The following is a 230,686-nucleotide window of genomic DNA, read 5'->3' on the forward strand; positions in this document are numbered from 1 at the left end:
CCTCGTACATATCCTTCGGAATGCTTTGCAGGCCGGCTATGAAGACGAGCGCATTGAACCCGATTCCTTTCCACACGGCAACGACCACCAGCGAAAGGAGCGAGCTCTTCGGGCTGCTCAGCCATTCCAGCTTCGGCAGTCCAAGCAGCTCAAGGATCCAATTCAGCAATCCGAATTGAGGATCCATCAGCCACATCCATACGAGCGATACCGAAACCAGCGAAATAATGTGCGGGCTAAAGATCGCTCCCTGGACAAATCCGTAGAAGAGTCCCTTCCGGTTCAGCCATAGGGCAAGAAACAGCGAGATGACAATCGTCAGAGAAACCGTCAGCAGCGTGTAGTTAAGCGAATTGCCGAGCACCTGCAGAAATTCTCTGTTGTCGAAAAGCTCCGCAAAGTTGCCGAGGCCGACGAAATCCTTAACCGGGCTAATAAAATCCCATTCGTGCAAGCTCAAATAGATCATGTAGAAGATCGGATAGATGAAAAAGATCGAAAAGATGACGATCGCAGGCGCTACCATGACATAAGGGCGAAGCCTGTACCACAAAGGCATCAAAGCATACCTCCCGCAACCAATCCGAGAGCCCTGTCCTCTCCCGCTTCCCGAATGCGCCGTCCGCTGCCGTCGAAATAATACAGATCGGAGCAGTGCACCGACACGTGGACGTCGGACGCTTGTTCGAGCGGCTTGAGAAAGCTTTTGACATAAAGCGTGCCGGCTTTAGTCGCCAATTGATAAATAATTTCCGCGCCGAGCGTTTCCCGGGTAATAATGGTGGCCGGAATATGCAGGCAGTCCGGCTTGATTTCAGGGGAAATCGCCGCTTTCTCCGGTCTGAAGCCGACGTGAACGCGCTCGTCGCCCATTCTATTGCTCAATCCTACCAAGTCGGAGCGTTTGAAGACGTTCATCGCAGGCGTACCGATAAATTGGGCGGTAAACAGATTGGCCGGATCGTTATAGATGTTCATCGGACTGTCCGCCTGCTGGATGCGGCCCTTATCCATAATGATGATCTGATCGCCCATCGACATCGCTTCCACCTGATCGTGCGTGACGAAAACGAACGTCGCTCCCAGACGTTTGTGCAGCTGAATCAGCTCGGTCCTCATCTGGTTTCTCAGCTTCGCGTCCAGATTCGATAACGGTTCGTCCATCAGGAATACCGCAGGACTTTTGACCATCGCTCTTGCGAGCGCCACCCGCTGCCGCTGTCCGCCGGATAGCGCCTGCGGCTTTTTGTTCAAGTATGCCGAGAGGCCGACGATTTCCGTAATTTCGTTAATCAGCCTCTCCCTTTCCGGCTTCGGAACCTTGCGGTTTTTCAGTCCGAATTCGATGTTTTCTTTGACCGTCATCATCGGATACAGCGCATAATTCTGAAACACCATCGCCACGCCGCGTTTGCCGGGCTCCACGTTGTTGACGCAGCGGTCGCCGATCCAAATTTCCCCTCCGGTTTGCCGCTCTAGACCGGCTATCATCCGCAGAGTCGTCGATTTTCCGCAGCCCGAAGGACCGACCAGAACCGTAAACGACCCGTCTTGGATCGTCAAGTTCAAATCGTTTACGACAGTCTCATGCCCAAAGCGTTTCTCGATATGGTTCAACTTGATTTGCGCCAAACGATCTCACCTCCGCTTTCGCGTACTGTTCTTTCTACTTGACGGATTCGACGATTTCAACCGATAACCGCAGGTCCGCATCTTCGCCGTATGCCTCCCGGGTAGGAGCGAAGCCCGGCATTTCCTTATGAAAACGTGCGATATGATCCGTAAGATTCGCCTCTTCTATGGTTGCGAGGCCGATTGCAACCTTGCCGTCCTTGAGCTCAATCGTGCGGTAAGCGGGAATATCCAGACAGGCGGCCGTTTGAATGTAATGCCATCCGTCCTGACGGACGATCGAATTCACATGATTATGGCCGCAGAAAAAGAATCCGGGGCCTTTCTTTGTATGCAGCACGGCCTTCACATCGAGTTGCGGATCGATCGACAATTTCTCCATGGTCGAACGCGCCGTCGTGCCGTAAACGGGATGATGGGCGAAAACAAATACCGGTTTGTCTCCCGATCGGTCGAGCTCGGTTTGCAGCCACTCCAGCTGCACGGCGTCCATTTCCCCTCCCCAGTCGGCCCGGTTCATTTCCTTGGTCGTATCGAGGAAGAGTAGACTAGCCTCCTCCGTATGAATAGCCCGAAAGCGCTGCTGCCCGGTAATCGCCAAAATATCGGCTTTGGGAATCGAATACGCGTCATGGTTGCCCAGCACATGGATAAATTCACGCCCGCTGCCGCGGATCCGATCAAACACATACCCGAACTCTTCCGGGTATCCCTCATGCGTAAGATCCCCCAGGGAAATATGGAGATCCGCATCCAGCTCCAAAAAGGCGTCGAGCATGACGGCATAAGCTTGTTCTCTCGCCTCCAGCATCTCTTCGGTGCCGTTCTCCATCCGCGAATAATGAAAATCTCCCATTAGAACCAATCGCATGACGTTTTCACCCTTCCCTTTTTTCGATGATTTCACCTAATGTGGCAATGACATAATCGGGTGCGATATTCGCTTTGTCTATGTCGCCGCTTGAGGCAATGCCGGTCAGCACGAGAGCCGTTCTCATCCCGCTATTCAACCCGAGGAGGATATCCGTTTCCAGCCGGTCCCCGACCATCAGGCATCTGTCGCTCGGGATCCCGAGTCTTTGGAGCGCTTTGTCGGCATAGTAAACGGACGGTTTCCCGACTACCATATGCGCTTCGGATTGGCTGGCCGCCTCAAGCGCTCTGACCAATGACCAGGTATCCGGTATGACGCCGTCCGGGGCGGGGCAAACCGGATCCGGGTTCGCTGCGACCAGCTTCGCTCCGCGGCGAATCGCCCTCATGCCGAGATTCAGCTTGTCATAGGAAAACGTCCGGTCCATTCCGACCAGCACATGCGTAGCCAGCAGCGGATCTTCGGTGATCCGAACGTCAAAATGCCGCAGCTCTTCTTCCATAGCCGGTTCGCCGAGCATAAGAACTGCGGCACCCGGGGCATGCTCCCGAAAATACATTCCGCAAACGTACAGAGCCGTAATGATTTCCTCCACGTCGCACGGGAGCTCCAGCCCCTCGAGCCGCCTCTGGCAGTCAAGGCGCGTTTGGACCGACGTATTCGTCAGGAACATGATTTTTTTACGCCTTCTGCGCAGCTCCGAAACCGTATGTTTGACGTCCGGCAAAAGTGCATTGCCCACAAAAATCGTTCCATCCAAATCAAAGCAGTAAGCGTCAAAGGATGTTAAATCTTCCATGTGCGTTCTCCTTGTTGATTGATAGCCGCATTTCAGTTACTACTTGGGTACCTTAATCGTACAAATCCCGTCAAATCAGCATCCTACACATGGGTTGAACCACCATTTGCTGCAAAACCATGCTCTCCACCGATCAAGTAACTGGAAAAATTACATCTAAGTTAACTTGTTTGATCTGCGGTTTTGAATGAACTGGATTTTCTCCATCTAATTCCGCTCGAATCCTGCGCAGATGGGGGTTTTCTCAAAATGTACAACATGTTTTCCAGTTAAATGAACCTACGAAGCGGCTATGAACAAAATGAACAGCATGTTTTCCTGTTAGATGCTTATGAGTCCTGCTGGAGAATCAAGTTTTCGATCCTAAGTAATAACCATTTTTCAGCACAAAAAAACCAGTAGCAGAAATCACTCCTTTGCATAAAAGAATGTTGATTTACGTACCACTGGGTTTTCTCATCGTCTCCACCCAAGGAATCTATTCGATTGTAGTTTCATCACCAAAATTTCGCGTCGCCTGTCGAAACATAATCCGCGCCGTTCTCGAGAGCCTGCCTGATCTCCTCGTCATGCCTTATTAATCCGCCCACAATGAGGGGCTGTTTGATTTTCTGCTTCATCTCTTGAATGACTCTCGGCATCAGTCCCGGCATGAGTTCCACTTCGTCGGGATCGCATGTCTTGATCATGCGAATGGCTGTCTCCATGGCTGCCGAATCGATCGCGAAAATGCGCTGGATGCTCGCTATTCCGGCCTGCTTGGCGGCTGCTACAACGTTGCTCTTGGTCGTAATGATGCCGTCCGCCTTAAATTCCTCAGCCAAATATTGAATGGCCGAAGCATCTCTCCCGAAACCGCCCACCATTTCGACATGGACGAAAGCCTGTTTCCCGGAAGCATGCAGCTGCTCGATGATTTGCTTCAAGTTCGTGATTGTTCCAGTCATCAGATTGACCCTGCGGACTCTGCTCGTTAGCGCCTTAGCAACTTGATGCCCTTCCGTGATGGACGCAATAACGGGATAACTGTTCACAAGCACCCTCTTCTCTACTCTTTGGCTTACATAATTAGAATAGAGCCGATTTATTATCGCAGTATCAATGGCATGTGAAGTTATTTTTAATATCGCCGTATCGCAGAGCCGAGCCGTACCAGCCATGCTTACGCATAGCGGACGACGCATAGCGCATACGTCTCCAGCTTCGGCACCTCGAACCGGACGAAGTCTCCGTCGATGGCGAAAGCCAGCGGCAGCTCCGGCGAAGCAAGCCGCACCTCAAGCGGCGTCTTGCCGTTCATGCGCACCCTAACCGGGATACGATGGACGGGAATGTTAGGCAGCTCCTTCTGGAAGTTCAGCAGATGAAGCAAGTATCGTCCCTCGTCCGCATCATGAAACAGCGTCAGCTCCACCGCTTTGGGCGCCTCCGCTTCGAAGCCGAACGGCTGCGCCGCGAGCGACCGGATGAGCCGGGCAAAAATGCCGCGATGCTCGTCGGAATCCATGCCCTCCACGCTGCCGGCGGCATATAAACATCTGCCCGCGCCGTAGCGGTGCTCGACGATCGCAGCGCAGCCGGTTTCCGTCCCGGGCGGGTTGCTGATGGCCGACGCGCATTTGGACGCATCGTCCGGATGCGTATACGGCAAGCTTAACCGCGCTATGACCTTGCTGTCCGGCAGCGCCTCCACCTTCATTTGCGTTCCGAGCAGCGTAAGCGGCGTTTGCGCGGAATAACGCAAAAATCGGCCGTCCCGCTCCGCGGCATGCACGGGAGCGGCATAAGTGACCGTCTCTTCCGTCTCGCCCAGCGCATTCACGCCATAGACGTCCGCGAGCATAAAATCACCCCGGCGCGTTCCTTCTTTATCGATCAAGGAGCTGCGCTTGCTCGCGTACAGGCTTCCTCCTGCATGGACGAACTGCCGGACCGCCTCCGCCTCCTCGTCGTCCATCATGGCCAGATCGGGCAGCACGAGCACCTGATACCGCGACAGCTCGGCTATATTTTTGCGCGTAATCACGCCGTAAGGGATATGGTGTTCGATGAGCGCCCGGGCGGCGTTCATCGCGCTCTTGATAAATTTCTTCTCAATGGAAGTCTCCATGACGGGCTTGCCGTTATCGGCAAGATCGATCTCGGATTCGAAGTTCATGTAGATGGCGACATCCTGGCACGATGCGGCGTCCGGCCGGAAATATGCCGCATATGGCGCAAGCTCCCGGTATAATTCGCCGATCGTCTCGTACACGCTTGCGTCCATCGTGCCGGCGGGATCGATCGCGTCGATCACAAGGAAGGCGCTGTGATTGGAGAGCGCGGCGTATGCATGAGCCCGGAGCAGCTCCGGCGATTTCATCGTCGTGTGATGGGTCAAGTCCGGACTGCGCGACGTCATGAATTCGAACGGCTTGTTTTCCGTCAAGTGATAGAGCGCCTTGCAGGTAAACGACTGAAACAGCGCATCGCCGTAGAAATCGCCGCTCGTATAATCCGTCTGGCGAAAAAAAGCGTTCGTCAGCCCGTTCTGCCAGCCGACCGTCCAGGAGGCGCATTGATGGCCGACCGACATATCCGGCCGGATCCGTTTGACGGCGGCCGTAATCGCTTCGGCAAATTCGGCGATCCAACGCTCCCGGGCTCGCTGCAGCCGAATCCATGCCGGATCGTGCCAATCGACCCGTTTCGGCAGCTCCTCTCCGGCTTCTGCGAGATACCGCTTGCGGCAATGCCCGCAGTAGCAAACCGAGTACGGCCAATGGATCATATCGATCCATACGCCTTGCGCATCATACCGGGAAGCTAAATCCTCCACCTGCCGGATAAGGAAATCCCGGTATGGCGAATTCAGGCAGCATACCCCGTATCGTCCCGGCTGCCACAGATAGTCGGCCGTTCCTTCTCCTTTGGCGGAGACGAACCGCCACTCCGGATGCGTGTCATACGCCCATTTCGACCAAAAATTATAGTAGAGGATGACGTGGATGCCCTTCTCCCGACAGCCCTCGACCATCTCGCCGATGAAATCCCGCCCCTGCAGACCGGCGTGCATGTGACCGTAAGGCGTCGGCCAGTAGCAAATGCCGAGACAAGAGCCGGTGTATACCATCGCCGTGTCGACATGCGCCTGCTCCAACAGCGCCAGGTAGCGCCCGGAATCGAGCTTGGCGAGAAAATCCGGATGCCAGTCCGGGATATGCATGTCGAGCAAGTGCCTGCGAAAACTGGTTTTATACCAAGGTTTAACGTCCGTCATGTTCGCAGCTTCTCCTTCCTCTTAACTCCAATTTCCAGCGCTTCCCCATCTCTTTTTTGCGCACTGCTCGTTCTACGCCCGCCCCATCAAACGCGCTCACTCCGCCGCCTCCCCGCCAAGTGCTTGCGCAGCAGGCGGCAGCGCGGCAAGCAGCCGGGCGAGATCGGCGCTGTCGTTGAACAAGTGAATCGATGCCCGGAACCGGCCGTCGCCGCCCCACACATAAATGTTTTGCTCGCGCAGCTCGGCGGCAAGCTCTTCTCCCCGATCCGATACGATGCAAATGTTCCCTGCGCGTCTTTCCGGATCCACCGGGGTCATGATGTCGTAGCCGAGCCGCTGCAGCCCTTCGATCAATTCCCCGCCGAGTCCGAGAATATGCTCCGCGATCCGGTCCGCTCCGGTATCCAGAATCAGCTTCGTCGAAGCCTCCAAGGCGTACAGCGTCATGTAGCTCGGATACCCCGTCTCGAAGCGCCGGGCGTCCGGCAGGAATTCGAACGATTCGAAACGGTTCGCGTCGAACATGTCCGCCGTCGCCCGCCACCCGACGGACTTCGGCGTCAACGCCGAGGTCCGCTGCGGATTGACGGCGAGAATGCCGGCGCCGTGCATCCCCATCAGCCATTTGTACGAGCTGCAGACGACGAAATCGGCCTCGTTCATATCGACGGGAACGACGCCGAGCGATTGCGTCGCGTCCAGGAGCAGCAGCGCGCCGGTCTGCTTCAGCCGGGCGTACAGGCTCTTGTAATCGAGCCGGGCGCCGGAGAAATAACTGACATGGCTGGTCATGACGATGCGCGTCCGGCCGTCCACTTCCGCCATAATGTCATCCGGCGCGATCTCCCACCGGTTGTGGCGGACAACGCGCACCGAAACGCCCTTTTCCTTCAGCAGCAGCCAAGGAAGCACGCCGGACGGAAACTCCAGCGTATGAATGACCACATTGTCGCCGGGCCGGAAATCGACCGATCCCGCGATGGCCGAAATGATTTCCGAGCTGTTGGACAAAAACGCGATGCGGTCGGGACTCCCGCCGAGCAGCCGGGCGACATTCGCTTTGCATGACGCTTCGATCAGCGCGTTATTGTCCCTGCCGCCGGGCCCGAGCGTCCGATACTGTAAGTACCGCTGAACGGCATCCGCGCTTTCCTTCAGAACCGGCGTTTCGGCTCCGCTGTAAAACCAGGCGCAGCTGTCCAAGCCGATGAATTTACTCTTCTCGATGAGCGATCGCATCGCTATCCACTCCTTTGGTCATAATCGTCCTTTGCTGCAAAAGGGCTCCGGCTCGAGCTGCTTGAAGGCTAGCCGACCGCTTCGATTCTGATTCCTATCCTTCTTTACAACCATACAGCCCTTACTCCTTCACGCTCCCCAGTACGATGCCCTTCATAAAATATTTTTGCAGGAACGGATAGACGACCAGCACCGGCAGCGCGCCCAATATAATTTCCGCCGCCTTGATCGTCCTGTCCGAAATGAGCTTCATGTTCTTCAGCTCCTCCTCGCCGAGCGCCGTAAAATCCTTCTGAATGACGACCGTCTGCAAATAGCTTTGCAGCGGATAATGGGCCGGCGAGTTCATCAAGATGAGGCCGTCGAACCACGCGTTCCAGTGGCCTACGACGGTGAAGAGCATGATCGTGGCCAGCGCGGGCACGGATAGCGGAACGATGATCCGCAGCAAGGTCGACATATGCCCGGCGCCGTCGATAAAAGCCGCTTCCTCCAGCTCCTTCGGAATGCCGCGGAAGAAATTCAGCAGCAGAATGACGCTGAATACCGGCACCGCCCCGGGAAGGACGAGCGCCCATATCGTATCGAGCAGACCTGTCGCGCGGATGATCATATACCACGGAATCAAGCCGCCGCCGAACAGAATCGTCAGCACGAAAAACCAGGCGTACCACGTCCGCGGCCGAAACCGGCTCGACTCCTTGGCGAGCGGATACGCCGTCAAAATCGTGAACGCCATGTTGACGACCGTTCCGAGCGCGACCCGTTTGACGGAAATGAAGAACGCATCCATAAACTTGCCGGTGCTCAGCACGAACTCGTACGACTTCGTGTTGAACTGGACGGGCCACAGCTTCACGTCGCCAGCCGTCGCCGCCGCGTTGGAGCTGAACGATATGGCGAGGACATGAATGAGCGGCAGCACGCAGGCGACCGCCAGCACAATCAATAACGTATAATTGCATACGCTAAACAATTTTCGCGATAAGGAAGCGGTATGGCTCACCGTTCTCCCCCTCTCTCCTTAATCGTTAGAAGATCCGGTAATTGGCCAAGCGGTACGCCAAGAAGTACGCCGTCGAGATGAAGAAGAGCGACACGACCGATTTCAGCAGCCCGATCGCCGTCGCCGGACCGTATTGGGCGGCTATCAGCCCCATCCGGTACACGTACGTGTCGATAATATCGCCGCTTTCGTACACCTGCGGACTGTATAAATTAAACACCTGCTCGAAGCCGGCGTTGAGAATGCTCCCCAGACTTAGCGTAGCCATCAGCACGATGATCGGGCGCATACCCGGCAGCGTAATGTGCCATGTTTGGCGCAGCCTCCCGGCCCCGTCCACGACGGCCGCCTCGTACAGCGTAGGATTGATGCTCGTCAGCGCGGCCAAATAGACGATCGTGCTGAAGCCGAATTCCTTCCATTCGTTCGAGCCCACCAGCACGTAAGGAAACCAGTTGTTGTCCCCGAGAAAATAAATCGGCTTGATGCCGAACCATCCGAGAAACGCGTTGAAGATGCCCTGCGACGGGGATAAAATATCGATCAGCACGCCGCCGAGAATGACCCAGGACAAAAAGTGCGGCAAATAAATAAGCGTCTGAACGCCCCGCTTGATGAACGTTTTGCTCACTTCGTTCAGCATCAGCGCGACCAGAACCGGCACCGTGAGGCCCGCGACGATTTTCATCCAGGCGATAAACACCGTATTCCACAGCACCTCGAGCGTATCCGGCAGGCCGAAGACGTACTTGAAGTTTTTCAGGCCGATCCACTGCGAATCGAAAAAGCCTTTGACGGGCACGTACTTCTGAAACGCGATTACGATCCCGAACATCGGGCCGTAGCTGTAAATCAATACGATGATGACCGCCGGCAGCAGCATCAGATGCAGCGGGAGATTGGCCACCGCTCTCCTTCTCACGAGGAACACCCCTTCCGATCGGCGGCAAGAGATTGGAGGGGAAAAGCGGCGCTTCTCCCCTTCCGCCCTCGGCTCGTTATTTGTTTTTGGCGTACCAATCGTTCACTTCTTTGGTGATTTCATCGCCGCCGTTCTTCTTCCAGTCTTCGACGAATTTATCGAACTGGTCGATCGACGCCGTGCCGAGAATGATTTTGGTAAAGAGCTCGTTCTTCATCTTGTCGAGCGCCGGCCCCTTCTCGACCTGCGCCGGAAGCGGCGAGGTGATGAATTCGTTGGCGATGTACTGGTTGTTTTGACGGTACGTATCGGTGACGCCCATCGAGCCGTCCTTGCCGAAGATCGAGTTCCAGCCCCACGAGCTGTTGTCGCCGGCCAGGAATTTCGTAATGTTGTTGTATACGCCCTTGTCGTCGCCGGTCAGCTGGGACGTATCCTTCGTCTCGAGCGCTTTGGTCACCTTGATCTTCTGGTCGGCGTTCTTGAACGCTTTGTAGACAGCGATGGCGTTCATCTGCCAAATTTCCACATTGCCGTCGTTGACGTATTTTTTGTAGATGTCGTCGTCTTTGTTGTCATAGAACGTTTTGATCCAGAAATCGATCATTTTGAACAGCGCCTCGGGCTGCTTGACGCCCTTCTTTACGACCCAGTAGCCGACGACGCCGAGATCCGTCTGATTTTTGGCTTGCTGGCCGTTCGCCGACACGATCGGGAACGCCTTCCATTCCATCGTCGGATCCTTGTCTTTGCCGGATTGCAGCGGGTACAAGCCGCTGTACGGCGAGTTGTACATCATGCCGATTTTACCCGCGACGATCGATTCCGCCACTTTGGCGAACGCCTTCGTTCCGAATTCGGGGTCGATCTGCCCCTGCTTCGCCATCTCCTGGAGCTTCTGCAGCGCCGTCTTCATCGCCGGCTGGATCGTGCTGTACACGAGCTTCCCGGAGGCGTCCTTCAGCCAGATGTCCCGGTACGCGCCAAATCCGTTCACGAAGCCCGTCAATATGGTAAAATCTTTGTCCAGCGCAAGTCCGAACGTATCGTTCTTGCTGTTGCCGTCCGGATCCTGCGCGGTGAAAGCCGCGCTGATTTTCAGCACGTCGTCCATCGTTTTGGGCTCGGGCAGGTTCAGCTTCTTCAGCCAATCCGTCCGCACCCAGATCATCTGTGAGCCTTCCTTCGGCACCCCGGTCCACGGTATCGCCATCAGCTTGCCGTTCACGGTTGCGGATTTCAACGGCTGGTCGCCGCCTTCGGTCAGCACCTTCTTCACGCTGTCCGGCGCTTTCGCGTAAGCGTCCGTCATGTCCGCGAGCAGGCCCGCTTCAACCAGCTGCTTGAACTGAACCCCGCTTGCCATGAAGAAATCCGGAATGTCGCCGGAAGCGATCATCAGGTTCGTTTTTTGCTCCCATTGGGTCGGATCGACGGTCCAATTGTATTTCACTTTAATGCCGTATTCGCTCTCGTAGGCGCGTGTCCACGGATTGTTGTCCACCGAGTCGCCTGCCGCGTATTTGACCGTAGGCAGCACCTTGCCGACTGTGGTGAGCGTAATCGGCGGGTTATACTTATTCGCGTTTGCCGGAGCAGCCGAAGCGGAAGCCGCAGGGCTTGCGCTCGCTTTCGGATCCGCCGAGGCGGAAGCGGAAGGGCTCGCGCTCGTTTTCGGCTCCTCCGCCGTTTTCGAACAAGCCGACAGCACCGGCAGCAGCACCAGCACGAAGGCGATCATGATCATCCATCCACGTTTCATTTATACAACTCCTCCTCTTTCCTGGCTTACGATCAAGCGTTTATACGGGTGAACCGGATAAGGAAATGGGGGTTGACTTCGCGTTCGTTTTATTTCAAAATATTACCAAGAGCATAGCGGTCGTTCGTTACGTGCTCGCCGGATTCCCGTCATACCGGTTTCGAAATGCGATCCCCCTGAGAAGTTGCCGCTTCGCAGGATACGGGTGCCGCGTCGGAATCGGGCGGGAATCTTTTTTCTAGAAGCAGTTCAAAAAGTCACCTTCAGCAGATCATCCCTTCCTTCGCCCCTTTATTCCCCCTTTGCCTCATGATGGTTATAGAAGTTGTTCAAAAAGCCGCCTTATGATCACGAATATGATCGAGAAGCGAAATTTTCTCGGCGCTGATAAGCCGGCTTTTGAACACGATCTTATAGTTAAATCCCCCGCGCTTGGTGGAGCGAGGCTCCCGCCGTCCCCCTAACGGCTAAGGCGCGTCTCCCATGACGCCGTTGCTCCGCGCACTTCCCAAGGCTGCCGGGATTCCCCTATCGCTGGCGCTCCCTTTCTTCCTCCATAATCGCGATTTTCGCATCGATCATGCGCAGGCTTGACGGGTATTTGCCGTCCACCCGCAAGGAGAGGTCAAGCCACGGCGATTGCTCGAACAGCCGCCGCGCCGCTCTGGCGTTGCCGATCTCGGATTCGGCGACCTGCAGCATGCCTGCCGTATCTCCGGTCTCTTTATGGGATAGAAAGGTAAAGGCGTTTACGGTCGACAGAAAAGTGCGGTAAATAAGCTCGCACAGCTGCTGCTCCTCCGCTAGCGCGGCGCGAACGTTCGGATCGGCGGGCTCCGGGATGCCGGCTAAAATGTAAACGGCTTCCTTCGAAGCGGACAGCGCCTGCCGGAACTCGTTCATGAACACCGTGAAATACGCTTCTTCATCGTCGGCCTTCAGGACGCCGCGAATGCGGCTATACGGAATCTCCTCCATGACAAGCGAATGCCGGACTTCGACGACCGTCTTGGAGAACGTCTCCTCATTCTCCTGCAAATAGTAGAGCAGCGCTTGAAATTCCTCTCGCTTCTCCGCTTCGCCGCCAAAGAAGAGCGGATGTGCCGGCCCGATAAACTCCGGCCCCGTAAAATACGTCGGAATGTAAGGAAACCGCGAAGCCGCTTCGCTGAATCGCTCCCATACCCGAACCATTTGCGGGCCGATATCGCCGAAGTCGCGCGTTGCAATAGCGGCGATCACCTCCTCGGTCGGCTTATCCGGCCGCCAGGCGGACCACCAGCCGAGCTCCTCCGCCCGCGAGCCCCACATGCCGTAAAACATCCACGACTGCAGCACCCCGGACGGCTTCATCGAGGCGACGTTCCGCCATTTGTCCGCCAGCCTGCCGAGGCTCGGAAAGTAAGGATATTGAATGCACTCGAGGCCGAGCGCGGTTTCCGTCTTGACGAACAGCTCCATCCCCCGCCGGTTCAGAATCTCCGCCTGCTTCAAGAGATTGTCGGCAGGTCCGGTGTAATCGATGCTGTAATCCCAAATGAGCTTGCGGTAGCCTTCCTTCTGCGCCCATTGATCCTTGTCGATCGTATTCAGCAGCGCGACCCGCTCATCCATCTCCTCCAGCAGTCCAAGCTGCGCCGGATCGCCCGACCAGATGAAGGCGCTGTACGGCCACGCCATGACCGGCGCATGCGGATGATGCCGTTTGACCGCTTCCGCAGTCGCCTTCAGCAGCCCGTTGACCGCTTGCTCCGCCGTGTAGGCTGCGCACCGCGGGCAGTTCGTCCTCTGTCCGTCGGGCAGTCCCCTTCTGTCCGGGCGCATGAAACAGTGGTAATACGACTCGCCTCCGATGATCAGACCGAGACCGCCCAGCTGCGGCACTTCCTTGAACAAGTTCGCCATCACCTCGCCATGGAACGCAAGGGTCTCGTCATGCGACGAGCACAGATTATGAATCGGCTTGGCGTCCTTCTTGAGCCCCGGATGAATCCTCGCGCCTCTTGCTTCCGGCACGCGGAGGAACAGCGGATGATCGTGAGCCAGCTTCGGACTGACGGGCACGTAGTACAGCTGGACGCCGTATTTCATCGCCCGCTCCGCGGCATCCCGCAGAACGGCGATATTTTGCTCGTATTCCGGACAGTTCAGCTCCGGGTACGTCTCGCTTTTCACGTAGAGCAGCCAGTCGCCGTAAATCGTCATGCCGTTCACCCCGTAATGGGCGAGCAAACGGAACGCATCGTCCCCCAAATAGTCCGGCGTCAGGTCCGGCACCAAATAATTCGAGCCGAACGGCGCTTGGCTGATTTGCATTCTCCAGGCAGGCTGCCTGAGCAGCTCTCCCTCGAGCAGCACCGGCTCGCCGCGTACGGCCAGCTCCCGCTCGGTGTAGACGACGCCTGCCCAGATGCCGCGCATATCGGACGCATCGATTCGGACGCTTGTCGCTTCTACCGTCCGGCGGAAGCCGCCTGCCGGGATGCTTCCGTCGATGCGGAGAATCACCTGCCCGTCAGCCGGTTCGTCCGCAGCGATTCCGCCTTGCGCCAAATAGTCGCGCAGGTCGTCGGCCGCCTCTTCCAGCCCCGGGTAACCGCTTTCAAATGTGACGCTCCAGCTGCCGGCCAGCTCCAGCTCGCCCGGGGCCAACCCCGCCGCCCGGTTCAACTTGCGGATGAAGCGGTGCGGATTTCTTCTGCTTCGATGAAGCTCGCTGTTGTTCGTTTGTATCAGGCGCTCCCGAATCAAGAGCGAATTATGCATCATTCGGCTCACTCTCCCATTTCCCGCAGCATTTCCTTACAGCCACGTCGCTTCCTTAAACGCAATGCTGTCTACCGCCTTCAGCTCGGCAAACTCCCGGTACGAGCGGTGAATATGTCGGCGCATCACCAGCTCGGCTTCGTCCGGATCGCGTTTGACGAGCGCTTCGATCAGCTCCCCATGCTGCTCGACCTCCTTGGCTTTCGTCGATTTTTTGCCCAAAATCCGGTTGACCAGCACGATCTGAAACGAAATCGATTTGTACATGGCATTCAGCCGTTCATGCTCCGACAAGCGGATGATCGTTTGATGAATATAGAGCGACTCCTGAAGGAGCGACGGAATCGAATCGTCATGCAGCTTGGCTTTCATCTCTTCATGAAACGTCTGAAGATGCTCGATGTCTTCTTCCGTAGCGTTCGACGTCGCCAGTCTGATCGCAAACCCTTCCAGCACGGCGCGAAGCGAATAAATTTCGAACACGTCCTTCATATGAAAGTCGCGTACCATCGGCCCCTTGTTCGTGACGATCGTAATGATGCCCTCGCCAGACAGCTGGCGAATCGCTTCGCGGACCGGCGTCTGGCTGATGCCGAGCTCCTTGGCGAGCTTCGTCTCCACGATGCGGTTGCCGGGGTTCAGCTCGCCGCTCAAAATTTGCTGCTTGATCAAATCCACGATGTCTTCGCTAATGTTTTTGTTCCCGATGATCGTCTGCTTCGTTACCGTCTCCTTCGTCATGCAGGTTCCCCATTCCATCGATTGGTGATTGGCGTGCCCATGCTTCATCCTATGCACTATATATAATCCATATTCCACAATGGATAATCTTTGGTTTGCCGGTCCATACGCCAAAACATATGACATTTGTCATACCCGCGACTTGACGTTTATGACTTATCCCAAGCCCCTCTCTTCTTTACAATGAAGACACACAGTGATGCGTTTGCCGAGCGTCAACTCGAGGAGGAGTACATGACATGACGGATTCCAATCTGGCCAAACTAAAAAAAGCCGTCGCACCCTATGAAAAAACCGAAACAAAGGCGAGCATCAGACAGATCATCAATACGATAGGTCCTTTGTTGCTTCTATGGTATGCGGCATATTTGAGCCTTTCCGTGTCATACTGGCTTACTCTTCCGATTGCGATCGCCGCTTCGGGCTTTATGATCCGAACGTTTATCCTGTTCCATGACTGCTGCCATCAATCGTTCTTCAAGAGCCGGATGGCCAATCATATTCTAGGCACGATTACTGGCGTTCTTACGCTTGTTCCCTATATGCAGTGGAAACACAGCCATTCCATCCATCATGCGACGAGCAGTAATCTCGACAAAAGGGGCACCGGAGACATGTGGCTCCTTACCATTGAGGAGTATGCCGCTTCTCCCCTGTGGCGCCGAATCGCTTACCGGATTTACCGCAATCCGCTTGTCATGTTCGGAATCGGCCCGATCGCCGTCTTTCTGATCGAATACCGGTTTAACCGCAAAGGCGCACGGCGGAATGAACGGATCAACACGTATATAACCAACTTGGCGATCGTCGCCCTGTATACGCTGTTATGCTGGGCGATCGGATGGCAAGCTTTCCTCCTGATCCAAGCGCCGATCTTCCTTATTTCCGGCTCGGCGGGAATCTGGCTGTTCTATGTGCAGCATCAATTCGAAGACTCCTACTTCGAGAACGAAGAGGATTGGACTTACGTGCAGGCTGCCGTAGAAGGCAGCTCGTATTACCAGCTTCCGAAGCCGATCCAATGGATCACGGGCAATATCGGGTTCCATCACGTTCACCATTTGAGCCCGAAGGTTCCCAATTATCATTTGGCTAAGGCGCATGATTCGACGCCGCCTCTGCAAAAAGCAACGACCATTACACTCGGCACCAGCCTGAAGGCCCTTCGTTACCGGTTGTGGGACGAACATGGCAAGCGGTTCGTAAGCTTTAGAGACGTGAAGCTCCTCAAGAAGAACGCCAAAGCGGAAACCGTAAAGACTCCCGCCGTTAGCGGCAGGCCCGGCTTCCAAGGCGAGTAACACTCGCCCCGCCGTTTATGCTACTATAACGGTATCCGTCAAGTTTTATCGGAATTCGATCAGCAGGTGGAGGAAAGGGGGCGGACGGACCTTGCAGAACTGGAATCAGCTGTCCCGCAAAAATACCGGACTTAGCCCTTTTGTATGGATCGTCTTTTACATCCTCCCTTTCTACTTCATCTTTCATAATTCTTCCCCTTACCAAGTGGCCTCCGGCGTCGCGATGGTTATCGGGTTCTTTGCTTGCTACGTGCTGTCCTTTGTATCCAAAGGATGGCTTGTCTATTTCTGGACGAGCGTTCAGATCGCGATATCGATCGCCATGAACTTTCTGTTCGGCTACGTTTATTTTTCTCTATTCTTGGCTTTTTTTATCGGCAATCTCAAAAATCGGATCGCTTTCTTTACGCTATACTCCATCCATCTCATCAGTATCTTCGTCGCCATCAATTACGGCTTAGTCACGCTGAACAAAACGATTATTTCCCAACTGCCGTTCGTCTTTCTCAGCCTGGTCGCGGTCATTCTTCTGCCGGTCCGGACGTATAACAAGAATAAAGAAGATAAGCTGCAGGAGCAGCTGGAGGATGCGAACAAACGGATTTCGGAGCTCGTCAAGCTGGAAGAACGGCAGCGCATCGCCCGCGATTTGCACGATACGCTCGGTCAGAAGCTCTCCTTAATCGGCCTGAAAAGCGATCTGGTGGGTAAATTAATGAACAAGAATCCGAAGCAAGCCCAAGCCGAAATCGACGATATCCGCCAAACGGCCAGAACCGCATTGAAGGAAGTCCGGGAAATGGTTACGCAGATGCGCGGTACGAAGCTCGAAGACGAAATCTTTCGCGTCCAGCAAATTTTGAAGGTTGCCGAGATCGACTTTCATCTGGAGGGCGACCCGAAGCTGACGAACACTTCCCTGATCGCCGAAAATGTAGTGGGCATGTGCGTGAAAGAAGCGGTAACCAATATCGTCAAGCACAGCTGCGCCAGCTCCTGCTCGATCGCCATCGAACCGTCGCCGACCGAGCTCGCCGTGAAAGTGTGGGATAACGGGATCGGCATGGAGAACGCCTCGGGGCGCTACAGAGGAAACGGGCTAAGAGGCATGACCGAGCGGCTCGAATTCGTGAACGGCAGTCTCGGCATCCTTTCGGAGAAGGGAACGACGATTGTAATTAAGGTGCCGAATGTCTTTAGGCAGCGGGAAAAGGAGGAGACGGACGTATGATTCGCATTGTCATTGCCGAGGATCAGAAAATGCTTCTTGGCGCTCTTGCCGCTCTGCTCGACCTCGAAGAGGATATTTCGGTCGTAGGAAAAGCGGATAACGGCGAGGATGTCATCAAGCTGGTCCACCTGCATAAACCGGATATTTGCGTGATGGACATCGAAATGCCGGGCAAAAGCGGCCTCGAAGCCGCCGAGGAATTGAAGGGCAGCGGATGCAAGGTCATCATCCTTACCACCTTCGCCCGCTCCGGCTATTTCGGACGCGCGGTCAAGGCCGGCGTCTACGGGTATATGCTGAAGGACAGCCCGAGCGAGGAGCTCGCGAACACCATTCGAAGCGTGATGGCGGGCAGACGCATCTATGCGTCGGAGCTGGTGGACGAGGCTTACGGCCAAGAGAACCCGTTAACGGATCGCGAGAACGAAGTGCTGACGCTGATGGCCGACGGCAAAAATACGAAGGATATCGCCAGCCAGCTTTTTTTGACGACAGGGACGGTCCGCAATTACATCTCCGTCATTCTCGACAAGCTTGACGTCAGCAACCGGATCGAGGCTGTCAAGCATTTTAAAGAGAAGGGCTGGTTCAAATAGGGCAGCTGGTGCGGTTAGAGGACTTTTGCCTGCGCCCCTCGCGTTCTACACCGCGCAGCTCCCAGCGCGCGGTGAGGCGATACGGGCGTCAACCATTCGCCGTCCGCCGGCAGAAGCTTGGTCATCGAAGTGAGTATACTAGAACAAATAAGCCTCTGAACCGCTGTGCGAAGCGGATCGGAGGCTTATTTGTGCGAATGCGGAGAACGCGGGCTAATTGCCCCGCATTTTTTGATCGGCAGGCTAGAAGGAATAGCGGATTCTCGAGGCGTTAAATACTCGATCTAGGAAGCTTCTGAGCGCTTAGCGGACTATGAGGGCCTTATTCCGGACAATTCGTTCCGCCGTAGTTCCAAACCATCGGAATAGCGCCTTGCAAATCCGTTAAGCTCCATTCGTTCGGGAACCGCTTCATCATAACGCCTCGGAAATCCGCTATTTCTCCGTAAATAACGATTTCCGTTATCACGCTCGCCGCTCTGCCGCGAAACGGTTACGAACGATTGAGTGGCTGAACGTTGGATAACGGCTGTATGCAAGACAACTATTACTGCTGAGGGAATGCACTTTCATCCATATAGCTAAATTCCCAAAGATGTCCGTCTATATCCTGAAAGCCCCATTCGTACATAAAGCCGTGGTCTTTCGGATCGTTGGAAGGCTTTCCGCCGGCATCAAGAGCCTTATTGACTAGCTCGTCGACACTTTCTCTGCTATCGGCAGAGAGCGACACGATAACCTCCGTACTTTGGGTCGCATCCGAGATTTCCTTTTTCGTAAACTTTTTAAAGAATTCCTCGACCAGCAGCATGACGAAAATATTTTCCCCGACTATCATGCATGTCGCATTCTCGTCGGTAAATTGGGCGTTAAATTCAAACCCTATTTTCGTGAAAAACTCGACCGATTTATTCAGATCTTTAACCGGCAAATTAACAAAAATTTTAGCTGCTTGCACTCCCATAACGGCTCACCTCAACGTTGGATTTTGGGGACGCTCCGCATCTGCCTGCTACGCTTGGAAAGCGGTCATTCGGCGGCGGGCTCCTGATAACTCTATTCTACCACTTCGTCCTGATCGGGATTTCTTATCTTTTGCTATTCTGGTTCCCATTCGATTGCGTATGCAGCCTCCGGAGTCGATCGGAATCCGAATGCTGTTACTTTTTTAGACTGTTGAGCAGCTCGTCAATTGCGATCCCATTAATCGTCAACCCGGTTATATCGCAATCCGAAATGGCTATATTGGATAAATCGCAGTTCGATAGCCGGCTGTTTCTCAATTTGCAGTTTTCGAACGTGACCGGCTTGTAGTTTTGTTCCGGATCGTAATTGGCGTCTTCGCCTTCCATCGGCCAACCGATGTTGCGGAACCGCGCGCCGGTGAATTGGATGTTTTCCAGGAGGATATCGCTCAAGTTTCCATTCGTTATTTGGGCGCCGGTCATATTGACGTCATTAAGCGCCAGCTCCCGCAGATTTGCGTTGTTGATCCGCGTTCCGGCTAGATTCACATCGTCGAAATGGAGCCGCTCCGCATTCACTTCCTGAAATTGCGAACCTGAAATATCGGTTCTCCGCAAATTCACTACCCCAGTCGTCCACTCAGACATGCTCATTTTCCTCCTAATCGTATATAGACGCCAAAAGAAAACATATGTTCCCTTTATCTATTCCACAAAAAGGAAGCGATTCCTGCTTGCCTTCGATCAAAATTTTCCTTTCGACCTTCCCTCCGATCGCCTGTTTGAGAATCGGGCAGGCCGCTTCGCTTGATTTAGACGGCATCCTGCCACGGACTCCCGTCCCGACTGGAGGCAAGCTCCTACACCGCGCCATGCGGTATGTACTTCAGCCGTAATCGGCCTTTTCACGGACGACGCGCTGCCCCACTGACTCTTATTGTTCAACGGATTTCGTCCCCTGACGCCAGCTGTCCGGAAGACTGCACTTCGCCTCCATTAAGCGTCACAAGCGGAACGATGACCGCCTTAAGCGAAGCCGCGACCGGGCAATACTGCTCCTGCTCCAGCTGAATGGCATGCCAGAGTCGGGAAAGCGATACTTCGCCCTTAACATGAAACGTCAGGCGAATTTCCGTTACGGCGTGCGGCAGGTCATCCGAACGGATCGCTTCCGCCTTCACGTCGAGCCCATCCAGCGGCTGTCGCATTTTCTCCAGAAGCTTGACGACCCCTATGCCCATACAGCCGACCAGCCCCATTACGACCAATTCTAACGGGCTGTTGCCGGAGCCCTCGCCTCCATTCTGCACATCCGAGTCCATTCGAACGGGATATCCGCTCGGTCCCTTGGCTTCAAACCGCTTGCCGCCGAGCCATTCTGCGGTCACCTGCAAGGTTTTCTTCTGCGTAGTCATGTTTAGCGAGCTCCCTTCGTTACGATCCGGACTATCCTCCAAGCGTACCGAGTGCTGCTGCGGCAGTCAACTACCCGTTGCTTGAAAGAGAGTGCCGGATCGAACAGCCATGGTTCTAATTCACGGCTCTTTCTCTTATCTCTTCTGCCAGCCAGCATTTCCCTGCGTATTGTTGTCACTACGGATGAATGCTGTACGAAATACAACAAAAATCGCATAAACGGCTTATGCGCTCTCTGAATGAGCCAATATGCTGCATAATGTGCAACATCAGCCTCACAGGAAGACCTTTGGGCGCACATATGCTGTAAAACATACAACATTCTACACCCGAAGGGTGACTCGCGGCCGATACATGCAAGCCTTATCAAGTGGCGGCTTTTGATTCGTCGTTTAGAGGATCTGAATTTCAAGCAAAAAAGGGATGCTCCGAAAGCTTTTATGCTCCGGGCACATCCCTTATCGGTTACCCTTTTCCTCGTCCCTTCCCGCCTAGTGAACCATCACTCTCCGCATCTGCGGCACGAACTGCTCCAGGTTCACCGGCTTCATGAGCGATTGGACGTAATCTTTATCGGTAAGCGTCGGATCGAGCCATTTTTCCACGTCGCTCTCCCGCAGCACGACCGGCATCCGCTGGCCCGACGAGTCCCTCCGGTCCGGGTACGTCAGCAGCGTACATGCGCGAAACTCCTCGCCCGACGGGCTTTTCCAAATCTCGTACAACCCGGCGAGGCCGAACGCCTTGCCTTCCTCTTTCGTAAAGCAAGGCTCTTCCTTGACCTTGGCTTTACCGCCTTCTTCTTGATTTTTGCCGTAAAAGCCGCTGCATGGGATGACGCAGCGCTGCTTGCGGATCATCTTGTCGTAGATCGGTTTCTCGCCGATCGAGTCTCCGTCCGCACGTATGGCATCCGACGCCCAGAAGGGCATCAGTCCCCAGCGGAATTCGTCCAGCAAACGCTCGCGGTCCTTGTTGATGATGGCGAACACCGAGTTTACCGGCCTCATATCTTCGTTCTTCCGATAAGACAGCACCTTGTCAATCTGAAACTGCTCCACCAGCTCGTTCACTTCGGTTTCTAGCGTAAAACGTTCGCACATGATGATTACCGCCCTTTGCATGCTGTATTTTGCTTACAGTATTTGCAAAGGAAACAATTTCATGCATGGACAATAAGACCGATGGCATGATATATTTGATTACACAAAATTAAATTGTTTGCAATTCAAATGTTTTCGGTAGTGCAGTTATGATTATCTATTAATGACATATGTATATGGTTTGCATACTGTCTTCCTATCTACAGGATCCCGAAATAACTACGGAAAAGGGGCGTTCACGATGATGCTCGCAAGTATGGTACTGGTAGCGCTTGTCGCAATTGAACATGTTTATATTTTAGTCCTGGAAATGTTTCTGTGGACCACGCCGAGAGCCAGGAAATCTTTCGGGCTAACCGAACGGTTTGCCGAGGAGTCCAAATCACTAGCCGCCAACCAAGGGCTCTATAACGGCTTTTTGGCTGCCGGTTTGGCTTGGGGCCTGCTCCACCCCGACGCTATGTTCGGGCGCCAGATTCAATTGTTTTTCCTGGCCTGCGTAATCATTGCCGCAATCTATGGCGGCGCAACGGCCAAGAAGTCCATTCTCATCGTGCAGGGGCTCCCCGCACTTGCGGCGCTGATCGCTGTATTACTTTCATAACGGATTGTCCTTTTAAAGGAACGGCTGTCTTTCTTCAATCAGACGACCCGTTCCTTTTTCGCACGCTCGAGAGAATCCCACACTCCCCACAAGTACATGAAATAAAGAAGGAGAAGGCATCCGCATGCCTCCCCCTCCTTTTCTAACTATGGCTCATTGTAGATTGTTTTATGAACAAGCGTTACAGCGGCAGGCACGTTTCGTTTCATCGGAAATAAACCTCCTAATTTGAGCGGTCTGTTCCTATTTGATGATTAGGTATATCGCTAGTACTACGATTCCCACCGTAGCGCAAGCAGATATGCCTAGAAAAAAAGTTTTGTACTTGTCCGTATCCGTTTTCATATTATTTTCACCACACAGCGGGCGGCCTTCCCTTTACAGGCGACGGCTTCGCCTCATACTTTTTCAGTCCAAAGCTTGGAGTTCGTTATTTATCCGTTGGTTTACCGGTTCGATAGACGATCAGAATCGTGCTTCTTTGATGCTCCGTGCGCATCGGGGTCGCCTTCACGACGGAGCCGTAGCAAATATTAATAACTTGCTCCTCGCTCAGGCCGGCCAAAAACTCGTTCGCCTTATTCTCCGCATAGGAATTATCGGTATCGACAAACTCTTTCACTTGAATCACATGCATCGTCTCCTTCGTATAGTAGTCTTTCCATCGAGCTTAGCCGATTCCTCCTCATTCCATACGCAGCACTCCCCTGTTCGGTAACATTAAATGTCAAAACCGCTTAAAAATAGAGCAAGGCACCCCGCATAAACTGCGGAATGCCTATTTACATGTAACAATAGCATTGAAAGGGGAAAGTGTCAAATACGCGAAAGGTATTTCAACAATCCCCTCAAACCTTCATCTTATAAATCGCCTTGTTCTCCAGCCCCCGGATCATCGGGGTCCATTCGTCCGTCTCCGGCGTCGTGTCGAGCGCATCCTCCACCATTTGCAGCTTGGCGTCGATCGCATCGATGTGATGCAGCGCGACCGCTTCGGCCGTTTGCGGCTGGACGGGACTTCCCCATTCGCCTAGGTTGTGATGGGACAGCACCAGATGCTGCAAGCCGAGCACCTTCGGGGATTCAAGATCGATCCCGCTGCGTATCGCCGCTTCCGTGATCCAGTTCGAAGCCATGGCGATATGCCCGATCAGCTTGCCCTGCACGCTGTAATCGGCGACGATGCCGAGCTGCGAGATCATCTCTTCCGGCTTCGCGATGTCATGAAGAATAATGCCTGCCTTAACCATATCCGCATTCAGGAAAGGCCGCTGCTTGCATACGAATTCCCCTAGCTCCAGCATCCGGACGATATGATAGGCAAGCCCGGCAAAATACGCATGATGATGCGTCTTCGCCGCGGGAACGTGCATTAGCTTCTCATCCACTTTAGCCACGCAGAACGCGACGATCTGCTTGATTTCCTGATCAGCAATGCTCTCCATCGCTTGTTTAATGGTATAAACGAGATCGATCGGCTGAACCGGAGCGGACCGGACAAAATCCGTGACGCTTACTCCGTCGGCATCCGTCGCTTTGCGAATCCGCGTGATTTTGACCTGCAGCTTCTCCCTGTATAACTGGACGATCCCCTGCACCTTCACCAGATCGAGCGGGAAAAACGTTTCCTTATCCGTGGCCGAGGCGTCCCAGTATTTAGCCGAGATTTGCCCGCTGGTATCCCCTAATACAATATCGAAATAATCCTTGGGCGGCGTGTTGTTCGTTTGCTTGACCGCCAGCTCCTTCAGGATATAAAACCCTACGAATTCATCGTCCTGCTGCAGCTGTTTAATTAAAGTCATACCAAATCCTCCAAAAGTAGATAGGAGCATTATACTACGAAAAAGGCGATAAAGGGGCGGAATCCGAAATTCGGTTCTGCCTTTTCCCTTTATCGCCTCAATTTACACCGAGATCGATCCGATCAGCCCTTTCAGCTTGTCGGCCGAGCGGTGCAGCAGCTCCTTCTCGTTCTCGGAAAGCTCGAGCTTCAGCACTTCTCTCACGCCCTGGCGGTCGACAATGCAAGGTACGCCGAGGTATACGTCCGAGATGCCGTGATAGTTGTCGAGCAGCGTCGAAACGTTGAGAACGGCGCCCTCGTCGCGCAAAATCGCCGTGCAAATCCGGTCGAGCGCCAGCGCGATCGCGTAGTAGGTAGCGCCTTTAGCGCTAATAATTTCATAAGCGGCATCCCGCGTGTTTGTGAAAATGTCCGTTTTCGTCTCCTCGTCAAGCTCCAGCTCCATGCCCGCCACATTGGCGTGGCTCCATACCGGCAGTTCGGAATCGCCGTGTTCCCCAACGATATGGGCATGCACGCTGCGCGGGTCGATGTTCAACTGCTTGCCGATCAAATAGCGGAATCTCGCGCTGTCCAGCAGTGTACCGGAGCCAATGACGCGATGAACCGGCCAATCCGACTTTTTCCATGTAAAGTAGCTCATAATGTCTACCGGGTTGGAGGCGATCAGCAAAATGCCGTGATCGTTCACCTTCAACACTTCGCTGACGATGCTGTCAAAGATCGATACGTTCCGCTTCAGCAGATCGATCCGCGACTCCCCTTCCCTCTGCGCGGCACCTGCGGCGATCACGATAATATCCGCTTCGCGGCAATCCTCGTAAGTGCCCGCCCACAACTTGCAGCCGCCGACGAACGGCATGCCGTGGTTCATGTCCAGCGCGTCGCCGACCGCCTTCTTATGGTTCGCGTCGATCAGCACCAGCTCGTCGGCGCGATTTCTCAGCAACAGCGTATAGGCGGTAGTCGAACCGACCGCTCCGGTTCCGATGACGGCAATTCTCGTTTTTTTCATATCTCTTGTCCTCCTGTTGGTTATATCTCTTTCATGAAAGGTTTATTCACATAATAATACATAAAGCCCATCAATACACTGCCCCCGATCAAATTCCCCAGCGTGACCGGTATCAGATTATGGATAACGCCGTCGAAGGAGATCGTGCCCGGATGATTCAGCACAAGCGCGATCGCGAAGGTACACATGTTGGCGATGCTATGCTCGTAGCCGGAAATGAAGAAGCAGAAGACGAAAAGCATCATCGCGAACATTTTGGCGCCGTCCTCCTTGAAGGACATCGGCACGAAAAACGCCAGGCAGACGAGCCAGTTACACAAAATCGCCCGAAAAAACAACTCCGAAGCCGGCGTATGCATTTTCTTCTCCACGACGCTGAGCAGAAATCCGTTGACAGACGAATCGTCGAATAATCCCGTCGTATAGATCAGGAACGCGAACACCGCAGCGCCGAGAATGTTGCCGATGTAACTCGTTCCCCACATCTTCAGCGTGTCGAGCCAGCTCATTTTCTTGCGCAGCGCGGCAAAGCTGTAATAGAAGGTGTTCCCCGTAAAAAGGTCGCCGCCGCCATACGAGATCAGAATGATCGCCGCACCAAACGTGAGCGCCGCCATCGGATACGTCAAGGGCGAATGCTCCAGGTAGAAAAAATTGCCCGTTTTGAACGCGACGATGACGCCAAAACCGATAAACATACTCGCGAGCATCGACCGGGATATGTACCGCAAGCGGCTTTGCCGAAAAATAGTCTGCTTCTTCAGCGCAAGCTGCTCAACCTTTAGCAAAGGCTGATCTTCCAAAACCGCTCCCCCCCGTTGTCATGATCCTGCTGCTTTATGTCCCTACACTAGCATAAGACCTCGCAGGCGGTTGTGAGATTTGTCACAGGGACCCGCGGAAGCGGCAGTCAGCCCTTCACGTCCACGTCCCATCCAAGCAGAGGGTTGAACGGTTGAAAAAATTCCCCAGAAGGAGCCGCTGCGACGAAATAAGCTCGATTTCTAGGCTTATTTCGTCGCCGTAATCCGCTCCAGGTGTAGGCCGTCACCAAACGAATGTTTTGATTTCACAGTTTACTGGAAGAGAATTTGTTCATTTATAGCTACAAGAAAAACCCGCCGGAATCGTCCGGCAGGCTCGTTTATCAACTTTCATTGAAAAAACAATCGCTTTACCATCACAGCCGCTTCCGCTCGGGTCGCCGGATCGTGGGGTGCGAACGTGTCTGCGGTTCTGCCATTTATAATTCCAACACGAACGGCAGTTGCAATGTCCTTAACCGCCCATTCGCTAATCGAGCCGGCATCTGCGAATGGCAGAGAATACGCTGAATCCGCTTCCTTCAGCGCTCCCTCCGAAGCATACTTTCCCGCCCGAATAATCATAGTTGCTGCTTGTTCCCGCGTAATCTCTTTCTCTGGCGCGAAGCTGCTTTCCGTCATCCCCTTAATCAGTCCCGCAGCGTAAGCGCTGCTTACAATACCCCGATACCACGAATCCGGCGTCACATCGGCAAACGGAATTGGTGCGGCAGCTTCATGCAGCTTCAATGCCCTTGCTACCATTGCAGTGAATTGCGCTCTCGTAACCGTTGCATCCGGCAGGAAATGATCATCATCCATGCCCTCGATCACTTTCTCGAATGCAAGCTTCTCGATATCATCTCTAGCCCAATGTTCAATCAAATCCACAAAAGTTTTACCCGCCGAAATACTTTCCCCCACTGTAGTTGTCATACTCTGCAGCTTATCGGTAACAACCTTCATAGAGTCCCACTTCACACGTGCTTCCCCGTGTTTCTTTAGTTTGAACGTCAAGGCACCGATCGTAATATCGCCGCTTTCTCCAGATACATCGCCTATTTGGGTATGAGCGATGATGATTCCATCCTTTTTAACAATCGGCGATACGGAGAATCCGTCCCTATTCGATTCATAACCAAGAAATTCAAGCCTGTCGGGATCAAAGGACAACCGTGCCTCGAATCCATATAAATTATGAATAGCCAGTACCTTCAAGGTTACGACAAATTGTCCGTTAACCGTTTGACTTGCTTCCAATCGGAAAGCCGAAGTTTTGCCAATGTCAGCCGCCACAGAAAATGGCCGCGAAAAGCATAACATGATGACTAGAAGAAGAATGACCGATATACGCATGATCTTCCCGCCCCCCACTCAGCCTTAAAGGAGGAGAACTCCTCCTTTAAGACCTTTCTCTCTGTTATCGCTTAATCTTCATAGCTATGATCGTCAAATCTTCGATATCAATTTTGCCATCGCCATTGAGGTCTGCCCGCTTCACTTGTTCCCAATCCGGACTGCTCGTATTTTTACCGTAATTTGCGGCTATAATCGCCAGATCGCCTACGGTTACTTTATTATCCTGGTTGATGTCCCCGGGAAGACCGGCTATAACTTGAATATTCACCGAAGATAACGCAGCCGCATATTCAATGCCTTGATCGTCTGCCAATGCAGCGTCTATAATCTTGATCTCGCTTGCTGTCGTCTGCGAGACATGCTTCGCCCTAAACGTAAGCTCTACAATGTCTCCTCGTCCTGTAATCTCATTACCCGGACCCGCGCTGGCCAAAATCAATTGAACGGTTCCATTCGGATTTACCGAGGTCGTAAGCAAGCTTACTCCTGGCTTGACCGATACCGCCGAAATAAATTCTACTGATCCGGGATCGTAAGTTAAGATCACCTCCTGGGCATACACCCGCTCGGCGACACTGTTTAATCCGTATCTAACCTTAAACGTTTCTCCAGACGGGATCGAGCTTGATGCGGAAGTTAAGGAAGTTTCATTTGTACGGGGCTGGTTGTCAGAGACATAAGTCCCCTGCCTGTAAATCCCCTGATCCCAAACCGTTCCTCTGGAGAGACCGTCATAGTCGGCCGAAATATCAATCGTTTCCCCGGTCTTCAGGACAAATCCCGGGATTGCCTTACCAGCGCCAATGGCAGGGCTGCCTTCTTTCAGATGCCAATCGCCGTCGTTCAAGTTCGCTATACGCGGATTCGCATACACGCCATGAAGCTCTCCGCTGCCATTCAAACCGGCGTTCCCATCATACAGATTGTAATCACGCGTCAAATTGATCGGCATCTTTGCTCCAGCCAGCTTTACGGCTTCTTTGGACGAATTCACGATTATATTGTTCATGAAAACCGGGTTCACATTATCCGGTCTCCAGGCCCAATTCACATTCGGAATCATGTTATCCGGTACCTCCAGATAAACGCCATAATTGACTCCTGAAATGATGTTGTTATAGGCTGCACTATCTTTAGTGCCCATAAAAATGATGCCTTTATCTATTGTAGAAGCGCCGTTGACGTCCTCGGCAATAATAGTATTATTGTAAGCCACCAAGTTCCACGCTTCATATCCATTGACACTGGAATCAAACGTCGATACGGAATCGGTCTGTCCGCCCAAATAAATAGCTCCGAGAAACATATTCGCCATACGATTGCGGATCGTGTTGTTATAGATTTGAATATCGCTGGACCCGCCTTTAGCGAGCAAGCCTACACGTCCGATCTCGGAAATGTCATTGTTTCGAACGATGCTGGAATGAACATTGACAAAATCGACCGCTTCATGCGTCATATCAGAGATGATATTGCCTTCTACTAGAAGATCATGAATAAGGTAACCTTTAACGCCTTCTTCAAATGCCTTGCTAAATTTATTGCCAATAATTTGAACGTGGTCTGCGCCTTCTCTCACGCTTACCAGAATGTCGCCTGTATTGATTCCGCGTATATTTTGAGTGATGTCAAAGTCTTGCAGCGTGATGTAAGGCGTTCCTCTGATCATAAGCTTCGTTGTCGGCAAATTGTAAAACTGAATGATCGCCTGATGTTTATTGCGCGCTTTAAACACAATTCGTTCATTCTCGGTTCCGCCTCTGGCAAATTGAACCACTCGTGTTTCTTGATATACGCCGTCTTCAAAAATAACGGTGTCTCCCCGTTGAACCGTCTCTGCTGCCTTAGCCATCGTCTTCCAGGGCTTGGACTCGGAACCCGGGTTCAGGTCGGAGCCTGTCGGAGAAACATAATAGGTGCTTCCCGGTTCGTTCCCTTGACCGGGGTTATTCGGTCCTCCCCCCGCAGGCTTCGTTCGTTTCGTTACCTTGACGTCATCGATATAGACATTCGTCTGATAGATTGCTGCGGCAATCGCACCATGTGTCAGCTCATAATCCGTTCCGCTAAGCACCTTCTCGCCATCGACATAAAATGTAATTTCAGTTCCGTCGACTAGCAATTGCATATCAATCCATTGTCCGATAGAAGGAAACCACCCGGTCTTCTCCTGAAGAGGGATTACGAGTCCGTTTACCTTCTTCTTAAGTCCGATATAGCCCCCCTGGACGGGATCGCCCTGGATTTCTACCAGATAATAATTGTTAGCATCCACGTATCTGGCATATAGAGTCAACCAACTCGTATTACGATAGAACTGATCGAATCTTATTTTTGCATCGAACTGATAACTCACCCAGTCCATCGAACCGGCCCATGATCTTGCTACTCCGCTGACCGAAGAGGCATCGGTTTGCGTGAGCGCATGATTTCCGGAACCTTCCGCAACTACCGTTAAGTTCCCCATGACGGTATTCCAAGCATTTGCCCCCTGTTCAAAATCGTCAACAAATAGAACCTCGGGCTTGGTATCGGCGTAAATGCCCATAGGAATCGGAGTAGACCTCACTTTCCCGCTGTAATCCAGTGATACGTCTATTGTCTCGCCATAAAAACCGGTGACGTTCAGTGCGGTTCCCCGGTCCAGAGCAGGACTGTCCGCCTGCAAGTGCCAATTATGCAAGCGATCAGTAAATTTCGGATCGCCGTTGATTCCATTAGGCTCAACCGGTGCATTCGCGCAGTCGTGATACAGATTGTAGTCGCTTACACTATTCCCGATAGGCGCGTTGGTCACAGACTCCGCTTTCATCGTGCACCCGCTGAAAATATTATTGAACAGCTTTGCAGTCGTAGTCTTCGGTACCCATGCGCCGCTGCCGCCGTTCAAGTATCGCACGCCATTCTTCGCACCGACGACTACATTATGATAAAAGCCGCTGTTCGTGCTTCCGGAGAATACAAGCGCATAATCGATCAAGCCGGGCGATTCGGCAACCACAATATTATTCCAGGCCGCAGCATGATAAGCCTCGAATCCAGTCGCAGTCGGATCGTATACTACCGAAGAGGGATAGTTGCCTCCGAGTACGATCCCATGAGTCATCGGGGCAGCAACAGCGTGGATATAGTTATTGTAAATTTGAGCGCTTCGAGTCCCCCCGGCCACCAATATCGCATTATTGGTTTCACTGATTTCATTGTTGGCGATTACCGGCCGATCCATGTTTGCCAGAACAACGGCAGTAGCGGTCGTGTCAGAAATCGTATTATTGATAATCTTGATATTATCGCCTTTCAAGCCTTGTATTGCTTTTCCGCTCGCATTGTGTATAAAATTTCCGCCGATGGTGCAATTGCCGCAATCATTGATGTTGATGAAAATATCCGCACTCGATGTCCCTTTGGAAGGCTGGCTGATTTCAAAGTCTCGTATCGTGATGTACTGTTTATTGGTCAACGTAATCTTACTCAGTGCATTCATGCCGGTAAACGACAGTTTAGCCATATGCTTGTTCTTTGCCTTGATCGTAATGGGCTCTCCTGCTGTTCCGTTGTTGGCAAATGTAATCGCAGTGTTGCTGATATATTCGCCGTCGTTGAATATCGCTGTATCTCCGGCCTGCAGCGTGGCAGCCGCTTTTTTGAGTGTTTTCCACGGTGCGCTTTCTGTCCCGGCATTTGTGTCGTTCCCGTTCGGCGAAACGTAATACGTGTTTCCATTCGCATTGACTTTTTGAACATTACCAACACCAATATTCGCAACGATGCCCATAATCAAGGCAAATAACGTTACCATTCCGATTCTCTTCCCCAAAAGCTTGCTCAACCTAACAACCTCCCGCCACATAATATGATCATTCGTGTGTTGTCATCGTAGCGCTCTATTCCTTTATAGCCCCGATCATGACGCCTTTTACAAAAAATCGCTGCAGGAACGGGTAAATAAAAATAATCGGCAAAATGGCTACAATAATTGCGGCATACTTGATTTGCGCGCCTACCAGCGCTCTCTCAAAGTGATCGGTCATCCCCTCCATCAACGACGCCTCCTGCTTGACCAAAATTTTGTACAGGTATAGCTGAAGCGGCTGCAATTTGGCATTGGTAAGATAAATTAACGCCATAAAATAGCTGTTCCAGTAGCCTACCGCATAAAACAGCACAAGAACGGCAAGAATCGGCTTGGACAGCGGCAGCATGATCGAGACCAAAATTCGCATTTCGTTTGCGCCGTCGATTTTCGCCGATTCCTGCAAGCTTTCCGGAATCGCCTCGAAAAAGGTGCGCGCCATAATGATATAGAAAGCACCCACAGCTCCCGGCAAAATAATGGCCCAGCGCGTATCGTACAACCCCAGTCCGTTCACGATCAGGAAGGTCGGAATGAGCCCCCCACTGAAAAACATCGTGAAGGCGATAAAAAACATGATCGGGGTTCTTGCAAAAAAGCCTTTCCGCGACAGGACATAACCAGCCATCGCGGTTAACGTGACGCTGATCGTCGTCCCTACAACTGTGTACCAGACTGTATTATAGTAGGACTTCCAAATATCCGGATTTTCAAATACGATTTTGTACGCTTCCGTGGAGAAGCCTTTGGGAAACAGGAAAACCTCCTGCCGCATCGCATATACCGGATCGCTGATCGACATGCTGACAACGTAAAGGAACGGGTACAAAGTAACCACGATTACCAGTAGATTGAATAAAACGATCGCCGCATCCGATACCTTCTCGCCGAATGACCGCTGTAGCTTCATAAACCTTCTCTCCTTACCATAAAGCGATACCCGATGTTTTTCTGCTAATGCGGTTCACCACAATGAGCAATGCGAAATTAACTGCCGAGTTGAACAATCCTACCGCAGAGGCGAAGCCGTATTCCGCCCCCTCAAGCCCCCTCCGGTAGACGAAGGTGGAAATCACATCCGACACGACATAGGTGGAAGGATTATAGAGCAGAATAATTTTTTCGAAGCCGACGTTCATGATATGTCCCATATTCATAATGAGCAGAATCATGATCGTTGTACGGATGCCCGGCAATGTAATGTACCAGATTTGCTGCCAGCGCTTGGCACCGTCCATTTTGGCCGCTTCATAGAGCGACGGGTCGATTGATGTGATCGCAGCCAGATAGATGATCGAATTCCAGCCGAAGCTCTGCCACACGTCGGAGCCGATATAGATCGTGCGGAACCAGTCCGGCATGCTCAGAAAATTGATTGGAGCGAAGCCGAGCTTCATCAGCACGATATTGACGACGCCTTCGATCGGCGACAGGAAGCTGATGATCATCCCGCCGATGACGACTACAGAGATGAAATGCGGAAGATAACTCGTCGTTTGCACGATTCTTTTGAACAGGCCGTTCCTCAGCTCGTTCAGCAGCAAGGCGAACAGAATCGGGACGGGAAAACCCCACAGCAGACCGTAGAGACTGAGCAGCACCGTATTTTTGATTACGCGGGCGGCATAGATGGAGTTGAAAAACTGCTCGAACCACTTCAGTCCGACCCACGGGCTGCCCAATATTCCTTTGACCGGCGAATAGTCCTTGAATGCAATAATGAACCCGTACATAGGCAAGTAATGGAAAACGATATAGTAAATCAGAATCGGCGAGATCAGCAACAGCAAAAACATATCCCGCCTGATATGCATACCCAGCCGGCGAAGCCGTCTCTTTTTACCGTCCGCCTCAATCAGCGCCGCATATTGTGCTTTGGCTGTCACAACGCTCACTCCTGTTGGAAAGGGGAGCCTGCTTCTGACGCTGCGTTCAGGCTCCCCGTCTCGTTAGTTTTTGTTTTTGTATCTGTCGTATTGCGCCTGTCTGATCTTCACGATCTCGTCGATGCCCAGGTCTTTCAGTTCCTTTGTGAATTTGTCCCAGTTCTTCTCGATATCGTCGCTGCCGATAATAAACTTGGCGATTCCCTCGTCCAATTTTGACTGGAAATCGGCATTAAGCGGCTTGAATTTGCTAGCTTCCTCCGGCGTCATCGAAATATAATCAAACGGGATCGGATCGATGATCGTCGGCAAAATTTGTTCGGCTGCCTTTTGCAGCTTCGGCTCCTGAGCGATCGTTTGCGGCGGCTGCTTGGACAACGGCCCCTTGTCGTGGCGGATCCACGGCAGCCGCGGCGCGGCTCCCAGCGTGCGCAAAGCGTTTATCGCGCTTAAGCCGTCCGGGTTTTTGAGAATATAGTCGGTAAACTTCGGCTCTCCGTTCTCCATGACGTAGCTCTTGCCCTCGATGCCAAACGTTGTAAAGCGGTTGCCTTCCTCGCTCGCATACATGTAATCCAGCCATTTGATTGCCGTTTCCTTATTTTGCGATTTCGCGCTCATGCCGAAGTACCCGTCGATCGGTCCGTATTTTTCCGTATGGCCTTTGTAGCCGTTAGGACCTTGCGGCGGCTTGACCGCAATCCAGTTGACGCCGCTCACGCCTGACGCCTGGACGTTCTTGTCGTATTGCACGATTCGGTTGACGAATGCGCGGGTAGCTCCGGCGACATCTTTCGTAACCTTCGTTGTCAGTTGATCATCCGACGAAGTCAGGAAATCGGGGTCGAGCAACCCTTCCTTGTACAGCTTGCCCAGCCACGCCACCATTTCCTTTGCTCTTGGGTCCAGCCATTCGCTCTGGATTTTCCCTTTGTCGTCCGGCCAAAATCCGTTGCTGAACACAAGGTGCAGTCCCCATGCGTCGCCAAAAAATTGGGCTATGGTCTTAATCGCAAGCACCAGCGGAATTTCGTCCTTCTTGCCGTTTCCGTTCGGGTCGCCGTCCTTGATCGCCTTCAGCACGTTGTACCAGTCATCGATCGTCTTCGGCTCTTGCAGGTTCAGCTTATCCAGCCAGTCCTTGCGAATCAGAAAACCGCCGGGGTCGGACAGGTTTGTTCCGGTTACGACGCTGGATACATAATAGATGTGACCGTCCGGCGCTTTCAGCAAATTGTAGATGTCCGGATTCTCTGCGAAAAACTTCCTCATATTCGGCGCATGTTCTTCAATCAGCTTCTCCAGCGGTTCAAGCACGCCGTCCGTTCCGAACTTGACAGGGTCGCCCGGCACGACAAACAGATCGGGAACGTTGGTCATCGACGCAAGCCGCACATTCATTGTTTGAGTATACTGCGCTGCGGGAACGACGTCCCACTTGATTTTGACGCCTGTCTTCTCCTCAATCGCTTTCCAGATCGGCAGGTTCTGCGTATAGCTCGCCGGTGTGTAGCCGTTATCCTGCGAGCCGATCGTCAGCGTGACCGAGCCGTCCTTTACGAGCGGAAGCGTATAATCTTTCTTTTGGTTGTCCGCTGACGGAGCCGCCGAAGGACCGCTCGACGATGGAGCCGCGCTCGATTGCTGCCCCTGATTCCCCTGACTTTGGCAGCCCGCGATCAAAAACGCCATCGCCGCCGCTGCGCACAACCCCCTGCTGAAACGTTTGTTCATAGATATCCCCCTAACTATGCTGTAATCGTTTCCAATCGATCGACCGGGCTGCTTCACCAGACATTGCCGCCGCTGCGGCCCGGCGTTGGAACGACGTACCTCCACTATGCCGCCTCCCCCGTCCCGGGAGCAACGATCAAGATCGGGATAAGGCATCGCATTTTTTACATCTGCGATTAGTCGTTTTTTGCAGACAGATTCAACCGTTGCGCCGCTCCTTCTATTGATACACAGACGAGCCCATGTCCGCGAGATACAATTTTTGCGGGACAGATCACCTTTTTACATACCGCCCGCTGCGCCGCAAAGCCACTTTCGCAGGCAAATGTTTTATGTTATGATCACGAATGCCTGCGGACTGAAAGGAGAGATCGAATTTATGTTCAAGCTGCCCGCGCTTCCCCGGAACCGCAGCTCCGTTTTTACGAAGTTTTTCGTATCGTACATTATCGTGTTTACGGTTCCGTTCATGATCCTGGGCGTCATCATCTACGCCTTGACCTTCGACATCGTCAAGACGCAGACGGAGAAAACGTATTTGAACGCCGTACACGACGCAGCCAAGAACGTCGACGCCAAAATAGCGGCGCTGCACGTCCTGACCGCGCATATTTCCGAATTGCAGTGGGTCCAAAAAATTATGTACATGCGGGGAACTACGGCCGACTACATGGCGGCTAACCCTTTAGCGTTTCAATATCATATGAACGACTTGACGACGCTCAAAGGCATCAACGGCTTCATCAGCGATTTGGCGATCTTCTTTCGCGAGCAGGACCTGATTCTCTCCAGTCAGGGAAAGCATAATTTGGCCTCCTTCTTTGAAGACGCTTTCTATTATGACGGCCTGACCGCCGACTACTGGAGCGATCTGCTGGCCGAGCGAAGCTTCGCCGAAATCCGCAATCCAGCTAAAGTTCTGACCTACAAGCAATCGAGAAGCTTGCTCACTTACGTTCAATCTCTACCGATGGTGGCCAAAGATTTCAAGGCAACGTTTCTCGCTTTTATCGACGAGCATACGCTGCAGGACAGCCTGAATATAAGTACGATCACGAACAACGGCAGCTTATCTATCATAGACAAGGACGGCCGCTTCATTACGGGCGTCAACGTCGACGAGGCGATGAAAACCTTCCTGACCTCGCAGCACCCGTCTCTATCTGCAGGGCGCATTGCGAATTTGGCCGCGCCGGGCGGAGACGATCTGATTGTCATCCGCTCGGACTCGACGGTTAACGGCTGGTCGTATATCGCCGCAGTCCCGTTAAACACGGCGATGGCCAAAGTGAACCAAATCAAAACGATCACGTTATGGATTACCGTATTGTCGGTGCTCGCCGGACTCGTGCTTTCCTACATTCTCGCGCTTCGGAACTACACGCCGCTTGCCAATATCCTGAAGGAAATCAGTCCGCGGCTGCTGAACTTGCCAAACGCCAGCAAACGGCCGAACGAGTTCAACTTTTTGCAAAAAGCGTTCCATGCTATGCTCGACTATGAAAACAAAACAAAAGAAGACATCGAAATTTACAAGCCGCTTGTGCGGAATTCGTTGTTCATTCAACTGCTGGAAGGAAAACCTGTCCCGGCTGGTTCCAAGCTGCTGGAGACGATGGAAATGATGGAGATTACGTACAACAACAGCTTTTTTACCTGCGCATCCCTTATTCTCGACGCCGGCCATACGATCCCCGAAGCGGTGCAGCAGGATATCATCGTTCGCTTGTCCGGGCAGAAAAACGCCGTCTACTTTGTCGATATAGGCGGGAAGCATAAAGTCATCGTCATCAGCTCGGCATATAAAGAACAGATTACCCCAAGCATTGAAGAAATTGTATGCGCATTCAAAAACGCCGGCATCGTTTGCAAAGCGATCGGTGTCGGCAAAGCTTGCAAAGGCTTGGATGAGCTGCGCAGCTCGTACCGCGAAGCGAACGCCGCGCTCGATTACCGGTTCATCCGGGGAAACAGTTCGGTTATTTTCTACGAGGAAATCGAGGACGCCTTTACCCTGCCTGCCTACTATTACCGGACGGAGAAGGAAGACCATCTCGTCAACTTCATTCGGGTCGGCGATTACGGCGAAGCGATCAAGCTGTTCCGCGATATCGTGGATACGCATATCTCGAACGCCTCGCTCCCGCCGGCAGCGGCGCGGAATTTGTTCTTCAACATGGCGGCGTGCGCGCTTAAGGCGCTGGAGGATCTGAATATCGACAACCAGCAGGCTTTTCACATGGACGAGTTCCTTCATCTGGAGACGCACAGCGAGATGACGGGCTTTATCGAGGAGTTGTACCGCCATGCCTGCGAGATCGTCATTCGGAAAAAAGAGAGCAAAAACACCGATTTGCGGGACGAGGTGTTGACCTACATTCACGAGCATTTGACCGACCGCAACCTGACGCTGACCAGCTTGGCCGACCAATTCGGCAGCTCCCTCTCGTACTTGAGCCGTTTTATCAAGAACCAAACCGGCACCAATTTCGTCGACTATTTGAACAAACGCCGCATCGAGCTGTCCAAAACACTGCTCGCCGACGACCTGACCGTCCGCGAAGTCGCGCTGCAAGTCGGCTTCGACAACGACCTGACGTTCCGCCGCCTCTTCAAAAAATACGAGGGCATCAACCCCGGCGAGTATAAAAACATGTCAGGCGGCAAAAGGTAGCTGCTGGGGAGGGGTAGGGTGTACATTCGTTGGCTCGATTGGATGTGAAAATTCACATCCGTTGGCCCTCCTGCGGGGTTTTGGCCCTACTGGATGTGAATTTTCACATCCATTCCTTCACTGACAACGAAATGTGGGCAGATAAACCTCCAGCCAGCGTTGAGAAGCCGGTCAGGCCAATCCGAAACGCTCTATGCCAAATGAGTAGTGGTTGCAACCTTGCTCCTCGGCCAAAAAATAGCAACAGCCAGTCAGCAGGCGCTTGACTGGCTCCTCATAGTAGCGTTACTGTTGCTCGATACAAAACACCATCCCATTACATATGCTGCCGAACCGTCGCTTCCAGCTCGGCCAGCGGGCGAACGCCCACGATCGTCGTAACGTCGACGCCGTCTTTGAACAGCTTGAGCGTCGGAATGCTCATAATGCCGTACTGGCTTGCCGTTTCCGGATTATCGTCCACGTTCACTTTGGCAATCGTTACGGTATCGCCTACCTTGCCGCTCAGCTCCTCCAGGATCGGAGCGATCATTTTGCAGGGACCGCACCAAGGCGCCCAGAAATCCACAAGCACCACGCCGTCCTTCACCGTTTGTTGAAACTCGGCATCCGTCGTATTGATAATCGCCATTGTACTCCACTCCTTAATGGGTTATGTTTGTTAATCCGCTATTCGAAACAGCCGAGAACGAGGGGTGTAACGGTACGGCGTCTCGTCAGCCTTGTCGGCTGCCGCCGCAGCAAGAGCCGTCAGCTTGGCGCTTAGCGATTCGAACCATTCCTTATCATGCGTAGCAAGCGCAAGCTCAATCAAACTTTGCAGCTCGACGGAAGTCGAAGGCGTATAGTCCGGCATTTTTCTCACCTTTGCCAAGGACACGTCCGTTACCGTCCCGACCGCTTCCTCGCGGTCGCACTGCGTCACCCAAACCTTCAAACCGCCGCCCTGGTTCATCGATTCCACATATCCGATAAATTTCTCATCCTGCTGGGAAGTCCCGCTAACCCAATCGCCTTCTTGTATCAACGCTGTCGTACTCATTCCCGTTCACCCTCTCCTTCAGTTTGCTGTACGCATAACTGTTTTAATTTTAGTGATAGTTAGGCCATAAAAAGCTACTTCTGCCGCTGTGCGTCCCGTACCCGCTCCAGCACGTTGGTTATCGTCGTACGCTGCAGATAGACCAGCATCTGTTGTTCGGCTTCACAGAAAATATGATCCATCACCTCCGCCATATTGCAGGCCACCACGCAACCCTCGTCTCCTTTGCCGGAACACCATGCCGGTTTGATCGAGCCGATGGAGGTAGCGCCATAAATCTCGGCTAGCGTCACCTTATCCGGGTTGCAGTTCAGCATGAATCCGCCGCCAATGCCTTCCTTCGTTACGACGAAGCCTTGCTTCTTCAAGCAGCTCATCACCTTGCGCAAACGTGACGGATGGGTATTCACATTGTGGGCGATGACATCGCTTGTAGCCATACGATCCGGTCTATAAGCAAGAAACACCAAGCTGTGTACCGCAATCGTAAATTCGCTGTTCACCCTCTGCTCCCCCTTCCCGTCCACTTACTGTTATTATATTTGTTACAGTTCAAAGTGTCAACTGCCAATGCAAAAAGGGCGCGCCGTACGGCTTGAAGCCGAATCGAATTTTAGCAATAGTTTTCCCTTTTGTCCGAAAACCATAAGTACAACGCCCATAAGAAACAAAGAACCCGTGCGGTTACCCGGCCGAGTTCTTAGCTGCGTCTGTATGTTATTTAGCTTCATATTCCATATTCGCTTGATCCAGCATGGACTTCCAATTCGAGAAGTTCGTCTCTCTCTGGACATGGCGGTCAAAAAGCTCGTCAGGGATGTTAAGGATATCTTCTTGCGTCTTTACTTGAAAATTCCCCTTCTCCAAAAACTCGTCAAAGCTCTTAAAACTTGAATACTTGCTCATGAACGCTTCGTGAAACAGTTTGTTTAAAGAAAGCTGATCTTCTTGAACCGTTTTTTGGCCTTGCAAATCTTTAAGCAGGTCTTCGAACGACATAGGCTTTTGATGCTTTTTCAGAGTACCACTCCTAAATATGTTTTCTCATTATCATAACACACTGCATGCCCAATTGCTTGGGCTCCGTCAAAATATCGCCTCTCAGCTCGGCCTACTTGATCGATAAGGATGCCCACTTGCTTTCCAGCCATTGATCGAAGTCGGCGCCCTTTGCCCCTTCGTACGCATCGTACACATCGAGTCTCATCTTTTTCAGCTTTTCTTTGAACGCTTCGTACGTATGGTCCTTGGGCAAGCTTTTCTTGATTCGGATCAAGATTTTCGTAACGCCCTTAATCAAGAAGTCGTTGTCTTCCTTCGGCGGCGCCGGAACTTCCTCACCCCATGCCTTGAGCGTACGGTAAGCGGCCTCTTGGATGGTGTATACGACATCGTTATTCATTCTATGCGTCAAAATATCGATGGATTGCTTGTTTTTCCACTGGCCCAGCTCTTCGACCGCGGCTAAACGCTCTCTCCAATTGGACGCCCGGTTGGCGGATGTTTTCAACTGCTCATAATTAGGAGGCAGCTCGCTTTTCACTTCTAGATTTTCCAAATGACTTCATCTCCTGCTAGTTATATTTCAAAATCATTGCCGTGGACCTACTTCTCGGATTTACCGCCTTTGCTGCCGCCCTCGCCCGCTGCGCCATCCTCTTTTTTGGTGCCTTTGCTCTTATACGGCTTGGGGGCGCTTCTTGCCCGGTTGGCGCTGGCCTGCCATCGGTTCCAGCCCTTTTTGTCCGTTCCTCTGCCCGTTCCGCCTTTGCCTTTCGCTTTACTCAAATGATCACTCCGTTAATGATTTGTATGTTGAACTGCCCGTACCTCGTTAGTTTTATCCATTTGACTTGAATCATTACCCTTGCATGATGAAACTATACAGGAACCGATACAAGATGTACACAAAAAAGCTCAAGTAAAATACTCGAGCTTCTCATTATGCCTGAATATGTTCGCCGCTATCGCCGCTAAAGCCTGTTACGCGCTTGCCCTTAGCTTTCTTTTCAGTCTGGCCGCTACAAGCTCCAGCACGACGGCAAAAGCCAATATAAAGTAGGTAATGACCCCGACTTCCCGCAAATCATAGTAAAATCCGCTTGCCATAAACATATCGAACCCGATCCCGCCTGCGCCGGCTGCAGCGCCCATGGCCACGGCAACGGCAAAGTTGATCTCGAACCGCATGAACGTCCAAGAGATGATATACGTGATGGAGGAAGGGATCACCGCCTGGAACACGATCTGCCACCAGTTGGCGCCGCTTGCTTTCAGCGCTTCCACAACGCCCTTATCCAATTCTTCGAAAGACTCGGAATAAGCCTTGATCAAATAACCTACGGAGTGAAAGGTCATGCCGATAACGGCGGCTACGCTGCCCAGCCCGGCGGCGACCGCGAAGATGAGCACCCACAGCACCGTCGGAACGGCCCGGATGAAAGCGACCAGCCCTTTGATGATCACTGAAGCCGTACGGGAGGATAAGTTTCGGGCTGCCAACAGCCCAAGAATAAGCGCGACAACCGAACCGAATAAGGTCGTCAGGAACGCAAGTCCCAGCGTAACGACAATTTGTTTGAGCGCTTCGGTGAAAGTGAAATGCTGCAAATGCGGCTCCAAAAACATCGTTTTGACCGTAGCCGCCATAGACATGATACCCTCGAATACGTTGATGCCTTTATAGTCGAAGGTTGCGAAGCCGTACACGGTCAACGCCGCTAGCGCGACCAGCGTCGCTTGGATAACGAAGGAAGCCTTATTGAAAGGCTTCGCCTTAAGCGGTCTTTCGCGATGCCGCTCGACCGGACTGCCGGTTTTCTTATAGACGGCGCCGACCGATTCCTCCCATCCCATTACAAGATCACCCTTCTCACATAATTTGAAATATATTCGATGACCATGATGGCGCATACGATGACGATCACGACCAGACTGGCGGAGCTATAATTCAAGCTTTTGTAATACAGACTGAACAAGAAGCCGATTCCGGTCCCTGTCAGGATGCCGATCAATGTGGCTTGGCGGATGTTCGTTTCCACCATGAACAAGATCCAGCTCAGCAGCTGAGGAATGCTCGAAGGGATGACCGATTGGAAAATAATCGAGAAATAGCTTGCGCCCGTAGCTCTCAGCGCTTCCACCGAACTGTTGCTCACCTCGTCGATCGATTCCATGAAGGCCCGGGTCAAGAAGCCGAACGATCCGAAAAACAGCGCGAAATAACCTGTCATGACGCTCTGGCCGAAGGAAAAAAGCAGAATCATCGACCACGCCGCGACATCTATGTTGCGGAACAGGGTGGCTACCGCCCTGCTGAAGGCGCTGAAAAGCCGATTCACCCCGGTCGTATTGGAGCCCAATATCGCGCACAGAAGAGCGAACACGGCAGCCACGGTCGTAGCCGCAATCGACATCAACACCGTCTCGATCAGTTGATCCACGATGTCGGGAAGCTTCTTCATCGCTTTTTCGTTCGGATAAAAGTTGGACAAGGCCCACTCCGCCGCCTTCGGAATGGACGTCAGCCCTTTCACCGCGTCATATTCCGTCACGATCATGGCGGCCAGCGTCAGCAAGATCAATAATGCGCCATAAAGGAGCGAGCGGTTTCTTTTCTTCGCAAAGAAATCACCCTGCATGTTGTCCTCCCTGCTTGCCGATGATTTCTCCCGCCTCGGAGCCGTAAATGCTCTGGAGCGTTGCTTCCGTTATCCGGTCGGGGGCTCCGTCGTATACGACTCTGCCCTTGTTGACGCCGATGATCCGGTCCGAATATTTCAGCGCCACGTCTACTTGATGCAGATTGATGACGACGGTGATGCCCATGGAGGACGAAATGTTCTTGAGATGCTCCATAATGACCTTGGAGGCGTTCGGGTCCAAGGAAGCGATCGGCTCGTCGCACAGCAGCATTTTGGGATCCTGGATCAAGGCTCTGGCAATGCCCACCCGCTGCTTCTGGCCGCCGCTTAACTGGTCGCACCGTTTGTACATATGGTCCTCCAGCCCCAATATGCGCAGCAGGCCGTACGCCTGCCGTTTCTCGTCCTCGCTGTATAGGCCCAGAGCGCCCGCCAGCGTGGACTTGTAGCCGAGCCGGCCGTGCAGGACGTTCTCGATCACGCTTAGCCGGTTGACCAGATTATAATGTTGAAAAATCATGCCGATTCTCGTCCGCAGCCTCTTAAGCTCTTTCTTGCCGAGTCCGAGCACATCGGCTCCGTCAAACACAATTTCACCGCTGCTCGCATCGATCATCCGGTTAATGCAGCGAAGGAGAGTCGACTTTCCCGCTCCCGACGGTCCGATAACCGTAACGAACTCCCCTTCTTTCACGGAGAAGCTAATATCCGACAATGCCTTCGTATCGTGGCCGTATTGCTTGCATACCTTCTTGAATTCCAATAACGTCGTCATGGGCAGCTCCCGATCGTTTGATTTGCGAATAAGCGCCGGCTCCACTTACTTGGACAGCTCTCTGACGGGGTTAAACCAAGCGTCTTCTACCGTAAGGAAGTGCTCCTTGCCGGACTTCTGCTTGAACAATCCGGATGCTTTGGAATCCTTCGGAATGAGAATTTTCTCGTTTTTGGTCACTTCATCGGAAGTAAAGACGTCTTTCAGCTTCTTCGTGTCATCCGCGCTAATCGTTCCCGTATTGACGGCAAACGGCGAATTGAGCACCGGCGTTACGGAAATCAGCGAAAATTCCTTCCCGACCAGCGTGTTGAACGGTTCCGCTGCGCCTTGCTTTACTTTATACACGGCCCCCGGCTTATTCGCGGTTCCGGACGCCAATTCCACATAGTTGGCTACGCAGGTGTCGCAGAACGCGGCGACATCCGCTTTGCCCGTCAGCAGGTTGACCGCTGCGCCCTGGTGCGAGCCGCCGAACAGCACCTCGGAGAAAAACTTGTCTTTCCCGCCTTGAAGCAAATCATCCGGCGTCAAGCTTTTGTATTTATCCTTTTTGCTGAAATAGCTGACGATTCCCGCAGACGGCACTTTGAACCCGGACGTGGAGCTGTTCGAAACGAAGGAGAATTTCTTGCCGGCAATGTTGTCGATGGAAAATTCGCTGCCGTTTTTATAAGCCCCTTCTTCTCCTTTTTTGACGTTGAGCCAGCTGTAGTAGACGGCATCGTCCAGGGTGCCGGATTCGCCGCTTTGCACGATGAGCGGCTGCACCTTTTTATTTTTGGCATTCGCTTCGATGTAGCCCTGAGGCCCCATAAACGCCAAGTCGGCATTTCCGTTAGCGATTGCTTCGATTGCGATGATATAGTCCGTAGTCGTTTTGTGCTCGACTTTTTTGCCGATTGTTTTCTCAATGACTTTGCCGATTTCATCCCGGGCGTCCTTCAAATCCGCGCCGGATTCGTTCGGATACCAGGCGATCGTAATGGTGTCCTTCGTTTTGACGGGAGCGGAAGCTCCTTGGGAATCCGCTGCTTTCGTACCGCAGCCTGCAACAACCGCCGCAAGAGATAAGGAACAGACAAGGGCAAGCGCCTTCTTCATTTTTAAACTCCTCTCGAATTGACAAATCGGTTTTGGCCAGACAAGTTCACTATACGGGTCTACTATCATCGCACTGTTAATGCAGTTTTAAGTTCTTGTGTAGCTGCTATTTGGCAGCCGCTACGACAAACCGCCCGTCCCGGATCTGATATTCCCGGTTGCACAAATTCTGCATGAACGCCAGGTCGTGGAAGATGCCGAGCATCGTCGTTCCTTCCTTCATCAGCTGCTCGATCAGCATCTTCACTTTGATCTTGGAAGCGTGATCGAGGCTTGCCGTCGGTTCGTCCAGCAGCAGCAGTCTCGGACGCTTCACCATCGCTCTTGCGATGTTCAATCGAAGCTTCTCCCCTCCGGAGAAGGTAGCAGGGTAGCTGTCCCATAAGCTGCGGTCCAATTCGAAATGATCCAGCATGCTCTCCGTCTCGCGCTCGGCGAACGCGGCCTCATGGCCCATCTCCACAATCGCGTGCCGGACGAGCTCCCTCGCCGTCGTACGGGGCATCACATTCAAAAATTGCGAGACGTAGCCAATTTCGTATTTGCGCAAATCGATGATCGTCCGCTCGGATGCGTGAGCCAGATCGATCGTCCCGAAACGTTTGGAGTGGTACCAAATATGGCCCGCTTGCGGCAAGTAGGTGCGATGGATACATCGGAGCACCGTCGATTTGCCGCTGCCGCTTTTGCCGGTAATGCCGACAAACTCGCCTTCCTTTAAGAAAAAGCTCACATCGTCGATCGCCTTGATCTGTTTGTTCAAGTTATGCAGGGTGAACGATTTGGACAAATGCTCGATCGTCAGGATGTTTTCCACGGTATCCCCCCTTTTTCAGATTCTGTAATTGGTTTTCTGAATCAGCTTGCCGTCCACGAACACGGCCGTGATGACCGGGAAATCGGGTTCGATCTTCTCGATGATGAGAAGGTCCGCTTTCTTCCCTTCGCGGATGGATCCGATTTCCCCATCCATATTGACGGCTCTTGCCGGATGAAGGGAGACCATCTTGAACATGTCGACCAAGTCTCTCTTGCATTGATTAGCCAAATAAAAGACGGCGTGCAGCATCGCGGCCGGATAATAATCGCTGCATAGAATGTCGATGCTGCCGTGATCGACCGCTTCCGCCGCCGACAGGTTGCCGCTGTGCGAACCTCCCAAAATGACATTCGGCGCGCCCGCTACCGTGTACATCCCCATTTCCTTGGCTTTCTTGGCAATCTCGAGGGTAATCGGGAATTCGCTGATGACGGTGCCGAAGCTTTTCACCAGCTCCAGCTTTTCGAGCGAATCGTCGTCATGGGAGGCAATGGCAATCTGATTTTCCATAGCCAGCCGGGCGATTTCGCGGATGCCTTCCTCGGTCAATTTGGGCTTGATCTGATGGTTCGCGATGATCTCGTCGATGCCTTCGTCCGATAAGTCGTGGTAGCCCTTAACGGTTTTCTTGTACACTTCCAGATCCCTGTATTGTCCTTGCCCCGGCGTATGATCCATGAACGAGATCAAGTGAACTTTCTTTTCGGCGATATAGCTCTTGAGATTGTCGATCTCGTCCATGTTGTCGATCTCGAATCTTGCGTGAAACCGGTGGCGCACCAGATGCTTGCTCGTATGGGTCTGATCGATCAAATCGATCAATTTCCTGACATTCTCCGGCTCGCGGATCGGCCGGTACTTGTAATCGACGGATTTGAAAATCGACAGCGAGTGGTACATCGTCGTAATGCCGTGGGAGATCAGTTCCTTCTCGGTTTCTCTCAGACTCAGGCGAAAATCGATCAGAGAGGTCGGTCTCGGAGCCGTCATATGCTCGATGTAATCGGAATGAATATCGATGAACCCCGGGGAAACGTACCCGCCGGCCGCATCGATGATTTCCGTCTGTTCATCCGGTATGATCGCTCCCCGAAAGGCGATCCGCGCGATCCGGTCTCCTTTGATGAAAAGATCGAAGCCTTCCAGAATAGCCTCTTCCGTTATAATTCGTCCGTTCGTGATCAGATACATAGGCCACCTCCATCTATGGATGAACTAGAGCAGGGAATGAACGAGCTGCTGCGTATACGCATGCTGCGGATCTTCGAGAATTTGATCGGTCAAGCCCTGCTCGACCACCCGGCCGTCCAGCATCACCATCGTGCGGTCCGCCAGCATGCGGATGACGCCCAAATCATGCGAAACAAGGAGCATGCTGATGTTTAGTTCCCTTTGCAAATGCTTGATCAAATCGAGAACGTTCGCTTGCACCGACAAATCGAGCCCTGTCGTCACCTCGTCCAGAAGCAGAATCGGCGGGTTGTTGGATAACGCCTTGGCGATTTGCACCCGCTGCTGCATGCCTCCGGAGAAGTTTTTCGGCGCTTCCTTCATCCGGTGTACGGGAATATGGACCCGCTCGAGCAGCTCGGTTCCCCGCGCTTCCATCGCCCCTACATGCCGGTTGCCGGCTGCGATCATCTTCTCGGCGATGTTGCCGATGGACGTAAACCCCATTCTCAGTCCCAGAACCGGATTCTGATAAACCTTGCCCATCAGATGATTGCGGATAAATCTTTTTTGCTGGGGAGACTCGGCGAACATATTGCTCGCTCCCTCTTTGTAGGCTTGAAGGTAAGCTTCGCCGCTCGTCGCTTCCTGATCGAAATACATGCACCGCATCAGCGTCGACTTGCCGCTGCCGCTTTCGCCTACGATGCCCAGCACTTCCCCGGGATACAGCTCGAACGATAGATTTTGACAGGCGTATACGGTGCCGCATGCCGGACAGTAATTTTTGTCAAGCTTTCGGTCGGCCTCGCTGCCGCAGCGCTCGCATCCGTTTCCGAATCGCTTGTTCAGATTTTGGACAGTTAGGATCGGTGCTGCAAATTCCCCCATCATACGCCACCTCTTGATAAGGACTTCTGATTCATTCGGCTTAAACAGTAGCTTGTGTCATTGCACTGGTAATAGGTGACGCCTGCATCCGGATCGAATAGTTCGTCCATGAAGGACTCAACGGCTCCGCATTGCTTGCAGGATTTGCCGTGAAATGATTCCGCCCGGAAGGGGACGTCCTCGAACGATAAGGATACGACCTTCGTATAGGGAGGAACCGCGTAAATTTTTTTCTCCCGGCCCGCACCGAGCAGAATCAACGCCTCGGAGCTATGCAGCTTCGGATTGTCGAACTTCGGAATGGGGCTCGGAGCCATGACGTACCGGTCATGCACCATGACGGGGTGATCGGCGCCGGTCGTCATATTCCGGTATTTCATGATCTGCTCGAACAGCGTCAGCCACGCTCCGCTGTAATCTTTTTCCCCGTGCAGCTTCTTCGTCTCCAGCTCGCTCGATTCATGCATCCGCAGCGGCTCCGGCATCGGCACCTGCAGAACGAGAATTTGGCCCGGCTTGAGCGGAACCTCGGGAACGCGATGCCGCGATTGGATCAGGGTCGCTTCCGAAGTCTCGTCAACAGTTTGGACGCCGGTCGTTTTGCGGATCAGTTTTTTGATGCTGACCGCATTGACGGATTCATCCGAGCCTTGGTCAATCACTTTGAGAACGTCGTTCTTCCCGATCAGGGATAGCGTGAGCTGAAGCCCGCCGGTGCCCCATCCCCGCCCGATCGGCATTTCTCTTGAGGCGAACGGGACCTGATAGCCCGGAATCGCGATGGCTTTCAAGGTCGCTCTCCGGATTTCCCTCTTGGAGCCTTCATCAAAAAAAGCAAAGTTATAGTGGATTTGCATCGGCTACACCTCTTGGTCTTCCAAGGTTTGGACTTGCTTCGTCTTGCGGACGTCGTTCAGCTTCGACTGGAAGGTGACGTAGTGCGGCATTTTCAAGTGGGAAATGAAGCCCGTCGATTCCACCGAATCGATATGGTAAAGCACGAACTCCTCGTTCTGGGTCGGCAGGCTGCGGTCGCCCTTCTCCAAACTTTTATCCAGAATGCTCATGGCGATGGCTTTCGTCTCGTTCTGTCCGAAGCAAAGCCCGTAGCCGAACTCGAGCTCCAGCTCTTGCCTGCCTCTTTCCTTCTCGACGGCTGCCGGAATGAGCATCTCCACTTCCGTTACCTTGACGTCCCCGATAAAGTAAGCTTCGTCCTCGTCCTCGGACGGCTTCAGCGGGCTGTCGATATAGATCGGCAGATGGCCGACGCGCAGCTCTCCGACGGTAGGATGAACATTTCCGTACCCGCGAATGACCGCATACGCCATCGAGGTAACCGCCCCCGTCTGCCCTCTGGTCAAAATTTGCAGCTTCTGGCTGCGGCTCGCCGGAAACGTCAGGCTCCGTCTCGTGACATCGTCCGGTTCCCGGGCATCGAGCGGGCAATCGGCTACGAGCCCTTCTCTGCGCAAATAATCGAGCACTTTGGGCAGCCGGACCAATTCGGTATCGCTATCGGTATAGGCAGCGTGACCGTCCTGCTCCGCACCGTCTCCATGTGCGAATTCCTGCAGCCATTCCATAACCGCCGCTTCCGTTTCTTCGACCAAGTCGAAATCGAGCAGCCGATGGCTGTAATCCGTTGAGGCGCCGAGAATTTGCCCGCCCGGAATATCCTTGAAGCTGGCGGAAATCCTTCTTTCCACGAGCATCTCCTCGGAAACGACCGTTCTCGAATAATGCTTCCGGGGCAGCGTGGATCGGTACGCCCGGAGCAAAAAGACCGCTTCCTCCGGATTGCCCTCCGCTTGCTTGACGGCGATCGCCGCCAGCGTTTCGCTGTACAGACTGCTTTCCGACATGACCTGATCGATCAAGCCTCTCATGCCGCCTTCGATCTGCCCGATGTCAAGGATCGCGCCGTGCTTGACTCTCTCGTACCGGATTCGCTTGAGCGACTCCTCGATGGCGGACGTTCCGCCCTTTACCGCTACGTAGCCCATTTACTTAACCTCCCCTTTCGAGACCTGCGTCGTCCTCGGCAAGCAGAGGAGGCGATGGTCCGTATCGACGAAGAGAAGATCGATGCCAAGCGGATACTCGGCGTTTCGCTCCGCGCGGATCTCCACCCAGTCCGCTTGCATGTTCACCTGAGCGAAGCAGGCGTCTTCGATGCCGGGTCCGGTCAATCGCAAAGCGTCTTCGCCCGTTCCGGTCAGCGACTCCGACTCGACGACGACCGTCGCCGAATGGTGAGGATCGAGCAGATCCCCGATTTTGGCCCCTTCGAGCGCGCTCCGCAGATCGTCCGACGCCGCATCCTGCAGGACAAACACATAATCCGCCTGCTCCGCTTCCGCCGCTCTGGCATAGGTTAACTGATTGAACAGGTGCGTTACTTCGGCCTCCTTGGCGGATATAACCTTGAAGGAGACCTCCGTGTCCAGCAGCATCATGGCGATCAGCAGCGTCGAAGGAAAACAGCCGGCATCCTTGCCGAGCTTGCCCGCCTCTTCGGCCAGATCCGCAATGACGCCAGGCCTCGACATGGCATCCACCACTTTCCGGTAAGAAGTCTGTATATCGTGAACCAGATCCAGCTTCATCCAATCCGCTCCCTTCAGTCCGTGTCCATCGTTTCAAAATTGACTTTGGTCCTGAGCACGCCTGCGGCGAACGCTTTCCGCTCCTCCGCGATTCTGCCCGCTTCGGACAGCAGCGCTTCCGTCCAAGCCGCCGTTTCCTTAAGTCCGGCTTCGTAGGCGGCGTCAATAACGGCCAGATCGTAGGCGCGCTCCGGCTCGTCGCCCTTCAAGATGCCTACGCCGATCCGTCCGCCGATCCGGACCTTGCATTCCGTGACCAGCACCTCGCCCAGGTAGAACAAGCTTTTCTGCGCGGTTTCTCTTACCTTGACCATGACCAAGCCGTGATTCGGCTCCTCTACCGTCGTCACTTCATGCCGTTCCTTGATTTCTTGCGCCAATGCGGCCGCGACCGCGCCGGAACCGTTAATCAAAATTTCCGTCCTTTGCTTGCGTTTCATGCCGGACCTCCTTGCGTCTATGTGCGATTCCTTCCGAAACAAGACCCACTATATCTTGTTGCCAATCGGGCGGATGTTAAGATTGCGTTAAAGTACATAAGTGAAGAAATCTCCCCGGTACAAAATCCTCGAATACTCCAGCGTCTTTCCCGTACGATGATCCGCAAGCTCCGATTCCAGCACTAACAGCGGGATCAGGCTCGAGCACGCGAACAGGTCCCGTTCAAACTTGGAAGGATAGGTTACGCTAAGCAGCGTTTGTGCGGAACGAGGCTCCGTATAGCCCCTGTCCCTGTAAAACTCGAACATCGAGGTGATCGCTCTCCCGGTCCGTTCGATATCCTCAAACAGCGCTTCCGCCACATACGAAATGTGCAGGGCAATCGGTACGGAATCGATGATTCGCAGCCTGCCCACTTTAAAGACCCGTTCCCTCTCTCCCGCGCCTAGTGCCTGATAAATTTTGTCGTTGTATTCGATCGGCTCGCAAAACATATTTTTGGACTGGCAGTCGTAGCCCAGCTGCAGCATCTTCTTGCTGAAGCTTTCGTTGCCGTACAGCATTAACGGAATGCGCTGGTGCCGGTCCTTGACGAAGCTGCCTTTCCCTTGCTTGGAATAAATGTAGCCGAGCTCCTGGAGCCGCTCGTACGCTTTCCGCGCCGTGATCCGGGGAACCCGGTACAGATCCGCAAGCTCGTTCTCGGACGGCAGTTTATCGTCGGCCTCGTACTTGCCTGACTGAATGTCCGCAATCAGGCGATCCATAATATCCATCTCTTCGGACATGCCGGTCCGCCTCCCAACGCGCTCAGCTGTATGTTTCGATAAAGCGTTCCATATCGTTCAGTTCGAAGAAACGTTCCTCCAACACCTCGCGCGGCCAGTCCCACCAGGCGATTTGCAGCAGCTTATCGACGATTTCCTTGGGGAACCTCGTTCTGATCGGCTTGGCGGGAACGCCCACCACAATCGTATAGGGCTCTACATCCTTCGTTACGACCGAGCCCGAGCCGATGACCGCTCCGGTACCCACGTTGACGCCTTTCATCACGATGGCTCCGTGCCCGATCCACACATCGTGGCCGATCGTGACCCGGTTCCCGCGGCGCCAGTTGAAAATATCCTCGTCGTCCGTTTCCGCAAATCCGAAAGCCGCTCTGCGGTAAGTCATATGGTGCTGCGTGACGCGATCCATCGGATGGTTGACGGGATTGATGCAAACGTGGGACGCGATCGAAGTAAACTTCCCGATCTCGCTGTAGTTGATCGTCACGTCGTCCATCGTATAGGTATAATCGCCGATCTTCGTTTCCACGATCTGGTTGAATGGCCCGATCGAGGTCCACTCTCCGGCGAAGCTGCCCTCCATTCGGCTGGTTTCGTGAATGCTGGGCTCCGGTGAAAGCTTCGCGTGTGCTCCGGGCTGATGAATAGGGCGCATAACGTAACAGCTCCTTAACGTAGTGAATTTCCAATCCGGATTTCTTTGCGTTTCAGTAAATCATGCACGCAGACTAGACCCGGGCTTTTGCTGCCCAGCGTCACAAACTTCTCTCCATAGAACCCGTGAAAATCCGATCCGCCCGTTACGACCAAATCGTATTCCAGCCCATATTCCTGCGCCTTCACTTCGTCATCCGGTCCATGCAGCGGGTGCCAGGCTTCGATTCCCTGGAGACCACTCTCCACCAGCTCCGGCACGGCGTCGAAATTGCCGTACTGTCCGGGGTGCGCAAGCACGGGGACTCCTCCGGCCTGCCGGATCGCCGCAATGGCGGCGCTTGCCTCCACATACTCCAACGGCATATAGGCAATGCCCGGCTCCGCCCCGTTCCGGCCGCGGGAAAACAGCTTTTTGTACAGCTCGCCGTAAATGGTCGACGTGTAGCCCTGCTTGATCAGCGCATGCATAATGTGCTGCTTATAAATGCCTGTGCCGCCTTCGGCAAGCTTCATGACCTGCTCCAAGGTGATCGAGTAGCCCGCCTCGATCAGCTTATCGATCATGATCAAGCTGGCCTCGTGGCGTTTAACCAGCAGCGGGCTGCATAAAGCTTCAAGCGCGGCATGCCCCGGTTCGATAAAATAGCCGAGCATATGCACCCTCGTTTGCCGCTTGAAATCGTAGGCCGATATTTCAATGCCGGGAATGATTTCGATGCCTCGTTCCTTCCCCAGGCTCATCATTTCCGCTAGGCCGCCTGTCGTGTCATGATTGGTGACCGCCAGATGGCTGATTTTTTCTTTCAAAGCTAATTCCAGCACCTCCTCGAAGGTAAAGGAACCGTCGGATCGTTTCGTATGGCAATGCAGCTCGACTTTCATAAGGGAACCTCCTGGGGATAAACGGCTTCGCCGTCTTTTAGACGAGCGCGTTTGCCGAGAAATGGAACAATCAGCGGAGATATACTTTCTGACATTTTGGAATCATTCGGATGGGATAGAACCGATTACGGAGTCACCGCTTGATGACCACGGCCTTAGTCTAACTTGATGCCAAGTGACAAGGGTTAAAGCACTGTAAACGGGATGTTAAGAAAATGTAAGGGGCTATGGAAGAACGAGAAAAAACCCTTCTGCAACGGTTTGCAGAAGGGCTTTTTACCATTAATTTCAACCCGGCTTCTTCGGTAAATTGACTTGAAGCTACCCTTGCTATTGCTGGAAACCGGCTTCCCGCCGAATGTTCGAGGCATTAGACGACGCCAGGGGCTGCTAAATGTCCGAATATCCGAAAAACTACCGGATTAGACGACGCGAAAGACTTCTATTTTGCTGGAAACCAGCTTGCCTCGCCTGTTCGAGGCATTTAGACGACGTCAGGGGCTGCTGATTTCCCGGATATCCAGAAAATTGCCGGATTAGACGACGCGAAAGACTTCTATTTGCTGAAAACCGACTGGTTGTTCGAGGCATTTAGACGACGCTAGGACTGCTGATTTCCCGGATATCCGGAAAAATTGCCGGACTACACCCAAATTGCCGGATTACACCCAAATAGTGAACTTTGCTTCACTATTACTGAACCCAAGTTCACTAATCCTCTCCGCAGACGCTCGCTGCAAGCCGATAGTGAATCTAGCTTCACTATTAGTGAACGAAACGGCAAAATAGCGACGTCTGCTTCACTATCCGCAGATAAAGGTTGCTCGCACGCCCGAATAGTGAAGTTTGCTTCACTATTACTGAACCCAAGTTCACTAATCCTCTCGCAGATGCTCGCTTTTAGAGCGATAGTGAATCTAGCTTCACTATTAGTGCGTGTTTAAAAAGACCACTTTTCAGAACCGAGAAGGTTGGATGAATCCGAGTAAATCCCCCGCAAAGTGAAGCTAATCTACGTAGCTTATTCCGATTACTTTGCGGGGAGCCCCGAGGAACGAGGACACGGAGCGTAGGCAAAACCTACGTGAGTACCTACAAACTTTCCGGAGGAAAGCTGCTTCGGAAGCATACGCGTTACCGGATGAATGCAAGATTCGATGTCGAATAAACCACTGTTCTGCTTATCAAAAGGGGGCTTTTTAAACAACCTCTATTAGTGAACGAAACGGCAAAATAGCGACGTCTGCTTCACTATCCGCAGATAAAGGTTGCTCGATTAGACGACACGAAAGACTTCTATTTTGGTGGAAACCGACTGAAACCAGCCTGTTCGAGGGATTTAGACGACGCCAGGGACTGCTAATTTCCTGGATACCCGTAAAACTGCTGGCATGCCGCTCAGCCCTTTTTAGTCAAAATTCCGCCTGCATCCACCTCCGTCCTCAAGGATGATTGGTTGGGCCTTTATCATTTGGACGGCCCTTTCAAATCCTTAACCTCCAGCACTGTAAAGGATGTTAACTTTCTATAATCTAAGAAAAAGGCTACCCCGCCAGGCATGATGATTGCCTGGAAGAATAGCCCTCCGATCGTTCTACAGCGTAAGCACGATATGATGCACCTGACCGTCATCGCTCAATCGGACGAAAGGGCCGTCCTCCGCATGATGATCGTTCAGGCCGATTTCCTGCCCGTCGATCGTCAGCGCGGTTTGGCCGACGGACTTGCGCGACGGATTTTGGACGTCGATGCGATACTCCGCGCTCCCGAACCGGTAGCTGACGGAGAACGACGGCCATTCGCTCGGGATGCACGGGCGAATGAACAACCGGTCGCCCCTGCGGCGCAAACCGAGAATCCACTCGATGCCCGCTTGATACATCCAGCCGGACGCGCCGGTATACCAGGTCCAGCCGGCATGTCCTTTATGCGGCTCCTCCGTGTAAATATCGGCCGCCATGACATAAGGCTCGCCGAAATATTTCCGGACCTCCGCAGGCGTTCTCGCGTGCATGATCGGGCTGAGCATATGGAACAGCTCGAACGCCTTGTCTCCGTTGCCAAGTCCGCACCAAGCGACGATGCTCCAGATGACGCCGTGCGTGTATTGGCCCCCGTTCTCCCGGATGCCGGGCGGATACCCCTGAATGTATCCGGGGCTCGGATCCGTCCGGTTGAACGCCGGTGTCAATATATGCGCGACGGACAAACTGCGGTCCACAAGCTCGCGATCGAACGATCGCATGGCCTGCAGCGCTCTGTCCGGCGGCGCCATCCCGGAGATGACGGACCAGGACTGGGCGATGGCATCGATCCGGCACTCCGCATTGCGGACGGAGCCGAGCCAGCGTCCGCCGTCGGTGAAGGCGCGCCGGTACCACTGCCCATCCCAGCCGCTTTCGTTGAGGGAAGCCGTCAGTTTCTCTCTGGCGCTCCGGTACCGGTCGGCCAAGTCCCGCTTGCCCCGGCGCTCGCACAACTCGGCGAATCCGCGCAGAACGTCGCCTAAGAACCAGCCGAGCCAAACGCTTTCGCCGCGTCCTTCCGGGCCGATATGGCTCATCCCGTCGTTCCAGTCGCCGATTCCGATCAGCGGCAGCCCATGCTCGCCAAAACGCAAGCTGCGGTCCAGCGCGCGCACGCAATGCTCGAAAACGGTGCCGCTCCTTCCGGATAAGACGGTCGGCTCATAACGTTCATGCTCCTTTTCGTCCAGCGGATCGCTATGAAGGAACGGAACGGTTTCGTCCAGCACGCTTTCGTCTTCGGTATGCTCCAGATATCGGACAACGGCATAAGGCAGCCACAGCAAGTCGTCCGAAAAACGGGTACGGATGCCGCGATGTGTCTCCTCGTGCCACCAGTGCTGCACATCGCCTTCTTCGTACTGATGGGCCGCATGGAGCAAAATTTGCGCCCGCGTCAGCTCGGGACGGCTGTGCAACAGCGCCAGAGAGTCCTGCAGCTGGTCGCGGAAGCCGTATGCGCCGCCCGCCTGATAGAAGGCGGTACGGGCCCACATCCGGCAGGCCAACGTCTGATACAGCAGCCAGTTGTTTAGCATTACGTCCATTTCCGGGCAAGGCGTCGATACGGTAATCGTGCCGAGCACCCCGTCCCAAAATCGGCCGATATCCTCGAGCGCCTGCTCGCAAGCGCGCGCTTCCCGGTATTTACCCGCTAACCGGGCAGCCGATTCGCCGGAATCGCCGCAGCCGAGCAAAATGTAAACGGTCAGCTCCTCATTCGGCTCGACCGTGAACTTGGCCTGCACCGCACCGCACGAGTCGTACGAGGCTCCGGCAGATCCCGACAGCTGCAGCCGGCTCATCGCCGCGGGCGCTTCGAGCGTACCGACGCGTCCGAGAAACTCCAGGCGATCGCCCGTCCAGCTTCGTTCCGCAAACGGAGCGGCGGCATCCGACAAAGTACCTTCTTCCGCCCTTCCCATCGGGTTCGCCCGATGGCCAGCCTCCGCCGTTCCCGCCATCTCCGGCGGAACATCCCCTTCATCCGCCGCCGCTCTATTTCTTTGCGGATTGACGGTCAAGAAGGCCGTCGCATCCCGGAACGTCTCCTGATAAGCATTCCGAGCCAAAAGGACGCCATTCCGGTCATCCCAATCCGTGACGATGTACGAAGCGTTCCCGTCCCGGTGCACGCCCAGTACCCATTCGGCATAGTAAGTGATGGACAGCTTGCGACGCTCGGGCGTCGTATTGCTCAACCGCAGCCGGATGATTTTGACGGGATCGTCCAGCGGAACAAACACGGTCATGTCCTGCTGAAGGCCGTGGCTTTCATGCTCATAACGCGTATACCCGCGCCCGTAGGACGCCATATAGGACGAGGTCATCCGCATGCGTTCCGGTACCGTCTGCCAGTACTCGCCGCTTTCTTCATCGCGCAAGTAGCAAACTTCCCCCGGCGGGTCCAGTGCGGGATCGTTCGACCACGGCGTCAGCTTGCACTCCCGGCTGTTGCGCCACCAGGTATAGCCGGTGTAGAGCTCGGACGTCAAGCAGCCGAAGCTCGGATTGGCCATCACGTTAATCCAAGGGGCCGGCAAATAGCTGCCGTTCTTCAACACGATCCGGTACTCCCTGCCGTCCGGCGAGAAGCCCCCCCAGCCGTTGTCGAACAGGGTATCACCCCGATCGGCCGCATGGACGGCGGCGAAGCGGTTCGGCGGAGCCGTAACCGGGAACGGTTCCCCGGCCGCAAGCTCGCGGCTGGGACCCGCCCCTTTAAGCTGCGCCCTCAAGCTTGGGCCGTCCGCCCGCAGCACCACGCGGGATACTGCGAACAACAGCGCCTTATCCTCCTCCGGCAGCTGGGCGGCAGCTACGAGGTGCACGCCGCCTTGTCCCGGCTGCGGCCGTCCCGCGATTTGCTCCGCCGTTCGGCGGAGGGCATCCTGCAAATCCTGCTGATACCCGCCCGCCGACTCGTTCATCACGACAAGATCGAAGAGCAGCCGGTTATGGCGCAAATATTCATAGCTGGCGAGCAGCTTCGCGACAAACGGAAGATTTGCCGTATCCGAGATCCGTACAAGGATGACGGGCCGGTCGCCGGAGACGCCGTGCGCCCACAGTCCTTGCTGCCCTTTGACGTTTGCGGCGATGCCGGTTTTGCGCTCCTCCCGCAGCGGGGACGTGTACAGCACGCGTCCCGCAAGCAGCTGAAAAACGGCCAAATCGGCGGTTGTGATGTGAAGATGCTGCAGGTCGATCTGACTCCGGGTCCACGCCAGCTGAAACGTCCGCTCCGCCTGTTCGTCCTGCGCCAGCTGCCGGACGGTCTCGACCGACTGCTCCTTCGTCTCCGCGACGCCGGTAACGGCGATCAGCTTGACGCTTGCTCCGGGCTGGATGCTCAATCGCCGCCGCATAATAAACGCGGGATCGGCTACGGAGCCTACCGTGCCGCCAAGCTTGGACTCGAGCCCGCAAGGCTTCGACAACGTGTACCCCCTGCCGATGAAACGAGCCCGGTCCGTCTCGAATTCCGCTGGACCCAGCTCGCCGTCCCCTTCCACCGATAACGTATGGAACGCCCAAACGGCTTTCTCGCCGGCATTGCGGGGACGCTTGCGGGCAAGCAGACATTCCGCGCCGGACTCGTACTCCGTTTCGATAAACAGCTTGGTGAACGCCGGGTGGGCTTTATCGGCGTCCTGGGGCGCTAACGCGATTTCGAGGAACGTCGTCACCTCGATGATCCGCGCCTCGCTCCCTGCGTTGGACAGCGTCAGCCGCCGCACCTCCGCGTTCGATTCCGGCGACACCGTAATGTCGAGCGTCGTCTTCACTTCTCCGTCCTCGCGCAAGAACGTCGTGCGCTCTTGCAAGAACTGCACACGCTGCGCCGCGGACGGTACGCGGCACGGCTGGAAGGACGGAGACCAGATCCGGTCGTTCGCCACATCCCGGATATACATATAGCTTCCCCAAGGGTCCGCGACCGGATCTTCCCTCCAGCGCGAAACTGCGAGGCCTTCGTACCGCAGGAACCCGCTCCCGCTATTCGTCGTTACGGTCGTGAACGCCCCGTTCGAATGGACGTTCACCTCGGGCACAGGCGTATGCGCCGAAACGTATTCGCGCAGCGGGGCAGTCCGGGACGGCGCCGGCTTGGTCATACGCGCCTTTCCGGTCAGCTCCCGCTTCATGACGGAATCCCGCGGCGGAACACGCTCGATCAGCAGAAGCTCCGCCGCCTGCACCCTTTTGTCCCGATGAAAGTGATCGTACATCTTCACCGGCAGCAGCATATTGGCAATCGTCAGCAGGCTCATCCCCTGGTGATGCGCCATGAAGCTGCGGATTACTTTGCAGGTTTCGCCTTCCGGCATTCTTAGCGCCGTAAAATCGATCGCCTCATAGAACCCGTACCGGCCGCGTGCGCCAAGCTCCTCCATCCGGCCCAAATCATGCAATCCTTCGCGAACGGCAAACGGGAGAGCCATAATCGTCGCGTAAGGCGACAGCACCAGATCCTCCTCGAGTCCGCGCTTGAAGCCGAGGCCCGGCACGCCGAAAGCCCGGTACTGGTAATTCATCGCGTAATCGTATGCGTAATAGCCCGACTCCGAAATGCCGAACGGAACGCCGCGTTCTCGGGCGTAGCCGATTTGCCTTTTGACGACCCCGCGGTACGTGCTTTCCCATACGGTGTTGCGGTACGTGCGCATGATCAGCCACGGCATCATATATTCGAACATCGTTCCGGACCACGAGACCAGCGTCGTGTGACCGCCTTGGTTTTTCACGGTGCGGCCGAGCGTCAGCCAGTGGGATACGGGGATTTGGCCCAGCGCGATCGCCACAAAGCTGGTTTGTCTCGCCTCCGAAGCGAGCAAGTCGTAAAGAATCGTGTCGCGCTCGCCGGCAGCGGCATGAAACCCCAGCGTGAAGAGCTTCGCCTTACCGTCATAGAGCGGCCGAAAATCGGTCGACACGATCAAACGCTCAAGACGAGCAAGCAGTTGATAGCCGCGCATAAGCGGGGATTCCGAAAAACCCGTTTTCCTCCTCTGCGAGGTCCGGTTACCTTCATTCTCGGGCGATTGTCCGGGGATCATCTTCTCAAGCTCGACGGCAAACTCGACGTCAAGCCGTCCGTTTATTCCCGCAGCCGTAAGACTCGTTTTCCTGTCCAGCGCGAAATCCGTTTCTAGCCAGCGCGCCAGCCCCTGCTTGACCGTCATCAAGCTCGCCACAAAATTGCCGGAATCGACCGTGGAGACGTACGCCGGCGGCAGGGTTTGAAGGCTGACGGTATCGTACCAGTTGTACAGATGACCGTTCCATTTGTCCAACCGTTCCACGGTGGCGACGGTGCGCTCCAAGCGCTCCACGAGCTCCGGCGTATCGATAAATTCGAACTCCCGGGCAGCCAGAGCCGCCGTCAGCAAAAAGCCGATATTCGTAGGCGACGTGCGGTGCGCAACCCCTTTCGGCGGCTCGATTTGTACGTTGTCCGGGGGCAAATAGTTATCCTTAGATCCGGCATAATCCTCGTAAAACGACCAGATTTGCTGCGCCAGCACGCGCAATTGCTCCTGCTCCGCCGCCGTGAGCGACTGCTCGTACTCCGGCACTGGCTTGTCCAGCCAGCGGACGGCAAGGGGCGCCAGCGCCCAAAACAGCCCTAACGCCAGGCCGAACCCCCTAATGGAGGGTTGGGTCTGCATAGCCGCTGCAAGCGCAAAGAGAACAATCAAAACGAAACCGCCGCTCAAGCCAATCATCGACGGCTGGCGTTGTCCCCGATTGCCGCGCTCGATATGCGAGGAACTGGTCCATTCGAGCAGGCGCCGCTTGCTGACATACAGCCGGTACAGCGTTCTCCCGATCGCATCGAGCAGTACCGCGCTTTGAAAAGGCAGCGTCCAGACGCCGAGCAGCACTTGCCCGGCCGAAGCCAGCAGCCTGCGGGGATGCCGGCTCGCGTGCCGCAGCAGGAAAAGCTGACGGATCAACGGCAGCAGCATCGTGGCGAGCACGGCGGCAAGCCAGCGGCCCGGGGAGCCCGGAAGCACCGTCACGGCAAGCAGCAGCAAAACGAACGAAACAGGCGGCAGCAGACTGCGGCGCAAATTGTCAACGATCTGCCAGCGCGTCAGAAAAGACAGATCGACCGGGCTTAGCGCCCCTCGGCGGTCGCATACTTTTGAGAACAGCCAGCAAAGGAGCTGCCAGTCCCCCCGCACCCATCTATGCATGCGCTTTTGGTAGGCGATATAGGTAGACGGATGATCATCGATCAGTTCCACGTCCGACAGCAGCGCGGCGCGCAAAAATCCGCCTTCCAGCAGATCGTGGCTAAGCACCGTGTTATCGGGGATCCGCTCGCAGAGCAGCGCGGCAAACACATCGACGTCGAAAATGCCTTTTCCCGTAAAAATCCCCTGCGACAGCGCATCCTGATAAGGATCGGAAGCGGCGAACGCATACGGATCCGAGCCCGGCTCCGACCCGTAATAAGCGAGCCGCGACTTCATCGCCGACTCGTGCCTGATCCCGATCCGCGGCTGCAGCACGCCGTATCCTTCCACGACGCGGGTTCGCGCGGCATTCAAACGCGGCCGGTTATACGGCAAATGCAGCGTGCCGATCATTCTTTGAGCGCTTCCCATCGGGAGACGGGTATCGGCGTCCAGCGTAATGATGTAACGGATGCGCGGCAGCACGCTCTCATCGCCCAGCATAACGTCATAGCTCGTTTCCGTGCTGCCCTTCAGCAGCTCGACGAATTCGACCAGTTTGCCGCGTTTGCGTTCCCAGCCCATAAATACGCCTTCGCTGCCATTCCACTGCCTGCGGCGCTGATAGAAATGAAACGTCGTCCCGTCTGGGCCGGCATACATCCGGTTTAGCGAGCCGATTTTTTCCTTCGCGTAGGCCATCAGCTTCTCGTCTTCGGGAAGCTTCTCCTCGGAGGCATCGGTATTATCGCCCAGCAGGGCGTAATGGATGTTCGGATCGCGGTTGGCCAAGTAATGGAGCTCCAGACGGTCCGCAAGCTCCTCCACTTCTTCGGGCGAAGACCAGATCGCAGGAATGACGACCATCGTGGCCGCTTCTTCCGGAACCCCGTCCGAGAAATCATAGCGCAGCAAAAGCCTTGGGCGGCATACGCGCTCAATGCCGTAGTGAAGCCAGGTCACTACCCACTCGCTTACCGGGAAGGCCAGCGCCGCTATAACCGCAACCCAACCCAGGGGCGTAATCGCGCGGCCGCCGCCGATCCACAAGGCGGAGACAAGCAGCACGAGCGCAAACAACACGGCGAGCGAGGCAAAATAAGCGCCGGAAGCCCTGCGTGAAATGCCGGTTTCCGGCAAATCCCGCACCTTGCTGCATAGACGCAGCGACTGCACCAACTTTCGAATGCCGTCCGGCTCGAATACATAATACGCGACGAATGCCGAGCGGGGCATGTCATCCGTTATGGACGGATGCGAAATGGATGCAGCCTCTTGAGCGAGGCTGGCCGTTTTTTCGCCGGCGATGGCGCCTTGTCGGGGGCTCGAACCGCCGTCGTTCGTACCCGCCTCCGTTCCGGCTCCCTTCCCGGTGTTTCCGGAGAGCCGGCTCTGCTCTTCCCGCGCGAGTGCGACCGCTTGACCGGCGACCAGGCTTTCGGGCACGCGCATGCGGCGAGCCATTGCCTCTATGCGGTAAAGAAGTTCGTTCCTGCTTCCCGAATCCAGCCGGGCGTACACGCCCGTCGCTTCCTGACGCAGCGTCCGATCCAGCAAGCTGATCCTTTCGAACATCGCGTTCCAGTCGAGACGCTCGTTTTTGCGCAAGCTCGTGATCGCATTCCCCGCCGTCACCTGATAAGCGGCCTGAAGCTGATGCTCGTAGGATACGATGCGATCGAGGTCTTCCGAGCCATTCTCGAATTGGCAGGCGAGCCACTCCCGCACGGCTGCGGAATCGTCGGCCCATTCCCTCAGGTGACCGATCAAATGCGCGATCCACGGCCCGGATAGCGGAGCCGACTGCCCCGCCGCTTCCAATTCGGCGCCGACGGCTTCCTGTGTCAGCTGGGACGGCTCGATCCGCGAGAGCAGCCGTTCCACCTCTATGCAAACCTCGCGGCGCTCGCGAACGCGCATCATCGTTTCCGACAGCTTTCCGACCAGCACCACCCTAAGAATCAGCGGGAGGAACCACGTCTCGGCAAGCGTCAGGACGGATACTTCCTGGTAGGCGTTTATATAGGAAACGAAGGATTCCTCCTGCAGCACGCCGTCGACCTGCCCCAAATAATCCTCGCCTATCGCTTGAATGCGCAGGCTCCCGTTCTCCCTAATCCGCGGCAAATGAACAAGCGAACGATTCGCCAAACGTTCTCTAACCTCGAGCGCCTGCTCCTCGATAAATTCGGCGTTATCCAGCAGCCATTCTTCCGCAGGCTGCGCGCAGCCCGCCGAACGATCCTGCAGCGACGCGACGAACGCTCTTAATTGTTCGATATTTGCGGCAAATTGCGTATCGATATAGGTCGGCCGGGTCCGCCCCTTGGCCGGGTTGTGCTGTAAGGCAAGTTCACGCGCTTTTTGACAAAGTTTTTCCGTATTGTAAGCCATTAGCCCCTCCGAAGAATCAGATGCTGCCCTGTTTCAGTAGTACCGTTCATCCGGCCTAGCCAAAAATGGCAGGATAGACAATGATCAAATTATTACCAGTTATGCGCATTTTCATCCTTGGAGGGGGAAAAGAGGGGCTTGATCGGGCTAGAACCGGAGGCAGCTCGAAGGTGGAGAACAGTTGCTGAAGCAAAGCAAAAAACCTAGCCGCGTACTCGCAGCTAGGTCCATTTCCGTCTGGGTTTTAGCATGAAAAAACGCTGCTGCTGGAGCCCGTGGTTTGTTCTGATTCAAAGTGGATAAGAGCGTTGACTAATCGCGCCCATACGTCGGGTCTTACCGTCGTCTAATCGCGCCCGCCTGACTCGCCCCAATTAGAAGTCTTTGGCGTCTTCTAATCCGAGGGGTTTCGGGTAAATCGGCATTTTAGGAGTCTCTACCGTCGTCTAAACTCCCCCAACGAGCCAACTCGCCTTTTTCACACCAATTAGAAGTCTTTGGCGTCTTCTAATCCGCTGCTCTTCGGGTAAATCGGCATTTTAGGAGTCTCTGACGTCGTCTAATCTCCCCCAAACGAGCCAACTCGACTCTTTCGCACCAATTAGAAGTCTTTGGCGTCTTCTAATCCGCGGCTTTTCGGGTAAATCGGCATTTTAGGAGTCTCTACCGTCGTCTAATCGCCCCCAAACGAGCCAATCCGCCTGATTCGCGCCAATTAGAAGTCTTTGGCGTCTTCTAATCCTCGGCTTTTCGGGTAAATCGGCATTTTAGGAGTCTCTGACGTCGTCTAAACGGCCCGCCAGTATCACACGCGCCAAACGTTTCGCCAACCGCGACCTACTTTCCAGACTCCCCCCTTCTAGAGCAAGGCCAATCAGCCGCTCCACCTCAGGTGAACGAGCCCTTTTGTAGAAACTCCCCCATCTGCCAGACGTTTCTCCAGCAAGGCTGCACAAAAAAATCCCAACCGAGGTCGGGATTCCTTTTATAACATTTATTTATCTAATAGTGCCAAATCATAAACCGTATAATCACAGCGGTATACGAACAAATACTTGCCGTCAATAATAAACCCTGTGCTTTTATCGATGTCGGTCGTGAAGTACGAGACGTCTTTGCCGACATACGTCGCAAGCGGCTTGCCGGTTTGGGAACGAATGAGAATGAGGAGCTTCTGCCCGGTCGTTAAGTTTTTCACGCCGTTGACCATGCGATTGACGAAAGGTACCGAGCGCTCATGGCTCGTAATATCGGTTGTTTTCGCATACTCCTCGAACACGTTCGTAAGCCCTTTTTCCGCGAGAATCAGGGAGCTGCCGACGTGCATCATCGTTTTGCCGCCGACCGTTAAGCTCATGACGCCGGACTTGGAAACCGTGTCTCCTGCGCTGTCCTTGATTTCGAAGCTTTTGTTGGCGCCTATGTCTATCGATTTCCCTTCGATCCGGTCGATAATGTTGCTCTCCTCGTCGTAGGTTTGGATAATGGCCTCTCTGCCTTTCATTGCGCTTTTGAAGTTGCCGGCCTCGTTCGTAAACCAGTTGCAGCCTGATAAAAGCACGACGATAAGAACGCCAGCCAAAGCGATTTTCAACTTGTTCATTGCTGCTCATCCCCCATTGCAGAAAATCGTATTTCTCTCACCTATTATACTACGCAGAAAGGCCGCCTCCCGTCGCAATTCCCTATCCGCCAAACGAAAAACGCGCCGCTTGTCCATTTCCTATTGACATCAAAAATTAGGATATGGTATATAAAAAGTAATTTAGCACTCAAAAACCATGAGTGCTAACACCTGAGCTACCGTCAGAACTTGTACCTTTTTGATATCGAAAGGAGCCCTTACATGGCCAAGAAACAGTTTAAAGCGGAATCCAAACGATTGCTGGAAATGATGATCAACTCGATTTATACGCAAAGAGAAATCTTTCTGAGAGAGCTGATCTCGAATGCCAGCGACGCCATCGACAAAATCTACTACAGAGCCCTGACCGACGATCAGCTCGTGTTCGACAAAGATAATTACTTCATTAAATTGACTGCGGACAAGGCAAACCGTACGTTGACCCTCTCCGATACGGGGATCGGGATGACTGAAGAGGATCTCGAGAACAACCTCGGGATCATTGCCAAGAGCGGCTCTCTCGCGTTCAAAAAAGAGAACGAAGCCAAAGACGGACACAATATCATCGGTCAATTCGGGGTCGGGTTCTATTCGGCCTTCATGGTCGCGGACGTCGTTACGGTTATCAGCAAACCGCTGGGCAGCGAGCAGGCGTTCAAATGGGAATCCAAGGGCGCGGACGGCTACAGCATCGTGCCATGCGAGAAAGAAACCGTGGGCACCGACATCATTTTGCAAATTAAAGAAAACACCGAAGACGACCGCTACGACGAATATTTGGAAGAATACCGCCTGAAGGCGATCATTAAGAAATATTCCGACTTCATCCGCTACCCGATCAAAATGGACGTGACCAGCAGCAAGCCGAAGGAAGACAGCGAGGGCGAGTTCGAGGAAATCAAAGAAGAGCAAGTCCTCAACAGCATGGTTCCGATCTGGCGCAAAAATAAAAGCGAGCTGAAGCAGGAAGACTACGAGAACTTCTATGCCGAGAAGCGCTACGGCTTCGACAAGCCGATCAAGCATATCCATATCAGCGCCGAGGGCTCGATCGTTTACCGTGCTATTTTGTTCATTCCGGAGAACACGCCGTTCGATTATTACACGAAGGAATTCGAAAAAGGCTTGGAGCTCTACTCCAATGGCGTCCTGATTATGGACAAGTGTGCGGATCTGCTGCCCGACTATTTCAGCTTCGTCAAAGGGATGGTCGATTCCGAGGATCTGTCGCTCAACATCTCCAGGGAGCTGTTGCAGCATGACCGCCAGCTGAAGCTGATCGCCAAGAACATCAAGAACACGATCAAAAACAATCTGCAAACCTTGCTCAAGAACGAAAGAGAGAAGTACGAGACGTTCTATAAAGCGTTCGGCAGACAACTGAAATACGGCGTATACAGCGACTACGGCACGAACAAAGAAACGCTGCAGGATCTGCTGCTGTTCACCTCCTCCAAAGAGAAGAAGCTGGTCACCCTGGAGGAGTACGTTTCGAGAATGCCGGAAGACCAGAAATACATCTACTATGCGTCCGGAGAGTCGATCGAAAGAATCGAGAAGCTTCCGCAAACGGAGCTTGTCGCCGACAAAGGGTATGAGATCCTTTACTTCACCGACGATATCGACGAATTCGCGATCAAGATGATCATGGCTTATCAGGAAAAAGAATTCAAATCCGTTTCGAGCGGCGATCTGGGCATTGAGCCGAGCGCAGAAGACAAACAAACCGATGCGGAAGAGAGCGAGACCAAAGACCTTTTCGAATCGATGAAAGGCCTTCTGTCGGACAAAGTGACATCCGTCAAAGCGTCCAAGCGGCTGAAATCCCATCCGGTCTGCTTGTCCACCGAAGGAGAAGTCACCATCGAGATGGAAAAAATCTTGAAAGCCATGCCGGGCAGCCAAGACGTCAAAGCGTCCAAGGTGCTGGAAATCAACGTCAACCATGCCGTTTTCCAATCCTTGAAGGAAGCTCATGCGAGCGACAAAGAGAAGCTGGCTCTCTATACCAACCTTCTCTACAGCCAAGCGCTTCTCATCGAAGGCTTGCCGCTCCAGGATCCCGTCGAGTTTACGAATGATATTTGTAAAATCATGGTTTAGTGTGTTGCGCCAACACCCCGACCCGGTTTATACCGGAGTCGGGGTGTTTGTTTTTTAGGGGTGTTCTGAGCTAGGTTCTGCTCTTCATTCTGGCTTCGTTCCTGGCTTGTATCAATATGAGCGGTGCGGAAAGTCGGTGCCTTATTCGTTGGCGTAAGCACATAATCCCCTTCGGGTCAACCGATCGTTCAGGATGATTGGAAAGTCATCCATGCCGTATTTCCCAAAGCCTCGAAATCTTGCTTATACCAAAAATTCCGCGATTTATCCAAGCTGTAAACGTACATTTTTTTGCCGGGGTATTTCGCTTTAAGCCAGTTTACGAAATATGCGGCATACCCCTTCTTTTCAAAATTTTTCAGCACATCCAGCGCTTCGATAAAGACGAAATCTTTTTTGCTTTTGATATCGATGTAGAAGTCCTTCTCCAGATACCTTTCATCCGGGTTGAAAAAATCCTTCTCCGCCTTCTGTATCAATTGATTCCCGTTATCATATTCCCATACGACGCCGTATCCGACCATCGTATCCTCAGCGTCAATGATATAGATGTTTTCCGGTAATTCGGACTGCTCCTTCGCGCTCAATTCCCCCGCATGGTAGGCGGTTGTGATTTCGCCCAGTACTCGCTGCATCTCTTGATCAAACGGTTTTGCAATTATCGTTGGCATGCCTGATCTCCTTTTGGTATGTTGTCCCGTCATCTTGTCTCTGCTGAATGCACCAGCTTCAGCCATCGGCGTCCTCCAGCATCCTTCGCTCTTCCTACGTGAGCAGCGGACGCCTTCAATAAGGGCGTAAAGCTGGAATTGCCGAGTCGGGTCCGGTTATGGCCGTCGCCTTTTCATGCTCGGATCCTATTCTTCACTCCCTTCATCTAAACAAGTTATCGGGCATTTGACAAGCCCCTCCAAAACTTACCGACCGTCTTTTTCGTTCCCCGCAACGGAAATCGCTCGTTTTCGGCTTGCCAGTAAAGCTTATCGCTGCGTCCGATTGACATTAGCCAATCTTGCTTTCTCCTATGCATTTCCACATAATAGTCTATATCTAAATCAAACGACGGGGGATTGTCTTCAAATGGATCGAAACGAAGCAACGCATGAAGAATGGCGCCGATTGTTTGACGCTGCCATTGCGTTCAAGAAGCTGGGCTGCTGGGAGTGGATGTCCAACGATGACTACTTTGCCGTAACGGATCCGGAAACCGGCGAGACCGGCTACTGCGTCATATTAGGGGCAGGCGGGATGGAATTTGGCCTGAACGTATACTTTGGCGAGAAGGCCGGACTTTTTCTAAGAGAAACGTTCGACATCATGGACGGACAACTCAGCGACGATCGCGATGAGCTTCTGTTCAATACGAAAGCCATCTCGCTGAGCCTCGAGGATCGCGGGAATCTGGATCAAGCAGATCTGAGCATCATTCGCGAGCTGGGCTATAAATTCCGAGGGGCCAACGAATGGCCGCAATTCCGCAGCTACGAACCGGGACTTATCGCTTGGACCTTGAACGGACCGCAGGTCAGGTTCCTTACGGCAGCGCTTGAGCAAACGATCGAGGTTGGGGAACGTTTTAGAGAGAATAACGAGCTATACAGCGAGCATGATGATACCGAAAACGGGATCCGGGAGAAGCGGCTGCATCGCGTTCCCCAGGTTATGGAGAACGGCGTGGTGTGGCGGGACGAGTGGCTGCCTTGGCATGCGGAGGGCGACTATATCGAGCCCTATACGTATCCGGACGAGCTTCGCCTCCGTCAGCTAAAAAAAAACTTGAAGAAATCCAACGAAATCTGGGAGTCCGACTTCGATTTTGCCCCTATCGCGATAGGCGAAAAAGGAGCACGGGGTTATTATCCGCGCCTGTGTCTTTGGGTCAGCCAGGAAACCGAAATGATTATGGACGTGAAGCTAGTAGAGAAAGCGGACTGCCGCGAACGATATGTAAAACAACTAATAGATTTACTGGAAAAGCTCGGCCACAAGCCGGCACGAATCGAGGTCGGCTCCCTGAAAGCTTTACTTGCACTAAAACATAGCGCAGGAACCATAGGGATCCCCTTGAGGCTCGATCCTAGTCTGGATGCTCTGCTGGACGCGAAGGACGCCATTATCGGCAACCTCTAGAGGCATGCAAAAAAAGCGTAGCTGCTAGCAGCTGCGCTTTTTGGCTTCTCTATGGCATCCACGCTGATGATAAGCGCTGCCTTCGGTTCGGTATAGAAGCCGCATGTGGTCGGCCGACCGCCGTCATGCAGCGAAACACCGCGCGCTGGGAGCTGCGCGCGGTGCGAAAAGCAACATGAGGGTATTGGCTTTAGGCATAGCCAGAAAGAATGCGCTTATTGATTTGGAATGCAATCAACGCTCCGGCGCGCTGTGGAATTCGAAGCTGGCGAGCATCACCGTCAGCCCTTTTCCGCGCTCGCGATAAACGCGAGCACGTCCTCGTAGCGCGGCACGCTGCCGGCGCCGCCGATCCGCTGCGTCGCCAGCGCCCCGCTGGCGTTCGCGAACCGCAGCATGTCCGGATCGCTCATGCCCGACAAGAACCCGTAGATTAAGCCGGCGTTGAACGAATCGCCTGCCCCGGTCGTGTCGACCGGGGTGACGCGAAACGGCTCACCCTCCAAGCGCGAGCCGTCCGCGCCGAAGAGAACGGCACCGGCGCCGCCGCATTTGACCGCCACGCGCCCGTGTGCCGCAGGCAACCGCGCCGCCGATTCCTCCAGCGTCGATCCTGGGAAGATCCGGGCAAACTCGGCACGGCTGGGGATGAACAGATCGGTCGCCTGCAGCAGGCGACCGATCGCATCGGCATGCCAGTTTTCGTTCGGATCCCAGCCGGTATCGAAAGAAGTGGTCGCACCGGCGCGCCTGGCTTTAGCGAAAACATCCTGCCAGTGCCCGTGCATCCCTTCTTGCAGAAAGTAAGAGCCAAAGTGAATATGATTGCCGGGAGTATACGCAGCTTCCGGAATATGGCGTAGCTCCAAACTGCGGATCGAGCCCATATAGGTCAGCAGGGCGCGGTCCTTGGCCGTCGACATCGAGATCGTGACGCCGGTGCGGATAGCGGGATCGACGGTCACATAAGAGGTGTCGATCCCCGCCTGCCGCAGCGCCCCGATCATAAATCTGCCGTAGTCGTCGTCGCCGACGACGCCGACAAACGAGACGTCCGCGCCGAGCCCCGCAAGCACGCAAGCCGTGATCGCAGAGGAGGAGCCCATGGCCAGCTCGAACGTGTCGGCCAGCTTCTCCTTGTTCCACTCCGGCAAAATATCAACGCCGGTCAGGATGAGGTCCACGTTCAATTCTCCAAGAATAAATACGCGATGTGTCATGCTACGCCTCCCGTTGTACGATCCCTTCCGAGTATGCCTGCGAAACGCTTCGGAATTGCTCGACCTCAAGCCGCTGCGACGCGGTCAATACGACGCCGCGTTTGGCGCGGGAATTGATGAGCAGCGGCACACCTTCCAACTGCAAATAATATTTGGCGTTGAGCGAATAATTTTGCGTCTCCAGTACGGACGAAAAACCAAGGAAGTTTTGCAGCGATTCCGCTTGCTCGGGCGAAGCTTGCCAATTCCGAACAAGCTCGACATACAGCTCCGGATGGAAGTTGCCCATCACGCCGCTGAATCCGGCATAGCCTAGCCGGAGGCTTTGCAGAAGCGTCGCCGAGTTGGCGTTAAACAATTGCAGGCCGCTTCCGGCGCATCGGCGGACCCGATCCTGCAAGATCGCGGGATCGCAGCACGTATCCTTGAGGAACGAGAAGCGTCCCGAAGCGGCGCACCAATCGATCAGCTTCTCGGACAGCAATCTTTTGTACGGATACGGACATTCATACATACCGAAGCTCATGTGAGGAAAGGCGTCCAAAATGATGCTCGCGCGCTCGATCCATACGTCGTCGGATTCCTCCGCGGCGGCCAGACGATTCGTGACCAGGACGAACGCGTCGATCCCCGCATCGGAAACAAGGCGAATCTCTTCAAGCTGTTCCTCCAGAGAGTCGGAGACATGGCCGGAGGCGATGACGGGCACGCGTCCTGCCGCCTGCTTCACGACGAATGCGGCGAGCGCTTCGCGCTCCCGGGCATCAAGAAAAAACATTTCGCTGGACTGGCAAACCGCGAACAGGCCGTCTGCGCCTTTGGCGATGTACCAGTCCACAAGCGCCGCAAGCGCTGAATAGTCGATCTGAAGCGAGTCGGTAAACGGGGTGATCATGGTCGGCCAAACGCCGGGTGCGATACGATTCGTAGTCATGGGTTCTTAACCTCCGGACAAGAATTTCGGTACACGATATGCGTTGCGAACGTCTCGATGCCGGCAAGCTCGCGGCCGGGGTCGATGAGCTTCGCGAGCAGCCTGATCGCGGCTGCCGCCATCCGCTCGACCGGCAGATGGACGCTTGTGAGCGAAGGAACGGCGAAGGCCGCGCTCTCGGAATCGTCGTAACCGACGATCTGGATTTGACCGGGCACCTGGATTCCCCGTTCGCGGAACGCCGTAAGCGCGCCGATCGCCATCTGATCGCAAAGCACGAATAACGCTTCCGGCAGCGACGGACCGGCCGACAAGCGGGCAGCGGCTTCGTATCCCCCCTGCTCGGAGAACGAGTCCAACAGCCGATGCTCCGCGGCTACCTGCATGCCGAGCCGCTCCGCCGTCTCCACAAAGCCCGCTTGTCTTAGCGAGATTGCTTGCGAGGAAACATTGGGGGTGATCAGGCCGACTTGCCGGCATCCCTTGGCATGGAACAATTCGGCCACCTCACGCCCGGAAGCGTAATGATCGACCTGAATGGAGCGATACCCTTCCTGGCTTCGTTGATAGAGCACAATGGGCAGCGGCAGGTTCACCTGGCTTAAATAGGCCAAATCGAGCTCGGTAGCGTTGGCGATAATCGCGCCGTTAAACCGCGTCCCGCGCAGCAAGCTCATTTCTTTCCCAAGACAAGAGGAGGCATAAGGCTGAATGAGCAGCTCTACCCCGCCCTCCTGACAAAGAGACGAGCTCTGGATTCCCTTGAGAAAACGTCCCATCAGCGAGGAGCGTGTGTCCCACGTCCAGAACAGGGCGACGACCGGAACCCCGGTGTCATCGGCGGTGCGAAGCCTCCTGGCAGGAATGTTCGGACGGTAGTTCAGCGCCCGGGCCGCTTCCCAAACCCGCGCCTGGGTAGCAGGCGCAATGCGCAGCGCGTCTCCCTTGCCGTTCAGGACGGCCGATACCGTGCCGTTCGATACGTTGGCCAGCTTGGCAATATCACGAATTCCGCTCATTAATTAACTCCTTACTCGGTTTGCTAAAACGTTATAGCAAATTTGTACACTATGATCATAGTGAATTTTCTAGTCCTTTGTCAATACAATCCGAATCGAAACCATTGCATACAAAATGGCCCCAAAACAAATAGCCCTCCGCGGCGTCTTGGGGGGCTGGAGGCTAAGTCCATTTATTCAGTATCCTGTACGGTAACCGTACATTTCTTATGATTTTATGATATCTCTAGAACGCGATGGTCATTTTCTTGGAATCGGCCTTTAATCCAAACTCACGTTCCCTCTCCGTATAAAACCGCCTCCATCAAGCAATGAATTCAGACATGATTCTACTGATGTCAAAGGGCGTAATTCCTTTATGAAGCGAAAAAACCGTTTGGGCCATGTCGGCGCTTTCCACTAATCGACCTCTGGCAGCAGCATGAAGCATGAATAACTCATACAGGTTAGGCTTCGTTAATGAGGTCATTGCTTTTCCCATCAGCACCATCCCCCTCTGGTTCCCTTCTACATTGTTGTAATAGTTAGGATGGCTTTTTAACGCCAAGTCCGTCCAAATAATCGTTCGCTCCGCCAAATCCAAAATGACCGGAATAGCGATTTGGGTGTCCGCAGCCATATCTATTTTATCCACCACGGACGAGGGCTCGAATGTCTCTCCGGAATTGGGGCGCTTCCTCATCATCCAACCAGCAAAACATTCAGGCAGATTACAATAAGCTTGCCCGGTAAACGAATGTAGCGAAGCTACAATATATCGCCCGCCATAGTTAACAACGGAAGGAATATCAATATCTATAAACTCACAAGCTCCATGTGGCGCCGATGTAATATCCCCGCTGTGAGCGGCTCTATACTTCACTGAACGCAGATTCGTGTACGAGATATGCTCGACATATTGCCAGTGTTCATCATACATAACTGCAGATAAGTCTATATCGGCTCTACCGGTATGTTTACCGTTTACAGTCCCTTCTTTCCACCATAAGAAAAAGCGGATCGTGTCCCCTTCGGGCATCTCAAGCTTGCTGCCTCGAACGATGGTACGAAGTGCCTTACTCGCCGACCTTTGTGAGAAGGGCATCAAGTAATGCCTCAATCTCTCGTCGATATAGACGTCCCCTAACGAAGGAAGCTCCGAGAATCGGTTTATTAGCGTACTTCTGCATATTTGTACAATGCCTTCACAGGCTTTGGCTTCAATATCGGGAAGAGTGTTCTTAATCGCTACCGCTTTTGCTAGGTTCCCTTTTGGAAAGAACGTCCGTAACTCATGCTTTTCGTTCCTATGGTTAAAATGTGCCATTACTTGCAATAACACTGGAGTCGAAACATGCTTAGCAGCCTCACCGAACATCACCACAACTTGGGAGGAATCCTTATTGATTCTTAGCAAATGGTCTAATCGTCTAGCAAACTCTCCCGCACGATTTTTCAATAATTCCGCTGCCAGGAACGAGTTCTTATGGCGCAGCGCCTGCTCAACCTTTCCGCCGAACGTTTCATAGGGTCTATGGTTTCGAAGAACATCAAACGCTTCTCTGCAATTGAAAAATCGGTTCTTATATTCAGCAGGGTGTAAGATCTCACCAAGACGGATCCACCGATGCTTATGACGCAGCATATCCTCGACAAGGTTCCCGCATTGTTCAAGCAGTTCTAAGAGCAACCGCCTCTCAACGCGCTTGAATTTTCGGAATTTCGTGTTTGTGGCAAGACTGATATCCCCATCCGACAAAGCGACAGCCAACCGCAGTACATCCGTAGCCGTCTTCATGTATTTTCCGATGAGTTTAAGGTTTGCCTTTTCGTATTTGAGGAGCCTACTTACTACAAAACCCACATTTTCTTTCAAAGGAATCTCATTCGGCAGCACGGTATCAAGATCTTCATACGTTGCGATTACCCATTCGATATCTTCCTTATCCGTTTCGGAGATCGACCCTTTGGCTTGAATGAGATTACGTATCGTTTGATCGAAATCTTCCGCACTTCCTAAATCAATGATTTGCAGATTATCCTGATCCAATAAGGGGAGTCTCTCCAGAACCGCATGTTCGGGCAGCTCGAGCGTGATGTAGTGAAGGACAGCGTTCATGTAAAGTTCCGCTTCGCTTGCCATCATAACTTGTTCGGGGAAATTGGGATACATGGGGTTGAAGCTGACATTCGCTCCTACGAGCGATTTCAGGTCCGTCACAAGCTGACGATATAACGCCGCAAACTCTTCAATGGACATCGTTTTAACCATTTCCATTAGCTCTTTAGAAAAAGTAAAACCTAAGTACTCCACATTTTTCATTGCCGTTGCTATATATTTGGTGGGAAGGACATGTTGCCCAGGCTTTACAATGAGCTTTCTATTTCTTCTGAGATAAATGACAGTTTTCATAAAAAGACTCTAGGATGGAAATATCCCCTATATCGCATTCTTAAGCCGAAGGAAGGAATATTACAGCCTAGATGCCTCCTCTCTATTGTTAATGGAAACCAGGAAATTCGCATCTCTAATTCGGAATAGATATCTTAGAAGGAAGAGATGCGATAGCCTGGTTATCGGTTTCTTCAGGAAAGCTGCCACCCTAGATCACCATAGATTGTTGTAGAAGGAAGGATGGCAATAGCCTGAAGAGTTTGAGGCAATATTCGCAGTTGTTGACGTTCGCGACCTCTTGTGTATGATCATCCCATCTTTTGGAGCGCACGAACATGGTGAAAGTATTACGACCATGGATTTATTTTACTTATTCACGTGCTGGCTCCTTCGATAAGTTCAAGGAAATAGAAAACCCGCAAAGATGAATTCTTTGCGGGCAGATGCAGCTTATTAACATTCACCTGGAAACAATACAGCCATAACGACAATGTCAGTTCCAAATGTCCTATAGTACGTTCTGAACTTGCTAATCACAACACGGGAATACCCTTTATACTCTCCATATTCCTCGACATAAGTGCGGCCGATAATCGGATTCAAAAGTAGCTCTTCTGTTTCAAGTATAAGCTGTACGATAAAATCATAAGTCTCCTCAAGCGTGAAGTGCTCGCTACGAAGAGATCGGAGCTTTGTAACAACAGGTTCCGGCCATATAACTTTTTAAGATTTCATTTTGTAAAGTCCTTCTGAGATAAGGACTTCATCAGCTCAGAGGTTGACATGGATCGTCCATCATGGTAGGCTTCCAAGCTTTCTTTCATCATTTGCTTCAGATTCGGATTAGATCGAACATCGGCAGCGATGGAATCCCGATCCTCCTCCTGCAGAACGATCGTAAACTTCCCCTTACCCGGAATATATACCTGACAGACAGAATTGTCTTTATTCATGTTTGCAATCTGTTCCATTAAGTCCTCATTAGTACGAACTTCTTCCACTACAGCCACCACCAATCCTAATCGATGAATAAATCATATCACAAAAATAGCATCGTAATATACGCCCCCCCCTACTCCACCCTCATCCCAATCACCCGCTTCGCCACGTCGACGTGCTCATGATCTAACTCCACCTTCACGCGCCCCAGGCGCCGCTTCTCCCGCCATTCCCGCAGCTGTTCGTCCGTCTCCAGCTTCAGCTCGGCGATTTCGAGCGCCCTGTCGAACATATACTTCGTCGCATACAGACAAGTCCGCACGCCTTGCCCGCCCGACAGGATCGGCGTCTTCCGCGTCTCCCACATCTCGATCGTGAACTTCACGAACAACCGGTTTTCCGTCCCCGCCTTCGCCGGCCGATCCGTAATTTGCCCGCGCCGCAGCACCTGCCAATCCGCAATTTTGCCGTACAGGAACACGCCCTGCTGCCCGGCCTCGAACAAATTTTTCGACTGGTAGATCGCGATGTACTCCAACTGCGTCAGCACTTTGTGATCCGTAATATTCTCCAGAGGCATATGGTAGAAAAGATGCTTCTTCGCCAGCTCCAACTGCGACCGCTCCCGGAGCGAGCCGATCAGCACATTTTTGCCGCCGAGCTTGTTCACGTAGTAATCGCTCGTCCCGCTAGGCCGCGTCGAACGCTCGAACGCCTTCTCCGGACTATCCAAAATCAGCTCATCCAAAAACTTCTCCATCAGCCCCGTCGCATTCGGCAAAAAAGGAAACGCCCCAATATTGATCAGCTCAATGCTCTTATAGAACCGATGCTGCTTATACCGCTCCTCATCCCCATACGGAAAAAGCACATACGCCCCGAACATGCTCCGCTCATACTCGTTCGTCTGCTCCGCCTGGTACACGATCGCGTCCCGGTATCGGTGCATCGTGTTGATGTCGTCCTCCTCCGGCCCCGGCAGCCCGTCATACTTCTCGTGATACGCCGTCCCCTCATACGCCGGATTGAGCCGGTACTTCGCGTCAAAAACATACTTGTACACCCGCTGCTGCTGATTCGCATCCTGCTTGCGCAAGGTCAGCACGTTATCCGGCCTCTGGGACAGCGTAGGCGAATCTTTGAGAAGGGCGTTGTAATAGAGCGTAAAACGCTCGCCGTTATGCGGGTTTTCGTACACCATCTTGGCCTTTTGAGCCGACTTATCCAACGTGACAAAAAGTCCGCCACGGTCCACCCGAATAACATCCTGCTTGACCAGCTTATACTTCTGGCTCAGCAAGTGATGGATTTTCAGGAAGCACCAGTACTCGTAGAGCTGTGCCAAATCCTTCATCGACAGCTGGTACAGATCGCTCTGAATCGCCAGCCCCTTCAGCAGCATCAAATACGTCCGGTACACATCCCGGTAGCCCGGCGCCATCTGCAAAACAAGCGATACCGACATCTGCCGCATCGGCCCCGCATCCCGCACAAAATCCACCTGCAGCAAACGGCGTAGCTGGGTCTGCATCCTCGTAATCTTCTCAACGAGCTGCGGATCAAGTCTCCGTTCCTTTTTCGCCAGATGCGCCAAAACCTGCTTCAGCTTCCCATCCACCCGTTCCAGCATCCAGCGGACAAAACGATTCTCCCCCGTGTCATAATCCAGCTTCCGCTTCGTCTCGATCAGCTTCGTCGGCCGGTAACGCTCCTCCCTCACCTGCACGACCCCATGCTTCGCATCCCGAACCAAAACATGCGGATTCCGCGCCAGGAAAGCCACATTTTCCTTCCCCGCCCGCTTCACCTTGGCACTGTCCATCACGCGCTGCTCCTTATAGAGCCGATGATGCGGCGCATGCTGAATCCGTTCGACCGCGCCGACCATCTGCCGGAACACATGCTGCAAAATCGCAAAAAACTCCGTCAAGCTCTGATTCTGCGTCTCCTTGAGCCCGGTCAAATGATACGTTTTGCGCAGAAAATCGAACGACAAATTGTAAATCTGCTCATTCACATCCGCCAAAATCGCCTCATAATCCCGCTTATAATCCAGCTTCGACGGAAAAATCTCCAGCCGCACCCGCAGCCCGGTCTCCCCGTTCACCAGCACGTCCAAGTCGGTATACCCGACCTCATTCTGAAAATTCAGCATCCCCGACAAAATGCGCCCGCCCAGCGGCTTAATCGCCTGACGCAAATACACGTTATCATGATGAAACGCCAGCTTGCCGTCCTGCTTGCTATCAATGACCAACTGGTACGTCTGCGTTTCATAAAAGCACGGCAGCACCTTTTCCGCCCGCGAGTCAATCAGCTTCCCTTGCTCGGGTGAGTACACCTGCACCGACTCAATCTTCAGCAGCGGCGAGTGCGAAACCACATCCAGCGTCGCTTCCACCCAATCCTGCGTATCGTTCCGATGCAGTTGCAACGTCTCCACAGTCGGATGAAACGGCTTGCCTTGCACATACAGGTCAAAAAGATTCGTCTCCACACGCAGCAGCTCGACGCTCGAATTAAGAGATCCAGAACGAGGTGAATCCATCATCCTCCAACCTCCGCAGCATATACGCTATTTTGCGGGCGCTTTGCGGATAAACCGCCTGAGGCGCGTCCGCGTACCGCCGCCATGGCTTGTACAGCTCCGACGCGTCGTTGACCAGTTCCTCAACGTTTTTCTTCAGGCCCAAGCACATCAGCATCAGTTCCACCAACACCCGCTTCACCGACTGACTGCTCCCTTGAATGCGCGGCAAAATCTTTTGCAGCAGCTGCAGATCAAACGCCCGCTCCTCCGGCATCAAACCGAACCGCTGGTTGTAGATCATGTAGAAACAAACCGCGTCTCGCACGCGGAAGCCGATGTGGGAGTGGATTTCCTCCAAAATATCGTTAATCTTAACCAACTTCTCCGTCGTACGTTTACTAATCTCTGTATAATTCGCATACGCCTCTTGCAGATTCAAATAATCCGCCCGCAAGAACGAAGAAGGAACCTGCCCCAATGTCTCTGGCTCAGCTTCAGCATTCAGTTCAGGATAATCCTGAAGGTTGATATAGTTAAACTCGAGCGTGTTCGCGCGATCGAGCACCTTTTTGCTAAAAGGATGCGTCGTCTCATCCATATTCACCGTACCGATGATAAACACATTATCGGGAATAATTACACTTTTGTTATATCCCAAACCTGCGGCGGTTCCCAATATCTCTTGAGGCACCACGGTATCCGTCTCTATCCGGCCATCGACCCACCGCTGCGTTTCGAGAATACTAAGCATATCGCTAAAATAATGCTCGACTCGAGCCAAGTTCATTTCATCCAAGCAAATGAAAAATGGCTTGCTGCTGTTCTCCCTTTTGGAAGCCTCCACAAGCACCTCCGTCAACTTCCCTGGACGAAAAACATTCGACAGATCCTTATACCCGATCAGATCCGAGGGATCGCTCCAATCCGGACGCACCGGAATTAGCGTAAACTGTTTGTTTGCTTCCGTCGCACCGAGCGCGTCTGCGAACAGCTTGACCAGCTTCGTTTTCCCCGTTCCCGAGATGCCGGCCAGAATGACAAAAGGCTTTGTTTTGAGCGACAAGTAGAAATTCTCGATCAGGTGTTCGGGGTAGGTGAAGCCTTTATTTTGGATGTGGGATTTGATGGATTGGATGATTTCAGAAACAGGTCGCATGTCCACAGGCTCTTGCTCCTCTTCAATTGATGACGTATCATCCGGGTTTAGTTCGGAAACGAGATCATCGAGTGTGCGTGTATAGAGCTTGTAGTTCTCTACAAAATTTTGTAGATCCTCAATCATCCGCTCGTTATCCGGCAAGTTATCGTGTTCATACTTCACATAAGCAATTGTCGAAACTTGATAGTCCCGCCCCAAACCACTTGAAGAAGTCAAAAAGATATTTTCATCCTTCTGCATATTCTCAAGTGGAAGCAGTCCGCGCAATTCCTGAACTTTTCGCTTAAGGTACTCATATGCTGCTCGTTTACCATCTTGCTTAGGAACGGTTACTCCTTGAGCAAGTGTCAAATAAACAGTGGTCATATCTTCAGAAAAGAGATAGACGATGTACTCCCCACGCTGAGTCGTTTCTGTAATTCGCTTGTCCAAAATGGCTATCCAAGGAATGTCAGCCCAATTGCCCTTTCCTACAGACCCCTGAACTTTATGGTTCGAATCAATGAACGGTAGGCTCTTTATTTCCTGTGGAATAGTTTGACGGACAAGTTTCCCCAGTGGATGTTTAGCAAAAGGCTCCTGCTTAGCTTGCTTATATTGAGTAAAAATTTGTTCTATGTAGGTCCTCAAAGAAACGGACGACTTGAGATTGGCATAATAATTTTTCAGTTCAGTCTGTGCATATAACCGAAGTTCCTCAATGACAATCGGGTTCATTTCTCTCCATAGCTGGTCCTTAAACCCTACCGTTTGATTGGGAGAATTGATTTCAAGGATATTTTCAAGAACTTGGAACGGTGTCATCATAATCATCTTAAGCTGCCCACCGTATATCTTTTCCCAATTTTTTAAATTGCCCGGAGGTTGGTCACCAGTCTTTCCTTCCATCTCGCGCTTCCTATAGTGAGCTAAAAAACGCTCCCTAACACTAGGCAGGGATACCTCATTCTTAGATGAAATAGCCTGCTCCTCTAATAAGGACAGGATGACGACCATCTTATAGGACTTTTGTTTAATTTTAAAAATGTCCTGCAGCTGTATAGGTAACGCCATGGTACTACCCCCAAGTTAGGTAAGTATTTACGGTATTAATATGAGATTTTTCCAATTATGTAAGTAGGCAAAATAAAAAGAGCGGTTAATTTCCGCTCTTTGGAATTCGACAGGAGTTGACAGATTTCCTTTTGTTACTAACGAAAACGATGCTCTAATTCCATCTTCCCAGCTAGAATGCTCTTCTCAAGCCGTAAATGCAGAAGCTCCGTTTGCAGGTCTTTTCCAATCAAATGAACAGCGTTTATGATATCCTCTGCAGTGATCAAGTGAATGGACTGACTATTCTTCAAAATATACGCCAAGATCGCGTTTACGCATTCTTCACAGGTTGCAATTCTTTGGATGAGGATATCTTCTTCAAGAACCAATTGTTCATATTTGTTGACCATATCGCTCCCAACGATTCCACCATCCTGATTCATAAAATGTTGAATCGATACGCAATAACGTACCAATACTGAAATTAGTATATGGTACGTTATTGCGTATAGTCAAGATCCTATAATGAATCAGTTGGTGATCAAATGGCGAAGAAAGTAATCGTAAAGATAAATGAGTTGACGAAGAAACACAGTATATCTCTTAGAGAGCTATCTCGGCTAGCAGATGTGCGACATGCTGCATTGAGTGAGCTATCTAGTGGTAAACGGGAAAACATTAACTTCAGTCATATAGAGAAGATTGCGGAGGCATTAGATATCTCTGATATTCGAGAGATTATTGATTTGGTTAACGTAATAGACCAGAGTAAGTGAAACATGACATTATGTTGCTTAAGTGTATCTTCAGGGTTTGGAGTATACTCTGCATCCTTATAAATCGTACACTGCTCAAAAAATATTTGTAGTAGTCAATCAGGCCATAAGAAGATATATAGAAAATGAACCCCGCCAACGGGGCGTGGATTCGGGGATTTTGGTGATTTTTTAGGGTTTGAGCGATAAGGAAAATCATGGTGTAAAGCCTTATATGGCAAGGGTTTGAGCGATTTCATGAAAATGAAGGCATTTCATTTTCAATGTGTCGCGGAAAGCCGAATCACTTAAATCATTTCAAAAATCATTTCAATTTTATAGATGTTCACCAATATGTGCAACTAATATTTTTCCATCATGTATGCTAGGCTCACCTTGGAAAAAATAAATACGATCAAATCGGTATTTAGTATCTCCGCTACTACCAGTCCCTTCTAGCTTGGTATGTGGCTCACAAACAAGTACTATTTTTCCTCCAGAAGTTTTCGTAAACTCAAACGAAAACCGTCTTTTGGCAGAGTCACTATCACCTTCGAGCGTACATGCTATCTCTGAAGTAGTTGAGAATACTTTTAAAACTTCACCTAATTGTCTTCCCTTATACTCTCTATAAATTCCGGGAAACTGATCATTTAAAGCAGATAAATGACGTATTATTTCTCTATTATACTCCCTAAGAGGTGCGCTTAGAGTATCTAAAGATTTTTCAACATGCTCATGGAAATGTAAGTTAGGAAAACAAAATCTTGCTGCATTTAAAAAAGCCATTTTATCATCTTCATCATAAAGATAAATTCTACGTCTTACGTGTAGATCCTCAAGATCATAGATATAATAGTACGATTCATCTGTTCTATAAAGACAAAGGAAACTAAACTCACGACTACCTTCGAAACTTTCTATTTTTGTTAAAAATGTTTGAAGTTCATTATTATCAACTTCCTCAGAAGTATTAATTATCAAACTCAATAACCGCTGTTCATCACGCATCCTGCTGGTCTGTGTATCATATAGCCAATCACAAAGAAGTGTGACACCCTCAAATTGAATGTTGTAGATATCTTGATTGTAATAAACACGATCACCAGCAATTTTTGCGTGTTCAGCGACTTCTTGAATAATTTCTAATCTGTTATGTAAATCTTCCTGTTCACCTGCAAGTAAAAACGAGTCATTTTGAAGACAGAGTACGAGACTCATCTTGCACTCCCCTTCTCTCTTTTCAAGAACATAAGTTCCTTCAAATCATTTTGTTCTTGATCAAAGAAACCTACTGGCCAATCAGTTAACTCCCCATTTTCCTTAAGTTCCAGTAACTCAATACGAATACCCTCATCATCTTGTGAAAAATATTGGATGCCTAGATCTTTTGCGCGACCTGAACGCGCCATAAAAATACGTATCCCATTAATGACGTGTTCACTATGTGTTTCAACGATCACTTGTACACCTGCTAAAGATAGCAATGCCAAGTATCGACCTATCCTAGACTGCCCCATAGGATGTAAATGCGCTTCTGGGTTCTCCACAATAAGAACAGGGTTAGTTCCAGTAGAGAGTTTTAACCCTGCAGTAACTATCGGTAAAGTGTAACTGATTCCGAATCCAGTGTTGGGAGGAGAACAATACCTTGTATCAGCTGCTGCATTACTAAACTTCATTGTCAATTTATTTAAATCGTTAACAGTTTCGTATTGAAACTTCAAATGCGGAAACAAAAACTGCATCCATGATTCTACTTGATGAGAAAACTTAGTTGAACTTTCATTTTGTCTAAGAGCATCATGTACTAAAGTCTTCATCGTATCAGCTAAGTATATAGAATGATAGACGAACTCACCTTGACATCCGATATCTATCCATGAACTTGATGGCATATCCAAGGATTTTCTTGGGCCTAATCTTTCGGCATGTAGATATTGAAACTCTCCTGATAAATGATCTTCATTACTGGAACCGATCATGCCTTTTAATAAATGTGATGCATCCCTTCCATCAAAAGTAAAAGAGAATTCCTTTGTGATTTCATTAGTATCCTCTAATGTTACTTTTATTTTTGGTATTGAAGGGTTGGCAAAAACACTTGATGCTTGCCCCATCTGTAACATGAAAGGGCCGTTTATTGAGATGTCTAATTCTTGTCCAACTCCACTAGATATTCTTTCTTGTTCAATTGCTTCACGTGCTAATAAAAGGGCTTGAACTACACTTGACTTTCCACTTCCGTTAGCCCCTACTAAAACAGTGACTGGCTTTAAGTTAATTTTTTTATCTATGAAACATTTAAAATTCTCAATATTAACTGAATTTAACATATTAAAGTACCTCCTTTAACATACTGCGAATAGTTTTAAATTGTATATTAATACTTGATACGCTTGCAGTAGATCTGTTTAAGGTTTGAGCAAATTCGATATTTTGATAACAAGTATCTGCGAGTTTCCTTAATACAGTATTTCCTACATTCCTTACACTTTCTATATCATAATACGCTAGCTCAACACTCAGAGATGTAAATAGGGTTTTATTTAGTGGTTTATTTCGAGCCCTTGTTGTATCGAGTTCATTCGGATGTATACGTCGAAATGCCAGATTCTCAAACAAGATCCTCGAATTCTGCATTGATTTTTTGAAAGCAGTTTCGTAAATATGTAAACCGTTCTCCTGCATATTAAGCAACTTCTCAAAAAACTGGTCTAAAAATTCTTCTAATCTTCTATAACTGGAAATCGTGCCATCATTCCGGTCATACGCATCATAAAATGCACAGAATCTTAAGACTAATTCTTGGAGTAACATTCGGGGGTCTTCCCTATAATTAGTTATGTATTGAAAATTAGGATCATTCACAAGATTTACAAGAAATCTACGAACATTGTTATTTGCTATTGAATTTCTTATCTCTTGGGAATTAAGAGGTATCCCTCCAGTATTAAGCCTTCTAAACAAATCGAATTTTGCTTGTACTGGTGTCCGTGAGTCAATTACATTAAATGTAAGATTAGCATTATATATACGTTGCTTATATTTTAAAGGAAGTTCATTAAACCTATATCCTTCACATTTCCATAAGTATTGTAGCCCTTTTAAAGTAAACCCATCATTAATAAATTCATATATAGTTGATAAACGCTGCAATCCATCTACAATTTCCCATTCAGCACTTTGATTTTCAGCAGCATAAAATATGGGTAGAGGGTACAAAAGCATTAGTGACTCAATAAGTAAAGATTTTCGTTCTGGTTCTTTCCAAACATAATGTCTTTGAAAATCTGGATACAGATTTATAGAACTCTCTTTAATCATGTTTATAATCTGCATTACTGAAACCATTCTCAGGTTAACACGAATTTGATCTATATCAAAAGGTTCATCAGAGAAATGATCATTAGAATCCCGATACTTATCAATAAAGTAGTCTGCCAAAATTCATCCCCCCTTTATTTAAATCATTGTAACATATTGGGTATTTTATTTAAATTACATTAGTATAAGCTGTTTTGAGAAAAGCACCTTTACAAATCAGTACATTTCAAATGAATTATTTCAACTTGCTTCAAATGAAGCAAGACATAGTAAAGCTAAAGTTAGACTATTAAAGAATTATTTTGTAAACGAAAAGTAACCCAGTGATGAAGGCGTGGGTTCGAGCGCTAATTATTCGATTTAAAATTGCTTCCACGAACGGAAAGCCTTTTGACATCCGCGTCATGGTCCAAAAAACGAACAAAGGCGTCTGAGAGAGTACGGCGATCTTCACGAAAATAGGCAAGCCGGCTAAAGTCGCGACAAACTATCACCAAGGCGGCCAGCTGAGGTATTTCCGGCAAACGTTGTCCGGAGCAGGATTCGGCAATAGCGATATCGTACGGATTGAGGCGGAACTGAAGAATCTCGGAAAATCGGTCGGACGGCTATTCAACGGGCGTAAAAAAGGATTTCGGGAGCTTGGCCTCGACGTTACCTTGGACAAAAAAGGAAGAGCCTGGATTCTCGAGGTGAATACGAGACCCCAGTTCTATCCGTTGAAATATTTTAGGGACAAAAGCATGTATCGCCGCATTATGTTCTACACCAAGCAATATGGAAGGAAGAAGTAAGATCTTTGGCCCGCCGGCACTTTCGCGCAAAAAAAAGCCTACCAACGTTGGCAGGCTCCTTTTCGTTTTTGTGGATTTGGTATTTCTCCCCATCACTGCTGTGCTAAACCAACATTCAAGAAAACTTTCGTCCGATCAAACTTCGGATTTGTAAAAAGCTGCTGCGGAGGACCAGATTCAACGATTTCCCCTTTATCGATAAACATGACCCGATTCGCGACTTCTCTGGCGAAGCCCATTTCATGGGTCACGACGATCATCGTCATGTGTTCCTCTGCGAGGTTCTTCATCACCTGCATCACCTCTCCCGTCAACTCAGGGTCGAGGGCGGAGGTAGGTTCATCGAACAACAGGATTTCGGGATTCATCATGAGTGCTCGGGCAATCGCGCCCCTCTGCTTCTGGCCCCCTGAAAGCTTTGCCGGATAATCCGATGCCCGCGCGGAGAGTCCAACCTTCTCCAATAATTCCAAGCTTCGTTTGCGAAATCCCGCCACCGGCTCACCTTTAACGATTCGCGGAGCCAGCTCCAAATTTTCTCTCACCGTAAGGTGAGGAAACAAATTAAAATGTTGGAACACCATCCCCATCTTGGTGATCCGTTTGATTTCAGAGGGCTTGACGTAGATTCCATCTTTGACCAAAACCTCTCCTGCTACGTGAATCGTGCCGCCATTAATCTGCTCAAGCTGAATAAGACTTCGGAGCATCGTACTTTTGCCGGAACCCGAAGGACCAATGATTGCAACAACATCTTTCTTTTCCACTTGAAACGTCATTTGCTTCAGCACACTCAACACGCCATATGACTTACTGAGGTTAGCAACTTCAATGATTGCCACACGCGCCATCCCTTTTATTCAAATTTAAATCTTCGCTCCAGCCATTTAAAAAACACCGTTAGCAGAAGTGTCATGATCAAATAAATAATGCCCGCGTAAAAGAAAGGCATAATGGTGAAGTCACGATTGACCGCCGTCTGAACGGCAACAGCATAAAGCAGCGCAGTATCTTTAATCAGCGTAATCGACTCATTGGATACCGCAGGCAAGACGACTCGAAACATTTGAGGCAGGATGATTCGGGTCATGGTCTGCCATTTGCTAAAACCTAACACCTGCGAAGCCTCATATTGGCCTTTATCAATCGCAAGCAAACCGCCTCTAAAAATTTCGGCAAAAAAAGCGGCATAGTTCAGAGTAAAACCTAAACAGGCAGCGGTAAATCGGTCCAGCACCAAAAATTGTCTGACCCCCGGCAGCATGGGAAGTCCAAAGCAAATCACGAGCAATTGCAGCAAAAGCGGCGTTCCGCGCATGATATAAATATACGTATGAGCCAGCCACGCAATCGGTCGGTTACTGCTTTTCACCGCTAATGTAAGGACAAAACCTAACGGGATGGACACCACAATGGCAATTAAAAACAAAAGGACCGTCATTTGAGCCCCTTCCAGCATAGGGATGACTATCGAAGTGAAAGAATCAGCTGACATCAAAAAATACCCCCAAAAACAAAACCGGGATTTCCCAAAAGGAAATCCGATTTTGCCTTATCTTCATTCGCTTACGTTTACTTCAATACTTTATCTTCACCAAACCACTTTTGCGAAATTTTAGCAGCTTCGCAGTCTTGGTTCATCTCGTCAAGGGCTTTTTGCAGCTTTTGAAGCAGTGCCTCATTGCCTTTCTTCACGCCAACTCCGTATTCTTCAGGAGCCAGCGATTCATCAAGCAGCTTGAAGGTTCCCTTTTCTTTGGACATGTAGTACTCGCTGATCCGCAGCTTGAAGTGATTCTTGACTCCTTCTCTACGCCTCGACCCTACCAATGATCGTGCCGTCATTTCCTTTTGCTGTACAGAAGCCTGATTGAACACCTTGAGCCAGTTCGGGATGTGATGTATAAACAAAAGCCCGAACTCGGAAAAGTTCGGGCTTTCAGGCTACTAAAATCAGGTAAATGTGGCTTCAAATCAATACTCCCTAACCAGCAACACACAGCATTCAACATGAGTGATTTGTGTTACGTCCCCACTTCAGTAGTCCGTAATAAAGGACACTGTTTTCGCTCTTTTGTTCTTTAATAGTCATTTAAAACGAAACGTATATCGGATGGATAGTGAGTATCTTTCAAAAGACTAATTAATAAATCGTGATAAGTTGAAAATTCCTTCTCAATTATATTTGCTATTTGTTGCGAAAGTTTTCCTTGACTTACCAACGGGCTCATAGTATCCACAAGTATAGTTTGAGCTAAGGGATTCTTCTTTTCTAGTGCAATTATTAATAACAGATTTAAAGAGTATATTTGAAGTACTAAATTTTGTACCCCTTTATAAATTCCACTTATAAGTATAGAAATGCGATTCCACTCCTCTTCGTTACAATCTATCGCTCTAGAAATATTCTCTATTGCTATATGCATAAAAGGAATCATTACCGTTTCATTTTTTGTGCATTCCGTCAGAACATCAGTCGGAATAGATAAGAAAGGTCTAATGAACTTTCCAAGAACTTGATCTGGCTGTTCAACTTGAACTGCAGGCAGACATTTTAACACATGATTCACATCGACGCGAAGATCTTTGAATTCATAAGTCTTTAAACTACCAAATGAATAATTACTTTGAGCTGAACTATTAATTAAGTCCTCCATTAATTCCTGAATGGTTTGATACCGCTTGGAACGATCCTCCTCCATTGCTTTCCCAACAATAGGCTGATATTTAATAAATGATGTGAATCTTTGCTCCGGTGACTTACCACTAATCAGGAAATAAAGTAAGGCCCCTAGCGAATAAATATCAGATAGAGCATCAGCATTTTTCAGGCTTTTCTTTTGCTCTGGGGCAGTAAACGCTTCTCTTCCATACGACATATTAGAATGTCTTGTGATTGAAGAAATCGTTCGGTGATCTTTGGCCAAACCAAAATCAGCGACCTTTGCCAATCTATTCCCGTCACTTTGGGGAAATAACAAGATATTATGAGGAGCTAAATCCCGATGACTGATTTTATAGTCATGAAGATGAGCCACGCCATAAAGTATATCTTTAAATATACTTAATTTTGTTTCCTCTGACACGGTAGGATTCAGCACTAACCATTTCTCTAAAGAAGTCTCTGCCAATGGCATTGTAAACAAAACAGGATCATGTTCAAACTGTACTTTGTCAATTTCTACTATGTTATGATGAGATATCTTTTCTCGTAAAAGTCTAACCTCTCTTTTAAATCGCAGTAAGTAATCCTCCCCTTCTTTTCCATACCGTTGTAGAAAAACCGATTTCTCAAAAAGTACTTTGCATGCCATTTCTCTTTTGGCAATCGGATCAAAAATTCTATGTACTTCTGCAAATGCACCTGATCCAATATTTTCCAAAGGAATTAATTGATTTTTGTAATTTTCGCCATTTTGACTTTCTGAAATCCACAAACGATGAGCTAATTTATTGGACTCCGGACAGAACAAGATGCGATACCCATGTAAAATATCTTTGATCTGTTCTTCATCTGGGTTTGAAATGATGTCCGCTCCTTTGTCCAAACAATTTAACACTTGTAATGCAAATAACATCATCTTGCCGCCATCCGACTTAGGAACTAAAGCATGAAAATCATCTGTAAGCTTATGGGCAAGTATAGGCAAAAAGATATCGTTACTTAAAGGCAACTGGTCAAAAAGTTTATTCATTAGAATAAGTAATTGCCTAAGTAAATTGGGGTTCTTCTTAAACATGAAATGAATAAATGGTGCATTTAGATAGTTTGTTATGAACGAAACATATCTATAGAACGGACTTTCTATTTTAGTTTGGCTCAAAAAAGTTTGAAAGAACTGTTCCTTCTCTTTATCAAAATTGCGTTTATCTTCGCTTCTGGACGTTAATTGACCCCCAAAATATATTTGTAAAAGATCATTCATATCGTGAGCTTCAAATGAATCCTTATACTTTGTTTTCATAATAGCTCTCTCAAATTTTGCTGCGGTAATCATGATTGGTTCGTCATTCCTGTATACTTCACCGAAGAAACCTTCTAACGTTTGCAGTTCATATTGTGATGGATTGACAAGAATGACTTTGGTGCCCTTACCAATTCTCCCGTAACTTCGGTATTTCTCCCGAAAAAGTGAAAACAAAATACTAAATCCTTTTTCATTTCGAAAGATCTGAACCAGTTCCTGTAATGAAGACTCCATAAAACACTTCCTCTAAAGATTTAATGGCTTTCTTTAGTCACACCTGGGGCGGCTCTGAAGTTGCTGCAGCAAAATCTCTAGAATGTTTTCCCCAAAAATATTCCTCTATAAAATGTCCATTGGAGAGATCGTGTTTATTTTCACCATCCCAATAATATCGACCTAGCGCTAGTGTCTTTTCATGCACTCTTCGTAGAATTTCCACAATCGATAATTCTCTTACAGTTTCATATGTTCCCCAAAGAATCTGGGAGTTCATCAAATAGTCAAAATCAAATTGAGAGATCAGCCCAAATATATTCTCAATATTTTCATGATCAATCCCCGCGAATGCCTCATCTAGCGAGAACAAACGAGGGGAATCGGGCGCCGCGTGTGCATATTTTGCAGCGGCTGCAGCAAATAGTGGGCTGTACATACAAATGCCTTTTTCTCCTCCACTCAAGGCCTCAAACACTTTAATAGTAAATTCATCAAATTCTGCTTGCCCATCTTTTTTATATTCCAAAACAAATCGATACCACTTTCGATAATCTAGTAGTTCTTTCATTTTGACAGTTAACGAAAAGCGCGTGTCCTCTTTCGCCATGGCTCGTGCTTGCTCGACCTTGGTTTTGAAATGCTCCGCGATCCGCTCAAGGTCATGGTTATTCAGCCATTTGGTGTTCTTCGAAAGAAGTTCGACTAGTTTATCCGTCGACAATTCTCCCTGTTCTTTCGCAGGAAGGGGTTTCCACTTAAGCCGCATTCGAACGGTGGTGTCGATGTTTGAGAGAAAATAATTAGCTTTCTCTTCCCATGCTTTCGCTTTTTCTATCAGCCCACGGATAGTCGAACCGATGTCATCGATTAACACTTTCTCATACAATTCCCGTTCTTTTTCTTGGATGGCGAGCGCCGTCTCATCTCGGGTTGCTTGCAACTCTGCAAGTAACTGAATAGGTTTTATCTCAATATAACTAGGCATGAACGTGATGAACTGTCGACCGGTCCACTGTTGAAGCAGTTCCCATTCTCTCCCCTTACCCATACTTCTAATCTTTAACGTATGCCGAATTTGCTTCATGTCTTGGCCCATTAATTCACGTTCGGCATCGTAGATCGCTCGATCCAATGCCCCCTGTACATCACTGCCCTTTAACTCCTTATGCTTCAATTCCAAGTTGTGAACGGCCACACGCGTCATCCAATGAGGATCAGTAAAGCCAAAGCTTTTCTCCTCTTGAAATAACGATTCCCACGCTTGCTTGAGTTCTTCTAGTTCCAAGATGACCGAACCTTGAGTTTCAATTTGATTTTTAAGTCCTGTAATAGCCGACCGTAGATCAGCTCTACGTTGAATCCCTTTCTCTCTAGCCGCCTCGTTTTCCTTTTTCTTCAAGACAACTTCACCAATACGCACCAAGATATTCTGCTCGTCATCTTGAGTTGAGATTAGATTCAAAATCGTGTCCAGCTTAGCTGTTTTAGTCTTAATATCTCGGTATGCATCCACCTTATGCTCTTGAAGGGCATCTAGTTCATTCTCTAGATCGTAGATCCTATTTGAAGTATCATACGCTTTTTCCGTGAGTATTTTTCGGTGCGATATGAGATGAAAAAAGGTGCCGAGTTGCTTGCTGTACTCGCTAAGCTCGTCGAGAGCATTCTGATAGGCAGCCGATGTTCGTTCAATACGGTGGTAGGGTGCAGACTTTGACAGAAACTCATTGATGATCGGTAGGTTTTTTTTCTTCAAGGATTGAAGATTCGCCTCTTGTTGCTCTACTTGATCATTAGCCATTATTTCTTCCGTGTCCAATTTGCTGCGCTGCTTTTCCACCTTTTTCATAGGCTCAAGAGAAGGAAAATTTAATAAATCGGCATTTAATCGGCGCATTTGATTTTGAAGAAACGATACACGGTCTCCTGCCTCTTCAACACGCTTTTGTGAAGATTGAATTTCGGCTTGCAAACTCAAAATACGCTTTGCTCGAATGACTTCTCTCGCAGTTTTTCCGATGAGCCGGTCCTCTTGAATCGGAGCACTGCCGTGAATAAAACCATTTTGAAACTCTCCAGTATGCAAAATGAAGGAATCATCAGATCTCGAAATGGATATTCCTTGAAGCAAGCTCTCAATTCTGGATTGTGACAAGGCCTCATTCGGTATAGCTACTAAATACTGCGTTAAATTTCGAGTCTTGATCTGCTGTGTTCGGACGATGGGAAGCATCTCAAAAACGCGATCCTCATCTTCTTCTGAAACCAAAAGGGCCGTTAGAAGACCTGATTTTAAAATGGCTGCCTCGATGTTTGACCGAGTTTGTTCGTCCACTTCAGGTCGAAAATCAACAGCTTCATAAAAGCTTCTAAACAGAATGCCTTTTTCCCGCAGGGCGTTGCGACGGGATTGTTCGTCTCCAGAATAAGCAGGTTCAATTTCAGGTTGGTTTTGAAGTTCCTCGATTAGCTTTCTCCAAATCGCTTGCTGACTGTTCTCATGCTTAATCGCAAACCGATGCCCTTCAATTTCTTGGACGATCGGTTTTTCTAGCATTTGCTTCTGCTCGCTACACCTGAACTCTATTTCACGCGATGCCTCCTCGATCTCCTCATAAAGAAACGATACAAAAAAACCAATTAATTGTTGTTTGGATTTCTCTTCAAACACAAAGACTTGTGCATGAGTTTGCCATATTTCCAAATCTCTACCCAGATTCTCACGAACGTGTTCGGCAGTTTTTTGCAGTTCCATTCTCTTTTGCTTTACGGCTTCTAACTGCTGTTCTGCGCGATCTACTGCCTCTTCCGCATCCTTTTCGCGCAGTCTGCAAGTCTCAACCTCTCGGACTAAGTTTCGAATTGTAGAAAGGACTTTTTGGTAAGCTTGTAACTCTTCTTCCCAGTTTCTTCGAAAAATGACCAATTCTCCGTCTGAGTTCTTTTCCAAATGCGATAAGAACTGGTCGTGCGCCGAAAAAAACGTTTGTTTGGCAAGTTCCGTTAACTCATCGGCAATTTCGGTAATATCGTTCTTTGTCTTTTCTTTCTCGTAGGCATTTTGTTTTTGATCACGAATTACCGAGTCGAGCTTCATACTTTTGGTATTGTATTGATCCTCCAGCGTCTTAATGTTTTTTTCAACTTGTTCAAATTCCTCTTCATATTGGGCCTGTTGCTTCCGAAGGCCAAACACTTTGTGCCCTCTAAGGTGTTCCTCTTCCACATCCAGTGCTTGCTTTTCAGTTTCAAGACGTGCCAGAAGTTCTAGTAAATCTGCATGTTCATCTTCGTTTTTCTCGAATTGCTTTTGATCATTCTCAAGCGTTTGAATCGATCGATGAAGTTGCTTTTCGACCACTATATTTTCTTTTGAAATCTCATACAACCGATGTTCATTATAGGTTTGATAGGCCGACTGAAGTGCCTGGAGGTATCGAAGTGAATGCTCCAGTCTTTTGAGCTTCTCTTGATGAGCATCAATCGTTCCGATCGTCTGGATCATCGGCGACAAATCCTCATCTGCAAGTTCAGGTAGCGAATCCGATAATAGATTGGATACATCAGTTGGTTTAGTATCTCGAGAAAGTTTCGGACTCCGTAGTTGAATCAAAATATGAATCAACTCTTTAAACGTTTTGACGGAATCAAAACCGAACAAATATTGATTTACCATTTCGGTATAACGTGCTTGGCTCGCTGTAAATTCTCCGCCCCGTCCAATTTCTTCCTCCGCCTGTCTTTTTGTGAGCGGGAATTTTTTAATCTCCCCTCTGACATTTTCTTCAGAGTATAAGAAGAAATCGTGCCCGACCCGCCTGCCGTCATTAATTACAAAATACCAATAATCGATAGACCGTTCTTTGCGTTTACCATTCATCCCAATTCCAATCGTCAAATACGAGTCGCCTTTTTTAAATTCAAAATACAGGTATCCCGTTGCTTCCTCTTTTTGAGAGATATTTTTTTCACCAAGCAATAAATCAACCATTAATCGACTTTTTCCGCCAAACGGATCCAGACGACTTGGACTTTTATCTCCGTCTAGCAATATAGGGACCGCCATCGTTGTCGTTACAGATTTCCCACTACCATTTGCGCCACGAACAAACAATTTCCCATCAGCGAACTCAAATACTGAATCCGTGTGATACCAGAAATTAAAGAGTCCCAAACGATTGGGCTGGTAACGATGGACAGCCATTATTTCTCCGCCTCCTTCAGATATTCGCCTGTAATTCGACCCGCTAGATCATAACAATACAATTGTTTGTCTCCAATCAATTTGACGATTGAAAATTGTTCAAGTATTTCAAGCACCATCTTCCACGCTGCTTCTGATGATTTTATTTGTGTGAAGTCTTTGTTCCATCCAAAAAGAAATTTTTCTTTCACCGTAAGAAATATTTGAAATGCTTCGCGCTCATGCATTCGAATTCGGCCGTATAAATCAGGGATGATTTCGCCGCTCCTAACCTGATCAAATACCTCTGTTGCCCACTGAATGGCGGCATTCATTGTTTGGTTATTGCGAACATCTGGGTAATACTGCCCATATTGATATTCACTATGAACGATCGCGCTCATGGACTTATACCGCTCAACATGCATAAAATCGAACTGGCTCTCAATTTCCGCTTGCCATGATTCGAATCCACATTCCAAGGCTTCACGCTCTTCTGGTGTAAGTTCTTCATGTCGAAGAGCAGATTCTAAAAACCAAGTTCTTATGATCCGTTGTTTTGGCGTCGTGACTTCTTCGATTTCTTTTTGGACCACACTTTCAAACTCATCAATCGTTTGGAGCTTGGAAAGATCGCTAAAATACAGGGTCAAAACACGTCGAAACATCGACGTGGTCTGAAGCAATACTTCGTGATCGATTTGATCGCGAAAACCTTCAATTTGCTGATGAACTTCTTCGATTATGTATTGATCTCGGCAAAACTTAAGTGCCTCCACAAATGCCTTTCGCGTGCTTCTATCCTCCCAGCTAATGACTCCTGCTTCCTCAGGTGCATAGTTGAGTATTGCTTCACACGCATCTTGGAGAAGAAATTGTTGATCTTCACCTTTATCTTCAAAGTAAGCAAGCAAACATGCGAAGAATACATAACTTTGCTCCCTTTCGAACTCTAAAATGCCCATTGAAGGCCGTGAAATGAACGGAATTTTTTCGAGCTTTGCAAATGTACCGTCAACAATCAGATGATACCGAAATTGAGTACGAAAATATGCTTCCAAATCGCTTTCCTGTTTCTTAATAGCATAAAACATTTCAGGATCATCCACTTGACGTATCCAATAACGATCAAATAATGCTCGTACGCAATCTTGAAAAGGTATAATCTCTTTCATACGTTGCCAGCTCCGATTCGCTCAAATTCAAAGTTCCTCATCGTTAGTGTCCCGTCCTTAAAACGAACCTGTACCCAACGCTCTGAACGCTCTTTCATTTGGAATTTAGCACCACCATCGGTTCGTGCAATCTTTTTGCTCGAAGCACTCGCTTGTCCTATAAGATCAAGCAAAGTATTCCTAATAATCGGATGGAGGACGGGCAACTCTTCAATGATAATTTTCCCGTCAGCTGAGAGTTCGTCAAAATAACGACGGATAATCATTTGCCGCTCTTGGTGCTGCTTTAAAAGCTCATACTCTCGGAGTGGATTTTCATCGAGTGCATGTTTGATTTTCCCTTCCCGGCGCCCAGGCTTATTTTTGTTTATGGTAATCTCGTGTGGATCATACTCCCAAGCTGTATCATGATGGTCATCCGAGCGTTTTGGCATTGTATAAAGATGAAATGTTTGCTGCACCCCAAACACATATGCTGAAAGTCGATGGCACTCTTCAATCGTTCCTGCGCATGCAAATAGTCTAGCGAGTTGCAAACAATCGTTTTTGCGGCTTTTGAAATGGTTGTAGCGATCGGTTATTTGCTCGGCAATTTTAACGACACGAACAATCGTGTTCTTGGCCTGATCAATTAAGAAGCGAACACCTGGTTTTTTTCCATTGATCTCTATGAACCACCTTTTTAATCCTTGCCATTCTGAAAGCCGCGCTGATCGGGATTCTTCGGCACAAAAGTCACCAGTTAAATCCCTCTCTGCTTCTTTAGTTACGATGAATTCAACAATGCGTTGAATGGCATCATCCCGGATGTCATGGAGATATTGCCGGACTTTATCTTGTTTATCCATAATAACTAGGACAAAATTTTGAAGCATTTGAACAAATTTTTCTTTATAGGCTAAAAATGAGGCAGTTCGCATTAGTTCTTCATTGGAAGAAGAACGACTGATTTGGGCAAAAAAATTCGAAGATTCAGTTTGTAGCGATTTAAACCGATCCATGAGCTCTTTCCAAACAATCCGCAAGTCGAGAGTTTGCTTTTCTTCCCAATTTTTGAGCTTATCGAGTTCCTCCATCATACGGTTAGGAATATGCCGTTCAAACTCTATGCCTCGAATAGACAAAAGGCTATTTTGAAGCTCCGCAATCATACGTTCCAACTCAATCGTAATGTCTGTAATACTATATAGCGAGCGTCGATTTTTCAGTTCTTCGATGCGTTTTGCTTTTGAAGTATCTTGATGGCCAATTACATTCCCCCATTTTTCTAAGCTTTTCAGCGCATCATCAAGCTCCTTTTCCGTAAGATTCATAAATCTACCTTCAAATTCAGGCCGTTGTTTCATTTCAGCTAAAATTTCCGCAACTGTATACATGCTACCTTGAAACTCTAGTGCGGTTTTCTGGAACAAAAGACGACAAATCGGCCGATATATGTCCGCCTTACCTTCGGATAAATATTTAGTTTGTTCAATTTTATCAAAGAGGGAATACAACTTATTCATCCCTTTCTTTAATTAAATCTGGTACATTGGTACAGTCTTTAGTCATAGGAGATTGATTAGCATCGTTCACATGTCCTATTTAGAAACGGGGATTTATTGGTAGAATTTTATACATTATTTATATTCGCCAAAATATGACACGTGTCCTTCTTCCATGATAGTCATATTGACCGTCACAACTGTGCAAAAAGCCAATCAGAAATCGCTCCACCAAATAAAAAACTCAAGCTGTTATGAGCTCGAGTTAATCAGAATAGATAAATGCGACTACTATAATAATTCCTCACCAACAACACACAGCAATCCACATGTACCGTATGCGGAAACATTTCTACCTCCACTAGCTGAACTTCGACGGTGCGGCTCCTCAAACATTCACAAATCCTTTTCCAACGTTCCCGCCCCCCCTTCCTAAACACTTAGTTGAATTTACTCCCCCCTCAATCCTTATAAGGATCAAACTCATCCGCTCCCGCCATACAGACACCGATTGGTTTCAGAACGTGCATTACCTCGATTGTTTCGGCATGGGCATCCAGTACTTCTTGAAGCTTCCGGTAAACGAACGGGCTCTCGTCGGTGCCTGCGCCGCGGAGCTCGACGCCGAAGTCGCGGACGGCGTTCAGCATTTGCTCCGTGGAGATTTGCCCGCCGGTACGAGCGCGGGTTTTCCAGTTCATTTTGCCTGCCGCTTGCGTCCGGCTCATGATGCGGCCCGCTCCGTGAACGGTGCTGTAGAAAGCATCGCGGTTCTCCGCGGTATCCTTTCCCCTCACGATAACGGAAATGTCGCCCATGCTGCCGCCGATAAAGCCGATCTGTCCCGGTGCAGACGGGGTTGCCCCCTTACGGACTACCACGACTTCTTTCCCGTTATGGGTCTCTTTCCAAGCATAGTTATGATGGTTATGCACCTCAAAGTCCGCTTCCGTTCCCAGTATCGACAGCACTTCTCGAATCACATAATCCCGTCCGGCATAGGCGTAGCGTCCTGCCAGCTTCATCGCACGGTAATACATATCGCCGAGCTCGCTGCTCAAGTCCAGCAGTATAGGAGCCTGATCCATCTTCTCGCCGGGGGCGTTAGCCAGAAACTCTCTGCCGGCAGCAAGGTTGATAAAACCGCTCGCGGTTTTATGCCCGAAGCCACGGCTGCCAAAATGATTCCCGACCCACACGCGGCCGGTTCCCGCTTCTTCAAAGATATCGACGAAATGGTTCCCGCTGCCGACCGTGCCGAGTTGATCGCGGGCCAGCGTTTTCAGCTTATCGTGCACTTGGTTGCCGAGCGCCTTGTATACGTCCCAATCCGGATCGTCGAACAGGTCATGATCAATTTTCTCGCTATTGACGCGCCCCACTCCGAATGAGATTTTACGTGCGATGTCGTCCATGATTTTTGCCAGTCTAGGCTTTACGTCTTCCACGTGCAGATGGGTTCGCACGGCCTTATTCCCGCACGCAATATCGTACCCCACGCCCGATGGCGAGATTTGCCCGTCGTATACGACGACACCGCCGATCGGCTGGCTGTAGCCTTTGTGATGATCCGCCATGAGCAGTGTTTGCACGACGTTGCCGGTCTCCGCACACATTTTCGCTTGAGCAAGCGCCCCCTCGTCGGGCTTCCCCCAGACACGTACGCCGTTAATCGTTTGATATGCCATATGATCCATCTCCCTTAAAAATGATTACGGCTATAGCCGTTAATTTTCACCAAATGTTTTTTTGTGATCAGGCATTGCGTATGCTACCCTATAGGAAAATATATACAATAATAAGGAGGCGGTAACTTGAAAAAGATGTACTTGCTCTTGGGTGTAGTCGGTACGGTCTTTCCCTATTATTTCTTGATCCAGTTCCTGAGCGAGCATGGACTACAACTCAACCTATTCGTCGATTTCTTATTCGCAAATGCGATCTCTACTTTTTTCACCGTCGATTTCTTTATTTCGTGTATCGTGTTCGTGTTGTTCATGTTCAACGAATCCCGTAAATATAACATGAGGAAAGAAAAATGGATTTGTCTTGCGGCACTACTCACAGTCGGGCTGTCTCTGGCGCTTCCGTTATTTTTGTTTTTCAGACATTCTTATGTGAATAAATCTGTTCATAGGGCCTGATACACCGCAAAATTCGTCTCCTCTGATGCTTTCTCAACATTCAAAGGTCTACTTCAAGCCTACAGGCGGGTCGGGCGGTTTCAATATTTTTCGTATAACCAAGCTCGAGAGCGGCTATCAAGTCCAGCACAACTCGGTGAAAAACCAGTACCCGACATTCGACGCTCTCTATGAGCAAGGCGGGCAGATCGGGTATCTCCAGCCAACGCTGTCCGGAGCAGGATTCAGCAAGGCCGACACCGAACGGGTTGAGGCGGAACTGAAGACGCTCGGCAAATCCGTCGGACGACTGTTTGACGGGTGCAAAAAAGGGTTTCGTGAGCTAGGCCTCGATGTTGCCTTGGACCATACGTCAGGCAATATGGAAGGAAAAAGTAAGATCTTTGGCCCGCCGGCACTTTCGTGTCGGCTTTCTGTGTTTATTTTCGCTTATTTCGGAGCCGGTGAACATGGCAAAAGTATGACGATTACAACGAAACTTTCCTTTCCGATCCAGTCCGTCCCCTGCTACAATGAAAAGAAGGTTGTTTGACGAACGGGGGAATTCCGATGGCCAAGGAGAGTTTCGATAAGGAGATCCAATTTCTGCGTATGCTCGTGCTGACAAGCGGCGCCTATAACAGGCAGCAGTTCGCGGAGCGACTGGGTATATCCGTCCACACCTTCGACAAAACGATCCGCCGGCTCAAAGAAATCGTGAGCTCGATGTACCGGCGTTTGCCGCAGGAGCAGAGCAGAGAGTTCGCCGAAACGATCCGGCTCAGCTATTACGACTCTACCGATCCGATGCTGCTGTTCCTGTTTCGCGCCAAATCCGTCAAAGAATCCGAAAGCCACCGAATCTCGCTGCTCCTCAGTGCCATGAACGACCAAGCGCTGACGGCCATGGAGCTTATGGACATCTGCTGCAGCAGTCTGTCTATCGACCTTCCCCAGCCCGATGAGAAGACGATCCGGTCGGATCTCAAATATTTGGAGGAGGTCGGCGTCATCCGAAGGGAGTCCGTTACTCGCCCCTACCGGTACCGGGTCCAAAACGACCTGATCCGGCAACTAACGGATGAAGAGCTTGTCGATTTGTATGATTTTGTGGATGTTATGGCGAACACGCAGGTCCCTTCCGTACAAGGCTATTTGCTGCGCGACGGCTTGAAAAAGCATTTGCTGCGCAATCATGCGGAGAAGCACGCCATCGAGCCGTTTTTATACAAGTATCACTATTACTCGCGGATTTTGGACGAGGCGCATTTGTTCACGCTGCTTAGCGCCATCCGGCACCACCGTAAAGTCCGGTTCCTGTATTTCTCGCCGAAAGCCGACAAAAGCTACGCCTCCCAAAATACGAACCCGCTATTCGAACGGGAAACGGAGGGCAAATGGGAAACGACGCTTCCGCTTAAGGTCGTCTACGATCACCAGTATGGCAGATGGTATTTGCTCTCGAACGGCAGGGAAGGAATCCGGAAATACCGGATGGAAGGGATGACACAGATCGAAGAAGATGAGCGCGTGGACGAGGCGTTGTTTGAGGAGAAGACGAACGAGCTGGAGGAAAAAATCCGCTATAGCTGGCTGATCGACACCGGCCGGACGGTGAAGGTTCGGGTCCGATTTTTCAATCCGGATTCGATCGAGTCCAACTTTGTAAAGGAACGGGTTTTGCTGCAAGGACAGTGGGGACAGATCGTGGACGAGGACGAATGTTCTTTTATCTATGAAATTACCGTTAACGGGACTACTGAAATTAAGCCATGGCTGCGGAGCTTCGGTTCCAGCTGCGAGGTGCTCGAGCCCGCTCATTTACGCCGGGAAATGATTGCCGAATGGAAGGAGATTCAGGCTTACTATGAATCTGTTTGAGAAAATTTTTAACTACCAGATCATCTCCCGCCTGGAAGGTTCCGGTACGTTCATGATCACCTCGCACGAAAGAGCGTGGCTGAAAACGATGCTGGCGCAACCCGCGGCAGCCGAAGCTTTCACGGCGGATACGTTAGACAAGCTGCGCTCAATCCTCGAGCCGGACCCGATGATGGATATCTCCGACCACCTCATCCAAAAAGCGTCCAGCATGGAAAAACAGGTCTACCACCCGCTCCTGCGCGTTTTACGCCGGCTTATTATGAACAAGAGCGGAATCCGGCTAACCTACAGGCTCAAGGGAGGGCGCGTGAACAAGGATCATTCCGGGCTGCCGTACAAGCTGGAATACTCCATGGTCAAGAGAGAATGGTATCTGTTATGGTATCACCTCCGAAATCGGGCGTTCATGAGCACCCGGCTGGCCAACATGATTTCCGTCGCGGAGGAGTACCTCCCATCATCGGAAGCCGACAGCATCCTGCTAAGGATCGGCCGGACGCTCAACTCTCGCAAAAGCGAGGCCGTCATCGAAGTCGTCCGCATGTACAATGCAGAACTGTCCCGCATCCTGTACGCCTTCTCCAGCTTCGAAAAAGACGTCGAGTACGATTCGGAGAACGACGTTTACAGAGTCAGGGTTTGTTTGCTTGGGGACGAATGCGAGTATTTGCTATCCAAGCTCCGATTTCTCGGGAAGCGCGTACGGGTCGTCGAGGGCGATTACTTGAAAAAACGGATGCTGGAATCGTCGACGAAGGCGTTGGAGCGGTATGGGGTGAATACGGCGGAAGAGGAGTTGTCTTCGTAGGCGGGTTGGGCGTGCTGGGTATGGGAGGATACATATGGCGGATTATATAAAGATTAACCAGACAACCCTTTCCGTAATGAAAGGGGATATTACGAAAGTTACAGCCGATGTTATTGTCAACGCCGCAAACACAAGTCTTTTGGGCGGCGGTGGCGTGGACGGTGCTATTCATAAAGCCGGAGGCAAAACAATCCTAGAAGAGTGCGTAAAAATCAGAGAGAGGCAGGGTGGCTGTGCAGTCGGCGAAGCGGTTATAACATCAGCGGGCAGCCTGCCTGCTTCCTATATCATTCATACCGTCGGTCCCGTGTGGAACGGAGGAAACAGCAACGAAATTGAAAAACTGAGGAGCTGCTACAAGAACTCACTGCGGCTCGCCATGGAGAACAAAGCCAAAAGCATTGCTTTCCCGAATATCAGCACGGGTATTTACCGTTTCCCCAAACAGATCGCGGCTGAAACCGCTCTTGAATCCGTAGTATTTTATTTGGATTCCTTGATTTCCGGGCAAGATACGATTGATCAAATCTACTTCGTTTGTTTTGATGATGAGAATTATGATTACATACCGAAATAAGCTCGGTACATTGATCTGACGAAGACTGAATTCCACGCAAAAAAGGGTGTCTGAACCTTAATAAGATTCAGACACCTTTTCGATTTTATAGCCGCAGATTGGCGGCAATTTCTTTATAGGCTTCGTGCTCCTTTTCTGCATATCAACACTTGCACATGACGTAACGTCATGTTTTATAGTGTAGTTACCGGTTATAACGAAGCTAACCTACTTTAACATGCAGAGGAGGAACGGGCATGACGGAAAACCATGCGGCAAACAACGAGATCAGCGCAGAAGAAGAATACGAATTGGTAACAACACGGGTGATGAATGCATCCCCTGCTCTCGTTTACGAAGCCTGGACAAAGCCCGAGCATTTGGCGCAGTGGTGGGGCCCGAACGGGTTTACGAACACGTTTCACGAATTTGATTTACGGCCGGGCGGGATATGGGAGTTTGTGATGCACGGACCGAACGGAGTCGATTATCCCAACAAAAGCGAATTTGTCGAAATTAGGCCTGAACGGATCGTGCTGCGGCATATTAGCGCACCCTATTTTCAGCTCACGGCAACTTTCGAGGATCTTGGCGGCAAAACCAGACTGACTTGGCGCCAGCTTTTCGAAAACGCTAGAGAATTCGAGGCCATCAAGAAATTCGCCGCTCCAGCCAACGAGCAAAATCTTGACCGGTTCGAAGCGCATTTACTGAAGATGTCCGTCTGAGAACCCGAGTCCCTTTTCCGCGAGATCGCGGCCGGCCGAAAGGAAGTCAGCGATCTCACGGATCATACAGCGAGCCCGGTGTCTAAGCGACGCCGAGCTCGTTTGTTATTTATGGATAGCATCTAACGCTCGCCTGACTTTTCTTGCGAAAACAAGAGGTCTCTCCACAGTTTCAATATTGATATAAATCAAGCGGGGCCGCTCGAATAGCCATTCGTTGCGGACGGATGTAACTTTTATGCCTTGGTTGCGAATGGCCGTAAGGAATGGATTGACTTCTTTCTCCAAGAAAGCCGCTCTGCCCAAACATAGCGCTCTGCCGGTTCTTTCATTGAAAGATTCGAACGAAAAAGAAGACGTTACTCGAAATCTTTTTCCCAAAATGGTTGCTCTTATTTCATTTCGATTGATGGTCGAGACGCACTTACCGCCGGCAAAGCCGGCCTCACCCCCGATAATCTTTGAGAACCGCTCACAAAGCGAACCGGTACTTGACATTCTTCGTTCCTCCCCTGTTTACCTTTATGGTATGAATACAGGAATAGGAAGGAAACGGATGATCGACTATTCTATCGTCTATATCAAAACCTTGGCTTTGGATCAGCCGAATTCACGGTGCAGCTCTTGCAGCTTAAGCTTGCTGTAATGTTGACAGATGCGATCGAGCTCGTCCCGAACTTCCATCAGGGCAAAGCCTAGCAAGTTTTGGCCTTTCCATTCGAAAGGATTATTGATGTCTTTATCATCTGCGGACATGCCGATCCCCCAAATGGTATCGTAGGGACTGGCCTCCACTAATACTTTATCACCTGTCTGCAGCAGAAATTGCATGAGGGGTTCATTCTGAAAAAACTTCGCGAAATTCCCGTTTAGCACGACGGCGTATCGTTTACTCGCCCATTGGTCTTCATGAAAGCCGCTAACGCTCCGGCCCAGCTCTTTTATTTCTTTCGGATTATCGCTCTTCAAAATGTTCTCCAGCATCTCTCCGTCGCCAAAAAGCCTGGCCTTCTCCGCCATCATGAATTGCTCCATACAGCAGTAGGTATCGATCTCGATATCAAATTCCGCTTTCCACCATTGGCTTAAGCATGTTTTGGCAATAGCGCCGTCGGGGCTTGGCTGATGTCCCCAGAAAAATAAATACTCGTCTTTGCTGCCTTTCCGAAAATTGTCCTGCACCCATTCAAGGGAATAGGCGGGCTTACCGTCCGCATGCCAAAGAAGATCGCCATCTTCGTCATAACAATCTTCATCGGCATACTCTTCTTCGTACCAGCCAAGCCAGCCTTTCGGGGCAGGGAACATGTGACGAAACGTATCCCGCTCCTCGGGGGTCAGCGCCGAAAACCATTTTCCGAAATGCATGACATAATGCTCGCCATACCCCATTCGCCAGCCAATGCTGTATCTGCTTATGTGCGGGTACATCAGCCACGGAGGCGCCATCGGATTCTCGATATCGTATGCCATTCCATTTCTCCTCCCTTTCTTACAGTTCGCAGCTGTTTGATTTGGCATTATTCGCTAATGCTAGCCATTCGACGCAGTGACGAAAAAGCAAATCGCCGTGATAAAAGATAAAGGCGTCATCGTAAGCTTCTCTTTTTTGCTTTTGGATAAACCGTTCATGACTGTATTTAAGAGCAAATATGCGGCAAAAACATAACATCCGCCTTTGGCAATGGGATCTAGAATTCCGATGGAAATGATCTTACCCGCTTGCAGAATCAACAGGATGGCAGCCAATTGAATAAGAACTGAAATGGCGCAAGCCGCTCTCATCGGTTTGGGCATGATTTTATATTTGCCGCCCATTGCAAACTCTCCGAAGGGCAAACCCAAAGCCAGCAAGACGTACAAAACGGCAACTGCCAAAAAAGCAATGCTTCCGATCCATGCCGATATCACAAGATCACTCCTCATGACAGAACAATTGTGGTTTTTTTACAACAGCCAGCTTGCTTATAGTCTACTTTAGTTCCATATATTTGTAATGATGTCGAGACAATAAAATCCCATCTCAGGCTAATCGTTGATTACTAAATAAAAGCATTTTTGATTAAAAACCTTGGTCATACAATAGAAAACTCGTATTGCAAATACCCTTTTACTATGTTATAATACATTATTTGTAAATTTCATTCGTTTATGGTACTGTATAACACATGGGATAAAAAATTTGATCAGAGGTGATCATCGTGAACATTCTTATTGTTGCTCTAGCCATCATAACAGTCATGCTCTGTACAATTACAACCATACTCAATTTCAAAACAATGAAACTGCTTAAAAATGAAAGAAAGAATGAAACATGAATAATACACCTAAGAAATTGCAGGGGCAAATGGTCTTGGATAATGAAACCAAACAACAACTTAATCGAATTGAGTCTATGCTAACCGAATTGATATCAACAATACGAGAAAATGATATCCCTCTACAATCTCGCTCGTTCAGAGCCGCAAGCTCAAAGCAACCTAAACAGACTGAACCGAAAAAGGAGCATGAGATCCTTAGAAGAATTGAATGCAAGATTGAATAAATTAATATCTCAACTTTCGCAGCTTGAAATCGCCAAATACGCCTTGATGTAGTTAGGCAAACCGGCAATCCATTGCTGGAGTTGACGCTGAATCAAATTGGAGATTTTCTTTCCTACCTTTGTGGCGATTTCATTGATCAAATCGATCAGTTGCTGCAAGGCAACAGCCCAGTCGAGTGTGCCGACTTCATTGCAGAGCAAATAGAACAGTCCGCCAATAGACCGCTGGTCTGTACTCTGACGGTGCTGCCAGGCAAGCAGGATATAGCGTGAGAACACAATTGTCGTGTGGCTGATGAGCAAGTCGTATGAACGGCCTTGAAACTCTTTTTGAAGCCGCAGCAGCGATTTGGTGCACTTGAAGAAGACTTCAATATCCCAGCGTATCCGGTAAATTCGGATGATCTCTTGGACTGTTAAAGCCAGATCGGTCGAGAGAATGGCGAGCCATTCGTTTTTCTTGGAACGATGGCGGACAAATACAACCGTCACCGGAATACTCGGCGCCAATTCCGTATTTGCGCAGGATGTTGCTGTTCTTACCCTCCACGCACATTGCTTTCGTATACAGCTCCTTCAAGCAAAGTCGCTGTCCATTCAAGAGATAGCGCTTATTATCATTCTTTACCATGCCGATCACATGTAGCCCACGGCTGATCACTGCTTGTATCAAAGGAGCATGTGTAAACCAGCTATCCATCAGAACATACGATGCTGAAGCGCCGGCTTGAATGGCGCGATCCAGCATCTCGGTGATGACTTGAGGGGCATAACGAAGAGCTTCTTGACGACGTTTGTAGCCATGGGTACGCTTGTCAATTTCCTCTGTCATCGCGGTAATAGCCGATTTTGTGGAACTAAGAGAGCAAAGTCCATCGGGATAAACGAGTGCCCATCAGACCAACCCATAGTGAGCATGCGAAATCCTTTATAGTAACAGCCGGTCGCATGGTCCTTGAATCGCGCCAGCATTTCGACGGCCTTACTCCGGTTGCGTTCAAACATAGAATCGTCAAAGATGAACGCCGTCTCCCGGTTATCCGAAGTTAGTTTTTCGACTCGCTGCACGGTTTTGATGCTGAGGGATTGCAGAAAACGTCGCCACGGATACGCACTGTGATTGAGAAACCGATATACGGCATCTTTGCCGGGGAACGATTCCCCTTTCCCACTCTCAAGCAGTCGAAACCAATTTTTCTGATGAAACAAAAGAACGAATATGAGGCGAAATAGTACAGTACAGGTAAAGCCGAATTTTTTCTTAAAACCTGCGTCATTCAAGTGTTTTACGATTTTCAGTTCTTCGAATGCTGGTTTCATTTCTTTTGGTAGTTGATCGAATGATTGCTTTTGGTCTATCATATAGAGGACACCTCTTCTGTGTGGTAGTGATTGGTCGCACTCTCACTTTACCAAACGAAGCGGTGTTTTTCGAAGCTTGATTCACTGTTCGATCTACGAACTCCGATACAACAACATAAAGGGACCTCCATTGTTGGAAGTCCCTTTTCTTGTTAAACTCTTAATGAAACGCAGCATTCATAAAGTTCATTTCGGTCAGACGGTTGCCATTTTCTTGGGAAAGTGAGTTAATATGCAAGACTGGGCTGAGGGGTAACTCCGTTAACCTTCAGCTAAGTACAAATCGTCGAACCAGGCACTGGCGTTCGCATCTTCATGCAGCTTCAGGTATACGGCCACCGATCTGACATCCGTGGAGGCAGTAAAAGTCAATTCATATTCTGACCAATCCGTTCCAGGCTCCACTTCTCTCCATATATATTCCACTGTTCCTCCGGAAGCATTGATCAACCTTAAACCTACCGCTACCGTGCCTTGCGTCGCTTCATTCTTCACCCATCCGCGCAACATATACGTTTTTCCGCTTGTAACAGCCATGGCCGTTTTAGAGTTGACGACGTTAAAGGTATTGCTGCTATCCGGGTCCAGACGTACAGAATAGTTGCCGCTCTGTGCTACGTCGCTGTCCCATGCACCGGCGCGATAGTTCCACCCATTCGACAGTTCCAGCTCAAATCCGGGGTTGACGATCAGATTGCGTTTCGCAGCCGGCACCGGTAATCTAGCAGCCGATAACTGCAAACTCCCGCCTGCATCTTCCGCAACAAGGTACACTTCAAAGCTGGCTGAAGCTGTCAGTTGCTGAAGGGTGAGCATCGCTTCTGTATTTGCCTGTATCGGCACAGACCCGCTCTTTTGAGCACTCAACGGTTCACCAGCCGCATTATGCCCCATCTTCACTTGCATGGCGCTGGGCTCAGCAGTTCCGGGATCCAGCACAACATAGTAGACGGTACCATCGCGGTCGGTTTGCACCTTGACATCCGCAGTCGTAGCCGTTCTGACGCCAAGTTTCGGATAGCCAGGCGCAAATAAAGGGACGGTGATCTTGCTCTCGGCCAGATAGAGATCGTCGAACCAAGCGCTGCCGTTCGCATCCTCATACATCCGCAAATATACGGCGACCGATCTGACATCTGCTGGGATAACAAAATTCAGTTCAGCTTGCGTCCAATCCGTGCCGGGTTCTGCGTATTGCCACAAATAACCCGCCGTTCCGCCGGCGGCATTGATCAACCTAACGCCGATCGCCACCGTGCCCTGTGTTGCTTCATTCTTCACCCATCCGCGCAGCGTGTACACTTTGCCGCTTGTAACGGGAATTGCCGTTTTGGAGTTGACTACATTAAAGGTATTGCTGCTGTCCGGATCCAGACGAACGGAATAATTACCACCGTGTGCTGCACTATTGTCCCAAATGCCGGAACGGTTGTTCCATTCGACCGACAGGTCCGTCTCGAATCCGTTGTTACGGATCATATTGTAATTAACAGTTATCGGAAGCTCGATTAATGCGTACAAAGTATCTCCCACTTTTGGTTGCACGGCGAGCGTATAATCACCCTCGCTAACCGTCGGGGCTATCACTATATTGCCTTTTACCGTCTGTTCCGCATGTGCTGCCAATTGGATAGAGTCCGGCAACTCCAATGCGACATCAGCATTGTCGGCTACGTTCAGTTCAACTTCAATCGGAGTGTCTGACTGATTTTTCAGTTTAAGCTCTATCGGATATGTGCCAGCTTTGTTGACCAGCATGCTCGCCTTGTCAAATTTTCCTTCCAACAAGCGGGCAGCTTCTATCGCCAATGATTGGGAAGCAGTCCGGGAAACACCTTCCAACTTGTAGCTCAATTCAGCGCTTACCATGTAAGCCCCCGGCTCAGCGATCATAGGAAGCGTAATCGTTTTGTTCCAGTGATAAGTATCGCCGCTTTCTAATTTCCCAAGGTTTTGAACGATCTCTTCCGTTCCTCCTGCAAAGTCTGGCAAGCGGATGGTCAGGTTAGCTTGTTGCAAATGTTTTCCCGAAATATTGGCAAGAGCCAGATCGATGTTGGCTGTTTCGCCGAACACCCATTTTTGTGGAGATAACTGGATCCGTATATCCGAGAACGAGTTTGTTATATGGCTTATCAGACTGGTTACTTGCGAGACAAGAGACAGCATCTCTTCGGTTCCCTGCTCGGACGAGCCACGTGTCGCAACCCAATCCTGCAAATTCAGCAGTTGCCTGGAAGCTTTGCTCGCAATAGCCGTCACTTCAGGCAGATCAGGATTATCCACTGCCAATTGTTCCGCGATCACAGCCAGACGATTGCTCGTTGCTTGTAATTCCATCAACCAATGCTGATGTTCGGACAGCGTCTTACCGGATTCCAGCAAAGTCATTGCCTGTTCCATCATAACAGCATAAGACGTTATCTTGTATACTCGACTTTCATAAACACCGAGTGAACCTTCCAACTTATTCAGCATGGAATTTTCGGAGAAGGAAGGCCCGCCAAATAATAATTCAGAACGGTAACCATAAATATCCAATGGGATAGAGAAGGATTGCGTTTGCTTCGTTTCATTAAGAACAATAACATACAGTTCTCCGTTCTGATCCTTCCAAGAACCCCAATTCAAGCCATTCTCCTGGTGGCCGCCTGCTTTATCCATATTCATAAGTTGATCGACTAAAGCAAGCTCGCTCTTGAATTGTTTCAGCCCTGGCCACAGCTCCGAACCGATCATTTTCCAGCCCGGATCATTGACTGAATAGTACCCCAGCCCGTTCGAACCCGCAAGAATCGCTTGATACGCCATGTTGCGCACTTCCGTTATATTCGGCAAGTACGGATAGCTGTTCGGAATCGTGAACGCCTGAAGGATCGTCCATACGGGTTTGCCGTCATGCGCAACACTATATGCCGTCCGTACATTGTTGCCTACCATTGTAATCGGATGCCCGGGCAACGGATAAGGATCGATTGCCACAATATCGGTCGATCGCGTGTAATTGTAATACTCGGTTAAGTCATCTGTAACCATATACACCGGGTTCTTTCGATCCAACGTACGTATAAGCTTGTATCCACCAACCAGATCACTCAGTTCTGCGCCATTATTCCTCGGTTCATCCTTCAGCATCCAACCGAGCAGCGCCGGATGATCTTTGAATTTCGTAACGAGCCGTTCAATGATATCGAGCCGCAGCCCGTCAGCCGAATCGTAATAAATCGGATACAACACTTTCAATCCATTGGCTAGCGCGGCATCAAGTCTGAGTTGAACCGTTTCCTCACTGTCAGTGTTAAATCCTTGTACCGTATTTACGCCAATTTCATGCATAAATGGATAATCTGGCGTGTTTACATGATAGGCAATAACCGGAAAAAAAGGTTCTCCATCAACTAATATTTTTCCGTCTACCGTCATATTTTCAGGGCGCTCCCATTTATAAATTGGGGCTTCGGCTTGTTCCAATACCACACCGCCCTGACCCGCCAGCACTGCCTCGATCCGATACGGTACTTCTAGTTGCATTATGCGCGGATCAAATGTAATTTCCTGCCGGGAAGTTGCATTTATTACGGCAAATTCCTTCAATACTTCACCATCATCTTCCTTCACGATGCGTAAATGTACGGTTTTGTCAGCATAAACTCCATTGCGAGGTTGCACTCCAACAATGACTTTACCTGAAGCAATATCCGGATAATAGAACATATGATTCGTAGTCAGCGAAATCTCCGGGCGCGGTGCGATCATCTCTACTGCCGCATCATCCAGATATACTTTTCCTCCGTCATACAGCCGCAAATAGACTTGGGCCACTTTGGTCCCTAATGGAATCTGAACCCGGTAACTGTACTTCTCCCATCCATCAGACGCTTTGTCAATTTTAGGTCCATTTACCCCAAACACCCAAGAATCTAGCCCGGGTACTTCCGAGTTATAAAATTCCACCTTCATGCCAAGGCCCCGGCCTAGGATGCTCTCCCTCTTCATCCAGTATGAAAATTCATATGTAGCCAGTTCTTCGACCGGAACAATTTGCGATACAAATGGTCCGCCCGAGTTCACATCGTTCTGAATGACAACCCCATTGTTCCCAGTTCGCGCAGCTTCCGGCGTTACCTGAATCGTCAGTCCATTCGCACTGCCCCATCCTTGATAAGCTTTCCAATGGGAGGGAGCCCCGTTGTTCACTTCTTCAAATCCTGTGTTCAGAATCAAATTGTTTTCCGACTGCCCTATTGCTGAATGCGAGTGGACGATCGACAATAATTGAAAAACAATGAAAGCGGCAAACGAAAACACAAACGTATTAATCCATCGACATTTAAACATATTTTCCTCCCTTTCATTCCGATCGCGTTTTTCGGCGCCGTTGGGCTTGCCCCCGTGCCTGTTCCCGTCGTACCGCTCGGCTTGTCGCCATCCTTGGATGTCGAGCAGCCGGCCAGTGTAAGCGCTAGCATCGTGACCATCACCAAAAGTCCCTTTTGTTCACGGTTAACCCCTCCATAAATGTGAGTTTAATATGAAATCGTCTTGCGACGCATTTCAACAATGGATTTCATAACATAGTTTATTTTTTCTACCAAAACAAGTCGGTCAAATCAAGAATATAGTAAAAAATGCCCAAATACAAGCGCTTACATGTATTCGGTAATCGATTTCTTATGAAGTGTTAGTAACATATGTTATATTTATTTGAAAAGCACTGTCGAAAAATAGTCGATAATTTTTTTATCCCCTCCTTTTTCGTTCCGATTCCGTGCTGCGAGTTCGTTGATATCACTCGTTTTTTATGGCAGCCGTTGACTCTGTCGCCCTCATCACCGATAATAAAGAAGGAACATAAACAAGTTTATTAATCTTTCATAAAGAACGGAAGGTTGAAGTATGGTTACCCAAAAAGACATTGCCGATCATGTCGGCATCTCTCGCACAGCCGTCTCCCTCGTGCTGAATAACGCTCCGAACTGTACGGTTTCCGAGAAAACAAGGCAGCTTATTTTGAAAGTCGCCAAGGATATGGGATACAAGGATTCGGACGTCATACCTAAAATTTGTTATGTGTTCTACAGCCGAAACTCGAACGACCCCCGTTATTTCCAGCTACTCAAGGTCGCGGAAGAAACGGCGGCTCGTTTCGGTTATTCACTGGTTTTCATGAGCATCAAGCCGAATCCTCAAGATCACAGGCGGTTGAAAGAGTTGGCCAAAAGCAAGGACACGGCCGGCATTCTGGTCTCGGGGGTGCTGGACGACACCGTGATCAGCATCCTGGAGGAGACGAAGGTCCCCCACCTCTATCACGTGTGCACGGACCGGACCGATATCCATGTTGTCACGTCCGACTACAAAAAAGTGGCGTACGATGCGGTCAAGCATCTGATCGAGCTCGGGCACCGGAGAATCGCGTTTTTCTCGGGCAGCCTCGGCTTGCTGATCATTAAAAAGGAGTTGGCCGGCTACACGGCGGCACTTCAAGATGCCGGCATTGAACTGGACAAATCGTTGATCCAGGCCGGGAAGGATGAGGATGGGGACGACTTGTGCAACCGGCTGCACGAGTTGAATATCGGGTACACGGCCGCCTATTGCACAAACACCATCATCCAGTTCGGGGTCCTGCAAGGCTTGAAGCGCCTGGGAATCGACGTACCCGGCGAAATCAGCCTGATCGGTCACGAATACACGGAGCTCGTCAAATTTAGCGTACCCCAACTGACGACCATGCTCATGAGCGGCACTCAAAAAGAGCTTCCCGTGACGCGGTTGATCGACATTATCCAGCGAAGCCAGACGGAAACTTTGTACGAATGCATCACGGAATATGAGTTGTTTCCCGGAGGCACAACCGCTCCTCGTCCATAGCCTTATGGCTGGTTCGTCGGTTCATTGCAAAGAAAAAAGCGTTCTCCCTTGCCGGGAAACGCTTTTTTCACTCCAGGATCGTGGTGATCCGGTCAAATGGGGTTCAGAACCCTTGTAACGAACTAGGATGCATAAGAGGCGCTTTCGGAAAAACTACCAGTATACGATCTGCAGCTTCGCTGCGTAGTTGGTCGCCTGGCGGCACAAGAACAACAGTCTTAAAACATGCAATAAGTTGCAAATTTTTCTATTGAGAAGTATCAAATTTCAATCAAGAACGGAGTCAAATCATTAGGCGTTCAGTTGAAGGGGCAGGATGCTGTTCATACTGCCTGATTCAACATCTGATTCTTTAACTGCTTCGGTAAATGTGGCACATTCTCCAAACGGATGTTGAGCCACACGACCATTGTCTTTTCGCGTTACATTCTGCTCGCCTAGCAGCACCGGCAAAGCACGGACGCTCGCTCGTTCGGCGGTTTGTTTTATTTGTTGTGCGACGAAGTTGGAACGCTCGATTGGGCACTTGCTTTGCAAACAACTGCTCGATTTGATCAATGAAGTCGCCACACAAGCAGGGAAAAAACTTTCGGTTCTGATTCGGCGTCAAGTCCAACAATGGATCTCAGCTTTGCCCAATTACATCAAGGCTTATCTGCCAATTTCAAGCTGCGAAAGTTGAGTTAATATAACCTGCTTTAGGCCAAATAAAATAAGAGGGGTATGCCGCCCCTCTTTCTTATTTCCGTCAACCCATGAATCGTTTAGGCGAACAAACTGATCAGGTTGCCGTCAGGGTCTTTCACGATAGCGTATCGCTGTCCCCAAACGGCGTCCCAGGGCTCGCGGTGACCGCAGTGGCCATGCTCCGTAATTCTCGCGTAAAGCTCGTCTACCGCATCGCGGCTATCGCACAGAAAGGCAAGCTCAACTCGATGTCCGGAAGGCTCCTCCCAGCCGCCGTACACATCCGCAATGACTTCCTGCGCATCGAAGGCTAGGCGGAAACCGCCTTGCTGAACATCTACATGCACATTGCTGTTCGCACTTTCCGGAATTTCGAGACCGAGCAAACGATAAAAATCTAGCGCCTTCTTCATATCCTTCGTCACAATGCCGACCAAATCCAGCTTGATACCCATTGTTATCATCTCCTGTTTTTCATTCTTCGTGAGAATACAAAGTACAAAAGCGAACTACATGCGATGACTACCAAAAGCAGCAGCGATAAATTCGCATACAAATAAGATTGTTTTCCTGTCGCAAACGGATGCAACGCAAAATCGAGGAAGGAAACATCCAATAGTTTGGCTGCCGCCGCCGTGCTGAGCGCCTGTGCAATGAACAGGCTTAAACTGAAAAGTCCCATGCCAATCCCAATCCGATCTTCGCGCAGCGTCGAGGATACACTTTCAGTAATCGAAGTCTGTGTGAATGCGTACCCGATATTGATGACCGCCAGCGCTACCGCGATGTACCAGAACGGTTGACCGATGAAAATCCAGATCAGGGAGAAGCCGAGCGCCGTCAGCCCCAAGCCGAGGAAGGTGACATAACGATCTCCCTTCATCACGATGATATCGCCCGAAAATTTCCCGCAAACCGCTGCACAGATCGCGCCGGGAAACATGACCAGCCCGATGGACTCAGAACGTAAATCGAACAATTGGGACAGCATGAGCGGCACCAGAAACATCATCGTCATCATCGCACTAAACGTTAGAAAGCCGATAACTAAGCCGATGCCGTACATCTGGGTTTTGAAAATCGCCGTCTGGACAAAAGGGGCCTCATGCGACCGATTGTGAATCGCAAGCCAAACACCCGAAGCAAGACAAACAACAAGGTAAATCGCATGCAACTGAGTCAAAAAAAGCATGAGGAACGTAATCGTCACACAGACAAGCAGAGCGCCTTGCAAGTCGAACCTTCCCGATCTCGGCCTCTCTTCAGGCAAAAATCTCATAAAGAAAGGAATCGCCGCCAAGGTTACAACCGGGATCAGAAATAGATAAGCCCAGTGCAGCCTTCCGGTTATATATCCCCCCAGCACCGGACCCGCCGCAACGCCGAAGGAGAATGCCGACGTAACCAGACCGAACATTTTCTTGCGCCCAGTGGCGGTAAAATAACGGGTGATGATTGTGTTGTTGATGGCCGGTATGGCAGAAGCTCCTAAACCCTGCACGGCACGAGATATAATCACGTCGGGGTAATGAGAATGGAACATAAAACCGAGCACGGAGCTCCCGGCGTACACGGCGATTCCGATTGTCATGAGAAGCTTCGGACTATATAAATCACTGAGCTTGCCGAACATAATCGAACCAATGCCAAAAAAGATAATAAAAATAGTCACGACCCAACTGACCTGCGAGGACAGCAAGTGAAACTGCTCCGAAATATTCGGTGTAGACACATTGAATACCGTTTCATTCAAAACGGAAAAAAAGATCACATAAAGGAGCCAGGGAATAATGCGGCTGATCCCCTCCTCCTTTTGCTCGGCTTGGTTTGCGGATATTGTCATGAAAGCCCCCCTTCCTTGGATTCCATGAACAATATAGCTTTTTTCGCTAAGGATAAATAGTAAAAAACGGACTTGTTCAGTCCGTTTTCGACAGTTGTGTAGGCAATAAGCCGTAAAAGCGCTTGAAGCTCTTAATGAAATGCGATTGATCATAATAGCCGTATTTCATCGCAATAGAGGTTAAACTGTAAGTTGCGCTACTGTGCAGCTCCTGCAGCATGTTTTGAAATTTGACAATGCCTGCGATTTCCTTCGGGCTTAAACCTAGCTCACGGTCGAAGGTTCTCCTGATGTGACGTTCGCTGAAACTCAGCTTGTCCGCCAGCGCCGACATGGAAATAGTCCCTTTGCTGGCATACAGAACCTGCATGCCAGCATGCAGCATCCGATCCGAGGGATCGTCGTTATTGGATAGCAAGCGAAGGAATGTGCGTTCTGCGGCGTCGATCATATCCCTTTCGGTTGATGCAGACAGAATCCCTTCAACCATCTCCAGCGCTTTGGCTCCCCAAACTTCCTCCAGAAAGACACGATGACCGTTAATAGCGGCGACTGGACATTTTAGCAGGAGCTGCGCCATCTCCGGATAAAAACGGACGCCAAATAGAGATTGCGGCTCCGAAAGGCTCATTACCTCATACCGGGACATCAAGCCTTCAATAAATGCGGCCTTCCGGACAGAGGGGAAATATCGGTCGATAATAATGTCCACACAGCCGTCAGGTATGATCCGGTTCACTACGGATGCATGGGAATCGATTGTCCAATAACAGGCAATATGCGCAGCCAGTTTCACGCTGGGCGCATATTCCCGATAGCTGAAGCCTGTAGTGAGCACACCGCGCTGAAGTCCGGGCGGTTGCAGTGGGCGGTATCGTTGCATCATTTTATATAATACCTCCAACTTCAAAATCGACTCAGGCTTCATCTTGGATTATGCCCATACTTCCCGCTGCCTGTTTCATTCGACACCTATATCGCCGGCTCCCGCCAGTATTTAGACCCTTAGCGAGCCGCGGAACCCTCTTGCACCATAGTAGGATTCTGCTCCATTGTGGTACACGAAAACAGTGTCGTAGCGACGATCGCAAAAGAGGGCCCCGCCGAGTTTTCTAATACTAGCGGGTGTTATCACCCAGCTCGACGTTTTCAAATCGAAGTTTCCAAGTTTCTGCAGCTCGCGGTATTGTTCTTCCGTTAAAAGCTCAATGCCCATGGCAGCTGCCATATCAATAGCGCTAGTTTCCGGTTTATGTTCTTTCCTGGACTCGAGCGCTTCCCGGTCGTAACAAATACTTCTGCGACCTTTAGGACTTTCCGCAGAACAATCGCAAAAAATGTATTCGCCCGTCTTATTGTCATGATCAACAACATCCGGTTCGCCGCCGGTTCTCTCCATTTCATGGAGCGACCACAGTTTTTCAGTCTGAGCTTCGAGCTTTGCTTGTACGTTAGCCCATTCAAGACCTTGATGGCGGTTCATGTTTTTCTCAAAACGGGCTTTCAATGTTTGGAGTAGTCCATCACGTTGTTCCGGCGATAACTCCTCTTTATTGCTGATTGTCATGTTTATTTCTCCTTTCAAATATGCTGCTTCCTAGTGAGCGACACACAGCACTCCACATGTGTTAACCATCTATTATTTTCTTGCCTCTGTTTCATACTTCCATCTAATATACACTACTCCATACACTTGCATTTATCCCAATAATTACAGAACGATCCATGTATCTTTATAACTCTAAATCCCCTTACTTGTTGTTATCATTATAGCATTCTATATGATAAAATATGCAGAAGTATGGAAATGGAAAGCTATTTAGAATAGACATTGATCCAAAAAAAGAGGCCGCAGTAGACCCCTTACTTAAGCCTCGTCAGTTCATCGAGAAAGGCAGGCCGCTTGTTATATTGCGCCTCTAATCGATGGATAATTTCGCCCTGGCTCACTTGGCCGGCAATCTGTTTATAGCGTTTAAGCATGGCGCATACGCGTTGATACTCTTTTCGATTTGAAGATACTTCAGCAGCGTGATAGATATGACTGCTGTAGATCTGTTCAACTTCCGCCCGATAGTCCGCTATTAATCGCAAAGCATACTCTTCTATCGCCGAAGGGTTGGCCTTTACATAAGCCATCATTTCTTCCAAATCATTTTTGTCCGAAATAAGCTTTAGATAGACTTCTTGGGCGCTCCAATTTGCAGCCTTCTTCAGCTCTGCAATGATGCTCCGGTAAAACTTTTCTTTGTCCCCATCAAACAAAGACTCCAAATCATGATAATAACCATAACCACCGCCCAGCAAAAGTTCTTTGGCCAGCAGCCCCTGCTCCTGCTTGAGAGAAAGGTTTTTATAGGCTTCATACCTCATTCTTTTCCACTTGGCAACTAGACCGGGAAGCTGCTTGTCCTGCCGTTCTCCTTCTTCAGATAATTCGATAACGTGGCGGTAATCCTTACTTCCCATGCTCTTCTCAATTGCCCGCTCTCTGAAAAAAGTGAAATGAAGATGCTTCTGCACAAACCGCTCTGCCTCCTCATTCGATTCGTAGCTCTGGATGAGCTGGAATAAAATCTTGAGCAGCGATTCGTTTGCATATTTTTGTTGCTCGTTATAGCCAGTGGAAGCGATTTGGTTGTCAATCGACGCCTTCAATTGTTCTCTGAGGTTTACCGCATCCGCAAATTCGGCACATATATCAAGCAATGTAATTCGGAAATCCTCCCAACCATCGAACGTCCCGCTTTTGCTCATCGTCAACAACCGATTAAAAAAGCGTTCCCTTGCAGGGACATCCTGTCGATCCAAGCTGCCGGCAATTTCCCGAATACACTCCAAAGCTTCTTCCACCAGCCAGCCGATATTACCATCCGAATCATCCGCATACTGAAACGCCGCTACTCCCTCTTCCAGCACCAGCAAGGAAATTTCCAGTGCAAATGTTTCATCCTGCGCTTCGTTTGTGTTCTCCAGCAAGGCAAGCATATCCTTTGCAAAACTATAAGTTTCTCTATAGGAAATGAAGCCTTCTCGTCCAACATATTTTTTCACAATAGAATCGATCAGCTTCTTGCATGACCGAATCTGCTGAGAATAATCGGCTTTGACGTATTCCAACAGGAGGCTGTTTTTAAACATTTCATCCCGTTCGGCGATTTTGATGATAATACGAATCAATTTTTCTTTGGACAATCCGCTCAATACTTCGTTCAAATCAGGCTGTCGCGCCATTTATAATCACACTCCAAAATCAATCATTAGTCGATTATTTATTATGTCCTCATGCGGGTCCGCATACGGCGGTTCCAAAAGGTTAACAAGAGCTCCAAATAACGTGAAAGCAGACTTGCTCTCGGACTCTCTCTTTGAAACGTGAGAGCGTTTGTGGAGCTCAGCATTAACTTTGGCAAAGTAGTAATAGCTTTTTCACTAGCGACAATGTAGAGGGTACAACAGAAGCTACAGCCTACAGCTGCTCTTTTTTGAAAAAATAGTAAAAAAAGAAGCGGGACTTCTCCCGCTCCATTGCTGTATACGCCAATACACCTCAACTATCAGTCTTTCCTGACCAACAGTGAGCAGCACTCCACATGCACCGTCCAAGGAAACATATCCACCGGCTGAACTTCGACGGTGGAATACCCGCCATCCTCCAGCACCCTTAAATCCCTCGCCAACGTCGCCGGGTTACACGAGACGTACACGATCTTCTCCGGCTGCATAGCAAGCAGCGTTTCCAACAGCACCTCGTCGCACCCTTTGCGCGGCGGGTCGACTACGACGACGTCCGGCTTAATCCCTTCCTCCCGCCAAGCCGGGATCACTTCCTCGGCCTTGCCGACGGCGAAGGTCACGTTGCCAAGCCCGTTCAGCTCCGCGTTGGCGCGAGCGTCGGCGATGGCTTCGGCGACGATCTCGACGCCGTAGACGTGGCTCGCATGGCGCGCGAGGAAAAGCGAAATGGTGCCGATGCCGCAATAGGCGTCGATGACCGTTTCGCTGCCGGTGAGGCCGGCGTATTCGAGGGCTTTGCCGTAAAGCACCTCGGTTTGGACCGGGTTCACCTGGTAGAAAGAGCGCGCGGAGATCGCGAATTGCACGTCGCCGATGTAGTCATGGATGACCTCTTGGCCCCACAACACGCGGGTTTTGTCGCCGAAAATGACATTCGTACGCTGGGTGTTGACGTTATGGCAGATGCTGCGTACGGCCGGGATCGCTTCGCGAATGCGTTCGATTAGCACTTCCGTGCTTGGGATGCGGTTTCCGTTCGTGATCAGAACGACCATGATGTCGCCGGTGCGGAAGCCGATCTTGACGACGACGTGGCGTAGCAGCCCTTGGTGGCTCTCCTCGTCGTACGCGGTGATGCCGAGCGAATGCGCGATGCGCTTGACTTCGCGGACGACGGTGTCGGTCTGCTCGTGCTGAATGAGACACGCATCCATATCGACGATGCGGTGGCTGCCCTGCGCGTAGAAGCCGCCGATGAGGCCGCCTTCTTCTTGGCCGATCGGGACTTGCGCCTTGTTGCGGTACCGCCACGGATCCTTCATGCCCAGCGTCGGATGTACGACGATGCCCGAATTTTGGCTCGCACTACGCTCAGGTGCGGATGCAAGATCGGTAGGCTCCTCCGAATCAACGCCTGCTACCGGCACCACCGCCAACTTCCCAATCCGCTCCAGACTATCCACGACGGTCTGCCTTTTGACTCGCAGCTGCGCCTCGTAACTCAGATGCTGCAGCTGACAGCCGCCGCATTGCTTATAGATCGTGCAAGGCGGCTCGACGCGATCCGGGCTCGCTTCCAATATTTCGAGCAGCTTGGCGTAGCCGAACTGCTTCTTCAGCTTGAGCACTTTAACCCGGGCTTTCTCGCCGGGGAGTGCTCCATGTACAAAAAGGGTAAAGCCGTTCACACGGCCTACCCCTTCTCCGTCATGACCTAATCCGATAATGTCCGCTACATACTCGCCGTTCTTCTCGACCGGCAGGTCGGGTCTTTCCGCGACGGCTGCCGGCGCCTGAGTGCTTCTTCCGCGCTGCGCACCTGCTGCGGCAGCAGTCTTGCCTTGACCGCTTCGACGGGAACCTGCTGCGTTTCCGCCAGCCCGGCTGTCCGCACGTCGCCCTTGGCTATTCAGCTTTCGCTCTTGTCCCTGTCCTTGCCCATTCCCTCTATGCTGCTTATTCATCGGATCACTCCATTTTTGCTGCGGTAGGTGGAGTTGCCGGACTCGTCCACGATAATGTTGAGATGCGACGGGAGCACGGAGAAGACGCAGGGCAGCGTACCGCCGAACTCGCCGTCGAGATTGATTTGGACGTAATCCGGCGACGTCACCTGGATATGGTCGGTCTTAAAATGTATGATGTTCGGGTCGTTCAGATGTTCGCCGCGCAGCGCAGCGGAGACGACGCGGATGAGCTCGACGAGGTTGCACTTCTTCAAAATGAAGACGTCGAACAAGCCGTCGTCGATGCTGGCGTCGGGTGCGAGCTTCTCGAAGCCGCCTACGGAGTTGCTGTTCGCGATCAGGAAGATCATGACCTCTTCGTGCAGGTCGTGGTCCTTGGACTTGATGTACAGGTCGATCGGCCGCAAGCGTGGCAGCTTCTCGAGCCCCTTCATATAATAGGCCAGCTGGCCGAGAACGGTCTTCAGCTTGCTCGGCACTTCGTAGGTCAGCTCGGTAAGCGAGCCCCCGCCCGCAATGTTGATAAAATAGCGCTGATTCACTTTGCCGAGGTCGATCGGGCGCGTATAGCCCTTCACGATGAGGTCGCAAGCCGCTTCCCAGTTGCGGGGAATGGCCATGGCGCGGGCAAAATCGTTGGTCGTTCCGAGCGGCAGCAAGCCGAGCGGCGGACGATGCGATTTCTCCGCCATACCGTTGATGACCTCGTACAGCGTGCCGTCCCCTCCGGCGGCGATGACGAGATCGAAGCCGCGTTCGACGGCGTCGGCAGCCGCTAGCGTGGCGTCGCCTTCGCCGATGGTCGCGTGGGTCGACGTTTCGAGCCCGCCGCGTTCGAGCCGCTGCAGGATGTCGTGCAGCCGCCTTTTCATCTCCTCCCGCCCGGAGGTCGGGTTGTATATCAGTCTTGCTCGTTTGGCCATTCCTTAATCACCTGTCCGTTCGTAATTGGGCGCGCCCGCCGATGTCAAGAGTGCCGTAATCTGCTTCTCCATCCACCGGGAGACTAGCGGACTAGGCAGCAGCGCCCTGCCGTTATATCGGTAATCGAATCCCTGTAACCGGGACGGTATGACATGACGCGTAAAGTATCCTTCGCTCAGAAAAAAAGGCGCGATAATGACCGCATCTTTCGGCTTCTCTTTGTGCAGCCGCTCCATCCGCCGCTTGACTTGGTCGGGCAGCAGCATCGCTGTCGTGACCTCGCCGAACCCGCCCAGCGTGCGAAGACGCTCGGCCAGCAGGCTCAGCCCTTGCTGCCATCTCTCATGAAAGCCCGGTTCTTCGCTGCCGTGACCGACAATGATTACGGTTTCGGAAGCAGGATTCACCGATAGCGCAGCAAGGTTCGTATATAACAAGGAGGCCGTGTCCGGATCGTCGTCGATCGGCCATCCCCAGTGAAGCCGCGCATGGACGCGGAAAAGCTCCAGCTCCGTCGGGAGCTTCGGCTCCGCTTGCAAGCCTAATGCATAGCGGATTTCGTCGAGATGGGTGCTGCCCGAGGATAGGAACAGCGGGACGACCGCAATGTCCGTGACGCCCTGCTCCTCCAGCGCGGTAATGCCGTCCTGGATGAGCCGCCCTTCGACGAGCTCCAGGTAGGAGGCATAGACGGGCACGCCGTCCGACACCCGCACCGCGGCGACGGCCTCGTCGACGAGCCTGACCCAGTCCGCGCTGCGCGAGCCGTGGCTGATGACGAGGACGCCGAAGAAGGTAGACGAAGACGAATGGTCGGACATGGTACGCTCCTGTTCTGTAACGGAATACAAGCGCCGGAAATCGACGCGCCAAAATCGCGGATCGCTCGTTCGGCAATCCGGAAACCTATATTTTTCATGCTATCGAAACAGAGGTCGAAAGTCAATTGAACGACAAAATCCTTCCCCGGCTGGCGGAGGAGGATTTCGTGACAGGCGGGGACCGGATTCCGGAAGGTTCGCCGTATTATGCGGATCTTGCAACAGCGGCGCTGCGTCGGCAGGTCGCTCGGATCCGTTTGACAGTTGTGTGTCGTGGCGGTTCCGCAGGTGCGGCAAGCCGACGCTTGCGTTCGGCGGGGACTAACGGTTCAATCGCTCAAGCGCGAGCTTGTAGCCGTCGTTGCCGTAGTTCAAGCAGCGTTTGACCCGGGAGATCGTCGCCGTGCTGGCGCCGGTTTCCGCTTCGATCTGGTTGTATGTGCATCCCTTGCGGAGCATGCGCGCAACCTCCAGACGCTGGGACAACGACTGAATTTCATTTACGGTGCACAAGTCGTCGAAGAATACGTAGCATTCCTCGACGCTCTTTAGCGTCAATATGGATTCGAACAATTGGTCGATCGCTTTATCGTTTAACTTCTTAAGCTGCATTTTTCTCAACCCCTGACCGTACGTCCTTTGTTTGGTTGTATGATTTCGACATGCGCGGAGCAAATCCCTGCTTTACGTAAGCATAACTGTGAAATTTTCATGCGTTAGCGGGCTAAACCAAATCTCCACGAAAATCCCGATAACCGTGACATGCGTCCAATCCAACCTATAGACTAACACATAAATTATATTAAAAATACCCCGCAAAGTGAAGTCAAGCATCAAGCTTGCTGCTTTCCGCTGTTCCCAAGCGGCATTCCGGCAGCGGAAAGCGATAGAGAAGCATGCGTGCGCCTCCTGCTCAGAGGACCGCGGCAGCATCACGGCGCTCTCTCCACGCGGGCTTTGAACAGCTAATTCATACATGCTTACACAATGGAAAAAGGATGTGAGTCCCATGGCACCAAAACAGCAGCCGCAAACGAACGCCCATCCGCCGCAGGCATACGTACAGCAACAGCAGCAGCCGTATTACGGCGGCGATAATCTGTTCGGCTACCCGCAGCCGCAGCAGTTTGACGTCCGTCCTCAAGGTAACGGAGGCTTCTTCGGCGGCAATACTAGCGGCGGCACGTTCGGCAACGGTTTTGCCGGAGGCTTCCAGGGCGGTCCGTCAGGCGGCGGCTTCCCTTCAAACTCGCCTGCGCTCTTCTCCCCGCATGCGATGGTACCCGGCAGTTCTTCAGCTCCCGGCGCTTTGGCGGACGTAGCGGAAGCCGCTTCCGGATCGGGCTTCAACATGAACCAGATCAAAGGGCTGCTCGACCGGGTCGGCGGCATCGACGGCATCGTCGGCACGATCGGCAAAGTGCAGAAGGTGTTTCAAGGCATTCAGCAGGTTTCGCCGATGCTGAAGCTGCTCGTAGGCGGCCTTGGCGGTCTCGGCGGCAAGGCCGCAACAGCCAAAGCCGACGACGAATCCGGACTGCCGAGACGTCGCAGACGGAAACGCAGACGGACGTCTTCAAGCGGCGGCAAGCGCAGAAAAGGTAGCGGGCGCTCCGGCAAATCCACCCCTTTAAGACGGTAACCCCGGCTGTTGGGGCGCCGTCTTATGCCATCCATGTACAACAGAAACCATTGGCTGCAGGAATGGCGGGCATCCTTGGCATCCTTCGAAGAAACGACAGAGGTACCGGAAGGAGCCCACCATTCCGCCAACCGCGGTATCCCCACTTTTCATTCATTCGGGAGCCGTTCGCCGCCTGTGGATGATCGAGCGGATTCGGCTATTTATACACAGGGTTGTCCACATGACAATCTGACTTATCCACAAATCAACAAAACTTATCCACGGATTGTTCACAACCCGCTACGTAATGCCTGCGAAAGCTGGGTGAACTGGATAAAAGCCGCCTTGCCAAGGTAAAAACACGCCGCGGACTTGATGCGATTTTTTTCCCCTGTGCATAAGACTCCAATGAATAACAGGTAGGCAATCGCTTCGCATCCCTATATAATGAGAAATACAAATCACAAAAACCGCCTGTTTTTCCCATAAATTATGGTTTTTTGCATTTGAAATCCCGTCATGGCGAAGGCTTTTGCACGGCCCATTCCCCTACTGTTGCAACCACTTGGACCGATAGCCCACCGTACAGCCTATCCTAGTACTTTGGCACATGCCATCTTGCGCTCCCTTCGGGGCGGAGGGCTGGACAGATGGGCTGGACAGATACCGGAATCGGAGCAGACTATTGAAGTGGTTTGATTCTAAAAGCAACCCTTTTATGTAATCGCATACATGTTATCGAACCGACTATAGAGGTGGCGGAGCCGAATGTACAAAATCATGGTCGTAGACGACGAAGCGATCGTCCGCGAGGGCATTAAAGAACGGATCTCCTGGGCCGAGCATGGCTTCAAGCTGACCGGGGATTACGCCAACGGACGCGAGGCGCTGGAGGCGATCGAGCGGGACAAGCCGGACATCGTCCTGTCCGACATCTGCATGCCCCAGATGGACGGGCTGGAGCTGACCCGCCATATCCAAGGCCGGTACCCGTTCATCAAGGTGATCATTTTGACCGGCCACGACGATTTCGACTATGCCCAGCAAGCGCTGCGGCTGAAGGCCTACGACTTCATCCTGAAGCCGATTACGGCAAACGAGCTGCGTACGCTGCTGGACAAGCTGAAGCTCGAGCTCGACGAAGAAACGCACAACCGCGAAGATTTAACCCGGCTGCAGCTTCAGTTGAACGAGAGCTTGCCGCTGCTGAAGGAACGCTTTCTCGAGCGGCTCGTCACGACGGCTCTGCCGGAGGAGGAAATTCGCGAGCGGCTTTCGTATTTCCGGCTGCCTGCGCTTGCGCCCGGCGGCTGTCTGGCGCTCGTCGTGGACATCGACGATTTCGGGATGCGGCAGCCCGCCTCGACGGATACGGATATCGAGATGCTGCGTTTTGCCGGCTTTAACATTTTGCAGGAGGTTCTGCGCGAAATGCTCGGCGAAGACGGCGGCATCGCCTTCCGCACGCGCGAGGAGCGGATGGTTATCGTGCTGGCCGGACGGACCGACGACGCGCTTTACGAAACCGCTTACGCGCTAGCTGAAGAGGTGCGCCACAGCATCGAGAAGTATCTCCGCTTCACGGTCACGGCCGGCGTCGGACGGGCTGCCGCCGGACCGGAGCAACTGCCTCAGTCGTACCGGAGCGCCGTCGCCGCGCTCGATTACCGGTTCCTGCTCGGCAAGAACCGCGTCATCAGCATCCTCGACATGGAGGGCAAGCATACCGCTCAGCCGGGCGCCGGCACCGAATGGAGCCGCAAGCTGTCCTCCGGCATCAAGACGGGTACGCTGCAGGACGTCCATGCGCTGATCGGGCAGCTGCTCGCCGAGCTGAAGACGTCGATGCTTCCGCTGGAGGCGTGCTATTTGCACATCCAGAAGGCAGTCGTCGCGCTCATGAATACGATTCAGGAGCTGGGCGGCAACGAGCTGGCTTTTTTCACGGAGCACGGGATTGCCCTGACGGATATTTACCGGTTCAAAACGCTGGACGAGCTCGAAGGCTGGCTGAAGGACGTATGCGGCAAGGCGGTGCGCTACATGTCCGAGCAGCGGAGCGACTACACGAAGCTGCAGCTGCTGCAGGCGACCGCCTACATCGGCGAGCATTACAAGGATGAGGAGCTGTCGCTTCAGCAGCTGTGCCGCCACGTCGGGATGAGCGCGAGCTATTTCTGCGCGGTGTTCAAGCAGCACACCGGCGAGACGTTCGTCGAGTACGTGACGCGCACCCGCATGCTCAAGGCCAAGGAGCTGCTCCAGCATACGCCCCTCAAGTCTTACGAAATCGCGGCGCAGGTCGGGTATGCGGATCCGAATTATTTTAGCGTGTTGTTCAAAAAGCACTGCGGCGCCTCGCCCACCGAATACCGCGACAAGCTGCTGCGGGAGAAGGCGTAAACCTGCGCAATCAGAAAGCCGGCTTATCGGGAGCGAGAAGATTGTTCGAAACGAGACAACATTCGATGTCGATACCGCATCTAGCAAGTACAGCGATCATCAGGTGACTTTTGGACATAACGGAGGAGGACGGCATGAGATACGGACGCGAGCTCGCGTTTCCCTTTTTCAAATTCAAAAGCATACAGTCCAGCATATTCGTGGCCTTCTCCGCCCTCATCCTCTGTTCGCTCGGGCTGACGAGCCTCATCTACTACTCCCTCACGACCGATGCGGTGAAACGCAATTCCGCGTCGTACATCGGCGAGCTGATCAAGCAGGTCAACGTCAACATTCAATCGTACATCACCAACATGGAAAATATTTCGCTATTGGCGTTAACCAATAAGGACGTGAAATATTACATTTCGGACTCCAGCTTCATTAGCGATGCCGACCGGCGGCCATACGAGAAGCGGATTTCGGACTTGTTCCAATCGATCCTGCTGACGCGCAAGGACATCGCCTCGATCATGGTGTTCGGTTACAACGGCCGTTTCGTTTCGGACCGCCGCATTACGAGCCTGAACCCGAATACGAAGCTGGAGGAGCAGGCTTGGTACAGGAACGCCAAGCAGGAAGGCGGCAAGTCGGTCATCAGCTCCGCCCACGTGCAGAATATTATCCAAAACGAATACCGCTGGGTCGTCTCGCTGAGCCGGGAGCTGAAGAGCGCGGACGGACTGAACGGGGAAGGCATTTTTCTCGTCGACCTGAACCTGAGCGTCATCGACGAAATTTGCAAACAGATCCAGCCCGGCAAGCGGGGCTACGTGTTCATCGTGGACAAGGACGGCAACATCGTCTACCACCCGCAGCAGCAGCTCATTTACAGCAACCTCAAGAGCGAGCAGATCGAGCAGGTCAAAAAGACGAGCAACAGCAGCTTCACCGCCAGCGACGGGGACGGCGAACGGATGTACTCGGTGCTCGATACCGACTTTGGCTGGAAAATCGTCGGCGTCGCCTACACGAACGAGCTGCTCGACAACAAGGACACCCTTCAGCTGTCCTACCTGCTGCTTGGCGTGTTCGGACTCGCGATCACGCTGCTGCTGTCGATCGCAATCTCGCTTCGCCTGACGCGGCCGATCCGGAAGCTGCAGGAAAATATGAAGCAGGTGGAACGCGGCAACTTCAACATTCGCGCCGACATCGAGCACGAGAACGAGATCGGCCAGCTCAGCCGCGCCTTCAACATCATGGTGAGCCAGACGAAGGAGCTGATGGAGCGCATCATTTCGACGGAGGAGAGCAAGCGGAAGAACGAGCTGAAGGTGCTGCAGGCGCAGATCAATCCGCATTTTCTGTACAATACGCTCGATTCGATCATCTGGATGGCCGAGGGCAAGAAGCATGAGGAGGTCGTGCTCATGACGTCTGCGCTCGCGAAGCTGTTCCGCTCCAGCATCAACAAGGACGACGAGCTGGTGCCGATCCGCGTCGAAATCGACCACATCACGAACTATCTGCTCATCCAGAAAATGCGCTACAAGGACCGGCTCGACTACCAGATCTATATCGCGCCGGACATTATGCCCTGCAAGACGATCAAAATCATCCTCCAGCCGTTCGTCGAGAATGCGATCTATCACGGCATCAAAAACATGGAGGACGCCGGCCTCCTTACGATTACGGGGCGGCGCGAGGGCGACCGCATCGTCTTCACGGTGACCGACAACGGCATGGGCATGATGCCGGACAAGGTCGCGCAGCTGCTGCGGCCGGTGATCGCCGCCAGTGCGAACGCTGAGGGAGCGGAGGCGAAAAACTGGCCGCTGAGCGGCTCCCCCGGCGCCAAAGGCCTCGGCATCGCCAACGTCAACGAGCGGATCAAGCTGTACTTCGGCCACGATTACGGCATCGCTTTCGAGAGCGAGCCCGGCGTCGGCACGACGGTTACGATCGTTATCCCGGTAAACGAGTAGCCACTATTTTGCGGCAAGCTATGAAGATATGCCGCTCACGGAAAGGAGCCTGAAACGGATGCGTATCGGCAAAAAAAAGCTGCTGCTGCCCGTCCTGCTGGCAGCCGCCGGCGCGCTCGCCTGGTATGCGCTGCAGCCGGCGGGAACGGCGGCTCCCCCGGACTCCAAGCGGGACACGATCATCGTCGTCCTCAAAACGAACGACATTCTAACGGAGTTTTGGAAGACCGTCGGCGCAGGCGTTAAAGCCGCAGCGCTGGAATTCGACGTCAAGACGGACATCCGCGGCCCCGTCTCCGAGGCGGCAGCCGACGAGCAGATCCGCATTCTGGAGAAGGCGATCGAGGAAAGACCGCGGGCCATCGTTCTTGCCGCAGCGGACGACGAGAAGCTCGCCCCGGTTACGGCGCGCATTCGCAAGGCGGGCATCCCGCTCGTCGCGATCGACTCGGGCATGGGGAGCGCGCAAAGCCTGATCGCCCACGACAACGTCGAAGCCGGCAGGAAGGCCGGGGACGCGATTGGCGCTGCGATCGGAGGACGCGGCAAGGTAGCGGTCATCGGCTCCGCCCGCGGCTCGGCCGATGCGGACGATCGCGAGCAAGGCGTGCTGAAGGCGCTTGCCGCCTATCCGCAGCTCGCACACGCCGGCACCTTCTCCAGCGAGGGCAGCGAGGAACGGGCGTACGAGGCTACGCGGCAGCTGCTAGAGACAATGCCGGACTTGAACGGCATCGTCGCGCTGAACGAAGCGGCAACGCTTGGCGCCGCCAAGTGGCTCAAGGAGCGAAACATGACGGACACGGTGAAGCTGGTCGGCTTCGACAGCTCCATCTACGAAATCATGCTGCTCGAGGAGAACGCGATTCGCGCGACAATCGTGCAGAAGCCTTTTAACCTCGGCTATTTAGGCGTCAAAACCGCGGTGCAGCTCATCAACGGCGACAGAACGCCCGCCAAAGTCAGCATCGACTCCATCGTCATCACGAAAGCGAACATGTACGCGCCGGAAAACCAGAAGCTGCTGTTCCCGTTCGTGGAGTAGCCTGCCGATTGTATATTGATTAGAAGTCTCCAGCGTCTTCTATTTGTTCGCTTTTTTGTAAATCCGGCTATTTAGAAGCCTTTACCGTCTCTTATATCCATCCTCCCCTACCCTACAAAAGAAAGGAGACATGCCGCTTGAATCGCCATCGACCTTCAACGCGCCGAGCCGCTGCCCGCTTCGCGCCTGTGCTGACGCTGACGCTGACCTTGCCGCTGTCTCTGCTGACGACGGCTTGCTTCGGCGGCGCGGCCCCCGCGCCTAGTCCGAGCGGCACCGGCAACAAAGCGCTGATCAAATTCGTCGCAGCCGAATACAGCACGGCGACGAAGCCTTATATGGAGAAGCTGGTGCGGGAATTCGAAAGCCAGTATCCGGACATCCGCGTCGAGCTTCAGGTAATCAACTGGGACATTCTCGAAATGATGTACAACTCGATGATCAGCAAAAACCAGCCGCCCGATCTGCTCACGGTGAACACGTACATTCAATATACGAAGGATGGCATGCTGAACGATATGAACGGCATGCTATCGCCGCAGCTGAAAGCGAAGCTGTACCCGTTCTTCATGGAAACGGACAATCTGAACGGGGTGCAGTATGCGATACCGTACGTCGCTTCCGTACGCAATTTGTACTACAACAAAGATATTTTCGACGAAGCCGGGCTGACCGAGCCGCCGGCAACGTGGCTGGAGCTGGAAACCGCCGCGCAGCGGATCAAATACACGAAGAAAGCGGACGGCTTCGGCGTCGACTTGACGGACAACGAGAGCCAGGCGTATTTATCGTATTTTTTCTTCGGGGCGGGCGGCGGTTGGATGAAGGACGGCAAATGGGCGATCAACTCGCCGGAAAACATCGAAGGACTCACCTTTCTCAAAAAGCTGTACGACAACTGGCTGACCGATCCGGAGCCGACGGTGACGACGCGCGACGAAAAGCATCGTATCCTCGGCAACGGCAAGCTCGGGATGATGATATCCGGTAACTATTTCACGTCCGTCGTGCCGCGGGAGTTTCCCGGGCTGAAATACGGCGTCGGGCCGCTCCCGGTCAAGGACGGGCAAAAGCCGATTTCGTTCGGCGTACACGATATGCTCCTGTCGTTCAAGACCGACCATACGAACAAGGAAGCGATCTCGAAGTTTCTCGATTTCTTCTATGACGATGCGCGCTACGAGGAGTTTACAACCCGGGAGGGTTTTGTCCCTGCGACGAAAACGGTTGGCGATAAAGCATCTTCGCGGAGCAAGCAAATGAAGGCGTTTATGGACGAGCTCCAGGTCGCCAAGTTTTATCCGCTGCGCGAGGAAGCGTGGCCTGCCGTCATGGACGCGACTCGCAAGCTCGGCGAAGCGGTACTGCTCGGTCAAATGTCGCCGACGGAAGCGCTCAACCAGCTGCAGCAGGTGGCGGTCAGCAAGAGCGGCAAGTAGGGCCGCCTTGCGGCTGCCTTACTGACGGGTCCATCAGTCATGTTAGCGGATTTACGAGGCGTTATATTCGGCCAAGCGGACAAAACGGACGGGATAGCGGACTTTCGCGGTCTTATTCGACCGTTTTGGAACAGCCCTCTAAGGGAAATGGCGAAATAACACCCCCAAAATCCGCTATTGCTCGAACGTGACAAACTACCGTAATATAAGCACTCGAAAATCCGCTATTGCTCGAACAAAACATATGCACTCGAAAGTCCGCTATCCCCGACCACATCGCTCAAACAGCAGCCGCCCCCCTGAAAATTACCGATGGAGAAGCTGCCTCATGCCCCAAAAAAAGAACGACCCGGCTGCAAAGCGCAGCCGAATCGTCCTTCCGGTAATGTTATATGCGGGAACGGCGGATCTCAGAGATGTGCCTGACGGAGCCGAAGCAGCTCGGTCAATCGCTCGGTGTCAAGCGGATAGCTGATATAGAAGCCCTGCACGTAGTCGCAGCCGATCTGCTTCAACAAGCTTAGCTGCTCCGCCGTTTCTACGCCTTCGGCGACAGCCGTTAGACCAAGGTTATGGGTAAGCGCGATAATGGATTGCAAGAGTGCCTGATCTTTATCATTTTTATGAACGTCTTTGAGAAACACGCGGTCGATCTTAAGCTTATCGATCGGCAGCGTCTTCAGTTGATGCAGCGAAGAGAACCCGGTCCCGAAATCGTCGATCGAGATCGACACCCCTGCCTGCTTCAATACGTTGAGACGGTTGACGTTCTCGTCCGGATTTTCGAGGAGCCCATCCTCCGTAATTTCCAGATTGACGCACTGCGGACGGATGCGCGTTTCCTCAATAATGCGAAGCACGCTCTCGGCAAAGCCGACCTTCTTGAACTGCCGCGGAGATACGTTCACATTGACGATAAACGAATACCCGCATTCGCGCTCCCACGACATATACTGGTGGCAAGCCGTCCGTAGCACCCACTCGAAAATTTCGCCCGAAAGCCCCGCGTCCTCGGCCAGGGAAATAAATTTAACGGGCGGAACGATACCCAGCTCGGGCGAATTCCACCTGATTAATGATTCAACTCCGTAAAAACCCCCCGTTTCCAGTTCGATAATCGGCTGATACTGCAGAAAAAATTCATTGTTTTGAAGCGCCTTTCTTAAATTCCGCTCGATGCTGACCATCTCGGTCACCCTGCTGTTCATCTCCGGCTGGAAAAAGTAAAAGGCGTCCTTCCCTTCCCCTTTGGCATGGTACATGGCAAGATCGGCCGCTTTGACCAGCTCCTCCACCGTGCTTCCGTGATTCGGGAATAAGCTGATTCCGATACTCGCCGTAACGAAAAATAGATGCTCGCCAAGCTGAAACGGTTCTTTGATCGATTCGCTCATCTCCTTGCACCGGGCGTACAGCTTTTCGAAGGAAGCGAAGTGCGGGATCAATACGACAAATTCGTCCCCGCCGATCCTTGAAATAACCTCGTCCTCCCGGGTAAAGCGGCTTAGTCTCTCGGTAAAGCTTTTGAGAAGCTCATCTCCCATGTAGTGCCCCAAACTATCGTTAATCATTTTGAAATTGTCCAGATCTAGGAGAACGAGCGCAGCTTGCTTTCCCGATTGCGGCGAAGCGACAACCTCTCCCAGCCTTTCGTACAGCAGCAGCCGGTTTGGCAGCCCGGTTAACGAATCGTGATAAGCCAGATGAACGATTTGCTCCTCGGCCGTTTTGCGGGCTGTGATGTCCTTTCGGATTGCCACGTATTGCTGCTGATTCCCGCTTTCGTCCTTCAACGGAACGATCGTCGTATCCAGCCAATGCAGCGAACCGTCCTTCGTCCGGTTGAGAATTTCGTCGCGCCACATGTTCCCTTCCTCGATCGTCCTCCACATATTCGCGAAAAAGTCCGACGGGTGATGGCCCGAATTCAGGATCCGGTGATCCTTCCCCAGCAGCTGCTCTCTCGAGTAGCCCGAGGCTTCGCAAAAACGGTCGTTGACATGAAGGATGGCTCCGTTCGTGTCGGTAATGGTAACGAGGAACGACTCGTCCAGCGCGTTTTTCAGCACCTGCAGCTGTTGGAAGGCTCCGACCAGGTCCTTCTCCGTCTTGCGCATAGCCGTAACGTCCTGCGTCGTGCCGTACACCTTCGAGCGATCCTCGCGGTCTCCGTGATACATGATGTACACCTCGAGGACGGAGCCGTCCTTCTTCAGCATTCGGTAGCCGAGTTCCTCCGTATAGTCCGGTCCGTTATTCCGCAGCACATGCCGGTATTTATTCGTGACCAGATGAACGTCATCGGGATGCACATGCCGCTGAATGTAATGCTCGGGAGACATGCGCTGATCGATCTCCCCTTTGCGGTAGCCCATCATCTCCATATGCTCGTCGCTTAGCGACAATGTATTCGCTTCCAAATCGATCGTCCAAGGGCCCAGCCGCGCAAGCCGCATAGCGTTGGACAGGAACATTTCGTTGGCTGCAAGCTTCTCTTTGATTGCGGCGCTTGATCGGATCTCGCTAGCTAGCGCTCGGTTCTTCATCCGGACCGTCTGCGTGAACCAGCCCCCCGCAATACCGAGCAGGAAGTAGATAACCAATCCCGTGAAAACAGCAGAGAACGAGCCTCCTGTGATCATATAATGCAAAACGATTACGGCCGACGCGTAAACCGCCGATACGATTCCTCCGTTCCGGTTCCATAAATAAATGCTCATCGTAATGAACATGTAGCCGAATAAGCCGATCGTGCCTTTAGGGATTTCTTGAAGCATTATTACGGGGTATACCATCGCATAAATAATCGTGACCGTCTTGATGACTGCTCTCATGAGTGCTGCTTCCGTCCTTTCATCAAAAGTGGCTGTCACCTGAGTGGTGGAACATGCAAGTAACCGGAATATTCTCCCAACTGATTTTAACATAGTTCGACATAATGGGTCTACGGAAATAGGAAAATAGAACCAATTCCAACCTACTTCGACAAGTCTCTTCGCGCGTCTTTCATGCGTCCGAAATGAAATACATTATTCAAGATTTCATGGAGATTATTCCATGTAAGCGCTTCGATAAACGAATTATGATGAGGGGGAAGTGAGAGAAACCAATTTGGGAAGGGTGGTTCTACGATGAGTAGAAGAACGAAACAATGGATGACCGCCGGAGTCGCTTCGGCCATTGCCCTGATGTCGCTGGCAGGCTGCGGAGGCGGAGATCCGAAACCGGCTGCGACGAGCGCGAAGCCGAGCGACAGCCCGAAGCCGAGCGAGAGCGCCAAACCGGCGGAAAGCGTGAAGCCGGCCGATACCGGCAAGAAGCTGACGGGCGAGTTCGAGATCCAATATTTCGTCGGCGGCTACGGCGACAAGTGGTGGAAGCAGATCATCGGCGAATTCCAGAAAAAATACCCCGACCTCAAAATCAAAGAAACGGCCGGCCCGCAAATTAACGAGCAAACGAAGCCTCGCTGGATTCAAGGCAATCCGCCTGACTTCGTCTACATCGACGGCGCTGGCGCCAACCCGCGCACGATGTATCTCGACGGCCAGCTGATGGACCTCACCGACTACCTGAAGGATGCCAAGAACGTCGAGGGCAAAAAAATTCTCGATCTGCTGATCGCCAAGCCTGAAGAATATACGAAAGGCAAATATTTTACCCTCCCGCTCGTTTTCGGCTCGTGGGGCACGTTCTACGACAAGGCGCTGTTCAAGAAGAACGGCTGGGAAACGCCGACCGACTGGCAGAGCTTTCTCGCCGTAGGCGACAAAATAAAAGCGGCCGGCGGCATGGACGTCTACATGCATACCGGCGTATATCCGTACTACATTAACGGCGGGATGCTCGACGCGACGACCGTTGCGATGAACAACTACGACGGCTCGATCATTACGCGGATCAACGACCTGGAGAAAGGCATTTTCAAATCCGAGCCGGTCGTCAAAGCGCTCAACCGCATCGTGGAGATGCGCGACAAGGGCTTTATCGCCAAATCGTCGGTCGCGCTCAACCATACGGACTCGCAAGCCCAGTGGCTGCAGCATAAAGCGGCGTTCATCCCGAACGGCCTGTGGGTCGAGAACGAGATGGCGAAGGACATTCCGGCCGGCTTCGAATTCGGCTTCATCCCGTCGATCGGTCAAGACAAAGGCGGCAAATACGTCGCCATCCCGACAACCGCAACGGTAGGCATCGCGAAGAAAGCGAAAAACCCGGAAGCCGCCAAAGCATTCATCGAATACATCTTTACGGAAGACGCCTCCAAGAAATGGGCGGAGCTGTCCAAAGCCGTCATGAACGTGAAAACGAACCTCGACAACACGAACGCCAACGCGCTTTCGAAGGAAGCCAACAAGTACTACAGCAATCCGAACACGATCGTCGCGCCGGAAACCGTCATTCCGGAGGACCTCGTAAAAGTGCGGAACGACGCGACCGTCGCGCTGACCGAAGGCAAAATCACGCCTGCCGAATGGGGCGACCGGCTGGAAGCCGCCGCCGATAAAATCCGTGCCAAAGCAACCAAGTAAACCGCTTTGCCCGAAAGATAATAAGGGAACGCCGTTTCCCTTGTTATCTTTCCTACTTTTTATCTACGTCGGCCCTCCTTACGGCCAGCCTTCATCGGCTCGAGCGCGGGAGACCAGCCGGACGGACCGGAGGTTCGTATGAAAGCTAACGCAAGAACGGGAGTCGCCCGGACCAAACGCAGCTTGTTTATCGCATCGTTTATTTTGCCGACGCTCGCCTTATATGCCCTCTTTTTGCTGTATCCGATGTTCAAGGGCATCTACTTAAGCTTCTTCGACTGGTCGGGCGGCTCGGAAACTTACAATTACATCGGCTTGGACAACTTCAAGGAAATGTGGAACGACGCCATCATTCCGAAGTCGATTCGCAACGACTATATTTTGCTGATCGGCAAAATCATCGGCTTCATGATCATGTCGCTCTTCTTCGCGGTCGTGCTGACCCGCTTCCGGGTAAAAGGCGCGAACTTTTACAGAAGCGTTTTCTTTATTCCGAACGTGCTGTCCGTGGTCGTCGTCGGGGTGCTCTGGCGCTACATTTACAACCCGAACCTCGGCTTTCTGAACTCGTTCATCTCGCTCTTTACCGACAAACCGTACGACTACGCCTGGCTCGGCGGCAAATGGGCGATCTTCACCTTAATTCCGCCGTCGATTTGGGCCGGGACGGGGTTTTCGATCATTTTGCTCATTGCCGGCATTCTGGCGATTCCTTCCACGCTCTACGAGGCCGCGGACATCGACGGCGCTTCGCAGTGGCAGCAGTTCCGGCACATTTCGCTGCCGCTCATGTGGGAGCAGGTGCAGACATCCGTGCTCTGGATCACGATGACGACGCTCAGCGGGTCGTTCGTCATCGTGAAAATCATGACCTTCGAAGGCGGAACCGACAACGCCACTCAGGTGCTCGGCTCTTACTTGTATTACAACGCCTTCAAGTACGGCAAGTTCAGCTATGGCGCAGCAATCGGCGTGCTTATCCTCGTGCTGGCGCTCATCACGACGGCGGCGCTGCAGCGGCTGATGAAGAGAGAAACAATCGAGCTGTCCTAGCGGTGGAGGCCGGAGAGAGGCTGCTCGCAATTACAGGTTTGGAGGGCGGTCAACATGGAACAACAAGTAGCGAGTCCGAACGCGAGACCTCGGATGAACAGGCAGAAACGCAGCGCAACGAATCCGTTCGGACGGTTCTTTCTTTATTTCACTCTTGTCTTCTGGACGGTCTGCGTCATCTATCCGCTCGTTTGGACGGTATTCGGCGCACTCAAGGACAATCAGCAGTTTTTTCTCGGCAAGCCGTGGGATTTGCCGAAGCTGCCGCTGCTCTGGGACAACTTCACGTACGTGTTCGAGAAATACCATTTCGGCAGCTATTTCGTCAATTCGATCGTCGTTACGATCGGGAGTACCGCGCTCGGCGTGCTGCTATCGGCGACGACCGCCTATGTGCTCGCCCGCTACGCCTTTCGGGGAAGCGGCGTTCTGTATTACACGTTTCTGGCTTATATGATGATTCCGCCGTTTCTCGGCATTATCCCCCTGTTCTTCTTGATGGACGATCTGCACATGACCAATTCGCTGATCGGCTTGACGCTCGTTTACGCGATCACGGCCGTGCCGTTCGGGGTGTTCGTGCTCGTCGGCTTTTTCCGGACGCTACCGAACGAGCTGGAGGAAGCCGCCGCGATGGACGGCGCTTCGCATTACGGCATTTTCTTCCGCATCATGCTGCCTTTGGCCACGCCCGGACTTTACTCCGTCGCGATCATTACGGTGCTGAACATTTGGAACGAGTACATCTATGCGCTGATCATCAACAGCGACCCGGAGAAATATACGATTCCGGTCGCCATCGCCGTCATGCAGGCCGAAATGCAGTACCGGACCGAATGGGGGCCGCTGTTCGCCTCCCTGCTCACCTCGATGGTACCGGTGCTCATCGTGTACATGATCTTCCAAAAGAAAATTACCGGGGGCATCACCGCCGGTTCCCTGAAAGGATAAAAATCCCGCTGCAAACAAAAGACTCCTTATGCGCATTTGGCATAGGAGTCTTGAAAGAAAGCCGTTTTGTTCGGAAGGACAGCGAATACATTTGGTTGAATGCCCTACTCCTTCAACGTCCAGATCTCGGTTTGCGGCTTCGGTAAATGCAAGGCTGCAATTCTTGCTTTTCCGCTATCCGTTACCCCAATGGCCCATTTGCCGAAAAATTCGGCAAGATCTTCACCGGCCGTCCGGGAAGCGACTACCGCGAACGTATCGACGGTGCCTTGAATTTGATTCTGAGGCATCTCGCGGTAAGCCTCGAAAATCCGGGTAAAGAAATCCCAGCCGTACGCCAGCTGAAGCTGCTTGAACATGACTAGCCTGTCGTAGTTGTCGATTTTCCCGTATTTTTTTGCCGGGTCGTCGCTCGTTGCGAATTCAATCCCGCGGTCGTAGTAGCTTTTGCCGTCCTTCCCGACTTTAAGCAATTCGGAAGCATTCCCGAACTTCTCCTGAATATAGAGGGAAAATATATTGACGGTTACTTCGCCGACATCGCCCCACGTCCATGTTCTTTGTTGATATTCGTGTCCCAGCTCGTGCCAGAATCCCCAGGCGCCAGTACGGAGATAATCCACGTCCAGCAATTTGGCCGCATAGCTGAACGGCATCATAATCGGATAACCTGCGTGTAAGGCCCCTGCGGATATTTGTCCGTCCGCCACATAACGCCGATTCAGCTTATGGGCGGTATGCGGCATTGCCCGCTCCGGATCCAGACCGGCCAGCTCGTCATAGCTGTCATAGATTCCGTCCCAAGTCCGCATCAGTTCCTCCGGATCCGTGACATTGCGGATCACATCCGAAGGAACAGTAAGCACGATTCGCTCACCCTGCAGCTCGGCAAACGGAACGGAATACGGGGCATTGCGGATGCTTTCCCATTGCTCCGGGGTCGTTTTGCCCAGGACGTAATAAGGCGCTTCTATCGCCCCGCTGATCTTGACGGTTGCACGGAATTCCTTTTGAGCCTTCAGAGGAATAAGGTAAATCAACCCGCCGTACGGACTATTCACTTGATGAATGCCTGGAGTCAACTTTTGGTGATTGACGACAAGCGGTACGCGCCCCCACTTGCTGGAGCTTCTAAGATCATCGTCGTGCGAGCCGATTTGCACCGTGAGATGCTCGACCCCCTCCGGCACCTCGATCGTCACGACTTTGCCGGGAGGCGCATACAGGCCGGTACTCATCCAGTTTTTGGACGGCAGTGCATGCGTATACATCGTATTGGGGAAATCAAAATCGACTTCCACTTCCCGGTTCGTTACCGTTTGCGCATCGTCGGCCACTCTCCCCGGAAACGAATCCGCATAGGGCGATTTCTCGTTGGACGCGTCTAGGGTGAAGTGACTGAACTGGAAGTTAAGCAAAGCGTTCGTGTAAGGAAGCTGCAGTTTCGTCACCGGGAATACGGCTTGCGGCAGGTTGCGCGCCTCTCTGTCCGCCCAGTCGTATAGCGGCGATTCGGCCGATATCGTTTCGAGCGTCTCGCTTAACAGCGTGTAAAGCAGCTCCTGCTTCTTGCTCGCCGTCCCGTCTGCAGGACCGATGTCGACTTGATCGAGGGATAGCGTCCCTTCTTCAACTGCTTTTCCCTGCTGGAGGCGTGTCATGATGTGGTGACTGTTCGCCCGGTCGTACGGCAGAGCCGATTCGCCTACACTCGAAACGGAGCTTCGGTTCATTAGCGACAGGCCTGCCCGGTTCAGCAGCTTCTGAACAGCCCAGTCGCGGCTAAGTCTGGCTCCTCGCAGGTTGCCGACTTGCAGAACGATTTCCTCGGGCGTGTCCCGCGTGATCCCCTCGATTCCGCTGCTATTTTCTGCAACCACAATGCCGCCGCCATGTCGTATAAACGCATCCAGCGCCTCCAGATCCGAATCCTTCATCGAATTGTCCACGTAAGCAACCGCATATTTCTGCGGATTCAGATTTTCCGAAGTCCAGCTGTCCAATTTCACCACTTCGATAGGTAAAGAGGGATCCGCCGTAAAGGTGCTCGACGTTGTGACGATTCTTATCTTTTTCCCCGTTCCCTTCAGTGCGTCCTCGTAGCGATTCGTTTTATCGTTGCCTTTGCCTTGATTCGTGTGCGAGTCATCCGTCAGCCATAACAAAATATTTCGGGCAATCATGCTTTTGGCATCGCCGGAAGCTTGAGCCAGGCTGAAATATTCCTTACTCCCCGCAGCTACGATCCGCCCTTTTCCGTAGCGGGATGCCGCGACCGTCGGGATATAATCGGGAACGTTAACGTTAAATGCCGCATTCCCGATGGCCGCTACCCCCCCGCCCGAATAATAAGGCATCCCTTGCAGGTCCCGATATAAAATGCTGAAATCGTTCTGCAGCAGCTCCGGCGAAGGCAGCCCGGCAGCAGCCGGTACCGGATTGCCCGGCGTAAGGGAACGCGCTTCCGGCAAGGCCGTTTCGTAAGTTGACGCCGTAACCGTCGATGCCGTTTCATTGTCTTGAGCGGCGGTCACGGACGGTAATGCCGCGGCGAGTAAGGAGATCGTACATACAAGGGCCGCATACGTTTTTTTCCTATTGTTCATTCTTGACTTGCCTCCTCTATGAACGCTTTTAACTTACTCTATGGCTGCTCGGAAGGAACAACCTGGACCTCGGCAAGGCTGAGCGCGTTCGTGCCTCGAAGCTGGATCCTGACGTAACGGCCTGACTGGCCGACCGGTACAATCGTCGTTCTTCCTGCCGTTTCCGTCCGATGCGCCGCCCAAACGCCGGGTTGCTCGAGCGTCTCGGCTAGTGAAGCGCCTGCGAACGGCTCATTGGAAACGAAGACATAGTAGTCGCTAAGCCGGTTAGAGCAGCAGTCGGTCCGGTTCCATATACCGATCTCATCGATAGGCTGACTGCTCCCCAAGTCAACCTGCCACCACGGCTGAACCGCATTCTCCGTCGTATGGGTAACCGATCCCCCGCTATAGGAACCGTTCGTATTGCCGTCAACGGCTCGCTCCGGGACGCCCCCGTAAGCGATGCTTGATTGAGACGCCGGTTTGCCTAACGCCGCGTTCCGCCGCGAGATTTCGATGTTTTTAGCGGCGCTTTGCGTTACGGTTGCGGTCTTCAATGCGGCCGTCACCATGTGGCTTGCATATTCCGCGTCCTTGGGAACGTCCAGCTGCGCGGTATAGAGTCGGTACTCGCCCGGTTCAAGCGACGGGACGTTAAAGCTCGCAGGCTGAACCGTCCATCCTTCAGGAGCGTCAAGCGTAAGCTTGCCGCCAGGGGTGCGCTCCCCGAGGTTATAAACCGCCATCGTTACGGTCGTCTGATCGCCGCGGTACAAGACGCTCGCCGCGTTCACCTCAAGCTTATTGATGGCGGGCAGATGCTCCGGCGCATTCGGATTGATTTTCAGTTTGATGGTGTGGGTTTTCCCGATCGAGCCTGCCGTATCGATTTCCACCCGGATATAAGGCGCTTTGCGGGTCAGCGTAACGGTATCGTCTTGGCTGATGACGGATACGCCGGTTTTGCCCAGTTCCACCGTAATCTTGCTCTGTAGGTGCGTCGGATCGGACACGGAGAGCGTCAATTCCTTCCCTTCTTCCTTCACCATGACGGATGCAGGCTGATAGGTTCGGATGAAGTCCATTGTCCCCGCGTTCCAGAAGTTTGCCGCCGTAACGCCCAGTTTGTTTTCCCGGACCGCATGAACATCCGGCGTGTTGCTGAGAATGTCCACGTCCGGCTGGCGGCTGTAGCTTGCCGTCGCGTCCGCATCTTTATTGGGAAGCAGGACGTATGCATACTCGCCGTTCGTCGGATTGGCTCCGTGATCGAACGCCAGGCTCATGTAATTTCGGGTAATCGGATTCGTGCTCCCGTTGACATTGATATCCTTCCATGTGCCGGATCTCGATTCGCGCAAACCGGATAGAGAAGCTGGCTCGGGAAAATAGTACCCGATATCGGCATTCGCAGCCTCTCCGGCGAGATGCGCCCACTTCACATCCGTCATCGATTCGGACCAGCCGGCGCCGTACGGTTTGATTTCCCCGTTTACCGTCAACCGATTATCGCCGCTGTCGTTCAACATGCGGTTTTCTACGATCGTTTCCGTCTTTCGGCCGTCGCTTCCCGTTATGCCCGACCCCAAAGCAACGATTTCATCGTCAAAGGAGAACCATGACTTTTTGCCCGTAAGCGTGCTGTTCTCCAGATCAAACTCCATGCCTGCCGCCCCGTATAGCCCATCGACGGACGATCCGCCCACCCAAGTTTTCGGACTCAAATACGCGCGCCACGACGATAAAGGACTGCCTTGGGAGCCATCCGTGGTCGTACCGGGCAGACGGAGCATATTGACTGTCGGCCAGAAATCTTTGCTGAACTGCGTCAGATCGCCGTTGTATAAATAGGTCATGCCGTACCCCGTATGCCAGCCCTTCGTATTCTCGGCTCCGCTGCCCGTTCCCATCTCAAAGCTCGAAATTCGCTTGGAGGACATGCTGATCCCGAATCCGAAGTCCGGCCGCAGATGCACGACCCGATCCATCGCTGCGAACACCTGATGCTTGATCAGCTCGGTCTCAGGCGGGATCGTATCGTCCTGCAACAATTTTTTTACGAGGATCATATCAAAAATATTCAAATTTCCGGCGTAGTTAGCATACGTCGTGTCGGACAAGATCCATCCTTTGGCCATGCGCTTGATGGCAAGCGCCTGATCCGCCGGAGCCCCTTCCGCCAGACGGAGCAAGCTCAGAATAATGTCCCGGCCGGCGCCGTGGTCGCCGGACCCTTGCCGCGAAATCGCCCTTCCCCTCACCATGTCCATCATCGCGCCTTTATAGAGAAGCGGCTGGAACGAATCTTTCACCCATTTGTACACATTGCCTACATTCGGATCCGATATCGTCCATGGAGAGCCGCTCAATAAATAGAACATATCCGGAATGCGGCTGATCAGCACCGCACCGTAGCTTCCGTTATACGGCACGTAATCGTGCTGGATAAACGATCCGTCCTCGTAAAAACCGTCTCCGTCGTTCACATACAGGAACACCGGGCTGAGCGATTCTTTCGCCTGAACGATCTTCTCCCCGGACTTGGCGACGATGCCGCGAATGGCGACTACCAGCGCTTTATCCAGCAGGTTCGCTCCCGTTTCTCTCAGCGAAGGAAGATTCGTTCTCCTTGACGGATCGGGCACGAACCGGTCGATCCCGCGAAAGTAAGCGCCGATTTGCTCTTGCGTCAACTCCTCGTACATCAGGACGATCGTATCGTTTAAATTTTGCGGCGACCCGATTTCCCAGTCCCACCAGTTTTTGTACTCCTTCTGGTTCTCGTGGTAACGGTTTGCGTACATCCAATCCAAGCCGCCGATAATATCGGCCCGCAAAGCTTCGTTACGGTGCAGCCTCGAGCCCTTCATCGCATAGGCCAGCGCCATCGCTTTCAAACGAACGTACGATGCGGAAACATGCGCCGACTCCGTCGTGCTGGCCGAATCGCTCCATAAGGAAGTACGGCCTGCGGTTTTGTTCATGGAATCCCAATACCCGGTTCCCCCGGCGTTGCTGACTCTGTCCGCCGCAGAGGCTGCCGTCGCAGCCATATCGGAATCGTTCGGATCGTATTGATCGTTCCCCGTTAATTTGTTGAACCATTTCAAGCGAAGGGCATCATAGGTGTCCATAGCAAAATTACCTTCCCCGCCGGCTTCCGAACCTGCTTCCGTGTTCGCGTATGCCGGATTTGGTATGATAGTGGCAGTCGATAGCAGCAGCATGGAAACGGCTAAAAGCATCGCAAACAATTTATTCAGCGATTTGAACATGTCAGTCCCCTCCTGGACGGAGTAGTAGATGCTAATCATGCAGGAAGCATTGCCTCATTAACACTTCCGTTAAAGCGCTTTCAAATAATCCGAGATACTTGCCCGAATAGATCTGCTTGTCCTTCTGGGCCGTTCGTCCGCCTATCACTCAGCCAAGCAATTCGTAACGCTGCTCCCCCTTTCACCGGTTTCGGCAACTTCTCCGCGGCGCCCTCCGGAATGTTCGTCTTGCCGCCGGATCATTGAAGCCGTTCGCCTGCTGCAACAACCCATTCTGCAAATCTCTGTATCCATCATAGGGGATGAAACCCTGCTTAAAAAATGCACAGAACGCACAAAAGGGTATCCAAAATTGACTAAAAAACCGCTCCCCGCATTTTGAAATGCGAGTAGGACGTTCTAGCCGCGAGCTCATTCAGGATTTAAACCAAGCGATTAAACCAACCGATTAAACCAATCGATCAAACCAACCGCCTAATCCAAACGACTAATCCAACCGAACTAATCCAACCGACTAATCAACCACCTAATCCAAACGACTAATCCAAGCGACTAATCCAAGCGACTAATCCAAACGCCTAATCCAAACGCCTAATCCAAACGCCTAATCCTACCGCCTAATCCAACCGACTAATCCAACCGACTAATCCAACCGACTAATAATCCAACCGCCTAATCCAACCGCCTACTCCAACCGCCTAATCCAACAGACTACTCCAACCGACTAATCCAACCGAACTAATCCAACCGACTAATCCAACCGCCTACTCCAACCACCTACTCCAACCGACTAATCCAACCGACTAATCCAACCGCCTACTCCAACCGCCTACTCCAACCGACTAATCCAACCGACTAATTCAACCGCCTACTCCAACCGACTAATCCAACCGACTAATCCAACCGACTAATCCAACCGACTACTCCAACCGACTAATCCAACCGACTAATCCAACCGACTAATGCAACCGCCTACTCCAAACGCCTAATCCAAACCGCCTACTCCAAACGCCTAATCCAAACGACTAATCCAACCGACTAATCCAACCGACTAACTGTATAACCTGCAGCTAAATTACACACAAACGACGGATTGAGGCAAACGAACTGGAAATCCTACAGTTATTTCATAAAGCGGATCGATTTTAACCCTGAAGCGGTTGATTGTAATGGAGGTTTTACAGTTACATATTGCCAAGCACGCATATAGAAACTAATAACAGCAGGTTTTACAGTTCGTTTTTCGCAGTATCCGCAGTGTGTTCCATGTGCTCCATGTGCTCCATGTTCTCCCCATCCAGTTATTAAGGGGTTGAAGCGTCTCTTTATACCTGACCTTCTTCGTAATTGAGGGTTTGTGGGGCTATCAGAACGAACAAAAAACCGCTGAATCGAGCATCGCTCCAGCGGTTTTGCTTAGTATTAAGAAAAACGGTTTGCGGACAATCTAGGGCAGGTTTCCAAGTGTTCATCCGGAGCGACTGGTTAGAAATACACCTGCAGCATACGCTTGCCTGCCACATGCCGGTCTGCCGTGCTTATAGCTCTAACGGCGCGACTCTGCAGCGTCTTAACCGCCTACCGCCCGTACACGCTGCCGCCGACCGACGGCTTCTTCGTCGGCGTCGGGGTCGGCTTCGGCGTAGCGGTCCCGCCGCCTGTACCGCCCGTTCCGTTCGAACCCGTCCCCGCGCTGCCGCTCGGAGTCGGTGTCGCGGTCGGCAGATCGAGCTGCTGCTTGAGCGCGTCGCGGGCGTTATCCAGATCCTCGTCCGTCACTTCGATGTACGGACTGATCCAATCACCTTCCAGATGGATAAACTGGATGTTTTCGCGGTTGATGTTGAAATACGTTTGCAGAAGACTGCGGATTTGCGCGGACGGGATGTCGGTTTGGATGCCGTCGCCGACTTTCTGCATGATTTCCCCGATTTTCAGCACGCCGCCGAACGATTTCAGCTTTTCCATCGTTTTGTCGATGACCTGCTGCTGGCGCATATTGCGCTCCATATCGCTCGACTCTTCCGTATTCCGGTTCGACTTGCGGTAGCGGACGAAATCAAGCGCCTGCTTGCCGTTCAACAGCTGCGTGCCCTTTTTCAAGTTAATATCGGTGCCGTCTTCCGTGTCGACATACCTCATATCCATATCGACGTCGAGCGTCAGCCCGCCCAGGGCGTCGACCGTCTGCTCGAAGGCGTGGAAATCGATGGTCGCCATATAATCGAACGAGAAGCCGAAGAACGTGCTGAACGTCTTCTTCGTTTCGCTGAAGGCCGTCTTTTTATCCTGATTGTAGAAATAAGGAAAATAATAATTCGCTTTCCGCTCGGGAAGCCCCTTCGGGTTCATGTGCAGATCGCGGGGCAGCGAGACGACCGTGGCCGATTTGCGGTCCGGGTTGACCGTTACCGCCATGATGACGTCGGAATTCATACTGGCCGTTTCCTTCCGGTAATCGACCCCGAGCAGCAGGAAGGAGAGCGGTTTCGTATGGGCCAAAGCATCATCGGGCACACTCTCCGGGGTTCCGATCTGCTTGATGACATCGTTCGCTTTATCGTACAAATAGTATGTGTAGCCGCCGGCTGCGGCGAGAATGACGAATAGGACGGCTGCCGCGATCAGCCACCATTTCCGGCGCTTTGACTTATCGCGGGGCGGAAGCGGCGAGATGGGCAGGGTAGCTTGCGACATGGTAACCCTCTTTTCTATGCGACTTCAGGAATAGATTCCTCCATCATACAAGCTAAACCTTAAAAATAAATTACAAAAAGGTTAAAATCCGATGACGCCGCTCGCCAATTTCATCCAATTCCGGTCATGCTTCTCCAAAAGCCGCGGCAGCCCGCCGGTATTTTACTGTCGATTTTTGTCCTTCTGGATGTATTACCTTCACTTCGCGCCGCTATGTCTCCTTCAGGACTGTACCGTCATTTCACGTCGAGTTTCGTCCCCTCGGGGACGATTTGCACCCACGTCCGTCCCGGCACGAGCGGCTGTTCCTCGCCATCCGCGTAAGCGCGAATGAGCCCGCCTTTACGCTCCCATACGATATCCTGGCGCTTCCCCTTCTGCAGCAAAACCCCATGGCCCGGACCGAACACGTCGACGTCCCGGCGTCCCTCGTTGTCCAGCACCTGATGCTTCGCTTCCACAATCAGCACGTTGTCGGCCGTAAGCTGCTTCTGCGTCGCTGCGTCCAGATGGGGCTTTCCTTCCATCGAGCGTTTGTAGATGCCGGCTCCGGCGTCATAATCGTAGGAAACGTTATAGCCGCGCAAATAGGGAATCGTGACATGCGAAGCAGGCGTCCCTGCAGCAGATTTGCCGGGAGCCAGAAACGCCAATATCGGCCCGTTCCAGTCGTTCCGCAGCTTCTTGTTCGCGATGCCGCGCCGTATTTTATCGATGCCGGTGTACAGATTATGCGGCATTTTACGCTCGTCGGAGCGCCAATAGTAGGTCCCGTCGCCATACACCTCGTCAAAATGGGCGAGATTGCGCTTCGCGATCATATTGATCGCATCCTGGCTCCAGCCGGCGTGCACAAGTACCGCGTCAAGACCGTCCCCGATCTCCACGAAATAGGGGCGTATGCTCCGCACCGGTCCGATCTCCGAGGGAGACTGGCTCTGATAAACGGCCAAAAACCGCGTAATCTCGCCCTCCGCGAGCACCTCGTAGACGATATCGGCTTGGTCCAGCCCGGATTGCGGCCGCGCCTGCGGCGAATTTTCGACCATGACCATCACAGGACGGTCTTTCCGCTCGCCTTCGGCAGGCAGCCCGGTAAGCGGCTCGGCGAAAGGCTGCTTGGCTTGGACCGCCGGAGCCGTCCCTTTCACTCCCGCTTCGGACGTCCCTTGCGGCGATGCGCCGGCCGGAATCCGCTCGCTTGCGCCCGGCTTGCTGACGGCGGCGGCGTCTCCTCCGCCTCCTGTGCACCCGCTCAAGGAAGCGGCTCCGCAGAGCATGAAGACGGCGGCAAGCGCCAGTCCGTATCTGCGTTTTATTTTGCTGCGGCGGGAAAATGCCCGGCTATCGCTATATTGGCTTGATTGGATCGGCATAACGCCTACTCTCCCCTTCCCTGTTGTCAGCCCGCAAGCAGGCAGTCGCTTCTCTATGAACCTATCGTATGTGAATATGCGTTCACATATACGTCATTTGTCGGGACAACCTCGTTTTGCTACAATAAATCGGGAGGGAGGCCGCATAAATGAAATGGAAAGCCCTACTTATTCTGATTGCCATCGTCGCCTTGTCCGTAGGCGCCGTTTTTGTACTGTTATATGGCTTCGGCCGGGACGATCAAGCGGTGAAAGCCGCCCTGCTGCCTTCCGATGAAGAAGCGAAACAATATGTGCTCGACAACAAGCTCCTGAGCGAAATCCGCGAGCAGCAAAAAATCCGCGTAGGCGGCCCTACCTTCAAGATGGTAACCGGCTTCGATGCGCAGGGACAAGAAAAGATCGTCTGGCTGACGCTCGAGAAGAAACAAATCAAATCGTACGGCTCCGCCTTTACGAAGGACGGCGTAACGAAAGACCTGATTCTCGCCAAAGCCAAAGAGAAAAACGTTCAACCCGAGAACATCAAAGAGATGTACATCGCCCCCTACGACTACGTTTCGGACAAAATTGTCTGGTTCATATTAGAGAAGGGCGAACGGGGACACATGCTTTGGTACGATTTCAAAACCGGGGATCCCGTCTGGGAAGCCTATCAGGAGCCAACCTCCTGGAGCTTGAAAAACCACGAACCATAAGCTTACGACCGTCCGGCCTCCGCGCCGGGCGATTTTTTTTCTCCAACTACGTAATCCCTCGCTGTTCTCGGATCATGCGACAGCCTGCATCGGATTTACATAAGCGCCGCCGCTTGCGGGAATCCTTTTCCTATATAGGTTTCGTTTGCCATAACGGGAAAGAGGTGAACCTCTTGAAGGAAGTGCTTGATTACGTACGCACCCACTGGCTGTCGCTAACGCTGCTCGTCGTGGCTGCCGTCGCCGTCGTCTACGTATACCGGCATAGGGACAAGCTGCAGATGATCAAAAAAAATAACGATTGATTCCTGCCCCCAACTTTTTTTACAATGGGCTTGAAGATACGGCTTGGAAGTCTCGTGGGAGAGGCGGACGCCGACAAAGGGGGAATCGGGCGCGATGGAACTGAAGGTGTTCAAGTCGCTGTGGGGAATGGAAGGCACGCTGGAGCAGCAGGTCAAGCAGGTAGCCGCTGCCGGCTATCATGGAATCGAGACGGGGCTGCCGGCTCCGGATCAAAAAGAAGCGTTCAAAGCTCTCTTGGCCGAGCATAAGCTCGACTATATCGCGATGTTGTTCACGCAAGGGCCCGATCATGCGGATTCGTTCAAGCGTCAGTTAGACGCAAGCGCCGAATTCAGACCCGTGCAGATCACCTCGCATAGCGCGAAGGACTCCATGGAGTTCGCCGATCAAGCGGCGTTCTTCTCCAAAGCTCTGGAGCTGGAGAGGGAGTACGGCATTCCCGTAGGGCATGAAACGCATCGGATGCGCGCGATGTTCACCCCATGGACGACAGCCAAGCTGCTGCGCGAATTTCCCGATCTAAAAATTACCGCAGACTTCAGCCACTGGTGCTGCGTATGCGAATCGCTGCTCGGCGATCAGGCGGACAATCTGGCCTTGGCGTTCGAGCGCACGCTGCATATTCACGGTCGCGTAGGCTATGCGGAAGGACCGCAGGTCCCCCATCCGGCCGCGCCGGAATACGCCGCTGAGCTGGCGGCTCACGAAGGCTGGTGGTCGAGCATCCTGCGGCTGAAAGCCGCCAAGGGCGTTCCGCTCGCGACGTTTACGCCGGAATTCGGCCCTCCGGGCTATATGCACACGCTGCCGTTCACGAAGCAGCCGGTTGCCGACCTGTGGGACGTATGCGCGTGGATGGCCAAGCGCTTCGAAGACGAGGTGTTCGAGCAGGCGCTTGCCAAATAAAGCAAGATAACCGCCTAACGACTGAAGTCATTCAAAAAAAGACCGCTCCCGTCTCGGTAATGAGAAGGTGAGCGGTCTTTCCGATAGAAGGGGCTACCTGCCCGACAGCCGCTTCAAGGCAATCCCGGCGAACATGGCCGCGCCGATCGCGATGCAGCTTTCGTCCGGGTTAAAGCGCGGGCTATGCAAGCCAGGAGCTAGCTCCGGCTGCTCCTGCGGGCCGGAGCCGAGCCAGAAGAAGCCGCCTTTGGCGAAGGCCAAAAACTCGGCGAAATCTTCGCCGTACGTCATCGGCGGCGGCGCCGTGCGATTAAGCCTGCCGACGAGCGAATCGGCGGTTTCGCCTATGTATGCGGCGCACGCCTCGTCGTTCACGACGGGCGCCACCTGCTCGATATAGGCGACGCTACCCTCGCAGCGGTACGCCCTGCAAATATCCCGGACGATCCGGGATATTCGCTCGGGCATCGTACGGCGCCATTCGGCGTCCAGATGGCGCACGGTACCCGTCATTTCCACGTAGTCGGGGATGATGTTGTTGGCCGTTCCGGCTTGAATCGTGCCGATCGTAATGACCGCCCCGGCCGCGCTAGGAATTTCCCGGCTGACGGCTGCCTGCAGACCCATAACGACGGCGGATGCGGCGACGATCGGGTCGATGCACGCCTCCGGATAGCCGCCATGCCCGCCCCTGCCGTTCACCCGGATTTCGATCCGGTCGATCGAGCCCATGACGACGCCCGGCTTCACGCCGATTTTGCCTGCGGGAAGACTCGGCAGATTATGGACCCCGTACACTTCGTCGATCCCCTCCATCACGCCTTCCTGAATCATCGCTTTGGCGCCGGCGAGAATTTCTTCCGCCGATTGGAACAGGAAGCGCACCGTTCCGTGAAGGTCGTCGCGACGTTCCGCGAGCAGCATCGCCGCCCCGAGCAAAACGGACGTATGGACGTCATGTCCGCACGCGTGCATGACGCCGGGAGTCTCGGACGCAAACGCGAGCCCCGTCTCCTCCGTTATCGGCAAAGCGTCCATATCCGCACGGAACGCGATCGCCGGGCCGGGATGACGGCCGCGCAGTTCCGCTACGACGCCGAATCCGCCTACGCCGCTCTGCACCTCCAGTCCCAGCTTGCGCAGCTCCTCCGTTACCCGGCTGGACGTACGGTATTCATGAAAGCTCAGCTCCGGAAAGCGGTGAATCTCCCTGCGCAGCGCGATAAGCGTCTCTTCGAGCTGCTGCGCCCGTTCTCTCAACTGCTCCATTTCCTGTCATCGCTCCTCGCTTGATTGATTGATTGATTGTCATATCCGCCCTAAGATTCTCCGTTACGATCGAATACCATCAAATATTGCTCATAGCGCGTTTCGAAGCCCGCGGCCTGCAGCATGGCGATCGGCTCCGGGTTAGCCGTAGACATATTGACTGTGCTTCGCGTACATGTCAAGTCGAGAGGGCCGAATACGCCGCTTAGCAGCATGCCGAACAGCGCCTCCCGGTCTTCCCTGTCGGGCGCCGCTTCACAGTGGTACAGATGTATCGATTCCGGTTTGCCCTGTTTATCCAATACGCGGCTAAACAAAGCATACGCCGCCGCGGCCCCGGATTCGTCGCGAACAATCAGCGATTCGCCGTTCTTGATATTGTGCCACATACATTCCCAAGCAGCCGTTTCCCGGTAAAAGGAAAGCGCGCCGGCTGCCGATGCTCTGCCGTATTCCGCTTGTAAACGGCTACTCGAAACGGATGGAGAGGAACCGAGGCCCCCTAGGCTTCCCGTATGGATAAGTCCAATGATGCGGTCGGCTTTGCGAAAGCCTCCGCTTTCATAAGCTTTTATGGCGTGCTCGTTGCGGCAAACGACCTCCAGAATCGCCCGGTCCACGCCTTCCTCTGCCAAAACGAGCTGCGTTTCCCGCATCAGCGTTTTGGCGATCCCTTTGCCCCGGTATTCCGGCGCGACGCCGGTCCCCCCGTTCCACGCCCATTTCTTTCCGTCCACGTCTTTCGTAGCGATGAAGACAAAACCGGCCGGATCGTCGTCCACGAAGGCTACCACCGACAGGGCCGGTTTAATGGCAGTCGCAGCGAAGCTGGCAAGCAGCTGGTCCATGCTCCTCGTCATATCCGAATAATAGCCGGCGAATCCCCGATTCCACAGCGACAACGCCTCATCGAACGTGCAGGCGTTCAACCGTCCGTAACGGACCGTTTCATTTTCCATACAAACACCCTCTCCTGTCGGTTTTAAAATATGTAGCAGACGGATCAGCTTGTTTCGGTCCGATTTGCGTAAATCCTGCCCAGCAGCTCCTCGGCATGCCGTACGAACAGCTCTCCGGTTTCCGCCGGCAATCGGCTGTTGGACGTTATGCGGGGCTCGTAGCTGCCGTTCTCGAAAGCCTCGCGGGTGCAAACATAGCCGGGAGCCGCGCCGTTGCAGAGCTCGTTGACAGCCGTATACGCAAAAGGAGACGCCGCCTTGATCGCCAGCCCCAGCTCGACGAACAACTCGCCCGGGCAGCCTACGACAGCCAGCGGACCCAGCTGGATCGCCTGCATTTCAATGTCCGCGAAAATCTCCTCCTCAGCATAAGCAAGCAGCAGCTCGGAAGCAAAAGCCTTCTCGACCTCGTTTACCGTTTCGGAACCGATGCGCCGCCGGGCCTCCTCCGCTTCTTCCTCGGAGGGCTTACGGTACGCGACCTGAAAAAAAGCTTGCGCTGCACCAAGCTCGACGCGATCGGCTAACCGCGCCTTTTCCCGCGTTTTCAGCACCTCGCCTGCCAGGATACGCCCCATTACCTTGTGATGCTCCGGTTGTACGGGCCATCCGCCGCTAACGTCAATATGATTGATATTGCCGCTGGCCCCCATCAAGAAAAGGCTGACGACGTGCCCGCCGAGCGACCTCTTCAAAGACGCACTAAGCTCGCCCGGATAATCGGCGCTGTACCTCGTGCCTCCGACCGTGTCGGTATGGCAGGCGTAGTTCGTCACAACCCCGATCGAACTGCCGTCCACCGCGTCGATCCGAATGACGAGCACCTGCGGATCGATCGGCCCCTCCGGCCTTACGGCGTCCGTATTGCCGATTCCGGGGTTCATCCGAACGGTGCCGTCCTTCATCCAGAACCGCCGATTGAACGCCATATCCGCTTCATACCCGCAGCCAAAACCGATTCGGGCCTCCTTACTCCCCCGGTAAGCGAGAATCGCGGCATCCGCCGCCCGCTCCGTCAACTGCTGCAAATACGCCTCGTCGGCGGTCATCAGCGAGCTCGTAACGACCGGCGGGCCGGTATGCGTATGCGTCGCGGATACCATGATGTTCGCTTGCGGAATACCCGTTTCGCTATGGATGCGTTCCCGGATCCCGAGCACGACGCGGCGCGGCAGGTCGATGGCGTCAATGGCGACCAGCACGGCTGCCGCCCCTTCCGTTTCCACTGTAATCGCTTTCGCATATAACGGGTCAAGCACGCCCGTCGATTTGCGATCGCGGAAATAGCCCGGCATCGAGCTATTCAAGGGTGGCGTAACGTCCACCTCTGCCATCCCGCATTTGAGCACGGTCCTCATCCTTTCCATCGTAAACGTTCTGCTGACAAGCCAGCCCCAATCGCTGGCCTCTACCCCGCTACAACCATTATAATAGGGGGAATGCGCAATCAGTTTGTCTATTTTCACAACCCGACAACCATTTTTTCTCCATTTTTGATAATGCCATGTCGGTTTAACGCTTTTATACTGATATCAGTTGTTCGAGGCAGGAAAGGAAGAATTCCCATGCATATCGCCGAATCGCTAAATAGAGCTGTCAAGGGGCAGCCCGAAAGCCGTCACCGCCATACATGGGCCGATATTTCGCCGGAGGCGATCCGGCATAACGTCAGGGCATTTCAGGCGCTTCTGAGCGAACGCAGCCTGCTGATGGCCGTCGTCAAGGCGGACGGCTACGGGCACGGCGCCGTACAAACGGCAGCCGCCGCTCTTCAGGCGGGGGCGGGCTATTTGGGCGTCGCCTTCGCGGACGAAGCGTTCGAGCTGCGCAGAGCGGGAATCACGGCGCCTATTCTCATATTGGGCTATACGGCGCCCGAGTTCGCTGCCGCGGCTGTCGAGCACGACGTCACCGTCACGGTATTTACCCGCGAATCGCTGCAAGCCGTCATCGGCCACGCGGAACGCTCCGGCAAGCAGGCTCGCGTGCATTTGAAGATCGACACCGGCATGACCCGGCTTGGCGTGAGCGCGCCGCAAGAAGCGCTGGAGCTGGCGGCAATCGCCGCCGGATCGCCGCATGCCGAGCTGGAAGGCGTCTTTACGCATTTTGCGGAGGCCGACCGCGCCGCTTCTCGCTTCACGGAAGAGCAGTTCGCAAGCTTCATGAAGATCGTTCGCCATCTGGAAACGAACGGCATACGCATCCCGCTCGTCCATTGCTGCAACACGGCGGGGACGATTCATTTTCCTCACATGCATATGGACATGGTCCGAATCGGCATCGGTCTCTATGGCGTAAATCCTTGCGCCGAACGGCCGGTTGTCGCTGTGAATTTGAAGAAGGCCATGCACCTCCGCACGAAAATCGCGGCGTTAACATGGATTCCCGCCGGTCAATCCGTCAGCTACGGCCGCACTTACCGGGCGGAACGGGAAACGCTCATTGCCGTGCTTCCCGTAGGGTATGCGGACGGCTTGCCGCGCAGCCTCTCCAACATCGGCTCCGTGCTGGTCAAAGGACGCAGAGCTCCAATCGTCGGCACCATCTGCATGGATCAGATGATGGCGGATGTAACCGACGTCCCGAAGCTTGCCGCCGGAGACGAAGTCGTTCTGTTCGGCGACGAGGTGCCGGTCGAAGAAATCGCCGCGCTTACCGGCACGATCGGCTACGAGGTGCTGTGCGGCATAAGCAAACGGGTGCCGAGGGTGTATGGCGAAGCGGATCGGGATAGAGCATGATGCCCGCTTGGCGCCGGAAGAAAATAACGAGCTTGAGCTATGTGCCGATTGGAAGCTCCATAAAACAAACAAAAGCCGGAGGACTCTAAAGTTCTCCGGCTTTTGTTTTGTTTGCTAAGCTATGGCGATCAGTCCCGCGATAGGCCGAACAGACGCAGAATGTACAGGAACAGGTTGATAAAGTTCAAGTACAGGTTCAGCACCGCGAGCGGAATCGCTTCGTCCGGCAGGCCGTGCTTGTATTGCGAAATGTCGTACAGTACGTAGCCCGAGAAGACGAGCACCCCGACAACGGCGATCCCGAGACCTAACGGGCCGCTGAAGCCGCCGACGAACAATCCTACGAGGCTGAAGCCGATAAGCGTAAACAACCCGATCATGAGCAGGCCGCCAAGGAAGCTGAAGTCCCGCTTGGAAAAGTAAGCATAGAGTGTCAGGCCGGCGAAAATGACGGTCGTGACGATAAAGGCCGAGTTCACCATTCCGGCACCGCCGACCGATGCGTACTTGGCGATTACCGGGTACATCGTCACCCCGCTTAGGAACGTAAATGCGTACACGAACAGGTAGCCGATTGACTTCTTGTTGCGTCGGATAAAGAAAGCGCCGATCAGCATCGCAAACTCGAGAATGATGAGCGGCAGGAATAGCGCCGGAGGCACTTGCGTCCCTACAACCGTACCGATAAACGAAATCAAAATCGATAGCGTAAACATACGCATCAGCTTATGGAACGAAGCGTTGTATTCCCGTGATACCCCATATGCCGATTGCTGCTGCATATCCATGAACAACCCACCTTTTCCGGAAATGAACTACTCCCTTTAGTATATCATACTTGCCGGTCAAGCTATGACAGGTTGTCAAATTTTTGATGCTCAGGATTGGGATGCATTCCGTAAAGCCGGTCTCATCATGGCAAAAATGGAACGGTCCAGCTCGGACTTCCCGTCGCAGGCCAACTGGCTGAGCATTTCGCCGATCGCGCTGGCAAATTTGAAGCCGTGGCCGGAGAAGCCTGCGGCGATCCAAACATGCGGATGCTCCGGGTGGCTGTCGACGATAAAATGCTCGTCCGGCGTCATCGTATATTTGCAGACGGAACCCTTCAGCAGCTTGCTCGCCGACGCCTGCGGGAAATAGGCTTCCAGCAAACGGCGAAGATCCTTCACATCTTCTTCATAGAAACCGAACGGCAGTTGCGGCGCGTCCGGCGCGATCCGTTGACCTCCGTCATGCCGCCCGACTTTCAAGCCGCTCCCGTTCAAGCTTGGAAAGCCGTAATAGTCGCCTGAGGCGTCGTTTATGATGAAAGCGGGAAACGCAGCGGAGCGGAACAAGGCTTCATCCGCCTGAAACCATCCAACCGTTTTGCGCAGCACAAGCAGCGGTAGACGCAGCCCGGCCAGCAGCCGGTTCGTCCATGCTCCGGCGCTGACGATCAGGCGCTCCGCGGTAAATTCGCCGGCCGCCGTTACGACCGTCGCATCGCGGGAGCCGATACGAATGTTTTGCACCTTCGTGTTCATCAGCAGATCGGCGCCATGCACCTCGGCCATCATCCGGTATGCGCATAGGCAGGATTCCGGGGAGAGTACACCCGCTTCCGGCTCGAAGTGGCCGGCCATTCCTTCCGGCACGCGGATGCCCGGCCACCGCCGAGCCATCTCATCGGCGGATAACGCCTCGATGGGAACGTTATACCGCGCAGCCGCAGCCGCTTGCTCGCTCAGGTAAGCGGAGCCCGCCGACCCTACGCGAAGCACGCCCGTCTTCGTAAACAGCCGTCCGGTATCCCGCTCCAGCTCGTTCCACAGCCGCTGCGCCCGCAGGGCGAGCGGAACGTAGGCATCATCCATACTGTAAGCGTGCCGGATAATGCGCGATTCCCCATGATGGCTGCCTTCCGAATGCGGCGGATCGAAGGCGTCGATCAGTAGCGGATCGGCACCTCGCTGCGTTAAATAATAACCCGCCGCCATCCCCATGGCGCCGGCTCCGATCACGATCGTGCCGTAGTGTCGTTTCATCGCTGGCCTCTCCTCCTCCGTTCCCTAATCGTCGTACGCTTCAAAAGCCTTGTTCGCCAGCATGCCGAGCGTAATCTCGTCAGCCGGCGGATTGTGCAAGCCCGCCCTGACGTCGCGGTAATACCGCTCAAGCGGCGACGAACGGAACAAGCTGTGTCCGCCTACGACCCGCATCGCCATATCGACGACGGATACCGCCGTATTGGTCGCGACATGCTTCGCCGCTGCCAGCTCAGTACCCAGCTCGTTCCTCGCTTCCGGCTCCGCATCCCACCTTTTGGCCACCGCATGCACCAAATGCCTTGCCGTCAGCAGCTCCAGATCGATGCGGCCGACTAGCTGCCTCACGTTGGGCAAATGTCGGATCGGCCCGTTCGTGCTATTCGTGCTGTAAGCAGCGGCGAATTCGACGGCATAATCGCGTGCCGCCTGCGCGATGCCCAGATAGCAAGCCGGTATATGCAAATACCAGCCCCCTAGCGACTTATAGCCCGTTTTCTTGTTAAGCAGTTGCACCAGCGCTTCCTCCGGAACCCGAACGTCCTCCAAATAGAGGTCGTCGCTGCGCGTACCCCGCATCCCCAGCGTATCCCAAGTCGGTACGAAGCATATCCCCGGAGTATCCTTGCGAAGAAGGAACTCGCCGATCCCCTCTTCCCCTTCGATCCCCGCCGAGACGATCAAATAATCGAGCGCCGTCCCCATCGTCGCGAACGTTTTGCGGCCGTTCAGCAGCCAGCCGTCTTCCGTTCGCTTGGCGGTCGTTTGCGGCCTGCCGCCGCGTGCCGGACTTCCTGTCGCAGGCTCCGTCGCGAGCTTGTTCACCAAGCTGCCGGCCTCCACGACATCCTTGCACAGCTCGGCGAACGTATCCTCTTTCCACGACCTCCGTACGTCCAGCTCCATAATCGCGGTCAGATGCCAGCCGAGAGATAAAGCCGTAGCCCCGTCTCCGCGGGCAAGCCGTTCTTGCAGAACGACGAGCTCATATAAGGAGGCTCCCATGCCCCCGTAACGGGAGGGAACCGTCAAAGCCAGATATCCGGCTTCCCGCAGATCGGCTATATTTTCGTAGGGAAACGTCCCTTCGCGGTCATGTTGAGAGGCCCGTTCGGCAAAACGGCCGGCCAACTCCCCTATCTTATCCATCAGCGAGGACAACCTTTCCCGCTTGGCGCCGTTCCGCGAAATACGCGAGGCGCGAAGAGTATGTCTTCTCTGTTCCTGCTGTTCCTGCTGTTCCTGCTGCACAACCTGTCCGCTACCGCTGCGAGTATCCTCTTGATCCGTATGACCAGACTTTTTATCGCGCATTTTCCATCCCCCTCACTTCCCGCAACGAAAAGAAGTAATAAACTAACCCCAATAAGCCCTGAGCGTACTAAGCAACGTACTATTCAATCCTCGCATAACGAGCGATATAAGTGATTTACATATAGAACGTGATAAACGTGCCTAATCTGACGAACTTGGCCAAATTAACGTATGATGTGGGTGACAAACGCGAGTAATTAATGCGGCCCACCGAGTGTGACAAACTTGGCCTGCTTGACCATCGTGCCTCAACCGACGCACCCTGCATACACCGCCTACTTGATCATCGCGCTTCAACCGACGCACCCTGCATACGCCGCCTACTTGATCATCGCGCTTCAACCGCCGCATCTGCATACACCGCCTGCTTGACCATCGTGCCTCATCCGACGCACCTGCATACACCGCCTACTTGACCATCGTGCCTCCACTGACGCATCTGCATACACCACCTACTTGACCATCGTACCTCAACCGACGCAGCCATCATACACCGCCTACTTGACCATCGTGCCTCAACCGACGCACACTGCATACACCACCTACTTGACCATCGTGCCTCAACCGACGCACCCTGCATACGCCGCCTATTTGACCAATGGAACTGTAAAACACACTAGTCTTCTGACTCCGCTCTCGCCACCGGCCACCTAACTGGAATACCTCCATCTATTAAGCCTATGGCTTCTCATGCTGCGGAATGAAATGGAATTCCTCCATCTAAATCTTATTTTTTTCGATCCGCGAAGCAATAATTGCAGCTTTAACGGGAGGTTTTCCAGTTCGAGCGTGGCGCGCTGCTCCACATTTTGCTTGGCTCAAAATAGCGTGTCGATGTCCCGTTAGCCGCGGTTGAACGGTGAAGGCTGCTCTAAGATTCATATTTTCAACACCTATCGAAAAAAGACCCCGTTCCACCCGCGCCGCCGTCCGGGATCCTTGAAGTCTTTTCATGCTGCCGGCTTTTAATTCCGACTACATTACTGTGTATTCGTAATTCCATCATACGATGCCTCCGCAACCAAGTCAACCTGACTGATCTTGGTCCCCCACGCTTGCTCTGGTTGCCACACGCTTACTCTGGTTTCCACGCTTGCTCTGGTTGCCACACGCCGGCGTTGAAAGGGAATGCTGCATTATTTGCAACATATTCCGATATTTCTGTCCCCGCAGCAACCACTTGTTGTAAAACATACAACATTTTCCGCAATATGAGCCTCAAGAGCCGCTTCTTAGCAAAAAATGCTGCATTTTATGCAGCATTCAGCCATTCGACGGGTCTCCGATCGCCAAAATGTTGTACAACATACAACACGTACGGACGTCTGCCTGCAAAAAAGACCGTCTCCGACAGATCCCTCTGTCTGAAACGGTCTTTTCTTATTGCATCGCTCTAGACAAGCGCTTTGTTCGCGATGTCCGTACGGTTGTGCTTGCCTTCGAATTGGATGATATCGGCGCCCGCATATGCCTGTGCGCGCGCTTCGGCAATACCGCTGCCGCGTCCGACGACGCCGAGCACGCGTCCGCCGTTTGTCACGATTTGGCCGTCCTTGTCCGACGTTCCGGCGTGGAACACGATCGCATCCTTCACATCGCGCAAGCCCTCGATCGGCAATCCTTTCGGGTATGGACCCGGGTAGCCCGGCGAAGCAAGCACGACGCAAACCGCCGCTTGATCGCTCCATTGGATGTCCATTTCTTCAAGACGTCCGTTGATCGTAGCGAGGAAAATGTCCAGCAGATCCGTTTCGAGCCGCGGCAAAATCACCTGCGTCTCCGGATCGCCGAAGCGAGCGTTGAACTCGATCGTTTTCGGTCCTTGCTCCGTCAGCATCAAGCCTGCATACAGCACGCCGCGGAACGGACGTCCTTCCTTGACCATCGCCTCGGCAGTCGGCTTCACGATCGTGCGGATCGCCTCGTCGACAACCGATTGCGGAATGTGCGGCACCGGCGAGTAAGTGCCCATACCGCCAGTATTCGGGCCTTTGTCATTGTCGAACACCGGCTTATGGTCCTGCGAAGGAACCATCGGACGCACGACGTTGCCGTCGACGAACGACAGGAGCGACATTTCCTGGCCTTGCAAGAACTCCTCGACCACAACGTTCGATTCGCCGAACACCTTGTCCACCATAATGTCCTTCAGCGCTTTTTCCGCTTCTTCGAGCGTTTGAGCGACGACGACTCCTTTGCCGGCAGCCAGTCCGTCCGCTTTGATGACGATCGGCGCGCCCATTTGGCGCACGTAGGCAAGCGCATCCTCGTAACGCTCGAATGTTTCGTATGCGGCAGTCGGGATGCTGTATTTTTTCATCAGGTTCTTGGTGAACACCTTGCTGCCCTCGATGATCGCAGCGTTGCCGCGCGGGCCGTACACCGGAATTTGCTTCGCTTCCAGAAAGTCGACGATACCGTCGGCGAGCGGGTCTTCCGGGCCGATGACGACGAGGTCAATGCCGTAATCGACGGCAAATTGGCTAATTTCCTCGAACTGATTTTCCTGGATCGGCACGCATTCCGCAAGCTCGGCGATCCCGCCGTTGCCTGGCGCGCAGTATATTTTTTTAGCCTTCGGGCTCTTCGATAGCGCCCATATGATCGCATGCTCGCGGCCGCCCCGGCCAATGACCAAAATACGCAAGTGAGAGCCCTCCTAGTCTTTGTTGATGATTTTCATTTCGGTTTGTCCGTTGTCGCGGCGGATCGTTTTGACTAGCAGGGAAACCTTGTTCTCCCCGTCGAGCAGATCCCAGTAATAGCGCGCGGTAGCCTCGATATCATCCTGCAAGGGTACCAGCGCCGGCTCCCCGTTAAACGACGGAAGCGGATTGCCGTCTCCCGCGTAGGTGTGAATCAGATGACCGTAGCCCGCAATCGGCTGCTCGTAGTGGTAAAAATACCGCTGCGTTTGCGACGGATCGCCTGCGTTCGTTTTGAGAATCGACAGCTTGTAGGCGCAATTCTCGTCCTTCAGATCAACAAGCCCGGAAATACGCGGCGTGTAGTTTGGAGCGTCCGGCTCGAACGTGCGCGTCGTCAGCGCTTGCTCGAAAGAACCGCCGACTTGGAGCGCTTCGTAAACCGTATCCGTTTGGTCGCCGTTGGTGACGATATGAGCTTGTCCCTCATAGCGCACAGGGTAGTAAATGATCAGCGACGGATCGGTCAGCTTGGCAGGATCGCGTGCTTCCGTGCGGAGGAAGCCGTTCGCCTCTTCCACAAAAATGCGATTGCGGCTGTTCTCGCTGCGTCCCATGATCCAATATACTTGCATAAGCCGCGTGCCGTCCGGCGTAAGGCCGATGACGATCCCGCGTCCCGGGTAAACGTTCTGTTTCAAGGAAGCGATGTTGCCTTCGGCAATGGCGTCCCATTTGGTAGTCGTTGTCACGGTAGGAATCTTCCTTTCGTTATTCGCACGCGGCGATGTCGGGAAACCGGTAGGGCCGGTTTTTGAAGAACCGAATAAAATCCAAGCTTAGAATACGGAAATAGCCGCCATTTTCGCTTCTTATGCAAAATGAGGCTACCCCACGTCGTTTCTAGTGGTGGAACAAGCGAACGCCCGAGTACACCATAACCATGTCGTAATCGTCGGCCGCCTGCACGACTTCCTCGTCGCGCATCGAGCTGCCTGCTTGTACAACGTATTTGACCCCGCTGCGGCTCGCGCGGTCAAGGTTATCGCGGAAAGGCAGGAACGCGTCGGAGCCGTACGAAACGCCTTGCAGCCCTTGCAGCCATTCGCGTTTCTCTTCGCGAGTCAGGCGGCGCGGCACTTCTTCAAAGCACTGCTCCCATGCCGCTTGCTCAAACGGTGTCACGTCTTCTTCCAGCCACAGGTCGATCGCGTTGTTTTGCTCGGCGCGTGCAAGTCCTTGACGGAACTTCATGCCCAGCGCCATTGGATGCTGACGCAGGAACCAGCGGTCGGCCTTGTCGCCCGCGAGACGCGTGCAGTGAATACGGGATTGCTGCCCTGCGCCGATGCCGATCGTTTGACCGTCAAGCGCGTAGCAGATCGAGTTGGACTGCGTATATTTGAGCGTAATGAGCGCAACGAGCAAGTCACGTTTCGCTTCGTCGGTCAGCGCTTTGTTCTTCGTTGCGATCCGCTCGAAGGAAGCTTCGGTTAGTACCGCGTCGTTGCGCTGCTGCTCCAGCTTCAGGCCGAAAAGCAGACGCATTTCGTGCGGGTCCGGCACATAATCCGGATCGATTTGGAGGATCAGGTATTTGCCGCCTTTTTTCGCCTTCAAAATATCCAGCGCTTCATCGGTATACCCCGGCGCCACGACAAGGTCGGACACCTCGCGCTTCAACAGCTGCGCCGTCGATGCGTCAACCGTATCGCTAAGCGCGGCGGCATCGCCGAACGAGGACATCCGGTCCGCTCCGCGAGCGCGTGCGTAAGCGGTAGCCAGCGGCGAGAGCTCGAGGCCTTCTACGAAATAGGCTTTCTTCAGCGTGTCGTTAAGCGGTGCAAAAACCGCAGCGCCCGCAGGGCTTACATGCTTGAACGACGCGGCTGCCGGCAGCCCGGTCGCATTGCGAAGCTCGCGTACGAGCTGGAAAGCGTTAAGCGCATCCAGCAGGTTGATGTAACCGGGATCGCCGTTGACTACTTTGATTGGCAATGGCTTGCCGCCATTCGACAGCTTGGCATCCTTTTGATGCGGATTCATCCCGTAACGAAGCGAAAGTTCATAAATGTCGCTCATGCGTGTACCCCCAAAATGTAGTAAATCCCCCGAGGGATTTTCCTCTTTACTTTCGATTTCAAAACTAAAGGCGTTACAATTCAAACCTTAAAACGTTCCGGATTCAAACCTTAAACCTAAGCGTTCCAAACCTAAAGGCGTTCCAAACCTAAAAGTGCTCCAACTTAAAGGCGTTCCAAACCTAAAAGCGCTCCGACTTAAAGGCGTTCCAACCTAAAGCATTCCGAATCCCCCTAAATCCCCCTTTTCCCAAAAGGGGGACCCCCAGGCGTTTCACCCCGGGACCCCGAAACATTGCGTATGAGGTACGGGGCCGTCTTCGATGCTTCCGCTCCCGTACAGTCGCTTTCGTCTTCTGCAGATCGCCTTTTCATGCGATCCCGCTTGTTTCAGACACGCTTACGGTCTCGTTCTTCCTATACGTTCTGCCCAAAGAGGAATCCACCACTTCAACGCCTCATTACATCTGCCATGCCATGAACCGCGTCACGACTACGTCATGAAGCTCCCTCTCGCAATGAAAAACCAAAACTAAAACCAAAACCAAAACCTACTACCTGTCACTAAACCAAAACCTAACTATTTATCGAACCTTTAACCATCCAAACCATCAACCCGCCTAGTATTTAGGCAGGTTTACGATACAACCGCTGAGCGCAAAGCATCCGCCGCTACTCGCCGGCGATGCGCACGCGGCGGTCGTCGAGGCTGACGCGGCCGGCACGGATCAAACCGATCGTGTGCGGCAGCAGCTCGTGCTCGACGGCGTGTATCGCCGCTGCGAGCGAATCGAGCGTGTCTTCCTCGCGGATGTCGACAGGCCGCTGGGCGATAATCGGCCCGCTGTCGAGGCCGCCGTCGACATAATGCACCGTTACGCCGGTCGTTTTGACGCCATGCTCCCATGCCTGCTCGATCGCCCGGATACCGGGAAACGATGGCAACAGCGACGGATGGATGTTGATCATCCGGCCGTAGTAAGGCGCGACAAGCGTTTCCGTGAGGATACGCATGTAGCCGGCGAGCACGATCAGATCGATGCCGCGGCGTTCCAGCTCCTGCACGATCTCCGCCTCGTACGCTTCGCGTGAAGCGTATTCCTTAGGCCGGAACGCGAAGGTATCGACGCCGGCCTTCTCCGCCCGCTCGACGACCGCCGCTTGAGGCCGGTCGCAGACGAGTAGTCCGATCGTGACGTCGAGCTTTTTGGCGGCAACCGCATCAACGATCGCCTGAAAATTGCTCCCCGTACCGGAAGCGAACACGGCGATGCGGAACGAATCTGCGACCCGCTCCGCTCCGTTTCTCTGCTCTCCCGCCCGCATTACACATCCGCTCCGGCAAAAGTAACGACGCGCTCGCCGGGAGTAATCGTACCGATGCGGTATACCGCTTCGCCTTGCTCTTTCAAAATAGCTTCCGCTTTGCTTGCTTGCTCAGCCGAAACGACAATCACCATGCCGATGCCCATGTTAAACGTACGGAACATATCGTTGTTGGTGATCGCGCCGTCACGCTGCATCAACTGGAAAATCGGCAAAATCGGCCACGAGCCGTACTCGATATGCGCATTGACATTCTCCGGCAGGACGCGCGGAATGTTCTCCAGGAAGCCGCCGCCTGTAATATGCGCCATCCCTTTTACCTGCACCTGCTCCAGCAGCGCGAGCACCTGCTTCACGTAGATGCGCGTCGGTGTAAGCAGCACGTCGCCGAGCTTGCCGCCCAGTTCTTCGATCGTTTGGTCCAGAGCGTATCCTTTGTCTTCCAGCAAAAGCTTGCGCACGAGCGAGAACCCGTTGCTGTGTACGCCGCTCGATGCGAGTCCGAGCACAACGTCGCCCACGACGATCGACGATCCGTCAACAAGCTTTTTCTTATCCGCGATCCCTACCGTAAATCCGGCGATGTCATATTCGCCATCCGTGTACATGCCCGGCATTTCCGCCGTTTCGCCGCCGATAAGGGCGCAGCCTGCCTGTACGCAGCCTTCCGAGATGCCTGCAACGATCGCTTCGATTTTCTCGGGAAGGATTTTGCCCGTCGCGAGGTAATCGAGGAAAAAGAGCGGCTCCGCACCCGCTACGACTACGTCATTGACGCACATCGCTACGGCGTCGATGCCGATCGTATCGTGCTTATCCATCGCAAAAGCAAGCTTCAGCTTTGTTCCTACGCCATCCGTTCCGGATACGAGAACAGGCTCCTCGTATTTGTCTTTGTTCAGTCCGAACAAAGCGCCGAAGCCGCCCAGTTCAGTCAGCACCTCCGGACGGAACGTCCGCTTCACGTGCTTTTTCATCCGCTCAACCGCTTCGTTGCCGGCCGCGATGTCGACGCCTGCCTTTTTGTACGCTTCTGACACCGAATCCACACTCCTCCAAATAGTCGTCCACCAAAAAAATTCCCATCCTAAAACCGAACGTCCCAGCAACCCATGGTAATCGAAGACTGCCTAAGATAGAAAATGCGCAACCGCTGATCAAAATAACGAAGCCTCGGAGATATCCACTCGCAAGGGACAAAATAGAAGTCTTTAGGGTCTGCTAATTCTCTTGGATCACGAAAAACCCTGAAATTAGAAGCCTCTAAAGGCTCTTATTCCGTAAAAATCGTTTCAAATCCAAGCAAATCAGGCATTTAGAAGACGTTAGGGACTCTTATTTCCCGGAAAATGGCCGTTTTGCGAAAATAGAAGTCTTTAAAGACTGCTAATTTCGTCACTATGGCTCCATCCGGTGCTCCTGGCTCAAGCGGTTGGCATCCGTTCTGCTGGTACCGAGGCTATTGGCTTCAAACCATCAGCATACAGTTTCCCTGACCTATCCGCCGTCCGTCTCCGCGATGACTGCCTCGGCCTCGATTTCCACCAGCAGCGCCGGGTCGATGAGCGCCTTCACTTCCACCATCGTCGCAACGGGACGCACGTCCTTGAAAAACTCGCCATGCGCCCGGCCGATCTCTTCCCATCGCGAGATGTCGGTTACATACATCCGGGTGCGAACGACGTCCGCCATCGTTGCGCCGAGCTGCGCCAGCGATTCTTGAATAATCGTCAGCGCCTCTTTCGCTTGCTCGTATGCGTCGCTGCCGCCGATCACCTTACCGTCTCTCATCGCGGTCGTACCTGCGACCTCGATCCGATTGCCAATGCGGATCGCCCGCGAGTAGCCGACAAGCGGCTCCCATGGTGAACCCGTCGATACCGTTCTGCGTTGCTCCATCGCCCAATCCTCCCGCAGTCATGATTCCGGCAGTATACAACTGCCGGGAATCAGCAATCAGCCCAAGGAATTCTTCAATGCCATAGCAGCTTCGGCCCCTCCGTCATCACTAGGGCGTCTCCGACCGCGCAGTGTTCGCAGCGACTACTGTACAGATTCATACGCCGGTCAGCCGAAATGATGGGCCGCTGTGCCGCATCATGCGCTTACCCGCAGCCGCAGCCCGCTTCTTCTTCGTCGAACACCTTGGTCGGGTAGTCGTTGTCGAAGCAGCCCATGCACATGCCGGTATTGTACTCGTCCTTCGTGCGTCCGATCGCTTCCATCAGCCCTTCCTTCGTCAGGAAGTGCAAGGAATCGGCGTTAATCGCCTTGCGGATTTCCTCCACCGTCTTGCTGGAGGCGATCAGCTCCTTGCGGCTCGGCGTATCGATGCCGTAGAAGCAAGGGTTTTTGTACGGCGGCGACGTAATGCGCACATGAACCTCCGCAGCGCCCGCTTCGCGCAGCATGTTGACGATGCGGAGCGAAGTCGTACCGCGCACGATCGAGTCGTCGATCATGACGACACGTTTGCCCTCGACTACTTTGCGGACGGCGCTCAGCTTCATTTTGACGCCGCGTTCGCGTAGCTCTTGGCTCGGCTGGATGAAGGTCCGGCCGGTGTAGCGGTTCTTGATCAGCCCGATCTCGTACGGGATACCCGTTTGCTCGGCAAAGCCGATCGCCGCGGAAATACTCGAATCCGGCACGCCCGTAATGACGTCCGCATCGACGAACGATTCCTTCGCGAGCTCCTGGCCCATCCGTTTACGCGCCATATGAATGTTGATCTCATCCAGATCGCTGTCGGGTCGGGAAAAATAAATGAACTCCATCGCGCAAAGCGCCCGGCGTTCCATCTCGGCAAAGCGGTCCTCCCGCATCCCGTCCTTGTCGAAAATAAGCATTTCGCCGGGCTTGATGTCGCGAAGATACGTAGCCCCGATCGTTTCGAACGCGCAAGTTTCGGAAGCGAACGTATAAGCGTCGCCCAGCTTGCCGATAACGAGCGGCCGCAAAGCGTTCTTGTCTTGGGCGACGAACAGCTTGTTCTGCACCATGATCAAGAATGCAAACCCGCCTTCAACGCGCTTCAGCGCATCCTTCACGGCGTCCTCGATGTTCTCTCGCTTCGAACGGGCGATCAGGTGAATGACGACCTCCGTATCGCTTGTCGTCTGGAAGATCGAGCCTTCCTCTTCCAGCTCCCGGCGAATTTCCGCCGCGTTGACAAGGTTGCCGTTCGTTGCGATCGCGATATCGCCGCCGCGGTATTTGAACACCAGAGGTTGCGCGTTCTGCAGCTTGCTCTCGCCAGAGGTCGAGTAACGGACATGTCCGATCGCCGTCGAGCCTTTCAAATACTGAATTTTATCGTTGTCGAACACTTCTTTGACAAGGCCCATGCCACGGTGGTAAAAGAAATCTTTCCCGTCCGTCGTGCAGATCCCCGCACTCTCCTCGCCGCGGTGCTGCAGCGCATGAAGGCCGAAAAAGCTGAGCGCGGACGCCTCGGGATGACCGAACACCCCAAAAACGCCGCACTCCTCTTTCAATTTGTCGAAAACGTCGCTGTCCATTCCTTCGTTGTAATAGCTGCCTGCCCAGAGCGGCACCGATGTGCCGTTCGTTTGCGCCTGCGCAGCTTGCGAAGCGTCGCCCAAGGAAGCGGCCGCCGAAGCGACCGTCCCTTCAGGATTGGATGTATCCGCCAGCCGCGTAGACTCGGAACAGAAAGCTAACCCCGAACCGCCGGGTATCAGGATTTCATGAGACATGGAATCGCGTCCTTCCAAACCTTTTCTAGTTTCGCTACAGGTGACTGAACCGCCGATTTCCCGTTTACTTGAATGCCGAGGTCGCTGCCGCCGACCGTGCCGAGTACTTGCGCAGGCACGCCGTTCGCGCTCAGAAGCGCCAGCAGCGCTTCTTTATTGCCAGCGGATGCGCTGAGCAGAATGCGCGATTGGCTTTCGCTGAACAGCGCGAAATCGCTGCGCAGCTCGCTTGCGAAGTTGACGCTTGCGCCGATTTTGCCGCTGATGCACGATTCCGCCAGCGCCGCTGCGAGGCCCCCTTCGGACAAGTCGTGCGCCGAAGCGACGAGACCTTTGCGGATCGCATCCAGAACGGTGCTAAGCAGCGCCTTTTCCACGTCCAGATCGATTTGCGGAGGACGTCCTTCGGTAACGCCATGAACGATATATTGGAATTCGCTGCCGCCGAGCTCCGCTTTCGTGTCGCCGAGGAGTACGATGACATCGCCTTCGTTTTTGAAGCCTTGCGTCGTCAGATGGTTGTCGATATCCGTTACCAAACCGACCATGCCGACAACCGGCGTCGGGTAAATCGCGCCTTTGGTGTTCTCGTTGTACAAGCTGACATTGCCGCCGATAACCGGCGTATCCAGCTTGCGGCAAGCTTCGGACATGCCGTCGACCGCTTTCTCGAGCTGCCAGAAAATTTCCGGCTTCTCCGGGCTGCCGAAGTTCAGGTTGTCCGTAATCGCGAGCGGCTCCGCGCCCGAGCAAACGACGTTGCGCGCCGCTTCCGCCAGAGCGATCTTGCCGCCCACTTCCGGATCGAGGTACACGTACCGGCCGTTGCAATCGGTCGTCATCGCGAGTCCTTTGCGCGTGCCCGGCACCTGTACGACTGCCGCGTCCGAACCCGGACGAACGACCGTGCTCGTGCGAACCATGTAGTCGTACTGGTTGTAAACCCATTCCTTGCTCGCCACCGTAGGGGAAGCAAGCACTTGCTCAAGAGCCGCGTTCAAATCCGTCACTTCCGCATAGCGGGTCGTGTCGATTTGGCCTTGCTCCGCATAGTAAGCAGGCTCCTTGGAAGGCTTGTTGTACTGCGGGCATTCGTCGACGAGTGCCGTTACCGGCATGTTGCCGACTTCCTCGCCTTTATGGATAAGACGAAGACGTCCGTCGTTCGTCACTTTGCCGACTTTGTAGCATTTTAGGCCCCAACGGCCGAAAATCGCGTTCGCTTGCTCTTCATGCTCGGGTTTCACGACGAACAGCATCCGTTCCTGCGATTCCGAAAGCATCATTTCGTAAGGCGTCATGCCTTCTTCGCGCTGCGGCACTTCATCGAGGTATAGCTCGATGCCGTTGCCCGCTTTGCTCGCCATTTCGGAGCTGGAGCAGGTCAAACCGGCTGCGCCCATATCTTGAATGCCGACGACGATGCCGGAGTTGATCAGATCGAGGCAAGCTTCGAGTACGAGCTTCTCCATGAACGGATCGCCCACTTGAACCGCCGAGCGTCTTTCTTCGGACTCTTCGCTGATTTCTTCGGATGCGAAGGTCGCGCCGTGAATGCCGTCGCGTCCCGTTGCCGGGCCGACGTAGAATACCGGGTTGCCGATCCCTTGGGCAACGCCGCGCTGAATTTTATCATGATCGATAATACCGACGCACATGGCGTTAACGAGCGGGTTTCCTTCATAGCTTTCGTCGAACATGATTTCGCCGCCGACGGTAGGAATCCCGATGCAGTTGCCGTATCCGGCAATACCGGAAACGACGTTTTCGAACAAGTATTTAACCCGGTCGTTCGTCAGCTTTCCGAAACGAAGCGAGTTCAAAGACGCTACCGGACGAGCGCCCATCGAGAAAATATCGCGAATGATGCCGCCGACGCCTGTCGCCGCGCCTTGATACGGTTCAACGGCCGAAGGGTGGTTATGACTTTCGATTTTGAACACGACAGCCTGGTTGTCGCCGATATCGACGATCCCTGCGCCTTCTCCCGGTCCCATCAGGACGCGCGGTCCGCTCGTCGGGAAACGGCGAAGCACCGGCTTGGAGTTTTTGTAGGAGCAGTGCTCCGACCACATAACGCTGAAAACGCCGATCTCGACGTAATTCGGCTTGCGTCCGAGGAAACCGCAAATCTTCGCGAACTCCTCGTCGGTTACGCCCATTTGCTTGTAAATCTTTTGATCGGCAATCTGTTCTGCCGTCGGTTCCTTAGCGGCTAACTGCTGCGCCATGTTTCTCCCTCCAGGTCGTCAATATTGATGTAAACATCCGCTTGCCGTCCGCCGAACCGAGCAGCTCGTTCACCGCTCGCTCCGGATGCGGCATCATGCCGACCACGTTGCCCGCTTTGTTGCTGATGCCCGCGATGTCGTCCACCGATCCGTTCGGATTGTCCACCGCGTAACGGAAGACGATCTGGTTATTCGCTTTAAGCTCGGCCAGCATCGCATCGTCGCAGTAGTAGTTGCCTTCGCCGTGGGCGATCGGAATGTCGATCACTTCGCCCTCTTGGTAATCTACCGTAAACGGATTGTTGTTGTTCTCCACGCGCAGCAGCGTGCTGTGACAGCGGAATTTGAGCGTTTGGTTACGCAGCATCGCGCCCGGAAGAAGACCGGCCTCGAGCAAAATTTGGAATCCGTTGCAAATGCCGAGAATGAATTTGCCTTGTTCTGCAGCCGCTACCAGCGCGCTCATGACCGGCGCAAAACGCGCGATCGCTCCGCAGCGCAAGTAATCCCCATAGGAAAATCCGCCGGGTACCAGAATGCAGTCATATTTGGACAAATCCGTTTCCGTGTGCCATACGTAATCGACCTTCTGGCCGACCGTTTCCTCTACCGCCTTATAGCAATCCAGGTCGCAGTTCGAGCCCGGGAATACCAGTACCGCGAAATTCATTACGCACCCTCCAGTTCGAAGCGGTAATCTTCGATAACCGTGTTCGCCAGCAGCTTCTCGCACATCGCGCGTACGCGTTTTTCCGCTTCGCTGCGGTCCGTCGTGTTCAGCGTCAATTCCATGTATTTGCCTACCCGGACTTTGTCCACTTCCTGAAAGCCCATCGAGTGAAGCGCGCCTTGCACGGCAGTTCCTTGAACGTCCAATACGCTTTGTTTAATCGTTACGTAGACGGTTGCTTTGATCATTAAGGGATGACCTCCTAAAAGTTTTGCGAAGCAAAATCTGCATCGTCAGCTTTGTGTTGCGAAGCAAATGGTGCATCGTCAGCATAAAATGGCGTTCCGCAGAACCGCGTTACCGATCTTTCTCGCCAAGCAGAAGCTATATCTGAAGCGCAAGCGCGAGCCTGCGCAGCATTTTTGGCCTGTCTGTACCGTACTTGCTTACTTCGACAGTCTGTTCAAAATATCTCTGTAGCGCAGCGACGTCGCTTCCACCACGTCCGCCGGAAGCGGATCGGGCACGCTGTTCTTGTCCCAGCCGGAATTCGCGAGGTACGTGCGTACCGGTTCCTTGTCCATTCCGTCGATCTCGATGTCGAGCGCATAGTTTTCCTTGGCCCAGAAGCGGGAGGAATCCGGGGTGAAAATCTCGTCGATGAGGATGATTTCCCCGTCGATCAGGCCGAATTCGAACTTCGTATCCGCCAAAATGATGCCGTTCTTCTCGCAGTAATCGCGCGCGAACTCGTACAGCCGGATGCTCTTCTCCTGCAGCGCTTCTGCGATATCCGCGCCGACAAGCTCCTTCATCCGTTCGAACGAAATGTCTTCGTCGTGGCCGACGTCGTTCTTCGCGGCAGGCGTGAAAATCGGCTGCGGGAAGCGTTCGTTTTTGCGCATGCCCTCGGGGAGCTTAATGCCGTTCACTTCACCCGTATTCTGGTATTGTCTCCATCCGCCGCCGGTAATATAGCCGCGCACGACGCATTCGATATCGATGCGCTCCGCCTTTTTCGTTACCATGATACGGTCCTTCAGCAGTTCCGGCGCGGTGACGAGGTCTCCGAGCTTCTCCACATCCGTATGCACCACGTGGTTCGGCTGAATCGCCGCGGTTTGCTCGAACCAGAAGCGGCTGAGCTGATTGAGCACGTTGCCTTTGTCAGGCACAGCCGGCTCCAGCACGTAGTCGAATGCGGAAATCCGGTCGGTCACGACGATCAGAAAATGCTCGCCGAGGTCATATAGCTCGCGCACCTTGCCTTTGTACAAAAGCGGCGCTTTCACATAAGGAGCGGCTGTCGAAATCGCGGTCGTTGACAAGTGAATACCTCCTAACAAAATATCCCCGTGACGGTCCGGGGCTTACTCCGAGTACTTTTCGGGGAGCCCCAAGTACAATCCCCAAAACCACAACTTTCTGCGATAACGGACTTTGGAGGCGTTATTGAAGCGTTTTTCGACGACAAAAGATGGAATAGCGGACTCCGACGGTCTTATTTCTCATGAAGCCTATCGCCTAAGCCATACAGTCCTTAGTTAACGCCCTGCAAGTCCGTTATTTCCATTTCCGGTCAAAAAACGTTCATTATAACGCCCTCAAAAGTCGTTATCTCAACCCATAATCGATCATCCCTTACGGGACGGGTTCAAACAACTCTAAGCCAGTTCCAAACGTGCGAAAATCGTGTCGACATGCTTCAGATGCCAGCTAGGATCGAAGCAATCGGCGATTTCATCCATGCTCAGCTGCTCGCGGATGACGCTGTCGTTCTCGACGATGTCGCGGAACGAGCGCTGCTCTTCCCAAGCCTGCATCGCTTTCGGCTGCACGGTGTCGTACGCCTGCTCGCGGCTGAAGCCCTTATCGATCAGCTTCGTCAGAACGCGGCCGGAGAACGGCACGTCGTATGTGCTTCTCATGTTGCGCTTCATGTTCTCAGGGAACACGGTCAAGTTCTTGATAATGTTGCCGAGACGATTCAGCATGTAGTTCAGCAAAATCGTCGCATCCGGCAAAATAACGCGCTCGACCGACGAGTGCGAAATGTCGCGCTCATGCCAGAGCGTCACGTTCTCGTAAGCGGAAATCATATGGCCGCGGATGACGCGGGACAAGCCGCTGATGCTTTCGCAGCCGATCGGGTTGCGCTTGTGCGGCATTGCCGACGAGCCCTTTTGACCCTTGGCGAACGGCTCTTCGACTTCGCGGAATTCGCTCTTCTGCAGGGCGCGGATTTCCGTCGCGAATTTGTCGAGCGAAGTAGCCACGAGCGCCAGCGTCGCCATGTATTCGGCGTGACGGTCGCGCTGCAGCGTTTGCGTCGAGATTGGAGCCGACTTGGTGCCGAGCTTGCCGCAAACATATTGCTCGATAAACGGATCGATGTTGGCGTACGTGCCTACCGCGCCGGACATTTTGCCGTACTGTACGCCGTCCGCCGCAAAACGGAACCGCTCCAGATTGCGTTTCATTTCTTCGTACCAGAGCGCCATCTTCAGTCCGAAGGTCGTCGGCTCGGCGTGAACGCCATGCGTCCGTCCCATCATCGGCGTATGCTTGTAGGCAATCGCTTTGTCCTTCAGAATGGCGATAAAGTTATTAATGTCGCGGTCCAAAATATCGTTCGCCTGCTTCAGCAAATAACCGAGCGCCGTATCGACGACGTCCGTCGAAGTCAAGCCGTAGTGGACCCATTTGCGCTCCGCTCCAAGCGATTCGGATACTGCGCGGGTAAACGCGATCACGTCGTGGCGCGTCTCCTGCTCGATTTCGTAAATGCGGTCAATGTTGAACGTCGCTTTCTCTCTAAGCAGCGCTATGTCTTCCTTAGGGATAATGCCCAGCTCCGACCAAGCCTCGCAAGAAAGAATTTCCACTTCAAGCCACGCTTGGAATTTGTTCTGCTCCGTCCAAATGGCCGCCATTTCCGGCCTGCTGTAACGATCGATCATGGATGAACCTCCTCGAATATATAAAGCTGTTAATAATTATTATAATGAACTTTCTTCAAGACCGCCAAATGCCCGTCCGGTCGATCCAATCGAGTGCATGCTGGGCTTCGTCCGCCAGCACGTTGACGTGGCCCATCTTTCTTTTGTGCTTCGCCTCATGCTTGCCGTAGAGATGGACCTTCACGGCCAGTCCCTCCGGCTCCTCCGTTTGCGAGGCCAGCAGGTCCAGCAGCGGCTGCACATGCTCTCCGAGCACGTTGACCATGACGACCGGCGTCAGCAGCTCCGTCCTGCCCAGCGGCAAATTGCATATCGCGCGAACATGCTGCTCGAACTGCGACGTGCGGCACGCCTCCATCGTGTAGTGTCCGGAGTTGTGCGGCCTTGGCGCAAGCTCGTTGACGAACAGCTCGCCTTCCGTCGTAAGAAACATTTCGACGGCGATCAGGCCGATCACGTCAAGCCCTTCCGCGATACGAACCGCAAGCTCCTCCGCTTTGCGAAGGACTGCTTCGTTCACGCGCGCCGGCACGATGGACAGGTGCAAAATATTATCGACATGGATGTTCTCCGCAACCGGGAACGTCTTTACCTCGCCGCGCGGGCTGCGCGCCGCGATCACCGACAGCTCCCGATCGAAGCGGATGAATTTCTCCAGCACCAGCTCCGTCTTCGCACGGTTCAAGGTCTCAAACGCCTCTTCGATCTCGGCTTCGGAGCGAATGACCCACTGGCCTTTGCCGTCGTAACCGCCGGTCGCCGTCTTCAGCACGCAAGGCGTGCCGAATCGCGCTACGGCAGCCTTCAGCTGCGCTGCGCTGGCGATCTCCTCGTACGGCGCCACCTGGACGCCCGCCGCCTCGATCGCCCGCTTCTCGCGAAGCCGGTGCTGCGTCGTATACAGCAGCTCGCTGCCCTGCGGCACATACGATTCGTTCATGAGCATCGCCGCCACGCCGGCGTCGACGTTCTCGAATTCGTAGGTGATCACGTCGGACAGCCGCGCAAGCTCGCGGGCCGCTTCGGCGTCGTCGTAGCCGGCGACGATCTGCTTGCTCGCCACCTGCCCGCACGGCGCGTCGTCCGTCGGATCGAGCGTCGCGAACCGGTACCCCATATGGCTTCCGGCAAGCGCCAGCATTCTGCCGAGCTGTCCGCCGCCGAGCACCCCGATCGTGGAGCCCGGTAAAATCGTCAAAGCAGGATCGTACCGTTTCGTTCCATCGCGAACGATTTCGTTCTGCATGCTGCTTGTCTCCTTACGTTTAGCGAGTTTTCATAAGCTATGTTCAATGGTTGCGACGGCGAGTCCGCCTCTTCGGCGGTTCCGCCATCCTACTCGAGCGACCCGCTCTCGATAACTTGCTGCTTGATTCGTTCGCGGCGCTCGCGCACCTTTTGTTGAATGTCCTTATCGAAGGCGCCCAAAATTTGCGCCGCAAGCAATCCCGCATTCGTCGCTCCGGCATTACCGATCGCTACCGTCGCTACAGGAATACCGCCCGGCATTTGCACGATGGAGAGCAGCGAATCCATGCCGTTCAGATTCGAAGATTTGACCGGAACGCCGATGACCGGAAGCTCCGTCTTAGCCGCTACCATTCCCGGCAAGTGAGCCGCTCCGCCCGCTCCCGCGATAATCACCTGCAACCCGCGCTCGATAGCCGTCTCCGCATATTCGAACATCAAATCAGGCGTGCGGTGCGCGGAAACGACCTTTTTCTCATAAGGAATGTCCAGCTCATCCAGTACTCCGCAGGCAAGCTTCATCGTTTCCCAATCCGACTGGCTGCCCATGATGACTCCCACTCTAACCGGCATGTTTTACGCTCCTTTTTATTAGGTAGTTCAAGAACCGTCATTACCCCATAGTTTCTATCATTTCCAAAAATACAAAAAGTCCTTGAGACAGGCTCCTAAAACCTGTCCGAAGGACAACAAGGCGGCTCGAATGCTTGCGCTGTCGGGCGCAGTCCGCGCAATGCGGCCCGCACAAACAGACAAGGGCGCCAAGCTGCGTAGCCTGCCGTCCCTATACATTCGCTTACTCGTAGTCCAAAAATTCATGGTTTCTGGGTAGAGACTTTCGGGCCATATCCCCGATTTTATACGAGATGCGATTCATGACTTATCATGTTAACTTTCACTTTTAGTTTACCCGACCGCAACAGGCGCTGTCAACCCGAAAAACCGAACATTAAAAAAGAATAAAGCCCTTAAAGTTCGCTTTTGTCACACTATTTCCAAAATTCAGCGAGAAACTCGTTCCACAATCCGTACATTTTCATAAAATCGGGATGTAAGCACTTTCTTTTTCCGGTTATAGCAGAAGTTGGCTTTCTCTTGCCGCAATGGGCGTTGTTGAACTACGCATTTTTCAGTACGGGATTGTTGAGCATGCGCACATTAAAAAACGGCATCCCCGAGCTCCCGCTCGGAAACGCCGTTGATCCCGTAGTCAGCACGCCGCTCGAGGCGGCGCGCAACCCCCTTTAGCCTTGGCTGCCGATCAGCGCATAGCGCAGAACGATCAGGATGGCGAGCACCCACATCAGCCAGTGAACCTTGTACTTGCCTTTGTTGCCGAGGTTCGCAACCGTCGCCAGCACGACGTAAGTCACGATACCGAACGAGATGCCGTTCGCGATATTATAAGTGAAAGGCATGATCGTAATCGTCAGGAACGCCGGAATGGCGACAACAAAATCTTGGAAGTCGATGTCTTTGACCGACTGCATCATCAGAACGCCGACGATGATCAAGGCAGCTGCGGTTGCGGAGCCCGGAATAAGCGCCACGACCGGAGCCAGGAACAAGGCAAGCAGGAAAAATACGCCCGTCGTAACGGCGGTGAGTCCCGTGCGTCCGCCTTCCGCAACGCCTGCGGAGCTTTCCACGTAAGCCGTTACCGTACTTGTACCGACAAGTGCGCCGCCGCCTACGCCGATTGCGTCAACGAGCATCGCTTTGCCGACTTTTTTCTTGCCTTCTTCCGGATTCTTCATCAGACCCGCACGGTTTGCGGTACCGACAAGCGTACCGAACGTGTCGAACAGCTCGACGAACGTGAACGTCGCAATGATCGAAATGATGCCTGCATGCATGACGCCTTCGAAGTCGAATGCGGCAAACTGCAGCTTGCTGAAATCCGGAACCCAAGGGGTTTTGTCCGCGCTAATGGAGTCGAACGAAACGTAGCCGAGCAGCAAAGCGACTACCGTCGTGCCGAGAATACCGAACAAAATCGCGCCGCGCACGCGCAGCACCATCAAGATGGCGATGAGAATAAGACCGACCAGCGCCAACTGAACGTTGTGATTCTCGAGGCTTCCCATATGGAAGACCGTCTCAAAGCCGAGCACATCTGTAAAAACGCCTTTCTTCACATCGGTTACGGAGTATTCCACGCCGACCGTCAAAAGGCCGCTATTTTTCAATCCGATAATGGTGATAAAAAGCCCGATCCCGACCGTAATCGCATGCTTCAAGTTGTCCGGAATCGCCACCAAGAGCATTTGGCGCACTTTGGTCACCGTCAAAATGATGAAGATAATCCCCGAAATGAATACCGCGGTTAACGCCATTTCCCAGGTAATCGGCTTGTCCGTCGCGGCTGATGCCAAAATGACCGTCGCGAAGTAAGCGTTAAGTCCCATACCCGGAGCGAGCGCTACCGGAAAATTGACGAAGAGTCCCATCGCGATCGTAAAAATACCCGCTGCAAGCGCCGTTGCAAGGAACACCGCGTACCAATCCATGCCGGTTTTCCCGAAACCGCTAAGGACGTCCGGATTGACCGCAAGGATGTAGGCCATCGTCATGAAGGTCGTGATGCCGGCCATAATTTCCGTTCTTACGTTGGTACCGTTCGCTTTTAACTTGAAATAACGATCCATTGCTGCTACTTTCCCCCTAAACAAAATTGAATTTGTTTTGGACAACAAGAAAACCTAAGGCATATTGACCTTAGGCTCCCTCTGCGCAGAAAAAATATCCCATAGCCATGGTTCTACGGAACATTCGTATGCGCATTTTCGTAGCCAGATCATTTGCGGTGACCTCGTAGAGACTCCCAGGCCGATTCCCGGGATTATACGAAAAATTTGTTTTCCTTCCTTCATTTTATGAGCACTGTCGAATCGTGTCAATACAAAACACGAACGATTACCGGATACTCTTTCGGTCAATGTTCGGAGACTTGCTGCCTGCGATAACTTGTATCCCTTTTCATTCCGAACATTCTGATAAGGGAGGCGATATTGTCGTTTGACACGCCGAGTACCGCATGCCGTTTGACACACCGAGAACCGCATGCCGTTTGACACACCAAGTACCGCATGCCGTTTGACACTCCAAGTACAGCATGCCGTTTGACACACCGAGTACCGCATGCCGTTTGACACACCGAGTACGTATGCCGTTTGACACACCGAGTACGTATGCCGTTTGACATACCGAGTACCTGATGCCGTTTGTCACACTGAGTACCGCATGCCGTTTGACACACCGAGTACCGCATGCCGTTTGACACTCCGAGTACCGCATGCCGTTTGACACACCGAGTACCGCATGCCGTTTGACACCCCGAGTACCGCATGCCATTTGTGACCCCGAGTACCGTATACCGTTTGTGACCCCGAGTACCGTATACCGTTTGAAACACCGAGTACCGCATGCCGATTCTGCTTGCTGACTAATTAATTTCATCTTCCGCTTACTACTATGCCGCTACTCTTTATGAAAGTTTGTGAGACAATTTTATCTTAGTTCCCCTCTGGTCATCTACATCTGCATCGGCGCATCATTTTTGCTTCTTTATCCAGAACATTCTCCCTAGACTGTGAGGAAACTGACGTTAGTGTTTGCTTACAATCAGCCATTTCCCCGCATAGTGAAGAGAAGTTCACTATTACTGAACCTAAATTCACTATTTTGTGGATTTGGTGCTCCCAGCAGTCGTTAGTGAACTAGACGTCGCTATTTTACCCGGAAGTTCACTATTAGCGTCGTTTGGTTCACTATCCGGAGCATTGCCCGTACAAGAGGCTGAAATAGTGAACTTTGGTTCATAAATAGTGAACTTTGGTTCATTAAGTCGCATTTGGCCGCGAAAATCGCTCAAAACCGCTGTTCTATGCGAGACGCATCCCAGCGTTAAACGCTGTGGTCGAGGTTATTAGTTTAGAGTGAGGTAGTTGAGGTAGTTGAGGTAGTTGAGGTAGTTGAGGTAGTTGAGGTAGTTGAGGTAGTTGAGGTAGTTGAGGTAGTTGAGGTAGTTGAGGTAGTTGAGGTAGTTGAGGTAGTTGAGGTAGTTGAGGTAGTTGAGGTAGTTGAGGTAGTTGAGACAACTTAAGATTAGTTGAGGTAAGTCGGCGTTAGTCGGCGTTAGCTGAGATTGCTTGAGGCTAGGTGCGCTTGGATACCCTAATCCCCCGCTACCTCCCGCACAAAAAACAAAAGCCGTCCCTTAAGCAGCAATAGCTCAAGGGACGGCTCATTATAACGTTACTCCCACTCGATCGTCGCAGGCGGCTTCGAGGTGATGTCGTAGACGATGCGGTTGACGTTCTCCACTTCGTTGACGATACGCACCGAAATTTTCTCCAGCACGTCCCACGGAATGCGCGCCCAGTCGGCGGTCATGCCGTCGATCGAGGTAACGGCACGGATGCCGACCGTGTACGAATACGTACGGGCATCGCCCATAACGCCGACACTCTTCATATTCGGCAACGCCGTGAAATATTGCCAAATTTCGCGGTCAAGTCCGGCTTTGGCGATCTCCTCGCGCAGAATCCAGTCGGAATCGCGCACGATCTTCAGCTTGTCTTCCGTCACTTCGCCAAGCACGCGAATCGCGAGACCCGGGCCCGGGAACGGCTGACGCCATACGATTTCGTCCGGCAAGCCGCATTCCGATCCGACTTTGCGAACTTCGTCCTTAAACAGCGCCTTAAGCGGTTCGACCAGCTTGAACTTCATGTCTTCCGGCAAGCCGCCCACGTTATGGTGCGATTTGATCGTTTGCGCCGTGGCCGTACCGCTTTCGACGATGTCGGTATACAGCGTGCCTTGCGCAAGGAAAGCGAAGTCGTCGAATTGCGTCGACTCTTCCTCGAACACGCGAATGAATTCCGTGCCGATAATTTTACGCTTTTGCTCCGGATCGTCCACGCCGGCCAGCTTGCCGAGGAACCGATCACGCGCGTCGATCTTGACTACTTTCATATCGAACTTGCCGACGAACGTCTCCATGACGCTTTCCGCTTCGCCTTTACGCAGCAGACCGTGGTCGATGAACATGCATGTCAGCTGATCGCCGATCGCTTTGTGGATCAGCATCGCCACTACGGAAGAATCGACGCCGCCGCTAAGCGCACACAGCACTTTCTCGCTGCCCACCTGCTCGCGGATATCGCGAATCGTATCTTCGATGAACGATTCCATGCTCCAGTTGCCTTCGCATCCGCAAATGTTGTACAGGAAATTGCGGATCATTTCGTTGCCGTATACGGAGTGGCGCACTTCCGGGTGGAATTGGACCGCGTACATGTTTTTCTCCGGGTGGCGCATGCCGGCTACCGGCGCGTGTTCCGTGCTGGCGTCGACGATGAAGCCTTCCGGCAATTCGGCTACCATGTCGCCATGGCTCATCCATACCGTCTGTTTGCTCTCGAGACCTTGCACGAGCGGACCGCCCGCTACGAACTCGACATCCGCTTTCCCATACTCCCTCTTGCCCGCGCGCTGCACTTTTCCTTTAAGCATGTGAGCCATCAGCTGCATGCCGTAGCAAATGCCGAAAATCGGCACGCCCAGCTCATAGACCGCCGGATCGACGTGAGGCGCGTTCTCTTCGTACACGCTCGACGGTCCTCCCGAAAATACAATGCCTTTCGGCTGCAAAGCACGCAGCTTCTCTACCGGCGTATTGAACGGCAGCAGTTCGCTGTAAACGCCGAGGTCGCGAATGCGGCGGGCGATCAATTGGTTGTATTGGCCGCCGAAGTCGAGCACAACAATGATTTCATTCGGTTTGTTCATCGCAGATTCCGTACCTACTTCCTTCAGGTTGTATGAATAGAGATTATTATATAGAACCGTACAGGAGCGGTCAAGGAAGGCGATCTCCTCTTCGGCAGCCTTAAGGAGCAACTGCATGTCAATGCCAGAATGGAGGAAAAACGGACAAAACGACGGACATCAAAAAACAATCGGCTATCGGGCGGGAAACAAACATCGAAATAAAGCAGAGTAGTCTCCGCTCCCCCAAAAATGAAAAACAGAGACATTACACCCGCCCAATACGCCGCCTCCCCCATTGCCGTCAGTTACCGCTATTTCCCTTTACTCACACTACCGTCATTTGCTGCTCTTTCCCCATTGCCGTCAATTCCATCCCTTCCCCCTTACTAACGTTACCGACAATTACCGCCCATTCCCCCCTTTTATTCTTTACCCTGTCCCCCATTTCCCGTCATTTACCACCGTTTTCCCCTTACCCACGTTACCGCCCTTCCCCCGTTGCGGCCATTTTCCCCTCAATCCCCATTGTCCCGGGTCGTTCGCAACCTCCGGGCGGATTCCTCAACATTCCCGGCCGAACGCTTCGGATAGGCAAGTTTACAGAGCCTGCATTTGGTTAATCATGGTACTGACCGCTTTTACGAAATGCTCATGCTCCATGGGGCGACAGGCGATAGCGGGTACCCCAGGAGTTTACAATCCGGCGCCCGGGAAATAATGATGGCTAGTTCACGAACAGACGAGGGATGGACGATGAAATTTACGAGAAAAAAAGTGACTCCTGCCGCCGCTCCCGGATCCAACCGGAATCAACAAGCAGCCGTTCCGAAACACCCGCTGCATGCAAGCCTGACCGAAAACATTCAATATATTAACGAAAAAATCGGCAAAAGCGACGATATCATCATCCGTCAATTCAAAATCGGAAACGAAACTCGGATCAACGCGGCCATTTTCTATACGGAGGGACTCGTAAATACGAGCGCCGCCAATCAGTTTATTATGGAAGCGCTCATGCTCGACATGCCGAAGAACGAAATTGAGAAAGCCATCGCCTCCGGGGACAACCTGCTCCATGTTTTGAAGGATTCGGTGCTTGCCGTCAGCGACGTACAGGATGTGTCGGAATTTGCCCCGTTGTTGACTTCGCTAATGGCGGGCAATGTCATTTTCTTGTTGGACGGCTACGCTCAAGGCCTCGTCATCCAGATGAGCGGCTATGAGAGCCGCAGCGTATCGGAGCCCGTCAACGAAGCGGTCGTGCGCGGACCGAGGGAAAGCTTTACGGAAAGCCTGCGCACCAATACCGCACTGATCCGCCGGAAAATAACCGATCCAAGCTTATGGCTCGAGAGCAGGAAGATCGGAAGGGTGACGCAAACGGAAGTTGCCGTCATGTACATCCAAGGCATCGCGAACGATAAAGTCGTTCAAGAGGTACGCACGCGTCTGGACCGGATCGACATCGACGCGATTCTGGAAAGCGGCTATATCGAGGAACTGATCCAGGACGATTCCTTTTCGCCGTTCCCGACCGTCTACAATACCGAGCGCCCCGATGTGATCGCCGCGGAGCTTCTGGAAGGGAAGGTCGTCATTGTCGTGGACGGGACACCGTTCGTGCTCGTCGTCCCCGCCTTGTTCATCTCCTTCTTCCATTCGGCGGAAGATTATTATCAGCGTGCCGATATCAGCAGCCTTATCCGCATTCTTCGTTTCATCGGCATCTTTATCGCCCTGCTAGGTCCGTCGCTGTATATCGCCATCACGACGTTTCATCAGGAAATGCTGCCGACCCAGCTGCTCATCGGTCTGGCCGCCCAGCGGGAAGGCGTTCCTTTTCCCGCCTTTATCGAAGCGCTCATGATGGAAATCACGTTCGAAATATTGCGGGAGGCCGGCATCCGAATGCCCCGGACGATCGGACAAGCGGTATCGATTGTCGGGACGCTGGTCATCGGTCAAGCAGCGGTAGAGGCGGGCATCGTATCGGCAGCCATGGTCATTGTCGTATCGATTACCGCGATATCGAACTTCGTCTTTCCGTCCATCAATATGTCCATATCGATTCGCATGCTGCGTTTCCCCTTGATGGGACTCGCCGCTTCATTCGGCATTTTCGGAATCATCGTAGGGATTATCGCGCTGGTTCTTCATTTGTGCAGCCTGCGTTCCTTCGGGGTGCCTTATATGAGTCCGTTCGCCCCTATCGTTACCGCCGATCTCAAAGATTCGCTTTTTCGGCTCCCGCACTGGGCCCTGTTTTCGCGCCCGCGGCTGATCAGCCAGAAAAATATCATTCGCGAACAAAATCCTCCGACTACGAAACCGCATCCCAGAGAATAAAGAGAGGTTTGAAACATGCCGCGAAAATGGTTAGTAGCGTTACTTCTCGCCGCTCTGCTGCTAGAGAGCACCGGCTGCTGGAACCGCCGGGAATTGAATACGCTCGGAATCGCCGTCGGATACGGTATCGATAAAGCGGACGGCCAATTCCGGTTGTCCGTACAAGTCGTAGACCCCGGCGAAGCGGCTTCACGTAAAGGAAGCAGCAGCCTTTCCCCGGTTACCATTTACAGCGCAACGGGCAATTCCGTATTCGAGGCGCTGCGCAGAATGACGAAGGAAAGTCCGAGAAAAATTTACTCCTCGCACGTTCGAATTCTTGTCATCGGCGAGTCCCTTGCCAGAGAAGGCATCTCGGACGCGCTCGATTTCTTGTCCAGAGACCACGAACTTCGCAACGACTTTTACATTGTCGTGGCGAAGGATACGCAAGCGGAGAACGTTCTGAAAGTCTTGACATCGCTGGAAAAAATACCGTCAATCAACCTGTTCAACTCCCTGGAAACGTCGGAAAAAGCGTGGGCGCCGACGCGAAAGGTGACCTTGAACGAGCTGATAGCCGACTTGACCGACGAAGGCAAGCAAGCGATCTTGACCGGCATCGAGCTAAGCAGGGACGAGGAGACGGGAAATACAAGACAAAACGTCGAAATGATCGATCCGGTCGACCGTATCCGATACTCCGGACTGGCCGTGTTTAACGGCGACAAATTGATCGGATGGCTGAACGAGGATGAAAGCAAAGTCTACAACTATGTGACGGATCATGTGAAAAGCACGGTCGGGATGTTGAACTGCCCGCAAGGAGGCCAGATGTCGGTCGAGGTCATCCGGTCCCAAACGAAGGTAAAAGGCAAAGTCAAAGACGGCAAACCGGCTATCGATCTGAATGTCCGTATGGAAGTGAATGTCGGAGAAGTCGCCTGCCATGTCGACCTGACGAAGGTACAATCGATCGACGAGCTGACCAAACTCGCGAATCAAACGGTGGAAGGCTTTATTAAAACGGCGATCAAAAAAATGCAGAAGCAGTACAAAGTGGATATATACGGGTTCGGTCAAGTTATCCATCGCGCGCAGCCTAAGCTTTGGAAGCAGATTGGTAAGGACTGGGACGCCCATTTCGTCAATCTTCCGGTAAGCGTGAAGGCGGACACCAAAATTCGCCGCCTCGGCACGGTAAGCAATTCCTTCATTGAAGAAATGAAGAAATAAAGGAGCGGATCCGATGTGGGCCATTTCCGGAATCGTCGTCGTAACGGCTGCGATCGCCATAATCGAAGGACCATCGCTTTGGAAGAAAAAATGGAAGAAGGAGCTATTCGTGTTTTCCGTTATGCTTCTGTCCGGAACTGCGCTGAGCATTGCGCTCATCCTGCATATTGACATTCCGAACCCGCTCGATTTGATTGTTTACCTATACAAACCGCTTAGCGATTCTCTCCTGAAAATGTTGGAATAGCGAGAAACCGGCAAGTGGGGGATTCGAAATAAGGAGGGAGTGACGATAGTTGGAAACCGGTAAAATTAGCATCCGTCAGTTCACCATACTGGTCTTTTTTATAACCGTTGGCGATTCGATCCTCCTTTTGCCGGCCATACCCGCATCGGAGGCCAAGCAGGACGCATGGATGTCCGGCCTCGTCGGATTGCTCGCCGGCCTGCTTATCGTGTATTTGATCGGTACGGTAAGCCGCCAGCATCCTCGTTTAAATCTGATCGAATACAACGCCAAAATACTGGGGAGATGGATTGGAACAGCCGTCTCACTCCTCTTTTTGGTTTATATCTTCTACAACGCGGTGGGACTTGTGAGAATTATCGGCGATTTTATGGCTACCCAAATTATCCCGGAAACCCCTATCGACGCTGTCCATATTTTGTTTCTCGCCGTTATTGTCATGAGCCTGCGTCTTGGGCTTGAAACCGTGGCCCGGGCCGGGGAATTCTTTCTTCCCTGGTTCGTGCTGCTTTTCATTGGTATGGTTCTGTTTCTTGCTCCGCAGGCGGATGCCAAACAACTGCAGCCGATCTTCGAGGACGGCATAAAGCCCATCCTGCGGGGATCCCTGTTCGCCGCCACCAACCCCTATGTAGAGTTGACTGGGTTTTTGATGATTTTCCCTTATGTCAACAAAACGGAGAAGCTTCGCAAATATTTCGTATCGGGTGCTCTGCTCGGCGGAATCGTTCTCGTCGTCATCATCGCCTTATCCGTTCTTGTGCTCGGCGCCGATTATACGTCCAGAAACATGTATCCCAGCTATACGCTCGCCAAACAAATCAGCATCGGCCATTTTATCGAAAGGCTGGAAGCCATCATGGCCGTCATGTGGATCATAACGGTATTTATTAAAACTTCGATATTCGCCTATATTCTCCAGATGGGTCTTGCGCAAATACTCAAGCTGAAAGACTCCCGGATGCTTGCCTTGCCTCTAACGATGCTGATTGCCGTGTTTGCCACCGCGTTCTCTCCGAACATTACACACTTCAATCACGCTACATCGTCTTATTGGCCTTTATTCGATATGACATTCGGATTACTGCTGCCCCTATTGCTTCTTGGGGTTAATGCGCTTCGCCGCGGGGGGGGAACCTGAAATGCTGGAGAAGGGCAAAATCAGCAATCGTCAATTTACGATCATCGTGACGTTTTTCATTGCCGGCAGCGCCATCCTGATCACGCCTACGCTTCTCGCCTCCAAAGCCAAACAGGATGCTTGGATCGCCGCTATACTAGCAGTCTGCATCGGCTTGCTGGTCATCCCGCTGTACAACGCGCTCGGCAAACGGTTTTCGGACATGAACCTAGCCGAATATTGCGAGGCGATCTTGGGCCGATGGCTCGGAAAAACGGTTTTTTTGCTGTTCCTCACGTATCCGCTTATCGGCTCGGCATTGACGTTGCGGAACATCGGGGATTTCATGTCGACCCAATTCATGCGGGAAACGCCGATCCAAGCCATTCACATTATCTTTATGGCCGTTGCCGTAATGGGAGTCAGGCTGGGGCTGGAAACGCTGGTCCGCGCCGCGGAACTATTCTTTCCGTGGATCTTCCTGCTTTGCCTCATCTTGATTATGCTCGTAGCTCCGCAAATGAAGGCGGTCAACATGCTGCCCGTTTTAGAGGACGGGGTCTTGCCCGTGCTGAGGGCCACGGTTTCTTTTCTCACCTTTCCATTTCTCGGAACCGTCGTCTTCTTGATGGTTTATCCTTCGGTAAACCGAATCGGGAATGCCGGGAAATCGATGTTAACAGGCGAGCTCATGGGCGGAATCGTTTTAACGATCATTACCGTGCAGGCTACTGCGGTGCTTGGCGCCGACCAAGTGGCAAGGAGCAGCTTCTCGAGCTATGAAATTGCAAGGAGAATCAGTATAGGGAACTTCTTGGAACGGATCGAAGCGATCATGGCCGTCATCTGGATTCTGACGATCTTCTTCAGACTGGCCCTTCTGCTTTATGTGGTCGTACTCGGTATTGCGCAAACGTTCCGGTTCCGGGAATACAAGTTTTTGGCGATCCCTGCGGGTATCGTCATTATCCCCCTCTCCATTTTGATCGTTCCGAATAGCACTTACTTGTCCATGTTTAATCAAAATATTTTGCCGGTATATTTGCCGACATTCGGCTTGCTTCTCCCTCTGCTGCTTCTCGTCGTCGCGGTTATTCGCAACAAACGATCCGGAAGCGGCAAAAGCTCATAACGAAAAATCGGGCTGCGGACGGTAACCGCAACCCGATTTTGTTATGGCGATTTCTTGCGTTCCTCCGCACGGTCGACTAGCAGCTTGCTCCAAAGCTCGGCGATTTGCGGCTTCGGCAGCGTACGGACAAGCCTCGAATCGTAGCGGAACGCCTCGTACAGGCGTGTCAGCTCGATAAGCGCCTCGCGCCGCTCGTCGCCGATGCCGACGCGCGACAAGGCATATTCGCGAAGCGTTTCATGCGGTCGCCGGCTGCCGAACGTGCGGAACAACCGCAGCCAAAGCTTATCGTACACGCGCTGCAAGCGATCCGGCTCCCGCTGCCGGAGGCCGCGCAGCAGCAGCCATAAGCCAAGCCGCTTTCGCTGCAGCCAGACAAGCAGCAGAAGCGGTGCAAGCAGCGCCAGCCCTGCGGCAATCGGCCATGCACGCGCTTGAAGGAAGCCGACCCCCGCGTCGGCAGGCTGGGATACGGCTGCCCATGACCATCGGCCTGTAAACCCGGCGCCGAGTCCCTTCAGCCGTTCGATCCACGGGAGTGGCTCGCCGCCGCTTGCCGCCGTCGAATCGGAAACTTGCTTCACGCCGCCCGCGTCTTTTTCCTCTGCAGCGGCGCCGGCAAAGCCGGGCGTCGGCTCGAACGTCACCCATCCGCTGTCGGGAAAGTACACCTCCACCCAAGAATGGGCATTCCGATTGCGTACGGTCGTTTGGTAAACGGTTTGGTCGGCCGGAAAAACCGCCGTCATGGCCAGGCTATCCGGGTGATCGCTCGCGGCGCTGCCGTACAGAAGAGGCGAATCGCCCGCCGGCGACAGTTCTCCGGGCGCATAGCCTTTCACCCAGCGCGCCGGTATGCCGAGCGAACGCAGCATCACGACCATCGCTGTCGAGAAATGGTCGCAATAGCCGACCTTCTGCTCGAACAGGAAGGCGTCGACGAAATCGCCGCGGCCCGCCGGAAGGCGGGGCTTCTCCAAGCTGTAAACGTAATGGGTTTGCAAATAGTCCGATATCGCGGCCGCCTTGTCGTAAACGCTGCCGGCTCGCGCGGCTATCGACGCGGCCAGCTCGCTTACCCGCTTAGGCAGCGAGTCCGGCAGCTGTAAATAAGCCGCGCGAATAGGATCCGGGTATTCCGCCGATTCGGCTCGCAGGCGCTGCGGATCCGAAACGGCCGGTATCGCTTCCACTCTATAGTAAGCCAGCGGATCGACGCCGTTACGGAGCACGTATCTTCCCGACCGCTCGTTCCAATAGAGCGCGTCAGCCGCAATGGTCTTGCCGCTGTCCGCAATCATCCGCTCGACGCCGGCGATTAAGCCGCCGGCGAACAGCTGGTCGCCCTTGCTTCCCCGGTTAAACATAACCTCTTGAACGATCGTTCCGGCCGGACTGCCGTTCGTCTGCGCAGCGGCGGATAAAGTGCCGTTACCCTCCGTGCCTTGCGTCAAGGAAGCCGCCGAAGCCTCGGAAGCAAAGTTAGCCGCCGTTTTCGGACCCGCGGCGTTTGGATAGGGCCGAAGCTCCGTCTCCTCGTCGAGACCGATCCAGCCCTGCCCCGTATAGACGCTCTTGGATTCGCCCCGCCAATAGGTCGGTTGGGTCGTTCTCGCCACGAAAACGATGCCGTCATCCGTCCGCAGCGGCTGACCCAGCTTCGTGTCGTCGTTGCCGTAGCCCGTCTTCGCGGCAAGCGGCGCTCCGGAACCGCTTAGCGTGGAGATAGCATCCCCCGCCGCCCCGGCGCTCAGCCGTTCAAGCAAACGTTCCCAGCTCTCCTCGCTTAGCGGCTTCACCTCCCGCGGCTGCGCGGCTGCCGCCGTCATGCCGATGACGGCAGACAAGCAGACAAGCATGGCTGCGACCGCCAGCCAGCCGAACGGCCATCCGGCCGTTCCGCTTTTGGCCGCAAACGTTTGCTCGATACGGGGGAGCTGCAGCAGCGCCATCAGCATGAGCCCGAACAGCAGCGCCCTCACGATCGCCCCTGTCGTATCGAGTCCCGGCCACAGCTGGAGTCCGATCAAGTAAAGGAGCGTCAGGAAAACAAACCAGAGCGATTGCTTTTTGTACGTAAATACCGACTGGATAACGCCCGCGAGGAGCGCCCAGCCGATCAGGAAGAGCAGGGTGCGGTTTTCGCCGCCGACCGCGCCCGGATCGCCGCGCAGCACCGCCTCAATATCGTGGAGGCAGACGGCCGCATAATCGGCCGGCCAACGGAACGAAACGACGGCGGCCGCGTCATACAGCCAGCCCACGCAGAACCATGCGGTCAGCAGCTTGAGTACGGCGCCCGGTAGCCAGTGCAGGCGCAGGCAGTCCGCGAGCAAAAAGCAGCCGATGGCCGTCAGCAGCGGACCCATGACCTGCTGCTCGTTCGCTTCCGACAGCTCGGCGATGGGCAGCAGCCATTCCCGCAGCAGCATAAACAACAGCAGCGCGGTCGCGCCTTCGCGCAGCCACGACCGCTCGCCCGGGAGGCCGGCCGTTCCGGGAACTCCGGCTTCGCGCGCAGCCGCCGTGCCGACTGCGCGATCCGCGGCGCTTCCTTTAAGCTCCGTCCGCCGCATAGGCGTTCACCTCCATGCCGCCGCGCAGGCACGTCACCGGCGTGAACGCGCAGCCTGCGCTTTCGAATCGTCCGCACCATTGGCGGACGTCGTTTGGAAGCGCCGCATGAGCGTGCACGTAGAGCACCTGCACGCGGCGCCGCTTCGCGCGAAGCTCCTGCGCCGCGGCAAGCAGCCCTTCGTTCAAGGCGGACGTTACGCAGACGACGGTAAACGACGGCGGCAGCGTCCGGGCATGCCGCCGCACGACGTCCGCGAAGTCGCCCCTCCCGGCGGCGGGCTCGAGCGCGGCCAGCTGCGCATAGCCCCAAGCGAGGTTTTCGGCCCTTAGCTGCGCCGACACCTCGCGGCTTCCGGTGCGGCATACGATACCCGCCGCACTGCGCGCCTCCGCTGCGTAACGCAGCAGACCTGCCGCCAGCTGAACGGCGGACTCGAACAGCTCCGTCCGCTTAGCGCCCGCACCTCTTTCCGCCGCCGCGTCCAAATAAACCATCAGCGACTCGGATGGGGAAGTCTCCTCCTCGCGCGTTTTCAGCTCCCCGCTGCGCGCGGTCGCTTTCCAGTGGATGCGCCGCGGCGGATCGCCCTCCGCGTAATCGCGCACCGTCCCGCTCAGCCTTGCATCGCCGGCCGGCGGGAACAGCACGATGCGGCCTTCCTCGTCCCGGTCGCCGCGAACGCGCCAGCGGCGCACGTCGTACGGCCGCGGATAAACGGTCAGCGTTTCCTCCGCAGCGGCGCGCCGCCTTTTATGAATCAGCCCGAACAAATCGCCCGTCACCGCTTCCACCGGCTGCGCCCGGTAGACGCCGCGGCTCAGCCGCTTCATCGTATACGTGCAGGTGAGCCGGCGGCGAAACCAAGGAAACAGGACGCGGCTGAAGCGGACGCCGTCCGTTCTGCCGTCCGCGCGCCATTCCTCGCGGACGACCAGCCAAACGAGCGGCAGCCAAGAGCGCTGGACTAGCCGCAATGTGACTTGCACGTCGCCGCCGGCGAGCGCGCAGAACTGCGACATCGACCGTTCGGCGCGCAAACCGCGCAAGCTGAGCAGCGGCACGCCGATCGCATACAGCAGCAGCGCGCCGACGCTGTAGACGAGCAGCCACGCGCTGTATCCGCCCCGCGTCGCGGCAAGGGCGAAGGCGCAGCCCCAGAGAGCGGCCATCAAGGCAAAGGATCCCCATCGCATGATCGTCCGCCCCCTAACCGTTAGACGCGTTCCGCAGAGCGGGAACGGGCTGCTGCGCGACGATCTGACGCACGATCTGCTCGCCGTTCTTGCCGGTCATGCGGGCGTCGCCCGTCAGCACGAGCCGGTGGGAAAGCGCAGCCACGGCCATCGCTTTAATATCGTCGGGCACGACGAAGCTTCGGCCGCCGACGACCGCCTTCGCTTGCGCCGCCAGCATAAGCGCGAGCGAAGCGCGCGGGCTGGCTCCCAGCTCGACTTCCTTATGCCCGCGCGTCGCGGTCGTCAGCTGCACGATATAGTGGCGCAGCGATTCGTCCACATGCGTATGCCGCACCTGCCGCTGCAAATCGAGCAGCTCGTCCGCGAGAACGACCGGACGAAGCTGCTCGATCGGGTGCCGCTCCTGCAGCCTGCCGAGCATGGCCGCCTCCTGCACCGGCTCCGGATAGCCGATCCGAATGCGGAGCAGGAAGCGGTCCAGCTGCGCTTCCGGCAGCCCGAACGTCCCCTCGTAATCGAGCGGATTTTGCGTCGCCAGCAGCATGAACGGCTCCGGCAGCCGGTACGTCGTCCCGTCTACCGTCACATGCTTTTCCTCCATCGCCTCAAGCAGCGCCGCCTGCGTCTTGGGCGACGTCCGGTTCAGCTCGTCGGCCAGCACGACGTTGGCGAACAATGGGCCCTGGCGGAATTCGAATTCCCCGCTGCGCCGGTTGTAGACGGCTACTCCCGTCACATCGGACGGCAGCAGGTCCGGAGTAAATTGGATGCGCTTGAAGCCGCAGTCGACCGTTCGCGCCAAAGCACGTACAAGCATCGTTTTGCCGACGCCGGGCACATCCTCCAGCAGCAAATGGCCGCCGCAGAGCAAGGCGATCACCGCCTGCTCGATCGCCTCTCTTTTGCCGATCATCACTCGTTCCACATTCGCTATGACGCGTTCGATCACGTCCTGCGGCTGCTCAAAACGTATATTGCTCGATCCCGGTGGCATGTCGGGTAACCTCCTAGCACGCTATGCTAGCGTGTCTCAACTCTATTACTAGGAAGCTTTCCCATCTCTCTATGATTTTACACACGCGGTTGCGAGAATCGTATATAGGGTCGACTATGCGCGCGGCAAGCCTGCTTAACAAAACTCAGCCTTTAAGCATCGAACAAGCTTTAACCGGCGGCTCCGTTCAGCCGCGCCCCTGCGAAAGCTTGCTCCGGATCGCCGGGCAGCGTAAGCCCTAGTCCGTCCCGTCCGGCCCAAACCGCAACCGTTCGCGACTCCCGCCCAAGCTCGTAGCCGGCGATCCGCCCGCCGAGCAGCTCGACAGTCGCGCGAAGCGGCACGAAGAGCTCGCCGTTCGCTTCCCGTACATCGGCAAGCGTATGGACGGACGGCTTCCGGTTAACCCCGTATTCGGTAATCGTCCGCTTCGCCGCATCGTAGACCAGCACGCGCTGACCTAACCGGACGAATGCCTTGCCGGGCCGATCTTCCGTGTAGGAAGCGCCCAGCTTACCGGCCAACCCGCTCAGCGGCACGGCAAACATGCCCCGGTCGAACGCGTATTGGCCGCCCTCCAGCTTCCACTCGCCGTCCCCGGTCGAGATGATCAGCGGCATGCGCGCCTCCAGCTCCCGCAGCGCCATCTCCGCTTCCTCCGCCGCGACCTCCGCTTGATGCTTCAGCTCCGCTTCTTCTTCCCGCTTCTGCCGCTCTTGAACCGCCTCGTTCGCCGCGCGTTTGCGCTCCGCCGAAACGTTCGCTTCTTCAGATGATTTTACAAACTGCCCATAGCTGACTTCCCTAGTCCATTTGGGCTTATACAGCGAAAACTGGACGGGCTTCGTCTCCGGGTCGAGCGAGGCGAACTTGACTCCCTTTTCCTTGTAATAACGGATAATGTCAGGCAGCGCCTTGGCCGTTTCGGCATGCCCCGTTCCGTCATGCATCAGGACGACCGTCTGCGTGCGAATCGGACTGTCCTTGACCGTTCGCACGATTTCGCCGGCGGGCACGCCCGTCCGCTTCGAATCGCCGCTGTCTACGTTCCAGTCATGCACCTGGTAGCCGGCCGTGTCCAAGTAGTAGAAATAGAAAGGATCGAAATTGGTTGCCGTCCCGCCCGGAGCTCGGACGAGCGTTGGCCGCACGCCGGCAATTCGCTCCAGCGCGTCCTCCGTCTGCTGCAGCTGCTTCCAAAATACGCGAAAATCGCCGTACAGCTCCTTGTACACATGGTTGTACGAATGATTGCCGAGGGCATGCCCTTCCTCCAAAATGCGCTTCACCATATCGGGCTGCTGCTCGGCCATCTGCCCCAGCACGAAGAACGTAGCAGGAACCTCCTCCTCCCGCAATATATCAAGAACCTTAGCCGTGTTCGCGCTAGGTCCGTCATCGAACGTCAAATAGACGGTAGTCTCCTCGGGAACGAACGCCGCCCGGTTGCCGGCACCGGCCTCCACCCTCCGGCCTGTCGAAAGCTTCTCGTAGATACGGGCAAGCGATTCTTCGCTGCCTTCCTTCTCGTCCCCTCCCGCATATACCGGTTTTCCGAAACCGAACCATGAAAGCAGCAAGCCGACGCACAAGAGCGTAACAAGCCATTTGCGAATCGAGAACCCGGCTCCTATGCCGGCGAAAGCGAATGCGTTTTTGATCATGCGGACATCCCTCCGAAGGTTATGCTCTTCTCTTCTGGCAATCTGATAGAGTATATGGGAGAATAGACGTCCATATGACAGCGAAAACCGGAGATGCCGGCGGTTTAGTAGACAGGGTTATGCGTGTATAATTTTATACACATTGCTTATTATTAAACACATTAAATGCCTCCGCTTCTTGAATGCCCGCCCGTAATGCTATATAGTTAAAAGAGGCTTGCAACCGGTTCCTTTTACCTGCCGCAGCCTTAGAACGATAACGATTTCCCTTTGACAAAGCCTGATAAAAAGGAGCGATTTCGACGTGGATTCGATGACATTGATGATGAAAGAGCTTTCCGAGGCGGAAGGCGTACCCGGCTTTGAAAAGGAAGTTCGCGCCCATATGCGCAAGCTGATCGAGCCTCTTACCGAAGAGGTGCTGACGGACCGTCTGGGCAGCATTGTCGGACGCAAAACGGGCGACGCGAACGGACCGCGCATTTTGCTTGCCGGCCATTTGGACGAGGTCGGCTTCATGGTGACGGCCGTAACGCCCAAAGGCTTTATTCGTTTCCAAAGCCTTGGCGGCTGGTGGCCGCATAACATGCTTTCGCACCGCGTCAAAGTCAAAACGCGCAAAGGCGACCATATCGGCATTATCGGCTCCAAGCCGCCGCATGCGCTGACGGCCGACGAGCGCGGCAAAGTGATGCAGCTGAAGGACCTCTACATAGACGTAGGCGCCAAAAATGCGGAAGAAGCCGCCGAGATGGGCATTCGTCCGGGCGACATGATCGTGCCGGTCGCGGATTTCATCACGATGCGCGAAGGCGAGCTATGGGTAGGCAAAGCGCTCGACAACCGTGCGGGCTGCGCGCTTGCCGTGGAAGTGCTGAAGCGGCTGGAAAACGAAGCCCATCCGAACGTCGTATTCTCCGGCGCTTCGGTGCAGGAGGAAGTCGGCCTTCGCGGCGCAGGCACGCTGGCCAATCTGGTGAAGCCGGACATCGCGTTCGCGCTGGACGTGGGGCTCGCCTACGACACGCCGGGCTCCGAATCGAATCCGATCACCTGCAACGTCGGTGACGGCCCTATCATCTCGCTCATGGACGCCTCGATGATTGCGCATAAAGGCTTGCGCGAGCTCGTCATGGATACGGCAACCGAGCTCGGCATCAAATATCAAGTCGACGCCTTGACCGGCGGCGGCACCGACGGCGGACGCTTCCACGTCCACGGCATCGGCGTGCCTACCCTGTATGTCGGCTTCGCGACGCGGTACATTCACAGCCACAACGCGATCATGTCCAAAACGGACTTCGATCAAGCCGCAACGATTTTGACCGCCGTCATCAAGAAGCTCGATAACGCCAAGCTGGCGGAGCTGCTCGAGTAGCCGAGCCGCTCTTGCGGTTGTACAACCATTACCCTGTTTAGGCAGCAACCAAACATCCCGTTCGCTTTCGACAGCGAGACGGGATGTTTGTTTTGCGTATGGATGGGATGAATGCGTGAGCGATGCTGTGCAATAGGCGTGAGGCGGGTATAGGCGAGTACCGGGGTTACGAGGTGCCGCTGGTGCCGTGGATGCCGATGGTGCCGTGGGTGCCGATGGTGCCGCTGGTGCCGTGAGTGCCGCTGGTGCCGTGGGTGCCGCTGGTGCCGTGGGTGCCGCTGGTGCCGCTGGTGCCGCTGGTGCCGCTGGTGCCGCTGGTGCCGTGGGTACCGCTGGTGCCGCTGGTGCCGCTGGTGCCGCTGGTGCCGCTGGTGCCGCTGGTGCCGCTGGTGCCGCTGGTGCCGCTGGTGCCGCTGGTGCCGCTGGTGCCGCTGGTGCCGTGGGTACCGCTAGTACCGTGGGTGCCACTGGTGCCGTGTAGGGCGCGAGTTCCACTGAGTTGCGTGTGAGTCGAATACGGCGAGCTCCAACCAGATGCCGTTTTCGAGTAACCTTACTGTAAATCCTACAGCTTATTCAAGCAAAATGCCGTTTTCGGTGAACCGTACATGTAAAAACTACAGTTGATTTCTGGATTTCGGGCGAAATATAGAAATATCCTCGAATTTAGATGGAGGTTTTCCAGTTAGTTGAAGCTGTTTTGGTCAATTCGGCAATTACCTGTATGGTTTCCACTTAACTAGAGTCGCTATGGTCAATTCGGCAATTACCTGTATGTTTTCCACTTAGCTTGAGTCGCTTTGGTCAACAAGGCAATTACCTGTATGGTTTCCGCTTAGCTTGAGCCGCTTTGATCAATACGCAATTACCTGTATGTCTCTAGGTTAGCCTCTCCTTGTCACAGCTTCTCTGTTGCTTTTGCTTGCCGGATCGCATATGCTATAACTGACCGAACGTTCAGTTCAACATCGAGGAGGATTGCCCAATGCCACGCCGCAAGGAAGAAGCCGAGCATTCCAAACGACTGATTGCCGCCAAAGCCAATGAGCTGTTTTGTCAGAAGGGGTACGCGGCTACATCCATGGAAGACATCCGCATGGCTACCGGCATGAGCAAGGGGAGCATCTACTATCATTTCAAAAGCAAGGAAACGCTGTTTCTCCACCTGATCGAGGCGAATATGCAGGAATGGCTGAATACCTGGAAGGCGCTCGAGCCTACTTTGGCCAGGCCGACCGATAAACTGTACCGGCTTGCGCAGCATTACGTAGAAGATTTTCAGAATCCGCTGCTCAAGGCGGCCGAAGAATTTATGGGCAGCCGTTCGTCCGATCCGGCGATCATGGAACAACTGTTAACGCTCACCAAGTCGCACTACCCGATATTTCTGCAGCTGCTGACCGAGGGCATGCAGAGCGGAGAATTTCGCGAGGACGATGCCGAGGATTTGATGTATATTCTGTTCGCGCTCATGAGCGGTCTCGGCGTGGCTTTCTACGACCTTCCTTACGAGAAAATGGGTCCTCTCTACAAAAAAGCCGTCGACGTATTTCTGGAAGGCATCCGCCGTCCCAGCGGGGACTGAGCCGAGCAATTTGATTACCATAGTTATTGTAAATGGCGGAATAGCGCCCTCCAAAGTCCGATTCTCTCCGACATGCCTTTTTACTAGGTAATAACGACTCGGCAAGCTGCTATTTCTCTGCACCGCGCGCTGGGGCGACACGTGTTTGCAGTCGACTAACGTTTATTTGCTTAGAACGGCTCGTTAAACGATCAATATCTCCCGCTATACCGTATCTGGCTAAAATCGATTCGTGACTCCACTCCTCTCTCGGTTCAATCCTTTTGACGCCCAATAACTGACCGGACGTTCAGTCGCTGAAATTCATAAGGTACGCCATTTCCCGTGCAACGTCTACTGTCGAGTGTGTCAAGCTCTTATCCGATACCGCCATGCTTAACTTTAGGAGGTCCTCTATGAAGGAATTGTTTCAAAACCGCGTCTTCCGCGTCGTCATCGCCGCCGATCTGCTGCAGCAAATCGCGATCTGGATTCGCAATATCGCGCTTCTGTTCTACGTGATGGAGCAGACGGGCAGCGATCCGATCGCCGTTTCGCTGCTGACGGTCTTCGAGGAAGCCCCTATTTTCCTTTTCGCCTTCTTCGGCGGTACGCTTGCCGACCGGTGGAATCCGAAAAAGGTGCTAATGACCAGCGATATGCTAAGCGCCGCCTCGATCGGGGTCATCATGCTGCTAATTGCCGGAGGCCATTGGCAGGCGGTTTTTGCCGCAACGCTCGTATCGGCCATCGTCAGCCAAATTTCGCAGCCGTCCTCCGTCATCATTTTCAAAAAATACGTCCCCGAAGCGCAGGTTTCCGCCGCCGTCGGCCTCAGCCAAAGCATGATGGCGATGTTCATGATCATCGGACCGATGATCGGCACCCTCGTCTATACGTGGCTGGGCATTACGTACTCCCTGCTCTGCTTGTTCGTGCTATTCGCCGCATCGGCGCTCGTCCAGACGCTCCTGCCCAAAATGTCCAAACCGGAGCGTCCTGCGGGCAGCCGCATTTGGGAGGAAATGAAAGAAGGCTACCGCTATGTTCGCCGCAACCGCAACCTGCTGCTGATCGCCGGCGCTTTCTCTCTGATCGGACTCGGCATCGGGCTCATTCATCCGCTGGACGTCTACATCGTAACGGAACGGCTTCAGCTGGACAAAGAATCGCTGCAATGGTTTTATGCGCTCTCCGGCGTCGGCATGCTCGTCGGCGGATTGGCCGCGGCGGCAGTCGCCGAACGACTGAATACCAAACTGGTGCTTTTTGCAGGAATCGTCTTCTTATCGGTTTCTATCGTCATCGAGGCGCTTTCCGTCTGGATCGCCTTAACCGCCGCCATGCGCCTTATGGTAGGCGTAATGATGGCATTCATGCAGATCGTACTTAGCATGCTGCTCATCAAGCTCGTTGACGAAGCGTTCGTCGGACGCGCAAACGGGGCGATCAGTCCGCTGATGATCGGCGGCATTCTGGTCGGCTCCGCATTATCCGGCATCGTGCTGAAAGCGACGACGCTGATCGCGACATTCGGCATTGCGGCCGCGGTCATTTTTGCCGCCGCTTGGTTCTGTCTCGGCCTTACCGTCAGCCACCGCAAGCCGGCGGCGACCGACGAGGCAGCCGTCCAATCTTCAAGCTGACGATGCCGGCTATGGTCGTCCGCCTGCGCTGCACCCGGCTATGGTGAATACACTATCCTGTACTTCGTCCGCATAAACAAGACGCCGGCAGTCTAGATTGCCGCGTCCGGCGTGCGGGAAACCGGGAGGGATTCATCTGCTATGGCAACGGAAATTACGATAGCCGCTATCGGCGACCTGTTAATGAAAAAAAGCGTCATAGCCGCAGCCAAAAGAGCCGGAGGCGGCAACCGGCACGCTTTTGACGGCATGTTCGCGAAAGTCGCTCCGCTGCTCCGGGGAGCCGATCTGACGATCGGCAACCTCGAGACGACGTTTGCTGGCTGCAACGCGTCAGGCGTGCCCGGTACGACGGAATCTCGCCATCCGAGAACGAGCTTCCCTCGCTTCAACTGTCCGGACAGCTTCGCCGGTACGCTCAAGCGGCTCGGCTTCGGCGTCTTGACTACCGCCAACAACCATTGCATGGACCATGGCATCCGCGGATTGATGCGGACGTTGGATGTGCTCGACCGCGCCGGACTTGGGCATACGGGCACGGCTCGCACCGCTGCGGAAGCCGGCAGGCTGCTCGTTCTCAATGTGAAGGGCGTTCGCGTCGGCATTTTGGCGTATACGAAAGGAACGAACAGCCTCCCCGTACCTAAGAAAAAGCTTTGGGCGGTAAATAAAATCCGCTTCGACAGAATCGCCGCCGATTTGCGGAGGATGCGCAAGCGGGCCGATGTGACGATCGTCTGCGTCCATTTCGGATCGGAGTATCAGCTAGAGCCGAATGCCCGGCAAAAGAACATTGTGCAAAAACTGTTCGCGCTCGGCGCCGACGTCGTGCTGGGCGCCCATCCGCATGTCGTGCAGCGCCACGCGTTGAAGTCCGTCAAGGACTCGAGCGGCAGGATGCGGCAGCGCTATGTTATTTACTCCATGGGCAACTTTATCGGCTCTAAGCTGCAGAACAACGTTCATACTAAGAGCGGCGTCATCGTCAAGCTCACCGTACGCAAGCACGAAGGCGGCGCCAGCCTCGTCAAAGCCCGCGCCGTGCCGACCTGGATCGGCCGGCCGAGGGCCGGCGGCTCAGCCGGTTACCAGCTGCTGACGTTGCGCCAGGCGATTGCCATGGCTTCCAAAGGCCGCATCCGATCCGCCGGCGCGCTGCACCGCGTGCATCGCCGCACCGCCAGGCTGTTCGGCGTATAGCGCCGAACCGCTTGGCCATGCCGGCCAACAAGCGGCCAAGCGCCTGCTCCCGCTCAGCCGCGCCGCATCAGCCGCTCGGCCATGCCGGGCAGCAGGCGGCTCAGCGTCCGCAGCAGCCTCGCTTTGCCGATCGCCGCCTCCAAGCGGTCGCGCTCGAAGCTGCGCATGAAGGCTGCGGCCAGCTCGGACGGCGGCATTTTGCCCGAGCCCCGGCCTGCGGTCATCGCCGTGTCCACCAGCGGCGGCATCAGCTCGAATACGCGGATCGGCGTGCCTGCGAGCTGCGCCCGAAGCGCCTTGGTAAACAGCCGCAGTCCCGCCTTGGTTGCGCAGTATACCGGGGCGGAAGGCTTCGGGACAAGCCCCAGCGCCGAAGTCACGTTGACGACGGCAGCCTCCGGGCGCTTGGCCAAAAGCGGAAGCAAGCGCGCGCACAGCGTCATCGGAGCCAGCAGGTTGACCCTCGTCTCCTCAGCGATGCGATCCCCGTCCGCCGGATCGTCCAGCAGCCGACCGTTGTGCTGGATACCCGCATTGTTGATCAATACGCTCACTTCGGCAAACTTTTCGCCGATTAGCCCGATCAACCGCTCCAGCTCCTCCTCCCTGCCGAGATCGCACGCAATGGCGTGCAGCTCCGGCAGCTTAAGCTTCGCCCTCTCCAGCTTCTCGGTATCCCTGCCTACGATGACGACCTTGCTCCGGCTTCGGACGAATTGCTCCGCAAGCGCAAGCCCGATACCGGATGCGACGCCCGTAATCAGTACCGTGTGTCCGCTTTTTTTCAACCCAAAAATCCCCTTCGGCTGTTACATTCGCTTTGCAGCGAGTGTACCGCACGAAAGAGGGATCGTTCATTAACATAAGATAATATTTAGTGGGAGGCGGGACGGTTTTTGATCCGGCTGAGCGAAATCGGCGTAATCCCCAAATAAGAAGCGATATGATACTGGCTGATCCGTCCGGCCAAGGCGCCGTATTCCCGCAAAAATCTCGTATACCGCTCCTCCGCGCCGTCCAGCAGCATCTCGCGTTCGCGGGCCTCTTTTTTGACGAATAGCCCTTCGGCAAGCTTCCGTCCGATCCGTTCCCAGCAGATATGCCGTTCGTAAAACGCCTGCAGGTCGCGATGACGGAATACGATCAGCTCGCTGTCTTCCAGCGCCTGCACCGATAACGTCGACGGAACACCGAGCAGCACCGAGCTGTAAGCGGCGACCCAGTCCCCGGATCCGCAGAAGCTCTTGTTAAACTCTTTGCCGTCAACCGTCGTATAGTACATCCGAAACAGTCCCGACACGCAAAACCCGACACGCTCCGTCTTCTCTCCGATCGTTGTGAAATGCCCGCCCTTCGGATATTCCGCAAGAGAAGCGGTTTGTCGGAACGCCTCCCATTGATCATCCGGAATTTCCGAAAGCGCCGCAATCGCGCCGTAAAACTGCCGCCACTTGTTTGCCGACACGGCACTCGCTCTCCCCGGGCTCCTTCCGCTTCATGTTTAGCAGGAGCCTCCCGAATTTATCGTCAACGGTTTCATCGCTACCTCGGAGGTACTTATGCTTGCACCTTCTCGTTCAAGAACAACTGAATCGCTTCGAGCAGCATTTCCGGCGCTTCGTACATGCTCATATGGCCCGCCTCTTCCAGCAAAAACTTATGCATGTTGGGCTTATTGACGTTAAATGTTTTGTCGGGCGCCACGATCTGATCCTTCTCCCCCGCTACAAGCAGCACGGGCACCTTGGCTCCCTTCAGCACAGCCGTACGATCCGGTCTGACCCGCATGCCGGCAAGCGTGCGAATCGCGCCGTCCCGTTTGGTCGCTTTGCCGATTTTAAGCGCCTTTTCAACTTGTTCGGGCATTGACTCCACGTGCTCGGGCGCAAACAATTTAGGAATGAGTCCTTCAATGAAAGGATCGAGTCCCTTTTCGCGAATCAGGTTCATGTTTTTGGTCCGGTTCGTCTTGCCTTGCTCGTCATCAGGGAATGCGGCCGAATGAATAAGCCCGAAGCCCTTCAGCTTCTTGGGATAGCGCTCCGCGAACGCCAATGCCACATACCCGCCTAGCGAATGGCCAAGCAGCACCGCTTTGTCTATTTTCAGCGTGCGCAGCAGCTGTGCGACGTCTTCCGCCAGGACTTCCATCGTGTAAACATCCTCCGGCGCATCGGATTCGCCATGACCCCGCTGATCCGGCACAATGACCCGGTAATGCTGCGCCAGCGTGGGAACCACTTGATCCCAGTAAGCGCCGCTCCCGCAAAATCCGTGCAGCAGGACGACGGGAAGTCCGCTTCCCTGATCCGTATATGCCAGCTTGCTCTCATTTATCGTTATCGCCTTTTTTGCCATAGCTGTTTCCCTCTTCTTCTTATGTAGGTTTGTGGGCGGAACCCTTACCGTTTACTATTCTCCATTTCCGCTTGTTCCATCATAACCCGTCCGTACGCCGATTTACAATGCGCAGCCCCCCGGAACATAAAATAACCCTGCAAAGTGACTCACGGCTTTGAAAGCTTATCCCGTCCGCGACGAGCGATAGAGAGAAACGCATTTACCCTTACCGACAAAAGCGGGCATGCTTCAAGATTTCCTGCGAGAACAGGTGATACGTTACTATGCGGGGAGTCTGACGCTTTATAAAAAAATCCCGCCTCCCGGCCGATAATGGCTGAGAAGCGGGCTCTCTTTTTGGCATCTATCGGACTAGGCTTGTCCTTCCTTACTAATTAATAACGCGGCGGGCTGTCGTGTAATGGCTGTTCCACCAGCCCGAGTTCAAATTGGAAATCGTCACGCCGGGCTTGCCGTACGTGTGCATGATTTTGCCGTTCCCGATGTAAACCCCTACGTGATGCACCGGCGAGTAGAAGAAAACCAGATCGCCCGGCTGCAGCTGGCTGCGCGGCACGTATTTCCCGACGCTCAACTGTTGTTTGGAAGAACGCGGAAGCTTGATTCCCTGTTTGGCGAAAATATATTGGGTGAAAGACGAACAGTCGAAACGGCTTGTACTGCCCGAAGGGGCTCCGTATTTATACGGCACTCCCAGGAACCCTTTCCCCGTCGCAATAATAGAGTTCGCTTTAGAAGTTGCGGATACGGCGGAAGCTGCATGTGCGGAAGTGGATCCGAGTGCGGCTGTCCCCGAAAGCATTAACGTAAGACTTAAACCTACAGCAGTCAACGTCTTTCCGATACTGATGTTCATGGATGAATTCCTCCTTCTCGTAATGGGTTGTTGCTAAGGTGTTGCTGTTGCCTGGGACAACTATAACACGAGATTTTTTTCTATTACTTTCCTGTTCCTATGAAAAACTAGGCATTCCCTGGACAAAATCGCTTTACTAAGAATTCCGTAAGAATTGTCTCACGGAATCCTCATGATTTTATCATCGGCTTCTCTTTTTGCTGTGATAGGATGGGAGATTTGCATAGCCCAGCTGCCAAAAGGGCACGATAACCGCAGAGGGAATCGAACATGAGACGACTACTGCTGATTGAAGACGAAACGAATTTGGCCCGTTTTATCGAGCTGGAGCTGCAGCATGCGGATTTCTCGGTAACGGTTGCCCACGACGGCAAGCAAGGGCTTGACCTTGCGCTGAACGAGCAATGGGATATCGTGCTTCTCGACGTCATGCTTCCCGGTTTGAATGGCATTGAAGTGTGCCGTCGTATCCGGAATCACAAACAGACGCCCATTATCATGCTGACGGCCAGAGACAGCGTCATTGACCGGGTATCGGGTCTGGACAGCGGCGCCGACGATTATATGGCGAAGCCTTTTGCCATCGAAGAGCTTCTTGCCCGGATAAGAGTCATTCTGCGCCGTACGGCTCTTAGCGAGGACAAAACTTCGGTGCTTACGAGCAGCCGCCTGACTGTTGACGAAGATTCCCGCACGGTGAAAAAAGGTGACGACGTGATCGAACTGACAAAACGGGAATATGAGCTGCTGCTGACATTCATGCACAACCAGAATCGCGTATTGTCGCGGGAGCAGATTATAGAGCATGTATGGGGCTTCGATTCGGAAGCGGAAACGAACGTTGTAGACGTTTATGTGCGGTATTTGCGCAACAAAATCGATGAGCCCGGCGAGGACAGCTTCATTGAAACGGTTCGCGGCGTCGGCTATGTCATGAGATGAACACAATCAGACAGCGTTTGCTCCTGCTTCCGATCAAATGGAAAATCGTCCTGTGGTCCTCCTGCCTGCTCGTCTTGTTGTACATCTTCTATAATGTCGTTCAATATGCGATGATCAATCGCTGGCTGTATAAGCAGGAGGAAGTCGCAATTACCAAAAATATGAACGAGCTTCTCGGGTATTTCCAAGAGAAAAACACTAGCTTTACGGGAGACGAGCTGATCCGTATCCGCTTCTATTTAGATCGCATCAGTCAAAATTACCAGCTCATCCGCGTTCTTGACCGCGGCGGAACCCCAATCCTTACGGTCGAACACGGACTGCCGGCGCACTGGATCGATCCTAAACCCGTAGAGAGCCGGGAAACCGTCACGACTCATTATTACGAAAACCGTTTGCTGCTCGTCCGCAGCCCCTTGGCTACAGAGCAGTTTACGGGAACGATCGAAATCGCGAATCATCTCGTATCGACGGAGAAGCTGACGCGGTTGATGCTCTTCATCATGCTCGGAGGCGGTGTTGCGGCCGTCGTGCTCAGCGGAGCCGCCGGCTATATGCTGGCGGATTGGTTTCTGAGACCGCTGCGGCTGCTCGCGGAGACGATGCGGAGCATCAAGCAAAGAGGGCTTCAGGAGCGCGTTCAGGTGGTTGAAAATAGGGACGAGCTGTCGGTGTTGACGAGCATGTTCAACGACATGATGGACCAGCTGGAGCAGGCTTTCCTTCGGCAGCAGCAATTCGTCGAAGACGCCTCCCATGAGCTTCGGACGCCTATTTCCATTATTGAAGGACATCTTTCTTTGCTCCAGCGGTGGGGGAAGCAAGATCCGGTCATTCTCGAGGAGTCCTTGAACGCATCGCTTCAGGAGTCGAGACGGCTGCAGCATCTCGTTCAGGAGCTGCTCGATTTATCGCGCGCGGAAGCGATCGACTTATCCGATGCGGAAGAAGCTTCGGACCCGAGCCAAACGATTCTGGCTACGGTCCGCAACGTGTCGATTCTGCATCCCGATTTTCGTTTTGAAACCGCCTTGTCCGGCTTGGAGGGAACGGCTGTCGCCATGGCGCCCCATCATCTCGAGCAGGTTCTGCTCATTCTGATCGATAACGCCGTCAAATATTCGCAACGCGAAAAAAAAATCGGGGTACACGGAACGATCGCCGACGGGATGGTGAAGCTCGATGTTATCGATCGCGGAATCGGCATACCGGCCGCCGAGCTTCCCTATGTCGGGCATCGCTTTTACCGCGTCGATAAGGCAAGGTCCCGCAAGCAAGGCGGCTCCGGCTTGGGCTTGTCGATCGCCAAACGAATCGTGGAGCGCTATCGCGGAGCATTGGCCATCGCCAGCGAAGAAGGAACGGGGACGACGGTGACGGTCCGATTGCCGGCCGTGCCGGAAGGATAGAAATATTTAGATCACAAATATATATATCAATAAATATCAATTTCCTCTATCCATTGATAATCGTCCGAGTATCTAATATAATAAGATATCGGTCGATTCACTTTGAGGGGGATCTGCATGGAAGACTTGTTGAAGCAAGTACTGAGGGAGTTGCAAGACTTCAAAGAGGATGTTACAACGAGATTGGACAGACTGGAAACGGGCCACAACGAGCTTGTCGCTACCGTGCAGCGCATCGATGAACATGTACAACGCATCGATGAAAATGTACAACGCATCGAGAAGAAGCTGGAAGCAACGTTCGATCAGGCTGCCGCCAGCGCGGAGGTCATCACGGAACACAACGCTTCATTCCTGGAATTTCAAGCCCATGTCTCCAAGCGGCTCGACGTTCACACATTCAAAATCGCCCGCATTGAAGAAGAGATCGCTTAATAGACTAACTACATACAGCCCTTCGCGCGTGAATGCGCCGGAGGGCTTTTTTGCTCTGCTGTATTCTATACTGCATCGCATCGGAAGCTCCTTAGGGTTTGCCCGGCATGCTTGCGGAAGCTACGCTGCGAATCCGGATCATCGCCTGAATATGATCGATCATTTCTTGCTTATAGCTCCGGATCCCTTTCCCGATCGTCAACGGCGTTACTCCTCGCTCGCATACACCTGAAACCGGATCGTCACATCGGTCGGCGTGACGTAATTCATCGTGACGTTACGCGCGTCCCGGTTTACTTTATCGTTGCGCATGGAAACGTCCTTGTGTTCCTTTGCGCCGGAGCATACCCGGTGCAGCCCCCGTCTCGGGAGACGTTTTGGCTCGAAGCAGCGGGACTAAAGACGCGCTCCTCCTCTGGATGCATGGGGATTACGTGCATTTCACCCGTTACGAGACGGCGTTGAAGATGACGACGATGCGTAAGTGAGAAAAAGGACCGTCCGGAATTGTCTCCGGACGGTCCTTTGTTGCTTGCGTGATTGCGCGTGGGGGTAGAAGCGTTCTTCGAAACGCGCATCTTCCACGGCGCAAGTTACAGCGCCGTATAACAGCCCGACTGCACTCGGCAAAGGGAAGCCGGCATGCCTGCTTTCGAATAGCCGCCGCCGATTTCTGGGCTCTATCCGTTACATTCATAGGCCGCGCGGATCAGCCTCATCGCGGCATCGTCCAGATCGCCCTTCGGTTCTGCGACGATTTTGCGTGTAATCCGCTCGTTCCCGCCGAGCCCTTTAGCCGAATCGAGATGCGCGTATTCCAATGTCTCGGGAAGCGCCAGGCCGATATTAAGCACGCCCTTATGCGGTTTGATCATCAGAAATTGTTTTTTGCGGTAAAACGGGATGTACGTTTTGCGCGGCTGGATCGAGATATCACTGCCGATGGCCGAAATGTGCTTTGCCACCCGGTCATACAACATTCGCAGCTCCTCATTCTCCTTCTGGAACAAAGCGTCGACCAGCTTGTCCCCGTCCGCGTACTCGTTTACCCCGCTTATAAGGCCGAGAAGCATCATCGCGCTGTTTTGTCCGAGCCCGTAGTGCTCCTTCAGCCATTTCTTCTTCTCGCTCGGCTTTTCCGGCAATGGAGCGTCCTTCAACAGCTCCAGCCACTCCTCGACCGTTTTGCCCGTCCGTTCCTTCATGCTGTTCGCCATCGCTTGGTTATAGCTGTCGAAATCCATTACACGTCCACCCTTCTCGTATCTAGTGTCAAATTAATCACACTATGACACGACGGCAAACCTCTGTCAAATTACCGGGAGCACCCTAACCTCCAGCTCCAACTCATAAGTAACGGCTTCCCCCGGCTCGAGTGTGACAAGCCTGCCTGCAGCCCGCTCCGCCGCTCTTCCGAACGTCAGGCAATTCGCCGGCTCGATGCCGAGCACATGCATGCCGGCTCCGGGCATGTGCCACTGCACGAGCTGCGGCAGATTGGCCGTATGCCAGCTAAGACGGGCTTCGAGAGGCAGCGAAGCCGATCCGTTCGCCAGCGGAAAGCGGGGATTGCGGATCGCCGCCGTTACCCGGCTGCCCCGAACAACGCGGTGAAACAGCACCGCCTCGGGCGCAGCCGGATCCGGCGCCTGCCACGTCCCGTACGATTCGGCTCGCGCATCCGCATCGCGCATCGTATATCCGTCCGAGGGCAGTTCGATAGTCGTTTCTTCCGCAAGCAGCGGGTAACCGAAATTGAAATGATACATCATCATATGAGGGGCTGCCGTAAAGCCGGCGTTTTCGACGACGTCCCGGATGCGGATGCGATTGTCCCCAAGCTTGCTGGAAATTTCACGCGTCAGCCGCAGATGGCTGCCGGCGGTCGACGCTTCCTCCACCGTGCCGGTCACGCGCATTTCATACTCGTCGCCGGCCCACTCGCCTCTGGCGCTAACCTGCTTTGCCGGCGAATGGTGAGCCCGTCCGTGTAAACCGAGCTTCTCCCCGCCCTCTTCGCTAGGCGCCCCTGCTTGCGTCAGCCCGCACGTCATGAGCAGTCCGCCCGAGGCCGTACGCAGCCATTCGGCCCCGCGATCGTCGTAATAGGCCGGATGAACGTCCCCGTTCGCCGCCTGCCAGCTGATCGGAACCCCCGCAAACTCCGCGAGGGAAATATCCAGCCCCTTCATCGGATTCACGTAGTAGGACAGACCCGCGCCGGTACGTACGTGAATCAGCTCGACATCCGCCTCCATTCCTTCCAGCCGCTTTAGCCTCTGCAAGTCCCCGATTTGCTCCAGCCGCCCTACCCGCGCTTCAAGCTCGCGCCGTGTCCACTGCCTGCCGAATAACTCCATGCCGTTAACCTCCTTAACGATCTATTGTCCCGATCCGTTCCGCAGCCGCCTTCTTCCTTCAAGCCCCATAGTAGGCCACCCGTCCAAAGATTGTCAATTGTCGTAGCAAGGAGCATCGACAAGAAAATCCTTACCTATCTTATCGAGGACCGCCAAAAAGACGATCTTCCGGCAGCGCATGCCCGCGCTCCGGCGATCGTCTTTTTCGGTAGTCGACGTCTTTAGAAAACCGTCCGGCTCCAGCCTTTCAGTTTGGCGAAAGCTTCGACGTAATAGTAGTCGCCGTAAATGAGGCCGACATTGACGTTCTGGCCCGCCGGCTTATTGCCGGTGCCCTCGCGCAGCAGCTCCTGCCCGCCCGCTTCGCCAAGCGAAGCGTAGTTCGCCGTGAGCGAGGCGAGTATGCGCAGCGCGGCGTTGCGATAGAAGGCCGCCTCCGTGCCGGGTACCAGCTTCGCCATCTCCAGCAGCCCGGAAGCCGCGCAGGATGCCGCCGACGTATCGCGCGGTTCGCTCGCCGCATCACCGCCCGTGCGGAAATCCCACAGCGGCACATGGTCCGGCTCGAGAGAGGCAAGGAAATAATGCGCGACGCGCTTGGCGGCATTCAAATACCGCGGCTCTCCCGTATACCGGTACGTGTTCGCCATGCCGTTCAGCGCCCAAGCTTGACCGCGGCTCCAGCCGGAATCCGGCCCGAAGCCTTGACCGCCGAGCGCCTCCAGAAACTCGCCGGTCTCCGCATCGAAGCTGACGATATGCCGCACCGAGCCGTCCTCGCGGATAAAATGCTCCAGCACCGTATCCGCGTGGGCGCAAGCGATATGCCGGAAACGAGGATCGGCGATTTCCGCCGCAGCCCAGAACAGCAGCGACAAATTCATGCTGGAGTCGATGATCGCCCAGCCGGTTTTGTCCTGATTCCAAGCGCGCAGGAACCGGCCCGCGATATTAAACCGGCCCGCCAGGAAGCTCGCGGCCTGCAAGCCCCTTCGTCTCCCGTCGGCATCGCCGGTAATCATATATTTCAGAACGGCCGTCGGCAAAAACTGAAAGCCGACGTCATGATGCAAATTCGACTCCCGCACCATGCACTGCTCGATACGCGCATCCCATTCCCAGGCCTGCCGGCGGAACGCCTCGTCGCCGGTCATGTCGTGCATGATCCAGAGCATGCCCGGCCAAAAGCCCGACGTCCACCAATCGACCCGCATGTCATCGTAAACGCCGTCCTTGGCGACATGCGGCGATTTATCGCCGATCTGCCCGGCCATTCGCCGCACTTTCCGCTCGATTGCCGCCCAGTGTTCATCCAAACGGGCCAGAAACTCCGTTTCTATGATTCCGGATGCGCTATTCGCATTGCACACGTTTGCATTAGTAGAGTTCGGTTGATTGCTCACTCGTCCTTGCCTCCTTTTTTGTCTACGTTACCTCCCCGCCCGCTTGTTCGTCAATAGCCAAAAATAAGATGCGCCTGTCATAACTTACGATAAGACGGCAAAAAAACCTTGGCTTCAAACAAGCCAAGGGTGGAGAGCGTTTTACGCTTATAGTGGGGAAAATCGGAATCGGGTCCGCCAGCTTGTGCAGATTCAACCAACAGAGAATATACCCTTTCGAACTGCCAATGCGTATGGACAAGCATCGTCCGGTTTCTCCGAAACGGCGCCTACGCTTGCTCCGTTTTGCCGAGCGCCTTCACCGCTTCGAGCACCTGGTTCACGTGGTCTTTGATTTTTACTTTGCGCCACTCCCGTACCAGCTTGCCTTCGGCGTCAATCAGGAACGTCGACCGCTCGACGCCCATGTATTCGCGGCCGTACAGCTTTTTGAGCGTCCAGACGCCGTACAGCTTGCAAGCTTCCAGCTCCGTGTCGGCCAGCAGCGGGAACGGCAGCTCGTATTTCTCGATAAATTTGCCGTGCCGCTTCAGATCGTCCGGGCTGATGCCGAGCACGACCGCGCCCGCCCTCTTCAGCTTGCCGTTATAGTCGCGGAAATCGCAGGACTCCTGCGTACAGGTCGGCGTCATATCCTGCGGGTAAAAGTAAATCACCACTTTTTTGCCGCGCAGCTTGCTCAGTTTTATTTTTTTCCCGGTGGAAGCCGGAAGCTCGAAATCCGGAGCCGGCTCTCCGAGCGCCGGCAGCTTGCGTTCATCGGCTTCGGGCGTTTCGGCCGGGGTTGTCGTCTCGCTCATCAAGCAGTCATCCTCTCCAATCCTTCATCCCCCTATTATACCGTAACCGGCACGCCCGGCAAAAAAAAGCGGACACGATCGTCAACCATATAACCGATAAAAGAAGACGCTCGTTCGGGAGGAACTCGAGAACCCGTTCGGGAATGTTGCCGGGAAAGCAAAGAAACCGTTGAACGCGCCGCAGGGTTTCGTCTACAATCGAACTAGCAATCCGCTTATGAATTCAGGAGAAGGAAGGTGCCGCTTATGGCTAGAACCCGATTGGAGCATGTCGGCGTCATGGTGCAAAGTCTGGAGACGTCGATCCGGTTTTATGAAGAAATCGTCGGGCTGACGCACAAGGAAACGGTGCCGCATTCGAACGGCGTCATCCGTCTTGCTTTCCTCGGCTTCGCCGAGCAGGGCGAAACGGAGCTGGAGCTGATCGAAGGGTATAACCCGAGCTTGCCGCAGGAGGGCAAGGTGCATCATCTCGCATTCCGCGTCGATGACGTCGAGGAAGAGTTCGCCCGTATCCGAACGCTGGACGTGAAGCTCATCGATCAAGAAATCACGACGCTGCCGAACGGCTCCCGTTACTTTTTCTTCCACGGCCCGGACGGGGAATGGATCGAATTTTTTCAATCGACGCGCGCTTAATAAGAAGGCAGCGCCGCCACAAAAGGCTCGACCGGTCATGACCGGCGGGCCTTTTTTGCCGTTGCCCGCCGATTGAGCCCGGCTGTGCCGGAATTTTTACGTTTAGCAAAAGATTCCCCGCTCTGCGGCGGCATTAGCGGGTAGTATGAAAGCAGGGGAGCATGTTTCCCGGTTAAACCGGATCCCTGGTGGCGGCATTAACCGAATAACGCGGGAATTTGGCCGAATAACATAAAAAAAGGAGCAACTGCCATGGAAAAATGGAAAGACGCGCTTTCCTATGTAAACGATTATGCAGATGCCGGCTATTTGCACGGCTCGTTTTTGCTTGCTTATCAAGGCGCCGTGCTGCTTCAGAAAGGTTACGGGTTTGCCAGCCGGGAGCACGGCATACCGAATACGGCGGACACGCGCTTTCGGATCGGCTCGTTATCCAAAGGCTTTACGGCGGCAGCCGTCCTAAAGCTTGTCGAGGCCGGGCAGCTCCGGCTGGATGACAAGCTGGATACGTTCATTCCCGATTATCCCGAAGGAGAGCGCATCACAATCCATCATCTCCTCACGCACAGCTCGGGCATGGCCAATTACACCGCGTCCCCCGATTTTTTCGGCACGTGATGCGTCTGCCGCATACCGTGGAGAGCTTGATCGACACATTCAAGAACGAACCGCTGCGCTTCGAGCCCGGAGCCCGTCAGGCCTACACCAATTCGGAGTACGTTTTGCTGGCGCGGATCATCGGGTTCGTCACGGGGATCCCTTACGAGCGCTATATCCAAGAGCAGCTGCTGGATAAAATCGGGCTGTCCGATACGGGCTTCGACGACGGCCTACAGCCGATCCGGCGTGCTCAGGGCTACCATCTGGACAAACGATTCGTCCATGCCCCCCATGTCGATATGTCGGTCGCCTACGGCGGATGGAGCATGTATTCGACTGTCGGCGATTTGTACCGCTGGGACCGCGCGCTTAAGGAGAACGGCCGTCTGCTTGGGCAGCATGCTCTCGAGAGCATGTTCACTCCCTATTTTCCGCGCTACGGCGGGTACGGCTGGGATGTTTCGGATATCTCCATCGGCGGCCAAACGCGCAGAAGGATCGCGCATTTCGGCGACATTGCCGGCTTCGTCAATTATTTTTGCCGTTTTGATGCGGAGGATCTGACGATCATCGCATTAAGCAATACGGACATGATGCCCGTGGAAGCGTTCTGTACGGATATTGCGAAAATCCTCTTCGGCGAAGAAGCGCCTCCCGTTCACCGGCCTCAGCCGTCTAAAGCGGCGGTACGGGCGGAGTCGTATGCGGGGACCTACGAAATTGAAAAAGGCTCGTCCATCCTCATCAAAGAGGAGAACGGCCTTCTCTATGTATCGCCGGACAAATACGACAACTGGTTCACGTATCCGCTGCGTCTGCACTCGGATCGTATACGCAATCAGCCGGCCTTCGTTGCCGGGCATGTGAACGATAAAGTCGTTTTTGACGTCGGAGACGACGGCATGGCGGACAAGCTAACCTACTACGATGCAAGCGGCGGCGTGTTTGAAGCGTATAGGAAGGTATAGGACGCTGCGTTCGTCGCTCGCGATCATTTCCTGAATACCCTTGCCTCAATTGCCGTGTAAAAAATCGTCTGCGCCCACCGCCAGCGGCATGATGGAACGGCCAAGCTTCTCCTCCAGCCAGCGCCATGCCGCCGCATCATGGTTCGCGGCGTCCAGCAGCGGTACGAAACCGAAGTCGAGGTACATCCCGATCGCCTTCCAGCTTGGCGTCTGCGTCGTCAGCATGGCCTTCCGGTGTCTCAAGGCAAGCAGCTCGAGCGCGGCGGCAACGAGCGGCTTCGCCAGCTTGCGCCCCTGCTCCTCCGGCACGATGCCCACCCAGTGCAGGCGGCCGAAGCTTTCGCCCGCGAACGACTTATACCAGGCAGTCGTCGTGCCGACCGGCGTCCCTTCGGCGTTCTCCAGAAACAAGCAGCGCTCCTGCATATCTCGGGAATAAGCGCCGAATTCGCCGCCAAAATGCTGCAGCGCGGCCCGCTCTTCGGCGAACTCGCCAGCGGCTGTCTCGATGCGCGCCCAGTGCGTTTCGTCGCCCGGCTGAAACAACCGGAGCCGGTAGCCTTCCGGCAGCGAATATACGCGAGCTGGAGCAGCGGCTCCATCAGCAAGGTTGGCTGCAGAATCCGGGGGGATCAACCCTCCGCTTGCCTGCCGCAAATCCGAAAGGCTTGCCCGCCCCATTTGTACACCCTCATTCATTATCATACGCCTCCCTTTGTATGGTCCTCGGCGGACTGCCGCAAATCGGCAAGTCTCGCTTGGACACAACGTATACCATCAACATACGCCGCCCCTCTATCTAGCGCAATGAGCTGCCGCAAATCGGCAAGTCTCGCTTGGACACAACGTATACCATCAACATACGCCGCCCTTTGCATCAAGCGCAGCGTTCTGCCGCTTCCGCGCCGCTCCGCGAAATTCCCGCGGCGTCATGCCCGTCTTGCTCTTGAACAGCCGGTTAAAAAATTTAATATCCTGATAGCCCACCCGCTGTGCGATCGAAGCGACCTTGTCCGTTGTCGTCAGCAGCAGCTCGCAGCTCGCCTCCACGCGCATTTTATGCACGTAGTCCGTGTAGCCCATCCCCGTCCGCTCCGCGAATCGGCGGCGGAAATGGCGTTCGCTTAGGCCGGCGTGCGCGGCCAGCTGCGTCACGGAGAACGTTTCCTCCAGCTTCGCTCGCATCAGCGCAATCGCCCGGTCCAGCGGATCGGTTGCCGCCTCAACCGGCTGCGCCGAAGCGCCGTCGGTAAGCGCTGCCGGACCCGACGAAGAAGCCGTAAGCCAAAAGCGGCGTATATGGACAAGCAGCCGCACCGTCTCCGCTTGAAGAATCGGATAGAAATCCGCCTGCTTGCGCGTATATTCCTCCTGCAGCGAATCGAACAGACGCTGAAACACCCCGTCCCTGTCCTTGATATGCAGCCAAGGCTGCTCCGGGTAGGCGGAAGTCAGCATTCTCGACAGATCCTTTCCCAGAGGGAACGCCTCCTCAAGCTGCCGGACGAAGGACTCGCCCAGCAGACAATTGTATACGATCAATCGGTTGCGGTCCTTTTGCGGCGAGACGGGACGAAATACATGTGAGGCGCCGACGGGCAAATAGAACAAATCGCCTTTGACGACGGGAATCGTCCGGCCTTCGATATATTGAAAGCCGTTTCCTTCGCTGACGTAGTTGATTTCCACAAACGCATGGTTATGCTGCTCCAGTGCGAACGACTCCTGTACCCGATTGACGAAAATCGGAAGCTCCGGCGTTAAGTAGTTGCTTCCGTCATCGGTTTTGACGATTCGTTTTGCATTCAACCGCACCGTCCCCCTCTCTATTGTTATTCGCCATGCCGTATAGGAAGCACAAGAACAAAGTCCGAATCACCCCTATTTTATAACCGGATCACCCCTAAAAACAACCATGAATCGGACTTACAATAGACCTGATTCCACCTACAGGCGGCCGGTGTTACCGGATGTGCCTGATTCAATCGATCGGGAGGCTCGGCTAAAATGACGGAACTAGCGGCTTGGAAAGCGCAATGGATATGGGGAAGCGGTGAAGAAAGCCCGAGGAACGAATGGCGCTGTTTTCGCAAAACGTTTACGATTGACGAAGATGACGGTATCGAAGGCTATACCCTTAAAATAACGGCCGATTCCCGTTACGCGCTTTTCGTAAACGGGAAACAGGTCGGGCGCGGACCGGTGCGGTCTTGGCCGTTCGAGCTCGCTTACGACGAATACGAAATCGGCCATCTGCTGAAGCCGGGAGAAGCGAATACGGTCGCCGTGCTCGTCATGCATTTCGGGCTATCGACGTTCTATTATCTGCGCGGACGAGGCGGACTCGTTGCGCAAATCGAAGCGGTTTCGCGGGACGGCCGCAAGGAGACCGTCCTGGCAACCGACAGTACGTGGCAAACGGCCATTCATGCCGGGCATGATCCGAATGCCTCCAGGATGTCCTGCCAGCACGCGTTTACCGAGATCACCGACGCCAGCGCTTGGGGCGATAGCTGGACGGATTCCGGCAACGATGAAGCCGGCTGGGAAGCCGCCGCCGTTATCGGTCCGGTCGGCATGGAGCCTTGGGTGCGTCTGGTCGAACGCGGAATTCCTCATTTGACGGAGGAGCCGTTCTATCCCGTACGCGTCGAGACCGTTAACGCGGTCAAGCCCGCGTCTCTCTGCGCTGCGCTTGATTTGCGCGTACAATTCGTTCCGGAAAGCTCCAATCACGCGAATAACCAATCGTTTAGCGGATATTTGGCGACGGTAATCCGGGTGAGCAAATCTGCCCGCGCAACGGTCGGGATCGTCGACGACGGGCGCATTTTCGGACCTTGCAGCCTAAACGGCATCTGGTACGGAAACGATGCGTTTACAGGCGAGCTGCCGGAGCGCTACTTGGCCGTCGAGCTGAAGCAAGGGGACAACTTCTTTATGATGGATGTCACCGGCACGAGCCATGGCCATGCCTTTCATATCGGCTTCCACAGCGACGAGCCTATCGAAATCGTATCCCCGCTCGGGAAAGGACAGCCTACGCCGTTCGTTACGATCGGTCCGTTCGATACCGCCGAGCATATCGATCACCAGGAGCCGGTACGGCTGCAAAAGGATCATCCGGACTTCGTCCGGGCCCATTTATTATCCGATGCCACCGGATTGAGCGATTTTATCGACTGGGTCAAGCCGCTGGCCGCCGCCCATTACAACGCTCAGGACGCGTTCGGCGCCTGCGTCTGGAAGCCGTCGACGTCCGCCCAGACCGTCCCGCACGCCCTGCAAAATCTCGTCATCGCAAACGCCGAGCCGTCTGTCCTACCGCTTTACGCCGGCAGGGATACGGAAATGATTGTCGATTTCGGACGCGAGCTGTCCGGCTATCTCTCGTTCGAGCTCGAAGCCGCCGCCGGTACGGTCATCGACCTGTACGGGTTCGAATATATGCGGGACGGCAGGGTGCAGCATACGTATCAGCTCGACAACACGTTACGCTATACGTGCCGTTCGGGCAGGCAATCGTATACCTCCTTCGTGCGCAGAGGGCTTCGCTACCTGATGATTACGGTTCGCGGCGCGGAGAAGCCCGTAAAGCTTTATGAGGTTAAGCTTTTGCAGAGCAATTATCCGGTCGCCGAAATCGGGCGGTTCCAGTGCTCCGATCCGCTTTTGAACGATATTTGGCAAATGAGCCGGCATACGACCCGCTTATGCATGGAAGACACGTTCGTCGATTGCCCGGCGTTCGAGCAAACATTCTGGGTCGGCGATGCGCGCAACGAAGCGCTGGTCGGCTACTATACGTTCGGTGCGGCCGAGCTTGTAGAGCGGTGCCTGCGGCTAGTCCCCGGTTCCAGCTTCCAGACTCCGTTATTTGCCGACCAAGTGCCCAGCGGCTGGAGCAGCGTCATTCCGAACTGGACGTTCTTCTGGGTAACCGCCTGCCTCGAGCATTACCGGTACCAAGGAAAACGTAAATTTGCGGAAGAGATGTGGCCGCATGTGAAATACACGCTCGATCATTATTTGCAAAAGCTCGACGAACGGGGTCTGCTGCATATGCGGGGCTGGAACTTGCTCGATTGGGCTCCATTCGAGCAGCCTAGCGAAGGCATCGTTACTCCTCAAACGATGTTTATGACGAAGGCGCTCCGCGATGCGGCCGAGCTTGCCGCTGCCGCCGGTGACGGCGATACCGGCATGCGGTACATCGCTGCAGCCGATCGTCTGCGCGAGGCGATCAACGCCGGCTTATGGGACGAAAGCCGGCAGGCTTACATCGACTGCGTCCACGAAGACGGCCGGCCTTCCGCCACCACAAGCATGCAAACGCAGGTCGTCGCTTGCCTATGCGGCATAGCGGATGGCGAGCGGGCCCAAACCATCGAGCGCTATATGACGGAGCCGCCGGCCTCCTTCGTGCAGATCGGCAGTCCGTTCATGTCGTTCTTTTACCATGAAGCGCTGATCAAGCTGGGCCGGTTCGACGTCATGCTGGCGGACATCCGAGCCCATTACGGCACAATGGTCGAGCATGACGCATCCGCCTGCTGGGAGATGTACCCCGACCCGATCTCGCGCCCCAACATGCCGACGCGAAGCCACTGCCATGCCTGGTCCGCCGGCCCCGCCTATTTCCTCGGCGCTTATACGCTGGGCGTACGCGGCGCCGATCCCGGCTGGTCGACGGTAATCGTCGAGCCTCAGCCGGCCGGCTTGACGTGGGCCCGCGGCGCCGTTCCGCTCCCCGGCGGCGGAAGCATCAGCGTCTCGTGGAGGCTCGACGAGCCCGCTCGCCGCATCCGGCTCCGCATCGAGGCTCCGCGCAGCCTCAAGTTGCTCGTCCAGCCGCCTGACGGCTACGAGACGGAAACCGAGCTCGTGCAGCTCGGGTAATTCCGCGGCGGCGCGGCGGCGGGGCCGGGCGCGGCAGATTACAAGGCGAGCGGCGCGGCGGGGCCAAAGCGGCAGCCTGCAAGGCCGTGCAGCGCGGCGGCGGGCCGAGCGCGGCAGATTGCAAGGCCGTGCAGCGCGGCGGCGGGCCGAGCGCGGCGGCTTGCAAGGCCGTGCACCGCGGCGGGGCGAGCGCGGCAGCTTGCAAGGCCGTGCACCGCGGCGGCGGGCCGAGCGCGGCAGATTGCAAGGCCGTGCACCGCGGCGGCGGGCTGAGCGCCGCAGCCTGCAAGGCCGTGCAGCGCGGCGGCGGGCCGAGCGCGGCAGCTTGCAAGGCCGTGCACCGCGGCGGCGGGGCTGGGCGCGGCATGGTGCGAGTGCGGCTCTGGCTAGCGCCCGCTACGATGTCCGGCTGCGCCGGGATGCCGCGGAAGGAAGGGCGGTCTGCGGCTTCCGCGCATCGTCTCCCCCTCTCAGTCTCGCGGCGAACTGCGGCCTTACCTGCTGGACGGCGTATCGACGCGGAAGCTTTCAGTCTGCGACTATGTTAAGATGCCGTGAAAGGGCCCGTTTTCTGCGGCATCACACCAAAAGCCGCAAGCGAATGCTCCTCACGTCGTTAAAATTGCCGTAGACCTTATGGTCTACGGCTGTTTTACGTGGTTTCCTCTTCTTCAGACCGACTTAGTGAACTAAAGTTCACTAATAATGAACACAAGTTCACTATTTCCCCTCGCAGCCAGGCCTTTAGCAGGTTTAGTGAATCTAGCTTCACTATTAGTGAACCTCATCGGCAAATAAGTACCGTGAAGTTCACTAGGAGACGGTTTGTGGTCATTTGGAGGTAAAATAGTGAATTTAGGTTCATAAATAGTGAAGCAAAGTTCACTATTGCCCCTTCCACCTCTACTCTACTCTACTCTACTCTACTCTACTCTACTCTCTCCCTACCTCTAACGCTCCCTCCTACCTCTACTTCTACCTCTACTTCTACCTCTACTTCTACCTCTACTTCTACCTCTACTACTACCTCTATCTACCACTACTCTACTCTCCCCTTATCCGATTGGTCGCTGCCCGTTGGAGCGTCCCCCATTTACTTAAATTTTACCGCGACATTGCACCAACGGAGAATTAAGCTGCCAACGCCGCACCAGTCCTCAACCCTATGCAAGTTCAGATACAATACCCACATAAAGCGACATGTCGCCTTAAACCCTAATTCGATCACTAAACGGGGAGCCGCGGCACTTGTAAACTTGCAAAAAGCAAAAAAAGCAGCCCCGGACGCCGCGTCCGGAACTGCCTACTGTCAAACCGAATGGATGGACGGCCAATCCATTTCCACGCCGGCTTCCGCCAATACTTTCTGGAAGTCTTGCAGCAGAGACTCGCTATGCCGGACTTCCCGGGGCGAGCAGCCGCGGTCCAGGCAGAAAGCGGCCAGGAAGCCTGCCGCCTCCCCGATGTTCCACTCCACCGGGTGAAGCCGGTAGCAGCCGTTCGTAATATGCGTCGTGCCGATGTTTTTGCACGCCGGCAGCAGATTGTTGACGCGAACCGGCAGCAGACTGCCGAGCGGAATATGGAAAGGCAGGCTGGAAACGTCGACATACGTACGCAACGCCGTGCTCGGATGCAGGTCGATCCGGTAGCAGCCGACGCCGACCGAATCCGGATACCGCTCCGAACGCCCGCTCGGACGAAGCTCCGGACTCAGGTGCTGCTCCACGACCGTCAGCTCCGCGCGAATTCTCCGGGATTCGCGAATATACGGGCTCTTGGCCAAGCCATCCTCCGTGCCGACCATATCTCCGCGCAGCCGCAGCCCTTTGTAGCCCGCTTTCCCGTCCGGACGCGGCGCCTCCGTCTGCATCCAGTAAAGCAGCGACAAGCTGAGCAGCTTGGCGCTCTCCAAATGGCGGGCTCTTTCCTCGGGCGTCACGCCGATAATCGGACCGAGCCAGTAGTCATTGGCCGGCCAGTTTACGATCGTGGCGTCGCTTGCGAACGTCCCCTCGACAAAGTTGGATCTATCAATCACTCTGCGGTAATTCCACAGCGAGAACGATTTGCCATCCGGAAAAAAGCTGTAGCGCACTGGCTCCAGCGTATGCGGCACGAGCCCGCTCCAGCTAAGCTGCCGATCGGGCCAAAAATCGGCCTTGTACTGCCGCCAAAAATCGTACTGCTCCGGCTTCGCGATCGTAAAGTCCTCGCCCTCGATATGATCCACCGCAAAGCACCAGGTAATCGCCTGCATATCGGTCGGATCGGCCTCTCCCGCCAGCGCGTGGGGCTCGCCGGTTTGCGCGATCGACTCGGAGCCGGTCACATATTCCACACCGGCCATCGGAAGCACGTCGCCTTCGTCCGTCGCATCGAGGAAATAAGGCGCCGTAAGCACGGTTCGTTCCCCGGTAGCCTCATGCCGTACGGTAACGGAACGGACATTGTCCCCTTCCGTCTCCGCTTCCTTCGCCTTGCAGTTCGTCAGGATGATCAGCTTTCCGCTATGCACGTAAGGCGCCAGCATATCCTGCAGCACGGCTAGCGCGGCGCGCGGCTCATGGGAGATGCGGCTGACATTCGCATTGCCGGGATTCAGGTACAGCGTAGACCGTGCCTTCGCCGTAAGGGGAAAATGATTTTTGTAATAGTCCCGGATCCTATTGCGGAATTCCCGGTAGCTTGCCGTTGAGCCGAAACGCTCGATCCAAGGGTGCTCGTCGGGCGGCACCGCTTGGCTGGTCAACTGGCCGCCGATCCAATCCGTTTCCTCCGTCATGATGACGATTTTCCCCATCTTGGCGGCGGACAGCGCGGCCGCGCAGCCACCCGTGCTTCCCCCGATAATGACGACATCCGCCTGTCTATGCTTGATCATTGAAATTCCCCTTTCCTTTAATGGAGCCATTCATCCGCATCCGCAACCGCCTCCTGCAAGGAAGGGATGCGAGAAACGCCCTCTCCCAAAGCAGTGCCAAGGCCCTAGCCTGTCGCAGCGCGAATAGGCGTAATTGTGGACGCGGTTCATCGCCGGAACGTCTATTCAAATACCGATTCATCCAACAAACTGAGCAGCAGTCCCGCAGGAGTAATCGCGTTCGTCCAGCCGCTCTCCATGCAGTAGGGCCCCCAGCCCGTATCCCCGTTGTTGCCGAAATATTCGTTCCGGTTCAAGTCGAAGGCTCGCATCCAGCCCCCATGAAACCTTTTATCCGGACTCTCGATCTGAATCCGGCACATATAGCCGCTCAATGACCGGTACAGCGCTTCGTAGCGCGGATTGCCCGTCGCTTTCCAAGCTTCCCATGCATTCATAAGCAAAAAGTTGTTCGTGTACAGCTGATCGGCGATCCCTTCCCCGTTATATAAGAATACGCCGGTATCCTCCTTGCCGAAGCGCTCGGGATCCGGGTTGTCCGCCTCCTCGACCGCTCCTGACGAGTGCTGGTTGGCGAGCAAATAAGCGATCGAATCCTCCAGCCCTTTGGCGATCGCCCCCGTCCGGTCATGCTTGCTGAGGAAGCCGAGCGGCAGCACCAGACGGCTTATGCCGGAAGTCTTGCTGTACATGAATTGAAGCTTGTCCGGGTTCGCCAAAAGCTGCAAGGATCCGCGCAGAGCCGCCTCCACATAGGCTTTTTCGCCCGTTACGAGATACGCTTGAATAAAGGCGGCATGCGCGATGCTCTCGAAATGCGGATTCATGCTGCCTTCGAGCGTCTGCGCATGTTTTCTTCCGCGCTCGCGGAGCTGCTCCCCCGTCAGCACGTTCGGCCTCAGGCCGTTAGCGTTCTGCGTGGCCAGCAGCGCCTCCGCCGTCGCCATTCCTCTGGCGCGGTACGCTTCCAGCCCCGTTTTGCGGTACAAATACAAGAGCACGAAGCATACCCACGCATTATCGTCGGTAAACAGCTGATGCGGCTTTGCGTCGGGAAAGTCGTACCACTTAAAAAAGCCGCACGAAGGCGAAGCAGGATCGGTGTCCTGGTAGCCGCTCTCGAACAAATAGCTCAGCAGATTTCGCGACACGCTTTCCCAGCGCTCTTCGCCGGTGTATCGCCCGTATAAATGAAAGAACAATGCCGTATGCGCATGGCAGTCCGGTCTTCGGTCGCGCGAGAGCGCCGCCGTCACGGAGTGAATGTTCTCGAATACGCCCTCCGAGCCGTCCGCGGCCCCCAGCATGCCCGATTGCTCGAACCACTCCGCGCTTGCGGCGACCGCTAGCTCCGGTGCTGTGCCTCCGCTTGGAGCGATAACCCGCTCCCACATCCGGAAAGGAATGCCAGTGCGGGCAGACAATGCGCTTACGACTTGCGCCCACAGTCCGTATGGACGAAGCGTCCAGCGGGAACGACCGGAAAACAGCGAAAACGCGGCATAAACGACCGTTCCCTTTCCATGGCTCTTGACGAATAGCCCCGGACGCCCATCCTCCTCGTCTTTGGATGCTGCAACAAGCGTTTCATGAAAAACGCCGATATCGAGCCAACGCTCGACCTCGATCGGAAACCCGGCCGCATAAGCGCCGTCCCATTCCAGAAGCGCTCCCTCCGGTAAGCCTCCGTTCGCAGCCCCGATTCTCAGCTTCTCGAATGTCCTTCTCGTTGCCGGGAAATCCTGCTTCCAGCCGAACAGACGGGAACTCGTAAAATCGAAAGCGCTTATCATTTCCGCATACAACGTGCCGCCCGCTTTCACATAATGCCACAATTTATCCAGAACGGCGTTCGATAATACCGTTTCATTCTCGATGGATCCCGAACCGATCAGCGCGATCGCCTTATAGGCATCGAGCTTACAATCCGCAAGATCGCCAAGCCCGAACGTTTGGGCGCCTTCCACAATCCCCTGCCCGATTTCATTTGCAGCAAATACTGCGTATGACATGACGTTTCCTCCATAAATGAATCGTCTCCCCCCGCATCCGCATAACCTCGAAAAACAGGTATGCATCCATCCTTTTTCGCGTGTACGGGAATTGTGCGTGTCCCTGTTTCGTCCTCATTGTATCACGGGCAAGATGGCGAGTAATTGTCGCGATTCGCTGCTTTTGTTATCCGGATTTGTTCATATTTTCGAACGTATGTTCTCAAATAACAACAAAAAAAGCCGATGCACAAGGTGCACCGACTCCGATATCAGGCTTCCAAATATCCCTTCGCTACCGCGCTCTGAATCAATTCCTGCGCGAATGCCCACAGCTCCTCGGAGCCTGACGCGATGTGCTTGTTGCGAGCCAGCACCATATCGCTCGTGATGCCGTGCTTCTTCCAGCTGTACCCTTGCGTGTGATAGTTATGCAGCAGCGGCTGAAGCCGGTCTAGCGCGGCGGCGTACTTTGCCTCGGATGTTTGCCGCACCTCGAACTCTTGCCAGAGCAGAAGGCATTCCGCCTTCTGATCGGCAGGCAGCAATCCGAAAATTCGTTCAGCCGCGGCGTTTTCGCGTTCCGCCTTGTCCTCATTCCCCTTCACGTCATAAGCGAACGTATCGCCCGCGTCGATTTCCACGATGTCGTGGATGAGCAACATTTTGAGCACGCGGAGAATGTCCAAGCTTTTATCATTCGCATGCTCGTTCAGGATAAGGGCCATCATCGCTAAATGCCACGTATGCTCCGCATCGTTCTCCAGCCTTGAGCCGTCCATAATAAGCGACTTGCGCAGGATCGTTTTGAGCTTATCGATTTCTACGATAAAAGATAGTTGGCTAAGCAGGCGTTCGTTCGTCATGGTTATCTCCTTTGTGCTTGGCGAGAGTGATCATTTGCCGGCTTTCTCTTGAAAATCCTTTATGAAAACTTCCATTTGCCGCTCATGATGACGGTCATGGTCGATAATAAACGTTTGTGCATAGGTTCGACTAATGTCCATCACGCGCCTGCGCCGCCACCCTGAGGCGATGTGCCAGCCAATCGGCCAGCAACGAAACATGCATGAACAGCAGGGCCGCTATAACGCCCAGCAGCGAAAACCCGGCAATATCTTCAACTGCTGCACCGCTTCCGCCTATGATGGCGCCGAACAGGAAAGCGATGGCGAAACCGCCGCCCGCATACAGCAGCAGCTTCACGGCGAAAACGAGAAGAAAATGCTTCATCTTATCGGCCATCGCATCCGCAAAGAAAGAGTAAGGCAAGCCGCCGATGACATATACCGGTCCCGAATAGATCAAATACAGGATGATGAGGCTTGAAAACGACCAATATACCGTTCCTTCCTGCCTTTCGGGCGTCTGCACCTGATAATAGACCGCCAGAAGAACACAGAACAAAATGGCGGAAACGATCGTCGTGGCCAATCGGCCGATGACATAGAACTTATCCCGCTTCATAGGACGAAGCCCCCTTTGGCGTGCTGGTCCCCATTCCGTGCTTTATGCGTCTTCTCCCCATTTTACATCATCGTCACCGTTATATCATCCATTTCATGCCAAAAAGCAGCTCTATATCTACATCAAATATCGCTTGATCGCTTCTACGACCACAGCCGCACCGCATAACAGCGCAATACTCCCGAAGCAAGCCGCCGTTACGATTTGACTGAATACTAAACTTCTTTCTTCTTTCATGTCCATCCCGCTCCTCTTTGGATTCTATGAATCCATTATAGAACGCCGGCAACCTCCTACCCATCGATTTTCATGACAAAAACCGGCCGCGAACCTTTCAAAATTGTCACCGTACCACGAGTTCCATTTCATTTATCTATGCTCTCGAAATGATTCTATTAGGATTGGACAAGTTGCACCGGCTGTCAAATAAGAAAAGAGGCTTCCATCGCCGAACGGCGAGAAAGCCTCTTTTCTTATTACATAAAACAATTCCTTTACATTCGGACTTCCATTCCGGTTTTGGCCGATTCGTAAATCGCCGACAATATTTTGATTGTGTCGACGCCATGCTCGGGACGAATAATCGGCTCCGCGCGCTGTTTAACGCAATCGATAAAATGCTTCAGGTGCTCGCCGTGCGGATCAGCCAATTCATTCGGCTTGAATACGGGAACCGTATTGATCAGCTGTCCCGCCGATTCCGAGAATAGCTGCAATTCATTTCTCTTCAGGCTAAACCCCGCTTTCGTGCCGCGAAGCTCCACGAAATTCATTTCTTCTCCGATATTGGATGCCCAACTGAACTCGATTTGCAAAGAAGCGCCGTTATCGAAACGAATAAACCCGGTCGCCAGGTCTTCCACGTCGAATACGCCGTTTTCTTTCCTCTCTCCGTAGACGCTGTGAACCGAATCGGATTGCTCATTATCGGCGAATTTCGTATAAGTGGCGCCGGATACGGCGATCGGTTTCGGATTGCCCATAAACCATACGGCAAGATCGATAAAATGGACGCCCAAATCGATTAACGGACCGCCCCCGGACAGCTCCTTGGTTGTGAACCAGCCGCCTTTTCCCGGAATGCCGCGTCTGCGAATCCACCCGCAGCGGCCCGTATAGAGGTCTCCCATGTGCCCTTCTCCGATAAACCGTTTGAGGTATTGAGCGGCCGGCGTAAAGCGGTTATTTCTCATCACCATCAATATTTTTCCGCTGGAGCTGGCAGCGTCGGCCATTTTTTGCGCTTCCTCCGGGTTCACGGCATCGGGCTTTTCGCAAAAAACGTGTTTCCCCGCTTGTAAAGCGGCAATGGCAATAATCGAATGGTACAGGTTCGGCGTACAAATATCGACAGCGTCGATGTCATTCCTTTGCAGCAGCTCCCGGTAATCGGTATAGAAGGCTGGAATGCCGAATTCCTTGGCAGTCTTTTCGGCTTTCTCTTGATCGGTATCGCACAATGCGACCAGTTCCACCTCCGGGTGACTCCTAAGCGTTCGGACATGCGCCTCCCGGAAAATGTTGCCCCCCCGATAACGCCCATTCTCAGTTTGGTCATCATAACCGAACTCCCCCTTCAAACGATGCCGAGAGACCGCGAATCATATTCGTAAGGTTGGTATAGCTTGTTTGAACGCATGCCATCGGATCGCGCCGGCATTCGTCCTGCTCTACGACGTACCATTCGATTCCGTTCCGTTCCCCCCAAAGAAGAATAGGTCTGAAATCGATCATACCCGTTCCGATCTCGGCGAATCCCGGCTCCTCATTTTCGGCCATATCTTTTAGGTGGATAAGCGGCATACGGTTTGCATACGGGTTCATATATAATACCGGGTCTAGACCGACTTTTTTGATCCAGTAAACATCGATTTCAGCCAAAATGCGATTTTCCGCCGATGGCTTGAGTAAGTATTCCAGTCCGTTACAGCCATCCGCCTTTATTTCAAACTCAAAATCATGGTTATGGTAGCTGAGCCGGAGTCCATGCTCCTCCATGGCCGCCGCAGCCTGATTCAACGTTTGTTTGACGTAGCGGAAGCCTTCTTCCGTGCGATAGGCTACCGGAATGGACGGACAGACGATGTCTCGGGTCCCGAACAACCGGGCTTCCTTCATGACCTCTTCCAAATCGCCTTCAATCCTGCCAAACGAAATATGCAGTCCGGCCGTTTGCAGCTCCAAGCCGCGGACGACGGCAGCCAGCTCCTCAGGGTCGTACTCGTGGTACCCGGCCATTTGAACGCCGGCCCACCCCATCCGCTTCAATTCCCGCAGCACTTGCGGAAAATCGTTTTGACACGCATCGCGAAGCGTATACAATTGAACGGCCAACTTGCTTTTCATTGGTTTTGTCCCTTCCCGGATCAACGTTTCCACTGCAAAATTTGCCCGTCCATGAGCAGCCGTTCGCACAGCACAGAATAGTCCAGATCCTGCACAGCCTTATTGCCTTCCAAGGCAAGCGCTGCCGCTGTAGCGGCCGATTGGCCCAAAACCATAAAGACGGGTTCCATCCGGATCGAGCCGAAAGCGATATGAGAGGCTGACAGGCAAACGGGGACGAGAAGATTTTGACATTGTTCCCCCTTCGGAATAATGGAACGGTAAGATATCGGATAAGGCCCATACGGCGCAATTTCGACGTTTCCTTCGTTGATGCAGCGGCCGTCAATGACAAGCCTTCGGCAGTTATGGAAATCCATCGTATAAGCCGCATATCCGACGATATCTTCGACAGCGGCAATATGCCGGCAATGATGTTCCGTCATCACCACATCCGCGATCATGCGACGCGCTTCCCGAATATACAGTTGATGCGGCCAGTTCGCGGTTGTGGTAAATTCGTCAGCGGGAAGCCCCCACCGCCCGGCTTCTCCGCGAATAGGTGCCGGCACCCTTTCATCTTTGGACAGAAAGTACAGCAGTCCCATCATATAATTCACATGGTCCTGAAAGATGCGTTCCCTTGTCAGGTAATCTCCGTCGGGCCAATCGTAGTTGCCGCCGATATGATCGGTGGACACGGCGCCGAAATTGTTCAAGTCGGTCTTCCCTTCCCTTTGCTTGACTTCAATCGCCGACACGATGAAACTATCGTCCAGACGACTGAGCAAAATGTTCAAGGATGCCGCCAATATCTCGATTTCCGAGTTGATTACCGAAACCAGGCTGGCCAAAGCAGCCGAGCTGCTCGTCCAGCACAATCTGAGCGTCCATGAGGTTGTCGAGAAGGTGGGCATGATCAACGAAACCTACTTCTTCAGCGTATTCAAAAAACGTTACGGAGCGACGCCGAAGGAATACGCATTACAGAAACAGCTCGTGATGCTGAACGGCGCGCAAAGAACGGAAAAGGAACGCTGACGGATGCTGCTGCCGGCGGCCTAAACAGTAATAACGGATTTTCGAGGGGCTAAACGACCTGTTCAGCGGGCAAATGAACAAATCGCTCGGAGGAAGAGAATGGGGACGGGAGGACGATTACCAAGAAGCCGATCAGGCGGGGCCGGCAATCTCCGCTAAAATCCCCATGCCAAGCAATGAAGAAAAGAGCGGCTCGTCGCCGCCCTTCCCTTTTACCCGTAACCTTTCCTAAGATCCAGCCCCGCGGTACCGACGTACGCCGAAATTCCAGACGGACAACCCGACCGCACAGAACGCAATGCCGACAACCGGCGTCAGCAGCGCCATTCCGCCCCAATTCGCCCTGTCGAGAAAATACGACGCCGGATAGAAGCCGACGAATGCAAAAGGCAGTATCCAGGTGAGCAGCACCGTCATCGTTTTGTTGTACACGTTGACCGGGTAACGCCCGTAGTTCTGAATGTTCCAAATCAGCGGCAAAATACCGGTAGGCGCATCGACGAAAAACGATATCGACGTCAGCCCCACATAAACCCCGCCGTAAATAAGCACCGAGCTCGCGACCAGCAGTACGAACACAATCGGGTCGTACCAGCTCAGATCGACGCCGAGATAAGGCCATGTCGCCCCCATGATGACAAGCCCCGCCACCGAACCCATCAGCGATGCAGGATCCATATTTTCGAGCATCAGCTGCACCAGATTGTACGCGGGGCGCGTCAGTACGCGGTCCATCTCGCCTTTGACCAAATATCGTTCGGCAAAGCCCCACAGGTTGAAGAAGCAGCCGAAAACGCCGTAAGGCACCATAAAAAATCCGTAAATGAAAAGCACCTGCGCCTGCGTCCAGCCGCCCAGCATATCGGTATGCAGAAACACGACTAGAATAAAGAAGAGGTTTACGCCTTGAAACAGCAGGTCCGAAATCACTTCCACCCAAAAGTCGGAGCGGTACGTCAGCCTCGTCTTCATATAGTTTTTCAAATAATCCATAAGCAAAGTCGCATAAAACATACCGGTCACCCTCCTTGCACGAACAAGCGATACCGCGCCCGCCGCCATATCCAGATAATCGGCACGAGCAAGATGACGAACCAGACCATCTGGACGCCCAGCACGCTGCCGGCGCTCACGCCGCTTACTTTACCCGAGAACACGGCCCCCGGCAAATACGAAATCGCTTGGAAGGGCAGCACCTTGAGGATACTTTCCGCCCATAGCGGGAAGAAGCTGATCGGGATGATCAGACCGGAAAACAGGTCGACCGCCACCCTCTTCATACGCATCATGCCCTCGGCATTTTCCATAAAAAACGCGCACAGCCCCGTCAAAATATTGATTTGCGAATTGATCAGGAAACTGAACAGCAGCATGACTAGAAACGTCAGCCAAACGTAAGGATCGGTCGGCAGCTTCACCGGGAACAACAGCGAAGCGATAATCATGCCCGGCGTCGAGAAGAGGAGCAGACGAAACATCCCTTCCCCCATGCCCTGCATCATCTTGACGACTAAATAGTTGTATGGGCGGATAAACTGGATAGCAACGCTTCCGTCCTTGATTTCATTCGATATTTCCCGGTCCAGGTTGTTAAAATAAAACGCCCTCGCCATCCATGTAACGGCAACGTACGTGGTCATCTGCGCCATATTCATGCCGGCGATCGCTTCGCTTCCCGAGTAAATCGCTTTCCACAAAAAATACTGAGCGCCGATATTCGCTACATATATTAATATACCGGTGTAATAATTCAGCCTGTACGCAAGCATCATGAGAAACCGGATGCGGATGAGGTCGATGTATGCGCCCGTCATGAAGCACCGCTCCCTTGCTTCTCGCGTTCCTTGGCGGTTTCCCCGTTAGATGCTGCTGACCCGTCGTTCACCGGAGACGAAGGCGCAACTACCGCCTCTTCCGGCATCGCTTCGATCTGTCCTGCGGCTGCATTCGCGCCGGGGTTCAATGACGAGAGATCGGCGACGGAGCCGGATTTGTAAATTTCGCGGACGATGTCGTCCGTGTTCGTTTCGACGATTTTGACGTCGGCGATCGGCGTACTGGTAACGACGCGGCCCAGCACTTCCGAAATGCCCGCCTGATCGGCCGGGACCCAAACTTTCGCTGACGCTTCGCCGGTTTGCGTCCACACGACGGGCAAGCCTGCCGTCAGCTCGGCCAGACGCTCCAGCGGGAACGGTTCGGTGAACTGAAGCACGACCTCTTTTCCCTTGCCCCACCGGTTTTTCAGCTCGTCCAGACTGCCGTCATAAATGATCTTGCCGTCATCCAGCATGATGACGCGCGAGCACAGCGCTTCGATGTCCTGCAAATCATGGGTCGTGAGCAAAATCGTCGTGCCGAAGCGCTCGTTCAACGACTTCAGAAATTCGCGGATTTCCATCTTCACGACGATATCGAGACCGATCGTAGGCTCGTCCAGAAACAAAATGGACGGGTTGTGCAGCAGCGAAGCCGCAAGCTCGCAGCGCATACGCTGACCAAGGCTCAGCTTCCGCACCGGGCGGTTCAGCAGCTCGGCTAGCTGAAGCCTTTCGACAAGCTCGTCGAGCCGCTTGCGGTAATCGTCCAAGCCGACTCTGTATACTTTGCGCAGCAGCTGGAACGACTCGATAACGCCGATGTCCCACCATAACTGGCTCCGCTGTCCGAACACGACGCCGATTCCGCGCACGAACGCCTCCCGTTCCTTGTACGGCACGAAGCCGTTTACGCGCAGCTCGCCGGACGTCGGCACGAGAATGCCGGTGAGCATTTTGATCGTAGTCGATTTACCGGCGCCGTTCTCTCCGATATAGCCGCAAATTTCGCCTTGCGGAATTTGGAAGCTGATATCGTTAACCGCCGTCACCTCGCGGTATTCGCGGCGGAACAGATCCTGCAGCGCGCCTTTTAGGCCTTCGCGGTTTTTCTGAACTTTGAACTGCTTGCGCAGTTGATGAACGTCAATAGCAAGCATGGTTCTTTCTCCTTTCTTACAGGGGCAGCTTCAAGGTCACTATCGCCTAAACATGCCCGTACGACAAATCTTTGCAACTTTCGAGCGCGCCTCATCGTCTAATGGTTAAGAAGCCGCATTCCTTTCCAGCATTCGACAAAACTTGCCCGCGACAGGCGGCGCCATCTATAATGAAAATAACGGCACGGACGAAATGTCAACGTTTGGCCCGGCCTCTGCCGGAATGAATGCAAGCTTTTTACGCACATTATAAAAGGTGCTGCGCTGCATTCCCTATGATACATCATGCCTTCCTTTACGGAAAGACGGGCACAAAAATGTGACCGGATTCTCCATAAAGCGCGTTCGGCGCTTATCGGAAGCAGCTAACGCATCCAATCAAACGAGGTGACGAAAGGAGAGGCGGCGCCGGTGAGGATTTTCAAATGGACGATGCTTACCCTGGTGGTAGCTCTTCTTGGCACGGTAGGCTATTACGGATATTCCGTTTATTCTTTCGCAAACAGCATTCATAAAGATCCCGGGGAATCCCGCGTCCATTCGGTCAAACCGCAATCCGTTTCGGCTAAGGGCGGGACGGCGGATGCCTATACGCCCCCCGTATGGGAAGGCAAATCGAGGGTTAACGTCTTGCTGCTCGGCGGCGATTCGCGGGGATTAAAGGAGGGCGAAGTGCCGAGGTCGGATACGCTCATGGTCGCTTCCATCGATCCGGTTACGAAGAAGGCCCACCTGATTTCGATCCTGCGGGATACTTACGTGAAAATCCCCGGACATGGCGAAGACCGGATTAACTCGGCTCTGGCCATCGACGGACCGACGCTTGCCATGCGCACCGTAGGCGATCTGCTCGGCATCCCTATCCAATATTATGTTTACACCGATTTCAAAGGATTCATCGCGCTTATCGACGCGGTCGGCGGCATCGACATCGACGTCGAGAAGAACATGAAATATACGGACAGCGCGGACGATCACGTTTACGACATTAACTTGAAAAAAGGCTTGCAGCACATGGACGGCAAAACCGCGCTTCAGTACGTTCGCTTCCGGCATGACGCGCTATCCGATTTTGCCCGGACGGAACGCCAGCGCAAGTTTATGACGGCGCTCGCCGAGAGGCTGCAAACGACGTCGTCGCTAATCAAGCTTCCGCGAATTTTGCAAAGCATCGATCCGTACATCGAGACGAACTTGTCCGTCATGGATATGGTGAAGCTGGGTTCGCTCGGCTTCGAGGCCAAAGCGGCCGGCATCGAAGGCCTGCAGGTGCCTCCGCAGGAGCTGCTGGAAGAGAAGCAAGTGCGCGGCGCGGAAGTCATCGGCGTCAACCCGGCGAAGCTGCAGAGCTACATCCAGAAAAAATTCAAAGGCGAATCGGCAACGACGCCTCAGCAAGGCAAGGTCAACGCTGCCGGGAAAGCCGGCTCCACCGGCACAAGCACCGGCGCAGCCGCAGGCAGCAAAAACGGCGCGGCCGCGGCACCGACCGCCAAACCTTCAAGCTCGGGCAAAACAGCCGAGTGACAGAAATAACGTTCCCTGGGAAACCGGGGAACGTTTTGTTGTTATAGCGGAAGCTTGCGGGTAACAGCAAGAGCTATGCTCCACGCCACCGCTAACTGGAATTTCTACAGTTATTTGTCCACGTACATGTCGCGCCCATCCCCCGACTGGATTTCCTGCAACTCTTCGACCTCCTACATGACTTGCCCATCCGCTAACTGGATTTCCTACAGCTAATTAATAGATTCAGCGGGCAATGGAGCCCTAATCGGTTAACTACCTGCAGGTTTTCCATTTCAATAACCGTTTTCACGCTGATTACTCCAAAATAGCTGCATCAAATCCAGTTAGTCGTTCTTCCGTTCTTCCGTTCTTTCGCCCATACCTACCGTTTACCTGTACCGGCATAGACAACACGTTCATTTTTGCACAATCGGTAGTGCAAATAAATCCCTTCATTAATATGTGGTAAAATGTTGTGATAAAATGAATGTTAGTGTACGATCCTGTTTAGTTTTCGAGTTGAAAGGGGTAATGGTAAGATGAACCGGACACGATCCGAGCAATTGTACAAGCAAGCGCTAACCCATATCGTCGGCGGGGTAAACAGCCCTTCCCGTTCGTTCAAGGCGGTCGGCGACGGCGCGCCGGTCTTTATGAAACGCGGCCAAGGCGCCTACTTCTGGGACGAGGACGGCAACAGGTTTATCGACTACTTGGCCGCGTACGGCCCGATTATTCTCGGACATGCCCACCCGCATGTCACCGAGGCGATTTGCCGCGCCGCCCAGAACGGCACGTTGTACGGCACCCCGACCGAGCTTGAGATCGAGTTTGCGCGCATGATCAAAGAAGCGATACCTTCGCTCGACAAGGTGCGCTTCGTCAATTCCGGCACGGAAGCCGTCATGACGACGATCCGCGTCGCCCGTGCCTTCACGGGCCGCAGCAAAATTATTAAGTTCGCCGGCTGCTACCACGGCCATTCGGATCTCGTGCTTGTCGCCGCGGGTTCCGGTCCTTCGACGCTCGGGATCCCCGACAGCGCCGGCATCCCGACGACGATCGCGCACGAGGTGATTACCGTGCCGTTTAACGATCTTGATGCGCTTCAAACCGCACTTGAGCGCTGGGGTCACGAAACGGCCGCCGTCATGGTCGAGCCGATCGTCGGCAACTTCGGCATGGTCATGCCCAAGCCCGGCTTTCTCGAGGGGCTGTGCCGAATGACCCGCGAGCATGGCGCGTTAGTCATTTACGACGAAGTCATCACCGGCTTCCGTTTCCACTACGGGACGGCGCAAACATATGCAGGTCTTCCGCTGACGGGCAGCCTGCGGGATATAGAGCCGGACCTGACGGCCTTGGGCAAAATTATCGGCGGCGGGCTGCCGATCGGCGCATACGGCGGCCGCAAGGAAGTGATGGAGCAGGTTGCCCCGCTCGGCCCGGCCTATCAAGCCGGAACGATGGCCGGCAACCCGGCTTCCATCAGCGCAGGCATCGCCTGCCTGCAGGCGCTCGCGGAGCCGGGCACCTATGCCAAGCTTGACGCGCTTGCGGCGAGACTGGCAGCAGGCATCGGCGAGGCCGCGGCAAAGCATGGCGTGCCGCTTACGATCAATCGCATCGCCGGCTCCTTCTCCACTCATTTTTGCGATCATCCGGTTACAAACTATGAAGAAGCGCAGGACACGGACGGCGAACAGTTCGCCGCATTTTTCCGGCTCATGCTCGAGCAAGGCGTCAACCTCGCCCCTTCCAAGTACGAAGCGTGGTTTCTGACGATCGCGCATACCGATGAGGATGTGGAAGCGACGGTTCAAGCAGCTGAACTCGCCTTCCGCGAAATGAACAAAACCCGAACATTATAACGATTTTGTTATACAAGGACGACAGTTTGCACTTACTGTCGTTTTTTTTGCACTTTCCGACGACTCTAATTTGTCTCAATAAAATAATTATTCAAGTATTATGCAAGGGAGGTAGCGCTTTCATAAAGAAAAGTGATCGGTGCGCTATTGTATGAAAAGAAAATTCATGCTATTCTATATGTACTTTTAACCTTTTTGTCGAAACATAGCATAACGCCGTATTTGCTTA

180 protein-coding genes, 3 pseudogenes and 2 riboswitches (1 of these 185 only partly in view) are annotated in these 230,686 nt (G+C 53.4%); of the genes and pseudogenes, 50 read left to right on the forward strand and 133 right to left on the reverse strand.

Features of this window, described 5'->3' with window-relative positions:
• From ACKGJP_RS32065 to ACKGJP_RS32120, 12 genes are all read right to left on the reverse strand, one after another.
• On the reverse strand, positions 1–559 hold the 5' portion of the coding sequence (locus ACKGJP_RS32065) for a carbohydrate ABC transporter permease (RefSeq protein WP_409342798.1). It extends 314 nt beyond the left edge of the window; 559 of the gene's 873 nt are visible here — the first part of the coding sequence; its start codon is at positions 557–559; its stop codon lies off the left edge, out of view.
• Positions 559–1,632, reverse strand: a complete 1,074-nt coding sequence (locus tag ACKGJP_RS32070) for an ABC transporter ATP-binding protein (protein ID WP_409342799.1) — start codon at positions 1,630–1,632, stop codon at positions 559–561. Before ACKGJP_RS32070 ends, ACKGJP_RS32065 begins: the two co-directional genes overlap by 1 nt.
• 34 nt (positions 1,633–1,666) lie before the next feature.
• On the reverse strand, positions 1,667–2,503 hold the full coding sequence (locus tag ACKGJP_RS32075; protein ID WP_409342800.1) for a metallophosphoesterase family protein: 837 nt from the start codon (positions 2,501–2,503) through the stop codon (positions 1,667–1,669).
• Positions 2,504–2,510: 7 nt separating this feature from the next.
• Positions 2,511–3,305, reverse strand: a complete 795-nt coding sequence (locus ACKGJP_RS32080) for an HAD-IIA family hydrolase (RefSeq protein WP_409342801.1) — start codon at positions 3,303–3,305, stop codon at positions 2,511–2,513.
• A 497-nt stretch (positions 3,306–3,802) separates the two neighbouring features.
• Positions 3,803–4,339, reverse strand: a complete 537-nt coding sequence (locus tag ACKGJP_RS32085; protein WP_409342802.1) for a glycerol-3-phosphate responsive antiterminator — start codon at positions 4,337–4,339, stop codon at positions 3,803–3,805.
• Positions 4,340–4,467: 128 nt separating this feature from the next.
• The gene (locus ACKGJP_RS32090) at positions 4,468–6,564 is read right to left on the reverse strand and encodes a beta-galactosidase trimerization domain-containing protein (RefSeq protein ID WP_409342803.1); all 2,097 of its coding nucleotides are present in this window, start codon (positions 6,562–6,564) and stop codon (positions 4,468–4,470) included.
• A 96-nt stretch (positions 6,565–6,660) separates the two neighbouring features.
• Positions 6,661–7,806 (reverse strand): aminotransferase class V-fold PLP-dependent enzyme, encoded by a 1,146-nt coding sequence (locus ACKGJP_RS32095; protein ID WP_409342804.1) that lies wholly within the window; start codon positions 7,804–7,806, stop codon positions 6,661–6,663.
• A gap of 121 nt (positions 7,807–7,927) precedes the next feature.
• Complete coding sequence (locus tag ACKGJP_RS32100) at positions 7,928–8,812, reverse strand: carbohydrate ABC transporter permease (RefSeq protein ID WP_409342805.1); 885 nt, start codon at positions 8,810–8,812, stop codon at positions 7,928–7,930.
• 25 nt (positions 8,813–8,837) lie between these two features.
• On the reverse strand, positions 8,838–9,695 hold the full coding sequence (locus tag ACKGJP_RS32105; RefSeq protein ID WP_409347310.1) for an ABC transporter permease: 858 nt from the start codon (positions 9,693–9,695) through the stop codon (positions 8,838–8,840).
• 115 nt (positions 9,696–9,810) lie between these two features.
• Complete coding sequence (locus ACKGJP_RS32110) at positions 9,811–11,496, reverse strand: extracellular solute-binding protein (RefSeq protein ID WP_409342806.1); 1,686 nt, start codon at positions 11,494–11,496, stop codon at positions 9,811–9,813.
• Between the two features lie 528 nt (positions 11,497–12,024).
• Positions 12,025–14,265 carry a hypothetical protein gene (locus ACKGJP_RS32115; protein WP_409342807.1) on the reverse strand — a complete coding sequence of 747 codons (2,241 nt, stop codon included), beginning with the start codon at positions 14,263–14,265 and terminating at the stop codon, positions 12,025–12,027.
• Between the two features lie 33 nt (positions 14,266–14,298).
• Positions 14,299–15,051 (reverse strand): GntR family transcriptional regulator, encoded by a 753-nt coding sequence (locus ACKGJP_RS32120; RefSeq protein WP_409347311.1) that lies wholly within the window; start codon positions 15,049–15,051, stop codon positions 14,299–14,301.
• A 191-nt stretch (positions 15,052–15,242) separates the two neighbouring features.
• On the opposite strand from ACKGJP_RS32120, the gene ACKGJP_RS32125 reads away from it, so the two are divergent.
• The 3 genes from ACKGJP_RS32125 (at position 15,243) to ACKGJP_RS32135 (ending at position 18,131) form a co-directional block, all read left to right on the forward strand.
• Positions 15,243–16,304, forward strand: coding sequence for a fatty acid desaturase (locus tag ACKGJP_RS32125; protein ID WP_409342808.1), 1,062 nt, complete (start codon positions 15,243–15,245; stop codon positions 16,302–16,304).
• A 91-nt stretch (positions 16,305–16,395) separates the two neighbouring features.
• Complete coding sequence (locus tag ACKGJP_RS32130; protein ID WP_409342809.1) at positions 16,396–17,535, forward strand: sensor histidine kinase; 1,140 nt, start codon at positions 16,396–16,398, stop codon at positions 17,533–17,535.
• Positions 17,532–18,131 carry a response regulator gene (locus tag ACKGJP_RS32135; protein WP_409342810.1) on the forward strand — a complete coding sequence of 200 codons (600 nt, stop codon included), beginning with the start codon at positions 17,532–17,534 and terminating at the stop codon, positions 18,129–18,131. The genes ACKGJP_RS32130 and ACKGJP_RS32135 overlap by 4 nt, the downstream gene beginning before the upstream one ends.
• A gap of 322 nt (positions 18,132–18,453) precedes the next feature.
• Here ACKGJP_RS32135 and ACKGJP_RS32140 read toward each other — a convergent pair whose 3' ends face one another.
• The 5 genes from ACKGJP_RS32140 to ACKGJP_RS32160 form a co-directional block, all read right to left on the reverse strand.
• On the reverse strand, positions 18,454–18,600 hold the full coding sequence (locus ACKGJP_RS32140) for a hypothetical protein (protein WP_409342811.1): 147 nt from the start codon (positions 18,598–18,600) through the stop codon (positions 18,454–18,456).
• Positions 18,601–18,678: 78 nt separating this feature from the next.
• Positions 18,679–19,095 (reverse strand): VOC family protein, encoded by a 417-nt coding sequence (locus ACKGJP_RS32145; RefSeq protein WP_409342812.1) that lies wholly within the window; start codon positions 19,093–19,095, stop codon positions 18,679–18,681.
• Between the two features lie 196 nt (positions 19,096–19,291).
• Positions 19,292–19,744: a pentapeptide repeat-containing protein gene (locus tag ACKGJP_RS32150; protein WP_409342813.1), complete on the reverse strand. Its 453-nt coding sequence runs from the start codon at positions 19,742–19,744 to the stop codon at positions 19,292–19,294.
• A gap of 293 nt (positions 19,745–20,037) precedes the next feature.
• Complete coding sequence (locus ACKGJP_RS32155) at positions 20,038–20,511, reverse strand: OsmC family protein (RefSeq protein ID WP_409342814.1); 474 nt, start codon at positions 20,509–20,511, stop codon at positions 20,038–20,040.
• Between the two features lie 492 nt (positions 20,512–21,003).
• Positions 21,004–21,615 carry an SOS response-associated peptidase gene (locus ACKGJP_RS32160; RefSeq protein ID WP_409342815.1) on the reverse strand — a complete coding sequence of 204 codons (612 nt, stop codon included), beginning with the start codon at positions 21,613–21,615 and terminating at the stop codon, positions 21,004–21,006.
• A gap of 241 nt (positions 21,616–21,856) precedes the next feature.
• Between ACKGJP_RS32160 and ACKGJP_RS32165 the strand changes: the two genes are divergently transcribed.
• Positions 21,857–22,219: a DUF1304 domain-containing protein gene (locus ACKGJP_RS32165; RefSeq protein ID WP_409342816.1), complete on the forward strand. Its 363-nt coding sequence runs from the start codon at positions 21,857–21,859 to the stop codon at positions 22,217–22,219.
• Positions 22,220–22,649: 430 nt separating this feature from the next.
• Here the strand turns inward: ACKGJP_RS32165 and ACKGJP_RS32170 are convergent, their stop codons facing one another.
• The 9 genes from ACKGJP_RS32170 to ACKGJP_RS32210 all read right to left on the reverse strand — a co-directional run bounded on the left by ACKGJP_RS32170 (position 22,650) and on the right by ACKGJP_RS32210 (position 34,676).
• On the reverse strand, positions 22,650–22,856 hold the full coding sequence (locus tag ACKGJP_RS32170) for a hypothetical protein (protein ID WP_409342817.1): 207 nt from the start codon (positions 22,854–22,856) through the stop codon (positions 22,650–22,652).
• Positions 22,857–23,067: 211 nt separating this feature from the next.
• Positions 23,068–24,024: a 3'-5' exoribonuclease YhaM family protein gene (locus ACKGJP_RS32175; protein WP_409342818.1), complete on the reverse strand. Its 957-nt coding sequence runs from the start codon at positions 24,022–24,024 to the stop codon at positions 23,068–23,070.
• A gap of 102 nt (positions 24,025–24,126) precedes the next feature.
• The gene (locus tag ACKGJP_RS32180; RefSeq protein ID WP_409342819.1) at positions 24,127–25,041 is read right to left on the reverse strand and encodes an L-lactate dehydrogenase; all 915 of its coding nucleotides are present in this window, start codon (positions 25,039–25,041) and stop codon (positions 24,127–24,129) included.
• Between the two features lie 20 nt (positions 25,042–25,061).
• Positions 25,062–25,844, reverse strand: a complete 783-nt coding sequence (locus ACKGJP_RS32185) for a formate/nitrite transporter family protein (RefSeq protein ID WP_409342820.1) — start codon at positions 25,842–25,844, stop codon at positions 25,062–25,064.
• Positions 25,845–26,195: 351 nt separating this feature from the next.
• Entirely contained in the window at positions 26,196–27,200 is a 1,005-nt protein-coding gene (locus tag ACKGJP_RS32190) for an S-layer homology domain-containing protein (RefSeq protein WP_409342821.1), read from the reverse strand.
• 64 nt (positions 27,201–27,264) lie between these two features.
• Entirely contained in the window at positions 27,265–31,032 is a 3,768-nt protein-coding gene (locus tag ACKGJP_RS32195; protein ID WP_409342822.1) for a right-handed parallel beta-helix repeat-containing protein, read from the reverse strand.
• A 55-nt stretch (positions 31,033–31,087) separates the two neighbouring features.
• A complete protein-coding gene (locus ACKGJP_RS32200; protein ID WP_409342823.1) occupies positions 31,088–31,966 on the reverse strand; it encodes a carbohydrate ABC transporter permease in 879 nt (292 codons plus the stop codon).
• Positions 31,967–31,979: 13 nt separating this feature from the next.
• Complete coding sequence (locus tag ACKGJP_RS32205; RefSeq protein WP_409347312.1) at positions 31,980–32,870, reverse strand: ABC transporter permease; 891 nt, start codon at positions 32,868–32,870, stop codon at positions 31,980–31,982.
• A 135-nt stretch (positions 32,871–33,005) separates the two neighbouring features.
• Positions 33,006–34,676, reverse strand: a complete 1,671-nt coding sequence (locus ACKGJP_RS32210) for an extracellular solute-binding protein (protein ID WP_409342824.1) — start codon at positions 34,674–34,676, stop codon at positions 33,006–33,008.
• Between the two features lie 379 nt (positions 34,677–35,055).
• Here ACKGJP_RS32210 and ACKGJP_RS32215 point away from each other — a divergent pair, with 379 nt between their 5' ends.
• Positions 35,056–37,350, forward strand: coding sequence for a helix-turn-helix domain-containing protein (locus tag ACKGJP_RS32215; protein ID WP_409342825.1), 2,295 nt, complete (start codon positions 35,056–35,058; stop codon positions 37,348–37,350).
• 316 nt (positions 37,351–37,666) lie between these two features.
• On the opposite strand, the gene trxA is transcribed toward ACKGJP_RS32215, so the two are convergent.
• The 22 genes from trxA to ACKGJP_RS32325 form a co-directional block, all read right to left on the reverse strand.
• A complete protein-coding gene (trxA, locus tag ACKGJP_RS32220) occupies positions 37,667–37,981 on the reverse strand; it encodes a thioredoxin (RefSeq protein ID WP_409342826.1) in 315 nt (104 codons plus the stop codon).
• 30 nt (positions 37,982–38,011) lie between these two features.
• Positions 38,012–38,392, reverse strand: a complete 381-nt coding sequence (locus ACKGJP_RS32225; RefSeq protein WP_409342827.1) for a hypothetical protein — start codon at positions 38,390–38,392, stop codon at positions 38,012–38,014.
• Between the two features lie 74 nt (positions 38,393–38,466).
• The gene (locus ACKGJP_RS32230) at positions 38,467–38,895 is read right to left on the reverse strand and encodes an RrF2 family transcriptional regulator (RefSeq protein WP_409342828.1); all 429 of its coding nucleotides are present in this window, start codon (positions 38,893–38,895) and stop codon (positions 38,467–38,469) included.
• Positions 38,896–39,109: 214 nt separating this feature from the next.
• Entirely contained in the window at positions 39,110–39,391 is a 282-nt protein-coding gene (locus tag ACKGJP_RS32235) for a hypothetical protein (protein WP_409342829.1), read from the reverse strand.
• Between the two features lie 112 nt (positions 39,392–39,503).
• Positions 39,504–39,950, reverse strand: coding sequence for a HEAT repeat domain-containing protein (locus tag ACKGJP_RS32240; RefSeq protein ID WP_409342830.1), 447 nt, complete (start codon positions 39,948–39,950; stop codon positions 39,504–39,506).
• A gap of 47 nt (positions 39,951–39,997) precedes the next feature.
• Positions 39,998–40,180, reverse strand: coding sequence for a DUF3934 family protein (locus ACKGJP_RS32245; protein WP_409342831.1), 183 nt, complete (start codon positions 40,178–40,180; stop codon positions 39,998–40,000).
• A gap of 195 nt (positions 40,181–40,375) precedes the next feature.
• Positions 40,376–41,248: a PhnE/PtxC family ABC transporter permease gene (locus tag ACKGJP_RS32250; protein ID WP_409342832.1), complete on the reverse strand. Its 873-nt coding sequence runs from the start codon at positions 41,246–41,248 to the stop codon at positions 40,376–40,378.
• Entirely contained in the window at positions 41,248–42,033 is a 786-nt protein-coding gene (locus ACKGJP_RS32255) for a PhnE/PtxC family ABC transporter permease (RefSeq protein WP_409342833.1), read from the reverse strand. The genes ACKGJP_RS32250 and ACKGJP_RS32255 overlap by 1 nt, the downstream gene beginning before the upstream one ends.
• Complete coding sequence (gene phnC / locus ACKGJP_RS32260; RefSeq protein WP_409342834.1) at positions 42,023–42,811, reverse strand: phosphonate ABC transporter ATP-binding protein; 789 nt, start codon at positions 42,809–42,811, stop codon at positions 42,023–42,025. The genes ACKGJP_RS32255 and phnC overlap by 11 nt, the downstream gene beginning before the upstream one ends.
• 45 nt (positions 42,812–42,856) lie before the next feature.
• Positions 42,857–43,915 carry a PhnD/SsuA/transferrin family substrate-binding protein gene (locus tag ACKGJP_RS32265; protein ID WP_409342835.1) on the reverse strand — a complete coding sequence of 353 codons (1,059 nt, stop codon included), beginning with the start codon at positions 43,913–43,915 and terminating at the stop codon, positions 42,857–42,859.
• Between the two features lie 106 nt (positions 43,916–44,021).
• Positions 44,022–44,732 (reverse strand): phosphonate C-P lyase system protein PhnL, encoded by a 711-nt coding sequence (locus ACKGJP_RS32270; RefSeq protein ID WP_409342836.1) that lies wholly within the window; start codon positions 44,730–44,732, stop codon positions 44,022–44,024.
• Between the two features lie 15 nt (positions 44,733–44,747).
• A complete protein-coding gene (gene phnM / locus ACKGJP_RS32275) occupies positions 44,748–45,926 on the reverse strand; it encodes a phosphonate metabolism protein PhnM (RefSeq protein WP_409342837.1) in 1,179 nt (392 codons plus the stop codon).
• Positions 45,927–45,950: 24 nt separating this feature from the next.
• Positions 45,951–46,796, reverse strand: a complete 846-nt coding sequence (locus ACKGJP_RS32280) for an ATP-binding cassette domain-containing protein (RefSeq protein ID WP_409347313.1) — start codon at positions 46,794–46,796, stop codon at positions 45,951–45,953.
• Positions 46,796–47,653, reverse strand: coding sequence for an alpha-D-ribose 1-methylphosphonate 5-phosphate C-P-lyase PhnJ (locus ACKGJP_RS32285; RefSeq protein WP_409342838.1), 858 nt, complete (start codon positions 47,651–47,653; stop codon positions 46,796–46,798). The genes ACKGJP_RS32280 and ACKGJP_RS32285 overlap by 1 nt, the downstream gene beginning before the upstream one ends.
• Positions 47,654–47,656: 3 nt before the next feature.
• Positions 47,657–48,802 carry a carbon-phosphorus lyase complex subunit PhnI gene (locus tag ACKGJP_RS32290; protein WP_409342839.1) on the reverse strand — a complete coding sequence of 382 codons (1,146 nt, stop codon included), beginning with the start codon at positions 48,800–48,802 and terminating at the stop codon, positions 47,657–47,659.
• Positions 48,803–49,405 (reverse strand): phosphonate C-P lyase system protein PhnH, encoded by a 603-nt coding sequence (gene phnH / locus ACKGJP_RS32295; protein ID WP_409342840.1) that lies wholly within the window; start codon positions 49,403–49,405, stop codon positions 48,803–48,805.
• A 14-nt stretch (positions 49,406–49,419) separates the two neighbouring features.
• On the reverse strand, positions 49,420–49,845 hold the full coding sequence (phnG, locus tag ACKGJP_RS32300) for a phosphonate C-P lyase system protein PhnG (protein ID WP_409342841.1): 426 nt from the start codon (positions 49,843–49,845) through the stop codon (positions 49,420–49,422).
• A gap of 87 nt (positions 49,846–49,932) precedes the next feature.
• Positions 49,933–50,634 (reverse strand): GntR family transcriptional regulator, encoded by a 702-nt coding sequence (locus tag ACKGJP_RS32305; RefSeq protein ID WP_409342842.1) that lies wholly within the window; start codon positions 50,632–50,634, stop codon positions 49,933–49,935.
• Positions 50,635–50,656: 22 nt separating this feature from the next.
• Positions 50,657–51,289, reverse strand: a complete 633-nt coding sequence (locus ACKGJP_RS32310; protein ID WP_409342843.1) for a DapH/DapD/GlmU-related protein — start codon at positions 51,287–51,289, stop codon at positions 50,657–50,659.
• A gap of 14 nt (positions 51,290–51,303) precedes the next feature.
• Positions 51,304–52,173, reverse strand: a complete 870-nt coding sequence (locus ACKGJP_RS32315) for a PHP domain-containing protein (protein WP_409342844.1) — start codon at positions 52,171–52,173, stop codon at positions 51,304–51,306.
• A gap of 1,594 nt (positions 52,174–53,767) precedes the next feature.
• A complete protein-coding gene (locus ACKGJP_RS32320; RefSeq protein ID WP_409342845.1) occupies positions 53,768–62,278 on the reverse strand; it encodes a GH36-type glycosyl hydrolase domain-containing protein in 8,511 nt (2,836 codons plus the stop codon).
• A gap of 994 nt (positions 62,279–63,272) precedes the next feature.
• Positions 63,273–63,881: a DUF5052 family protein gene (locus ACKGJP_RS32325; RefSeq protein ID WP_409342846.1), complete on the reverse strand. Its 609-nt coding sequence runs from the start codon at positions 63,879–63,881 to the stop codon at positions 63,273–63,275.
• A 243-nt stretch (positions 63,882–64,124) separates the two neighbouring features.
• On the opposite strand from ACKGJP_RS32325, the gene htpG reads away from it, so the two are divergent.
• On the forward strand, positions 64,125–66,005 hold the full coding sequence (gene htpG, locus ACKGJP_RS32330; protein ID WP_409342847.1) for a molecular chaperone HtpG: 1,881 nt from the start codon (positions 64,125–64,127) through the stop codon (positions 66,003–66,005).
• Positions 66,006–66,193: 188 nt separating this feature from the next.
• On the opposite strand, the gene ACKGJP_RS32335 is transcribed toward htpG, so the two are convergent.
• Complete coding sequence (locus tag ACKGJP_RS32335; RefSeq protein WP_409342848.1) at positions 66,194–66,676, reverse strand: GCN5 family acetyltransferase; 483 nt, start codon at positions 66,674–66,676, stop codon at positions 66,194–66,196.
• A 409-nt stretch (positions 66,677–67,085) separates the two neighbouring features.
• Here ACKGJP_RS32335 and ACKGJP_RS32340 point away from each other — a divergent pair, with 409 nt between their 5' ends.
• On the forward strand, positions 67,086–68,135 hold the full coding sequence (locus tag ACKGJP_RS32340) for a DUF6930 domain-containing protein (RefSeq protein ID WP_409342849.1): 1,050 nt from the start codon (positions 67,086–67,088) through the stop codon (positions 68,133–68,135).
• 281 nt (positions 68,136–68,416) lie between these two features.
• On the opposite strand, the gene ACKGJP_RS32345 is transcribed toward ACKGJP_RS32340, so the two are convergent.
• From ACKGJP_RS32345 to ACKGJP_RS32380, 8 genes are all read right to left on the reverse strand, one after another.
• The gene (locus ACKGJP_RS32345; RefSeq protein WP_409342850.1) at positions 68,417–69,355 is read right to left on the reverse strand and encodes a carbohydrate kinase family protein; all 939 of its coding nucleotides are present in this window, start codon (positions 69,353–69,355) and stop codon (positions 68,417–68,419) included.
• Between the two features lies 1 nt (position 69,356).
• Entirely contained in the window at positions 69,357–70,289 is a 933-nt protein-coding gene (locus ACKGJP_RS32350; RefSeq protein WP_409342851.1) for a dihydrodipicolinate synthase family protein, read from the reverse strand.
• On the reverse strand, positions 70,286–71,308 hold the full coding sequence (locus ACKGJP_RS32355) for a LacI family DNA-binding transcriptional regulator (protein WP_409342852.1): 1,023 nt from the start codon (positions 71,306–71,308) through the stop codon (positions 70,286–70,288). Before ACKGJP_RS32355 ends, ACKGJP_RS32350 begins: the two co-directional genes overlap by 4 nt.
• A gap of 304 nt (positions 71,309–71,612) precedes the next feature.
• Positions 71,613–73,700 carry a TerD family protein gene (locus tag ACKGJP_RS32360; RefSeq protein ID WP_409342853.1) on the reverse strand — a complete coding sequence of 696 codons (2,088 nt, stop codon included), beginning with the start codon at positions 73,698–73,700 and terminating at the stop codon, positions 71,613–71,615.
• Between the two features lie 713 nt (positions 73,701–74,413).
• Entirely contained in the window at positions 74,414–74,683 is a 270-nt protein-coding gene (locus tag ACKGJP_RS32365) for a hypothetical protein (protein WP_409342854.1), read from the reverse strand.
• A gap of 71 nt (positions 74,684–74,754) precedes the next feature.
• Positions 74,755–77,172 carry a DUF2357 domain-containing protein gene (locus ACKGJP_RS32370; protein ID WP_409342855.1) on the reverse strand — a complete coding sequence of 806 codons (2,418 nt, stop codon included), beginning with the start codon at positions 77,170–77,172 and terminating at the stop codon, positions 74,755–74,757.
• Positions 77,141–79,363: an MrcB family domain-containing protein gene (locus tag ACKGJP_RS32375; RefSeq protein WP_409342856.1), complete on the reverse strand. Its 2,223-nt coding sequence runs from the start codon at positions 79,361–79,363 to the stop codon at positions 77,141–77,143. Before ACKGJP_RS32375 ends, ACKGJP_RS32370 begins: the two co-directional genes overlap by 32 nt.
• A 137-nt stretch (positions 79,364–79,500) precedes the next feature.
• The gene (locus tag ACKGJP_RS32380; RefSeq protein WP_409342857.1) at positions 79,501–79,788 is read right to left on the reverse strand and encodes a hypothetical protein; all 288 of its coding nucleotides are present in this window, start codon (positions 79,786–79,788) and stop codon (positions 79,501–79,503) included.
• Positions 79,789–79,890: 102 nt separating this feature from the next.
• Here ACKGJP_RS32380 and ACKGJP_RS32385 point away from each other — a divergent pair, with 102 nt between their 5' ends.
• Positions 79,891–80,121 (forward strand): helix-turn-helix domain-containing protein, encoded by a 231-nt coding sequence (locus ACKGJP_RS32385; RefSeq protein ID WP_409342858.1) that lies wholly within the window; start codon positions 79,891–79,893, stop codon positions 80,119–80,121.
• A gap of 315 nt (positions 80,122–80,436) precedes the next feature.
• Here ACKGJP_RS32385 and ACKGJP_RS32390 read toward each other — a convergent pair whose 3' ends face one another.
• The 3 genes from ACKGJP_RS32390 to ACKGJP_RS32400 are packed head-to-tail and all read right to left on the reverse strand — an operon-like array spanning position 80,437 to position 83,547.
• Positions 80,437–81,321, reverse strand: coding sequence for a hypothetical protein (locus ACKGJP_RS32390; RefSeq protein ID WP_409342859.1), 885 nt, complete (start codon positions 81,319–81,321; stop codon positions 80,437–80,439).
• Positions 81,318–82,436 (reverse strand): AAA family ATPase, encoded by a 1,119-nt coding sequence (locus ACKGJP_RS32395; RefSeq protein ID WP_409342860.1) that lies wholly within the window; start codon positions 82,434–82,436, stop codon positions 81,318–81,320. The genes ACKGJP_RS32390 and ACKGJP_RS32395 overlap by 4 nt, the downstream gene beginning before the upstream one ends.
• 1 nt (position 82,437) lies before the next feature.
• Positions 82,438–83,547, reverse strand: a complete 1,110-nt coding sequence (locus ACKGJP_RS32400) for a DUF262 domain-containing protein (protein ID WP_409342861.1) — start codon at positions 83,545–83,547, stop codon at positions 82,438–82,440.
• A gap of 326 nt (positions 83,548–83,873) precedes the next feature.
• Here ACKGJP_RS32400 and ACKGJP_RS32405 point away from each other — a divergent pair, with 326 nt between their 5' ends.
• Positions 83,874–84,221, forward strand: a complete 348-nt coding sequence (locus tag ACKGJP_RS32405) for a YheC/YheD family protein (RefSeq protein ID WP_409347314.1) — start codon at positions 83,874–83,876, stop codon at positions 84,219–84,221.
• 92 nt (positions 84,222–84,313) lie between these two features.
• Here ACKGJP_RS32405 and ACKGJP_RS32410 read toward each other — a convergent pair whose 3' ends face one another.
• From ACKGJP_RS32410 to ACKGJP_RS32445, 8 genes and pseudogenes are all read right to left on the reverse strand, one after another.
• Complete coding sequence (locus tag ACKGJP_RS32410; RefSeq protein WP_409342862.1) at positions 84,314–85,063, reverse strand: amino acid ABC transporter ATP-binding protein; 750 nt, start codon at positions 85,061–85,063, stop codon at positions 84,314–84,316.
• Between the two features lie 14 nt (positions 85,064–85,077).
• On the reverse strand, positions 85,078–85,716 hold the full coding sequence (locus ACKGJP_RS32415; RefSeq protein WP_409342863.1) for an amino acid ABC transporter permease: 639 nt from the start codon (positions 85,714–85,716) through the stop codon (positions 85,078–85,080).
• A gap of 77 nt (positions 85,717–85,793) precedes the next feature.
• A pseudogene (locus ACKGJP_RS32420) lies at positions 85,794–86,000 on the reverse strand (transporter substrate-binding domain-containing protein); the annotation flags it as partial.
• 302 nt (positions 86,001–86,302) lie between these two features.
• Positions 86,303–88,423 carry a protein kinase domain-containing protein gene (locus ACKGJP_RS32425; RefSeq protein WP_409342864.1) on the reverse strand — a complete coding sequence of 707 codons (2,121 nt, stop codon included), beginning with the start codon at positions 88,421–88,423 and terminating at the stop codon, positions 86,303–86,305.
• A gap of 37 nt (positions 88,424–88,460) precedes the next feature.
• Entirely contained in the window at positions 88,461–92,609 is a 4,149-nt protein-coding gene (locus ACKGJP_RS32430; protein ID WP_409342865.1) for a TIGR02680 family protein, read from the reverse strand.
• Positions 92,609–93,763, reverse strand: coding sequence for a TIGR02678 family protein (locus ACKGJP_RS32435; protein ID WP_409342866.1), 1,155 nt, complete (start codon positions 93,761–93,763; stop codon positions 92,609–92,611). Before ACKGJP_RS32435 ends, ACKGJP_RS32430 begins: the two co-directional genes overlap by 1 nt.
• Positions 93,760–95,268, reverse strand: a complete 1,509-nt coding sequence (locus ACKGJP_RS32440) for a TIGR02677 family protein (protein WP_409342867.1) — start codon at positions 95,266–95,268, stop codon at positions 93,760–93,762. Before ACKGJP_RS32440 ends, ACKGJP_RS32435 begins: the two co-directional genes overlap by 4 nt.
• A gap of 440 nt (positions 95,269–95,708) precedes the next feature.
• On the reverse strand, positions 95,709–96,935 hold the full coding sequence (locus ACKGJP_RS32445) for an RtcB family protein (RefSeq protein ID WP_409342868.1): 1,227 nt from the start codon (positions 96,933–96,935) through the stop codon (positions 95,709–95,711).
• Positions 96,936–97,070: 135 nt separating this feature from the next.
• Here ACKGJP_RS32445 and ACKGJP_RS32450 point away from each other — a divergent pair, with 135 nt between their 5' ends.
• The 6 genes from ACKGJP_RS32450 to ACKGJP_RS32475 all read left to right on the forward strand — a co-directional run bounded on the left by ACKGJP_RS32450 (position 97,071) and on the right by ACKGJP_RS32475 (position 101,346).
• Positions 97,071–97,391, forward strand: coding sequence for a DUF2834 domain-containing protein (locus ACKGJP_RS32450; RefSeq protein WP_409347315.1), 321 nt, complete (start codon positions 97,071–97,073; stop codon positions 97,389–97,391).
• A gap of 25 nt (positions 97,392–97,416) precedes the next feature.
• Complete coding sequence (locus ACKGJP_RS32455) at positions 97,417–97,923, forward strand: hypothetical protein (protein WP_409342869.1); 507 nt, start codon at positions 97,417–97,419, stop codon at positions 97,921–97,923.
• 17 nt (positions 97,924–97,940) lie between these two features.
• Positions 97,941–99,251 (forward strand): helix-turn-helix transcriptional regulator, encoded by a 1,311-nt coding sequence (locus ACKGJP_RS32460; protein ID WP_409342870.1) that lies wholly within the window; start codon positions 97,941–97,943, stop codon positions 99,249–99,251.
• A complete protein-coding gene (locus tag ACKGJP_RS32465; RefSeq protein ID WP_409342871.1) occupies positions 99,238–100,062 on the forward strand; it encodes a WYL domain-containing protein in 825 nt (274 codons plus the stop codon). The genes ACKGJP_RS32460 and ACKGJP_RS32465 overlap by 14 nt, the downstream gene beginning before the upstream one ends.
• A gap of 34 nt (positions 100,063–100,096) precedes the next feature.
• Complete coding sequence (locus ACKGJP_RS32470) at positions 100,097–100,639, forward strand: O-acetyl-ADP-ribose deacetylase (RefSeq protein ID WP_409342872.1); 543 nt, start codon at positions 100,097–100,099, stop codon at positions 100,637–100,639.
• 236 nt (positions 100,640–100,875) lie between these two features.
• Positions 100,876–101,346 carry an SRPBCC family protein gene (locus ACKGJP_RS32475; protein ID WP_409342873.1) on the forward strand — a complete coding sequence of 157 codons (471 nt, stop codon included), beginning with the start codon at positions 100,876–100,878 and terminating at the stop codon, positions 101,344–101,346.
• A 105-nt stretch (positions 101,347–101,451) separates the two neighbouring features.
• Here ACKGJP_RS32475 and ACKGJP_RS32480 read toward each other — a convergent pair whose 3' ends face one another.
• From ACKGJP_RS32480 to ACKGJP_RS32500, 5 genes and pseudogenes are all read right to left on the reverse strand, one after another.
• Positions 101,452–101,844 (reverse strand): DUF1259 domain-containing protein, encoded by a 393-nt coding sequence (locus ACKGJP_RS32480; RefSeq protein WP_409342874.1) that lies wholly within the window; start codon positions 101,842–101,844, stop codon positions 101,452–101,454.
• A 102-nt stretch (positions 101,845–101,946) separates the two neighbouring features.
• Entirely contained in the window at positions 101,947–102,819 is an 873-nt protein-coding gene (locus ACKGJP_RS32485; RefSeq protein ID WP_409342875.1) for an NADAR family protein, read from the reverse strand.
• Between the two features lie 60 nt (positions 102,820–102,879).
• On the reverse strand, positions 102,880–103,164 hold the full coding sequence (locus ACKGJP_RS32490; protein WP_409342876.1) for a hypothetical protein: 285 nt from the start codon (positions 103,162–103,164) through the stop codon (positions 102,880–102,882).
• 736 nt (positions 103,165–103,900) lie between these two features.
• Positions 103,901–105,253, reverse strand: a pseudogene (locus tag ACKGJP_RS32495) (transposase).
• Positions 105,254–105,514: 261 nt separating this feature from the next.
• Positions 105,515–109,591: a carbohydrate binding domain-containing protein gene (locus tag ACKGJP_RS32500; protein WP_409342877.1), complete on the reverse strand. Its 4,077-nt coding sequence runs from the start codon at positions 109,589–109,591 to the stop codon at positions 105,515–105,517.
• 558 nt (positions 109,592–110,149) lie between these two features.
• On the opposite strand from ACKGJP_RS32500, the gene ACKGJP_RS32505 reads away from it, so the two are divergent.
• Positions 110,150–111,127, forward strand: coding sequence for a LacI family DNA-binding transcriptional regulator (locus tag ACKGJP_RS32505; RefSeq protein WP_409342878.1), 978 nt, complete (start codon positions 110,150–110,152; stop codon positions 111,125–111,127).
• 390 nt (positions 111,128–111,517) lie between these two features.
• A pseudogene (locus ACKGJP_RS32510) lies at positions 111,518–111,809 on the forward strand (transposase); the annotation flags it as partial.
• An 82-nt stretch (positions 111,810–111,891) separates the two neighbouring features.
• On the opposite strand, the gene ACKGJP_RS32515 reads toward ACKGJP_RS32510, so the two are convergent.
• The 9 genes from ACKGJP_RS32515 to ACKGJP_RS32555 form a co-directional block, all read right to left on the reverse strand.
• Positions 111,892–112,269 carry a VOC family protein gene (locus ACKGJP_RS32515; RefSeq protein ID WP_409342879.1) on the reverse strand — a complete coding sequence of 126 codons (378 nt, stop codon included), beginning with the start codon at positions 112,267–112,269 and terminating at the stop codon, positions 111,892–111,894.
• 5 nt (positions 112,270–112,274) lie between these two features.
• Positions 112,275–113,810, reverse strand: a complete 1,536-nt coding sequence (locus ACKGJP_RS32520) for an MFS transporter (protein ID WP_409342880.1) — start codon at positions 113,808–113,810, stop codon at positions 112,275–112,277.
• On the reverse strand, positions 113,734–114,543 hold the full coding sequence (locus tag ACKGJP_RS32525) for a DUF6597 domain-containing transcriptional factor (protein ID WP_409342881.1): 810 nt from the start codon (positions 114,541–114,543) through the stop codon (positions 113,734–113,736). Before ACKGJP_RS32525 ends, ACKGJP_RS32520 begins: the two co-directional genes overlap by 77 nt.
• Positions 114,544–114,654: 111 nt before the next feature.
• Positions 114,655–115,224 (reverse strand): DUF4256 domain-containing protein, encoded by a 570-nt coding sequence (locus ACKGJP_RS32530; RefSeq protein WP_409342882.1) that lies wholly within the window; start codon positions 115,222–115,224, stop codon positions 114,655–114,657.
• 296 nt (positions 115,225–115,520) lie between these two features.
• The gene (locus ACKGJP_RS32535; protein ID WP_409342883.1) at positions 115,521–116,891 is read right to left on the reverse strand and encodes a hypothetical protein; all 1,371 of its coding nucleotides are present in this window, start codon (positions 116,889–116,891) and stop codon (positions 115,521–115,523) included.
• A 323-nt stretch (positions 116,892–117,214) separates the two neighbouring features.
• Complete coding sequence (gene rlmD / locus ACKGJP_RS32540) at positions 117,215–118,858, reverse strand: 23S rRNA (uracil(1939)-C(5))-methyltransferase RlmD (RefSeq protein ID WP_409342884.1); 1,644 nt, start codon at positions 118,856–118,858, stop codon at positions 117,215–117,217.
• The gene (locus ACKGJP_RS32545; RefSeq protein WP_409342885.1) at positions 118,855–119,784 is read right to left on the reverse strand and encodes a diacylglycerol kinase; all 930 of its coding nucleotides are present in this window, start codon (positions 119,782–119,784) and stop codon (positions 118,855–118,857) included. The genes rlmD and ACKGJP_RS32545 overlap by 4 nt, the downstream gene beginning before the upstream one ends.
• Positions 119,785–119,787: 3 nt before the next feature.
• On the reverse strand, positions 119,788–120,606 hold the full coding sequence (locus ACKGJP_RS32550; RefSeq protein ID WP_409342886.1) for a sirohydrochlorin chelatase: 819 nt from the start codon (positions 120,604–120,606) through the stop codon (positions 119,788–119,790).
• A 321-nt stretch (positions 120,607–120,927) separates the two neighbouring features.
• Positions 120,928–121,218, reverse strand: coding sequence for a YerC/YecD family TrpR-related protein (locus tag ACKGJP_RS32555; protein WP_113035103.1), 291 nt, complete (start codon positions 121,216–121,218; stop codon positions 120,928–120,930).
• A 397-nt stretch (positions 121,219–121,615) separates the two neighbouring features.
• Between ACKGJP_RS32555 and ACKGJP_RS32560 the strand changes: the two genes are divergently transcribed.
• The 5 genes from ACKGJP_RS32560 (at position 121,616) to ACKGJP_RS32580 (ending at position 129,084) form a co-directional block, all read left to right on the forward strand.
• Positions 121,616–122,248: an aminotransferase gene (locus tag ACKGJP_RS32560; protein WP_409342887.1), complete on the forward strand. Its 633-nt coding sequence runs from the start codon at positions 121,616–121,618 to the stop codon at positions 122,246–122,248.
• 750 nt (positions 122,249–122,998) lie between these two features.
• Positions 122,999–124,633, forward strand: coding sequence for a response regulator (locus tag ACKGJP_RS32565; protein ID WP_409342888.1), 1,635 nt, complete (start codon positions 122,999–123,001; stop codon positions 124,631–124,633).
• Between the two features lie 134 nt (positions 124,634–124,767).
• Positions 124,768–126,600, forward strand: coding sequence for a sensor histidine kinase (locus tag ACKGJP_RS32570; RefSeq protein WP_409342889.1), 1,833 nt, complete (start codon positions 124,768–124,770; stop codon positions 126,598–126,600).
• Positions 126,601–126,658: 58 nt separating this feature from the next.
• Positions 126,659–127,645, forward strand: coding sequence for a substrate-binding domain-containing protein (locus ACKGJP_RS32575; RefSeq protein WP_409342890.1), 987 nt, complete (start codon positions 126,659–126,661; stop codon positions 127,643–127,645).
• 137 nt (positions 127,646–127,782) lie between these two features.
• Positions 127,783–129,084, forward strand: a complete 1,302-nt coding sequence (locus ACKGJP_RS32580; RefSeq protein WP_409342891.1) for an extracellular solute-binding protein — start codon at positions 127,783–127,785, stop codon at positions 129,082–129,084.
• A gap of 410 nt (positions 129,085–129,494) precedes the next feature.
• Here the strand turns inward: ACKGJP_RS32580 and ACKGJP_RS32585 are convergent, their stop codons facing one another.
• The gene (locus ACKGJP_RS32585) at positions 129,495–131,918 is read right to left on the reverse strand and encodes an EAL domain-containing protein (protein ID WP_409342892.1); all 2,424 of its coding nucleotides are present in this window, start codon (positions 131,916–131,918) and stop codon (positions 129,495–129,497) included.
• Positions 131,919–132,215: 297 nt separating this feature from the next.
• On the opposite strand from ACKGJP_RS32585, the gene ACKGJP_RS32590 reads away from it, so the two are divergent.
• From ACKGJP_RS32590 to ACKGJP_RS32600, 3 genes are all read left to right on the forward strand, one after another.
• Positions 132,216–133,616, forward strand: a complete 1,401-nt coding sequence (locus ACKGJP_RS32590; protein ID WP_409342893.1) for an ABC transporter substrate-binding protein — start codon at positions 132,216–132,218, stop codon at positions 133,614–133,616.
• Positions 133,617–133,754: 138 nt separating this feature from the next.
• Positions 133,755–134,669, forward strand: coding sequence for a carbohydrate ABC transporter permease (locus ACKGJP_RS32595; protein WP_409342894.1), 915 nt, complete (start codon positions 133,755–133,757; stop codon positions 134,667–134,669).
• Positions 134,670–134,723: 54 nt separating this feature from the next.
• On the forward strand, positions 134,724–135,620 hold the full coding sequence (locus tag ACKGJP_RS32600) for a carbohydrate ABC transporter permease (protein ID WP_409342895.1): 897 nt from the start codon (positions 134,724–134,726) through the stop codon (positions 135,618–135,620).
• A gap of 104 nt (positions 135,621–135,724) precedes the next feature.
• On the opposite strand, the gene ACKGJP_RS32605 is transcribed toward ACKGJP_RS32600, so the two are convergent.
• The 4 genes from ACKGJP_RS32605 to ACKGJP_RS32620 all read right to left on the reverse strand — a co-directional run bounded on the left by ACKGJP_RS32605 (position 135,725) and on the right by ACKGJP_RS32620 (position 145,556).
• Complete coding sequence (locus tag ACKGJP_RS32605; RefSeq protein WP_409342896.1) at positions 135,725–138,226, reverse strand: M60 family metallopeptidase; 2,502 nt, start codon at positions 138,224–138,226, stop codon at positions 135,725–135,727.
• A gap of 38 nt (positions 138,227–138,264) precedes the next feature.
• Positions 138,265–141,483 (reverse strand): polysaccharide lyase family 8 super-sandwich domain-containing protein, encoded by a 3,219-nt coding sequence (locus ACKGJP_RS32610; protein WP_409342897.1) that lies wholly within the window; start codon positions 141,481–141,483, stop codon positions 138,265–138,267.
• A 1,578-nt stretch (positions 141,484–143,061) separates the two neighbouring features.
• Positions 143,062–144,180 carry an LCP family protein gene (locus tag ACKGJP_RS32615; RefSeq protein ID WP_409342898.1) on the reverse strand — a complete coding sequence of 373 codons (1,119 nt, stop codon included), beginning with the start codon at positions 144,178–144,180 and terminating at the stop codon, positions 143,062–143,064.
• 236 nt (positions 144,181–144,416) lie between these two features.
• On the reverse strand, positions 144,417–145,556 hold the full coding sequence (locus tag ACKGJP_RS32620; protein WP_409342899.1) for a DUF3048 domain-containing protein: 1,140 nt from the start codon (positions 145,554–145,556) through the stop codon (positions 144,417–144,419).
• Between the two features lie 149 nt (positions 145,557–145,705).
• On the opposite strand from ACKGJP_RS32620, the gene ACKGJP_RS32625 reads away from it, so the two are divergent.
• From ACKGJP_RS32625 to ACKGJP_RS32635, 3 genes are all read left to right on the forward strand, one after another.
• A complete protein-coding gene (locus tag ACKGJP_RS32625; RefSeq protein ID WP_409342900.1) occupies positions 145,706–146,254 on the forward strand; it encodes a hypothetical protein in 549 nt (182 codons plus the stop codon).
• A 173-nt stretch (positions 146,255–146,427) separates the two neighbouring features.
• Entirely contained in the window at positions 146,428–146,559 is a 132-nt protein-coding gene (locus ACKGJP_RS32630; RefSeq protein WP_409342901.1) for a hypothetical protein, read from the forward strand.
• A gap of 94 nt (positions 146,560–146,653) precedes the next feature.
• Positions 146,654–147,466 carry a sugar phosphate isomerase/epimerase family protein gene (locus ACKGJP_RS32635; RefSeq protein ID WP_409342902.1) on the forward strand — a complete coding sequence of 271 codons (813 nt, stop codon included), beginning with the start codon at positions 146,654–146,656 and terminating at the stop codon, positions 147,464–147,466.
• A gap of 93 nt (positions 147,467–147,559) precedes the next feature.
• On the opposite strand, the gene ACKGJP_RS32640 is transcribed toward ACKGJP_RS32635, so the two are convergent.
• The 3 genes from ACKGJP_RS32640 to ACKGJP_RS32650 are packed head-to-tail and all read right to left on the reverse strand — an operon-like array spanning position 147,560 to position 151,061.
• Entirely contained in the window at positions 147,560–148,735 is a 1,176-nt protein-coding gene (locus ACKGJP_RS32640) for a M20 family metallopeptidase (RefSeq protein WP_409342903.1), read from the reverse strand.
• Between the two features lie 50 nt (positions 148,736–148,785).
• Positions 148,786–149,694: a GNAT family N-acetyltransferase gene (locus tag ACKGJP_RS32645; RefSeq protein ID WP_409342904.1), complete on the reverse strand. Its 909-nt coding sequence runs from the start codon at positions 149,692–149,694 to the stop codon at positions 148,786–148,788.
• A gap of 44 nt (positions 149,695–149,738) precedes the next feature.
• Complete coding sequence (locus ACKGJP_RS32650; RefSeq protein WP_409342905.1) at positions 149,739–151,061, reverse strand: neutral/alkaline non-lysosomal ceramidase N-terminal domain-containing protein; 1,323 nt, start codon at positions 151,059–151,061, stop codon at positions 149,739–149,741.
• Between the two features lie 198 nt (positions 151,062–151,259).
• On the opposite strand from ACKGJP_RS32650, the gene alr reads away from it, so the two are divergent.
• Positions 151,260–152,438 (forward strand): alanine racemase, encoded by a 1,179-nt coding sequence (alr, locus tag ACKGJP_RS32655; protein WP_409342906.1) that lies wholly within the window; start codon positions 151,260–151,262, stop codon positions 152,436–152,438.
• A gap of 128 nt (positions 152,439–152,566) precedes the next feature.
• Here the strand turns inward: alr and ACKGJP_RS32660 are convergent, their stop codons facing one another.
• The 3 genes from ACKGJP_RS32660 to ACKGJP_RS32670 form a co-directional block, all read right to left on the reverse strand.
• Complete coding sequence (locus tag ACKGJP_RS32660) at positions 152,567–153,226, reverse strand: Bax inhibitor-1 family protein (protein ID WP_409342907.1); 660 nt, start codon at positions 153,224–153,226, stop codon at positions 152,567–152,569.
• A gap of 90 nt (positions 153,227–153,316) precedes the next feature.
• Positions 153,317–154,468 (reverse strand): N-methyl-L-tryptophan oxidase, encoded by a 1,152-nt coding sequence (gene solA / locus ACKGJP_RS32665; protein ID WP_409342908.1) that lies wholly within the window; start codon positions 154,466–154,468, stop codon positions 153,317–153,319.
• A gap of 24 nt (positions 154,469–154,492) precedes the next feature.
• Positions 154,493–155,782 carry an acyl-CoA dehydrogenase family protein gene (locus ACKGJP_RS32670; protein WP_409342909.1) on the reverse strand — a complete coding sequence of 430 codons (1,290 nt, stop codon included), beginning with the start codon at positions 155,780–155,782 and terminating at the stop codon, positions 154,493–154,495.
• A gap of 216 nt (positions 155,783–155,998) precedes the next feature.
• Between ACKGJP_RS32670 and ACKGJP_RS32675 the strand changes: the two genes are divergently transcribed.
• Positions 155,999–156,154 carry a hypothetical protein gene (locus ACKGJP_RS32675; protein WP_409342910.1) on the forward strand — a complete coding sequence of 52 codons (156 nt, stop codon included), beginning with the start codon at positions 155,999–156,001 and terminating at the stop codon, positions 156,152–156,154.
• Between the two features lie 1,021 nt (positions 156,155–157,175).
• Here ACKGJP_RS32675 and purD read toward each other — a convergent pair.
• From purD to guaA, 16 genes are all read right to left on the reverse strand, one after another.
• Positions 157,176–158,429 (reverse strand): phosphoribosylamine--glycine ligase, encoded by a 1,254-nt coding sequence (purD, locus tag ACKGJP_RS32680; RefSeq protein WP_409342911.1) that lies wholly within the window; start codon positions 158,427–158,429, stop codon positions 157,176–157,178.
• Between the two features lie 12 nt (positions 158,430–158,441).
• Entirely contained in the window at positions 158,442–159,188 is a 747-nt protein-coding gene (locus ACKGJP_RS32685; RefSeq protein WP_409347316.1) for an IMP cyclohydrolase, read from the reverse strand.
• A gap of 142 nt (positions 159,189–159,330) precedes the next feature.
• Positions 159,331–160,509, reverse strand: a complete 1,179-nt coding sequence (locus ACKGJP_RS32690) for a phosphoribosylaminoimidazolecarboxamide formyltransferase (RefSeq protein WP_409342912.1) — start codon at positions 160,507–160,509, stop codon at positions 159,331–159,333.
• Between the two features lie 671 nt (positions 160,510–161,180).
• Positions 161,181–161,834, reverse strand: coding sequence for a phosphoribosylglycinamide formyltransferase (gene purN, locus ACKGJP_RS32695; protein WP_409342913.1), 654 nt, complete (start codon positions 161,832–161,834; stop codon positions 161,181–161,183).
• Positions 161,834–162,874: a phosphoribosylformylglycinamidine cyclo-ligase gene (gene purM / locus ACKGJP_RS32700; RefSeq protein ID WP_409342914.1), complete on the reverse strand. Its 1,041-nt coding sequence runs from the start codon at positions 162,872–162,874 to the stop codon at positions 161,834–161,836. The genes purN and purM overlap by 1 nt, the downstream gene beginning before the upstream one ends.
• A 457-nt stretch (positions 162,875–163,331) precedes the next feature.
• On the reverse strand, positions 163,332–163,733 hold the full coding sequence (locus ACKGJP_RS32705; RefSeq protein ID WP_409342915.1) for a RidA family protein: 402 nt from the start codon (positions 163,731–163,733) through the stop codon (positions 163,332–163,334).
• Positions 163,734–163,939: 206 nt separating this feature from the next.
• A complete protein-coding gene (purF, locus tag ACKGJP_RS32710; RefSeq protein WP_409347317.1) occupies positions 163,940–165,355 on the reverse strand; it encodes an amidophosphoribosyltransferase in 1,416 nt (471 codons plus the stop codon).
• Between the two features lie 179 nt (positions 165,356–165,534).
• Positions 165,535–167,784, reverse strand: a complete 2,250-nt coding sequence (purL, locus tag ACKGJP_RS32715; RefSeq protein WP_409342916.1) for a phosphoribosylformylglycinamidine synthase subunit PurL — start codon at positions 167,782–167,784, stop codon at positions 165,535–165,537.
• Complete coding sequence (gene purQ, locus ACKGJP_RS32720) at positions 167,762–168,454, reverse strand: phosphoribosylformylglycinamidine synthase subunit PurQ (protein WP_409342917.1); 693 nt, start codon at positions 168,452–168,454, stop codon at positions 167,762–167,764. Before purQ ends, purL begins: the two co-directional genes overlap by 23 nt.
• On the reverse strand, positions 168,454–168,702 hold the full coding sequence (gene purS, locus ACKGJP_RS32725) for a phosphoribosylformylglycinamidine synthase subunit PurS (protein WP_409342918.1): 249 nt from the start codon (positions 168,700–168,702) through the stop codon (positions 168,454–168,456). Before purS ends, purQ begins: the two co-directional genes overlap by 1 nt.
• A 198-nt stretch (positions 168,703–168,900) precedes the next feature.
• Positions 168,901–169,782, reverse strand: coding sequence for a phosphoribosylaminoimidazolesuccinocarboxamide synthase (locus ACKGJP_RS32730; RefSeq protein WP_409342919.1), 882 nt, complete (start codon positions 169,780–169,782; stop codon positions 168,901–168,903).
• A 336-nt stretch (positions 169,783–170,118) separates the two neighbouring features.
• Positions 170,119–171,414, reverse strand: coding sequence for an adenylosuccinate lyase (gene purB / locus ACKGJP_RS32735; RefSeq protein WP_409342920.1), 1,296 nt, complete (start codon positions 171,412–171,414; stop codon positions 170,119–170,121).
• Between the two features lie 55 nt (positions 171,415–171,469).
• Positions 171,470–172,660, reverse strand: a complete 1,191-nt coding sequence (gene purK / locus ACKGJP_RS32740) for a 5-(carboxyamino)imidazole ribonucleotide synthase (protein ID WP_409342921.1) — start codon at positions 172,658–172,660, stop codon at positions 171,470–171,472.
• 89 nt (positions 172,661–172,749) lie between these two features.
• A complete protein-coding gene (gene purE, locus ACKGJP_RS32745) occupies positions 172,750–173,235 on the reverse strand; it encodes a 5-(carboxyamino)imidazole ribonucleotide mutase (protein WP_409342922.1) in 486 nt (161 codons plus the stop codon).
• A 210-nt stretch (positions 173,236–173,445) separates the two neighbouring features.
• Positions 173,446–173,547: riboswitch (purine riboswitch) on the reverse strand.
• 359 nt (positions 173,548–173,906) lie between these two features.
• Positions 173,907–175,310, reverse strand: coding sequence for an NCS2 family permease (locus tag ACKGJP_RS32750; protein ID WP_409342923.1), 1,404 nt, complete (start codon positions 175,308–175,310; stop codon positions 173,907–173,909).
• Between the two features lie 121 nt (positions 175,311–175,431).
• A riboswitch (purine riboswitch) is annotated at positions 175,432–175,532 on the reverse strand.
• A 1,387-nt stretch (positions 175,533–176,919) separates the two neighbouring features.
• Positions 176,920–178,458 carry a glutamine-hydrolyzing GMP synthase gene (gene guaA / locus ACKGJP_RS32755; protein WP_409342924.1) on the reverse strand — a complete coding sequence of 513 codons (1,539 nt, stop codon included), beginning with the start codon at positions 178,456–178,458 and terminating at the stop codon, positions 176,920–176,922.
• A 735-nt stretch (positions 178,459–179,193) separates the two neighbouring features.
• On the opposite strand from guaA, the gene ACKGJP_RS32760 reads away from it, so the two are divergent.
• Genes ACKGJP_RS32760 through ACKGJP_RS32780 form a run of 5 tightly spaced genes read left to right on the forward strand, consistent with a single transcriptional unit; the run spans position 179,194 to position 184,500 of the window.
• Complete coding sequence (locus ACKGJP_RS32760; protein WP_409342925.1) at positions 179,194–180,786, forward strand: spore germination protein; 1,593 nt, start codon at positions 179,194–179,196, stop codon at positions 180,784–180,786.
• 15 nt (positions 180,787–180,801) lie between these two features.
• Positions 180,802–182,001 (forward strand): Ger(x)C family spore germination protein, encoded by a 1,200-nt coding sequence (locus ACKGJP_RS32765; RefSeq protein WP_409342926.1) that lies wholly within the window; start codon positions 180,802–180,804, stop codon positions 181,999–182,001.
• 13 nt (positions 182,002–182,014) lie between these two features.
• Complete coding sequence (locus tag ACKGJP_RS32770) at positions 182,015–182,248, forward strand: hypothetical protein (RefSeq protein WP_409342927.1); 234 nt, start codon at positions 182,015–182,017, stop codon at positions 182,246–182,248.
• A 49-nt stretch (positions 182,249–182,297) separates the two neighbouring features.
• Positions 182,298–183,389: an endospore germination permease gene (locus ACKGJP_RS32775; RefSeq protein ID WP_409342928.1), complete on the forward strand. Its 1,092-nt coding sequence runs from the start codon at positions 182,298–182,300 to the stop codon at positions 183,387–183,389.
• Between the two features lies 1 nt (position 183,390).
• Positions 183,391–184,500 (forward strand): endospore germination permease, encoded by a 1,110-nt coding sequence (locus ACKGJP_RS32780; RefSeq protein ID WP_409342929.1) that lies wholly within the window; start codon positions 183,391–183,393, stop codon positions 184,498–184,500.
• 41 nt (positions 184,501–184,541) lie between these two features.
• On the opposite strand, the gene ACKGJP_RS32785 is transcribed toward ACKGJP_RS32780, so the two are convergent.
• From ACKGJP_RS32785 to ACKGJP_RS32800, 4 genes are all read right to left on the reverse strand, one after another.
• Positions 184,542–187,076, reverse strand: coding sequence for a transglutaminaseTgpA domain-containing protein (locus ACKGJP_RS32785; protein WP_409342930.1), 2,535 nt, complete (start codon positions 187,074–187,076; stop codon positions 184,542–184,544).
• Positions 187,057–188,271, reverse strand: coding sequence for a DUF58 domain-containing protein (locus ACKGJP_RS32790; RefSeq protein WP_409342931.1), 1,215 nt, complete (start codon positions 188,269–188,271; stop codon positions 187,057–187,059). Before ACKGJP_RS32790 ends, ACKGJP_RS32785 begins: the two co-directional genes overlap by 20 nt.
• A gap of 13 nt (positions 188,272–188,284) precedes the next feature.
• Positions 188,285–189,268 (reverse strand): AAA family ATPase, encoded by a 984-nt coding sequence (locus ACKGJP_RS32795; protein WP_409342932.1) that lies wholly within the window; start codon positions 189,266–189,268, stop codon positions 188,285–188,287.
• 170 nt (positions 189,269–189,438) lie between these two features.
• The gene (locus ACKGJP_RS32800) at positions 189,439–190,932 is read right to left on the reverse strand and encodes a polysaccharide deacetylase family protein (RefSeq protein WP_409342933.1); all 1,494 of its coding nucleotides are present in this window, start codon (positions 190,930–190,932) and stop codon (positions 189,439–189,441) included.
• 313 nt (positions 190,933–191,245) lie between these two features.
• On the opposite strand from ACKGJP_RS32800, the gene ACKGJP_RS32805 reads away from it, so the two are divergent.
• The 5 genes from ACKGJP_RS32805 to ACKGJP_RS32825 all read left to right on the forward strand — a co-directional run bounded on the left by ACKGJP_RS32805 (position 191,246) and on the right by ACKGJP_RS32825 (position 196,720).
• Positions 191,246–192,310, forward strand: a complete 1,065-nt coding sequence (locus ACKGJP_RS32805; RefSeq protein WP_409347318.1) for a M42 family metallopeptidase — start codon at positions 191,246–191,248, stop codon at positions 192,308–192,310.
• 236 nt (positions 192,311–192,546) lie between these two features.
• A complete protein-coding gene (locus ACKGJP_RS32810; protein ID WP_409342934.1) occupies positions 192,547–192,819 on the forward strand; it encodes a hypothetical protein in 273 nt (90 codons plus the stop codon).
• Between the two features lie 476 nt (positions 192,820–193,295).
• On the forward strand, positions 193,296–193,895 hold the full coding sequence (locus ACKGJP_RS32815; protein ID WP_409342935.1) for a TetR family transcriptional regulator C-terminal domain-containing protein: 600 nt from the start codon (positions 193,296–193,298) through the stop codon (positions 193,893–193,895).
• 395 nt (positions 193,896–194,290) lie between these two features.
• Positions 194,291–195,520, forward strand: a complete 1,230-nt coding sequence (locus ACKGJP_RS32820; protein WP_409342936.1) for an MFS transporter — start codon at positions 194,291–194,293, stop codon at positions 195,518–195,520.
• 141 nt (positions 195,521–195,661) lie between these two features.
• On the forward strand, positions 195,662–196,720 hold the full coding sequence (locus ACKGJP_RS32825) for a CapA family protein (RefSeq protein ID WP_409342937.1): 1,059 nt from the start codon (positions 195,662–195,664) through the stop codon (positions 196,718–196,720).
• A gap of 53 nt (positions 196,721–196,773) precedes the next feature.
• On the opposite strand, the gene ACKGJP_RS32830 is transcribed toward ACKGJP_RS32825, so the two are convergent.
• The 4 genes from ACKGJP_RS32830 to ACKGJP_RS32845 form a co-directional block, all read right to left on the reverse strand.
• Complete coding sequence (locus tag ACKGJP_RS32830; protein WP_409342938.1) at positions 196,774–197,508, reverse strand: SDR family oxidoreductase; 735 nt, start codon at positions 197,506–197,508, stop codon at positions 196,774–196,776.
• Positions 197,509–197,594: 86 nt separating this feature from the next.
• Entirely contained in the window at positions 197,595–198,185 is a 591-nt protein-coding gene (locus ACKGJP_RS32835; RefSeq protein ID WP_409342939.1) for a Crp/Fnr family transcriptional regulator, read from the reverse strand.
• A 92-nt stretch (positions 198,186–198,277) separates the two neighbouring features.
• Positions 198,278–199,078, reverse strand: a complete 801-nt coding sequence (locus ACKGJP_RS32840; RefSeq protein WP_409342940.1) for an alpha/beta fold hydrolase — start codon at positions 199,076–199,078, stop codon at positions 198,278–198,280.
• Between the two features lie 373 nt (positions 199,079–199,451).
• Positions 199,452–199,937: a C40 family peptidase gene (locus ACKGJP_RS32845; protein WP_409342941.1), complete on the reverse strand. Its 486-nt coding sequence runs from the start codon at positions 199,935–199,937 to the stop codon at positions 199,452–199,454.
• Positions 199,938–200,207: 270 nt separating this feature from the next.
• Between ACKGJP_RS32845 and ACKGJP_RS32850 the strand changes: the two genes are divergently transcribed.
• The 3 genes from ACKGJP_RS32850 to ACKGJP_RS32860 all read left to right on the forward strand — a co-directional run bounded on the left by ACKGJP_RS32850 (position 200,208) and on the right by ACKGJP_RS32860 (position 202,723).
• Positions 200,208–200,879, forward strand: a complete 672-nt coding sequence (locus ACKGJP_RS32850; RefSeq protein ID WP_409342942.1) for a response regulator transcription factor — start codon at positions 200,208–200,210, stop codon at positions 200,877–200,879.
• Complete coding sequence (locus tag ACKGJP_RS32855) at positions 200,876–202,288, forward strand: ATP-binding protein (protein ID WP_409342943.1); 1,413 nt, start codon at positions 200,876–200,878, stop codon at positions 202,286–202,288. The genes ACKGJP_RS32850 and ACKGJP_RS32855 overlap by 4 nt, the downstream gene beginning before the upstream one ends.
• A 117-nt stretch (positions 202,289–202,405) precedes the next feature.
• The gene (locus ACKGJP_RS32860) at positions 202,406–202,723 is read left to right on the forward strand and encodes a hypothetical protein (RefSeq protein ID WP_409342944.1); all 318 of its coding nucleotides are present in this window, start codon (positions 202,406–202,408) and stop codon (positions 202,721–202,723) included.
• 680 nt (positions 202,724–203,403) lie between these two features.
• On the opposite strand, the gene ACKGJP_RS32865 is transcribed toward ACKGJP_RS32860, so the two are convergent.
• The 4 genes from ACKGJP_RS32865 to bcp form a co-directional block, all read right to left on the reverse strand.
• The gene (locus ACKGJP_RS32865; protein ID WP_409342945.1) at positions 203,404–203,967 is read right to left on the reverse strand and encodes a DUF5655 domain-containing protein; all 564 of its coding nucleotides are present in this window, start codon (positions 203,965–203,967) and stop codon (positions 203,404–203,406) included.
• Positions 203,968–204,033: 66 nt separating this feature from the next.
• Positions 204,034–205,083: an aldose 1-epimerase family protein gene (locus ACKGJP_RS32870; protein ID WP_409342946.1), complete on the reverse strand. Its 1,050-nt coding sequence runs from the start codon at positions 205,081–205,083 to the stop codon at positions 204,034–204,036.
• A gap of 221 nt (positions 205,084–205,304) precedes the next feature.
• The gene (locus tag ACKGJP_RS32875) at positions 205,305–206,357 is read right to left on the reverse strand and encodes a glycoside hydrolase family 88 protein (RefSeq protein WP_409347319.1); all 1,053 of its coding nucleotides are present in this window, start codon (positions 206,355–206,357) and stop codon (positions 205,305–205,307) included.
• A 398-nt stretch (positions 206,358–206,755) separates the two neighbouring features.
• Entirely contained in the window at positions 206,756–207,286 is a 531-nt protein-coding gene (gene bcp, locus ACKGJP_RS32880) for a thioredoxin-dependent thiol peroxidase (protein ID WP_409342947.1), read from the reverse strand.
• A 246-nt stretch (positions 207,287–207,532) separates the two neighbouring features.
• On the opposite strand from bcp, the gene ACKGJP_RS32885 reads away from it, so the two are divergent.
• From ACKGJP_RS32885 to ACKGJP_RS32895, 3 genes are all read left to right on the forward strand, one after another.
• A complete protein-coding gene (locus tag ACKGJP_RS32885; RefSeq protein ID WP_409342948.1) occupies positions 207,533–207,925 on the forward strand; it encodes a VOC family protein in 393 nt (130 codons plus the stop codon).
• Between the two features lie 252 nt (positions 207,926–208,177).
• Complete coding sequence (locus ACKGJP_RS32890; protein ID WP_409342949.1) at positions 208,178–208,543, forward strand: serine hydrolase domain-containing protein; 366 nt, start codon at positions 208,178–208,180, stop codon at positions 208,541–208,543.
• Positions 208,543–209,493, forward strand: coding sequence for a serine hydrolase domain-containing protein (locus ACKGJP_RS32895; RefSeq protein ID WP_409347320.1), 951 nt, complete (start codon positions 208,543–208,545; stop codon positions 209,491–209,493). The genes ACKGJP_RS32890 and ACKGJP_RS32895 overlap by 1 nt, the downstream gene beginning before the upstream one ends.
• Before the next feature lie 45 nt (positions 209,494–209,538).
• On the opposite strand, the gene ACKGJP_RS32900 is transcribed toward ACKGJP_RS32895, so the two are convergent.
• Both ACKGJP_RS32900 and ACKGJP_RS32905 read right to left on the reverse strand, forming a co-directional pair.
• Positions 209,539–210,192 carry a GNAT family N-acetyltransferase gene (locus tag ACKGJP_RS32900; RefSeq protein ID WP_409342950.1) on the reverse strand — a complete coding sequence of 218 codons (654 nt, stop codon included), beginning with the start codon at positions 210,190–210,192 and terminating at the stop codon, positions 209,539–209,541.
• A 156-nt stretch (positions 210,193–210,348) separates the two neighbouring features.
• The gene (locus ACKGJP_RS32905) at positions 210,349–211,302 is read right to left on the reverse strand and encodes a helix-turn-helix domain-containing protein (RefSeq protein ID WP_409342951.1); all 954 of its coding nucleotides are present in this window, start codon (positions 211,300–211,302) and stop codon (positions 210,349–210,351) included.
• Between the two features lie 198 nt (positions 211,303–211,500).
• On the opposite strand from ACKGJP_RS32905, the gene ACKGJP_RS32910 reads away from it, so the two are divergent.
• Entirely contained in the window at positions 211,501–214,392 is a 2,892-nt protein-coding gene (locus ACKGJP_RS32910) for a family 78 glycoside hydrolase catalytic domain (protein WP_409342952.1), read from the forward strand.
• A 1,309-nt stretch (positions 214,393–215,701) separates the two neighbouring features.
• Here ACKGJP_RS32910 and ACKGJP_RS32915 read toward each other — a convergent pair.
• The 7 genes from ACKGJP_RS32915 to ACKGJP_RS32945 all read right to left on the reverse strand — a co-directional run bounded on the left by ACKGJP_RS32915 (position 215,702) and on the right by ACKGJP_RS32945 (position 223,859).
• Positions 215,702–217,276: an FAD-dependent oxidoreductase gene (locus ACKGJP_RS32915; protein ID WP_409342953.1), complete on the reverse strand. Its 1,575-nt coding sequence runs from the start codon at positions 217,274–217,276 to the stop codon at positions 215,702–215,704.
• Between the two features lie 161 nt (positions 217,277–217,437).
• The gene (locus ACKGJP_RS32920; RefSeq protein WP_409342954.1) at positions 217,438–219,288 is read right to left on the reverse strand and encodes a hypothetical protein; all 1,851 of its coding nucleotides are present in this window, start codon (positions 219,286–219,288) and stop codon (positions 217,438–217,440) included.
• Positions 219,289–219,539: 251 nt separating this feature from the next.
• Positions 219,540–220,133, reverse strand: a complete 594-nt coding sequence (locus tag ACKGJP_RS32925; protein WP_409342955.1) for an HD domain-containing protein — start codon at positions 220,131–220,133, stop codon at positions 219,540–219,542.
• Between the two features lie 130 nt (positions 220,134–220,263).
• Positions 220,264–220,734, reverse strand: a complete 471-nt coding sequence (locus ACKGJP_RS32930; RefSeq protein WP_409342956.1) for a hypothetical protein — start codon at positions 220,732–220,734, stop codon at positions 220,264–220,266.
• A gap of 494 nt (positions 220,735–221,228) precedes the next feature.
• A complete protein-coding gene (locus tag ACKGJP_RS32935) occupies positions 221,229–222,209 on the reverse strand; it encodes a Gfo/Idh/MocA family protein (RefSeq protein WP_409342957.1) in 981 nt (326 codons plus the stop codon).
• Positions 222,210–222,291: 82 nt separating this feature from the next.
• A complete protein-coding gene (locus ACKGJP_RS32940; RefSeq protein WP_409342958.1) occupies positions 222,292–223,080 on the reverse strand; it encodes a sugar phosphate isomerase/epimerase family protein in 789 nt (262 codons plus the stop codon).
• 20 nt (positions 223,081–223,100) lie between these two features.
• Positions 223,101–223,859, reverse strand: a complete 759-nt coding sequence (locus ACKGJP_RS32945) for an FAD-dependent oxidoreductase (RefSeq protein WP_409342959.1) — start codon at positions 223,857–223,859, stop codon at positions 223,101–223,103.
• Between ACKGJP_RS32945 and ACKGJP_RS32950 the strand changes: the two genes are divergently transcribed.
• Entirely contained in the window at positions 223,852–224,100 is a 249-nt protein-coding gene (locus ACKGJP_RS32950) for a helix-turn-helix transcriptional regulator (RefSeq protein WP_409342960.1), read from the forward strand. The two genes, ACKGJP_RS32945 and ACKGJP_RS32950, sit on opposite strands and share 8 nt — an antisense overlap.
• A 228-nt stretch (positions 224,101–224,328) precedes the next feature.
• On the opposite strand, the gene ACKGJP_RS32955 is transcribed toward ACKGJP_RS32950, so the two are convergent.
• The 3 genes from ACKGJP_RS32955 to ACKGJP_RS32965 are packed head-to-tail and all read right to left on the reverse strand — an operon-like array spanning position 224,329 to position 227,077.
• Positions 224,329–225,114, reverse strand: coding sequence for an ABC transporter permease (locus ACKGJP_RS32955; RefSeq protein ID WP_409342961.1), 786 nt, complete (start codon positions 225,112–225,114; stop codon positions 224,329–224,331).
• Positions 225,115–225,119: 5 nt separating this feature from the next.
• Positions 225,120–225,914, reverse strand: a complete 795-nt coding sequence (locus tag ACKGJP_RS32960) for an ABC transporter permease (protein ID WP_409342962.1) — start codon at positions 225,912–225,914, stop codon at positions 225,120–225,122.
• The gene (locus tag ACKGJP_RS32965; RefSeq protein WP_409342963.1) at positions 225,911–227,077 is read right to left on the reverse strand and encodes an ATP-binding cassette domain-containing protein; all 1,167 of its coding nucleotides are present in this window, start codon (positions 227,075–227,077) and stop codon (positions 225,911–225,913) included. The genes ACKGJP_RS32960 and ACKGJP_RS32965 overlap by 4 nt, the downstream gene beginning before the upstream one ends.
• A gap of 432 nt (positions 227,078–227,509) precedes the next feature.
• Here ACKGJP_RS32965 and ACKGJP_RS32970 point away from each other — a divergent pair, with 432 nt between their 5' ends.
• Positions 227,510–228,604 carry an LCP family protein gene (locus tag ACKGJP_RS32970; RefSeq protein ID WP_409347321.1) on the forward strand — a complete coding sequence of 365 codons (1,095 nt, stop codon included), beginning with the start codon at positions 227,510–227,512 and terminating at the stop codon, positions 228,602–228,604.
• 521 nt (positions 228,605–229,125) lie between these two features.
• On the forward strand, positions 229,126–230,457 hold the full coding sequence (locus tag ACKGJP_RS32975; RefSeq protein ID WP_409342964.1) for a glutamate-1-semialdehyde 2,1-aminomutase: 1,332 nt from the start codon (positions 229,126–229,128) through the stop codon (positions 230,455–230,457).
• Positions 230,458–230,686 lie beyond the last annotated feature (229 nt).

Origin of the sequence: Paenibacillus litoralis (assembly GCF_046244365.1) — a bacterium.
Classification (GTDB): Bacteria; Bacillota; Bacilli; order Paenibacillales; family NBRC-103111; genus Paenibacillus_V.

Coding starts and splice junctions, on each gene's coding strand:
- ACKGJP_RS32350 (WP_409342851.1), bottom strand. CDS start 70,289: ATGACTACGAATCGTATCGCACCCGGCGTTTGGCCGACCATGATCACC.
- ACKGJP_RS32500 (WP_409342877.1), bottom strand. CDS start 109,591: ATGTTTAAATGTCGATGGATTAATACGTTTGTGTTTTCGTTTGCCGCT.
- ACKGJP_RS32470 (WP_409342872.1), top strand. CDS start 100,097: ATGGCGGATTATATAAAGATTAACCAGACAACCCTTTCCGTAATGAAA.
- ACKGJP_RS32200 (WP_409342823.1), bottom strand. CDS start 31,966: ATGAAGCTACAGCGGTCATTCGGCGAGAAGGTATCGGATGCGGCGATC.
- ACKGJP_RS32620 (WP_409342899.1), bottom strand. CDS start 145,556: ATGCCGATCCAATCAAGCCAATATAGCGATAGCCGGGCATTTTCCCGC.
- ACKGJP_RS32760 (WP_409342925.1), top strand. CDS start 179,194: ATGAAATTTACGAGAAAAAAAGTGACTCCTGCCGCCGCTCCCGGATCC.
- ACKGJP_RS32890 (WP_409342949.1), top strand. CDS start 208,178: ATGGAAAAATGGAAAGACGCGCTTTCCTATGTAAACGATTATGCAGAT.
- ACKGJP_RS32975 (WP_409342964.1), top strand. CDS start 229,126: ATGAACCGGACACGATCCGAGCAATTGTACAAGCAAGCGCTAACCCAT.
- purN (WP_409342913.1), bottom strand. CDS start 161,834: ATGCGGGCGGGAGAGCAGAGAAACGGAGCGGAGCGGGTCGCAGATTCG.
- ACKGJP_RS32785 (WP_409342930.1), bottom strand. CDS start 187,076: ATGCGGCGGACGGAGCTTAAAGGAAGCGCCGCGGATCGCGCAGTCGGC.
- ACKGJP_RS32955 (WP_409342961.1), bottom strand. CDS start 225,114: ATGTTTTATGCGACTTTGCTTATGGATTATTTGAAAAACTATATGAAG.
- ACKGJP_RS32170 (WP_409342817.1), bottom strand. CDS start 22,856: ATGCATGTGATTCAAGTGAAAGAGTTTGTCGATACCGATAATTCCTAT.
- phnH (WP_409342840.1), bottom strand. CDS start 49,405: ATGAAGCTGGATCTGGTTCACGATATACAGACTTCTTACCGGAAAGTG.
- purK (WP_409342921.1), bottom strand. CDS start 172,660: ATGCAGAACGAAATCGTTCGCGATGGAACGAAACGGTACGATCCTGCT.
- ACKGJP_RS32175 (WP_409342818.1), bottom strand. CDS start 24,024: ATGACTTTAATTAAACAGCTGCAGCAGGACGATGAATTCGTAGGGTTT.
- ACKGJP_RS32285 (WP_409342838.1), bottom strand. CDS start 47,653: ATGCAAATCCACTATAACTTTGCTTTTTTTGATGAAGGCTCCAAGAGG.
- ACKGJP_RS32095 (WP_409342804.1), bottom strand. CDS start 7,806: ATGCGATCGCTCATCGAGAAGAGTAAATTCATCGGCTTGGACAGCTGC.
- ACKGJP_RS32790 (WP_409342931.1), bottom strand. CDS start 188,271: ATGCGATGGGGATCCTTTGCCTTGATGGCCGCTCTCTGGGGCTGCGCC.
- ACKGJP_RS32315 (WP_409342844.1), bottom strand. CDS start 52,173: ATGAAAGTCGAGCTGCATTGCCATACGAAACGATCCGACGGTTCCTTT.
- ACKGJP_RS32255 (WP_409342833.1), bottom strand. CDS start 42,033: ATGCAGGGTGATTTCTTTGCGAAGAAAAGAAACCGCTCGCTCCTTTAT.
- ACKGJP_RS32075 (WP_409342800.1), bottom strand. CDS start 2,503: ATGCGATTGGTTCTAATGGGAGATTTTCATTATTCGCGGATGGAGAAC.
- htpG (WP_409342847.1), top strand. CDS start 64,125: ATGGCCAAGAAACAGTTTAAAGCGGAATCCAAACGATTGCTGGAAATG.
- ACKGJP_RS32780 (WP_409342929.1), top strand. CDS start 183,391: ATGCTGGAGAAGGGCAAAATCAGCAATCGTCAATTTACGATCATCGTG.
- ACKGJP_RS32355 (WP_409342852.1), bottom strand. CDS start 71,308: ATGAGCGGAATTCGTGATATTGCCAAGCTGGCCAACGTATCGAACGGC.
- ACKGJP_RS32605 (WP_409342896.1), bottom strand. CDS start 138,226: ATGAACAATAGGAAAAAAACGTATGCGGCCCTTGTATGTACGATCTCC.
- ACKGJP_RS32670 (WP_409342909.1), bottom strand. CDS start 155,782: ATGCGCGATAAAAAGTCTGGTCATACGGATCAAGAGGATACTCGCAGC.
- ACKGJP_RS32865 (WP_409342945.1), bottom strand. CDS start 203,967: ATGGATTTCGACAGCTATAACCAAGCGATGGCGAACAGCATGAAGGAA.
- ACKGJP_RS32610 (WP_409342897.1), bottom strand. CDS start 141,483: ATGTTCAAATCGCTGAATAAATTGTTTGCGATGCTTTTAGCCGTTTCC.
- ACKGJP_RS32190 (WP_409342821.1), bottom strand. CDS start 27,200: ATGCGTATATCGGTCATTCTTCTTCTAGTCATCATGTTATGCTTTTCG.
- purL (WP_409342916.1), bottom strand. CDS start 167,784: ATGGCGCAGCAGTTAGCCGCTAAGGAACCGACGGCAGAACAGATTGCC.
- ACKGJP_RS32750 (WP_409342923.1), bottom strand. CDS start 175,310: ATGGATCGTTATTTCAAGTTAAAAGCGAACGGTACCAACGTAAGAACG.
- ACKGJP_RS32920 (WP_409342954.1), bottom strand. CDS start 219,288: ATGTCATACGCAGTATTTGCTGCAAATGAAATCGGGCAGGGGATTGTG.
- solA (WP_409342908.1), bottom strand. CDS start 154,468: ATGAAACGACACTACGGCACGATCGTGATCGGAGCCGGCGCCATGGGG.
- ACKGJP_RS32635 (WP_409342902.1), top strand. CDS start 146,654: ATGGAACTGAAGGTGTTCAAGTCGCTGTGGGGAATGGAAGGCACGCTG.
- ACKGJP_RS32915 (WP_409342953.1), bottom strand. CDS start 217,276: ATGATCAAGCATAGACAGGCGGATGTCGTCATTATCGGGGGAAGCACG.
- ACKGJP_RS32765 (WP_409342926.1), top strand. CDS start 180,802: ATGCCGCGAAAATGGTTAGTAGCGTTACTTCTCGCCGCTCTGCTGCTA.
- ACKGJP_RS32425 (WP_409342864.1), bottom strand. CDS start 88,423: ATGGAGTCTTCATTACAGGAACTGGTTCAGATCTTTCGAAATGAAAAA.
- ACKGJP_RS32385 (WP_409342858.1), top strand. CDS start 79,891: ATGGCGAAGAAAGTAATCGTAAAGATAAATGAGTTGACGAAGAAACAC.
- ACKGJP_RS32435 (WP_409342866.1), bottom strand. CDS start 93,763: ATGAAAGAGATTATACCTTTTCAAGATTGCGTACGAGCATTATTTGAT.
- ACKGJP_RS32485 (WP_409342875.1), bottom strand. CDS start 102,819: ATGGCATACGATATCGAGAATCCGATGGCGCCTCCGTGGCTGATGTAC.
- alr (WP_409342906.1), top strand. CDS start 151,260: ATGCATATCGCCGAATCGCTAAATAGAGCTGTCAAGGGGCAGCCCGAA.
- ACKGJP_RS32805 (WP_409347318.1), top strand. CDS start 191,246: ATGACATTGATGATGAAAGAGCTTTCCGAGGCGGAAGGCGTACCCGGC.
- ACKGJP_RS32375 (WP_409342856.1), bottom strand. CDS start 79,363: ATGGCGTTACCTATACAGCTGCAGGACATTTTTAAAATTAAACAAAAG.
- ACKGJP_RS32645 (WP_409342904.1), bottom strand. CDS start 149,694: ATGGAAAATGAAACGGTCCGTTACGGACGGTTGAACGCCTGCACGTTC.
- ACKGJP_RS32120 (WP_409347311.1), bottom strand. CDS start 15,051: ATGAAGCATGGGCACGCCAATCACCAATCGATGGAATGGGGAACCTGC.
- ACKGJP_RS32280 (WP_409347313.1), bottom strand. CDS start 46,796: ATGGGGGAATTTGCAGCACCGATCCTAACTGTCCAAAATCTGAACAAG.
- phnC (WP_409342834.1), bottom strand. CDS start 42,811: ATGACGACGTTATTGGAATTCAAGAAGGTATGCAAGCAATACGGCCAC.
- ACKGJP_RS32690 (WP_409342912.1), bottom strand. CDS start 160,509: ATGAGCGACATTTATGAACTTTCGCTTCGTTACGGGATGAATCCGCAT.
- purQ (WP_409342917.1), bottom strand. CDS start 168,454: ATGAATTTCGCGGTACTGGTATTCCCGGGCTCGAACTGCGACCTGGAT.
- ACKGJP_RS32850 (WP_409342942.1), top strand. CDS start 200,208: ATGAGACGACTACTGCTGATTGAAGACGAAACGAATTTGGCCCGTTTT.
- ACKGJP_RS32815 (WP_409342935.1), top strand. CDS start 193,296: ATGCCACGCCGCAAGGAAGAAGCCGAGCATTCCAAACGACTGATTGCC.
- ACKGJP_RS32115 (WP_409342807.1), bottom strand. CDS start 14,265: ATGATGCATAATTCGCTCTTGATTCGGGAGCGCCTGATACAAACGAAC.
- ACKGJP_RS32360 (WP_409342853.1), bottom strand. CDS start 73,700: ATGAAAACTGTCATTTATCTCAGAAGAAATAGAAAGCTCATTGTAAAG.
- phnG (WP_409342841.1), bottom strand. CDS start 49,845: ATGAAACGCAAGCAAAGGACGGAAATTTTGATTAACGGTTCCGGCGCG.
- ACKGJP_RS32310 (WP_409342843.1), bottom strand. CDS start 51,289: ATGCGCCCTATTCATCAGCCCGGAGCACACGCGAAGCTTTCACCGGAG.
- ACKGJP_RS32940 (WP_409342958.1), bottom strand. CDS start 223,080: ATGAAAAGCAAGTTGGCCGTTCAATTGTATACGCTTCGCGATGCGTGT.
- ACKGJP_RS32430 (WP_409342865.1), bottom strand. CDS start 92,609: ATGGCTGTCCATCGTTACCAGCCCAATCGTTTGGGACTCTTTAATTTC.
- ACKGJP_RS32105 (WP_409347310.1), bottom strand. CDS start 9,695: ATGCTGCTGCCGGCGGTCATCATCGTATTGATTTACAGCTACGGCCCG.
- ACKGJP_RS32440 (WP_409342867.1), bottom strand. CDS start 95,268: ATGAATAAGTTGTATTCCCTCTTTGATAAAATTGAACAAACTAAATAT.
- ACKGJP_RS32705 (WP_409342915.1), bottom strand. CDS start 163,733: ATGGAGCAACGCAGAACGGTATCGACGGGTTCACCATGGGAGCCGCTT.
- ACKGJP_RS32455 (WP_409342869.1), top strand. CDS start 97,417: ATGCTTTCTCAACATTCAAAGGTCTACTTCAAGCCTACAGGCGGGTCG.
- ACKGJP_RS32825 (WP_409342937.1), top strand. CDS start 195,662: ATGGCAACGGAAATTACGATAGCCGCTATCGGCGACCTGTTAATGAAA.
- ACKGJP_RS32615 (WP_409342898.1), bottom strand. CDS start 144,180: ATGTCGCAAGCTACCCTGCCCATCTCGCCGCTTCCGCCCCGCGATAAG.
- ACKGJP_RS32530 (WP_409342882.1), bottom strand. CDS start 115,224: ATGACAATCAGCAATAAAGAGGAGTTATCGCCGGAACAACGTGATGGA.
- ACKGJP_RS32575 (WP_409342890.1), top strand. CDS start 126,659: ATGCGTATCGGCAAAAAAAAGCTGCTGCTGCCCGTCCTGCTGGCAGCC.
- ACKGJP_RS32325 (WP_409342846.1), bottom strand. CDS start 63,881: ATGAACAAGTTGAAAATCGCTTTGGCTGGCGTTCTTATCGTCGTGCTT.
- ACKGJP_RS32465 (WP_409342871.1), top strand. CDS start 99,238: ATGAATCTGTTTGAGAAAATTTTTAACTACCAGATCATCTCCCGCCTG.
- ACKGJP_RS32445 (WP_409342868.1), bottom strand. CDS start 96,935: ATGGCATATCAAACGATTAACGGCGTACGTGTCTGGGGGAAGCCCGAC.
- ACKGJP_RS32650 (WP_409342905.1), bottom strand. CDS start 151,061: ATGGAAAGGATGAGGACCGTGCTCAAATGCGGGATGGCAGAGGTGGAC.
- ACKGJP_RS32215 (WP_409342825.1), top strand. CDS start 35,056: ATGTTCAAGCTGCCCGCGCTTCCCCGGAACCGCAGCTCCGTTTTTACG.
- ACKGJP_RS32640 (WP_409342903.1), bottom strand. CDS start 148,735: ATGGAGCAGTTGAGAGAACGGGCGCAGCAGCTCGAAGAGACGCTTATC.
- ACKGJP_RS32415 (WP_409342863.1), bottom strand. CDS start 85,716: ATGTCAGCTGATTCTTTCACTTCGATAGTCATCCCTATGCTGGAAGGG.
- ACKGJP_RS32625 (WP_409342900.1), top strand. CDS start 145,706: ATGAAATGGAAAGCCCTACTTATTCTGATTGCCATCGTCGCCTTGTCC.
- ACKGJP_RS32380 (WP_409342857.1), bottom strand. CDS start 79,788: ATGAATCAGGATGGTGGAATCGTTGGGAGCGATATGGTCAACAAATAT.
- ACKGJP_RS32930 (WP_409342956.1), bottom strand. CDS start 220,734: ATGAAGCGGGATAAGTTCTATGTCATCGGCCGATTGGCCACGACGATC.
- ACKGJP_RS32345 (WP_409342850.1), bottom strand. CDS start 69,355: ATGACACATCGCGTATTTATTCTTGGAGAATTGAACGTGGACCTCATC.
- ACKGJP_RS32090 (WP_409342803.1), bottom strand. CDS start 6,564: ATGACGGACGTTAAACCTTGGTATAAAACCAGTTTTCGCAGGCACTTG.
- ACKGJP_RS32265 (WP_409342835.1), bottom strand. CDS start 43,915: ATGAAGAAGGCGCTTGCCCTTGTCTGTTCCTTATCTCTTGCGGCGGTT.
- ACKGJP_RS32225 (WP_409342827.1), bottom strand. CDS start 38,392: ATGAGTACGACAGCGTTGATACAAGAAGGCGATTGGGTTAGCGGGACT.
- ACKGJP_RS32840 (WP_409342940.1), bottom strand. CDS start 199,078: ATGGCAAAAAAGGCGATAACGATAAATGAGAGCAAGCTGGCATATACG.
- bcp (WP_409342947.1), bottom strand. CDS start 207,286: ATGAGCGAGACGACAACCCCGGCCGAAACGCCCGAAGCCGATGAACGC.
- ACKGJP_RS32165 (WP_409342816.1), top strand. CDS start 21,857: ATGATGCTCGCAAGTATGGTACTGGTAGCGCTTGTCGCAATTGAACAT.
- ACKGJP_RS32965 (WP_409342963.1), bottom strand. CDS start 227,077: ATGCTTGCTATTGACGTTCATCAACTGCGCAAGCAGTTCAAAGTTCAG.
- ACKGJP_RS32855 (WP_409342943.1), top strand. CDS start 200,876: ATGAACACAATCAGACAGCGTTTGCTCCTGCTTCCGATCAAATGGAAA.
- ACKGJP_RS32585 (WP_409342892.1), bottom strand. CDS start 131,918: ATGAGAGCAGTCATCAAGACGGTCACGATTATTTATGCGATGGTATAC.
- ACKGJP_RS32600 (WP_409342895.1), top strand. CDS start 134,724: ATGGAACAACAAGTAGCGAGTCCGAACGCGAGACCTCGGATGAACAGG.
- ACKGJP_RS32875 (WP_409347319.1), bottom strand. CDS start 206,357: ATGGCCGGGCAGATCGGCGATAAATCGCCGCATGTCGCCAAGGACGGC.
- ACKGJP_RS32525 (WP_409342881.1), bottom strand. CDS start 114,543: ATGATGCAACGATACCGCCCACTGCAACCGCCCGGACTTCAGCGCGGT.
- ACKGJP_RS32660 (WP_409342907.1), bottom strand. CDS start 153,226: ATGGATATGCAGCAGCAATCGGCATATGGGGTATCACGGGAATACAAC.
- ACKGJP_RS32480 (WP_409342874.1), bottom strand. CDS start 101,844: ATGTCAAGTACCGGTTCGCTTTGTGAGCGGTTCTCAAAGATTATCGGG.
- ACKGJP_RS32490 (WP_409342876.1), bottom strand. CDS start 103,164: ATGGGCGGCAAATATAAAATCATGCCCAAACCGATGAGAGCGGCTTGC.
- ACKGJP_RS32505 (WP_409342878.1), top strand. CDS start 110,150: ATGGTTACCCAAAAAGACATTGCCGATCATGTCGGCATCTCTCGCACA.
- ACKGJP_RS32885 (WP_409342948.1), top strand. CDS start 207,533: ATGGCTAGAACCCGATTGGAGCATGTCGGCGTCATGGTGCAAAGTCTG.
- ACKGJP_RS32800 (WP_409342933.1), bottom strand. CDS start 190,932: ATGATCAAAAACGCATTCGCTTTCGCCGGCATAGGAGCCGGGTTCTCG.
- ACKGJP_RS32210 (WP_409342824.1), bottom strand. CDS start 34,676: ATGAACAAACGTTTCAGCAGGGGGTTGTGCGCAGCGGCGGCGATGGCG.
- ACKGJP_RS32180 (WP_409342819.1), bottom strand. CDS start 25,041: ATGAAAAAAACGAGAATTGCCGTCATCGGAACCGGAGCGGTCGGTTCG.
- ACKGJP_RS32305 (WP_409342842.1), bottom strand. CDS start 50,634: ATGTCCGAAGAGATGGATATTATGGATCGCCTGATTGCGGACATTCAG.
- ACKGJP_RS32910 (WP_409342952.1), top strand. CDS start 211,501: ATGACGGAACTAGCGGCTTGGAAAGCGCAATGGATATGGGGAAGCGGT.
- ACKGJP_RS32160 (WP_409342815.1), bottom strand. CDS start 21,615: ATGTGCGAACGTTTTACGCTAGAAACCGAAGTGAACGAGCTGGTGGAG.
- ACKGJP_RS32370 (WP_409342855.1), bottom strand. CDS start 77,172: ATGATGGATTCACCTCGTTCTGGATCTCTTAATTCGAGCGTCGAGCTG.
- purE (WP_409342922.1), bottom strand. CDS start 173,235: ATGCCGGTTAGAGTGGGAGTCATCATGGGCAGCCAGTCGGATTGGGAA.
- ACKGJP_RS32250 (WP_409342832.1), bottom strand. CDS start 41,248: ATGGGATGGGAGGAATCGGTCGGCGCCGTCTATAAGAAAACCGGCAGT.
- ACKGJP_RS32125 (WP_409342808.1), top strand. CDS start 15,243: ATGACGGATTCCAATCTGGCCAAACTAAAAAAAGCCGTCGCACCCTAT.
- ACKGJP_RS32450 (WP_409347315.1), top strand. CDS start 97,071: ATGTACTTGCTCTTGGGTGTAGTCGGTACGGTCTTTCCCTATTATTTC.
- ACKGJP_RS32555 (WP_113035103.1), bottom strand. CDS start 121,218: ATGCAGCTTAAGAAGTTAAACGATAAAGCGATCGACCAATTGTTCGAA.
- ACKGJP_RS32155 (WP_409342814.1), bottom strand. CDS start 20,511: ATGACTACGCAGAAGAAAACCTTGCAGGTGACCGCAGAATGGCTCGGC.
- ACKGJP_RS32335 (WP_409342848.1), bottom strand. CDS start 66,676: ATGCCAACGATAATTGCAAAACCGTTTGATCAAGAGATGCAGCGAGTA.
- ACKGJP_RS32290 (WP_409342839.1), bottom strand. CDS start 48,802: ATGGGCTACGTAGCGGTAAAGGGCGGAACGTCCGCCATCGAGGAGTCG.
- ACKGJP_RS32595 (WP_409342894.1), top strand. CDS start 133,755: ATGAAAGCTAACGCAAGAACGGGAGTCGCCCGGACCAAACGCAGCTTG.
- purB (WP_409342920.1), bottom strand. CDS start 171,414: ATGATCGATCGTTACAGCAGGCCGGAAATGGCGGCCATTTGGACGGAG.
- ACKGJP_RS32395 (WP_409342860.1), bottom strand. CDS start 82,436: ATGTTAAATTCAGTTAATATTGAGAATTTTAAATGTTTCATAGATAAA.
- ACKGJP_RS32845 (WP_409342941.1), bottom strand. CDS start 199,937: ATGAACATCAGTATCGGAAAGACGTTGACTGCTGTAGGTTTAAGTCTT.
- ACKGJP_RS32110 (WP_409342806.1), bottom strand. CDS start 11,496: ATGAAACGTGGATGGATGATCATGATCGCCTTCGTGCTGGTGCTGCTG.
- ACKGJP_RS32235 (WP_409342829.1), bottom strand. CDS start 39,391: ATGTCGTTCGAAGACCTGCTTAAAGATTTGCAAGGCCAAAAAACGGTT.
- phnM (WP_409342837.1), bottom strand. CDS start 45,926: ATGTATCTGATCACGAACGGACGAATTATAACGGAAGAGGCTATTCTG.
- ACKGJP_RS32925 (WP_409342955.1), bottom strand. CDS start 220,133: ATGACGAACGAACGCCTGCTTAGCCAACTATCTTTTATCGTAGAAATC.
- ACKGJP_RS32950 (WP_409342960.1), top strand. CDS start 223,852: ATGTTCAAGGATGCCGCCAATATCTCGATTTCCGAGTTGATTACCGAA.
- ACKGJP_RS32390 (WP_409342859.1), bottom strand. CDS start 81,321: ATGAGTCTCGTACTCTGTCTTCAAAATGACTCGTTTTTACTTGCAGGT.
- ACKGJP_RS32565 (WP_409342888.1), top strand. CDS start 122,999: ATGTACAAAATCATGGTCGTAGACGACGAAGCGATCGTCCGCGAGGGC.
- ACKGJP_RS32205 (WP_409347312.1), bottom strand. CDS start 32,870: ATGCATATCAGGCGGGATATGTTTTTGCTGTTGCTGATCTCGCCGATT.
- purS (WP_409342918.1), bottom strand. CDS start 168,702: ATGATCAAAGCAACCGTCTACGTAACGATTAAACAAAGCGTATTGGAC.
- purF (WP_409347317.1), bottom strand. CDS start 165,355: ATGGACAGCGACGTTTTCGACAAATTGAAAGAGGAGTGCGGCGTTTTT.
- ACKGJP_RS32515 (WP_409342879.1), bottom strand. CDS start 112,269: ATGGGTATCAAGCTGGATTTGGTCGGCATTGTGACGAAGGATATGAAG.
- ACKGJP_RS32570 (WP_409342889.1), top strand. CDS start 124,768: ATGAGATACGGACGCGAGCTCGCGTTTCCCTTTTTCAAATTCAAAAGC.
- ACKGJP_RS32770 (WP_409342927.1), top strand. CDS start 182,015: ATGTGGGCCATTTCCGGAATCGTCGTCGTAACGGCTGCGATCGCCATA.
- ACKGJP_RS32795 (WP_409342932.1), bottom strand. CDS start 189,268: ATGCCACCGGGATCGAGCAATATACGTTTTGAGCAGCCGCAGGACGTG.
- ACKGJP_RS32820 (WP_409342936.1), top strand. CDS start 194,291: ATGAAGGAATTGTTTCAAAACCGCGTCTTCCGCGTCGTCATCGCCGCC.
- ACKGJP_RS32520 (WP_409342880.1), bottom strand. CDS start 113,810: ATGATCAATCGCATTTCATTAAGAGCTTCAAGCGCTTTTACGGCTTAT.
- ACKGJP_RS32080 (WP_409342801.1), bottom strand. CDS start 3,305: ATGGAAGATTTAACATCCTTTGACGCTTACTGCTTTGATTTGGATGGA.
- ACKGJP_RS32475 (WP_409342873.1), top strand. CDS start 100,876: ATGACGGAAAACCATGCGGCAAACAACGAGATCAGCGCAGAAGAAGAA.
- ACKGJP_RS32535 (WP_409342883.1), bottom strand. CDS start 116,891: ATGGCGCGACAGCCTGATTTGAACGAAGTATTGAGCGGATTGTCCAAA.
- ACKGJP_RS32900 (WP_409342950.1), bottom strand. CDS start 210,192: ATGAATGAGGGTGTACAAATGGGGCGGGCAAGCCTTTCGGATTTGCGG.
- ACKGJP_RS32550 (WP_409342886.1), bottom strand. CDS start 120,606: ATGTCCGACCATTCGTCTTCGTCTACCTTCTTCGGCGTCCTCGTCATC.
- ACKGJP_RS32320 (WP_409342845.1), bottom strand. CDS start 62,278: ATGGCTTACAATACGGAAAAACTTTGTCAAAAAGCGCGTGAACTTGCC.
- ACKGJP_RS32895 (WP_409347320.1), top strand. CDS start 208,543: ATGCGTCTGCCGCATACCGTGGAGAGCTTGATCGACACATTCAAGAAC.
- ACKGJP_RS32460 (WP_409342870.1), top strand. CDS start 97,941: ATGGCCAAGGAGAGTTTCGATAAGGAGATCCAATTTCTGCGTATGCTC.
- ACKGJP_RS32145 (WP_409342812.1), bottom strand. CDS start 19,095: ATGGGAGTGCAAGCAGCTAAAATTTTTGTTAATTTGCCGGTTAAAGAT.
- ACKGJP_RS32545 (WP_409342885.1), bottom strand. CDS start 119,784: ATGGCCAAACGAGCAAGACTGATATACAACCCGACCTCCGGGCGGGAG.
- trxA (WP_409342826.1), bottom strand. CDS start 37,981: ATGGCGATTATCAATACGACGGATGCCGAGTTTCAACAAACGGTGAAG.
- rlmD (WP_409342884.1), bottom strand. CDS start 118,858: ATGAATAAGCAGCATAGAGGGAATGGGCAAGGACAGGGACAAGAGCGA.
- guaA (WP_409342924.1), bottom strand. CDS start 178,458: ATGAACAAACCGAATGAAATCATTGTTGTGCTCGACTTCGGCGGCCAA.
- ACKGJP_RS32340 (WP_409342849.1), top strand. CDS start 67,086: ATGGATCGAAACGAAGCAACGCATGAAGAATGGCGCCGATTGTTTGAC.
- ACKGJP_RS32150 (WP_409342813.1), bottom strand. CDS start 19,744: ATGTCTGAGTGGACGACTGGGGTAGTGAATTTGCGGAGAACCGATATT.
- ACKGJP_RS32860 (WP_409342944.1), top strand. CDS start 202,406: ATGGAAGACTTGTTGAAGCAAGTACTGAGGGAGTTGCAAGACTTCAAA.
- ACKGJP_RS32135 (WP_409342810.1), top strand. CDS start 17,532: ATGATTCGCATTGTCATTGCCGAGGATCAGAAAATGCTTCTTGGCGCT.
- ACKGJP_RS32560 (WP_409342887.1), top strand. CDS start 121,616: ATGGCACCAAAACAGCAGCCGCAAACGAACGCCCATCCGCCGCAGGCA.
- ACKGJP_RS32870 (WP_409342946.1), bottom strand. CDS start 205,083: ATGGAGTTATTCGGCAGGCAGTGGACACGGCGCGAGCTTGAAGCGCGG.
- ACKGJP_RS32970 (WP_409347321.1), top strand. CDS start 227,510: ATGCTTACCCTGGTGGTAGCTCTTCTTGGCACGGTAGGCTATTACGGA.
- ACKGJP_RS32960 (WP_409342962.1), bottom strand. CDS start 225,914: ATGACGGGCGCATACATCGACCTCATCCGCATCCGGTTTCTCATGATG.
- ACKGJP_RS32590 (WP_409342893.1), top strand. CDS start 132,216: ATGAGTAGAAGAACGAAACAATGGATGACCGCCGGAGTCGCTTCGGCC.